This is a genomic window from Priestia sp. FSL P4-0332, from assembly GCF_038005845.1.
In the GTDB taxonomy this organism is placed as follows: Bacteria; Bacillota; Bacilli; order Bacillales; family Bacillaceae_H; genus Priestia.
Window position 1 is genome coordinate 1,863,773 of the sequence record NZ_JBBOUA010000001.1, and the last position, 230,686, is coordinate 2,094,458.

General features: G+C 37.1%; 222 protein-coding genes, 3 pseudogenes and 2 riboswitches (2 of these 227 cut by a window edge). Of the genes and pseudogenes, 168 read left to right on the forward strand and 57 right to left on the reverse strand.

Annotated features, from left to right (window positions below):
* A pseudogene (gene ltrA / locus MKY06_RS09435) lies at positions 1 to 209 on the reverse strand (group II intron reverse transcriptase/maturase) (its annotated part extends 1,282 nt beyond the left edge of the window); the annotation flags it as partial.
* A 434-nt stretch (positions 210 to 643) separates the two neighbouring features.
* On the opposite strand from ltrA, the gene MKY06_RS09440 reads away from it, so the two are divergent.
* Positions 644 to 1,210, forward strand: a complete 567-nt coding sequence (locus tag MKY06_RS09440; RefSeq protein ID WP_053487167.1) for an RBBP9/YdeN family alpha/beta hydrolase — start codon at positions 644 to 646, stop codon at positions 1,208 to 1,210.
* Between the two features lie 252 nt (positions 1,211 to 1,462).
* Here MKY06_RS09440 and psiE read toward each other — a convergent pair whose 3' ends face one another.
* Complete coding sequence (psiE, locus tag MKY06_RS09445) at positions 1,463 to 1,882, reverse strand: phosphate-starvation-inducible protein PsiE (RefSeq protein ID WP_057274199.1); 420 nt, start codon at positions 1,880 to 1,882, stop codon at positions 1,463 to 1,465.
* A 756-nt stretch (positions 1,883 to 2,638) separates the two neighbouring features.
* Here psiE and MKY06_RS09450 point away from each other — a divergent pair.
* From MKY06_RS09450 to MKY06_RS09480, 7 genes are all read left to right on the forward strand, one after another.
* Positions 2,639 to 3,994, forward strand: a complete 1,356-nt coding sequence (locus MKY06_RS09450; RefSeq protein ID WP_098278625.1) for a TrkH family potassium uptake protein — start codon at positions 2,639 to 2,641, stop codon at positions 3,992 to 3,994.
* Between the two features lie 809 nt (positions 3,995 to 4,803).
* Positions 4,804 to 6,030 (forward strand): Ger(x)C family spore germination protein, encoded by a 1,227-nt coding sequence (locus MKY06_RS09455; protein WP_098278624.1) that lies wholly within the window; start codon positions 4,804 to 4,806, stop codon positions 6,028 to 6,030.
* A 21-nt stretch (positions 6,031 to 6,051) separates the two neighbouring features.
* Positions 6,052 to 7,152 (forward strand): GerAB/ArcD/ProY family transporter, encoded by a 1,101-nt coding sequence (locus MKY06_RS09460; protein ID WP_098278623.1) that lies wholly within the window; start codon positions 6,052 to 6,054, stop codon positions 7,150 to 7,152.
* Between the two features lie 618 nt (positions 7,153 to 7,770).
* Complete coding sequence (locus MKY06_RS09465) at positions 7,771 to 7,971, forward strand: hypothetical protein (protein WP_025751504.1); 201 nt, start codon at positions 7,771 to 7,773, stop codon at positions 7,969 to 7,971.
* A gap of 534 nt (positions 7,972 to 8,505) precedes the next feature.
* Positions 8,506 to 8,685 (forward strand): hypothetical protein, encoded by a 180-nt coding sequence (locus tag MKY06_RS09470; RefSeq protein WP_025751503.1) that lies wholly within the window; start codon positions 8,506 to 8,508, stop codon positions 8,683 to 8,685.
* Between the two features lie 1,083 nt (positions 8,686 to 9,768).
* Positions 9,769 to 10,017: a cold-shock protein gene (locus MKY06_RS09475; protein ID WP_049787034.1), complete on the forward strand. Its 249-nt coding sequence runs from the start codon at positions 9,769 to 9,771 to the stop codon at positions 10,015 to 10,017.
* Between the two features lie 783 nt (positions 10,018 to 10,800).
* Positions 10,801 to 11,433, forward strand: a complete 633-nt coding sequence (locus MKY06_RS09480) for a vanadium-dependent haloperoxidase (RefSeq protein ID WP_081252132.1) — start codon at positions 10,801 to 10,803, stop codon at positions 11,431 to 11,433.
* A gap of 744 nt (positions 11,434 to 12,177) precedes the next feature.
* Here MKY06_RS09480 and MKY06_RS09485 read toward each other — a convergent pair.
* Positions 12,178 to 13,518, reverse strand: coding sequence for an aminotransferase-like domain-containing protein (locus MKY06_RS09485; RefSeq protein WP_098278622.1), 1,341 nt, complete (start codon positions 13,516 to 13,518; stop codon positions 12,178 to 12,180).
* A 120-nt stretch (positions 13,519 to 13,638) separates the two neighbouring features.
* Here MKY06_RS09485 and MKY06_RS09490 point away from each other — a divergent pair, with 120 nt between their 5' ends.
* Positions 13,639 to 14,559, forward strand: coding sequence for a DMT family transporter (locus MKY06_RS09490; RefSeq protein ID WP_098278621.1), 921 nt, complete (start codon positions 13,639 to 13,641; stop codon positions 14,557 to 14,559).
* Positions 14,560 to 14,868: 309 nt separating this feature from the next.
* On the opposite strand, the gene MKY06_RS09495 is transcribed toward MKY06_RS09490, so the two are convergent.
* Positions 14,869 to 16,554 (reverse strand): NucA/NucB deoxyribonuclease domain-containing protein, encoded by a 1,686-nt coding sequence (locus MKY06_RS09495; protein ID WP_340960605.1) that lies wholly within the window; start codon positions 16,552 to 16,554, stop codon positions 14,869 to 14,871.
* 469 nt (positions 16,555 to 17,023) lie between these two features.
* Here MKY06_RS09495 and MKY06_RS09500 point away from each other — a divergent pair, with 469 nt between their 5' ends.
* On the forward strand, positions 17,024 to 17,317 hold the full coding sequence (locus tag MKY06_RS09500) for a hypothetical protein (RefSeq protein ID WP_057275084.1): 294 nt from the start codon (positions 17,024 to 17,026) through the stop codon (positions 17,315 to 17,317).
* 382 nt (positions 17,318 to 17,699) lie between these two features.
* Here MKY06_RS09500 and MKY06_RS09505 read toward each other — a convergent pair whose 3' ends face one another.
* Together MKY06_RS09505 and MKY06_RS09510 are read right to left on the reverse strand one after the other, a co-directional pair.
* The gene (locus MKY06_RS09505) at positions 17,700 to 18,212 is read right to left on the reverse strand and encodes a DMT family transporter (RefSeq protein WP_098278619.1); all 513 of its coding nucleotides are present in this window, start codon (positions 18,210 to 18,212) and stop codon (positions 17,700 to 17,702) included.
* A gap of 48 nt (positions 18,213 to 18,260) precedes the next feature.
* The gene (locus MKY06_RS09510; protein WP_057275083.1) at positions 18,261 to 19,085 is read right to left on the reverse strand and encodes an MBL fold metallo-hydrolase; all 825 of its coding nucleotides are present in this window, start codon (positions 19,083 to 19,085) and stop codon (positions 18,261 to 18,263) included.
* A 385-nt stretch (positions 19,086 to 19,470) separates the two neighbouring features.
* Between MKY06_RS09510 and MKY06_RS09515 the strand changes: the two genes are divergently transcribed.
* On the forward strand, positions 19,471 to 20,058 hold the full coding sequence (locus MKY06_RS09515; RefSeq protein WP_055991484.1) for a GNAT family N-acetyltransferase: 588 nt from the start codon (positions 19,471 to 19,473) through the stop codon (positions 20,056 to 20,058).
* A gap of 10 nt (positions 20,059 to 20,068) precedes the next feature.
* Positions 20,069 to 20,677, forward strand: a complete 609-nt coding sequence (locus tag MKY06_RS09520; protein WP_057275082.1) for a class I SAM-dependent methyltransferase — start codon at positions 20,069 to 20,071, stop codon at positions 20,675 to 20,677.
* A 349-nt stretch (positions 20,678 to 21,026) separates the two neighbouring features.
* Here MKY06_RS09520 and MKY06_RS09525 read toward each other — a convergent pair whose 3' ends face one another.
* The gene (locus MKY06_RS09525; RefSeq protein ID WP_057275081.1) at positions 21,027 to 21,563 is read right to left on the reverse strand and encodes a cysteine hydrolase family protein; all 537 of its coding nucleotides are present in this window, start codon (positions 21,561 to 21,563) and stop codon (positions 21,027 to 21,029) included.
* Between the two features lie 249 nt (positions 21,564 to 21,812).
* On the opposite strand from MKY06_RS09525, the gene MKY06_RS09530 reads away from it, so the two are divergent.
* Positions 21,813 to 22,391 carry a cysteine hydrolase family protein gene (locus tag MKY06_RS09530; RefSeq protein WP_055991461.1) on the forward strand — a complete coding sequence of 193 codons (579 nt, stop codon included), beginning with the start codon at positions 21,813 to 21,815 and terminating at the stop codon, positions 22,389 to 22,391.
* 129 nt (positions 22,392 to 22,520) lie between these two features.
* Here the strand turns inward: MKY06_RS09530 and MKY06_RS09535 are convergent, their stop codons facing one another.
* From MKY06_RS09535 to MKY06_RS09550, 4 genes are all read right to left on the reverse strand, one after another.
* The gene (locus tag MKY06_RS09535; RefSeq protein ID WP_289913609.1) at positions 22,521 to 23,687 is read right to left on the reverse strand and encodes a phosphoribosylaminoimidazolecarboxamide formyltransferase; all 1,167 of its coding nucleotides are present in this window, start codon (positions 23,685 to 23,687) and stop codon (positions 22,521 to 22,523) included.
* Between the two features lie 48 nt (positions 23,688 to 23,735).
* Positions 23,736 to 23,814: riboswitch (ZMP/ZTP riboswitch) on the reverse strand.
* A gap of 55 nt (positions 23,815 to 23,869) precedes the next feature.
* Positions 23,870 to 24,454, reverse strand: coding sequence for a YitT family protein (locus MKY06_RS09540; RefSeq protein ID WP_082611985.1), 585 nt, complete (start codon positions 24,452 to 24,454; stop codon positions 23,870 to 23,872).
* 1,530 nt (positions 24,455 to 25,984) lie between these two features.
* A complete protein-coding gene (gene brnQ / locus MKY06_RS09545; protein WP_029321146.1) occupies positions 25,985 to 27,337 on the reverse strand; it encodes a branched-chain amino acid transport system II carrier protein in 1,353 nt (450 codons plus the stop codon).
* A gap of 770 nt (positions 27,338 to 28,107) precedes the next feature.
* Positions 28,108 to 28,350: a hypothetical protein gene (locus MKY06_RS09550; RefSeq protein ID WP_098278535.1), complete on the reverse strand. Its 243-nt coding sequence runs from the start codon at positions 28,348 to 28,350 to the stop codon at positions 28,108 to 28,110.
* 153 nt (positions 28,351 to 28,503) lie between these two features.
* Here MKY06_RS09550 and MKY06_RS09555 point away from each other — a divergent pair, with 153 nt between their 5' ends.
* The 7 genes from MKY06_RS09555 (at position 28,504) to ppsA (ending at position 36,282) form a co-directional block, all read left to right on the forward strand.
* Positions 28,504 to 29,769: a Y-family DNA polymerase gene (locus tag MKY06_RS09555; protein ID WP_098278536.1), complete on the forward strand. Its 1,266-nt coding sequence runs from the start codon at positions 28,504 to 28,506 to the stop codon at positions 29,767 to 29,769.
* Between the two features lie 14 nt (positions 29,770 to 29,783).
* Positions 29,784 to 30,116, forward strand: a complete 333-nt coding sequence (locus MKY06_RS09560) for a YolD-like family protein (protein ID WP_013056542.1) — start codon at positions 29,784 to 29,786, stop codon at positions 30,114 to 30,116.
* Between the two features lie 121 nt (positions 30,117 to 30,237).
* On the forward strand, positions 30,238 to 30,753 hold the full coding sequence (locus MKY06_RS09565) for an SMI1/KNR4 family protein (RefSeq protein ID WP_029321152.1): 516 nt from the start codon (positions 30,238 to 30,240) through the stop codon (positions 30,751 to 30,753).
* 13 nt (positions 30,754 to 30,766) lie between these two features.
* Positions 30,767 to 31,129, forward strand: coding sequence for an SMI1/KNR4 family protein (locus MKY06_RS09570; RefSeq protein WP_098278537.1), 363 nt, complete (start codon positions 30,767 to 30,769; stop codon positions 31,127 to 31,129).
* 346 nt (positions 31,130 to 31,475) lie between these two features.
* Positions 31,476 to 32,696: an NO-inducible flavohemoprotein gene (hmpA, locus tag MKY06_RS09575; RefSeq protein ID WP_057274823.1), complete on the forward strand. Its 1,221-nt coding sequence runs from the start codon at positions 31,476 to 31,478 to the stop codon at positions 32,694 to 32,696.
* A gap of 249 nt (positions 32,697 to 32,945) precedes the next feature.
* The gene (locus MKY06_RS09580) at positions 32,946 to 33,329 is read left to right on the forward strand and encodes a hypothetical protein (protein WP_055991478.1); all 384 of its coding nucleotides are present in this window, start codon (positions 32,946 to 32,948) and stop codon (positions 33,327 to 33,329) included.
* Positions 33,330 to 33,675: 346 nt separating this feature from the next.
* On the forward strand, positions 33,676 to 36,282 hold the full coding sequence (gene ppsA, locus MKY06_RS09585; protein ID WP_098449279.1) for a phosphoenolpyruvate synthase: 2,607 nt from the start codon (positions 33,676 to 33,678) through the stop codon (positions 36,280 to 36,282).
* A 145-nt stretch (positions 36,283 to 36,427) separates the two neighbouring features.
* Here ppsA and MKY06_RS09590 read toward each other — a convergent pair whose 3' ends face one another.
* Positions 36,428 to 37,174, reverse strand: a complete 747-nt coding sequence (locus MKY06_RS09590) for a gamma-glutamyl-gamma-aminobutyrate hydrolase family protein (protein WP_098449280.1) — start codon at positions 37,172 to 37,174, stop codon at positions 36,428 to 36,430.
* 290 nt (positions 37,175 to 37,464) lie between these two features.
* Here MKY06_RS09590 and MKY06_RS09595 point away from each other — a divergent pair, with 290 nt between their 5' ends.
* From MKY06_RS09595 to MKY06_RS09630, 8 genes are all read left to right on the forward strand, one after another.
* On the forward strand, positions 37,465 to 39,003 hold the full coding sequence (locus MKY06_RS09595) for an ABC transporter substrate-binding protein (RefSeq protein WP_098278540.1): 1,539 nt from the start codon (positions 37,465 to 37,467) through the stop codon (positions 39,001 to 39,003).
* A 59-nt stretch (positions 39,004 to 39,062) separates the two neighbouring features.
* Positions 39,063 to 40,016, forward strand: coding sequence for an ABC transporter permease (locus MKY06_RS09600; protein ID WP_029321165.1), 954 nt, complete (start codon positions 39,063 to 39,065; stop codon positions 40,014 to 40,016).
* 9 nt (positions 40,017 to 40,025) lie between these two features.
* Positions 40,026 to 40,934, forward strand: a complete 909-nt coding sequence (locus tag MKY06_RS09605) for an ABC transporter permease (RefSeq protein ID WP_025749012.1) — start codon at positions 40,026 to 40,028, stop codon at positions 40,932 to 40,934.
* Positions 40,931 to 41,929 (forward strand): ABC transporter ATP-binding protein, encoded by a 999-nt coding sequence (locus tag MKY06_RS09610; RefSeq protein ID WP_097812907.1) that lies wholly within the window; start codon positions 40,931 to 40,933, stop codon positions 41,927 to 41,929. The genes MKY06_RS09605 and MKY06_RS09610 overlap by 4 nt, the downstream gene beginning before the upstream one ends.
* Positions 41,922 to 42,911 (forward strand): ABC transporter ATP-binding protein, encoded by a 990-nt coding sequence (locus MKY06_RS09615; RefSeq protein ID WP_057274829.1) that lies wholly within the window; start codon positions 41,922 to 41,924, stop codon positions 42,909 to 42,911. The genes MKY06_RS09610 and MKY06_RS09615 overlap by 8 nt, the downstream gene beginning before the upstream one ends.
* A gap of 258 nt (positions 42,912 to 43,169) precedes the next feature.
* Positions 43,170 to 43,652: a Cys-tRNA(Pro) deacylase gene (gene ybaK / locus MKY06_RS09620; RefSeq protein WP_029321172.1), complete on the forward strand. Its 483-nt coding sequence runs from the start codon at positions 43,170 to 43,172 to the stop codon at positions 43,650 to 43,652.
* Positions 43,653 to 44,070: 418 nt separating this feature from the next.
* Positions 44,071 to 45,417: an MFS transporter gene (locus MKY06_RS09625; protein WP_057274831.1), complete on the forward strand. Its 1,347-nt coding sequence runs from the start codon at positions 44,071 to 44,073 to the stop codon at positions 45,415 to 45,417.
* A gap of 559 nt (positions 45,418 to 45,976) precedes the next feature.
* Positions 45,977 to 46,945 carry an extracellular catalytic domain type 1 short-chain-length polyhydroxyalkanoate depolymerase gene (locus tag MKY06_RS09630; protein WP_029321176.1) on the forward strand — a complete coding sequence of 323 codons (969 nt, stop codon included), beginning with the start codon at positions 45,977 to 45,979 and terminating at the stop codon, positions 46,943 to 46,945.
* A gap of 136 nt (positions 46,946 to 47,081) precedes the next feature.
* Here MKY06_RS09630 and MKY06_RS09635 read toward each other — a convergent pair whose 3' ends face one another.
* Positions 47,082 to 47,237, reverse strand: coding sequence for an aspartyl-phosphate phosphatase Spo0E family protein (locus MKY06_RS09635; protein ID WP_016763750.1), 156 nt, complete (start codon positions 47,235 to 47,237; stop codon positions 47,082 to 47,084).
* Positions 47,238 to 47,972: 735 nt separating this feature from the next.
* Positions 47,973 to 48,113: a hypothetical protein gene (locus MKY06_RS09640; RefSeq protein WP_170960168.1), complete on the reverse strand. Its 141-nt coding sequence runs from the start codon at positions 48,111 to 48,113 to the stop codon at positions 47,973 to 47,975.
* Positions 48,114 to 48,621: 508 nt separating this feature from the next.
* On the opposite strand from MKY06_RS09640, the gene MKY06_RS09645 reads away from it, so the two are divergent.
* Positions 48,622 to 50,073, forward strand: a complete 1,452-nt coding sequence (locus MKY06_RS09645; RefSeq protein ID WP_029321178.1) for an NADP-dependent glyceraldehyde-3-phosphate dehydrogenase — start codon at positions 48,622 to 48,624, stop codon at positions 50,071 to 50,073.
* Positions 50,074 to 50,172: 99 nt separating this feature from the next.
* On the opposite strand, the gene MKY06_RS09650 is transcribed toward MKY06_RS09645, so the two are convergent.
* Positions 50,173 to 50,469 (reverse strand): hypothetical protein, encoded by a 297-nt coding sequence (locus MKY06_RS09650; RefSeq protein WP_013056556.1) that lies wholly within the window; start codon positions 50,467 to 50,469, stop codon positions 50,173 to 50,175.
* Positions 50,470 to 50,961: 492 nt separating this feature from the next.
* Between MKY06_RS09650 and MKY06_RS09655 the strand changes: the two genes are divergently transcribed.
* Positions 50,962 to 51,471, forward strand: a complete 510-nt coding sequence (locus MKY06_RS09655) for a hypothetical protein (protein ID WP_029321181.1) — start codon at positions 50,962 to 50,964, stop codon at positions 51,469 to 51,471.
* 60 nt (positions 51,472 to 51,531) lie between these two features.
* Complete coding sequence (gene fsa / locus MKY06_RS09660; protein ID WP_013056558.1) at positions 51,532 to 52,200, forward strand: fructose-6-phosphate aldolase; 669 nt, start codon at positions 51,532 to 51,534, stop codon at positions 52,198 to 52,200.
* 63 nt (positions 52,201 to 52,263) lie between these two features.
* On the opposite strand, the gene MKY06_RS09665 is transcribed toward fsa, so the two are convergent.
* The gene (locus MKY06_RS09665) at positions 52,264 to 53,157 is read right to left on the reverse strand and encodes a sigma-70 family RNA polymerase sigma factor (protein ID WP_340960613.1); all 894 of its coding nucleotides are present in this window, start codon (positions 53,155 to 53,157) and stop codon (positions 52,264 to 52,266) included.
* 301 nt (positions 53,158 to 53,458) lie between these two features.
* On the opposite strand from MKY06_RS09665, the gene MKY06_RS09670 reads away from it, so the two are divergent.
* Positions 53,459 to 53,983 carry a DinB family protein gene (locus tag MKY06_RS09670; protein WP_064471572.1) on the forward strand — a complete coding sequence of 175 codons (525 nt, stop codon included), beginning with the start codon at positions 53,459 to 53,461 and terminating at the stop codon, positions 53,981 to 53,983.
* Positions 53,984 to 54,172: 189 nt separating this feature from the next.
* The gene (locus MKY06_RS09675) at positions 54,173 to 55,228 is read left to right on the forward strand and encodes an aldose epimerase family protein (protein WP_013056561.1); all 1,056 of its coding nucleotides are present in this window, start codon (positions 54,173 to 54,175) and stop codon (positions 55,226 to 55,228) included.
* Between the two features lie 62 nt (positions 55,229 to 55,290).
* Here the strand turns inward: MKY06_RS09675 and MKY06_RS09680 are convergent, their stop codons facing one another.
* Positions 55,291 to 55,416, reverse strand: a complete 126-nt coding sequence (locus MKY06_RS09680) for a hypothetical protein (protein ID WP_013056562.1) — start codon at positions 55,414 to 55,416, stop codon at positions 55,291 to 55,293.
* 65 nt (positions 55,417 to 55,481) lie between these two features.
* The gene (locus MKY06_RS09685) at positions 55,482 to 55,904 is read right to left on the reverse strand and encodes a CBS domain-containing protein (RefSeq protein WP_013056563.1); all 423 of its coding nucleotides are present in this window, start codon (positions 55,902 to 55,904) and stop codon (positions 55,482 to 55,484) included.
* 246 nt (positions 55,905 to 56,150) lie between these two features.
* Here MKY06_RS09685 and MKY06_RS09690 point away from each other — a divergent pair, with 246 nt between their 5' ends.
* Positions 56,151 to 56,615, forward strand: coding sequence for a hypothetical protein (locus tag MKY06_RS09690; RefSeq protein ID WP_098278541.1), 465 nt, complete (start codon positions 56,151 to 56,153; stop codon positions 56,613 to 56,615).
* 178 nt (positions 56,616 to 56,793) lie between these two features.
* Here MKY06_RS09690 and MKY06_RS09695 read toward each other — a convergent pair whose 3' ends face one another.
* Positions 56,794 to 58,026, reverse strand: coding sequence for a cytochrome P450 (locus tag MKY06_RS09695; protein WP_029321191.1), 1,233 nt, complete (start codon positions 58,024 to 58,026; stop codon positions 56,794 to 56,796).
* A gap of 266 nt (positions 58,027 to 58,292) precedes the next feature.
* Here MKY06_RS09695 and MKY06_RS09700 point away from each other — a divergent pair, with 266 nt between their 5' ends.
* Complete coding sequence (locus MKY06_RS09700) at positions 58,293 to 59,189, forward strand: TetR/AcrR family transcriptional regulator (protein WP_013056566.1); 897 nt, start codon at positions 58,293 to 58,295, stop codon at positions 59,187 to 59,189.
* A 264-nt stretch (positions 59,190 to 59,453) separates the two neighbouring features.
* On the opposite strand, the gene xylR is transcribed toward MKY06_RS09700, so the two are convergent.
* The gene (gene xylR, locus MKY06_RS09705) at positions 59,454 to 60,611 is read right to left on the reverse strand and encodes a transcriptional repressor XylR (RefSeq protein ID WP_028408895.1); all 1,158 of its coding nucleotides are present in this window, start codon (positions 60,609 to 60,611) and stop codon (positions 59,454 to 59,456) included.
* A gap of 234 nt (positions 60,612 to 60,845) precedes the next feature.
* Here xylR and xylA point away from each other — a divergent pair, with 234 nt between their 5' ends.
* From xylA to MKY06_RS09755, 10 genes are all read left to right on the forward strand, one after another.
* Positions 60,846 to 62,183, forward strand: coding sequence for a xylose isomerase (gene xylA, locus MKY06_RS09710; protein ID WP_013056568.1), 1,338 nt, complete (start codon positions 60,846 to 60,848; stop codon positions 62,181 to 62,183).
* 58 nt (positions 62,184 to 62,241) lie between these two features.
* On the forward strand, positions 62,242 to 63,744 hold the full coding sequence (xylB, locus tag MKY06_RS09715; protein ID WP_013056569.1) for a xylulokinase: 1,503 nt from the start codon (positions 62,242 to 62,244) through the stop codon (positions 63,742 to 63,744).
* 297 nt (positions 63,745 to 64,041) lie between these two features.
* Complete coding sequence (gene xylE / locus MKY06_RS09720) at positions 64,042 to 65,463, forward strand: D-xylose transporter XylE (protein ID WP_029321200.1); 1,422 nt, start codon at positions 64,042 to 64,044, stop codon at positions 65,461 to 65,463.
* A 205-nt stretch (positions 65,464 to 65,668) separates the two neighbouring features.
* On the forward strand, positions 65,669 to 65,815 hold the full coding sequence (locus tag MKY06_RS09725; RefSeq protein ID WP_176524276.1) for a hypothetical protein: 147 nt from the start codon (positions 65,669 to 65,671) through the stop codon (positions 65,813 to 65,815).
* A gap of 382 nt (positions 65,816 to 66,197) precedes the next feature.
* The gene (locus MKY06_RS09730) at positions 66,198 to 67,136 is read left to right on the forward strand and encodes a ubiquinol oxidase subunit II (protein WP_098278556.1); all 939 of its coding nucleotides are present in this window, start codon (positions 66,198 to 66,200) and stop codon (positions 67,134 to 67,136) included.
* A gap of 1 nt (position 67,137) precedes the next feature.
* A complete protein-coding gene (qoxB, locus tag MKY06_RS09735; RefSeq protein WP_078081720.1) occupies positions 67,138 to 69,105 on the forward strand; it encodes a cytochrome aa3 quinol oxidase subunit I in 1,968 nt (655 codons plus the stop codon).
* A gap of 1 nt (position 69,106) precedes the next feature.
* Positions 69,107 to 69,706: a cytochrome o ubiquinol oxidase subunit III gene (cyoC, locus tag MKY06_RS09740; RefSeq protein ID WP_053487176.1), complete on the forward strand. Its 600-nt coding sequence runs from the start codon at positions 69,107 to 69,109 to the stop codon at positions 69,704 to 69,706.
* Positions 69,707 to 70,003 carry a cytochrome o ubiquinol oxidase subunit IV gene (gene cyoD / locus MKY06_RS09745; RefSeq protein ID WP_098449289.1) on the forward strand — a complete coding sequence of 99 codons (297 nt, stop codon included), beginning with the start codon at positions 69,707 to 69,709 and terminating at the stop codon, positions 70,001 to 70,003. It begins immediately after the preceding gene.
* A 147-nt stretch (positions 70,004 to 70,150) separates the two neighbouring features.
* Positions 70,151 to 70,645 carry a universal stress protein gene (locus tag MKY06_RS09750; RefSeq protein ID WP_029321208.1) on the forward strand — a complete coding sequence of 165 codons (495 nt, stop codon included), beginning with the start codon at positions 70,151 to 70,153 and terminating at the stop codon, positions 70,643 to 70,645.
* 347 nt (positions 70,646 to 70,992) lie between these two features.
* Positions 70,993 to 71,877 (forward strand): SDR family oxidoreductase, encoded by an 885-nt coding sequence (locus MKY06_RS09755; RefSeq protein WP_013056577.1) that lies wholly within the window; start codon positions 70,993 to 70,995, stop codon positions 71,875 to 71,877.
* A gap of 47 nt (positions 71,878 to 71,924) precedes the next feature.
* Here MKY06_RS09755 and MKY06_RS09760 read toward each other — a convergent pair whose 3' ends face one another.
* Positions 71,925 to 72,827, reverse strand: coding sequence for a COX15/CtaA family protein (locus MKY06_RS09760; protein ID WP_098449290.1), 903 nt, complete (start codon positions 72,825 to 72,827; stop codon positions 71,925 to 71,927).
* Between the two features lie 390 nt (positions 72,828 to 73,217).
* On the opposite strand from MKY06_RS09760, the gene MKY06_RS09765 reads away from it, so the two are divergent.
* The 3 genes from MKY06_RS09765 (at position 73,218) to MKY06_RS09775 (ending at position 76,650) form a co-directional block, all read left to right on the forward strand.
* Complete coding sequence (locus MKY06_RS09765) at positions 73,218 to 74,654, forward strand: NAD(P)-binding domain-containing protein (protein WP_098278547.1); 1,437 nt, start codon at positions 73,218 to 73,220, stop codon at positions 74,652 to 74,654.
* Positions 74,655 to 74,691: 37 nt separating this feature from the next.
* Complete coding sequence (locus tag MKY06_RS09770; RefSeq protein WP_013056580.1) at positions 74,692 to 75,018, forward strand: Na-translocating system protein MpsC family protein; 327 nt, start codon at positions 74,692 to 74,694, stop codon at positions 75,016 to 75,018.
* Positions 75,019 to 75,273: 255 nt separating this feature from the next.
* Entirely contained in the window at positions 75,274 to 76,650 is a 1,377-nt protein-coding gene (locus MKY06_RS09775; protein ID WP_098278548.1) for an NCS2 family permease, read from the forward strand.
* A gap of 79 nt (positions 76,651 to 76,729) precedes the next feature.
* On the opposite strand, the gene MKY06_RS09780 is transcribed toward MKY06_RS09775, so the two are convergent.
* Entirely contained in the window at positions 76,730 to 78,064 is a 1,335-nt protein-coding gene (locus MKY06_RS09780; RefSeq protein ID WP_057274839.1) for an ArsB/NhaD family transporter, read from the reverse strand.
* 474 nt (positions 78,065 to 78,538) lie between these two features.
* Between MKY06_RS09780 and MKY06_RS09785 the strand changes: the two genes are divergently transcribed.
* From MKY06_RS09785 to MKY06_RS09830, 10 genes and pseudogenes are all read left to right on the forward strand, one after another.
* The gene (locus tag MKY06_RS09785) at positions 78,539 to 79,531 is read left to right on the forward strand and encodes a thiamine pyrophosphate-dependent dehydrogenase E1 component subunit alpha (RefSeq protein WP_035438909.1); all 993 of its coding nucleotides are present in this window, start codon (positions 78,539 to 78,541) and stop codon (positions 79,529 to 79,531) included.
* An 18-nt stretch (positions 79,532 to 79,549) separates the two neighbouring features.
* Positions 79,550 to 80,584, forward strand: coding sequence for an alpha-ketoacid dehydrogenase subunit beta (locus MKY06_RS09790; protein ID WP_029321219.1), 1,035 nt, complete (start codon positions 79,550 to 79,552; stop codon positions 80,582 to 80,584).
* Positions 80,585 to 80,608: 24 nt separating this feature from the next.
* The gene (locus MKY06_RS09795; RefSeq protein WP_340960622.1) at positions 80,609 to 81,838 is read left to right on the forward strand and encodes a dihydrolipoamide acetyltransferase family protein; all 1,230 of its coding nucleotides are present in this window, start codon (positions 80,609 to 80,611) and stop codon (positions 81,836 to 81,838) included.
* Between the two features lie 15 nt (positions 81,839 to 81,853).
* Positions 81,854 to 83,233, forward strand: coding sequence for a dihydrolipoyl dehydrogenase (lpdA, locus tag MKY06_RS09800; protein ID WP_098278551.1), 1,380 nt, complete (start codon positions 81,854 to 81,856; stop codon positions 83,231 to 83,233).
* A gap of 264 nt (positions 83,234 to 83,497) precedes the next feature.
* Positions 83,498 to 85,375, forward strand: a complete 1,878-nt coding sequence (locus MKY06_RS09805) for a sigma-54-dependent Fis family transcriptional regulator (RefSeq protein WP_098278552.1) — start codon at positions 83,498 to 83,500, stop codon at positions 85,373 to 85,375.
* Between the two features lie 77 nt (positions 85,376 to 85,452).
* Positions 85,453 to 85,689 (forward strand): annotated as a pseudogene (locus tag MKY06_RS09810) (butanediol dehydrogenase); the annotation flags it as partial.
* Between the two features lie 127 nt (positions 85,690 to 85,816).
* Positions 85,817 to 86,026: a hypothetical protein gene (locus tag MKY06_RS09815; protein WP_194758092.1), complete on the forward strand. Its 210-nt coding sequence runs from the start codon at positions 85,817 to 85,819 to the stop codon at positions 86,024 to 86,026.
* A gap of 119 nt (positions 86,027 to 86,145) precedes the next feature.
* On the forward strand, positions 86,146 to 87,360 hold the full coding sequence (locus MKY06_RS09820) for a cystathionine gamma-synthase family protein (protein ID WP_098449292.1): 1,215 nt from the start codon (positions 86,146 to 86,148) through the stop codon (positions 87,358 to 87,360).
* 232 nt (positions 87,361 to 87,592) lie between these two features.
* Entirely contained in the window at positions 87,593 to 88,165 is a 573-nt protein-coding gene (locus MKY06_RS09825; protein WP_029321230.1) for an HTH-type transcriptional regulator Hpr, read from the forward strand.
* A gap of 335 nt (positions 88,166 to 88,500) precedes the next feature.
* Positions 88,501 to 88,653 carry a DUF3231 family protein gene (locus MKY06_RS09830; protein ID WP_223268948.1) on the forward strand — a complete coding sequence of 51 codons (153 nt, stop codon included), beginning with the start codon at positions 88,501 to 88,503 and terminating at the stop codon, positions 88,651 to 88,653.
* A gap of 70 nt (positions 88,654 to 88,723) precedes the next feature.
* Here the strand turns inward: MKY06_RS09830 and garD are convergent, their stop codons facing one another.
* The gene (garD, locus tag MKY06_RS09835; RefSeq protein WP_340960626.1) at positions 88,724 to 90,259 is read right to left on the reverse strand and encodes a galactarate dehydratase; all 1,536 of its coding nucleotides are present in this window, start codon (positions 90,257 to 90,259) and stop codon (positions 88,724 to 88,726) included.
* A 213-nt stretch (positions 90,260 to 90,472) separates the two neighbouring features.
* Between garD and MKY06_RS09840 the strand changes: the two genes are divergently transcribed.
* The 6 genes from MKY06_RS09840 to MKY06_RS09865 all read left to right on the forward strand — a co-directional run bounded on the left by MKY06_RS09840 (position 90,473) and on the right by MKY06_RS09865 (position 98,813).
* Positions 90,473 to 92,392, forward strand: a complete 1,920-nt coding sequence (locus tag MKY06_RS09840; protein WP_053487184.1) for a sigma-54-dependent Fis family transcriptional regulator — start codon at positions 90,473 to 90,475, stop codon at positions 92,390 to 92,392.
* A 156-nt stretch (positions 92,393 to 92,548) separates the two neighbouring features.
* Positions 92,549 to 93,481 (forward strand): 5-dehydro-4-deoxyglucarate dehydratase, encoded by a 933-nt coding sequence (gene kdgD / locus MKY06_RS09845; RefSeq protein WP_041816538.1) that lies wholly within the window; start codon positions 92,549 to 92,551, stop codon positions 93,479 to 93,481.
* Positions 93,482 to 93,520: 39 nt separating this feature from the next.
* Positions 93,521 to 94,987 carry an alpha-ketoglutaric semialdehyde dehydrogenase GucD gene (gucD, locus tag MKY06_RS09850; RefSeq protein WP_098287412.1) on the forward strand — a complete coding sequence of 489 codons (1,467 nt, stop codon included), beginning with the start codon at positions 93,521 to 93,523 and terminating at the stop codon, positions 94,985 to 94,987.
* 119 nt (positions 94,988 to 95,106) lie between these two features.
* On the forward strand, positions 95,107 to 96,480 hold the full coding sequence (locus MKY06_RS09855; protein WP_098278135.1) for an MFS transporter: 1,374 nt from the start codon (positions 95,107 to 95,109) through the stop codon (positions 96,478 to 96,480).
* A gap of 35 nt (positions 96,481 to 96,515) precedes the next feature.
* Complete coding sequence (gene gudD, locus MKY06_RS09860) at positions 96,516 to 97,889, forward strand: glucarate dehydratase (RefSeq protein WP_098287413.1); 1,374 nt, start codon at positions 96,516 to 96,518, stop codon at positions 97,887 to 97,889.
* A gap of 219 nt (positions 97,890 to 98,108) precedes the next feature.
* On the forward strand, positions 98,109 to 98,813 hold the full coding sequence (locus tag MKY06_RS09865; protein ID WP_013056598.1) for a FadR/GntR family transcriptional regulator: 705 nt from the start codon (positions 98,109 to 98,111) through the stop codon (positions 98,811 to 98,813).
* A 574-nt stretch (positions 98,814 to 99,387) separates the two neighbouring features.
* Here MKY06_RS09865 and MKY06_RS09870 read toward each other — a convergent pair.
* The gene (locus tag MKY06_RS09870; RefSeq protein ID WP_029321232.1) at positions 99,388 to 100,527 is read right to left on the reverse strand and encodes a hypothetical protein; all 1,140 of its coding nucleotides are present in this window, start codon (positions 100,525 to 100,527) and stop codon (positions 99,388 to 99,390) included.
* An 899-nt stretch (positions 100,528 to 101,426) separates the two neighbouring features.
* Positions 101,427 to 102,857 (reverse strand): hypothetical protein, encoded by a 1,431-nt coding sequence (locus MKY06_RS09875; protein ID WP_097812412.1) that lies wholly within the window; start codon positions 102,855 to 102,857, stop codon positions 101,427 to 101,429.
* Positions 102,858 to 103,233: 376 nt separating this feature from the next.
* Between MKY06_RS09875 and MKY06_RS09880 the strand changes: the two genes are divergently transcribed.
* Entirely contained in the window at positions 103,234 to 103,584 is a 351-nt protein-coding gene (locus MKY06_RS09880) for a VOC family protein (RefSeq protein WP_078081727.1), read from the forward strand.
* A gap of 61 nt (positions 103,585 to 103,645) precedes the next feature.
* Here the strand turns inward: MKY06_RS09880 and MKY06_RS09885 are convergent, their stop codons facing one another.
* Both MKY06_RS09885 and MKY06_RS09890 read right to left on the reverse strand, forming a co-directional pair.
* On the reverse strand, positions 103,646 to 104,737 hold the full coding sequence (locus MKY06_RS09885) for an AI-2E family transporter (protein WP_025751972.1): 1,092 nt from the start codon (positions 104,735 to 104,737) through the stop codon (positions 103,646 to 103,648).
* 109 nt (positions 104,738 to 104,846) lie between these two features.
* Complete coding sequence (locus MKY06_RS09890; RefSeq protein ID WP_013082787.1) at positions 104,847 to 105,041, reverse strand: twin-arginine translocase TatA/TatE family subunit; 195 nt, start codon at positions 105,039 to 105,041, stop codon at positions 104,847 to 104,849.
* 892 nt (positions 105,042 to 105,933) lie between these two features.
* Between MKY06_RS09890 and MKY06_RS09895 the strand changes: the two genes are divergently transcribed.
* The 11 genes from MKY06_RS09895 to MKY06_RS09945 all read left to right on the forward strand — a co-directional run bounded on the left by MKY06_RS09895 (position 105,934) and on the right by MKY06_RS09945 (position 118,456).
* Complete coding sequence (locus tag MKY06_RS09895; RefSeq protein ID WP_029321261.1) at positions 105,934 to 107,889, forward strand: beta-galactosidase; 1,956 nt, start codon at positions 105,934 to 105,936, stop codon at positions 107,887 to 107,889.
* An 84-nt stretch (positions 107,890 to 107,973) separates the two neighbouring features.
* A complete protein-coding gene (locus tag MKY06_RS09900; protein ID WP_043981959.1) occupies positions 107,974 to 109,338 on the forward strand; it encodes a glycoside-pentoside-hexuronide (GPH):cation symporter in 1,365 nt (454 codons plus the stop codon).
* A gap of 117 nt (positions 109,339 to 109,455) precedes the next feature.
* Positions 109,456 to 109,701 (forward strand): DUF2164 domain-containing protein, encoded by a 246-nt coding sequence (locus tag MKY06_RS09905; RefSeq protein ID WP_013082790.1) that lies wholly within the window; start codon positions 109,456 to 109,458, stop codon positions 109,699 to 109,701.
* Between the two features lie 243 nt (positions 109,702 to 109,944).
* Positions 109,945 to 111,441, forward strand: coding sequence for a CoA transferase (locus MKY06_RS09910; protein WP_082888756.1), 1,497 nt, complete (start codon positions 109,945 to 109,947; stop codon positions 111,439 to 111,441).
* A 421-nt stretch (positions 111,442 to 111,862) separates the two neighbouring features.
* Positions 111,863 to 112,060, forward strand: a complete 198-nt coding sequence (locus MKY06_RS09915; protein ID WP_013056608.1) for an IDEAL domain-containing protein — start codon at positions 111,863 to 111,865, stop codon at positions 112,058 to 112,060.
* A 226-nt stretch (positions 112,061 to 112,286) separates the two neighbouring features.
* Entirely contained in the window at positions 112,287 to 112,706 is a 420-nt protein-coding gene (locus MKY06_RS09920; protein WP_057274853.1) for a universal stress protein, read from the forward strand.
* A gap of 515 nt (positions 112,707 to 113,221) precedes the next feature.
* Positions 113,222 to 114,598 (forward strand): sensor histidine kinase, encoded by a 1,377-nt coding sequence (locus MKY06_RS09925; RefSeq protein WP_098278128.1) that lies wholly within the window; start codon positions 113,222 to 113,224, stop codon positions 114,596 to 114,598.
* A gap of 1 nt (position 114,599) precedes the next feature.
* Positions 114,600 to 115,280 (forward strand): response regulator transcription factor, encoded by a 681-nt coding sequence (locus MKY06_RS09930; RefSeq protein ID WP_013056611.1) that lies wholly within the window; start codon positions 114,600 to 114,602, stop codon positions 115,278 to 115,280.
* A 119-nt stretch (positions 115,281 to 115,399) separates the two neighbouring features.
* Positions 115,400 to 115,732, forward strand: a complete 333-nt coding sequence (locus MKY06_RS09935) for a metal-sensitive transcriptional regulator (RefSeq protein WP_013056612.1) — start codon at positions 115,400 to 115,402, stop codon at positions 115,730 to 115,732.
* Between the two features lie 14 nt (positions 115,733 to 115,746).
* On the forward strand, positions 115,747 to 115,953 hold the full coding sequence (copZ, locus tag MKY06_RS09940) for a copper chaperone CopZ (RefSeq protein ID WP_013056613.1): 207 nt from the start codon (positions 115,747 to 115,749) through the stop codon (positions 115,951 to 115,953).
* Between the two features lie 85 nt (positions 115,954 to 116,038).
* The gene (locus MKY06_RS09945) at positions 116,039 to 118,456 is read left to right on the forward strand and encodes a heavy metal translocating P-type ATPase (protein WP_289913770.1); all 2,418 of its coding nucleotides are present in this window, start codon (positions 116,039 to 116,041) and stop codon (positions 118,454 to 118,456) included.
* Positions 118,457 to 118,594: 138 nt separating this feature from the next.
* Here the strand turns inward: MKY06_RS09945 and MKY06_RS09950 are convergent, their stop codons facing one another.
* Positions 118,595 to 119,023, reverse strand: coding sequence for a hypothetical protein (locus MKY06_RS09950; protein WP_098278126.1), 429 nt, complete (start codon positions 119,021 to 119,023; stop codon positions 118,595 to 118,597).
* Between the two features lie 214 nt (positions 119,024 to 119,237).
* Here MKY06_RS09950 and MKY06_RS09955 point away from each other — a divergent pair, with 214 nt between their 5' ends.
* The 4 genes from MKY06_RS09955 to MKY06_RS09970 all read left to right on the forward strand — a co-directional run bounded on the left by MKY06_RS09955 (position 119,238) and on the right by MKY06_RS09970 (position 122,350).
* The gene (locus MKY06_RS09955) at positions 119,238 to 119,795 is read left to right on the forward strand and encodes a YdhK family protein (RefSeq protein WP_057237198.1); all 558 of its coding nucleotides are present in this window, start codon (positions 119,238 to 119,240) and stop codon (positions 119,793 to 119,795) included.
* A gap of 336 nt (positions 119,796 to 120,131) precedes the next feature.
* Complete coding sequence (locus tag MKY06_RS09960) at positions 120,132 to 121,439, forward strand: MFS transporter (protein ID WP_029321275.1); 1,308 nt, start codon at positions 120,132 to 120,134, stop codon at positions 121,437 to 121,439.
* A 263-nt stretch (positions 121,440 to 121,702) separates the two neighbouring features.
* Positions 121,703 to 121,882 (forward strand): hypothetical protein, encoded by a 180-nt coding sequence (locus MKY06_RS09965; RefSeq protein WP_013056618.1) that lies wholly within the window; start codon positions 121,703 to 121,705, stop codon positions 121,880 to 121,882.
* Between the two features lie 147 nt (positions 121,883 to 122,029).
* Positions 122,030 to 122,350, forward strand: a complete 321-nt coding sequence (locus MKY06_RS09970; RefSeq protein ID WP_013056619.1) for a 2Fe-2S iron-sulfur cluster-binding protein — start codon at positions 122,030 to 122,032, stop codon at positions 122,348 to 122,350.
* Positions 122,351 to 122,575: 225 nt separating this feature from the next.
* On the opposite strand, the gene MKY06_RS09975 is transcribed toward MKY06_RS09970, so the two are convergent.
* Positions 122,576 to 123,142, reverse strand: coding sequence for a peptidoglycan-binding domain-containing protein (locus tag MKY06_RS09975; RefSeq protein ID WP_029321277.1), 567 nt, complete (start codon positions 123,140 to 123,142; stop codon positions 122,576 to 122,578).
* Positions 123,143 to 123,693: 551 nt separating this feature from the next.
* Between MKY06_RS09975 and MKY06_RS09980 the strand changes: the two genes are divergently transcribed.
* From MKY06_RS09980 to MKY06_RS10005, 6 genes are all read left to right on the forward strand, one after another.
* Positions 123,694 to 124,686 (forward strand): YibE/F family protein, encoded by a 993-nt coding sequence (locus MKY06_RS09980; protein WP_013056621.1) that lies wholly within the window; start codon positions 123,694 to 123,696, stop codon positions 124,684 to 124,686.
* Complete coding sequence (locus MKY06_RS09985; protein ID WP_098278125.1) at positions 124,683 to 125,447, forward strand: YibE/F family protein; 765 nt, start codon at positions 124,683 to 124,685, stop codon at positions 125,445 to 125,447. The genes MKY06_RS09980 and MKY06_RS09985 overlap by 4 nt, the downstream gene beginning before the upstream one ends.
* Positions 125,448 to 126,111: 664 nt before the next feature.
* On the forward strand, positions 126,112 to 126,462 hold the full coding sequence (locus tag MKY06_RS09990; protein WP_013056623.1) for an ArsR/SmtB family transcription factor: 351 nt from the start codon (positions 126,112 to 126,114) through the stop codon (positions 126,460 to 126,462).
* Between the two features lie 15 nt (positions 126,463 to 126,477).
* Complete coding sequence (locus MKY06_RS09995) at positions 126,478 to 127,776, forward strand: arsenic transporter (RefSeq protein WP_098278124.1); 1,299 nt, start codon at positions 126,478 to 126,480, stop codon at positions 127,774 to 127,776.
* A 265-nt stretch (positions 127,777 to 128,041) separates the two neighbouring features.
* A complete protein-coding gene (locus tag MKY06_RS10000) occupies positions 128,042 to 130,195 on the forward strand; it encodes a DNA topoisomerase III (protein ID WP_098196404.1) in 2,154 nt (717 codons plus the stop codon).
* Positions 130,196 to 130,306: 111 nt separating this feature from the next.
* Positions 130,307 to 130,705 (forward strand): PaaI family thioesterase, encoded by a 399-nt coding sequence (locus MKY06_RS10005; RefSeq protein ID WP_098278123.1) that lies wholly within the window; start codon positions 130,307 to 130,309, stop codon positions 130,703 to 130,705.
* Positions 130,706 to 130,709: 4 nt separating this feature from the next.
* Here the strand turns inward: MKY06_RS10005 and MKY06_RS10010 are convergent, their stop codons facing one another.
* Complete coding sequence (locus MKY06_RS10010) at positions 130,710 to 131,339, reverse strand: NUDIX hydrolase (protein ID WP_053487202.1); 630 nt, start codon at positions 131,337 to 131,339, stop codon at positions 130,710 to 130,712.
* 135 nt (positions 131,340 to 131,474) lie between these two features.
* On the opposite strand from MKY06_RS10010, the gene MKY06_RS10015 reads away from it, so the two are divergent.
* Positions 131,475 to 132,164: a DUF421 domain-containing protein gene (locus MKY06_RS10015; RefSeq protein WP_223268947.1), complete on the forward strand. Its 690-nt coding sequence runs from the start codon at positions 131,475 to 131,477 to the stop codon at positions 132,162 to 132,164.
* Between the two features lie 119 nt (positions 132,165 to 132,283).
* Positions 132,284 to 132,418, forward strand: a complete 135-nt coding sequence (locus MKY06_RS10020; protein ID WP_255260863.1) for a hypothetical protein — start codon at positions 132,284 to 132,286, stop codon at positions 132,416 to 132,418.
* A 68-nt stretch (positions 132,419 to 132,486) separates the two neighbouring features.
* Here MKY06_RS10020 and MKY06_RS10025 read toward each other — a convergent pair whose 3' ends face one another.
* Positions 132,487 to 134,004 (reverse strand): tannase/feruloyl esterase family alpha/beta hydrolase, encoded by a 1,518-nt coding sequence (locus MKY06_RS10025; protein WP_098278122.1) that lies wholly within the window; start codon positions 134,002 to 134,004, stop codon positions 132,487 to 132,489.
* 292 nt (positions 134,005 to 134,296) lie between these two features.
* Between MKY06_RS10025 and MKY06_RS10030 the strand changes: the two genes are divergently transcribed.
* Together MKY06_RS10030 and zwf are read left to right on the forward strand one after the other, a co-directional pair.
* A complete protein-coding gene (locus MKY06_RS10030; protein WP_013056661.1) occupies positions 134,297 to 135,208 on the forward strand; it encodes an AEC family transporter in 912 nt (303 codons plus the stop codon).
* Positions 135,209 to 135,334: 126 nt separating this feature from the next.
* Positions 135,335 to 136,834, forward strand: coding sequence for a glucose-6-phosphate dehydrogenase (zwf, locus tag MKY06_RS10035; RefSeq protein WP_172738355.1), 1,500 nt, complete (start codon positions 135,335 to 135,337; stop codon positions 136,832 to 136,834).
* Positions 136,835 to 136,979: 145 nt separating this feature from the next.
* Here zwf and MKY06_RS10040 read toward each other — a convergent pair whose 3' ends face one another.
* Positions 136,980 to 137,648: a GntR family transcriptional regulator gene (locus MKY06_RS10040; protein ID WP_098278120.1), complete on the reverse strand. Its 669-nt coding sequence runs from the start codon at positions 137,646 to 137,648 to the stop codon at positions 136,980 to 136,982.
* 207 nt (positions 137,649 to 137,855) lie between these two features.
* Here MKY06_RS10040 and MKY06_RS10045 point away from each other — a divergent pair, with 207 nt between their 5' ends.
* Complete coding sequence (locus tag MKY06_RS10045) at positions 137,856 to 138,911, forward strand: tartrate dehydrogenase (RefSeq protein WP_098278119.1); 1,056 nt, start codon at positions 137,856 to 137,858, stop codon at positions 138,909 to 138,911.
* Between the two features lie 335 nt (positions 138,912 to 139,246).
* Positions 139,247 to 140,455, forward strand: a complete 1,209-nt coding sequence (locus tag MKY06_RS10050; protein ID WP_050690042.1) for an MFS transporter — start codon at positions 139,247 to 139,249, stop codon at positions 140,453 to 140,455.
* 118 nt (positions 140,456 to 140,573) lie between these two features.
* Here MKY06_RS10050 and MKY06_RS10055 read toward each other — a convergent pair whose 3' ends face one another.
* A complete protein-coding gene (locus tag MKY06_RS10055) occupies positions 140,574 to 140,897 on the reverse strand; it encodes a winged helix-turn-helix transcriptional regulator (protein WP_014460492.1) in 324 nt (107 codons plus the stop codon).
* A gap of 356 nt (positions 140,898 to 141,253) precedes the next feature.
* On the opposite strand from MKY06_RS10055, the gene MKY06_RS10060 reads away from it, so the two are divergent.
* The 3 genes from MKY06_RS10060 (at position 141,254) to MKY06_RS10070 (ending at position 144,362) form a co-directional block, all read left to right on the forward strand.
* Positions 141,254 to 142,003 (forward strand): GTP cyclohydrolase II, encoded by a 750-nt coding sequence (locus MKY06_RS10060; RefSeq protein ID WP_028408822.1) that lies wholly within the window; start codon positions 141,254 to 141,256, stop codon positions 142,001 to 142,003.
* Positions 142,000 to 143,091 (forward strand): bifunctional diaminohydroxyphosphoribosylaminopyrimidine deaminase/5-amino-6-(5-phosphoribosylamino)uracil reductase RibD, encoded by a 1,092-nt coding sequence (gene ribD, locus MKY06_RS10065; RefSeq protein WP_098278118.1) that lies wholly within the window; start codon positions 142,000 to 142,002, stop codon positions 143,089 to 143,091. Before MKY06_RS10060 ends, ribD begins: the two co-directional genes overlap by 4 nt.
* Positions 143,092 to 143,486: 395 nt before the next feature.
* Positions 143,487 to 144,362 carry a helix-turn-helix domain-containing protein gene (locus MKY06_RS10070; protein WP_029321308.1) on the forward strand — a complete coding sequence of 292 codons (876 nt, stop codon included), beginning with the start codon at positions 143,487 to 143,489 and terminating at the stop codon, positions 144,360 to 144,362.
* A 304-nt stretch (positions 144,363 to 144,666) separates the two neighbouring features.
* Here MKY06_RS10070 and MKY06_RS10075 read toward each other — a convergent pair whose 3' ends face one another.
* Together MKY06_RS10075 and MKY06_RS10080 are read right to left on the reverse strand one after the other, a co-directional pair.
* Positions 144,667 to 144,813: a hypothetical protein gene (locus MKY06_RS10075; RefSeq protein WP_013056671.1), complete on the reverse strand. Its 147-nt coding sequence runs from the start codon at positions 144,811 to 144,813 to the stop codon at positions 144,667 to 144,669.
* A 12-nt stretch (positions 144,814 to 144,825) separates the two neighbouring features.
* The gene (locus tag MKY06_RS10080; protein WP_013056672.1) at positions 144,826 to 145,050 is read right to left on the reverse strand and encodes a DUF3892 domain-containing protein; all 225 of its coding nucleotides are present in this window, start codon (positions 145,048 to 145,050) and stop codon (positions 144,826 to 144,828) included.
* A gap of 104 nt (positions 145,051 to 145,154) precedes the next feature.
* Here MKY06_RS10080 and MKY06_RS10085 point away from each other — a divergent pair, with 104 nt between their 5' ends.
* The 4 genes from MKY06_RS10085 (at position 145,155) to MKY06_RS10100 (ending at position 147,454) form a co-directional block, all read left to right on the forward strand.
* Positions 145,155 to 145,835, forward strand: a complete 681-nt coding sequence (locus MKY06_RS10085) for a class I SAM-dependent methyltransferase (RefSeq protein ID WP_340960643.1) — start codon at positions 145,155 to 145,157, stop codon at positions 145,833 to 145,835.
* A gap of 65 nt (positions 145,836 to 145,900) precedes the next feature.
* Positions 145,901 to 146,029: a YuzL family protein gene (locus MKY06_RS10090; RefSeq protein ID WP_013056674.1), complete on the forward strand. Its 129-nt coding sequence runs from the start codon at positions 145,901 to 145,903 to the stop codon at positions 146,027 to 146,029.
* Positions 146,030 to 146,404: 375 nt separating this feature from the next.
* The gene (locus tag MKY06_RS10095; protein WP_013056675.1) at positions 146,405 to 146,674 is read left to right on the forward strand and encodes a CD3324 family protein; all 270 of its coding nucleotides are present in this window, start codon (positions 146,405 to 146,407) and stop codon (positions 146,672 to 146,674) included.
* Positions 146,675 to 146,809: 135 nt separating this feature from the next.
* Positions 146,810 to 147,454, forward strand: a complete 645-nt coding sequence (locus MKY06_RS10100) for a FusB/FusC family EF-G-binding protein (RefSeq protein WP_098287427.1) — start codon at positions 146,810 to 146,812, stop codon at positions 147,452 to 147,454.
* Positions 147,455 to 147,529: 75 nt separating this feature from the next.
* Here MKY06_RS10100 and MKY06_RS10105 read toward each other — a convergent pair whose 3' ends face one another.
* Positions 147,530 to 148,372, reverse strand: coding sequence for a sulfurtransferase (locus MKY06_RS10105; protein ID WP_289913855.1), 843 nt, complete (start codon positions 148,370 to 148,372; stop codon positions 147,530 to 147,532).
* Between the two features lie 245 nt (positions 148,373 to 148,617).
* Between MKY06_RS10105 and MKY06_RS10110 the strand changes: the two genes are divergently transcribed.
* Both MKY06_RS10110 and MKY06_RS10115 read left to right on the forward strand, forming a co-directional pair.
* The gene (locus MKY06_RS10110) at positions 148,618 to 149,367 is read left to right on the forward strand and encodes a Cof-type HAD-IIB family hydrolase (RefSeq protein ID WP_098287429.1); all 750 of its coding nucleotides are present in this window, start codon (positions 148,618 to 148,620) and stop codon (positions 149,365 to 149,367) included.
* A gap of 132 nt (positions 149,368 to 149,499) precedes the next feature.
* On the forward strand, positions 149,500 to 150,195 hold the full coding sequence (locus MKY06_RS10115) for a peptidoglycan-binding protein (protein WP_057273031.1): 696 nt from the start codon (positions 149,500 to 149,502) through the stop codon (positions 150,193 to 150,195).
* A gap of 123 nt (positions 150,196 to 150,318) precedes the next feature.
* On the opposite strand, the gene MKY06_RS10120 is transcribed toward MKY06_RS10115, so the two are convergent.
* Together MKY06_RS10120 and MKY06_RS10125 are read right to left on the reverse strand one after the other, a co-directional pair.
* Positions 150,319 to 150,483 carry a hypothetical protein gene (locus MKY06_RS10120; RefSeq protein WP_013056680.1) on the reverse strand — a complete coding sequence of 55 codons (165 nt, stop codon included), beginning with the start codon at positions 150,481 to 150,483 and terminating at the stop codon, positions 150,319 to 150,321.
* A gap of 466 nt (positions 150,484 to 150,949) precedes the next feature.
* A complete protein-coding gene (locus MKY06_RS10125) occupies positions 150,950 to 151,681 on the reverse strand; it encodes a polysaccharide deacetylase family protein (protein WP_014460482.1) in 732 nt (243 codons plus the stop codon).
* 160 nt (positions 151,682 to 151,841) lie between these two features.
* On the opposite strand from MKY06_RS10125, the gene MKY06_RS10130 reads away from it, so the two are divergent.
* The 5 genes from MKY06_RS10130 to MKY06_RS10150 all read left to right on the forward strand — a co-directional run bounded on the left by MKY06_RS10130 (position 151,842) and on the right by MKY06_RS10150 (position 153,896).
* A complete protein-coding gene (locus MKY06_RS10130) occupies positions 151,842 to 152,252 on the forward strand; it encodes a hypothetical protein (RefSeq protein WP_029321326.1) in 411 nt (136 codons plus the stop codon).
* A gap of 84 nt (positions 152,253 to 152,336) precedes the next feature.
* Positions 152,337 to 152,525 carry a hypothetical protein gene (locus tag MKY06_RS10135; protein ID WP_013056683.1) on the forward strand — a complete coding sequence of 63 codons (189 nt, stop codon included), beginning with the start codon at positions 152,337 to 152,339 and terminating at the stop codon, positions 152,523 to 152,525.
* Positions 152,526 to 152,837: 312 nt separating this feature from the next.
* Complete coding sequence (locus tag MKY06_RS10140; protein ID WP_029321328.1) at positions 152,838 to 153,080, forward strand: hypothetical protein; 243 nt, start codon at positions 152,838 to 152,840, stop codon at positions 153,078 to 153,080.
* A gap of 21 nt (positions 153,081 to 153,101) precedes the next feature.
* Positions 153,102 to 153,353: a hypothetical protein gene (locus tag MKY06_RS10145; protein ID WP_034275938.1), complete on the forward strand. Its 252-nt coding sequence runs from the start codon at positions 153,102 to 153,104 to the stop codon at positions 153,351 to 153,353.
* 345 nt (positions 153,354 to 153,698) lie between these two features.
* Positions 153,699 to 153,896: a hypothetical protein gene (locus tag MKY06_RS10150; protein ID WP_029321332.1), complete on the forward strand. Its 198-nt coding sequence runs from the start codon at positions 153,699 to 153,701 to the stop codon at positions 153,894 to 153,896.
* A gap of 10 nt (positions 153,897 to 153,906) precedes the next feature.
* On the opposite strand, the gene MKY06_RS10155 is transcribed toward MKY06_RS10150, so the two are convergent.
* Positions 153,907 to 154,152, reverse strand: a complete 246-nt coding sequence (locus tag MKY06_RS10155; RefSeq protein WP_289913878.1) for a hypothetical protein — start codon at positions 154,150 to 154,152, stop codon at positions 153,907 to 153,909.
* A 103-nt stretch (positions 154,153 to 154,255) separates the two neighbouring features.
* Here MKY06_RS10155 and MKY06_RS10160 point away from each other — a divergent pair, with 103 nt between their 5' ends.
* Positions 154,256 to 154,972, forward strand: coding sequence for a hypothetical protein (locus MKY06_RS10160; protein ID WP_013056684.1), 717 nt, complete (start codon positions 154,256 to 154,258; stop codon positions 154,970 to 154,972).
* 214 nt (positions 154,973 to 155,186) lie between these two features.
* On the opposite strand, the gene metA is transcribed toward MKY06_RS10160, so the two are convergent.
* Complete coding sequence (gene metA, locus MKY06_RS10165; RefSeq protein WP_013056685.1) at positions 155,187 to 156,098, reverse strand: homoserine O-acetyltransferase MetA; 912 nt, start codon at positions 156,096 to 156,098, stop codon at positions 155,187 to 155,189.
* 352 nt (positions 156,099 to 156,450) lie between these two features.
* On the opposite strand from metA, the gene MKY06_RS10170 reads away from it, so the two are divergent.
* The 6 genes from MKY06_RS10170 (at position 156,451) to MKY06_RS10195 (ending at position 163,316) form a co-directional block, all read left to right on the forward strand.
* Positions 156,451 to 158,139, forward strand: a complete 1,689-nt coding sequence (locus tag MKY06_RS10170; protein ID WP_055989356.1) for a formate--tetrahydrofolate ligase — start codon at positions 156,451 to 156,453, stop codon at positions 158,137 to 158,139.
* A gap of 278 nt (positions 158,140 to 158,417) precedes the next feature.
* Positions 158,418 to 158,936, forward strand: coding sequence for a hypothetical protein (locus tag MKY06_RS10175; RefSeq protein WP_025752028.1), 519 nt, complete (start codon positions 158,418 to 158,420; stop codon positions 158,934 to 158,936).
* 61 nt (positions 158,937 to 158,997) lie between these two features.
* Positions 158,998 to 159,474 carry a glutathione peroxidase gene (locus MKY06_RS10180; RefSeq protein ID WP_025752029.1) on the forward strand — a complete coding sequence of 159 codons (477 nt, stop codon included), beginning with the start codon at positions 158,998 to 159,000 and terminating at the stop codon, positions 159,472 to 159,474.
* Positions 159,475 to 159,598: 124 nt separating this feature from the next.
* Positions 159,599 to 160,252, forward strand: coding sequence for an HD domain-containing protein (locus tag MKY06_RS10185; protein ID WP_013056689.1), 654 nt, complete (start codon positions 159,599 to 159,601; stop codon positions 160,250 to 160,252).
* On the forward strand, positions 160,233 to 162,128 hold the full coding sequence (locus MKY06_RS10190) for an ABC-F family ATP-binding cassette domain-containing protein (RefSeq protein WP_013056690.1): 1,896 nt from the start codon (positions 160,233 to 160,235) through the stop codon (positions 162,126 to 162,128). Before MKY06_RS10185 ends, MKY06_RS10190 begins: the two co-directional genes overlap by 20 nt.
* A 63-nt stretch (positions 162,129 to 162,191) precedes the next feature.
* A complete protein-coding gene (locus MKY06_RS10195) occupies positions 162,192 to 163,316 on the forward strand; it encodes a conserved virulence factor C family protein (protein WP_289913897.1) in 1,125 nt (374 codons plus the stop codon).
* A 30-nt stretch (positions 163,317 to 163,346) separates the two neighbouring features.
* Here MKY06_RS10195 and MKY06_RS10200 read toward each other — a convergent pair whose 3' ends face one another.
* Positions 163,347 to 164,231 carry a polysaccharide deacetylase family protein gene (locus MKY06_RS10200; RefSeq protein WP_013056692.1) on the reverse strand — a complete coding sequence of 295 codons (885 nt, stop codon included), beginning with the start codon at positions 164,229 to 164,231 and terminating at the stop codon, positions 163,347 to 163,349.
* Positions 164,232 to 164,472: 241 nt separating this feature from the next.
* On the opposite strand from MKY06_RS10200, the gene MKY06_RS10205 reads away from it, so the two are divergent.
* From MKY06_RS10205 to rarD, 14 genes are all read left to right on the forward strand, one after another.
* Positions 164,473 to 164,910: a BrxA/BrxB family bacilliredoxin gene (locus MKY06_RS10205; protein WP_013056693.1), complete on the forward strand. Its 438-nt coding sequence runs from the start codon at positions 164,473 to 164,475 to the stop codon at positions 164,908 to 164,910.
* Between the two features lie 134 nt (positions 164,911 to 165,044).
* Complete coding sequence (locus MKY06_RS10210; protein WP_176524278.1) at positions 165,045 to 165,821, forward strand: class I SAM-dependent methyltransferase; 777 nt, start codon at positions 165,045 to 165,047, stop codon at positions 165,819 to 165,821.
* 383 nt (positions 165,822 to 166,204) lie between these two features.
* Positions 166,205 to 166,807 carry a YpjP family protein gene (locus tag MKY06_RS10215; RefSeq protein WP_025752035.1) on the forward strand — a complete coding sequence of 201 codons (603 nt, stop codon included), beginning with the start codon at positions 166,205 to 166,207 and terminating at the stop codon, positions 166,805 to 166,807.
* 188 nt (positions 166,808 to 166,995) lie between these two features.
* Positions 166,996 to 167,310, forward strand: a complete 315-nt coding sequence (locus MKY06_RS10220; protein ID WP_013056696.1) for a thioredoxin family protein — start codon at positions 166,996 to 166,998, stop codon at positions 167,308 to 167,310.
* Positions 167,311 to 167,400: 90 nt separating this feature from the next.
* A riboswitch (cobalamin riboswitch) is annotated at positions 167,401 to 167,533 on the forward strand.
* A 258-nt stretch (positions 167,534 to 167,791) separates the two neighbouring features.
* The gene (locus tag MKY06_RS10225) at positions 167,792 to 168,751 is read left to right on the forward strand and encodes an ABC transporter substrate-binding protein (protein ID WP_098399423.1); all 960 of its coding nucleotides are present in this window, start codon (positions 167,792 to 167,794) and stop codon (positions 168,749 to 168,751) included.
* A gap of 88 nt (positions 168,752 to 168,839) precedes the next feature.
* Positions 168,840 to 169,448, forward strand: coding sequence for an adenosylcobinamide amidohydrolase (locus MKY06_RS10230; RefSeq protein ID WP_098278112.1), 609 nt, complete (start codon positions 168,840 to 168,842; stop codon positions 169,446 to 169,448).
* Between the two features lie 4 nt (positions 169,449 to 169,452).
* Positions 169,453 to 170,439 (forward strand): adenosylcobinamide-phosphate synthase CbiB, encoded by a 987-nt coding sequence (gene cbiB, locus MKY06_RS10235; protein WP_098278111.1) that lies wholly within the window; start codon positions 169,453 to 169,455, stop codon positions 170,437 to 170,439.
* Positions 170,414 to 171,493 (forward strand): threonine-phosphate decarboxylase CobD, encoded by a 1,080-nt coding sequence (cobD, locus tag MKY06_RS10240; protein WP_098278110.1) that lies wholly within the window; start codon positions 170,414 to 170,416, stop codon positions 171,491 to 171,493. Before cbiB ends, cobD begins: the two co-directional genes overlap by 26 nt.
* Positions 171,490 to 172,050 carry a bifunctional adenosylcobinamide kinase/adenosylcobinamide-phosphate guanylyltransferase gene (locus MKY06_RS10245; protein WP_098278109.1) on the forward strand — a complete coding sequence of 187 codons (561 nt, stop codon included), beginning with the start codon at positions 171,490 to 171,492 and terminating at the stop codon, positions 172,048 to 172,050. The genes cobD and MKY06_RS10245 overlap by 4 nt, the downstream gene beginning before the upstream one ends.
* Positions 172,047 to 172,820: an adenosylcobinamide-GDP ribazoletransferase gene (cobS, locus tag MKY06_RS10250; RefSeq protein ID WP_098278108.1), complete on the forward strand. Its 774-nt coding sequence runs from the start codon at positions 172,047 to 172,049 to the stop codon at positions 172,818 to 172,820. The genes MKY06_RS10245 and cobS overlap by 4 nt, the downstream gene beginning before the upstream one ends.
* Positions 172,778 to 173,392 carry a histidine phosphatase family protein gene (locus MKY06_RS10255; protein WP_013056703.1) on the forward strand — a complete coding sequence of 205 codons (615 nt, stop codon included), beginning with the start codon at positions 172,778 to 172,780 and terminating at the stop codon, positions 173,390 to 173,392. The genes cobS and MKY06_RS10255 overlap by 43 nt, the downstream gene beginning before the upstream one ends.
* Positions 173,344 to 173,766, forward strand: coding sequence for a bifunctional adenosylcobinamide kinase/adenosylcobinamide-phosphate guanylyltransferase (locus MKY06_RS10260; protein ID WP_013056704.1), 423 nt, complete (start codon positions 173,344 to 173,346; stop codon positions 173,764 to 173,766). Before MKY06_RS10255 ends, MKY06_RS10260 begins: the two co-directional genes overlap by 49 nt.
* Positions 173,766 to 174,335: a cob(I)yrinic acid a,c-diamide adenosyltransferase gene (locus MKY06_RS10265; RefSeq protein ID WP_013056705.1), complete on the forward strand. Its 570-nt coding sequence runs from the start codon at positions 173,766 to 173,768 to the stop codon at positions 174,333 to 174,335. Before MKY06_RS10260 ends, MKY06_RS10265 begins: the two co-directional genes overlap by 1 nt.
* Before the next feature lie 136 nt (positions 174,336 to 174,471).
* Positions 174,472 to 175,398: an EamA family transporter RarD gene (gene rarD, locus MKY06_RS10270; protein WP_013056706.1), complete on the forward strand. Its 927-nt coding sequence runs from the start codon at positions 174,472 to 174,474 to the stop codon at positions 175,396 to 175,398.
* Positions 175,399 to 175,489: 91 nt separating this feature from the next.
* On the opposite strand, the gene MKY06_RS10275 is transcribed toward rarD, so the two are convergent.
* Positions 175,490 to 175,816, reverse strand: coding sequence for a MerR family transcriptional regulator (locus MKY06_RS10275; protein WP_013082852.1), 327 nt, complete (start codon positions 175,814 to 175,816; stop codon positions 175,490 to 175,492).
* 297 nt (positions 175,817 to 176,113) lie between these two features.
* Between MKY06_RS10275 and MKY06_RS10280 the strand changes: the two genes are divergently transcribed.
* Entirely contained in the window at positions 176,114 to 176,272 is a 159-nt protein-coding gene (locus MKY06_RS10280) for a hypothetical protein (RefSeq protein WP_013056708.1), read from the forward strand.
* 33 nt (positions 176,273 to 176,305) lie between these two features.
* On the opposite strand, the gene MKY06_RS10285 is transcribed toward MKY06_RS10280, so the two are convergent.
* Positions 176,306 to 177,226 carry a CobW family GTP-binding protein gene (locus MKY06_RS10285; RefSeq protein ID WP_013056709.1) on the reverse strand — a complete coding sequence of 307 codons (921 nt, stop codon included), beginning with the start codon at positions 177,224 to 177,226 and terminating at the stop codon, positions 176,306 to 176,308.
* A 252-nt stretch (positions 177,227 to 177,478) separates the two neighbouring features.
* On the opposite strand from MKY06_RS10285, the gene panE reads away from it, so the two are divergent.
* Positions 177,479 to 178,408 (forward strand): 2-dehydropantoate 2-reductase, encoded by a 930-nt coding sequence (gene panE / locus MKY06_RS10290; protein WP_340960656.1) that lies wholly within the window; start codon positions 177,479 to 177,481, stop codon positions 178,406 to 178,408.
* Positions 178,408 to 179,208: a GIY-YIG nuclease family protein gene (locus MKY06_RS10295; protein ID WP_013056711.1), complete on the forward strand. Its 801-nt coding sequence runs from the start codon at positions 178,408 to 178,410 to the stop codon at positions 179,206 to 179,208. The genes panE and MKY06_RS10295 overlap by 1 nt, the downstream gene beginning before the upstream one ends.
* A 50-nt stretch (positions 179,209 to 179,258) precedes the next feature.
* Here the strand turns inward: MKY06_RS10295 and MKY06_RS10300 are convergent, their stop codons facing one another.
* Positions 179,259 to 179,570, reverse strand: coding sequence for a hypothetical protein (locus tag MKY06_RS10300; RefSeq protein ID WP_223268915.1), 312 nt, complete (start codon positions 179,568 to 179,570; stop codon positions 179,259 to 179,261).
* A gap of 243 nt (positions 179,571 to 179,813) precedes the next feature.
* On the opposite strand from MKY06_RS10300, the gene MKY06_RS10305 reads away from it, so the two are divergent.
* The 4 genes from MKY06_RS10305 to proC are packed head-to-tail and all read left to right on the forward strand — an operon-like array spanning position 179,814 to position 182,588.
* The gene (locus tag MKY06_RS10305; RefSeq protein ID WP_029321357.1) at positions 179,814 to 180,701 is read left to right on the forward strand and encodes a 5'-3' exonuclease; all 888 of its coding nucleotides are present in this window, start codon (positions 179,814 to 179,816) and stop codon (positions 180,699 to 180,701) included.
* A gap of 46 nt (positions 180,702 to 180,747) precedes the next feature.
* The gene (locus MKY06_RS10310; protein ID WP_013056714.1) at positions 180,748 to 181,095 is read left to right on the forward strand and encodes a YojF family protein; all 348 of its coding nucleotides are present in this window, start codon (positions 180,748 to 180,750) and stop codon (positions 181,093 to 181,095) included.
* A 23-nt stretch (positions 181,096 to 181,118) separates the two neighbouring features.
* Positions 181,119 to 181,781: a bacillithiol biosynthesis deacetylase BshB2 gene (gene bshB2 / locus MKY06_RS10315; RefSeq protein WP_013056715.1), complete on the forward strand. Its 663-nt coding sequence runs from the start codon at positions 181,119 to 181,121 to the stop codon at positions 181,779 to 181,781.
* A 3-nt stretch (positions 181,782 to 181,784) separates the two neighbouring features.
* Positions 181,785 to 182,588 (forward strand): pyrroline-5-carboxylate reductase, encoded by an 804-nt coding sequence (gene proC, locus MKY06_RS10320; RefSeq protein WP_029321359.1) that lies wholly within the window; start codon positions 181,785 to 181,787, stop codon positions 182,586 to 182,588.
* Positions 182,589 to 182,747: 159 nt separating this feature from the next.
* Here proC and MKY06_RS10325 read toward each other — a convergent pair whose 3' ends face one another.
* On the reverse strand, positions 182,748 to 183,146 hold the full coding sequence (locus MKY06_RS10325; RefSeq protein WP_013056717.1) for a thiol-disulfide oxidoreductase DCC family protein: 399 nt from the start codon (positions 183,144 to 183,146) through the stop codon (positions 182,748 to 182,750).
* 149 nt (positions 183,147 to 183,295) lie between these two features.
* Here MKY06_RS10325 and MKY06_RS10330 point away from each other — a divergent pair, with 149 nt between their 5' ends.
* Together MKY06_RS10330 and MKY06_RS10335 are read left to right on the forward strand one after the other, a co-directional pair.
* On the forward strand, positions 183,296 to 183,862 hold the full coding sequence (locus tag MKY06_RS10330) for an RNA polymerase sigma factor (RefSeq protein ID WP_013056718.1): 567 nt from the start codon (positions 183,296 to 183,298) through the stop codon (positions 183,860 to 183,862).
* Complete coding sequence (locus MKY06_RS10335) at positions 183,859 to 184,620, forward strand: anti-sigma factor (protein WP_029321361.1); 762 nt, start codon at positions 183,859 to 183,861, stop codon at positions 184,618 to 184,620. The genes MKY06_RS10330 and MKY06_RS10335 overlap by 4 nt, the downstream gene beginning before the upstream one ends.
* A gap of 42 nt (positions 184,621 to 184,662) precedes the next feature.
* Here the strand turns inward: MKY06_RS10335 and MKY06_RS10340 are convergent, their stop codons facing one another.
* Positions 184,663 to 185,097, reverse strand: coding sequence for an Hsp20/alpha crystallin family protein (locus MKY06_RS10340; protein ID WP_013056720.1), 435 nt, complete (start codon positions 185,095 to 185,097; stop codon positions 184,663 to 184,665).
* A gap of 229 nt (positions 185,098 to 185,326) precedes the next feature.
* On the opposite strand from MKY06_RS10340, the gene MKY06_RS10345 reads away from it, so the two are divergent.
* Together MKY06_RS10345 and MKY06_RS10350 are read left to right on the forward strand one after the other, a co-directional pair.
* Complete coding sequence (locus MKY06_RS10345; RefSeq protein WP_013056721.1) at positions 185,327 to 185,707, forward strand: helix-turn-helix transcriptional regulator; 381 nt, start codon at positions 185,327 to 185,329, stop codon at positions 185,705 to 185,707.
* Between the two features lie 374 nt (positions 185,708 to 186,081).
* On the forward strand, positions 186,082 to 186,360 hold the full coding sequence (locus MKY06_RS10350) for an AbrB/MazE/SpoVT family DNA-binding domain-containing protein (RefSeq protein ID WP_025752053.1): 279 nt from the start codon (positions 186,082 to 186,084) through the stop codon (positions 186,358 to 186,360).
* 79 nt (positions 186,361 to 186,439) lie between these two features.
* Here MKY06_RS10350 and MKY06_RS10355 read toward each other — a convergent pair whose 3' ends face one another.
* Entirely contained in the window at positions 186,440 to 187,813 is a 1,374-nt protein-coding gene (locus MKY06_RS10355; RefSeq protein WP_029321363.1) for an MATE family efflux transporter, read from the reverse strand.
* A gap of 220 nt (positions 187,814 to 188,033) precedes the next feature.
* On the opposite strand from MKY06_RS10355, the gene MKY06_RS10360 reads away from it, so the two are divergent.
* A complete protein-coding gene (locus MKY06_RS10360) occupies positions 188,034 to 188,786 on the forward strand; it encodes an SDR family NAD(P)-dependent oxidoreductase (RefSeq protein WP_013056724.1) in 753 nt (250 codons plus the stop codon).
* Positions 188,787 to 188,817: 31 nt separating this feature from the next.
* Here the strand turns inward: MKY06_RS10360 and MKY06_RS10365 are convergent, their stop codons facing one another.
* Positions 188,818 to 190,329 carry a phytoene desaturase family protein gene (locus tag MKY06_RS10365; protein ID WP_029321365.1) on the reverse strand — a complete coding sequence of 504 codons (1,512 nt, stop codon included), beginning with the start codon at positions 190,327 to 190,329 and terminating at the stop codon, positions 188,818 to 188,820.
* Between the two features lie 136 nt (positions 190,330 to 190,465).
* Here MKY06_RS10365 and MKY06_RS10370 point away from each other — a divergent pair, with 136 nt between their 5' ends.
* Positions 190,466 to 191,569: a glycosyltransferase gene (locus MKY06_RS10370; protein ID WP_029321367.1), complete on the forward strand. Its 1,104-nt coding sequence runs from the start codon at positions 190,466 to 190,468 to the stop codon at positions 191,567 to 191,569.
* A complete protein-coding gene (locus MKY06_RS10375) occupies positions 191,512 to 192,030 on the forward strand; it encodes a glycosyl-4,4'-diaponeurosporenoate acyltransferase CrtO family protein (protein ID WP_223268914.1) in 519 nt (172 codons plus the stop codon). Before MKY06_RS10370 ends, MKY06_RS10375 begins: the two co-directional genes overlap by 58 nt.
* Here the strand turns inward: MKY06_RS10375 and MKY06_RS10380 are convergent.
* On the reverse strand, positions 192,027 to 192,479 hold the full coding sequence (locus MKY06_RS10380) for a hypothetical protein (protein ID WP_013056728.1): 453 nt from the start codon (positions 192,477 to 192,479) through the stop codon (positions 192,027 to 192,029). The two genes, MKY06_RS10375 and MKY06_RS10380, sit on opposite strands and share 4 nt — an antisense overlap.
* 668 nt (positions 192,480 to 193,147) lie before the next feature.
* On the opposite strand from MKY06_RS10380, the gene MKY06_RS10385 reads away from it, so the two are divergent.
* From MKY06_RS10385 to MKY06_RS10395, 3 genes are all read left to right on the forward strand, one after another.
* Positions 193,148 to 195,085: an LTA synthase family protein gene (locus tag MKY06_RS10385; RefSeq protein ID WP_013056729.1), complete on the forward strand. Its 1,938-nt coding sequence runs from the start codon at positions 193,148 to 193,150 to the stop codon at positions 195,083 to 195,085.
* A 166-nt stretch (positions 195,086 to 195,251) separates the two neighbouring features.
* A complete protein-coding gene (locus MKY06_RS10390; protein ID WP_013056730.1) occupies positions 195,252 to 195,896 on the forward strand; it encodes a 5-bromo-4-chloroindolyl phosphate hydrolysis family protein in 645 nt (214 codons plus the stop codon).
* 24 nt (positions 195,897 to 195,920) lie between these two features.
* Positions 195,921 to 197,066 carry a toxic anion resistance protein gene (locus tag MKY06_RS10395; protein ID WP_013056731.1) on the forward strand — a complete coding sequence of 382 codons (1,146 nt, stop codon included), beginning with the start codon at positions 195,921 to 195,923 and terminating at the stop codon, positions 197,064 to 197,066.
* Positions 197,067 to 197,112: 46 nt separating this feature from the next.
* Here MKY06_RS10395 and MKY06_RS10400 read toward each other — a convergent pair whose 3' ends face one another.
* Both MKY06_RS10400 and MKY06_RS10405 read right to left on the reverse strand, forming a co-directional pair.
* Positions 197,113 to 197,688, reverse strand: coding sequence for a hypothetical protein (locus MKY06_RS10400; RefSeq protein ID WP_029321371.1), 576 nt, complete (start codon positions 197,686 to 197,688; stop codon positions 197,113 to 197,115).
* A gap of 21 nt (positions 197,689 to 197,709) precedes the next feature.
* Complete coding sequence (locus MKY06_RS10405; RefSeq protein ID WP_029321373.1) at positions 197,710 to 198,219, reverse strand: hypothetical protein; 510 nt, start codon at positions 198,217 to 198,219, stop codon at positions 197,710 to 197,712.
* Between the two features lie 139 nt (positions 198,220 to 198,358).
* Here MKY06_RS10405 and MKY06_RS10410 point away from each other — a divergent pair, with 139 nt between their 5' ends.
* On the forward strand, positions 198,359 to 198,502 hold the full coding sequence (locus tag MKY06_RS10410; RefSeq protein WP_172738351.1) for a hypothetical protein: 144 nt from the start codon (positions 198,359 to 198,361) through the stop codon (positions 198,500 to 198,502).
* On the forward strand, positions 198,503 to 199,270 hold the full coding sequence (locus MKY06_RS10415) for a polysaccharide deacetylase family protein (protein ID WP_013056735.1): 768 nt from the start codon (positions 198,503 to 198,505) through the stop codon (positions 199,268 to 199,270).
* Between the two features lie 39 nt (positions 199,271 to 199,309).
* Here MKY06_RS10415 and MKY06_RS10420 read toward each other — a convergent pair whose 3' ends face one another.
* Together MKY06_RS10420 and MKY06_RS10425 are read right to left on the reverse strand one after the other, a co-directional pair.
* Positions 199,310 to 200,788 (reverse strand): potassium/proton antiporter, encoded by a 1,479-nt coding sequence (locus tag MKY06_RS10420; protein ID WP_029321375.1) that lies wholly within the window; start codon positions 200,786 to 200,788, stop codon positions 199,310 to 199,312.
* Between the two features lie 165 nt (positions 200,789 to 200,953).
* Positions 200,954 to 202,330: a M28 family peptidase gene (locus MKY06_RS10425; protein WP_029321377.1), complete on the reverse strand. Its 1,377-nt coding sequence runs from the start codon at positions 202,328 to 202,330 to the stop codon at positions 200,954 to 200,956.
* A 325-nt stretch (positions 202,331 to 202,655) separates the two neighbouring features.
* Here MKY06_RS10425 and MKY06_RS10430 point away from each other — a divergent pair, with 325 nt between their 5' ends.
* From MKY06_RS10430 to MKY06_RS10460, 7 genes are all read left to right on the forward strand, one after another.
* The gene (locus MKY06_RS10430; protein WP_097812395.1) at positions 202,656 to 203,948 is read left to right on the forward strand and encodes an ATP-binding protein; all 1,293 of its coding nucleotides are present in this window, start codon (positions 202,656 to 202,658) and stop codon (positions 203,946 to 203,948) included.
* A 94-nt stretch (positions 203,949 to 204,042) separates the two neighbouring features.
* Positions 204,043 to 204,411, forward strand: a complete 369-nt coding sequence (locus MKY06_RS10435; protein ID WP_013056739.1) for a hypothetical protein — start codon at positions 204,043 to 204,045, stop codon at positions 204,409 to 204,411.
* A gap of 252 nt (positions 204,412 to 204,663) precedes the next feature.
* Positions 204,664 to 206,058: an L-cystine transporter gene (locus MKY06_RS10440; protein ID WP_013056740.1), complete on the forward strand. Its 1,395-nt coding sequence runs from the start codon at positions 204,664 to 204,666 to the stop codon at positions 206,056 to 206,058.
* Between the two features lie 79 nt (positions 206,059 to 206,137).
* Positions 206,138 to 209,119, forward strand: a complete 2,982-nt coding sequence (gene pulA / locus MKY06_RS10445; RefSeq protein ID WP_061859739.1) for a type I pullulanase — start codon at positions 206,138 to 206,140, stop codon at positions 209,117 to 209,119.
* Between the two features lie 128 nt (positions 209,120 to 209,247).
* Positions 209,248 to 210,741, forward strand: a complete 1,494-nt coding sequence (locus MKY06_RS10450; protein WP_013082880.1) for an aldehyde dehydrogenase family protein — start codon at positions 209,248 to 209,250, stop codon at positions 210,739 to 210,741.
* A 107-nt stretch (positions 210,742 to 210,848) separates the two neighbouring features.
* Positions 210,849 to 212,135 (forward strand): cytochrome P450, encoded by a 1,287-nt coding sequence (locus tag MKY06_RS10455; protein WP_098278134.1) that lies wholly within the window; start codon positions 210,849 to 210,851, stop codon positions 212,133 to 212,135.
* A gap of 119 nt (positions 212,136 to 212,254) precedes the next feature.
* Positions 212,255 to 212,914, forward strand: coding sequence for an elongation factor G (locus MKY06_RS10460; protein WP_013056744.1), 660 nt, complete (start codon positions 212,255 to 212,257; stop codon positions 212,912 to 212,914).
* A 13-nt stretch (positions 212,915 to 212,927) separates the two neighbouring features.
* Here MKY06_RS10460 and MKY06_RS10465 read toward each other — a convergent pair whose 3' ends face one another.
* Positions 212,928 to 213,206 (reverse strand): hypothetical protein, encoded by a 279-nt coding sequence (locus MKY06_RS10465; RefSeq protein ID WP_029321381.1) that lies wholly within the window; start codon positions 213,204 to 213,206, stop codon positions 212,928 to 212,930.
* Between the two features lie 140 nt (positions 213,207 to 213,346).
* Between MKY06_RS10465 and MKY06_RS10470 the strand changes: the two genes are divergently transcribed.
* The 3 genes from MKY06_RS10470 to motB all read left to right on the forward strand — a co-directional run bounded on the left by MKY06_RS10470 (position 213,347) and on the right by motB (position 215,240).
* Complete coding sequence (locus MKY06_RS10470) at positions 213,347 to 213,490, forward strand: hypothetical protein (RefSeq protein ID WP_014460421.1); 144 nt, start codon at positions 213,347 to 213,349, stop codon at positions 213,488 to 213,490.
* A gap of 129 nt (positions 213,491 to 213,619) precedes the next feature.
* Positions 213,620 to 214,414, forward strand: coding sequence for a flagellar motor stator protein MotA (motA, locus tag MKY06_RS10475; protein ID WP_013056745.1), 795 nt, complete (start codon positions 213,620 to 213,622; stop codon positions 214,412 to 214,414).
* Positions 214,407 to 215,240: a flagellar motor protein MotB gene (gene motB, locus MKY06_RS10480; protein WP_013056746.1), complete on the forward strand. Its 834-nt coding sequence runs from the start codon at positions 214,407 to 214,409 to the stop codon at positions 215,238 to 215,240. Before motA ends, motB begins: the two co-directional genes overlap by 8 nt.
* Positions 215,241 to 215,275: 35 nt before the next feature.
* Here the strand turns inward: motB and MKY06_RS10485 are convergent, their stop codons facing one another.
* Positions 215,276 to 215,608, reverse strand: coding sequence for a hypothetical protein (locus tag MKY06_RS10485; protein ID WP_013056747.1), 333 nt, complete (start codon positions 215,606 to 215,608; stop codon positions 215,276 to 215,278).
* A 199-nt stretch (positions 215,609 to 215,807) separates the two neighbouring features.
* On the opposite strand from MKY06_RS10485, the gene MKY06_RS10490 reads away from it, so the two are divergent.
* On the forward strand, positions 215,808 to 216,761 hold the full coding sequence (locus tag MKY06_RS10490) for an NAD(P)/FAD-dependent oxidoreductase (protein WP_061859737.1): 954 nt from the start codon (positions 215,808 to 215,810) through the stop codon (positions 216,759 to 216,761).
* 19 nt (positions 216,762 to 216,780) lie between these two features.
* Positions 216,781 to 217,476: a YqjF family protein gene (locus MKY06_RS10495; protein ID WP_013056749.1), complete on the forward strand. Its 696-nt coding sequence runs from the start codon at positions 216,781 to 216,783 to the stop codon at positions 217,474 to 217,476.
* A gap of 3 nt (positions 217,477 to 217,479) precedes the next feature.
* Here MKY06_RS10495 and msrA read toward each other — a convergent pair whose 3' ends face one another.
* Positions 217,480 to 218,385 (reverse strand): peptide-methionine (S)-S-oxide reductase MsrA, encoded by a 906-nt coding sequence (gene msrA, locus MKY06_RS10500; protein WP_081113323.1) that lies wholly within the window; start codon positions 218,383 to 218,385, stop codon positions 217,480 to 217,482.
* Between the two features lie 328 nt (positions 218,386 to 218,713).
* On the opposite strand from msrA, the gene nhaC reads away from it, so the two are divergent.
* Entirely contained in the window at positions 218,714 to 220,120 is a 1,407-nt protein-coding gene (nhaC, locus tag MKY06_RS10505; protein ID WP_029321389.1) for a Na+/H+ antiporter NhaC, read from the forward strand.
* A 177-nt stretch (positions 220,121 to 220,297) separates the two neighbouring features.
* On the opposite strand, the gene MKY06_RS10510 is transcribed toward nhaC, so the two are convergent.
* A complete protein-coding gene (locus MKY06_RS10510; protein ID WP_013056752.1) occupies positions 220,298 to 220,951 on the reverse strand; it encodes a GntR family transcriptional regulator in 654 nt (217 codons plus the stop codon).
* Between the two features lie 362 nt (positions 220,952 to 221,313).
* Between MKY06_RS10510 and MKY06_RS10515 the strand changes: the two genes are divergently transcribed.
* The 9 genes and pseudogenes from MKY06_RS10515 to MKY06_RS10550 form a co-directional block, all read left to right on the forward strand.
* Positions 221,314 to 222,726 carry an amino acid permease gene (locus tag MKY06_RS10515; protein ID WP_029321393.1) on the forward strand — a complete coding sequence of 471 codons (1,413 nt, stop codon included), beginning with the start codon at positions 221,314 to 221,316 and terminating at the stop codon, positions 222,724 to 222,726.
* Positions 222,727 to 223,022: 296 nt separating this feature from the next.
* Positions 223,023 to 223,193, forward strand: a pseudogene (locus MKY06_RS30720) (acyltransferase family protein); the annotation flags it as partial.
* 35 nt (positions 223,194 to 223,228) lie between these two features.
* Entirely contained in the window at positions 223,229 to 224,023 is a 795-nt protein-coding gene (locus tag MKY06_RS10520) for an acyltransferase family protein (RefSeq protein WP_255294382.1), read from the forward strand.
* 25 nt (positions 224,024 to 224,048) lie between these two features.
* Positions 224,049 to 224,924, forward strand: coding sequence for a peptidylprolyl isomerase (locus MKY06_RS10525; RefSeq protein WP_013056755.1), 876 nt, complete (start codon positions 224,049 to 224,051; stop codon positions 224,922 to 224,924).
* Positions 224,925 to 224,954: 30 nt separating this feature from the next.
* Entirely contained in the window at positions 224,955 to 225,113 is a 159-nt protein-coding gene (locus MKY06_RS10530) for a hypothetical protein (protein ID WP_014460408.1), read from the forward strand.
* Between the two features lie 175 nt (positions 225,114 to 225,288).
* On the forward strand, positions 225,289 to 225,963 hold the full coding sequence (locus MKY06_RS10535) for a response regulator transcription factor (protein ID WP_013056756.1): 675 nt from the start codon (positions 225,289 to 225,291) through the stop codon (positions 225,961 to 225,963).
* Positions 225,953 to 227,380, forward strand: coding sequence for a sensor histidine kinase (locus tag MKY06_RS10540; protein ID WP_013056757.1), 1,428 nt, complete (start codon positions 225,953 to 225,955; stop codon positions 227,378 to 227,380). The genes MKY06_RS10535 and MKY06_RS10540 overlap by 11 nt, the downstream gene beginning before the upstream one ends.
* A 379-nt stretch (positions 227,381 to 227,759) precedes the next feature.
* Positions 227,760 to 229,124: an allantoinase gene (locus tag MKY06_RS10545; protein WP_063671430.1), complete on the forward strand. Its 1,365-nt coding sequence runs from the start codon at positions 227,760 to 227,762 to the stop codon at positions 229,122 to 229,124.
* A 528-nt stretch (positions 229,125 to 229,652) separates the two neighbouring features.
* Positions 229,653 to 230,686, forward strand: partial view of a peptide MFS transporter gene (locus MKY06_RS10550; RefSeq protein ID WP_013056759.1) — the 5' portion only. The gene runs 457 nt beyond the window's last position; 1,034 of the gene's 1,491 nt are visible here — the first part of the coding sequence; it begins with the start codon at positions 229,653 to 229,655; its stop codon lies beyond the right edge, outside the window.

The following is a 230,686-nucleotide window of genomic DNA, read 5'->3' on the forward strand; positions in this document are numbered from 1 at the left end:
ATTTTTCCATTTTTCTTCGGGATAAACGTTCGTTTTGCTGGCTTTGGACGATGTTGAAAGACATTACATTTAACTATTTGTTTATAAAGTTTGATACGTTCGCTTGGTTTTAAAGCCGTATAGCCATCTACACCAGGTGTTCGCTTACCGTTATTTTGTTGTGTTACTCTGCGAATGGAAAGCAGTAGATTTGCTTTACTCCGGGCAAGATGCGGGACGCATCAGAGCAGCATTATGATTCTACTTTTCCTCTTGCCAAAGACCCAAGCAAAGCTGTGCATTATCTTGAGCTAACCCTTACGAAGCTTACAAACCTTCACTTTCGTTTACCATACCTATCTTCTCCTAGCAGTATTCTGGACCATGCATTTGTCCTCTGTTTCCACATTTCCTCATGCAACCGACAGACTCGTTACCAAGAATGCCGTTTCGGATGGAGATCATCTTCGCGTCTAGATGAGTAGCGTTAGCTACACTGTAAGAAAGCGACTTCTTGTCGCACCATAATCACGATTATAGGCACTGAAAAAGATCTTCGTTTAAAAGATTTTTTTAACTGCTCATTCAAGTGTTTCTCCTACCATATAGGTTTCGATTAGTAATATACTGTTTTTACATCTATAAAAAGAAAGGGAGAGTAGCAATGGGAAAACAAGTATATATTATCCATGGATACGGAGCTTCACCATCTAATCATTGGTTCCCGTGGTTAAAAGAAAAATTAATAGCAGATAATCATCAAGTTTCGGTTCTTCACATGCCAAATTCGTCTGACCCCAAGAAGGAAGAATGGTTGAAAACATTGGCTAATAAAATAAAGAATTTAGATAACAACGCTTATTTTGTAGCACATAGCTTGGGATCTATTACACTATTGAACTATCTAGAACAGTTAGATCCATTACCAGGATTTGGAGGATTTATTCTTGTTTCTGGCTTTGCTGAGCGATTATCATCTTTACCTTCACTAGATCCTTTTACAGTTGAAAAAGTGGATTACCAAAAAATAATTTCTGCAACTAATTCACGTGCTGTTATTGCTGCAAAGGATGACTATATTGTTCCTTTTCAATTAAGTGAAAACTTATCAAAACAATTGGATACGTCCTTTTATCCTGTTGAAAAGGGGGGACATTTTCTAGAAGATGATGGTTTCATTACTTTCCCATTGGCTTATGATATTTTAAGTAATATGATAAAAACTGTATAAATAATGAAGGTGTCACCTTTTCGTGACACCTTCAAATTAAAAAATCTTTCTAAACAATCTGGACAGATTGCTGAATAAGGTTTCCAATAATCAGATGAACACTCTATACAAAACTAGTTACTATAATGTGATTTTTCGGAAGTAATTTATGTATATGAATGTATAGCGTATAGTCCTCCTTGGAAGCCTTCGTGCTGTTATTCTGCACAAAAATGCACAATGAAAAGATATCCTATTTTTAACAAGGCATAATTATAGTTTCTCCTTTTGTTTCGACGAAAACTTTATAATAGCGTAACTGATAGTTAACACAAGAATAGCGCAAGTGTGCAAAAGTGTATTAACTGGGTTATCATGCTCCACAATAACCAGACGTATCAATGCAGTAATGCCAATATAGAGAAAGTAGCGTAGAGGAAAGTGATAATTCTCTTGAAAATATTTTACGATCATTGCAATAAATTCAAAGTACAAAAAGAAAACTAAGATACTTTCAAGAATTTTGTAATGAGTCTCAATTCCTCGATTAAAAATAGAAAAATGAATGAAATGGAAAATTTCCTTACCAAGCAAAACGGATAAAGTAACAGCTAGTAAAATCAATGCTGTATTTAAGATAAGCCGGAGAACGTGTGAAACCTTAAAGTTCGGCCTTTTGTTTTGGTGTATCATCAATATTCCTCCTACATACATAGACTCTTTACTTTATTATATCTCTCGTTTTAGATTTAGCGTTAGCCGTTACACCTTGTTTGTTGGAATGTTTATTTTGCTTCATATATTGCAATACATGAAGACGATATTTGTCGTCACGAAGAGTAAATAGTATAATTAATAATTTTTATAAAATACTTTACGATTTACTTAACATAATTCATGTTGTTAGAACGAATAAAAGTAAACATGAAGCCAATAAATGTATATAAACATTTAAAATTAAAAACAAGCATAGTATACTTCAATTGTAATAAAATCCCACAAAGACTTAATTTAACTATTTGAAATTAGAGGTGAAAAGATTGGGAACGCTTATAGGGATACTAGCTATTATTTGGGGGATTTTTATTCTCTATTCTTCCTTGTTCAAGATGAAGAAAAGGGATTATAAAAACCAGAGTCCTATCGGAGTAAGTGGTTACTTTGAATTTGAATTTTTGTTTAGATTATTAAGTAAATCTCCATGGCGTCTAATCAAAGGATTAACCATATTAATTGGCCTTTCCTTTGTAACAGTTGGAACTATTATCATGTAACGAAAAAGGATCTTCTCGAGATCCTTTTTTATTTGTATATGATAAATAAAATTAATTTACATAACAGGTATTCTAAGAAGCAATGAGGGCAATAAAAACAATGACCATCTTCTGAAATAAATGGGTATGATATATAATAAATCTTTACTCAAAACATTTTGAAGGGAAATGTAATATGATAATTTCTAAGCCACGTAAAAAAAATAAAGTGAAGCATCTGGAACCTGCAAGTATTTTGTTCGTAGGATTTTTAGGATTAATATTGCTCGGCACCGGCTTATTAATGATTCCTGTTGCTACAAGCGATAGACATCATTTAAGCTTTATTGATGCTCTCTTTGAAGCCACTTCTGCTGTATGTGTAACAGGACTGGCTGTTGTAGATACCGGAACTACATTTACTTTATTTGGACAGCTCATTCTACTTGTGCTCATCCAAGTTGGTGGCTGGGGATTCATGACTATTGGTATACTCATGTTTATTGTACTAGGTAAAAAAATTGGCTTACAACAAAGGTTAATACTTAAGGAATCTCTAAATGCTTTTTCGCTACAAGGCGTTATTGCATTAGTCCAACGTGTTGTGCTAATTACATTAGCTGTGGAAGGTATTGGAGCGCTTATCTTAGCTATTCGTTGGTCTCAAGAAATGAGCTGGGGAAAGGCTGTTTATTATGGGATATTCCATTCTATATCGGCTTTTAACAATGCAGGATTTGGGTTGGAACCAGATAATTTAAGTAAATGGGTAGGAGATCCAACCGTAAATATTATGATTACGTTACTTTTCATAATAGGAGGAACTGGATTTTTTGTCATTGCAGATATTTTTCGGAAACGAAACATAAGGAAGTTTTCTCTTCACACTAAAATTGTATTAGTTTCAACGATTGTACTAAATGTCGTGAGCACACTAATTATTTATGCTCTAGAATATCATAACCCTCATACTTTGGGTGAATTAAGTATGGGTGATAAATGGTGGGCAGCTTACTTTCAGGGAGTAGTTCCTCGTACTGCTGGTTTTAATACCTTGGATATCGGGGCGCTCACATTACCTTCAAAAGTGTATATGATGGGTCTTATGTTTATTGGAGCAGCTCCAGGTTCAACAGGTGGTGGAATTAAAATAACTACGTTTGTCTTAATATTGTTTGCTTTATGGTCAGTATTGACAAATAAAGAAGAGATTAATGTTTTTCGACGCCGAATTCCTAAATCGCTTGTTTATAGAGCTTTTTCTATTGCTACTTCTGGAATTATTTTTGTTTCTATTATTTTCTTTCTACTCACAATTACAGAAAAAGGTGTAGATATGTCTACCCTTTTGTTTGAAACGTTCTCTGCTTCCGGAACAGTTGGATTAAGTGCTAACTTTACAGGGGACTTAAGTCCTGTCGGCCGAATTCTCATTACGATTATGATGTTTATTGGCAGAGTGGGTCCTCTTACCATTGGTTTTGTGCTTGCGATTCGTTCAAATAAACAAGCTAAAATTCGGTATGCAGAAGAAAAGATTCTCATTGGTTAAAAAATCCACTTTAAATATATACTTTGGCCAACATATTCTCCGTTATAGGCACAAGTGGTCCAAATTATGAATACCTTCTTCTATTATGAACAAACTACTCAAGATGCAATAGGGCATCAGCTGAACATCTATATTTTACGACTAGAAAAAACTACCTTATGTCACCGTGCAGGTAGTTTTTTCTGTTTTTAGTCTGTACATGGTATACCAATCCAGTTAACATAATCACTATTGTCGGAAACAACATGGTAAAAGGCTCTATTTCTTCTATGATAAGGAGCTTTTTATTTGTGAGTCTATACTTTTACAAATAGGGAAAAGTATACGTATTTTTGAACGATACATTTTTAATCTATAACTAATTATATTTAAGTTCAAAAGCATTTCGAGTAGAGAAAAAAAGTAAAAAAACGCGCTAATTAGTCTAACAATTCATATAGGAAAGATAAAGCCCATCCACTTAGGTCGATGGGCTTTTTTATTTATTACATATCATGTTATCCCAACTATCTTCTTTTCTTTGGCGTAGAAGCATTTTTATTAACTCTCACATAAAAAATCAGCATCTGGTTAAAATATCCAAAGATAAAAAGGTGTCGAAACCGTGCCTTTATCCTTTAAAAATCAAAACATAATAAAGAACCGTCATCATGCTGCTACAAATCCCTGTACAGTTTATCTAGTAAAAGATATATAGGATTCATTATGAACGAATCTTAACATCATTATAAAGAGAGTAGTTGAAACCCCGATATTAAAGGATCTATTCTCCATGCACCCATATAAAAAACTCGAAGAAGGTGACAAGAATGAAACGTAAAGGGGCTTTTCTTTTATTGATGATGATGATTACTGTCTTGCTCTCCAGTTGTTGGAGTAAAAAAGAGTTAACCGACCTGGCCTTTGTATCAGCAATGGGTGTCGACAAAACCAAAGGTGGAAGCTATCATCTAACGCTCCAAATTATTAATCCAGGGAACGTAGCAGGAGGCATACAAGGTGGTGGTGGTGCGCAAAGTCCACCTGTCACGATCTATTCAGCTTCAGGAGACAATATAGTCGAAGCAAGTAGACGGGCTTCAAGTAGGATTTCCCGGAGGCTGTATTATGCCCATGCAAACTTAATCGTTATTGGTGAGAGGATGGCAAGAGAAGATGGGGTTAACCCGTTAATGGATGCTCTTGACCGTGACCCTGAGTTTCGGAATACTTCAACCATGGTGATTGCGAATCATTCAACTGCCGCAGATTTGGTTAAAGCATTAACACCCGTTGATAAGATTCCAGCGAATAAAGTGATGAAAACATTAGAATTCACCCAAAGAAAATGGGGAGAGACTGTAAAAGTTTCGCTTCAAGACGTAATGAATGGACTCCAATCTCCTGGAGGAGAAGCCGTCGTATCAGGATTTCGTCTGGTTGGAAATCCACAGAAAGCACAAAAGCTGGATAACCTTCAAGAAAGTGCACCTGCAGCAACACTTCGAGCTTCGGGACTCGCCGTTTTAAGAAAAGGAAAATTAATAGATTGGCTGTATGGAGGCACAGCAAGAGGAACGGTGTGGATTCTAGATGAAATACAAGGAACAGATATCAACATCGATTGGGATGGAAAAAAAGAAGCTATTGCCTATCAAACCGTACGTCAAAAAACAAGTGTATCTGCCCAAGTGAAGAATGGTCAACCTCATATTTCCGTTCATGCGCGTGTTGAAGGAGACATTGGTGAAATGGAGGTACCTGTAGATATAACCAATCCAAAGGTCATTACAAAGATCGAACAAGCATTGAGAAAAGAAATTAAAAAAGAGCTGCAAAAAGCCGTTGAACATGCGCAGAAAGACAAAGCTGATATCTTTGGATTCGGCGAAGTCGTTCACCGTACTAGGTCAAATCAATGGAAAAAACTAGAACCAGAATGGAGTAATTTGTACTTTCCAAAATTAAACGTAGATATTACTGTGGAAGCTTATGTACGTCGAGCTGGCTTACGAAATAAGTCGTTTCTTTCAGGGATAAAAGAGAATCAAAAGTGAAGAAAAGGAGGTGCCAGTTAAATGGAGAAAGCAAAAATTAGTGCCAGTCAGCTCTTTATTTTAATGGTTCTGTTCGAACTGGGAAGTGCTTTACTGGTACCTCTTGCTATGGGAGCCAAACAGGACGCTTGGCTTGCGATTCTACTTGGAATGGGATGCAGTTTTGTTCTATTATTAGTCTATTATAGGCTTTATTCGTATTATCCAGATCTCTTGCCTACGGAGTATGTGCAAAATATTCTAGGTAAAGTGATGGGAACTGTACTTGCCTTTGTCTACCTCCTTTACTTTATGTATGATGCTGCAAGGGTTCTACGTGATTTTGGTGAAATGCTGCTAACCTTTGCCTATCCGGACACGCCTTTATTCATCGCGAATGCCTTATTGATGTTGGTTATTATTTATACGGTCCGCAAAGGAATCGAGGTCATAGCGAGATCAGGGGAGCTCTTTTTCATTTTTATGTATGTACTTGCCGTCACTGGCTTTATTTTGATTGTGAGTTCTGGTTTAATTGATGTTACGAAATTACAACCGGTACTTGAAGAGGGCATGTTACCCGTCCTAAAAGTTGTATTTACTCAAACCATGTATTTCCCTTTTGCAGAAGCCATTGTGTTTACAATGATTTTACCTTACCTAAATAACCCTGAAAAGGCAAAGGTAACCATGTTATGTGCAACGGGATTAAGTGGAATCAATTTGGTTATTACGATGCTCATTAATATTAGTGTACTTGGCGTTAACCTGACTGCACGTTCACAGTTCCCTCTTCTTAGTACAGTACAGAGCATTCAAGTAGCTGATTTCTTAGAACGTCTTGATGTGTTTTTTATGCTAGCCTTGATAATCTGTGGTTTCTTTAAGGTAAGCGTGTTGTTCTATGCGGCCGTCATAGGCACGGCTAACCTATTTAAGATTAAATCACCTTCACGACTGGCGTATCCAATGGGTCTCATTATTCTATTTTTGTCTGTTACAATTGCGAGTAATTTTCAAGAACATCTCCATGAAGGGCTAAAGATAGCACCAGTTGTTCTGAATATTCCACTCTACGCAATTATTCCTCCTCTGCTTCTTCTTGTTGCTTTCTTGAAAAACAGAAAGAAGCAGAGAGGATAACAGGTTTGGGCAAATTACTTTTCAAAAGATGAAGTGGTTCTTACAATCCGATGAATTCCTATAAGATAGTGCTTATCAATGTGAATTTAAGCTATTTGAGGTGATTTTTATGTATACTTGGTTTTAACGAGGTGTAGAAAATCGTAACGTCATGGCACTTGTACTTAAATGTTTTAAAAAGTATATGGATTATCTAGATAAGTTAGTTACACAACTCTCAAGTGTAACACTAAAATAATGTTTAAGGGTTTTATTTGTGTAATGTAAGTCACTCTAAAAGAGTGGCTTTTTAGAAGGATTTTAGGTTGAGATAAACGGTAAGAATAAGATTCTAAAAGATAATTATTCATTAGTTATCAATTGACTTATACAATCGATTTACGTTACCATTGAACAAACTTAATACTCCAAAGGGGAGTAGCTGTACAACAAAAGTCGTCACTACGAAACAGAATGTTTCCGGCTTTGTTGGCAATCTTAATTGTTAGCAAGACCTTTGCCTACATTTTTAGTTAGGTGAAGTCTGTGTTTATACATCAAGCGCTTTTATCTACTAAAAAGATAAAAGCGCTTTTTGTTTTTTATAGATTTAAACTAATTATGAGGAGTGGTTAAATCATGTTCAAGAAACTGTTTGATTCACTAATGAATAATAAACATAAGCATTACAGTAGTAGTGATTACAAGAGAGGAAAATCAAAACCTTTTAAGAGTTATAGCAGTAGTGATGATTATAGAAAAGGCCGTGATCATCACGGAAGTTATGGACATCACCATTATAAGAGAAAAAGAAAGAGTGGAAGTTTCTTTAGTAGTTAAATAAGAAAAAAGCAACTTTATCTAAAGGCATTGGAGTGGTAACTTTTTAAAGGAATGTATAACTGGAGTTAAATAATAACATATATTTTTTCGTCATAAAGACTATTTTTTGTAGTGACAAGCATATGTTTATAGAAATATCGTTTTTATTTTTTGCAAATGATGAAGCTATATAGAGAGGAAGTTGAGTAATTGATTAATACAACCATTAATTTAGCAAAAATTGTCATGCGTACTACTATGAAGAGTAACTTAGTCTTTATGAATTATTACCTTAATTCAAGGAATATTTTATTATCTAGATATAAGAGGATATAAAGACTATTTTCTGAGACAAGCATATGTATAAAAAGCTGCATACTCCGGAGAAAAAATCCTTGGTGGAAGGCTGATACATAATGGGCAGTCTTTGTTATAGTTATTTTTTATAATTTGTATTAAATATAAATAAATATAAGCTAATTCTAGAAGTATATGTTTTATCTATCTGAAAGAAGGGAATACTAGAGTCAACTTGATAAAGGGAGTGATCTTATGCAAGCCGATATGACGGTCGAAGAAGTCAAAGCCCAAATCCAGTACTTAGGAACGAATGGACAATCTTTAAAAAAGAAAAAAGTAAAGCAAACACATCCAAAACTAATGAAAAATGCACTTTATTTTTTCCCTAGCTGGGAACATGCTATGGTAGAAAGTGGTGTAAATAGCATATAATAAGCAGAAACTCAGTCTTTTTTGACTGAGTTTTTTTATTAAATATGGAAAGCTTTTAAAGGAAAAAGAATGATGGGTGTGGAATACAAAGAAAAACGGTTGCACAAAGATAGGAGAGATAAAAGACATGAATTCTACATTTAATCAACTTTTATCAATGAAAAATCTACGTGACGTTCAAAAAACATAAATTTTGGTACAAATGGAACAATATTAAAACAATAAGGGTAAAGAAACCCTCTTACGATTAACTAAACAGCTTCGAAGTATCTCATAGAATACCCTCTGTAATAGAATTAACCCACTAACAGGAAGCCTTTACATGAGAACAATAATAAGCGACTTATCTATCCTAATTCGAACAGTAAGGTCGCTTATCCTATTTTTCTATTCATATATTTACCCTTCCACTTTACAATATGTGTACATTTATCATGTTATATGTTCATCTTCTAACTGAATTAAATCTTTATCCTGAGATTGATTGAATAAATAAGTAAGGTATGAATGTAGTTCGAATCGGTCTTCATCAATAAAATTAGAAAACACCTGTTTATATTCTTTCAACATCTTTTCCTCCTTTATTTATGTTTCTTACTTCTATCATTACCTATCTAGTAATCTCTTATACATACAAATTAATAATGTACTTATTGATTGTATTAACTTGTATGTACGAAGTTGTATGTAACACAACACAGAGTTAAGAAAAGTTCCTTCTTTCTTTTTGTATGGGCCCCACCTGCGCCAAATACAACGATAGCCACGCATGCTATCCACCTAACCTAAGTATAACAGAAAACGCTTACATAACAAATGATTATTTATACAATTCCATAATGTAATTGAATTACTAGACAAAAACTTTTCGTAACATGTATTTTTTATTTATATAACAAGCTTTATCAGTGGGTATAAAACAAAATAAGAATCATAGAGTATAACCAGCAATCCTAAGCCCTATATTTTCCGAGAAAAAGTTCATCTCTTATGTGCTTTTTTTAAAAATTTTCTATCTGCTATATATCTTTGGTTATTATAAAAACTACTAAGGATTATAAAGAGGCAGCTTATTTTATATTTATGTATAATTACCTTACAAATAAATGTATTAGGAGATTATCTATAATAGAAAGTAAAACAGGAACAGTGAAATGTTACGACAAGGAAAAAGGTTTTGGGTTCATCTTACCAGATAATGGGCTTGAGGAGTTATTTGTTCATTTTAGTTCTGTTTATAACTCCAACTCTTTAAAAGTAGGTCAGGAAGTTTCTTATATAGAATATAAAGGTCATAAAGGGCCTCAAGCAGAATATGTTATGCTGCTCTAACTATGCAGCTGGTATAAAAGAAATTCTCTACTATTTTGAATTGACTTTTTCTCTTTTTAGATGAATATCCTATACACATTTAATTAACATATTTGATACTAAAAGTCCTTTTACTAGTGGCTTTTACAGCTTATAAATTGTAAGTTATTGAATAGTCATAAAATAACGGATTTGTGGAGCATTCTTAACATAATGTACTTTATCGGAAATCATGTGTTAGAAGAACGTGTTGAAGGGGTACATATAAAAGATAGGGATAGCATCAGGAGGAGAAAATATGCTCGATAACTATGAACATTTCCTATTCTATAGGGAGGTTAAATGTCTAATTGCAGATTATGATAACTGTAGACATTTACCTACTAAGAACGAGTTGCATAATCAGATAGTACTTCTAACAAAAGTTCTTAAAAATGAATAAGTTATTATTATTCGAGCAAACTACTCAAGATACGTTACGTATCACTTTTAATACCTTAATACGTTACTGAAAAAACTCCTGACCAACGACAGGAGTTTTTCTCTTTTTAATCTGTATACTCTATACAATCTTAGTTAACATAATCAACATTATCGGAAATATAAATTCCATAAAGTAAAAGGTTTATAGAATTTATTTCTAAAAGCACGATATTGACATACTTTCTTGTTCTTAATCATAAAGAAAAAGAAGAATAGATTCTATAAGGGGTTGGAACTGATGAGAACAAGTTACAGAAAATGGAAAGAACACCCTTATGACGGAGAGAAAACACCTCCTAAAGGTTCTTCAGAAGCAGGGTATTGGCCAATGTTTTTTTTTCAAAAGGTAGAGATAATAATTTCTTAGATCCCTTTCATCAACCTATCAATTGGAGAATTAAAAATCCTGATGAGATTAATTGGCAAACAGAACTTTTTCTAGTAGATCAAACATTAAAGTCGCTAACTCCTCAACAAAGACAAATTGCGCAATATTGGGGTACAGGTGAACTAAGTGCAAAAATTACTGCTATGATTTTTGGTTTAGGTGAAAAATATAGGCTAGGATCACCTCATATTTCCAGAGCACTAGGATATTCCAATGCTGCTATAAACGATACATTCGTAATCACATGGTTTTTAAAATATCTATGGGATGTAGCACGACCAAATCAATACGGGAGAAATTTGTCTACCGTGTTGATTACTCCTCGTTTTCCATCTTATCCTTCTGCCCATGCTACTATTGCAGGATGTTCAGAAATATTATTAAGTTATCTCTTCCCCTCAGAGTCGGCAAGAATAAAAAATTTGATGAAAGAAAGTGCTCAATCTCGTTTGTATGCTGGGGTACATTTTAAAGTAGATAATGATGAAGGTTTAAGATTGGGAAGACAAATTGGTGAAACAGTCGTAAAACTAATGAGGTCACAAAACTTAAACACCATTCAATAAGAAGCAAAATAATTATATGTAACTTAACCACTATGAATATTTTTTTATAACTGAAGTAAACTACTCACGATGTTAAAAGACATCGGAGTATGTATAGCATACTGGTAACCAGAAAAATCACTGACGGAAACAGTGATTTTTCGTTTTTTTAGACTGTATACTCCATTTAAAGCTATATTAACTATATAACTCATTATATTTTCATCATATTTTCACTTTTCTTTTTTATAATGTACTTTGTAAAAAGAAAACTAACCTGTTCATCAAGTATAAATCTTAAAAAGTGTATAGGGGATGAAACAAGCTCGAGAAAATGAATTTTAATTAATACTAATCGTACGATTAGTTGAGCTCACTTTGCTAATCGTACGATTTTTGACTATGTGACCCATGAGAAATAAAAGATACTCATTCAAAGCAGTACATAGTACATACCTAACTCTTATCAAACAAAAACTACTTTTTGTGAATGAATAAATTTATTTATAAAGAGCAAACTACTCAAGATGCTGAAAAGTATCTCCAATCTAGAATCTCATTAACCTATAGAAAAACTCCCTACGGAAATAGGGAGTTTTTCTAATTTTACACTGGATACGATAAATAATATTAGTTAACATAAAACACATTACTGGTAGGAATAAATACAAATGGCGCGTGAGAAAAATGTACATCATTACAAGAATAATACTTTTAAGTCTCTTCTTCTTAAACAGTGTTAAAGACCTTAATTACATTAAGTAATTAAAAGAAATAGTTATCTCTTTTTTTTAAAGCACTTGCAATTTTTTTGACTCCTTCTTCAACTCGGTGATTTTCAACATTTGACACATTTAACTTTAAAACCCGTTTTTTGTGAAAGTTGGCTAGATAATTACTTTCAACTGAATCCAGATATACACGCTGTTCATATAAATAACGAATAAATAACTTCATATTTACTTGTCTAGGTAACAAAATATGACCATGCATAACTATTTCTGACGATGACTCGTAATTAGCCAGATGATTTTGCAGCGATTGATGAAGAATTTGTGCACGTTTATGGTAAATACTACTTACTTTTAATTTATTATGTTCAAACATACCACTTTTTATATAAAGATATAGTGCAGCTTGTGAAATCATAGAGCTATCTATATCTATGGTCATTCTAAATTTTTGAAAGGTGCTAAGAATAGGGGGAGGAAGAACGGCTAGACCAATTCTTAAACCTGGAAACATGATTTTTGAAAAGCTCTTTAAGTAGATAACCTGTTCTTTAATATCCTCTGCAAAAAGAGGATCATTCTTAGTGTTATATTCAAAATCTGCTAAATAGTCATCTTCTATAATATACACATTGTATTTATAAGCTAACTGTAAAATAGCTTCTTTGTCTTTTTTGCTATATGACGTTCCTAAAGGATTATGGAAGCGTGGCATTGTATAAAAAAATTTAATCTCTTCTTCATTGAATATTTTTTCTAGTTGCTTTAGATCAATACCTTGCGCTGTACGTTGAATTCCTATTGCACGAATTCCATATGTTTTCAACATATCCATATACAAATGGTAACTAGGTTGTTCAACTAAAATAGTAGATCCGTTATTTGGAAATGGCATCATGCTCAGTATAGCGAGTGCCTGTTGAACCCCTGAAGTGATGAAAATCTGTTCAGGTTTCGTAAATACTTGATAAGATTCTAAGAGCTTCTTAGCTTCTATAATTAATAAAGATAAACCTTTTGGTGTTCCATAACGAAACAATTCTTCTTGATATGTATCAATCGCTTTGTTAATACACTGTTGAAAATCTTTATAAGGAAATGCATGCCATGTTGGAGATGATGTTGCAAAATCAACGCCTTCAGTAGATGTGGGTTCCTCAAAAACCTGATGTTCCACGACGTAATAACCACTCTTTGGAATGGAATAAATAATATGTTGCTCTTCCAATCGTTTTAAGGCAGATATTATTGTACTTTTACTACAAATATATTGTTGCGATAAGCCTCTAATTGAGGGTAATTTTGCCCCTGCTGGAAAGTCCCCAGACTGTATCTTTTGAAGTAGAGATTGATAAATTGTTTCATATTTAAGCATAGTATTCCTCCAAATACACATCTGTACCGATACAGATGTGTATTTTTCATATCGTAGATATTGTTAGTTTCTCTTACTATAGTGATAACCGGCCGGATAAATCTAAAGGAGGTCATTCACATGATTGAAAAGAAAAAAGCATATATAGCTGCGCTTACTTATGCCATTATTATCGGATTGTCATTCATGTTTGTCAAAGTTGCATTAACTATTGCTACACCTTTTGATGCATTAGCACATCGATTTACTATTGCTTTTATAGGGGTTACAACCTTAAAAGTATTAACGAAAAAATCATTAAAAGTAACTAAAAAGGATATAGGGATTATTGCTTTGTTAGCTATTTTATACCCCACTCTCTTTTTTGCTTTTCAGGTATTTGGACTAGTAAATGTATCATCATCTGAAGCTGGAATTATCCAAGCAACAATCCCAATTTTCACCTTAATCTTTGCGAGCATATTTTTAAAAGAAACATCTACATCTGGTCAAAAGATAGCTATTATTTTCTCGGTAGTAGGTGTGATATATATTATGTATATGAACGATATAGAAAATAAAAATACTAGTCTACTAGGAAGTGGTTTGATTTTAATTTCCGCACTTGTATCGTCCCTATACAATGTATGTGCTAGAAATTTAACTCAACGATATTCCTTATTCACTATCACATATATAATGACTTTATTTGGTTTTATTACATTTAATGGTTTGGCATTGACAAATCATCTAATAAATAACACTATCCATCAATTTATGGAGCCTTTTGTTCATCTAGATTTTGTGATTGCAATTGCCTATCTAGGTTTATTATCATCTTTAGTTACGTCCTATCTTTCTAATTACGCCTTATCAAAAATAGAAGCATCTAAAATGAGTGTCTTCAGTAATTTTGCTACACTCATTACAATCTTAGCAGGAGTAATTTTTTTGAAAGAACAATTTCATCTTTATCATCTAGTCGGGTCAATTATCATTATTACAGGAGTTATTGGGACAAATTACTTTGGTACAAAAAGTAAACACAGTGAAAAAGCCTAATTTCTTTTTTAGAATATATACAAGTCTAGTTACCATAATGGATTTTTCCGGAACCCACACTAAAAAAGAACCCTTGGAGGACAAGGACTCTTGAGATGATAGGTATTTTTCAATATGCAGCTTCTTATACATTATTGATACAAAAGCTTTTACTATCCAAACGCACAAAATTTCCTGTTTAAACAGCATTCTTAGGTAATAAATAAATTTAGTGATAACAAAAACCATTAGATATGGAAGCTATCTAATGGTTTAAAAGGGGCTGGCCTTTAAGTGTCACATACTTAAAGAACAGCCTCTAAGTTATTACTATGGAATTGCATAAACTTCAACAGTGAAGCTTTCTCCATCGGTGTCTTCCGGTCTGGCAATGTAAAAATCTTCGCTCTTTTTGATTTCTGTCTCGGATCCGTCTGTAAGGTCATTGAAGATCGTTTCGTCGATGCCGAAGCTGATGTCTTTCATGACATCGAATTTCGCATTAGTAGGGCCGTCGACGATTTTCCATTGTAACTTGGTCGCGTAAGAAGGGATATTCCTGATCGTGAAGTTATCACTTGATCGGTTATCCTGTCCGTCCTGAGGCTGACCTTCCGATCTGATCGTAGCTATTTTCTCAGGGGCTTCGACCTGCACATTGAAAGTATCCCCATCCAGAATCCTATCATAGGCGTACCAGGCACCGAGCCATGTCCCTGCAGCACCGTTCGATTCGCTTGAAATCATTCTTACTGAAAAATTATCCGATCCATTGGTCGCCGAACCTTCCCAGGTGGAAGCAAACGGATATTCGTCACACTGCTTGCCGGTCCGCTCCTCATCTCTGAATTCCCTGTCACAAGTCCTTCTTGTCTTGTTCCTATTGCGATTATATTCATCCTGATGACGTTTCGGATACATCCGTGTCAGCGTGCTGTCTCCCACAGCTCCCGGTATTTTCTTTCCATCCATTTGAGGCTTCGTCTGATCTGGATGATCCATCGCAAACTTCCAATGCTGTCCAGCTTCGGCTAACATCGAAAATTCTGGCTTTGTGACCGGAACATTAAAGATTGGTGTGGCTTTACTGAATACGGCTCCTTGCCAGAAATATTGATTAGGGAAAGCAAACATATATTTTGCAGAATCGTAACGAACGGTCTGTTTAATACCATCAATGCTCTTTTTGAATTTCCTTGGTGCATGTGTAAGGGTAAGTTTTGGCCAAAATTCCATGTACCCTAACTGATCAGGGTTTGCGTCAGTTGGTGGGGGTGCTTCTGATGTGAAAATTTCTGTACTGAAGTTCGTGTTTTTCCATTGGGCGATTGTTCGTTCCGTCGGCGGAAAGTCCGGATCCTCTTTACAGTCACCTGGGTTCACCTTGGATTCACATACCATATCAATTTTCAACTTGGCTCCATTCAAGGATGGATGGGTCACCAGGATATCATCAAGTGTATAATAGACCCTCATTTTCCGGCTTTGGTTGGAGCCATAACCTATTTCAGTGAATTGAAATTGAACGCCTTCGTAAAAACAGAACCCACCAATGCATTTTACTGGAACTTGATATGTTGCGACGTGGGACCAACAGAAGGAATACCGGTTCTTAATATACCCTGTTTCTGAACTGCTGTCTGGACTTCTCTGGCATTCTTCTGTAGTTAGGATATGGTCATAGTCGAAGTCAGGGGGTGTCCATCCGTCTGCCGTCTTGATAGGAGGATCCATGTTCGCTCTGTATGTTGTGTCACTTTGCTGGTCTTCTTCCATCAATTTATCTAATGTCTGGACGCCTTCTTTTTTCTGGATCTGATCTTGCTTAATCCCAATCTCTTCAACTGACTTGCCTTGCTTCATAAGTTTAGTTGCCTTTTCAATCTTCTCCTTGTTGTTTGGGAGCCAATAACCTCCGCCATTTGAATCAGACTGCGCTTGTGCCGGTGAAATCATTCCTGTGACCAAAAACAAAAAAAATACAGATAAAACGATACGTCTATAAAACCTGGACATCCTATCCCTCCCTTATTTTTTGATTTGGAATAAAATGTAGTCTTAGAAACATATAGAGGAATTATCTTTGCAGACAATAAACTAGATTCATTACTTCGATGGCATCCAAATCGATGATAGAATACTACAAAAAAAATTTTCCCACAATACACTATAAGGAAAATGAAGCCAAAAACCTACAATAATTACCATATTAATTAACGTGCTAGGAAAAATGGGTCATATAAAAAATCCTTTTATTTATAAAGGTTCTCCACAATCGGGCGCCACTTGTCGTCATTAAAGTAAATAGTTAAATTGTGGATTTTTATGAAATACTTTATGATTTACTTAACATAAAACAGCTTTCCGGAACACATGAAGAAGGAAACCCTTTGGCGTAGAAGGATTTTACCTTTTTAAGTCCAAGTAAGATAGTAATAGTGACTTATAAAGCAATTGAAGGATGCAGAAATGGAGGGAAGTAAAGTTGCCTAACAGCGAGTATCCATACTATTTTATAAAGGTAGGTAAATTATATTACGTATATCATTCGTATAAGAACGTAAAAAGGAAAGAGGTATCCAGTTACGAATTTACTAATGAGGAATCGTTAGCATTTCCCATTGATGAAGATTCTGCTAAACAAGTGGCAGATGAATGTGGAGGTCATATTGTAATGAAGAATGCTACCTTTAATGATTATATCAGCCAAGGAGAAAGATGGAGTAATTTTATAGATAGCAAAAAGAAGAACATATGGAGAATCTATATCATTAATTGAATGATAAAACCTTTTAACTACTATTTATTTTGAAGAAAAACTATATATTTGTCGTCACTTAGTGTAAATAGTAAAATTTTAATAATATATAAAGTACTTTATCATTTACCTATTAAATTATAGAAATTATGAGTAAGTTATATTTTTTTATGAGTAGAATCAATTACAATATTTATTTTTAAATTTTTTATGTATAAGAACAGTTTATAAAAGAACAACATCTTTGGTTTTATTTAACTAATAACAAAAAAAGAAAAAAGCAATCAAATAATTATAGTCTAATTTGATTGCTTTTTTGCATTAATTTACTTGTTGTTGAGTAGCGTCTCACCGCCACTGAAATGATTGATGCTTATCTCTTCAATCATTACTTGTACAACTTTTATAGGTCTTCTTTTGAATCCTTTTTACTTTTTTTACCGGCGAAGTTTGTCCCAATTACACCAATGATAATCATAATTCCACCAATTAAGTGATAAAAATGAAACGCCTCGTTTAAGAATAAAACACCGGCAATAATGGTAATTAGCGTAGCAACGTTACTGAAAACACTCATTTGAGCTGCTGCTATTTTAGACAAAGCATAGTTTGAAAGGTATGAGGTCCCAAGTGATGACAATATCCCTAGATATAAAATAGCTAATAAAAATTTTATGTTTGAAAATGGTTGAAAAAACTCTCCTGTTGTTCCTTCAATCACATGGTTTCCAATTGCTATAACATTAAACGCTATAAATCCAAACAATGTCATGATATATGTTATGGTTAATAAGGAATAGCGTTGTGTAAGCTTTCTTGCTAGAACATTATACAAAGCATTTGTGATGGCAGATATGATAATAAATGCACTACCGACTAAATTCGCTGTTTCAGCCCCTGATCCACTCATCATCATCAAGTAAATAACTCCAATTACTGATAAAGAATCTAGAACATTTATATCTCATGTATTAAACAGTGTCCCCTCTATTGCTTTGATATACCGATCTGCTGATTTCTGAACAGCTTGTTCTGCATTTTCCATTACTACTCGATTAAATGCATTATAAATACGGTTAAACGATAAATCTTTAACTTTATCTGCCATCTCTCTTACTTTGCTTGCTGGAAGTGGAATGAAATTTGGGTAACTGTACATAAAGCTTACCCACTGACGGTCGGCAGCTACTTGCATAATATCACCAGTAAATAAAATTCCTTTATTATTGTCTCCATTTTTCCAATGTAAGACAGCTCCTCCTTTAAAATGACCGCCCAGTCGGTATAGGGTTATACCATTTGTTAATTCAAGGGATTCGCCTGACCAAAATTTAATTTTATCACTTTGTCGCACTATCCACTCCTTATCATCCTCATGGATGTAGATAGGGGCATTAAATGTCTCTGCCCATTCAACTTGTGTAGAGTAATAATGTGGATGAGAAAGAGCAATTGCTTGGATTCCACCCAAATTATTAATTTTCTTGATAGTTTTCTCATCTAAATATGTAATACAGTCCCATAACATATTAAAGCCTTGATTTTGGATGAGAAAAGCTGTTTGACCAATTGCGAATTCAGGATTTGTTGTAATACTATATAAATTTTCCTCTTCCTGAAGAATTTCATTTTTAAAAGAGTTACCTTGTTGCATAGCTTCTAATGTTGTCCATGATTGTCCTAAAGGATTTACGTATTGTCTCTCCTCATTACAAATCAGACAATCTACTGGAGCTTCTTGTCTTTGAGGATATTGGACACCGCATGTAGTACAAATATAATTTGGCATATGTTTACACTCCCTTTCTTTATTTTTAATTCAAATGACACCATAAATAATCGCTAATTTTTATAAAGTAGACTTTTTTATAACTGCCTTAACAAAAATGTGCGTTTTTGTTAGGGTGATTAATGATATGCTTTTAACTTAGTAAACTTGCATAGTAGCTATAACAACAATAATATTTGTAACAATATTCGGTAGAGGAGAGGATTAATATGAAGTTTGGCTACATGCGTGTGTATACATCTTTAGTTAACATAATGTGGCTTATAGGAAGAAATAATAATTTTTAAATTATTGATTTATTGATGAAAAACAGTTCGATATTTACTTCCATATAGTGTAAAATCAAATGATTTCCAAAATATGCACAAAGGGATGGGTGAAACAAGTGGAATTAAGTAAACAACGTGTAAGATTAAGAATAATGAAAATAGAAGATGCAGAGGACTTATATAATATTGTTAAACAAAATCCAGATATTTGGACTTATATGCCTGTTAAAATGGATAGCTTATTAGATATGAAAAATATAATAGATGAGTGTCTACAAAAGAAAAAAACAGGGGAGATAGTTCCTTTTATCGTGGAAGATATTTGGAATAATAAGATTGTTGGTAGTACTAGACTATATGACATATCTTTATCTTCAAAAACTCTAGAAATGGGGTATACTTTCTTTTCACCTGATGCTCAACGTACAAGTATTAATACAGAAAGTAAGTTTTTATTATTACAATACGCTTTTGAAACATTAGGAGTGAAACGAGTACAAATCAAAACCGATTTACGGAATAATACAGCTCAAAAAGCTATTGAACGACTAGGCGCAGTTAAAGAAGGAATATTGAGAAACGAACGCCTTTTATATAACGGCCTAGTTCGCGACGCAGTTGTCTATAGCATACTTGATAGAGAGTGGAATGTAGTAAAAGAAAAGTTAGAGTCTTATATAACTTATTCCCTTGCTCAAAGTTAGGGGGGGAAATATGTTTAACCAATGGCTAGGTAAACAGTTAAGTAACCCTAGAGGTATTTTGGCAAAATGGATAGGTTCTTATATGGAAAAGGGCAATAAAAAAGCTAATGGGTGGACAGTTGAGCTTATAAAGCCGTCGTCTGGCGATCGTATTCTTGAAATTGGAATGGGAACTGGTACAACGTTGAATAGACTTCTAAACGAGTATGAAGATATTGAAAAGATATGTGGAATCGATATCTCTTTATCTATGGTGAACAAGGCTAAACAAGTAAATAGAGGCTTTATAGCAAGTCATAAGGCAGAGATTACTGAAGGAAACGTTGAACATATTCCTTTTGCTGCAGAATATTTCACCAAAGTATATACTATTCATACAGTATACTTTTGGTCCGATTTAGTAAAAGGACTACAGGAAATTCAAAGAGTATTAAAGCCTGAAGGTGAGGTATTCATCACATTTACTTTAAGTGAGGAACTGGATAGAATGAGGCATACTAAGGAATTTCTTCATTATTCGCCTAAATATATTCAAAGTTTATTAGGAGAAGAGGGCTTTAGACAAGTGAAAATAAGTGTCCAAAAACCGTTCTGTTGTATATCAGCGATAAAAGAATAAATGCTCCCATTTTTACTTACTACAGTGTTGCCTACAGGCTTGAAATAGAAAAGGTACATTTTAATTTAAATAAAAAGTAATCGTTTTCATTTTCTTCTTTTTCAAAATGGTTTACTGGGTTATAATAAATATCTACAAAAATATTAAATGATATGTAAGCAACAAGCAATTACACCCTTAATATTAGCAACAAGAACCCTCCTCAAATGTGTAGGGGGGTTTCTTGTTGTTAAGCATTTTTTTAAAAGCTATATATCTTATAAAAGTTAGTTAACATAATCACCGTTCTAAGAACAAAAAACAGCCTTTAAATGGCTGCTTTTGTTCATGTGATAAGTTATTTTTTAGCTTAAAATATAATTTCATTTACTTGTTTTAGTGTAACGAATCTGCCACCTAGCATATTATTATGATGTTCTACTATTTTAGAAGCTGAAAGCACAGCCGTATCAAATGTGCTATGGGCATCTTTTACTAAGATATTCTCTTTGTACCCTAAGCTATATGCTCTTCTACAAGTAGTATCCAAACAAAATTCAGTTTGCATACCTGCAATGACTAATTTTCCGATTTCAAGTTCCTGAAGTTTTTTATGTAAAGTTGTTTGATAAAATGCGTCCCAAGAAGACTTTTGAATAACTGTGTCTGTTGGTAGGGGGCGAACATCCCGATGAATTTCCCATGTGACTTTTCCTTCGCTAAGCATACTATCGGAACTGGAGTCTGTATGCTGTATATAGATAATTGGTATATTAGATTTGTGCGCGTTTTCCCTTAGATAAATAATATTTTTAAGTACTTGCTGTTCATTCCATAAAGATCCACCTTCATAAGAAAACATGATGTTTTGAACATCTATAAGCAACAAAGCTGTTTTTTTACTCATTTCATTGTATCCCCCCTATTGATTTTTGTGGTAAAAAATTCAAAATAATATTATATCAAATTAAAATCTTATATTATATAGCTTGAACTTACGAAATCTATCCTTCTTCGAAGTGTATATAGTATGCACCAATAGCCAATATAATACTGGTTCTAGGAAGTTTATATACTTAAATAAAATTCTTATTTTTAATTCACCAATCTAACATAAATGTTAAAATATGTAGAAAAGAGTGGAGGAGAATTACATATGAGAAAAGATTTCAGCAATACGGCTTTAATTATTATCGATGTTCAAAGGGCTTTTGAAGATGAAAAGTGGGGGATAAGAAATAATCTCAATGCTGAAGACAATATTCAAGTTCTGTTAAAGACATGGAGAGAAAAGAAATACCCAATTATACATATTAAGCACATATCTGATAACGACCATTCGATTTTTCATCCTAGTAAACCAAGTTCAGATTTTAAAGATATTGCAGTCCCAGCTGAAAATGAACCGATTTTTAAAAAGAAAGTAAATAGTGCATTCATAGGAACTGGACTTGAAAAACATTTAAAAGAAAACCAAATAGAAAAGGTTGTAATAGTAGGTTTAACAACTCCACATTGTGTCTCAACTACTACTCGAATGAGTGGTAATTTAGGATTTGAAACGTACTTAGTATCAGATGCAACAGCTGCATTTGCAATAAAAGGGGCAGACAATACGTATTATTCAGCTGAACAAATACATAATGTGTCATTAGCTACTTTAGACAATGAGTTTGCTACAGTTTTAACCACAAAAGAATTAATCCAAAACTTAGGCGAAGAAATAAAGGCTTAATACTTTTGTTTTAACTATATACAATATACGGAGTTAGTTAACGAAACACAAATTATTGGAAAGGTCATAAAAGAGCCAGTTCCCTTATAAGGTCTTGGCTCTATTGGGCTAATATATTTAATTCATATCTCAATGATGGAATACACGTATACCTGAATGTGCCATGATCATTCCGTATTCATTTGCTGCCTGTGTAACTTGTTCATCTCGTAAAGGATTTCCTGTTTGAACCACATATTTAACGCCACTTTGAGCCGCACGATCGATATTATCACGGAAAGGTAAAAAAGCGTCGGATGCATAGGAAACGCCTTTTAACCTTTTTAGCCATTCTCGTTTTTCACTCTTACTTAGCCTAGTAGGGACTTCTTCAAAACACTGTTTCCATTGTTCATTTTCTACCTCAGTAATATCATCATTCAGCCATCCATCAATTGCATTATTCGCTTCTACACGAGAAATGCCTTCTCTGAACTTCATGTTAAGAGCCCTTGGATGTTGTCTTAGCCACCAGTTGTCAGCTTTTTCAGCTGCCAACCTTGTACAATGAATACGAGACTGTTGTCCAGCACCAATTCCAATCGTTTGGCCATCTAAAGCGAAACAAATAGAGTTTGATTGTGTATATTTCAATGTAATAAGAGCAACAAGAAGGTCTCTCTTTGCATTATCAGGAATATCACATTGAGTCGTAACAATATGATTAAAAACTTCTTTCCCAATCTGTACATCATTTCTTTGTTGCTCTAGAGTAATGCCAAATACCGTTCTTTTTTCAATTGGATCAGGCACATAGTTTGGGTCAATCTCTAAAATTAGATATTTTCCTTTCTTTTTCTGTTTCAAATTCTCTAATGCTTCTTGAGTGTAGCGTGGTGCAACAATCATATCAGAAACCTCTGTTTTGAGGAGACTAGCTACAGTTATATCCACTTCATCACTAAAAGCAGCACAATCTCCAAATGAAGACATCCTATCTGTCCCACGCGCTCTTGCATAAGCAATAGCTAAAGGAGACAAATCTACGCCTTCAATAAAATAGGATTCACTAAGTGTCTTATTTAGTGGAGAGTACACAGCTGCACCTGCTGGACTTACGTGTTTAAAAGATGCAGCTGCAGGTTGACCAGTCGCCTGTCGAAGCTCTCGGACCAGTTGAAAAGCATTTAATGCATCTAGAAAGTTAATATAACTCGCATCTCCATTTAAGATTTTAATAGGCGTGTTCTCAGCATTCTGAACTTTAGCTTTACTTTGATTTGGATTCATCCCATATCGTAAACAAATTTCTTTCATTTAAAAATCTCCCTTCAAAATAAAAAGAGTATTTGAACTCATGTTCAAATACTCTGCCCAGGCGTACGGCCGTTACCTATGTGCTTCCTCATGGTTCTCCATGTTTACGCCAGTAACACATAGTCTGTTTTATAAGAAAATTTTACATAATAAAATTAATTTTAACAATACTTTTATCCAAATTATTCTTTTTTAGTAATTAACGAAGTCGTCATTCCACCTATAAAAATTGTCGAACATGAAAAAAGAAACGTTTTAGGTCCTAACAAAGGAAGCCCTGCTGTTATGATAAAACCATCTATAATTAAAATAACCATCCCTATGTTTAAAGAAAAAGCTTTTGATATAAGTTGTGCTAGTAAATCTGTTCCTCCAGTGCTTGTCTCATATCGAAGCATAAGACCAATCCCTGTCCCAATACACACTCCTCCAAGGATTACACTAGGAAAAACAGGAAGTTGAAACTGGTCTTTAATAGGTTCTAGCCAATCAATCAATAAAGAAGAAATAACTAACCCATAAAAACTATTATAAAAATAAGTTCTTTCATAAACCCAAGCAAACCAACATAATGGAAAACCCAAAATAATCATCGTTACACCTGTAGGAAATTCAAAATAATAGTGAAGGATGAGAGCAATTCCAATTGTTCCCCCATCTAACAAATAATGAGGAACTAAAAATCCATTAATTCCTATACTTAATAATAAGCTTCCGACAAGAACAACCGGTATTTTTCGAAATATAATAATCACCTTTTTAGTCAATTTATCTCTTACTATATGTATAAGCTTTAGCTAGCTGTCATGAATGCTTTTTAATTTTATAGATCAGGGAAGTTTTAAAAAATACGGATTTAGAGCCGAAAGTATTCTGACTACACTATATGTTTTCATTCTCTATTAGGTAACTTGCCTAAGTTGAATATTTTTTTATCATTTGAGCAAACTACTGTTAGTCCTAGTGGTTTTTTCTATTTTTAGGTAGTTTTTTAAAAAAAGGACAAAAAGTCATAGCACTTTAAAAACAGGCATATGATTTATAGAGACCTCGACGTGCTTATAAATTGAACTAGTAGATAACCCTTGGGTGTATTGATTCAAGGGTTATTTGCTTTTTATATGAATTAAAACATCGTAACCAGAACAAACTACACAAGGCGCTGTGAGGCATCAGCCAAAATCCTTACTGCAATAGAGCAGAAAAAACCTACCTCTTTTGATTGGGAAGAGATAGGTTTTTTTCTATTTTTAAGGTGTATAAAATATACATTCTTAGTTACCCTCATCACTCTTTCCGGAAAACATCATAAAAAAGGACCCTTGATGCAGGACGGTTCTGCCAAGAGCCCTTTTTCCGGAGTATGCAGCTTTTTATACATTGTTGATTGATCAACGTTTTCTCAGTAGGTGGATGAGAAACTAATGTATAAGAAGTGCACCTTTTATAAATATGCTCAAGGTTGTCCTATATTGCCTTATTTATAAATTTGTTGTACAATTATTCAGACTTTTCTATGAATAGAAACATATAAATTCCCTAAAAGCTATCCGTCCTGCAACGATGGGGTAGCTTTCTTTTTTATTAACGATAATAATTACTTTAACATTTTATAATAGATTTAAATATCTTGTCCGTAAAAGTATACCTTTACGGACTTTTCTATTATATAGAAAATCTATCATTTCCATCGTTCGTTTAAATTAAAAAACGAATTACGAACGTCTTTTGAAAACTCTACACTTTTACGAACATTTTTTTAGAATGATATAGATATAAGTTTAAAATAAGTATAAAAATGGTAAGAGAACTTGCCTAAATATGTAATAAGAGCTTTTAAATAAATGACTGAATCATTCTTAGATTAATTTATAATTAATTTCAAAAAGCTAAGCTCCTTAAGAGATTTGATTGATCTTTACAAAAAAGGGGGATATAGAAGCTTGTTTATGTCTAAAAGCAGAAATCTAATAATATTTTATCAAAAACATATATAATAAAAGCAACGCGTAAAAAGAGTCTTTTACTTCGTATAGTAAAAGACTCTTTTTACGCGTTGCTTTATTATTTAAGAGAATTTTTAAGTGATTCATCTTCTTCGATTAAATTTTCTTTAATCTTATCTAAATACTAACGAATCCATACAACTATAATTTTGTGACGTTTTCTCCATAGTTATATTCCTTATTTAGAAGTTGATTGAAGCTTCATTTTATACTAAGTACCAAATCGTAATAAAAGTAGGCTTCAAAGTGTTCATCTAAATGCTTTAATTTATCCAGAGAATTAAAGTAAATTTATTTATTTAACCTTGTTGATTTAGAAGTAAATTGCTCTTTATTTTTAAACAAGTTAACTCCATAACCTGCAAGACCTCCAATAATTGCAGGGAATATCCAACCTAATCCAATATGGTAAAGAGGAAGATAGTAAGTAAATAATTGGTCAATACCAGGGATGTGTAAGCCAAAATCATTTAATCCATCTACCAGGCTTACAACAAATGTTAAGAATAGGCTACCTTGGTATACCTCAGCACATCCTTTAAATAAAGAATGAAGGAAAGTCAAAAAGATTAGAACAATTGCTAATGGATAGAGAACTGTTAAAACAGGTACTGAAAAAGAAATTAAATGATTTAATCCAACATTTGCGATGATTGCGCTAAACACGGATAAGCTAATCGCAATTTTCTTATAAGAAATAGAAGGTAATAATTTATGGAAATAAGAAGAGCATGAAGTAATAAGCCCTACGCTAGTTGTCAGACAAGCTACTGTGATCATTAAGCCTAATAGTAATCCTCCATATTCTCCAAAATAATAATCAGAAACTTTCGCTAACACCGTACCACCATTATCTAAATGCCCAAGCTTTTCTACACTTGAAGCGCCCATGTATGAAAGGGCAGAATAGATAGTTGCAAGAATAATAGCAGCAATTCCCGTAGCTTTTAGGCAAACAGTTATAATTTGCTTCTTTGTTTTAGCGCCTTTCTCTTTAATTGCATTGATAATAATGATTCCGAAAACGAAAGATGCAAGAGTATCCATTGTGAGATATCCTTCTTGGAACCCATTAAAAAAAGAGTTTGTTACATATTTTTCTGTGGGTGCTTGAAATTTTCCAATAGGATGAATAAAAGCAACTAGAACTAAAATTCCAATGAATGTTAATTTAATTGGCGTTAAGAATTTTCCAACAATATCGACAATTTTCGCAGGATTGAGAGAAAAAAAGCATGTAATACTGAAAAATATAATAGTAAATACGAGTAAAGCTATAGAACTAGAGCTTTCAGAAATGAAAGGTTTAAGTCCGATTTCAAAAGAGACGTTACCTGTTCGTGGGATAGCAAATAAAGGTCCAATAGCTAGATAAAGAACAGTTGTAAATACTAAACCAAAGATAGGATGTACGCGACTTGCTAATGATTGTAAATCTTCCTTTCCGGAGAATCCAAAAGCTAGTACACCAAGTAAAGGCAAGCCTACTCCAGTAACTAAAAAACCCGCATTTGCTGACCAGATATTTGCTCCCGCTGACTGGCCAAGCATAGCAGGGAATATTAAATTTCCAGCTCCAAAAAATAATGCAAATAACATTAAACCAATGATTACTATAAAAGAAAACGGTACTTTGTTTGACAAGGTGAAACCCCCATTAATAATATTCTTCATAAAAAATTAAATTTTCAGACAACTTAAATTACAAATAACTTATCTTTTTTGTATTATAAACAGTCAAATTACATATTTCAATATAAAAAATAAACTTTTTTGATAAAATTTAAAAAATTATCAATTTTCCGTTCATTATCCATTATTAAAATAAAAATAATATTAAAAACCCAGATTTTTATTCAAAATGCGTACGTTAAGTAGGTTAATAACGGTATTATTTTTAAAAAATTATAAATCATATTCAAATCGCGTATATTATCCTTTTAATTAATTTGATTGAATGATATGCAATTAAGTCAAGAAAGTTTGTAAATATAGTACTACGAAACTTATAAAACTTTTTAATATGAGCTAAACATCTAAAAGGAAAAAGTAGTTGATTTATTACTTCAAGAAATGGAGTGTTCTAAGTCTTATAAAGAACGCTTACTTTTATCTCCTGAGCTAGTGATTTGACAATCAACAGCTTATCTCTAAACAAAGTACTTTTCTAATGTAAAATTACTGTCTAGAATCAAAAATGTTTCTGTTTCCTTTGAATCATTATCTTATGGTACTCCACTCAAGCAGTCAGAGGATAAGTAATAATGACCATTTTTTCTTTTTTAAAATATGTCATAAATTTTATATATACTGAAAAGACCTTATTAACAAATTAATTAAGGTCTTTTTATCTTTATTGCTTATTACGATTAAATTGAATGATATATATTACCTTAAAAGCACTTTATTTAACCTTATCTTTTTCTTTTGAAGCCAAAACTCCCCATATAAGCTGTTACTAAGCAGATAACAGCAGCAATACTAATTTTTATGTAAGAAACCTCTAAAGCCCAAGGACCATATTTCTTTATATTTAAACGATACATAGACCACCACTGTCCATTTTCACCTTTAAAAAATGAGAAGATAATCCATAAAAGAACTAAAAACAAAAACCATGATAAAAAGATAATATAATTAGGCATTTTTCTATTCATAGGTCACCCCTCCATTCTTCCGATTTATATGCGATGTTCTTTTCTCTTATTAGAGTAACAATAATCGGGAAAAATTTAGAGTTTTTATTGGATAAAGAACGTTTGTTCGTATATAATAGAGAACAAACGTTCTTTATTCGAGGAGTTATTTCAATGGATTATGAATATCTACCAAACAGAGTCATTATTTGTATTGATATGAAAGCATTCTTTGCTTCTGTTTCATGCGTGATACATAGGCTAGATCCATTAAAAACAAAGTTGGCAGTTGTAGGAGATACAAAGCGGTCGGGATCAGTTGTGTTAGCTGCCACACCCTTATTAAAGAAAGAAGGAATCAAAACAGGCAGCCGTCTTTTCGACATTCCTAGAAGGAAAGATATCCACGTCGTAAACCCATCCATGGAAAGATATGTAAAGGCTTCGAACTATGTTTCTAGTTTGGTATTACAGTATGTGGCTCCTGAGGATTTTCATGCGTATAGCATTGATGAGTTGTTTATTGATGCCACAGCTTCTTTGCATTTATTCGCTCGCACACCAGAAGAATTAGCCCATAAAATCATCAACGAGATTTATCGTAAAACACGGCTGACAGCTACTGCAGGCATAGGTCCGAATCTCTTACTGGCTAAGGTGAGCTTAGATCATGAGGCCAAGAATAGCCCAACAGGGGTAGCTTATTGGCGATACGAAGATATTCCTTTTAAATTATGGTCGATTCACCCAATGAAGGATTTCTGGGGAATCTCATCCGCTACGGAAAGGCGCTTAAATCGTTTGGGCGTTCACTCCATCAAAGAACTTGCTCTTTCTTCAAAAGAGATGTTACAAAAAGAGTTTGGCATCTTGGGAGAAGAACTCCACCAACATGCAAACGGAATTGATTTTAGTCGCATTTCTAACGTGTATATTCCGAGCTCTCGATCATTCGGGAAGAGTCAAATTCTGTTTCAAGACTATACAAATCGAAAAGAAGTGGAATTGCTGCTATTAGAGCTGTTAGACGATGTGTGCTTTCGTTTACGTATGCATCAAGTCGTGGCACAAACTATCCATTTATCCATTGGATATAGCAAACAAACAGGTGGGGGCTTCTCAAGGCAAAAGAAAATGGGAAGAGCTTCGAATTTAAGTCAAGATATTTTCCCTTATTGTTTAACGATTTTACATACGTTTGATAGCGGAATGCCAATTCGTTCTATTGGGATTTCATTATCGAACACCCTTATTCAAGAAGAGGAGCAAATGAGTTTATTTGAAGATATTGACCAGCGCGAAAGAGCCTATGCACTTGCTAAAACGATTGATAAAATACGGATGCGTTATGGGAAGAATAGTGTTTTGCGAGCTTCAAGCCATCTCGAGCATTCAACAGCTCGTTATCGAAACGGCCTTTTAGGAGGTCATAAAGCATAAAGGAGGAAGATGATATGCAAAACAGAGGAATGAAAAAATGGCGACCATTCGCCACTATGCCAGAGCAATACAGAGGATTACAAGAAGTTATAAAAAAGCAATCAGAAATACCTCAACCTTTTTTAACAGAAGATCAAATGGAACAAATTAATTTTACCTTGATTGAAGCTCTTCATACACATAAAAAAGTATACCTTACGTATTACAACCACGGGCAATGTATAACGGAAACAGGAGTTATTCAATTTGTAGATTCCCTTAGAGGTTTATTTGTATTTATAGATGAAGGATGTAAGCAAACGAACAAAATGAGGTTAAGCGAGCTAATTGATGTTCGTTTCATGTAGTAGAAAATAATAAAACAGTTTATTTACATAAGATTTCCATACATAATTAGTATAAGTTTAAAAAGTATCTAATCATTTTTCATAGATTCATTTAATGACGTTATATAAGGAGGCTCCTAATATGAAGCAGGTTTGGAATGAGTTTGAACAGTGGTTGAAGACAAATCGACCAAAAGCAGTAGGAACACTTAACGAAGCAGCTGGTGAATCAGAAATTGCAGCGGTTGAACAAAAGATGGGACTAACATTTCCCAAAAACCTTAAAGACTGGTTAATGATACATAATGGACAGCGTGATGAATATATAGCAGTTATTGAAAATTATACTCTATTACCTTTAGAGGAGATTCTGTATACGTGGCAAACATTAAAAGAGCTTTTAGACGGAGGAGAATTTGAAGATTTCCCAGAAATTGAACCTATCGGGCCAGTAAAAAAAGAGTTTTGGTGGAACCCACGTTGGATTTCGATTGCCACGAATGGGGGAGGAGATGATATTTGTATAGACTTGGATCCTGATGAAGGAGGGAAAATTGGCCAAATTATCACCTTTTGGCACGATTGGGAACAGCGTGAAGTAATAGCAGACAGCTTAGAAGAATGGGTAACAGCCACGATAAGTCATACAGATCATTAAAGGGGAGAAGCAAATGATAAAACCTGATATAGAGAAAATCTATAAAATTCTTAAAGAACTTCCAGGTACGTCAGTGAAAGTAGAATTTGAAGATGAAGTGGGAGAAACTCTTTCTACTCCTTATTATATCTACCTTAAAAGCGAGTTTTTAGATGGACAATTAGGCTACAGAGAAGATTTAGAAGCAAATTTCCTTATAGGAAATCAAGAAGGAGATTGGCAAGAAAACTGGTTTGTCATAGGTTATGATGAAGAAATAGGCGGTGACCCGCTCTTTATCAATATAGCGAATGAAAATTACCCAGTTTTCACAGCTGAACACGGAATGGGGGAATGGACTATACTTCTATATTGGCTGCTATCATATGGTAGGTAAGGTATCTAACAAAACACCTCTTGAAATTATAAATTCAGATGGTCCAATTGAAATAAGCAATAACCTACATATTGGCTTTTCCAACGATTTAGAATTTGTCCCTGGCGGATTTACCAGACCCGTACTTCAACTTGATTTTGAGATAGAAGTTCCTTGGGTACTTGTTGAAAAGCCAAATTAAAGTAATGTCAAATCTAATAAATTTGTTTCTTAAAGAACCTATTCATTACGGTAACTAGAGTTAGTATTTTCATTCCTGTATAGAAAAATCCAAATTTATCCATATTAAATTGTAGTATTGAAAAAGATTAATACATATGAAAAATTCTTAAAAGGTGGATGTTATATGCTTGATTCTAAAACGATTGAAATTGTCCAATCAACAGTACCAGTTTTGAAAGAACATAGTAAACAAATAGGAAAGAGATTTTATGAATTGTTATTTGAAAAAGCGCCAGATTTATATAATATGTTCAATCAAACAAATCAAAAAAGAGGAATTCAGCAGGAAGCATTAGGCTATGCCGTGTATGCTGCTGGGGAACATATTACAAACTTAGAAGCCATTAAACCTGTAATTGAAAGGATTTCACAAAAACATCGTGCGATAGGGGTAAAGGCAGAACAATATCCAGTCGTTGGTGAAACCTTACTTCAAGCAGTAAAGGATGTTTTAGGAGATACAGCTTCAGATGAGATTATTGAAGCATGGGGACAAGCGTACGGATATATTGCCAATGCTTTTATTGAGCTAGAAGAAGCTCTCTACGAAGAGACAGAGAGTCAACCTGGAGGCTGGGAAGGATATCGAAGCTTTTATATAGATAAGAAGGTAGAAGAAAGTGATAATGTAACATCTTTTTATTTAAAAGCTAAAAATGAGAAAGGAATTGCCTCTTATAAAGCAGGACAATACCTTACATTAGCAGCAAATGTTCCGGGAGAGAAATACACGCATATTCGTCACTATAGTCTTTCTGAAGCCCCTGGAAAGGATTATTATCGAATCAGTGTAAAACGAGAAGATGCGCATGACGGTGCGCCAGCAGGAATCGTGTCAAACTATTTACATAAACAAGTTCAGACAGGAGATACTCTTAAGTTCTCAGCTCCTGCTGGAGATTTTGTACTTGATCACAGTGAACTTCCCGTTGTGCTAATTAGTGGAGGTATAGGTATTACACCTTTGCTTAGTATGCTGAATACCATTGTAGAAAAACAACCTACATGTAAGGTTACCTTTCTTCATGCAAGTATTAATGGTAAAACGCATGCTTTTAAAGAACATGTGGCTCAACTAAATAGAAATAACGAAAATGTTACCTCCTTCATCTGTTATAGTTCGCCTAATGAAGGGGATCGACTTGGCACTGATTTTGATAAAGAGGGTTATATTGATTTAGAATTGTTACAATCCGTTGTTCCTTCAAAAGAAGCTGTCTTTTATTTCTGTGGATCGATTCCGTTTATGGAAGCTATTCTTAAAGCATTACGTAGATGGGATATACCAAACGAACGTATTCATTACGAGGTGTTTAGCCCTGTAGCCATTTTAGGAGAAAAATAAAGAAGTAATTGTTACCAGTAAACAGAAAATGTTCGATTAAAACACACATCCTGTTTAAATAAATATGCTGTAAAAAAGCACTCATAAGCGTGCTTTTTTACTTTGCCTTAAGGAATGATTCTAAAAACGATCATGATACATATAAGTATTTCTACACTCTCTGCGTACAAAAAACTGGAAAAAATTCTCTTCGGTAATTTATAATAATAGAAAACTATGTCGAATCCCAAATATTGGAGAGATTACTATATGAGAAGAATACTTCCTTTTATAATTTTTACCATTTATTGCATTCCATACGTTTATTTATCTATGCGAAAAGATTTTGAGGATGATTCAAAGGTAAATTATATAATCATGGCCATAGTTACAGTAGCACTGTCTTATCTAAGTGGGCTTATTAGAGCGGATTTATCACTTATTTTAGGAAATATAATTTCTTTTAGTACTTCATATTTTTATAACGCATTAAGGCTTCCTGATTCTAAATGGGAGAAATATTTTTCGCCCTTTAATTCTGTCGAACAAGTAGTACTGATAAGCCTTGCGGCACTTGTTCTGCAGGTAATTATTTATACACTTGCTAGAAAACGAGCAAAGAGATACATTCGTAATACTATGGTTTCGGAATAGTTCAAAAAAAGAGAGTTAGTCATCTAATGAGCTAGACTCTTCAGGTGACCAAATGAAAGAAGGGTTAAAATGAGGAGAGTTGCTGAAATTTTATCCGCTAAAAAGAAAGTGCTAAATGAGGAAGATCAACAAATACTTCAAACGTGTACTTACCTGCTTTAAAAAGGATACGAATCAATTAGATAAGTTAGTTATACAACTTTTAAATATGTAACCGCAAACAAAAAGGTATGTATTTCTCTTCCTACTTTAATTATATCACATAAAAAAACGTCAATATAGACTGTTTATTCTCATTTACTGCTGGTAAAATCAATAAAACATTACCGGTTAGGAGAGATGTTGAATGAACTCTTTAGTTCTTAGCTTTCAAGAAATAAAAGATACACAGCTTTCACTTGTTGGAGGAAAAGCCTTGAATTTAGGGGCGTTATCAAAAATTCAAGGAATACAAGTGCCGGACGGATTTTGTGTGACAGCGGCCGGGTATCAAAAAGCCCTTGAACACAATGAAACGTTTCAAGCGTTACTGAACCAGCTGACAATGCTAAAAGCTGATGACCGAGATCAAATTGGTGAAATTAGCGAAAAAATTCGCCAAATCATTCTGGAAATAAAAATTCCTTCTGACGTTGTAAAAGCAGTTATTCATTCTCTCTCTCAGTTTGGGGAAGAGCATGCTTATGCAGTTCGTTCAAGTGCGACTGCTGAAGATCTGCCACATGCTTCTTTTGCTGGTCAGCATGACACCTATTTAAACATCAGAGGCAAAGAAGCCATCCTTGAGCACATTAGCAAGTGCTGGGCTGCCCTGTTTACAAATCGCGCGGTAACCTACCGTATTAAAAACGGATTTGACCATAGTCAAGTGCACGTATCGGTTATTGTTCAACGAATGGTTTTTCCACAGGCTTCAGGTATTTTATTTACCGCTGACCCAATTACTTCTAACCGAAAGCTGTTATCAATCGATGCGGGATTTGGACTTGGAGAAGCGCTAGTGTCAGGTTTGGTCTCTGCCGATTGCTATAAAGTACAAGAAGGAGAAATCGTCGATAAAAAAATAGCAGCTAAAAAGGTAGCTATTTACGGATTAAAAGAAGGAGGAACAGAAACGAAGGAAGTTCATTTCAATCTGCAAAAAACGCAAGCGCTCACTGACTTTCAAATTTTACAGCTAGAACACGTTGGAAGACAGCTTGAAGCTTATTTTGATTGTCCTCAAGATATCGAGTGGTGCTTGACTGATGATACATTTTATATTGTCCAAAGTCGTCCAATTACTACTTTATATCCAATTCCTGAAGCACATGATCAGGAAAATCGCGTTTATGTATCTGTTGGACATCAACAAATGATGACCGATGCTATGAAACCCCTGGGATTGTCTTTTTTTCTGTTAACGACTAATGCACCGATGCGTACAGCCGGTGGAAGGCTGTTTGTTGATGTCACCCCTATGCTGGCTTCACCTGACAGCAGAAAAATGATGTTAGGTGCCATGGGACAACATGATCCGCTCATGAAAGACGCACTTACAAGCATAATAGAGCGAGCAGACTTTATAAAACCTTTACCAAATGATCAAAGTTCCGGTAAAAGCAATAAAAGCGTGCCGCCTACGAAGCCTAAGGCACAAATCGAAAACGACTCGACCATCGTTTCTGATTTGATCAAGAAGAATCAAGCATCAATAGAAGAGCTAAAACAAACCATCCAGGCGAAATCTGGGTCGGAATTAGTCGATTTTATTTCAGAAGATATCGGGACATTAAAGAAGATTTTATTTGACCCACAAAGTACAGCTGTGTTTATGGCCGCTATGGATGCTTCATCATGGATCAATGAAAAAATGGAGACATGGCTAGGTGAAAAAAACGCAGCAGACGTGCTTTCTCAATCTGTACCAAACAATATTACTTCAGAAATGGGTCTGGCACTATTGGATGTCGCAGATGTGATTCGTCCTTATCCAGAAGTAATTCATTATTTAAAACATGGAAAAGATGATAACTTTTTGGAGAAACTGGTTAAGTTTGAAGGCGGAGAGAAAACTCAAGACGCTATCTATGATTATCTCAGCAAATACGGAATGCGATGCCCCGGCGAAATCGATATTACGAAAACTCGCTGGAGCGAAAAGCCGGCTGCACTTATCCCCGTGATTCTTGGTAATATTAAAAACTTTGAGGCTAACGCTAGCAAGCAAAAATTTGAAAAAGGCCTGCAGGAAGCCTTGAAAAAAGAGCAAGAGCTACTAAACCGCTTGAAGCAATTGCCGGATGGTGAACAAAAAGCAAAAGAAACAAAAGAAAAGATTAATCTCATCCGAAATTTTATCGGTTATCGTGAATATCCCAAATACGGCATGATTAATCGCTATTTTGTTTATAAGCAGGCTCTGCTGAAAGAAGCCGCTCAGCTTGTAAAAGCCGGTGTTATTTCTGAAACAGAAGATATATACTATCTGACGTTTGACGAACTTCAAGAAGTCGTGCGTACACATAAAGTGAATGATCAAATCATCACCAAGCGAAAAGAAGAATACCGATTATACAAAAAGCTAACACCTCCGCGTGTCATCACGTCTCATGGCGAAATTGTTACAGGTGCGTACAAACGAGAAAATCTTCCTTCCCAAGCAATTGTAGGTTTACCGGTTTCTTCAGGAGTGATAGAAGGGCGAGCGCGCGTCATTTTAAACATGGAAAATGCTAATCTATCAGAGGGAGATATATTAGTCACTTCCTTTACTGACCCCAGCTGGACCCCGTTATTTGTAGGGATAAAGGGGCTTGTTACGGAAGTTGGCGGACTGATGACTCATGGAGCAGTCATTGCACGTGAATACGGATTGCCAGCGGTTGTCGGAGTAGAGAATGCTACTCGGCTGATAAAAGACGGACAGCGAATTCGCGTACATGGAACAGAAGGGTATATTGAAATGTTGTAAAAGCTAAAGATGCTTGCGCTGTTTTTCTTCTTTATTAATAGATGAAAATTTGTGTAGATTTCTATGCGTATCTTCAGGTAATACAAAAAGGCAGGCCGTTATAACGGCCTGCCTTTTTGTATTGGTGACGCAGTAGATTAAAACGTCAAATGCTGACTTTTTTCCTAGCCGACTGCTGCACATGCTCCATAAACAGTTTAAACAAGTTCAGCATTGAAGTATGTTCTTTTGCCATCATTTCTGGATGCCACTGCACGCCGACTACAAATTGCTCTCCCTGTTTTTCAATGGCTTCAATAACGCCGTCTTTTGCCCATGCGGAAACTTCAAAACCTGGCGCTACGTCTTTAATAGCTTGGTGGTGAAATGAATTAATAAGAGCTTGATTACCATAAAGACTATGTAGCTGTGTTCCGTCTTTAATCATGATGGAATGAGAAGGGTCGCTTGTATTGTTGTATTGATCATGTTTGATAAATGACTCTTTAATGTCTGACATGTCTTGATAAAGAGTGCCTCCGTAAGCAACGTTTAAAATTTGTAAGCCGCGGCAAATCGCTAACACGGGCTTTCCTTGATTAATCACATGCTTTAACAATAGCTGTTCAGACTGATCTCGTGCTAAAAAAGGTGAACCCGTTTTGGTTGTCGGTTCTTCTCCGTATAAAAGGGGATTAACGTCTTGTCCACCTGATAAAATCAACCCGTCTATACTTTCTGCCTGCGCTTTAATCATTTCTTCGTCTTTTAGCACTGGCAAGATAAAAGGAACTCCGCCGCTGAGCGCTGTTGATTCGATATAGTCGTTATTCACATACGCTCGCTTATAGCCTGGAAAGCGTCCTCCTTGATCGACAATAATGCTTCCTGATATACCAATTAAAAATCCCACTGTTGTTTTCTCCTTTTTTGTTAAATTACCATTTCTTGAGATATTTTTTCTTTTTCCTGCGTTGATAAAGTGTGTTCAATCTCTTGCTTTATAAGAAATAAATGGTTCTTTTGTTCAACTATTATACATATATACCATATTTATTTAATAGAAAATGGTATGATAGCCTCTGTATGTTAAAAATACTAATTGCCAAAGGTAGAAGGTAGTGCTACAATTGTTCACATTCCTACTATTCTTCTTATTATAGTCGGATTAAAATTTTATACAAGGAAATAGGAGTGATTTTAGTGAAAAGGACTTATTTACTTTTCATTTCTCTTTTAACCATTGTCCTCATGGTAGCAGGGTGCAGTGGTAACGCAAGTAAAAATACTTCAAGTGAAAAAGAAGGAAAAGAAGGCGGAACGCTAAACGTCGCGTCTCAAAGTGAGCCAGCAACGCTGGATGCTCAAATCACTGGGGACTCCGACGTGAAAGACGCAACGCGCAGTATCTATGAAGGGTTGATGATTTTAGACGACAAAGGAAATCCTAAGCCTGACTTAGCGTCTAAAGTAGATATTAGCGATGATAAAAAAACATACACGTTCCATTTAAGAAAAGGGGTTAAATTTCATAACGGTAAAGAAATGACTGCAGATGACGTTGTCGCTTCTATTAACCGCTGGATTAAGCTATCATCCCTTGGGAAAACAAACTTCTCTGGTGCTGAAATGACAAAAACCAATGATGATACGGTGGAGCTTCATTTACCATCACCAAACGTTAACACGCTATCTTTATTAGCTGATCCAATCCCTGCAGCAGCTATTTTACCAAAAGAAGTGGTTGACAATGCATCTGATGAAGGGATCAAAGACTACATAGGAACAGGTCCATATAAAGTAAAAGAATGGAAGAAAAATCAATATCTTTTATTAGAGAAATTTAAAGATTATTCTTCGAAAGGCCGCGAAGTTAAGAAAACTCCTCACGTCGATGAAATTAAGATTAGTTTCGTAAGCGATGAGTCAACTAGGATTTCTGGTATTACAACCGGACAATTTGACGTTGCGCTATCTGTATCGAGCGATAATGCCAAACAAGTTGAAGGCAGCCAAAATGCAAAAGTAGAAACATCACCAGGCGGATTTATGGGACTTTTCTACAACGCAGATAAAGGCGTCTTTAAAGACATCAATGCACGAAAAGCAGTTAACGCAGCTCTTAACTCAAAAGATATCTTAGACAGTTCTTACGGAAGCTCAGATTATTACAAGCTTTCTTCATCCATTGTGAACAAAGAGTATCCAAACTACTACAGTACAGCTGGAAAAGAAGAATATAACCAGCATGATAAGAAAAAAGCAAAAGAATATTTGAAGAAATCTGGTTATAACGGAGAAGAAATTCGCTTAATGGCGTCTCGTGATTACCAAGATCAATACAATACAGCTGTTGTGGTTCAACAAGAATTAAAAGACATTGGTATGAATGTAAAATTAGAAGTATACGACTGGGCGACATTCAGCGATAAAATGAGTGATACAAACCAATGGGACATCTATCCTGTTGACTGGAATGCTCGTTCTACCATCTTCCAAGGATTCTGGACTACAAAAGGTACATCAGTTGAAAAATCAATGGACTACTTAAACAAAATTAAAGCTGCTCCTTCTGTTAAAGAAGCTCGCGGTGACATTGATGCCATTCAGCAATACGTATGGGACGAGCTTCCGTTCACGCTTATTGGTCATAAAGTGAACATCAATGCCGTTTCTAACAATGCAAAAGGCTATGAGTATAATTTAGGTCCAATTTTCTACAATATGAGTTTAACAAAATAATATCTTATTATTCTAATAAACAGAGGGCTTATGCTCTCTGTTTTAGAAAGGAGTTTACGATGGGAGCTTATACACTTAAGAGACTTTTTGCACTAATTCCTGTTTTATTCATTGTATCTATTGTTGTGTTCTTAATTACGCGCTTAACGCCTGGGAGTCCCGCAGCAATCATTTTAGGACAAGGCGCAAGTCCGGAACAAATTGCAGCGCTGAGCAAAGAAATGGGATTGGATGAGCCTGTGGTAAGTCAATACTTTATCTGGCTATCTAACATTTTTCACGGAGATTTTGGCTATTCCTACTTTTTAAATAAACCTGTGCTCGGGGCAATTTGGGATAATGTAGGTCCTACGGTTTCTCTAGCTATACTCGCGCAAATTTTTGGTGTGGCCTTTGCTTTACTATTTGGTATATATGCAGCTAAACATAAAGGAACGATTCGTGATGAAAGCATTATGGGAGCCAGCCTTTTAGGTATTTCCATTCCTAGCTTTCTTCTCGGTTCATTCCTTATTTTGCTTTTTGCGGTACAGCTTCGAATTTTTCCTGTTTCAGGATACGTTCCGTTAAATGCTGGATTATTTGAGTATTTAAAGTACTTAGTTTTACCAACGATTACACTTGGAGCGATTCAAGCTGCATTAATTACGCGTATGACGCGTTCATCTTTGCTCGATACCATTTCTGAGAACTTTGTTAAAACGGCAAAAGCAAAAGGATTAAATGAACGCACAATTATGCTTAAGCATACGCTGCGCGTGAGTTTTTTACCGATTTTAACAGTTATCGGAGAATCATTTGCGGGGCTTGTGACCGGAGCGGCGGTAACAGAATCATTATTTAACATTCCAGGGCTAGGTCAGCTGATTGTTTCATCAATTGAACGCCGAGATTACGCGCTTATTCAAGGAGCCGTACTTTTAATTACGGTTGCTTATGTGGTCATCAATTTAGTTGTTGATTTGCTGTATGCCGTGATCGATCCGCGTGTACGCAATTCTTATCATGATTAAAGGAGGGTGATGAATGTGAACGCACAACAAAATACAGAGACCATTTCAGTAACTGCAAAGAAAAAAAGAAACCCAGCGGTAGCGCGCTTTTTCTCAAACCGTTTGTTAGTAAGAGGAGCAATACTTATTTTATTATCTATTTTGATTGCTGTTTTTGCTCCGCTCATTTCTCCTTTTGGCAGCTTACAAATCGACCCTGCAAATCGATTAGCACCGCCGTCAAGCACGCACTGGTTTGGAACGGATAACTTTGGACGAGATGTATTTAGCCGGACAATGTACGGCGTCAGAATATCATTAATGATTGGAGCCGCAGTAACGATTATTGCTACTGTACTTGGTTTAATCGTTGGACTTTTATCTTCTTATTATAAAATTCTTGATTATATTTTAATGAGAATTTGTGACGGCTTGTTTGCTTTTCCATCTATTTTACTAGCAATTGCCATCATGTCTGCTTTAGGACCTAAAACAAGCAACGTTATTATCGCACTGAGCCTTGTATTTATTCCTTCGATTGCGAGAATTGTTCGTTCAGCTGCGCTTGTTGTAAAAGAAAAAACGTTTATTGAAGCGCTAAAAGCTCAAGGAGCAAGCTCACTTCGAATCATTTGTTTTCATATGGCGCCAAACGTCTTATCGCCTTTAATCGTTCAAGTAACATACGTGTTTGCCGTGACGATTTTAACAGAGGCTTCGCTAAGCTTTTTAGGAGCCGGGATTCCTGCGCCGACACCGAGCTTAGGAAATATGCTGTATGACGGAAAGCTTGCGATTTACAACGCGTGGTGGATGACCGTGTTTCCGGGTGTATTCATCATTTTAATTGTACTTGGCCTTAATTTATTTGGTGACGGTCTGCGCGACTGGTTAAATCCGAAAAACGTAATGCTGAAGAAAAGGAGGAAAAAACGTTGAGTAACGCCCTTTTAAAATTAGAAGACTTACAAGTAACTTTTACAACCTATGGCGGAGAAGTAACGGCTGTTGACAATGTATCTCTTCAATTAAATAAAGGAGAAGTATTAGGGATTGTCGGTGAATCAGGATCTGGAAAAAGCGTAACATCCGAATCTATTCTTCAGCTATTAGATGAAGAGCTAACAAGCTACGATGGCAAGATTTTGTTTGAAGGAAAAAACTTATTAGACATGTCTTCAAAGCAAATTCAAAAGCTAAGAGGAGACGAAATCTCAATGATTTTCCAAGATCCAATGTCGTCCTTAAATCCTGTTATGCCCATTGGAAAACAAATTGCTGAAGTCATTCGTCTGCATCAAAAAGTCTCTAAAAAAGAAGCGCAAAAGAAAGTTGTAGAGCTTTTGAGACTGACTGGCATTTCTTCTCCAGAACAGCGGGCAAAAGAGTATCCGCATGAAATTTCTGGAGGAATGAGGCAGAGAATTATGATTGCAATGGCTTTAGCCTGTGAGCCAAAGCTTCTGATTGCCGACGAGCCAACAACGGCTTTAGACGTAACCATTCAAGCGCAAATCCTTGATCTTATGCTGAATTTAAAAGACAAGCTCAACATGGGCGTGCTGTTCATCACCCATGATTTAGGCGTTGTGGCTAATATTTGTACAAAAGTAGCCGTGATGTATCTAGGACAAGTGATGGAAGAAACGGACGTTAAAACGCTGTTTTCAAAGCCGCTTCATCCTTATACAATGGGCTTAATTAAGTCGGTTCCTCACTTAGATGGCGACAGAACACAAGAGCTTTCGTCCATTCCAGGAACGGTTCCGCCGCTTTCAAATGTGCCAGACGGCTGTCGTTTTGCACCAAGATGCCCATTTGCAACGGAAAAATGCCATAAAGAAGTACCTGTTTTAGAGCATGCCGATGATACACATCGCGTTCGATGCTGGCACTATGAAAAAATTCAAGAAGGAGAGGTTGCGTATGTCTAGTGAAGCAAAGCAGCAAAGCGCCAAGCCCTTGCTTGAAGTTCGCAACCTGCAAAAATATTACCCGGTTCGTTCTGCTTTGGGGAAAGCAAAAGGCCAAATCAAAGCAGTTCAAGATTTATCCTTTGATATTTATGAAGGCGAAACGTATGGATTAGTAGGTGAATCTGGCTGCGGGAAAAGTACAGCGGGGCGCACGCTTTTAAAATTAGTAGAACCAACAGGCGGAGAAGCACAGTTTAATGGAGAAAGTATTTTCGAATCTAAAGCATCACGCTTACGAACAATTCGTAAAGATTTACAAATGATTTTCCAAGATCCGCATACTTCCCTTAATCCAAGGAAAAAGATTGGTGCTTCCATTCAAGAAACATTAACAATTCATAATGTAGGCGCAAAAAGCGAACGAAAGCAGCTTGTCATTGAGTTATTAAAAAAGCTCGGATTTAACGAAGAAGATTACAACCGCTATCCGCACGAATTTTCAGGCGGTCAGCGCCAGCGCATAGGCATTGCGCGTTCATTGATTTTAAACCCCAAGCTTATCATTTGTGATGAGCCGGTTTCAGCGCTGGACGTATCCATTCAAGCACAAATCTTAAACCTGCTGCGCAGTTTGCAAAGAGAAATGAAGCTTTCATATCTTTTTATCTCCCACGATTTAAGCGTCGTAAGACATATTGCAGACCGCGTTGGTGTGATGTATTTAGGAAGATTAGTAGAAGAAGGGCCAACAGATGAGATTTTTTCAAATCCTCGTCATCCTTACACAAAACTTCTTTTATCATCTGTCCCCGCAATTCACGAACATGAAAAACGCGAAAAAATTGAGGTTAAAGGTGAAATTCCTTCTCCTCTTAATCCGCCTTCAGGCTGTGCGTTTCATAAAAGATGCCCGTTCGCATTTGACCGCTGCATGAAAGAAACACCTGAAGATACAGTGATTGACAGCCAGCATAAAGTAAAATGTCATCTTTATAATTAATTTGAGAAGCTGTAGAGATATAGAAAGCAACGTAGTAATGCAGCAGCATAATTGAATAAATAAAAATGAAAAAGTCACTAGTACCTCTAGTGGCTTTTTTTCTGTGAAAAAAGCGGGTTCAATGGGTTGAGAAAAGTCATTATTCAGCATATTAGATTCATTTTTATATAAAAGATATGAATAATCCTTACTAACCTACCTATCCTAATATATGGAGATATGAAAACAAAACGTGTTATGATAGTATCGGTGATAATTATGGGTAAAAAAGCAGATAAAACGAATGTCATGCGAATTTTAGATCAGAAAAAAATTGAGTACAATTATTATTCTTATGAAACTAAAAATCTGAGTGGGGTACAGGTAGCTACTTCGCTCGGAGAGGATCTCGCTAAAGTCTTCAAGACACTGGTGACCGTAGGGAAATCAAAAGAACATTACGTCTTCATGGTACCCGTTGAAAAGGAGCTTGACCTAAAGAAAGCGGCAAAAGCAGCTGGTGAAAAGTCCTTAGAAATGATTCCTCAAAGAGAGCTGTTGCCCCTTACAGGATATGTTCACGGCGGGTGTTCTCCTATCGGAATGAAAAAGCAGTTCACAACCTTCATTGACTCTACAGCAGAAAACTGCGAAACGATTTACTTTTCAGGTGGACGTGTAGGTCACCAAATACAGTTAACGTTAAGTGACTTATCAAAAGTAATTCGCATAGGTTTAGCAGACATCACAAAAGATAGTTGAAATGTAGTTCCCTTGAGCGAAACGCACTCCGACATGAGCGTTTCGCTTTTTTAGTTCCCTTAGTTTGTCATATAAATTAGAAAACCGAACTTTGTAAAATTTTCGTATAAATAATTAGAAAATATTATATTTTCTAATAAATCAATAGTACAATATATAATATAGAAGGGAGGATTAACACTACATATGTAATAGACAGCAGCCGCTTTTAAAACCGCTTATTTTGTTATCTATAGATGATATTGAAATGAATTATCCAACCTTTTTTAAGCGCTCTCATTATATAAGTAATTGGTTGAACAGGTTTTATAGAAAGCAATACAGTCTAGCTGTTTAAAAAGATTTGCTGGTAAATTACTTACTACTTCATGTTACAGGAGAACCAACATTAAACACTCAAAGAAAAGAGGGATCACTCATGGCTCATACCAGTGAAGCTGCAAACAACAGGCGTGTTACAAGTAATATTTTTAAAGGATCTGTTGGGAACTTAATTGAATGGTACGATTGGTACGTTTACTCTGCTTTTGCCGTCTATTTTTCATCGCAATTCTTCCCGGAAGGTGATTCAACAAGTCAGCTGCTTAACACAGCGGCAATCTTTGCCGTCGGTTTCTTAATGCGTCCAATCGGAAGTTTATTAATGGGGCGCTATGCGGATCGATATGGTCGTCGGGCTGCGCTTACCTTATCTATTACCATTATGGCGAGCGGTTCTTTTATTATCGCCTGTACTCCTAGCTATGGCACGATAGGGTTATTATCTCCTATTATTCTAGTACTAGCGCGTTTGCTGCAAGGAATCTCCTTAGGAGGAGAATACGGAACGTCTGCAACTTATCTTTCTGAAATGGCAAGCAGCGGGCGAAGAGGGTTTTATTCAAGCTTTCAGTATGTGACGCTTGTTGCTGGTCAGCTAGTGGCATTAGGTGTTCAAATTATTCTGCAAAACGTTCTTAGTGAAGCAGATATGATTTCATGGGGCTGGCGTATTCCTTTTGTAATTGGAGCAATCGGAGCGCTAAGCGTTTTATGGCTGCGCCGTACAATGGATGAGTCAGAGCAATTTTCTAAAATGGACTCTGAAAGCCGTGAAAATGCAGGAACTATTAAAGCACTTATGAAGCATCCTAAAGCAGTGTTGACCGTTATTGGCTTAACACTAGGAGGAACAGTCGCTTTTTATACGTATACGACGTATTTGCAAAAATTTATGGTAAACAGTGTAGGGCTAGATAAAGGAGTCGTAAGCTGGATTAACTTCTGTGCGCTGCTTGTATTTGTTGTTATTCAGCCAATAGCAGGTATGCTATCTGATAAAATTGGACGCAGACCTCTGTTAATGAGCTTTGGTATTTTAGGAACATTACTGACAGTACCGCTTTTTCTTTTTATGAAACAAGCACATAACCCAGTCATGGCTTTTTTATTAATGACAATTGGACTTATCATTGTAACAGGTTATACATCGATTAACGCTATTGTAAAAGCCGAGCTTTTCCCAACAGAAATTCGAGCTCTTGGTGTTGGGTTACCGTATGGACTTACAGTTGCCATATTTGGAGGCACTGCAGAATTTATCGCCCTATGGCTGAAAAGTATCGGCCATGAATCACTTTTCTTTTTCTATGTAGCAGGATGTATCGCCATCAGCTTTCTTGTTTATTGGCGTATGGGAGAATCCTCTAAAGATTCATACATAGAGTCCGAGTTGAAAACAGATGACAAAGACGACAGCATCCCGCCAAATAATGTAAGTTTTTAATTTTGTTTAAACCAATAAGCGTTCGATAACACAAAAAGGACTGGCTTTCTATAGCCAGCCTTTTTTTATTCTCTTAAAAGACAATTATTTTGTAGTCGGTTCAGAATATGGAAAGATAGGTTCTTTTAAGCTAAACTCACGCGTGCCTTCTTCGATAAGACCCACTGTTTTATCGCTATGGTAAAGGGCTAGCCTTACTAACCTATCCGTGCTGCACAACTTTTTTCTGTAGTAGGATTTTTGTCTATTATTTGGTGGTAATAAGGGCTTGAATGATCTTATTCCAGTAATGTTTAAAATCAGGCTTTACTTTCGGCATTTTGAACACTCCCTTTAAAATTTCCCCGATTGGATAGTCGTTATATTAAGTTTAATAAAATTAACTAAAGTTGTTATCCAGCGCAGAGCGTAACTTACTCTATGAATTTGCACCACTAAAGAGTGAAGAAAAAAATAATGGAAGACATATAAGAAAGATGAGATACATAATAAAAGGATTATTTTGTGATATAACGAAATAAAGAGTATATACATCAGAAATAGAGAGAGGGTAAACTCCGTGAATACTTTATGTTCCTTTTTTACAAATCCAGTTTTAACTGCTTCTACGTTTTTAATAGAATTACAGAGCGTGTTCTTTCAACCTATTTGGAAAGAGTATAATTATGATGATTATTTTACCTACAAGGTGTATGTTCCAAGTACATATACTGGATTAAGTAAAGTACCATTAATCGTTATGCTTCATGGATGTCAACAAGATGCAGATGATTTTGCTGCAGGTACGGAGATGAATAAGCTAGCGGAAGAAAAAGGCTTTATTGTTCTCTATCCTCAAATGAATTACTTTGCTAATTCCAACGGGTGCTGGAATTGGTTTTATGAGTATAACCAGTTTCGCGGTAATGGAGAGCCAGACATAATAAAAGATATGATTGATCACATAACCGCTAAATATGCGATTGATTCTACTAATATATACCTTGCTGGCATGTCAGCTGGAGGCTTTATGGCAAATGTGATGGCTATTGCTTATCCCGATGTATTTAAAGCGGTAGGCATTCATTCAGCAGGCAGTAATGCGTATGCTGTAGACCTCATCACAGCTGGAGAAGTCATGCTATACGGCTCTTTAAATCCTGAACTTGACGGTGATGAAGCTTATAAAAAAATGGGACCTTATGCACGGCCTGTTCCCATTATTACGTTTCATGGTCAATCAGATACAACAGTCAATCCAATTAATGCGTCTACATTAATTCAGCAGTGGATTTATACCTATAAGAATTTCGGTATAAACTTACATGAAAATGCTGCTTTTTATACGTCACAAGACAACGGAAATCATTATAGCTACATAATGTCTGACTACATAGATGCAGAAAATAAAATCTGGATGAAAAAAATTATGGTAGAGGATATGGGGCATGCATGGTCAGGAGGAAATGACAATGGATCAGATACTGATTCAAAAGGTCCTAATGCTTCAAAAATGATGTGGGACTTTTTTGAAGCACAGAATGATTGAATAGAGTATGAACGAGCGATCAAGATGTACTACTAAATAACATTAGCTTTCATTTTTTTTGAAACAAATAATTGTCTACCAACAGCAAAAAAGGATCTTATCGAAAGATCCTTTTTCTGTTATCAACGAACATTTTTTAACAAGTAGCTTCAAACCGATTTAACAATACATCTAGATCCTGACTGATTTTAATCGTATTACTACTTGTAAACCCTTCTTCTAGAGCAATCATCATCATCATTTTTCGTATAAATTCTATCTTTATCAGCAGTAGTCTACATTTGAAACACATTAAGTTTCCTCCACTTGCCACGTCATTTTAAAGGCTTAAATTGTTGAATTATTTATGTAAAAATGGTTCCAATCTAAAAATAGAACCTAAAAAATATAGTAACAAATAGATAGTGTCGAAGTCTGTCGTATTTTGAATTCAGATATTTTCATTTAAAAAGAATTAGCTCTTAAACGTTTTGCTGGAAGCTGTGCTCTATCTTAATTGTGATTGTTCCCCGGTTGTAAATAACTCACAGACCAACAGAGCTTATCCTGTTTTGTGGATATAGGCATAATCCGATTACATTTAGGCATGTTAACATAAGAAAGGAGAATTTACTAATATGCCCAATGTCATCAGAATACTTCAATTGTTTCTTCCGTGGATTCCCCTTGTTTTTATGTCAAAAAAATCAATGAGAACCTATTTTCCTGCTTCTCTTTTTGCCTCATCTTTAGTAATTGGAATGTGCTCATTAGCTATTCCTTGCAAGTGGTGGAGTGTAAAAGGAGGGTGGAAAGGAAAAATTTTAAACGATAGCAGTTTTATTTTTGGATCCTTTTTGGTAGGGACACTGTGAATCTTTCATTTTACGTTTGGCAGCTTTAAAAAATTTTTTTCGTTTATTAGTTTCTGCTTAACTATTTATGGCTATCAGGCACTGACAAATAAAGATAAATAATAGGTGAGGGCTGTTTCTAACCGCTATAGACTTTGTGAAAAGCGCAACAAAAAAGCGTCTGTTAAGACGCTTTATATATAATACATATACTGGTCTTCTTTATTGGCATTTTGTGTTTCATGGATTATTTCTTCCGGGATATTGGACGTCCGGTTAGTAAAAAGCATAAACAAAGCAATAATTGATGCCGCAAAACCTAAAGTAACAATCACAATAAATCCCTCCCTTTAGAATATATATTCTACTTTTATCTTCATTTTCCTATATTTATTATATACCCTTATTCTATTTTCTCAACACATAGAACAAAAAGAGTAGTGCATCTCCTCAATATCTCCCTCAAAATAAATATAATCAAGGGAGCTTATCCCATTTTCCCTAAAAAAGTAGGAAGCCATAAATTTTTTTCGTATGGGGGATATAAATCATTAAAATTATTAATCGTTGAGATAACTTTTTTGTATTGTACGAATGAAAGAAATTTATATATATTAAAAATACAAAATATTCATTAAATTATATGATGCTTTGGTTTTGAGTCGAAAAGAGAAAAGCTGCTGCTTTAAAGGCAACAAGTTTAAGGAAGTTACAAGCGATATAAAAAGTTATAGAAATGGATGCATCTAGAATTCTTTTTGCTCAGATATTCACAGAGTTTTCATTCGATAAAAAGACTGAAAATTTTGATAATAATTTCACTTTTATTAAGGGGGACTTTTTATGACAACAACGGTATTAAATGTATCAACTTATTCTTTTTATCTTAACGGTGAGTGGAAAGAAAGCAAATCAGGGCAGACAATCGACATTGTTTCTCCATACCGTCATGACGTGATTGGAAAAGTGCAGGCTATCATAAAAGAAGAGGTCGATGAAGCAGTACATGCCGCGCAAAAAGCTCAGAAAGGGTGGGCAGAAATTTCTCTGCAAGAACGTGCCAAATATTTATACAACTGGGCGGATGAGCTGGTAAAAATGCAGAGTGAAATTGCCGAAATTATTATGAAAGAAGTTGGAAAAAGCTTAAAAGATGCAAGGAATGAAGTAGTGCGCACAGCAGATTTCATTCGCTATACAGTTGAAGAAGCCCTTCATATGAACGGAGAAAGCATGAAGGGAGATAGTTTTCCAGGAGGTTCTAAGTCTAAAGTTGCCATTGTTGAACGCGTGCCTTTAGGGGTTGTACTCGCAATTCCTCCTTTTAATTATCCGGTAAATTTAGCAGCTGCTAAACTGGCGCCTGCGCTTATTTCAGGAAATGCAGTTATCTTCAAACCCGCAACGCAAGGAGCGATCAGCGGTATTAAGATGATTGAAGCTCTTCATCAAGCAGGTATTCCACAAGGTCTTGTAAACGTCGTAACGGGCCGCGGATCTGTTATTGGGGATTATTTAGTTGAACATAAAGGCATTAACATGATTTCATTTACCGGAGGAACAAACACGGGTACTCAATTAGCTAAAAAGGCAGGCATGATTCCTCTTGTACTAGAACTTGGAGGAAAAGACCCGGGTATTGTATGTGAAGATGCAGATTTACAGGAAGCAGCAAAACATATTATAAGCGGAGCATTTTCTTATTCCGGTCAGCGCTGTACAGCTATTAAACGTGTACTTGTGCATGAAAAAGTGGCAAACGAGCTCGTAAATATTTTAAAAGAAGAAGTACATAAACTATCAGTCGGTTCTCCTGAAGATGGATGTACGATCGTTCCATTAATTGATAGCAAAGCAGCGGACTTTATTCAGATTTTAATTGCAGATGCACTAGGAAAAGGTGCAACAGTTGTGACTGGAAACAAGCGTGAAGGAAACCTTATCTATCCTACGCTTTTAGATGACGTGAATGATACTATGCGCGTGGCATGGGAAGAACCATTCGGTCCTGTGTTACCAATTATCCGCGTCGCTTCTGATCAAGAAGCCGTTGATATAGCAAACGAATCAGAATTTGGCTTACAAGCAAGTGTTTTTACAAAAGATATTAATAAAGCCTTCTCAATTGCAAACAAAATTGAAGTCGGCTCCGTTCAAATCAACGGCCGTACAGAACGCGGTCCTGATCATTTTCCTTTTATCGGCGTAAAAGGATCCGGTATGGGTGCTCAAGGCATTCGTAAAAGTATTGAATCCATGACTCGTGAAAAAGTAACGGTATTAAATCTTCAATGATTGAATTCCAAGAGCTCTCCAAATCAAGCCAGTAGAGGGACTTATAGAAAAAAGCCTGTGCTTCACAAAGCACAGGCTTTTAAACATCTTATTTAATCGTTACTCGATTCCATCTTTATAGTTCTTATGCCAGTTTTTATCACCTTTATGCTCGATATCCTCAACGGTTTTTTCAAGCTCTGACATAATGAGTGTTTTTACTTGATAAATGGTATCAAAAAAAGCTCTCTCTTCATCCGGGTTAGGCTTTATTTTGGCTGCTGCCGAAATATCAACGTATCTACGATGCTCAGTTGTTAATTTATCAAGCGCATCAAAAATATGAGAGGTCAGAACAGCAACCTCCTTATGATTATCAGGCAGCTTTTCTTTTAATGTTTCAATTCTTTTATCCATGTTAAAGTCCCCCTATAACGTGTTGTATTTATGTAACTTTCCCACTAATAAAAACGAATAACCTTAAACGGTAAAAATTATTGGGAATTAGCATGTGAAACAAAATTATACTACAGGATAGCATGTTAAAGTGAAAAAACGGTGAAATGAGTGGGTATATTTTTGCAGAGAGGGTATGTAATAAAAGCCGGTTTTTTTGAAGAGGTAATTCCCTTAAGATACAGTGAAGCACGCAATTAACATAAAAGTATATCTATTTTTAATGAATAATGACCTTTTTTGACTATTTTTTACGATTTTATGACTTTTTTTGAATGAATTTGATTGTTTTTGGTGATTTTTCGAATAATCTGATATATAATGAAAGCGTAAACAGTGAAACATGTCGGTTGGTTAAGAAAAACATCCACAAAAACTGGATTCGTTATTACATAAAATCAGGCCTCTGTTTTTTTATAAAAATAAATAGAACTTGAGAAAAGGAGAATGAGGATGGACATATTGGATGCAAAAGTAGTAAATACAAAGTACGGTTTAGAGACATACCTGGATGTACCAGAAAGCGTGGAAATAAAAGAAATTCATATGCCGAGTTCAGAGAACCAATCTCATAAAATTAAATTTGGAATCAAGTATTTTCTTTTAAGGGAAGGAAAGTATTACGATAGCCAAAAAGGTTATTTTTGGATTTGTATGAATCACGATTTTAGCAGCCTTATGCTCAGTGAAACGGAAACAGAGAGTTTGTTTGCGGTTAAAAGTGAAGAAGAAAGAGAAGCAACAAAAACGCTGTTAGCAGAATGGTTTATTCAAACGAATGCGTACAAAGAAGTTATCAACGAATGTATCCACCAGATTAAAACGGAGAATATTCGTACAGAAGAAGACATTGAAGACCGAGTGGACGCTATACAATTTTTAGAAAAATTAAAGGTATTAACTGCAAAAGAGATTGAAAACGCTTCTATAGAAAACCTATATGCGCTACAGCAAATTGGCTAGGCTATAGTTTTCGTACGTTGAAATGCAGATTTATGGACAACAATAAGGAGGAATAGTGAGATGAAATTTTTTATTGATACAGCAAACCTTGAGGATATTAAGAAAGCATACAAAGTAGGTGTTCTAGCTGGTGTGACAACAAATCCATCTTTAGTAGCAAAAGAAGGCGTAAGATTTGAAGACCGCATCGAAGAAATTCTTCAAATGGTACCGGAAGTTGAATCCGTTTCCGCTGAAGTAACTCCTGACGCACTTTCTGCTGAAGAGATGATTGCTCAAGCTGAAGAACTGATTAAAATTAACGACGGAGATAAAAATATTACGATTAAGCTGCCTATGACATTGGCTGGCTTGGAAGCGACGCGCTACCTTGCTAAAAAAGGCGTAAAAACAAATGTAACCCTGATCTTTACAGTAAACCAAGCGCTTTTAGCAGCTCGTGCTGGAGCGACGTATGTTTCTCCATTTTTAGGACGTCTTGATGATATTTCAGAAGACGGAGTACAGCTGGTATCTAAAATTGCTGAGTTATTCCGCGTTCAAAACATCGACTCTCAAATTATTGCGGCATCTGTAAGACATCCGGATCATGTAACGCGTGTAGCACTTGCAGGAGCTCATATTGCCACAATTCCATACGCTGTTATTGAGCAATTAGCAAAACATCCGTTAACTGACCAAGGAATGGAAAAATTTGCAGCAGATTGGGAAAAAGCAGTTAAAGCTTAACAAAAAGTCATATCAATAAAAAAAGCTTGGAGTAAGCATAGCTTATTCCAAGCTTTTTATCGTTTAACTAACTAGTTTCTTTTTACGTAAACGCTCTAAGCGTCGCTGCACGCTATTTCTCGAACGCCCAAGCAGCTGCCCAATTTCTCGCTGATTGCGCTTTTCCTGATAAAACATACGCCACAATCTGGCATCTTCTTCTGCTGTCCACTTTTTATGCTCGTATTTAGGGAGCTTTACATAGTCTAGTTTTCTTTGTTCATTCACCCACGCTGGTTCTGGAATAAGCGTATTTTTAGGTATTTTAAAAAAGTTAAGGCACGATTTATTTTGTTCAGCCCACTTCCAAAAAGATTGAATGTCAATTCCCATAAATGTTCTGGTCTTGGCGATGATCATTTTGTACGGTAGATTCTCTTTATGAATCCACTTGTAAATTGTATGAACATCTACTTCAAGGCAGGCTGCTAGTTCACACGCTGTAATATGTCCTACGTGTGCTTTGGCTCCATACACTTCTAAACGGTTCAACCTCGATTCTAGCGCTTGCACACTTCGCTGTAATTTAGCTGATATGTGTGAAAGAGGTTTTACCCCGTAATACCTTAGCAAATATTCGTCTTCTTGCAGCGTCCATCTTCGCATCGCCGTTTTTCGTGTTAGTCCCAAAACTTTTATGCGCGTAGCAATAGAAGAAGGACTTCTGCCTAAGGAATGTGCCATTTCACGGTTATTCATGACATCAATGTTCTCCTGCAAAAAAGCATCTTGTTCAAGCGTCCATTTTTTACGTAAAGCTGTATCCGAAGCACGAAGATTTAATCGAGTAAGTCGTTTATTAACCGATTCCTTGCTTCTATGTAAATGCTTACCCATCTCTTGAAGCGTCATAGCACCATAGTGTTGGATAAGAAATCTATCTTCTTCTTTTGTCCATCGCTTTTGATTTTTACTCACTGTTGTCTCACTCCAATTCACACGAAAAGCTCAAGATGAAAAAGTTGCTAGCAATCTATTTTACGAATGAGCAGTGCCTATTCAGACTGATACTCACTGCGTTTTAGTCTATATATATTTTATCATATTTCTAGAGAAAAACCAAACGTGTGTTCTTGTTTTGTTTTAGCCATCATAAAAGGAATTAGAAAAATAGTTGGCTCCTTTAATAGAAGCGAATTATGGTAAAATTGACTATAATCTCTAAAGGATTTACATAACTGATAGCTCAGCATCATTACGTTGAGAAAGGGGAATTGATATGAATTTTAATTTAAAAGAAGCGTTTGAAATACTTGAGCATACGCCACAAACACTTGAAAAACTTTTGTCTGGTCTATCTGCAGGGTGGCTGCAATGCAATGAAGGAGAAGGAACGTGGAATACCTCCGAAGTCATAGAACATTTAATAGAAGCAGAAAAAAACAATTGGATACCAAGGCTAGAATTTATCCTTCAAAAAGGAAAAGAGGGAGTTTTTCCTCCGTTTGACCGCTATGCCCATTTAAACAAGGAATCTGCTAGTTCTATTGAAGAGAAGCTTCTTGAATTCAAAAAGATAAGAATACAGAATTTACATCAACTAAAGCTGCTAGTTAAGCATGAAAAGCACCTTGAAGTGAGAGGAGAACACCCGGCGTTTGGGGAAGTAAAAGTCAGAGAGTTGCTCTCGACTTGGGTTGCTCATGATTTAACCCATATTGCGCAAATTGTTCGAGTAATGGCAGAACGATATAGAGAAGATGTAGGACCTTGGGAAGAATACTTAGGAATACTAAAGAAATAGCAATGACACACAGTGGCCAGCCTTTATCATTCAAGCTTGAATTAAGAAATGTACACGATTACAATAAAATGAGAATAATGAAGATTCAGGAAGTATTGCAGAGGGAACTATAACAACATATCCGATGTTTATAACATGTAGGATCCGTTAAGCAATTTACGAATAAAAAGAGGATTGGACTGATTAAAAGTGAAAGTGAACTCAGAGAAATTTGGCGAACTAAACAATCAAGCTGTACATGCTTATACCTTATTAAATGATGAAGGGCTTAAAATTACCTGCCTTGACTATGGATGTGTGATATCAAATATTGAAATGCCGGATTCTGAAGGGAAGATTGAAAGTGTTGTATTGGGATTTGATTCAATAGAAGAATACCAAAAGTATTCTCCTTATTTCGGAGCTGTGGTCGGACGCGTAGCAGGGCGTATAGGTGGAGCATCGTTTGAGCTTAATAATGAAACCTATCGTCTAGAGAAAAATGAAGGAAACAATCATTTGCATGGCGGAAAAGAAGGATTCAGCCATAAGATATGGAATGCCAAAATAATTGAAGCAAGTGACCATGTAGGTGTTGAATTTACATATGTTAGTAAAGACGGAGAAGAAGGGTATCCCGGCAACCTTGAAGTGAAAGTTACGTATACATTAACGAATAAAAATGAGTTCCATATTTCTTATGAAGGAACAACAGATCAAGACACTCTTATCAATTTAACAAATCATACGTATTTCAATTTAAGCGGAAATCTAAAAGAAACGGTCTTGGATCATGTTTTGAAGCTGAAAAGTAACGAATTCTTAGAGCTGAATGATGATCTTTTACCTACTGGAGAAACGCTAAATGTCACAGGTACCCCATTTGATTTTAGAGAAGGACATAGTCTCAAGGAAGGTGTGGAATCCACACATCCGCAAAACATATTAGTGGGTAAAGGGTACGATCATCCATTTCTTTTAGAAGCAGAAGCTAAAAATCAGATGTCATTATTTGATCCTGCAAGCGGCCGCAAAATAGAAGTCAAAACGGATCAGCCTTCAGTTGTTCTCTATACGGGAAATCATCTAGACGAAGAATTTGAAATTAGAGGAGTTCACTCAGAGAAATACCTCGGTGTTTGCCTAGAAACACAAGGTTTACCGGACGCTATTCATCATAAGCATTTTCCTTCTTGTGTATTAAAGCCCGGTGAAAAGTATGAAGCATATACTCACTATACATTTATAACTGATCGCAGCCTGTAACAAAACGGGATTATAAAAAGGATTACAAACGAGCCTCTGCCAATTGTAATCCTTTTTTATTGTTACTTTTTCTTTTGGCTTTTTGCACGATTAGCGTCAAGCTCAGCTGCATATTCTTCTTGAGACTTTCCTTGCTTTTGACTCTCAGACTGAATCTTTTTAAATTTGTTATCGTTTAAATTTGGCATGTTAGCACCTCCTTGCAGACAGGGTTATTTTGTACAAGCATTAAGGATTTATATGCTGAAAAGTTTTAATGAACTTGATTAGAAATTTCGCTTAATGCTGCACCGGCTTCATCAACATATACGTTAACCGTCGCAAGGTCGCCGATTGCACAGATTCCAACCATATTATTATTCTCCACTACAATAATGCGGCGAATTTGATGGTCAGCCATCATACGTGCACACTCGTGAATATCCGTATCCGGAGAACACGTAATTACATCTTTGGTCATACAATCATGGCAATGCACAGTGTTGCAATCTTTTCCATCCGCCACGCAGTTTAATACGATATCACGGTCTGTGATCATTCCCATTACTCGATTTTCTTGACACACCGGCACAGAACCACAATTAATATCACGCATTAATTTTGCAGCTGCTGTTACTGGGTCGTGCGGTGCACAAGCTTTCACATCTTTAGTCATAACTTCACGTACTGTAGTCATTTTTATTTCCTCCTTTTAAACATTCACCTCCGTATTTTCTCCATGCACATGCAGAATATGAGAATCAATAATTTCCTAAAAGCCAAAAAGTACAGGATTAAAATAAAGAAAGGAAAAAATTTTTTAATAAAAGGTGAATAAAAGAACTAACGCAGTGTAATAAGCACATAAAAAAGAGCCTATTACACAAACTAAAGAGGATATGATCTAGCTTACATTTTCGTAACGGCAGGAGTTGGGTACATAATGAAAGGAAAATTAACGCTTTTGGCAGTACTTTTATTGCCTTGGCTGTCTATAGTAAAAGTTGATAAATTTGTCTTTAAAAGATACCTACCTGTTTTGACGTTTAGTTCATTGGTTATTGCCTTTATCAGTGAGTTATCTAAAAGCTTTACTTGGTGGAAAGTGAGAAAACCTCTTTTTCCTAAACTTTCAAGCGACATTTCTTTTATCTTTGGACCATTTTTTGTAGCTAATTTTTGGGTATTCAAGCTGACCTATGGAAATTTCAAAAAATATTTGCTGATTAACGTTCTATTTGATTATCTATTTGCTTATCCTTTGACGAGTCTGGCAGAAAAACTAAAGGTATACAACATGGTCAACATGACGCGTTTTCAACTTTTTATCATCTCGACTGCGACTGCTCTTATTAATTATTTGTATCAGCATTTTATAGAAGATGTATTAAGGCAGAGAAGACAATAGCTGATATTTCGTTAACCGGCTCATCGTCACTTAAATTTCGATACTGTCAGCTTTAAATCATATTAAAGGCCTCCTAAACTTGGTACATAAATAATTAAACGAGATAATAAAAGAAAAGAGAAACATGAGAGAAGATAAACCTCTTTCACGTTTCTCTACTTTGGCATGCACATAGACTTTATCTGTACACCGTCATCGGCAAATATGTTAAAGATTGCCCCGTAGCTGAAGCTGTTAAATGCGACTCTAATTCAAAATCTTCAAATGGTTCGATGTGAGAAAAGGCCTCTAAAAATGCTTCTAATATGATTGTCATTTCAAGTCTAGCAAGAGGGGCGCCTAAACAAAAATGAGGTCCGTTTCCGAATGTTAAGTGCTTTTTATTAGTTGGACGGTGAATATCTACAGAAAAAGGGGTTTTAAACATATTTTCATCCATATTACATGCACTCATCCACGCAATAACCACATCTCCTTTTTTTAGCTTAACGCCTAATAAATCGTTATCTTGTTTAACCGTCCGATCTCGTCTGGAGATGTGAAACCGATATCGAAGCATTTCTTCTACTGCTTTTGGAGCTAATTCTCTATTGTTTCTCAGCTCGCTGTATAACGACTCGTCGTCATATAAAAAAGAATAAAACATATTTGCAATAGCGTGACTTGTGGTTTCAACGCCTGCACCTAAAAGCAGCATGGTAGCGTGTACAATTTCTTCATCTGTGAATGTTTCACCATCAACTTCGGCTTGAATTAAGTCTGAGATAATATCATCAGAAAGGTTGGAGCGCTTTTCAATGACAATCGGGTAGAGGTATTGAAAATATTCAGCTCCTGCACGTTGCTTTTCTTGTTCAATCTTTTCTAATCTTTCTTGGTCATAAGGCTGAAACAGAATATCTACCCATTTTTTGAACTGATATCGGTCTTTTACCGGTACGCCAAATAGATCTGCTATAACTAAACTAGGAAAAGGAGAAGATAAATCGTCAACAATATCAATAGTTAAATTCTTTTGTATCGCTTCTACAAGCTCTGCTGCAATTTGTTTGATTCGCGGTTCCCAGTTCTTTAAACTGCGAGGAGTAAAGGCTGCAGCAAGCAAAGATCGCGCTTTCCGGTGGTCAGGAGGATCTAAGTTTGTAAGATTGGTAATTGGAGATGTGCTTTTTTTCTTACTATTATCTCCAACAAAAATAGTGGTTCTTTGTCCATCGCTTGAAAAAAATTCGTAGTTGCTCAAGACTTGTTTAACATGGTCGTATTGGAATACATTCCAGGTGTTTGTTTCTTCATGAAAATAAACAGGGTGGTTGTTCAGCATTTCTTTATACCATTGGATAGGGAAAAACTCTTCTGCACGTGATTGGAATTTTGGAATTTCTGTAACGGGAATGACTTCTTTGTTCATATGATCTTATTCCTCCTTCAGAATAGGTATAAATTTGGAATCTACTAGCTACATAGCGCTTAGTAGTTGTCACTTGCTAGATCAATAATTACTTTGTTGAATTACCTATACTATTAGTACACTTTTATACTTAGTGTATAAAAGTGTACTAATAGTATATAATTATTTTTATTTATTTATCAAGGAAAAAGGATAAAGTTCACGTAAGAAAAGGCAGATAAGTTATACTAAATAAAAAGTAAATTGTAAACAGAGGAGTAGCAGCAATGAATCAAAAACAGCTCGATATTTTAGGGCATACGCACCAGCTTTTTATGGAAAAAGGATACGTAGACACTTCGGTACAAGATATATTAGAAAGAAGCGGTATTTCAAAAGGAACATTTTATAAATATTTTTCATCTAAAAGCGAACTGCTTCTCTCATTACTTTCGTCTTTGCAAGAATCACTTATTCTACAAAGAGAAAAAGTAGCCATTAAATATAAAGGAGATAATCAGAAGCTATTTGAAGAGCAGATAATTTTTATGCTGAGCTTTGCAGAGCAAAACAAAATTCCTGAAATGATTGAAAGTACACTCGTTTTAAATGAGGTCAAAACATTTCAATATATAGAGGAGTTAAAAGCAGCAACATTCAACTGGATATATGAACGCTTTCAGGAGATTTTCCCCTCTAAGACTTCTCCTTATTTATTTGATGGAGCTGTGCTGCTAGAAGGAATGCTTAACAATATATTTAAAATGAATAAAGCACTAAACTATCCATTGCCTATTGAACAAATTGTCCGTTATTGTATGAAGCGTATAGAGGAAATCGTAATCGAAGTAGCAGAACAAAAAGAACAGTTATTTAATCCTTCCGTTTACTCTGCGGTATTTAATGAGAAAACAGAAAGTCATTTTTCGACTGAGCTTACGCGCGTAACCGCGAAGTTAAAACGGGTGATTGAAAATAAACTAATAAATGAAGAGGAACAAAAGAAGGGTCTGGAATTTGTGACGTTTATATCTGATGAATTACTGCAAAATGATACGGAGCCTCGCACATTTATTATTCAGAGCTCTCTTTTATCGCTAGAGAAAATCAATACTCTCGCACAGACCAAAGAGTTAGAGGAATATAAGGAAGTCATAACTACTCTGACAAGACATGCTTCATAATTTGAAAAGCAGGTAAACTAACCTAAAAGGCAAGACTCTCCGTAATTTAGAAAAAAGCAGGTTGCCAATAACATATAAACAGCCAGTTGCCGTTATGATAGGTGACTGGCTGCATGGGATGAAAAAGGTGGTGGAGACAGACATAACACTCTTATTAGAAGAGGGTAATTCTTTCCCTTTTATAGAAAATCAATTAATCGAAAATAGCTGTTTCATTCTTAAGATCAAACGTGATATAGTTTGCTAACCTTTGCGTTCACTTAACTAACTTATAGGGGTAACACTTAAAAAAGAATCAATAACGATAGAAACCGCTCCTAACGCAGGTGCATTTTTTCCTAACGAAGAAGGCAATAATTCACATTTATTGTCTAAATGAGAATGGACTCTAGAAGAAACTTCGTTTTTAATCGTATTTAAAACAATGGGATGAGATTCAATTATATGATTTCTCAAGATAACAGCTTCTACATCAAATGTATTAAGAATATTAGTTAATCCAATTCCGATATAAAAGCCAAAGTTTTGAAGTGCATTTAACATTTCTACATCATTTTTATTTGCGCGTTCCACAATCTCTTTTCGAGAAATATTCTTTTCTTCTTTAGAGAGCGAAGCCAGTAACGCTTTTTCAGAAGCATATAATTCCCAACAGCCTCGATTTCCACAGCTACATTTGGGGCCATTAAAATCTATCGTCATATGACCCATTTCCCCAGAAAAACCCTGAACACCTTTATACAATTCGTTGTTAATAACAAGTCCAGTTCCAATTCCGACATTAATACTGATGTAAACGATGTTTTCATAGTTTTTTGTCATACCAAATACTTTTTCACCGTATGCTCCTGCATTAGCTTCATTTTCAACAAAAACCGGAACATTAAACTCACTTTCAATTAAAAACTGCAAATCTTTGATATTCCAATTTAAGTTAGGCATAAAAATAATTTGCTGATGACGATCTACAAGACCTGGAACACAAATTCCTATTCCCACTAGACCATAAGGGGACTCAGGCATATGGGTTACAAAACCATGAATAAGTGCAAATAAAATCTCTTTTACTTCACTAGCGGAAGAACTAGACAAGTCAGAAGTCTTCTCAAGAATAATATTTCCTTCTAAGTCGGTTAGAATTCCGTTAAGATAGTCGACTCCTATATCGATACCGATCGAGTAGCCTGCATTCTTATTAAAAACAAGCATTACAGGTCTTCTGCCGCCTCTGGATTGCCCTGCCCCAATTTCAAAAATAAAATCTTTTTCAAGCAGTGTATTTACTTGAGAGGAGACAGTAGACTTGTTTAATCCTGTAATCTCAGAGAGAGTTGCCCTGGAGATAGGGGAGTTCTTTAAAATTTCATCTAATATTAATTTTTGATTCATTTTTTTTACTAAAGCTTGATCTGCAATTTGAATAATAACCACTCCTTTGTTTATCTATCGAACTAAGTTGGCGTTTTATGAAGCTTTAATTAGATATTTAAAAGTATCTTACCTAATATTATAACTAAATTTTCTAAAAAAAACATTGAAATAAACATTTATTTTGTATATGATGAAATAAAGTTAGTTTATTGGATAAACAAACTAACCGAATTAAGATAGTTATTGGATAAACTTGTTCACTTAAATCAAAGGGGGAAATGACAAATGGTCCAAACTAGTACTAATAAAATTAATTATTTTGAAAGCGCAAACAAAGTTTTATACGAAGGTAAAGATTCTAAAAATCCTTTAGCTTTTAAATACTATAACCCTGACGAAGTAGTAGGCGGTAAAACGATGAAAGATCAGCTGCGTTTTTCTGTTGCTTACTGGCACACGTTTACAGCAGATGGGACGGATCCTTTTGGTGCAGCTACTATGCAAAGATCTTGGGATAGATATGATGGAATGGATTTAGCAAAAGCGAGAGTTGAGGCAGCTTTTCAACTTTTTGAAACATTAAATGTTCCATTCTTCGCATTTCATGATCGAGACGTTGCTCCTGAGGGCAGTACGTTGCAAGAAACAAATAAAAATCTTGATGTTATCGTCACTATGATCAAAGAATACATGCAAACAAGTAACGTAAAGTTATTATGGAACACAGCGAATATGTTTACAAATCCCCGGTTCGTTCATGGTGCAGCTACTTCTTGTAATGCAGATGTATTTGCTTATGCGGCGGCTCAAGTAAAAAAGGGGCTTGAAACAGCAAAAGAACTAGGTGCGGAAAATTATGTATTCTGGGGCGGCCGTGAGGGATATGAAACACTGCTTAACACAAATTTACAGTTAGAGTTAGATAACTTAGCCAGATTTATGTATATGGCTGTAGATTACGCAACCGAAATTGGATATACGGGACAGTTTTTAATTGAACCTAAACCTAAAGAGCCTACGACACATCAGTATGATACCGATGCAGCAACAACTATTTCATTTTTAAGACAATACGGATTAGATAAATACTTCAAACTTAATCTAGAAGCTAACCATGCAACGTTAGCTGGGCATACATTTGAACACGAATTACGAGTAGCTAGAGTACAAGGCTTATTAGGATCAGTGGATGCAAACCAAGGTGACCCTCTTTTAGGCTGGGATACAGATGAATTCCCAACGGATTTATATTCTACAACGCTAGCAATGTATGAAATCCTGCAAAATGGAGGGCTGGGCAGCGGAGGATTAAACTTTGATGCCAAAGTACGCAGAGGTTCTTTTGAACAAGACGATTTACTTTATGCTCATGTAGCAGGAATGGATGCGTTTGCTCGAGGATTGAAAGTAGCGCATAAATTAGTAGAAGATCGTGTTTTCGAAAATGTTATCAACGAGCGCTACAGCAGTTTTAAAGAGGGAATTGGGCTTGAGATTGTGGAAGGAAAAGCTAACTTCCATACACTGGAGCAGTACGCGTTTAAAAATCCGAATATTGTGAATAAATCAGGAAGACAAGAACGATTAAAGGCTATTTTAAATCAATATATTTTGGAAGTTTAAAGGACAAACGAGAGTAGAAACAATTTCTACTCTCGTTTATAAACACGGAGGTATCAAGATGAAATATGTAATTGGAATTGATCTAGGAACAAGCGCCGTAAAAACGGTTTTAGTTGATACAAAAGGCGAGATTTGCGCTGTGGTTTCTAAAAATTATCCTCTCCTTCATGAAAAAACAGGGTATAGCGAACAGAATCCAGAAGAATGGGTTCAGCAGACGGCTAGTGCTTTAAATGAATTAATTGCTAACGCTAATATAAAACCCGAAGATATAGAAGGAATTAGTTATTCTGGACAGATGCATGGCCTTGTGCTGTTGGATGAAAACTATAACCTATTACGTAATGCCATTTTGTGGAATGACACAAGAACAACAGAACAATGTCATCATCTCTATAAAGTGATTGGAGAAAAACGTCTTTTAGAAATAACAAAAAACCAGGCTTTAGAAGGATTTACTCTTCCTAAGTTATTGTGGGTAAAAGAGTATGAACCGGAGATATTTGAAAAAACAGCTGTATTTATGCTGCCCAAAGACTATTTGCGTTTTAAGATGACTGGCTTTATTCATAGTGAATATTCAGATGCTGCCGGTACATTATTATTAAACATCAGCAAGAAAAAATGGGATGGTGAGCTTTGCCAATTAGTAGGAGTCAATATTAACCTTTGTCCGCCACTAGTCGAATCTAGTGAATGCATAGGCAATATTAGTGAATCGTTCTCTCAAAAAACGGGATTAGCTACTTCAACAAAAGTATTTGCAGGTGGAGCTGATAATGCTTGCGGAGCAATTGGCGCCGGCATTTTATCGCCAGGAGAAACACTGTGTAGCATTGGGACATCGGGTGTTGTTCTTTCTTATGAGGAACGAAACGATAGAGACTTTAATGGAAGAGTCCATTATTTTAATCATGGAAAAGAAAATGCCTTTTATACGATGGGCGTTACGCTATCTGCGGGTCACAGTTTAAGCTGGTTTAAGGAGAATTTCGCAGAAAAAGACACGTTTGAAGAATTGTTGGCTGACCTAAAAAATGTACCGATCGGCTCAAACGGCCTTTTATTTACCCCTTACTTAGTTGGGGAGCGTACACCGCATGCAGATGCTACGATTCGCGGAAGTTTTATAGGAATGGACGCCTCTCATAAAAAGAGAGACTTTACGCGAGCAGTTATTGAAGGTATTACGTTTTCATTAAGTGAATCAATTGAAATCTTTCGAGAAAGCGGAAAGGAAATTACATCTATTGTATCAATTGGCGGAGGAGCAAAAAATGATCATTGGCTTCAAATTCAAGCAGATGTTTTTAATGCAAAAATCGTAAAGTTGTCTACTGAACAAGGCCCAGCATTAGGAGCAGCCATGCTAGCAGCTTATGGCTGTGGCTGGTATAACTCATTGGAAGAGTGTGCAAACGTATTTATTACCTCTTCGAAAACATATTATCCTAACGCAGAACATGTACAAGTCTATAAACAGCTTTATGAATTATATAAAGAAGTCTACCTTCAAACAAACGACTTAAGTAAAAAGCTAGGCGAATTTAAAAGGAAGTAATAGATTGCAAAATATGCAACCTTACTTTAAAAAGGAGCTTCATATGAAAGTAGCTTGTATCAATTGATTATGGTTGTATATCGATATATCTGACACAAAAGGAAGTATAGAAAATGCTGTAGTAAGATTTGATTCAATAGAAAAATACGTACATTAGAGGGGAGGATAAGAGCAGTTAATCGAATGGACGAAGAAAATTTCTTTTGTGTTCCAAGAATTTGAAAACGCATTCAAATAAGTGCGAACTCAGTTAGAAATAGAACTTCTACTGTTACTCTTAACTGCTTTTAACAACGCATGAAACAAAATCGAAACTCATTATATATTTTTTCTATTACTTTAGTTGCCGCTATCGGGGGGTTACTGTTTGGATATGATACAGCTGTAATATCTGGAGCTGAAGAATCTTTAAAGGTGTATCTTATTGACAGCTTAGGGTTAGGATCTTTAGCACACGGTGTTACTGTATCAAGTGCTTTAATAGGATGTATTATTGGAGGATTGGTATCTGGTTATTTTGCGACGAAACTAGGACGCAAACAATCACTTATACTAGCAGCTATTCTTTTTATAGTCTCAGCGTTAGGCGCTTCTTATCCTGAGTTTTTATTTTTTACAAAAGGTGAACCGACACTCTCTTTGTTACTAGCTTTTAACTTCTACCGCATTATAGGTGGGATTGGCGTTGGCTTAGCATCAGCCATTTGTCCCATCTATATAGGAGAAATTGCACCGGCAGATATTCGCGGCAGATTGGTATCGTTCAATCAATTTATGATTATTTTTGGAATGTTAGTCGTTTACTTCGTGAATTGGGGTATTGCAAATGGGGAAACCTTAGAATGGATTAATGATGTAGGATGGAGATACATGTTTGCTTCAGGAGCTATTCCAGCTTTACTCTTTGCGGTACTCTTGTTTTTAGTTCCTGAAACGCCTCGCTACTTAGCTATACAGAATCAAGATCAAAAAGCTTTAGCTATACTAACTAAAATTAATGGGCCTTCAGAAGCGAAATCGATTTTAGATGATATTAAACAGACAATCACTACCAATGTTTCGTCTGAAAAATTATTGGCATATGGAAAATTAGTTATCGTTGTAGGGATACTGCTTTCTGTATTTCAACAGTTTGTAGGAATAAATGTAGCTCTATATTATGCTCCACGTATTTTTGAAAGCATGGGAGCAGCTAAAGATTCTTCTATGCTGCAAACGATTATTATGGGATTAGTAAACGTTATTTTTACAGTAATTGCAATTTTGACGGTTGATCGTTTGGGAAGAAAACCTTTATTAATAACAGGGTCTATCGGAATGGCCATTGGAATGTTCGGTGTAGCAAGCATGGCTTTTTCAAACATCATTGGTATAGGGACGCTTGTATTTATCATTATTTATACAGCTTCCTTTATGATGTCATGGGGACCAATTTGTTGGGTGCTCATTTCAGAGATTTTCCCTAATAAAATTAGAGGTCGTGCTGTAGCTATTGCCGTAGCTGCTCAGTGGGCGGCTAACTATTTTATTTCCTCTACATATCCCGTGATGATGGAATATAGCGGAGGATTAACATATGGTTTTTACGGTTTAATGAGTGTACTTTCTGCTTTATTTGTCTGGAAATTTATTCCTGAAACAAAGGGTAGAACTCTTGAACAAATGGAAAATATGTGGAGAAAAAAACAAGGGGCTTCAAAGAGTAAGAAGGCCATATAACCATTGAGCTTTTACTTAGAGGAAAGATGAATATAAAACTTTCAAAAACACCTAAACTATCCTTAGGTGTTTTTAATATGTAATCTTTATGAAGAAAGTGGATAGCTTTTTTAAAAGATATTGCTATAGTGATAAGTCTCTTTGAAAATAGAAATATAGTTTTCTTTATGAGGAGTGTTTCATCGTAAATATAAATAACGGTGCAATGAATTTACAAAAAATCTGGGGGCATCCGCTATATACGGAATATCCTAAAGAATTAAAGTATGATCATGCTTCATGGGTTCCCGCGTATCAAAATCAGAAAATGATTGATTGGATGTTTCAGCAGGTCAAACAAGCAAATCAGTAAGTGTTAAAGCTCAATACTTCATCTAGTACTTATAAAAAACTCTTTCAGTTAATAAAAACTGGAAGAGTTTTTTCTTTTATTAGGCTAGTCACAAGGCACCTTTTATCCCCTACATTTAACCAAATATGTGACGAAATTATGGTAAAGGTATTTAAAATAGATAAAAACCGATTTAAGTGTGATAAATATCACACCCTTTAACAACACAACATGATAATTTTTTAGGAGTAAGCAATATGTCATGACAAACTTCAATATGTTAGGAGGTTTTTAGCCTTTTGATCTGTTGAGATGCATCTCTAATATGAACGTTTATATACCATTATTATGTACAGAGATTTAGAGGAAGGGAGCCTGAGCTTAGGTGAGAAAGCAAAAATCAATGCATATTAGCAAGTTAATGATTCTCTCCGTATTCATCACAATTTTTTTAGCAGGCTGTGATAGTCGTTATTTGATTTTAAATCCGCAGGGGGCGGTGGCCCAAAAAGAATACCAGTTAATTATTTTTTCCATAATTTTATGCGCAATTGTTGTTATTCCTGTGTTAGGCCTGCTTGTATATATCGTTTTACGCTACCGTGATAAGCCTGGAAACAAGGCTCCGTATCGACCAGACTGGGACGATAGTAAGCGTCTGGAATTTATTTGGTGGGGCATCCCTATTATTATTATTGGCATTTTAGGTTTTGCTACGGCCAGAACAACGTATGACTTAGTGGATCCGCCGGAAAAAGATGTAAAGCCACTAACGATTGAAGTAACGTCTCTTGATTGGAAATGGTTATTTCAATATCCGGATCAAGATATTGCGACAGTCAACTATGTTGAAATTCCAAAAGATGTGCCCGTTCAATTCGTGCTAACGTCAGATGCACCTATGAATTCTTTTTGGGTACCGGAGCTGGGAGGACAATTATATACCATGCCGGGAATGGCAATGGGACTGTGGCTGCAAGCTGATCACAAGGGAGAATATTTTGGTTCAGGCGCTAATTTTACAGGTGAAGGATTTGCTCATATGAATTTTAAAGTTAAATCTACATCGACAAAAGAATTTAATCAGTGGGTAAAACAAGTGAAAGAAACCGCACCAGCTTTAACAAAAGCTGATTATAACAGTCTTGCCAAACAAGGTCTTTCCTTGGAAAAATCGTATTCTACTATTCCTAAAGGTTTATTCCAAGAAATTGTCATTAAAAACGGCGGTCAATATTATAGTCAGCATCACCATATGAAAAACGAAGACATGAAGACCATGAATGTGGCTTCTGATGAACAAACACATACACAGCACGAGCACCAGGAAGGAGGAAAATAAGTTGTTAGACAAATTAAAAGATTTTTCATCTCGTTTTTTTGTGACAGGGGAGCCGATGATTTATGGAGCAGATGTCGCCATTTTGTTAACACTAGCCGGTATTATTTTTGTTCTTACGTATCTTAAAAAATGGAAGTGGCTATGGCGTGAATGGCTCACAACGGTGGATCATAAAAAAATTGGAATTATGTATATGCTTTCTTCATTATTAATGCTGTTTCGAGGCGGAGTAGATGCACTATTAATGCGTATTCAACTAGCATTCCCTCAGTGGCATTTTCTAGATTCTAATCATTACAACGAAATTTTCACTACGCACGGAACCATTATGATTCTATTTATGGCAATGCCGCTTATGTTTGCGTTCTTTAACATTGTTGTACCGCTTCAAATTGGAGCAAGAGATGTCGCCTATCCTTTTTTAAACGCGGTAAGCTTTTGGCTATTTTTCTTTGGCGCCATGCTTTTCAATTTGTCGTTCGTAATCGGCGGCTCGCCAGATGCAGGATGGTTGAGTTATCCGCCGCTTTCTGGCATGCAGTTCAGTCCTGGACCAGGTCAAGATTTTTATATTTGGGGTATTCAAATATCAGGTATTGGCAGCTTGGCTTCCGGAATTAATTTTATTATGACTATTTTAAAAATGCGTGCGCCGGGCATGAAACTTATGCATATGCCGTTATTCACGTGGTCCGTTCTAGCAAGCTGTATTATTATCATTTTTGCGTTTCCTGTATTAACCGTAACGCTTGCTTTATTGTTTATTGACCGCTTCTTTGACGGACACTTATTTACTATGACCGGCGGAGGAAATCCGATGATGTACATTAACTTAATTTGGATGTGGGGACATCCTGAAGTGTATATTGTTGTACTTCCTGCATTCGGTATTTTTTCTGAAATCGTTGCCACGTTTTCTCAAAAGAAGATATTTGGCTATAAGTCTATGGTTTTTTCAATGATGATTATTAGCGTTCTATCGTATTTCACATGGGTGCATCATTTCTTTACGATGGGTGCAGGTGCTAATGTGAATGTGTTTTTTGCTATTACGACGATGGCTATCGGAATTCCAACGGGTGTTAAAGTGTTCAACTGGTTATTTACGATGTTCCGCGGCCGTATTCAAATGACGCAGCCAATGCTATGGACAATTGCTTTTATCCCGTGCTTTGTTGTGGGAGGAGCAACGGGTGTTATGCTTTCAGCAGCTCCCGCAGACTATCAGTATCATAATAGCTACTTTTTAGTTGCACACTTTCACCAAGTGTTAATTGGAGGCGTTGTATTCGGCTTTTTTGCAGGTTTGTACTATTGGTGGCCAAAAATGTTTGGCTTTAAACTAAATGACCGTCTTGGTAAATGGGCGTTTTGGACGTGGAATATTGGTTTTTATGTATGCTTCATGCCTCAATACGCATTAGGGTTTATGGGAATGACGCGCCGTATTTATACGTACGACTTTGACATGGGATGGGGACCGCTGAACGTTATCTCTACAGTCGGAGCTTTCTTTATGGGCATAGGGTTTATCTTTCAAGCATGGCAGATTCTTCATGGCATTAAGTACGGAGAACGAGATGTAACAGGGGATCCTTGGAATGGACGTACATTAGAATGGTCCATTCCTTCACCGCCGCCGCACTACAATTTTGCAGCGATTCCAACAGTAACGGGGCAAGATGCGTGGTGGACAATAAAAGAAGAAAGAAAAAAGAAAAAAGCGAAGGAAACAGCTGCTTTTTCTCCGATTCATATGCCTAAGAATTCAGGTATTCCATTTATCATGGCGGTTTTCTGGTTCATTGCTGGTTTTGGCTTAACGTTCCACTGGGTGTGGATGGCGATATTCGGTTTGACAGGAGTCGGAGCTTGTTTACTAGCTCGTTCTTTTCAATACAACTCGGACTATTATATTCCGGTGGATGAAATTCGACATATAGAAGATTCAGTAGGGAGGGTTGGCTGACATGGCTTATGCGACAGCGCACCACGAAGAACATCATGACGAACATGATGAAGGAATCACAGTTATGGGTTTTTGGCTTTTCCTCGTAACGGACTGCATCTTATTTGGAGCATTATTTGCGACCTATGCCGTTCTTGTTAATCATACTGCGAGTGGCCTTACAGGAAAGGAATTTTTTGAAGTTCCAGGATTTGTTTCTGAAACGTTTATCTTATTAACGAGCAGCTTTACGAGCGGATTAGCTGTGCTGAGCATGCACAAGGGAAAAATAAAGCCTTTAATTGGCTGGCTAATCGTAACTCTGCTTTTAGGTATGTGCTTTGTTGGCCTTGAAATTCATGAATTTCAAACAATGGTTCATGAAGGAGCAACCATTTCCACCAGCGCATTTTTTACAGCTTTCTATACGCTAGTTAGTACGCACGGGCTGCACGTTTCTGTCGGCATCATTTGGATGATTTCAATTACAATCCAATTAAAACGATACGGAATTACCTCTGTAACAAAGCGAAAAGTGACGATTATCAGCTTATACTGGCATTTTCTTGATGCTGTCTGGATCTTCCTTTACACGGTTGTGTATTTAATGGGGGTGATGTAGATGGAGAACCATGGGTCGTTAAAAGCTTATACAATAGGATTTATTTTCTCGATTATTTTAACCGTTATTCCTCTGATGCTCGTATTAAACCATGTATTTGCTAAAAATATATTACTAGCTAGTATTCTAGGAATGGCCGTGCTTCAATTTTTCATTCAACTGTTTTTCTTCATGCATATTAAAGACGGAGAGAAGCCCCGTTATAATGTGATGGCTTTAATACTTGGAATCGTTTTTGTTATTACGATTGTAGAAGGGTCGATTTGGATAATGACTTTTAACTCTCAAGTTCAATAAAAATGGAGCCGTGCACTACACACGGCTCCATTTTTATTAATTTCTCTACCTTGTGATAAAAATCACATACTTTCGTTTGCGTAAGAAGTAAAATAAAAGTGTAGCAAGGAAAGTTCTTTATAAACGAAAGACAAAGGAGAGATTATGATGAATATGGCTTATCGTAACATCCTCGTAGCAGTAGACGGTTCTGTAGAAGCAGAGTGGGCATTTAAAAAAGCAGTTAACAGTGCGAAAAAAAATAACGCTTATTTGATAGTTTGTCACGTTATCGACATACAGGCGTTAAGTCCATCACCTTATGCATTCTATACGGATACACGCTTTCAAGATGCAGAGAAATTTGCTGAAGAACTTTTGACCAACTATAGCAACCTAGCCATCAAAGCTGGAGTAACGAAAGTCGAGACATTAATTGAACACGGCTCCCCTAAAACAAAAATATCTAAAAAAATTGCTCCCGATAAGCACGTTGATTTAATTGTATGCGGTGCGACGGGGTTAAACGCCGTAGAGCGCATTTTAATTGGAAGCGTATCTCAACATATTTTACGCTATGCCAAATGTGATGTGTTAATCGTTCGCACTCCTAAAGAAGCCGAAGAAGAATCAAAGCCTTTACAAGTGGAACTAACAGAGTAGCAGGACAGAAGAGAAAGAAAGCTTATTGTTCACAGCAAAATACAAAGCTCTCACCATTTATTTAAAGAGGGGGGATAAATGTATTTTAGTTGAAAGAAGATCCGAACGAGGAATCGAATTCTTAATAGAGAATTCGACTCGTTGGGATTTTTTTATTGTGATGGTGAACGTAGGTTTCATGTATGCAGCTGTTTTTAGCTGTTGATTGAAGGGGAAGGGTAACGAAAGAAAAGTGAGGATAATAGAGCACATCAAACATGTTTACTAAAGAAGAGGACGGGAAGAACAAGTATATAGAAAACTTTTCCTTAGTTGGTTAAGGATTCATTCATAAAGGAGTGACGAATATGTCAAAACTAAATAATCCATTAACTCAATATTTCCATGAAGACTATCCAAAACAGTATCAAGAACCGCCCGGTGTACAGAAAGAAATGAACGTCATCCCGGACTGCGGGGAAAACAGTTACATAGGTGCAGGTAAATTAAAAGGCAGAAAAGCTCTTGTAACGGGTGGAGATTCAGGTATTGGCCGGGCAGCAGCTATCGCTTACGCAAGAGAAGGAGCGGACGTTGCGCTTAATTACTTGCCACAAGAGCAAGCAGATGCAGAAGAAGTACAAAAGCTTATTGAAGCAGAAGGAAGAAAAGCCGTTCTCATACCTGGTGATGTAGGCGAAGAATCTTTTTGCAAAGAGCTAGTAGAAAAAGCTTATAAAGAATTAGATGGTTTAGATGTTCTAGCGCTCGTAGCTGGCAAACAGCAGGCGGTAGAAGATATTGCTGATTTAGAAACGGACCAACTGCGCAAAACCTTTGAAGTAAATGTATTCTCTTTATATTGGACCGTAAAAGCAGCGCTGCCTTATTTACCGGCAGGTGCTTCTATTATTACCACAAGTTCTGTACAAGGCTATAGCCCAAGTCCTAATTTATTAGATTATGCAGCTACAAAGTTTGCCATTAACGGATTCACTCGCGGACTAGCCAAGCAACTAGCTCCAAAAGGTATTCGCGTCAACTCAGTTGCTCCAGGACCTATCTGGACGCCGCTGCAAATTTCTGGAGGGCAGCCAAGCGACGCTATTCCAGGTTTTGGACAAGATACGCCTTTGCAGCGCGCTGGTCAGCCGGTAGAGTTAGCAAATGTATACGTATTTTTAGCTTCAACGGATGCAAGCTACGTAACAGCTCAAGTTTACGGGATTACAGGCGGGATAGAACTAGCTTAACTCAAAAAAAACACGTGCAGTTATGAACTGCACGTGTTTTTTTGGTTTTATCGTCTTTTACCTTTTAAAGTCTGTACACAAATGTAGCTAAGCGTAGCGAATAACGCTGTAATAAATGCCGAGTGAGACAGTGTAGCAAAGACATTTAAACGAGACATGACAACAAAGATACCGCTGAATATTTGAGCAATGGTTAAAGCAACCGCAATGATGGACGCGTAATAAATATCACGGCGGGTTTCTTTATACTGTTTGATGGCAGATACCATAATCCAAATGATAAGAACAAACAGCACAAGAGCAGCAAATCGATGGGCAAAATGAATTCCTGTTGTTCCTGATAGCTTTGGAATAAGCGTATTGCCATAACAAGCAGGAAAGCTTGTACATGCTAAGCTTGCACCTTTGTGACGCACATATGCCCCTAAATAAATATCGCAGTAAGTAAACAGAAGCGTAAACCATGCGAGCCATCTAAATTTGCCTGTAACCGCTCCTTTAATAAAATGATCCGAACGGTCCTTTTGAATAACAAACATTGAAAGTAAAAATACGCCGGTAAACGCAATAAGCGAAAGACCGAAATGAAGCGCTAGCGCTTCAGCTGACTGAGGCCAAATAACTGCAGAAGCCCCGAGTAATGACTCAATAACGATAAATGCAATACTCATAATCGCTAAAATTTTCACTTCACGGTTTCTGCGGTAACGAATCCAAGCCCAAATAGAAAATGCTAAAACGAGAAGACCTGCAAATGCGGTAATCAAACGATGCGTATATTCAATCATTGTTGCTACCGCGTATTCGGGTATTAACTGCCCGTTACACAGCGGCCACTCGTTTCCACATCCTAATCCAGATCCTGTGGTTGTGACCAGACTGCCGGCAATCATTAAAATAAACATAACAATCGTTGTAAATATAGCTGTTATTTTAAATAAATTTCTCATACGTTGACTCCCTTTGCTGAGTTACTAATTATGACTATAGATTTGATGAATACGATAGTCAAGTAGTAGAGCGTAATTAACAAATAACTGTCACAAACTCGCACATGTTTACCTTAAAATTTATGTCAGAAAAGCTTTCTTCCTTAAACTTTCTAATGGTTTTTTCCTTTTAAACGATGTAAATATGCTTCCATACATAAGATATAAAAAAATTATATTAGTGATTTTATACAATTTGCAAAAAAAACTTTAGAGAGAATGGAGATACAATCATATTCCAAAAGTGATAATATAAATATAAATTAAATGATGTTATAAAACCTATCATTTTGTGTTAGGTATAAAATAAACTTTTATCACGGAGAAACTTTATTGAAAGGAGAGATAACAATGAGCTTAGAAGCTTTAAATAAAAGAGTGGAAACCGATCTTTCTTACCTTTCCTTCAGGAAACCAACAGAGGTGCAGCCAATTATCCCTAAGAGCGGACACGTATACGATGTAATCATTATTGGAGGAGGTCAAAGCGGTTTAGGAACGGCCTTTGGCTTGCTGCGAGAACGCGTGTCGAATATTCTTGTTATTGATGAAAACCGTTCGGGTTTAGAAGGTCCGTGGGAAACGTACGCGCGAATGATTACGCTAAGAACGCCCAAAAACTTAACGTCTATCGATTTAGGTATGCCTTCACTTACGTTTCAAGCGTGGTGGGAAGCACAATTCGGCTCAGAAGGCTGGGAAGCTCTTGACAAAATCCCAAGAGGAGACTGGATGAATTATTTGCGCTGGTACCGGAACATTCTTAACCTTCCTGTGGCAAATGAAATAAAATTAACGTTAATTGAGCCTGCAGAAACAGGTATCCATCGCTTGCATATTGAAGGGAATGGAGCCGTGTGTCCTACACTGATGGCACGTAAAGTTATACTAGCTACAGGAATTCAAGGAGGAGGAGAATGGCATGTTCCACCTATGATTTCTGAAAAATTGCCGCCTCATCTTTATTCTCACACTTCACAAACCATTGATTTTACTACGTTGAAGAACAAAAAAGTAGCTGTTTTAGGAGGAGGAGCTTCCGCGTTTGATAACGCCAACTATGCGCTTTCTGAAGGGGTTGCTGAAGCTCATGTATTTGTTCGACGAAAAGAACTTCCCCGTATTAATCCAATCAGACAAATGGAAGCTTCAGGAATGATTGAACGTTTCCATGCTCTATCAGATGCTGAAAAATATGAAGTGATGGCTCATTTTTTCGAATACAATCAGCCGCCTACGAATGATACATTTGGACGCGCTTCCTCATGGCCAGGTTTTCATTTGCACGTACATGCCCCATGGCTCAACGTCGAGGAAAAACACGACAAAGCAGTTGTAACCACTCCTCAGGGAACGTTTACGTTTGACTATTTAATTATTAGCACCGGACTTCTAACAGATCCGGCTCTGCGTCCAGAATTGCAACTTGTTGAAAAACACATCGCCCGCTGGAACGATCATTACAAAGCACCGCATGAAATTGCCAACCCAGTATTGGATGCCCATCCTTACCTTAGTAACGGCTTTGCTTTTTTAAGTCGTAATAGGGAAGGTCAAAAAATGGTATATGGCCTTTTTGCTTTTAATTATTCCGCTTTAATTAGCTGTGGAATTTCTGCATCCGCTCTTTCAGGGCTAAAATATGCGATACCAAAGCTCGTCTCAGAAGTCGCCAATCAGCTTTTTATTGATAATCGCCATGAGAATTTAACCAATTTCTTTGACTATGATGAGCCTGAATTTGTCGGCAGCTGGTCAAAGGACAATAATCAAGCGAAAACAATATAGCAAAAACATATTTTTAACAATGAAAAAGGTGAAGCATATGGAGCCGATCTCTAAAAAGAAGATAGCTACTTTGTATACTCAAATTAGCCAAGAAATTTTTAATGTAGGCGTGAATACTCAAAAAATAGATATTATTGATAATAAAATTCTTATACTAGCTCAATCAAAAAGAATGCCGGCACTAGAAGCACTTAGTGAAGAATATAGAGAATTAGTGATGTCTCTTGATGCCGCTTTGTCGACTAAATATAAAAAAATGCTAAAGCAAAAAGTGGAGCTTTTATTTGATATCCAGGTCACTTCTTTATTTAGAGACTATGATCCTGTTACAGAGAATTCTTGTACGGTTATTTGCTTTAAATAACTTCTCTATATAAATTGCAAAACGTTCGATGAAATCGTTTGTTGTGCAAAACACGTAAAAGACGGATGCTTATCTTCTGTTTACAGAAGCAAAGAGCCGTGAAGATAGAAGGATTCCCTTCTGTTTTCACGGCTCTTTTTATAGATATTTTCATAAAAAAGAGAGGGGGAATGGTTAAAAACACACTGTTTTATAGAGGAGTTGTAAAAGCGAGTTAAAAGAAGATGAATCGAAAATTAAAGGAGTGAAAAGCAAGTGGCGATAAATGAAAAAGTTGAAACTCAGCATATGGAACTAATAAAAAAATCAGCACCTAACCCTTCATCGTTGGATAAGCTGTTTCATTTAACCGAACGCAAAACAGATGTAAAAACAGAAATTCTTGCTGGAATTACTACTTTTGTGACGATGAGCTATATTATCTTTGTTAATCCGACGATTTTAGCAGATGCAGGCATTCCAAAAGAAGCGGCAATTGCGGCGACGATTTTTGCCACTGTCTTTGCAACTCTTTTGTTTGCATTATGGGCGAACATGCCTATTGCAGTAGCACCAGGAATGGGGCTAAACGCTTTTTTTACGTATACAGTGGTATTGGGTGAAGGGTTGACGTGGCAAACAGGTTTAGGAGCCGTATTTATTTCAGGGGTTGTATTTTTTATTTTAACCATAACAGGCTTACGCAAGAAGATTATTGAAGGGATACCCGCTATTTTAAAAAGTGCTATTTCTGTTGGAATCGGTCTTTTTATTGCTTTTATCGGTTTTAAGCAAGCAGGAATTATTGTAAGCAACAAAGAAAATTTAGTAGCCCTTGGTCAGCTTACAAAACCGGGCCCATTACTTGCTTTATTAGGTTTTATCGCGGTAACTGTATTAACTGCTCGAAAAATTAAAGGAGCTGCCCTGATTAGCATTTTGCTAGTATCAATTGCCGGGATGATGCTGGGCATAGTAGAAGCACCAAAAAGCATCAGCAGCGTGGTGTCGTTTTCAATGCCGAGCATATCGGAAACTTTTTTACAAATGGATATTAAATCTGCTCTTCATTACGGTCTTTTCTCTATTATTTTTTCATTTACACTTGTGGAGCTATTTGATAATTTAGGATCGATGATTGGATTATCTAAAAAAGCTGGATTAATGGATGAAAAAGGAAAAATCAAAGGGTTAGATAAAGCGCTTATGGCAGATTCTCTTGCGACTGTAGCCAGTGCTGCTATGGGATCTACCGCAATGAACGCGTATGTAGAAAATGCTGCGGGAATTGCAGAAGGAGGCAAAACGGGCCTTAAAGCACTGGTCGTTGCCATGTTGTTTTTAGTGAGCATTTTATTTACGCCATTAATTAGCATTATTCCTGCTTTTGCTACAGCGCCTATTTTAATTATGGTTGGAGCTCTCATGTTAACAGAAATCAAAAACATTCCTTTAGACGAGATAACAGATGCTGTGCCTGCTTTTTGTACCATCATTTTGATGCCGTTAACGTTTAGTATCGGCGAAGGCTTAGCGCTAGGGTTTTTATCTTATACATTCGTTAAATTGTTAGCCGGCAGGGCAAAGGAAATTCACTGGATTATGTACATCATTAGCGCCGCTTTTATTATCAACTTCGTCTGGGCTGCTTGAGGCATGTATTTACAGTAAAAAAGACTTCTCAGCTGAGAAGTCTTTTTTACTGTTCGCGTAGATTTTAATTTTTCTTCCCTTACAGAAATAAAAGATAGCGAAGGAAAATATATAACGTTGAAATTAAAAGAGATACGAGCGTGATTGGAGCTCCAATTTTCAAAAAATCCATAAACGAAAATTTATGTCCTTTTTTTACAGCCATGCCAGCTACAATTACATTGGCAGACGCTCCAATTAACGTACCATTTCCTCCCAAACATGCTCCTAGAGCCAGTGACCACCATAGTACACTGATTTGAGCAGAATCAGGGCTCATTCCCATTCCATGAGCCATATCTTGAATAAGTGGAATCATTGTAGCAACAAAAGGAATGTTGTCAATAACAGCTGAAGCAATTCCGCTAATCCACAAAATGAGATAAGCTGACAGTGCGATATTGCCGTCTGTAACGTTTAACGCGCCTGCAGCCAGCTTTTTAATGATGCCTACATCGATTAATCCCCCGACAAGAATAAACAAACCAGCAAAGAAAATAATGGTTGTCCATTCAACAGAATCAAACGCACTTTCTACTTCATCATGAGTTCTTAATCCAATTACCAATAATACAGCTGCACCTGTAATAGCTACCATAGCGGCATCAATATGTAAAACGGAATGCAGGGTAAAACCTAGAATCGTTAAGACTAATACAGTTAACGATTTTTTCATTAAAACGGAATCTTGAATATAATCTTTTTCATTTAAACTCATTAGCTCTTGCTTTTTACTATCTTCTACTTTTAACTTTTTACGATAGATAAGAACAAGAATCCCCAGCGTAACAACACCGATAATCAGTACTGCAGGAGTTAAATTTAATAAAAAAGCATTAAAATCAAGGTGAGGGTTCGCTGCCCCAATCATAATATTAGGCGGGTCGCCTATTAAAGTTGCCGTTCCTCCAATATTTGAAAACAGCACTTCTGATATAAGAAAGGGAAAAGGATTAATATTCAAAATAGTAGTGATGGAAAATGTAACGGGAACAATTAATAACACGGTTGTTACGTTGTCTAAAAATGCTGATCCGACGCCTGTTAAGATTGATAAAATAACTAGAATTCGAACAGGATCACCTTTAGCGATTTTAGCAGACTTGATGGCTGCGTATTGAAACACGCCTGTTTTGTTTGTAATGCCGACTAAAATCATCATACCCATAAGAAGGACAATCGTTTCCCACTGAATGTGTTCCATAATGGCCTTATTAAAGTCAACAATACCTAACAAAATCATCAATATAGCACCTAAAAGAGCTGCCGAAGCGCGATTGATCTTTTCGGTCATAATCAAAAAATATGTAATGATAAATATAATAATGGCTGCGTATACATGAAAACTTGTAATGTGTTGAATTGCATTGTGCATAACAGTAACCTGGCGATATGTCATCTAGACATCACGAAGTGTAGATGACAAAAACTTTGGATGTTTTCCAGGTTTTCACCTCATCTTTCATCGTTTAATTTACATCCAACTTTACGGTAAAACTTCTATAAAGCCTGTTTTGCTTTAACCAACCTCCTTTAGGAGCTTTAGTATTCTTCAAAATGAAGACGATTCCTTCAGCATTATATCATATTTATATAAAAGCTTTCTTGTTGATTATCCAATGCGATTTTCATCTCGCACGCTTATTATGCACCTTAAATTCAGTTTACATAATTGTTTCCTCTAAGATTGGACAAAGTTAGACAAAGTTGGAACAGTGTCCAATTTTGTCTAACTTTATGAGGCCAAATACAACAATAGATTGCTAGTATGAAGCGATTTTACTATTGGCACGGTACTTGCAATAGTAGTTAAGTGAAGTTTGATAATCAAATGAGGAGGCTTACCATAATGAAAACTGCTCAAAACAAAACAGAAAAGCTTACGAAAGAAAAAGCCAGCTGGATGTATCAGAAAATGGTAGAAATTCGAAAGTTTGAAGATGAAGTACATCAAATTTTCGCAAAAGGGGTACTGCCTGGTTTTGTTCATCTGTATGCAGGTGAAGAAGCGGTAGCGGTTGGAATGTGCGCTCATCTTAATGACAGTGACAGTATTACGAGCACTCATCGCGGACACGGCCATTGTATTGCTAAAGGCGGCGATTTAGATGGCATGATGGCGGAGCTTTTTGGAAAGGTAACGGGGTTAGGCAAAGGAAAAGGCGGATCCATGCATATCGCGGATTTAGATAAAGGAATTTTAGGAGCAAATGGAATTGTAGGAGGAGGATTTCCGCTTGCATGCGGTTCTGCTTTAACTGCTAAGTATAAAAAGACAAAAGATGTAAGCGTTTGCTTTTTTGGAGACGGAGCAGGCAATGAAGGGACGTTTCATGAAGGAATTAACTTAGCAGCCATTTGGAAACTGCCGGTTGTTTTTGTTGCTGAAAATAATGGCTACGGAGAGGCAACTCCATTTTCTTATGCTTCGAGCTGCAGTGCGATTGCAGACCGTGCCGCATCTTATAACATTCCAGGGGTAAGGGTAGATGGGAAAGATGTGATGGCAGTTTATGAAGCAGCTGCAGAAGCTATTCAACGAGCCCGCAGAGGGGAAGGTCCAACGTTAATTGAATGTGTAACGTATCGAAATTACGGACATTTTGAAGGTGACGCACAAACGTATAAATCAGGAAATGAAAAGAAAGAACATCTCCAGGAAAAAGATGCTATCGCTCTTTTTGAAAATTACTTGCTTTCAGAACAAGTAGTAACAGAACAAGAGCTTAGAGATATTGATGGTGAAGTAGAAAAAGCAGTAAAACACGCAGTTGAGCTAGCAGAAACAAGCGATTATCCTGATGCTTCGGAACTATTAACGGATGTTTATGTATCTTATTAATTAAAGGGGGAAAAGAAAATGACTAGAAAATTAAGCATGTCTGAAGCTATTAACGAAGCTATGAAACTAGCGATGCGAAAAGATGAGAATGTGGTTCTTTTGGGAGAAGACGTAGCTGGCGGAGCGGAAATTGACCACCTGCAAGATGATGAGGCGTGGGGCGGGGTCCTTGGAGTTACGAAGGGACTTGTACAAGAATTTGGACGTGAACGAATTCTTGATACGCCTATTTCAGAAGCAGCTTATATAGGAGCTGCAATGGGAGCTGCAGCTACAGGGTTAAGGCCGGTTGCAGAATTAATGTTTAATGACTTTATTGGCTGCTGTTTAGATCAAGTGCTGAATCAAGGCGCAAAATTTAGATACATGTTTGGAGGAAAAGCTGAAGTGCCCGTCACGATTCGGACAACCCATGGAGCTGGATTTAGGGCTGCAGCTCAGCATTCTCAGAGCTTGTACGCCTTATTTACTAGCATTCCTGGCATTAAAGTAGTAGTGCCTTCTAACCCTTACGATGCAAAAGGGTTATTGTTAGCAGCAATCGAAGACAATGATCCGGTTATCTTTTTTGAAGACAAAACATTGTACAACATGAAAGGAGAGGTTCCTGAAGGCTACTATACGATTCCGTTAGGGAAAGCTGACGTGAAACGCGAAGGAACAGATTTAACCATTGTAGCAATTGGAAAACAAGTAAATACTGCACTTGCGGCAGCAGATCAATTATCTCACAAGGGAATTGACGTAGAAGTAGTCGATCCGCGAAGTCTATCACCTTTTGATGAAGAGACCATTCTTTCGTCTGTAGAAAAAACGAATCGATTAATTGTCATTGACGAAGCCAATCCAAGATGCAGCATAGCAACAGATATTGCTGCGCTAGTTGCTGATAAAGGATTTGACATGCTTGATGCACCTATTAAACGAATTACAGCACCACATACACCTGTGCCGTTTTCGCCTCCATTAGAAGATATTTATCTGCCAACCCCGCAAAAAGTAATTGAAGTTGTATCGGAGTTACTAGGAGATAAATCGCTTCTAAGCGTGTAATTAAAGAAAAGGAGGAGGAAGCAAATGGCTGCAGAGGTTGTAATGCCAAAACTAGGTATGGCAATGAAAGAAGGAACCGTTTCGACGTGGAACAAAAAAGTTGGAGACTCCGTTTCAAAAGGAGATATGATTGCAAGCATTAATTCTGAAAAAATCGAAATGGATATTGAAGCGCCGCAGGACGGTGTGATTCTTGATCTTCTTGTACAAGAAGATGTAGGAGTGCCTCCTGGAACGATTATCTGTTATGTTGGAAAGCCAAACGAGCAGCTCACTGAGCAGAACCGTTCAGCAAATGAGCTGCAAGCGCCTAAAAACGAGGTAGCGGCTGCTATCTCTTTAGAAGAGCCACCAGCAAACACAGCTTCATCAAAAAAGAATAAAGAAACTGTGCGCATTTCACCAATTGCACGGAAAATAGCAGAATCTGAAAACATTAATATTGAAACGATTCAAGGCACAGGACCAAAAGGAAGAATCACCAAAGCAGATGTAGAGAAAGTGCTGGCGGAAAGAGCTTCAGAATCGAGTCACCAAACGGTAGAAAGAGATAACCCCGCTATAAACAAAGAAACGCTTCCAGTAGCGGGCATGAGGAAAGTCATTGCAAGTCGAATGCATAACAGTTTATTAAACAGTGCCCAATTAACGATTAATATGAAAGCTGACGTGACGGATTTGCTGTCTCTTCAACGAGAAATTAAAGATGTGACCCAGCAACGCCATAAGGTGAAGATATCTCTAACTGATTTTATTGCTCGCGCTGTTGTTCTTTCACTTCAAGAACACAAACAAATGAACAGTGCCTATATTGATAACGAAATTCAACTCAATAACCATGTTCATCTTGGAATGGCCGTAGCTTTAGAAAATGGGTTAGTTGTTCCTGTTGTGCAGCATGCTGAAAAGATGTCGTTAGTTGAATTAGCTACAGAGATCAAAACACGAGCAGCAGATGCTCGGCAAGGTCAGCTGAGCACTGATAGGATGCAAGGTTCTACATTCACTATTACTAATCTCGGTGCTTACGGAGTAGAGTATTTTACACCTGTATTAAATCCGCCTGAAACAGGAATTCTTGGTGTTGGAGCTACTGAAGATGTACCGATGTATAAAGGAGACGAATTACAAAAAAGAAACTTGCTGCCTTTAAGCCTGACGTTTGATCATCGCGTACTGGACGGAGCACCTGCAGCTAATTTCCTTGGAACTATTAAACAATACTTAGAACAGCCTATTTTACTACTCTTATAGAAAGGGGTGCATTCCGTGAAACCTTTAGTTGTGATTGGCGGCGGTCCAGCAGGATATGTGGCGGCAATCACTGCCGCTCGGCAAGGAAAACAAGTTACGTTAATCGAACAAAAAGATTTAGGTGGAACCTGTTTAAATGAGGGCTGTATGCCAACAAAGTCGCTATTAGCAAGCGCGGAAGCCTATGAGAAAATTAAGAAAGCTGAGCAATTCGGTATCACTATTCCTTTAGAACAAGTGAAAATTAACTGGGATGGCGTTCAGCATCATAAAACAACCATTGTTAAAAACTTGGTCAGGGGAATTGGCTATTTGATGAAAAAGAACAGTATTAAAGTCATAAAAGGAGAAGCTTCTTTTTTGACAAATCATCGTCTATCTGTGCGAAACGAAAATCACGTAGAAGAGATAGAGGCTGAACAGTTTATTATTGCTGCGGGTTCAGAACCTGCTAGCCTGCCATTTGCTCCTTTTGATGGAAAGTGGATCATTCACAGTAAACAAGCAATGTCGCTGCCTGCTATCCCTTCAACTCTTCTAATAGTAGGCGGGGGTGTAATTGGATGTGAATTTGCAAGCATTTACAGCCAAATGGGAACAACAGTAACGATTGTGGAAGCGGCAGATCAGCTGCTTCCTGGTGAAGATGCCGACATCGCATTTACGTTACAGGAAGAATTAGAGAAAAAAGGCGTAGCAATTTATACATCCTCTTTGTTAACAGAAATGCAGCCAGAAGATAAAACAGCTCTATTTAAACATAAAGAGGAGCTGCATGAACTGCAAGCTGAGTATGCATTAATTTCAATTGGAAGAAAACCTAGAGTGCTAGGTTTGGGTTTAGAACAGGTTGGCGTACATTTTTCAAAACAAGGAATTGATGTTAATGAGCATATGCAAACGAATATACCTAACATCTATGCTTGTGGAGATGTAGTTGGCGGAATTCAGCTTGCTCATGTAGCCTTTCATGAAGGCACAGTTGCTGCTTTACACGCATGCGGAAAAGATAAGAGCGTAAATTACCGAGCTGTACCCCGCTGTATCTATACCCACCCTGAAATTGCAAGTGTCGGTATGACAGAAAAGCAGGCTCGCAGCGAATACGGCGATATTCGCGTCGGAGAATTCTCGTTTACGGCAAACGGCAAAGCGATGATTGCCAATGAGTCCGTTGGAAAAGTGAAAGTAATCGTAGAACCGCAGTTTAATGAAATTATTGGGCTTTCCATTGTAGGTTCACATGCTACAGAATTAATTGGACAAGGAACCATTATGATGCACGGAGAGTTGACCACAGATATAATGGAAGACTTTATCGCTGCCCACCCTACATTATCTGAAGCCATTCACGAAGCTCTTTTGCAGTCGGCGGGTCAGGCCGTTCACTCCTGATTACGCAGGTGCCCAAGTTATTAAACTCTTTGAGGATGAAAAGTAAAAATGAATGATTCAAAAAGATAACTAGAGGATGAAGGAATCACGGAAGCGGTATAGGAGTTTTCCTGCATCCTCGTCTAGTTTCTTTATTAATTTTTACATAACGTGAGTTTAAAAATCTATCATTTGGTAATGATAACGTTTTCTTTGTGATTTATAATAATGATAACAAGCCTTGATTTACTATATTCAATTAAGTTTATAGGGGAGAGGTAAGAAATGGAATCCACACTTTCTTTAAACACATGGAAGCGTTTTGTAAACGAAGGAGCACTTGAATCTTCAAGGTTAAACGACATTATTGTAAAGTCATGGCACCGCTGTAAAAGCGCAGATGTTAATCCTTACCTAGATAAAGGCAGATCGATTTTAAGAAATGAAGCCTTTCATTCTCGAAAACAAATGAACTCTTTATTTCTTGAGACGGCTTTGCCGCACTTAGAAAGAATCAGACAATCAGCGGCGGACTTAGGAATGGTTGCTTTATTAATTGACCCAGAAGGCTATATTTTATCTATTACAGGAAATAGACTTACATTGAATGAAGCAAGGAAAATTAATTTTGTGGAAGGTGCCTGTTGGACAGAAAAAGAAGTAGGCACAAATGCAATCGGTACGGCTCTGCAAACGGAAGAGCCCATTATGATAACGGGTACAGAACATTATTCAATTGCTTCGCATCAATGGAGCTGTTCGGCAGCTCCTGTTCGAAATGACGAGGGAAATTTAATTGGGATTATTAATATTTCTTGTCCTGTAAACAGAGCTCACCCTTATACACTTGGAATGGTTACGTCCATTGCTTATACAATTGAGCGGGAGTTAAGCATTCGAATGCACAAAGACGAAATTGAGTTGGTTCACGCTTCTATGAATTTTGTTGATAGCAAACAGCTCTTGCTTCTTTGCAATTACAAAGAAGTGATTGTGGGAGCAAGCAAAACCGTTCGGGAATGTATACCAAAATGGTCAGGCCTGCAGTTAAATACGATTGTACAACAGGGATTTCGTATAGTGATGGAAGTGCCTGTCATTTCAAAGAGACACGGTCATTCTATTGGAAAGATTATTTATCTATCAGAAGAAGCGCACCATAACCAAACAACTACACAGATCCCTGCTCAATCATTTTCTTTTAAAGGAGAAGCAGGCATAAGCCGTTCCTTTCAGCAAACACTAGAAGAAATAAAGCATGCGGCTCCTACGGATACAACGGTCTATATTTTAGGGGAAACAGGTACTGGAAAAGAAGTAATAGCTCAAACAATTCATGAAAACAGCTCGCGTAAAAACGGGCCTTTTATTGCTCTTAATTGTGGTGCTATTCCGAAGGAACTTATGGAAAGTGAATTATTTGGCTATGTAGAAGGAGCGTTTACAGGAGCACGGCGTCAAGGATATCAAGGAAAGTTTGAGCAGGCTAATCACGGTACGATTTTTCTTGATGAAATAGGTGAACTTCCTCATTCTATGCAAGTTTCTTTGTTAAGAGTATTGCAAGAGCGCAAGGTAACGCCTGTTGGAAGCAATCAGGAAATTCCGGTAGACATCCGGATTATTACCGCTACTCATCGAGATCTTCGTCAACTTGTCAGTGAAGGGAAGTTTCGAGAAGATTTATATTACCGGCTTCACGTGTATCCCGTGCATGTTCCGCCTTTGCGAGAAAGGAAAGAAGATATTCCACATCTGATGCGCTACTTTTGTCAAAAGAATGCTTGGAATATGAATTTCTCCAAAGAGTTAGTAGATAAATTAATAGATTATCAGTGGCCCGGCAATATTCGAGAATTATTTAATGTACTTGAACGCTTGAAGATCTCGCTTAAAACAGAAACAGAAAAAGAGAGGATATTGAATTATTTAAGTTCTTTAAATCTTGGCGGTCAGAAGAGCATCTCCCACTTTGATACTTCACAAGAAATAGAAGAAAATGATTTTACGTCCTTACCCGCACTCACATTTCGTGAAAAAGTTCAAAAAGACTTAATGATGGATGCTTTACGTAAAACGCAGGGAAATGTGTCACTTGCCGCTAAGCTGTTAGATATACCAAGAAGTACATTTTATAACAGATTAAAAAGATTCAATTTGTAAGCTAAGAGTTTTTAGCTGTTTTAAATTTTTAAATAAGGATAGGAGCTGAGTAGAATGAAAGCATTAAGATGGCACGATTTGAAAAAGAAGCGTCCATTCATCCCCAAACAATCGTTTTACAAGAGCGTACAGTAACAGGTATTATTGGCTACCGCGATGTATTTCCAGCGGTTATTAGTTTAATGGCAAAAGGCTATTTTTCTGCTGATAAACTGGTGACAAAACGTATCAAGCTAGAGAATGTAATTGAAGAAGGTTTTGAGACATTGTTAAAAGAAAAAGAACAGGTGAAAATTTTGGTGAAAGCTGAATAAAAAAAGAGGGTGGGACAAAAGTATTTTAGACGAAGTAAAAAATGAACCATTGATCAAGATTTTTGATTAGTGGTTCATTTTTTGTTAGGGTGAACGTAGGTTCGATTTGTTTAGGTCCTTCTAGCAGTTGATTGGAGGGCAAGACGAAGACTCCTGCGGGAAAAGCGGAACAGGTGAGACCCCACAGGAGCGTATGCGACGAGGAGGCTCAGCGGCCGCCCGCGGAAAGCGAAGTCTTGCACGGAAATCAACTGACGTGTCACAAGCGGTTCAGCTCATGTATCCTATTTGTTCGTCTTTAGATTGGATTCATTTCGTTATGTCTCAACCTCTTTAAATTTAATAAGGTAAGTATGGTTATTTTATTATCAGATTATTCTGTACTATATACAGTATATTGTATACAATATATAATCTAATCATTATCTAATTAATAAAATCAGAGGTGATGAGTGAATGACAGACAAACAGTTTAGAAATGTACAAGACGGAACAAAAGCGGTATGGGCAGGAGAAAAAGAATCGCTTGCTTACAATGCTACTCAAGTTCCTGTCGTCTTCAGCGTAGCTTATAATTATGATGATGTAGACGAATGGCAAGAAGTTGCGTTAGGAAATAAACCAGGCTATACGTATAATCGCATGAGTAATCCTACGGTCAAAGCTTTTGAAGAAAAAGTAAGGATACTTGAAGAAGCAGAAGAAACGGTCGCATTTTCCTCCGGTATGGCGGCTATTAGCAGCACATTATACACGTTTTTAAAACCTGGAGACCGCGTAGTATCGGTAAAAGATACATATGGAGGAACAAATAAAATCTTCACTGAGTTCCTTCCTAACATCGGAGTTGATGTAACCTTATGTAATACGGGAAATCATGAAGAAATTGAAGCGGAAGTAAATAAAGGATGTAAAGTGCTATATCTAGAGTCACCTACAAATCCTACGATGAAAATTATTGATATTGAAAGAATAGCAAAAGCAGGAAAATCTGCAGGGGCAGTCGTCATTATTGATAATACGTTTGCGACACCCATTAATCAAAACCCTCTTCAATTAGGGGTAGATCTTGTCATTCACAGCGCAACAAAATTTTTAAGCGGACATGCGGATGCCTTAGGAGGGGCAGTATGCGGCTCTAAAGAATTAATGCAGCAAGTGTATCACTACCGTGAGATCAATGGCGCGACCATGGATCCCATGTCAGCGTATCTTATTTTAAGAGGAATGAAAACGTTAAAATTACGTATACGTCAACAAGAACGAAGCGCTTTGGAAATTGCTAAATTTCTTCAAAAGAAAGAAGCTGTTGAAGCCGTCTATTATCCTGGATTGGAAACACACCCTCATCATCATATTGCCAAAAAACAAATGAAAGGCTTTGGCGGAATATTAAGCTTTGTTTTAAAAGGAGAAATGGAAGCTATTAAAATTTTGCTGCCAAAGTTAACGTATGCAAATAAAGCCGGCAATTTAGGAGCGGTTGAAACGATTTATGGACCAGCAAGAACGACTAGTCACGTAGAATGTACGCTTGAAGAACGTAAAGCCCTTGGAATATCTGAAGGACTGGTTCGCATATCTGTTGGAATTGAAGATACGGAAGATTTAATTGCAGACTTAGAACAAGCATTTGCTCACTTAGAATCCGCATCATCTATTAGTAATTAAAAAGACGCGTATTACTTTTTTTAATAAAAATAAAGTAAGTACCTCTTTTTAGTTGGTAGACACTTCTTCAGAATTGTAGAAATTTTGTGGAATAAAGCTGATAAATTAAACTGTACGTGTATTTTTTCGTCTGATTTTGTAGGTATACTGATAAATTAGATGAAATAAAAATGTTTTTACGCGTTTTAAAAATAAACTAACTTACAACAGCCTACAAATAAGGAATGATAGTATGTCGAAACAAGAAAGTGAATACACAATAAAAGATGCATCATTGTTTGGATTAAAATTAATGCAGGTAAGTAAAGCCATCTGGAGAGCTGCGGAAGATGACTGGGAGCAATGGGTGAAACCTTATGGACTAAACGTAAATGAGCATCATATTTTATGTTTAGCTAGTAACACGGGAGAAATCTCTATGTCAGAGTTAGCTAATTTAGGAGCTATGCATATCTCTACAGCGTTTAATTTTTCGAAAAAATTAGAAAATCAAGGATACCTGCATTTGTCCAAAAGAGAAGATGATAAAAGAAACACCTACATCAAATTGACTGAAAGCGGAGAACAATTATTGCTTGATACGCTCAAAGGGTATGAACCACATAACAGTAAGATATGTAAAGGTGCACTTCCTTTAAAAACGTTATACGGCAAATTTCCCGCTTTTCCAGAGCTAGTAACCGTTGTTCGCCATGTTTGCGGCGGCGAGCTTGTGACCGTTGCTGATCAACCTTTTGTGAATATAGAAGAAGCGGGAATAGAAGAAAATGAAGAAAAGAAAGAAGTCCAGCTAACTAGTAATTGAACGTAGTGAATAATATGCAGACAATAGGGCTTCATGAAAACAAGTGAATAACAGGCCGAGCTGTTTTATACGTGAGAAATACGACGTATAAAACAGCTCTTTTTTATTTTTGGAATAATGATTCTCAATTATATTATGAGAAATTTAGGATAAGCTACCAGTAGTAAATTTCCCGGAAAGAAGGAGTGGTTGCCGTGAATAGGTCTGACTGTAGATTAAAATGCTTAAGCCTGCATATCTCACCTGAGATTCTTAACTCTTCCAACAAAGGGCAAAAGTTGAGGAATAGATAAGATAGAAAAGACCAACCTAAGAACAAATCGAATTAGGAGATTATAGATGGAAGGCATGATCTAGCGCTTTTATACGGAAAATCAATGACAAACATCTCAAAGTTTGTAAAGGAGGCCGCGGATATTATGATGGAAAACGGCTGGATGGAAACACCGCCAGAAGCAGTAGACAGAGGTCATTTAAACTCCAATTAGTTATACAACTTGTCATAAAGTAACGAGAACCTGTTTAGAAACAGCGCAAGCGCAGGTTCTCGTTATCTTGTTAAGTTAAGGGAGCAGGGTTAAACAGACATAAATCATTATGCAACCCCCAATAATCACTCCATGTTTTCTTATGGCCGCTTGCAATTTCTATAATTAAGTGAAAGAGCTCCCAACCAACCTCCTCAATGGTTGCTTCTCCTTGTGCTATTCTTCCCGCATCTAAATCTATTAAATCATGCCATTGCTCAGTTAATGAACTTCTAGTAGATACTTTAAGAACAGGTGCCATTGCCAGGCCATATGGAGTTCCTCTCCCTGTTGTGAAAATATGCATGTTCATTCCAGAAGCTAACTGTAATGTTCCGCATACAAAATCACTCGCCGGAGTTGCTGCATAGATTAAGCCTTTTTTAGTCGGTTTTTCTCCAGGCGATAAAACTTCGACAATTGGAGTTGTTCCCGCTTTAGCTATGGAGCCAAGTGCTTTTTCTACTACGTTTACAAGTCCGCCTTTTTTATTTCCAGGTGAAGGATTTGCACTTCTATCTGCTTCGCCTCTTTTTAAATATTGATCATACCACTTCATTTCTTTAATCAGGGATTGACCAACTTCTTTATTAATTGTTCGTGGCGTTAACAAATGAATAGCATCTCGAACTTCAGTAACTTCAGAAAATAAAACAGTAGCGCCTGCTCTTACTAGTAAATCTGCCGCATATCCAACTGCTGGATTGGCAGTAACACCGGAAAAGGCATCGCTTCCTCCACATTGTAAACCTACCGTTAAATCAGACACAGGGCAGGTTACACGCGTCCGGCTATTTAGTTTAATTAATTTTTCTTCTGTCATCTCTATAATCGCAGCAATCATTTGCTTAAAACCCGCCTGGTCCTGCAAACGTGTTATATTTCCTGAAATCTCTTGTGGACTCAAACGTTCAGGAAGCAGCTTTTCACACCCTAAGCCAACTACTAGAACTTCACCGCCGAAATTTGGATGAATAGAAAGATTTTGTAATGTACGAATCGGAATGATGGCGTCCGGTGCATTAATGGCAACTCCGCAGCCATAATTATGAGTTAAAGCTACTACATCATCTACATTTGGATAAGAAGGAAGAAGTTCTGTTTTGATTTTTTTAACCGCATAATCAAGTACTCCTACTACACATTGAACACTTGTCGTAATCCCAAGTATATTTTTTGTGCCAACACTTCCATTTGTATTTTTGTAACCTTCAAATGTGTATCCTTCTAAAGGAGATAAAGGGGCAGAAACTTTAGTTGCCAAAGGCAGCTTTTCTAAAATAGGGGGATCAGGTAGGGTAACATATGATTCTTTTACCCAAGTTCCTTGAGAAATCGCTGAGGAAGCAGCTCCGATAACTTCTCCATAGCGAATAATTTTGTCACCTTTCTCAAAGTTTTTTAATGAAACTTTATGTCCTTGAGGGATATATTCTTTTAGCTCTAAACCAGATGGAAACACAGTTCCTTTCGATAATCCTTTTGAATTTACAATCGTAGCAACATTATCGTTTTCATTTACTTTGATATAAAGGGGTTTTTCTGTTTGATTGATTTGCAAAGACATGATTTATCTCTCCTTAATCGTTTTTAGTTTCTTTCTAAACATGTTCATTTTTATTTATTGCAATAAGCATGCCAAGTGTTTTAACGAGTAAAAAAGCCTTTGTACCGAAGAAAAGTGATGAAATATACAACAATTGTTGTACATAAAGCAACAATTGTTGTACCAATACGTTATAATAACTAGAATATTCTAACTAATCAGGAGGAAAAGAATATGTCAAAAATTGCTTTTATTGCCCCAGATAAACAGCTGTTTTTACAAGGAAAAAGAGTAATTCAAGAGTTAGGGTTGCAAGGAGAGGTTGAAATCTACCTTGCAAGGTTAAGCCGCGCCGTAAAACTCGCCAATAAATTAGAATCCAGCTGTGATGTTATCGTTTGCAGAGGAGGGACTGCAAGGTTAATTACTGATTCTGTAATTGGAATTCCTCTAGTCGAAATTCCAATTACAGGACAAGATTTAGCTCAAGCCTTTTATAAAAGCAAGCAGGTAACAAACTTAGAAAATCCTAAAGTGGCCATGCTCGCATTTCAGAATATGAAAAATGATGTGGAAATTTTAGCAGATATTTTGGGTATCAACCTTTCTATTTATCTTCTTGATTCAGTTGAAGATATTCCGACTTATATTGAGCAACTTTCCTCAGGAGAAACAGATATTGTTATTGGAGGAATGAAAACAACAACTTTATCACTTAGAAAAGGCTTTAAGGCAATTTCTATTGAATCTGGAAATTCTGCCGTTCGGACAGCGCTTTTAGAAGCTAAAAAGATTTCTTTAGGAAGAAAAATTGAAAAAGAGCGTTCCCAAACAGTTAAAGCCCTTATTGATTATTCTATACAAGGAATTATTAGTATTAATCGAAATAAAAAAGTAGAAGTATTTAATCATGCTGCTGAGCACTTGCTAGAATTAAAAAGGCAAGAAGTGCTAGGGAAGCAGATTGATGCTGTTATGCCCTTTTTACCTATTAAAAATTATTTTGGAGGAGAAGAGCATTTAGGTATAATCAAAAAAATCAAAAACAAAAGTTTAATATTTAATATTGCTCCAATTAAAGTGGAGAAAGACATTATCGGAGCAATGATAACTTTTCAGGATATTACAAGTATTCAAGAAATGGAAGCTAAAATTAGAGGGGAAGTACTGTCAAGAAAGTTTGAAACACGCTACACATTTTCTGATATTTTAGGGCATTCTAAGGAAATTTGTGAAGCTAAACGGATTGGACAGACAGTGTCTTCTGTAGATGCAACCGTTTTAATTTTTGGTGAGTCCGGCACCGGGAAAGAATTATTTGCTCAGAGTATTCATGCAGAAAGTTTGCGGAAAAACGGTCCTTTTGTTGCTGTTAATTGTGCAGCTATTCCGCCTAATTTACTGGAAAGTGAGTTATTTGGATATGTAGAAGGGGCCTTTACCGGAGCGACAAGGAAAGGAAAGCAAGGTTTGTTTGAAATGGCGCACCGAGGAACGATTTTTCTGGATGAAATCTCGGAGATGGATACATATGGACAATCCCGCTTACTTAGAGTTTTACAAGAAAAACAGGTTATGCGCTTAGGTGATAATAAATATATTCCTGTAGATGTAAGAGTTATTGCAGCAACGAACAAAAATTTATTAAAAGTCGTAGAAAAAGGCAAATTTCGAGAGGATTTACTTTACAGGCTTAAGGTCTTAACTATAAATATTCCACCGCTCCGTAAAAGAAAAAGTGATATTCGTTACCTTGCTCAGCATTTTTTAGTCTATTATACGAATCTCTATCAAAAGAAAAATATAGAGATTACAGAAAAAGCTTATTCACAATTAACTACCTATAAATGGAAAGGAAATGTAAGAGAATTGATGCATTTTATTGAAAGGTTAGTAGTGATCAGTAAAAATAATGTAGTTTCGGATCAGGATATGAAAGAGCAGCTAAACGAAAATGCTTTTGAAACAAATTACATCGGTGAAGAAGCAGAAACCACCAATCATCTTCAATCTGAAAAAGAGCAAATTTTACTTGCTTTAACAGAAACTCATTCCAATATATCTCAAGCAGCTAAATTGTTAGGAATTGATCGAAGTACACTTTACCGTAAGTTGAGAAACTATGAAATTGAAATAAAAAAGGCGTATAAATAGAAACGAAAAACACCTCTTTCTTAGAGGTGTTTTTCGTTTCTATTTTAAAATTTTTTATTTAATAATTTAAGATTATTTATTTTATTGACAAACAATTTAATTTGTCTTACAATAAAAATGTAAAAATTATCTGAAAATTTATAGGAGGATATGCATGTGAATATGAATAGAAAAGCACCTACAGGAATTTTAGGTTTTCCCGTCGCTCCCCTTAATAACCAAGGAAAATTAGATGAAAAAGCTTTAGAAGCAAATATTCAATTTTTATTAGACGAAGGGTTAGAGGCTATCTTCATCGCTTGCGGTTCAGGAGAATTTCAATCCTTAAATACAAAAGAATATACAGCAATGTTAGAAGTAGCTATATCTGTCGTCAACAGAAAAGTTCCCGTTTACACAGGTGTGGGCGGTAATCTTTCTACAGCTTTAGAATGGGCTCGTATTTCAGAGGAAAAACAGGCAGACGGCTATTTAATTTTACCTCCATACTTAATTGAAGGAGAACAAGAGGGCCTTTACAACTATCTAAAAGCAATCATTGAGCATACAAATTTAAACGCAATTGTTTATCAAAGAGACAATGCTATTTTACAGTTGCCAACTTTAGAAAAACTTACAGAATTAAACCAACTAGTAGGATTAAAAGACGGATATGGAAATATGGAATTAAATATAGAATTAACCCAGTCTTTAAGAAAACGACTAGGCTGGCTAAACGGAATGCCGATGGCTGAAGTAACGATGCCAGCATACGCTCCAATTGGATTTAATTCTTATTCTTCAGCAATCTCTAACTATGTCCCGCACATATCAAGAATGTTTTACAACGCTTTATTAAGTCACGATCAAGAGTTACTAAGTGAACTCTACCAAAATATAATTCTTCCAATTAACGATATTCGCAAGCAAAAAAAAGGATATGCTGTTTCATTGATTAAAGCAGGGATGGAAATTATAGGTTTACCTGTTACAGATAGAGTAAGGCCTCCTATTGTTTCAGTAGATAAAGAACATTACGCACAGCTTGAAAAGATTTTAACACAAGCATTTGATCAATATCCTAAATCCTCTAAACAAGTTTTATCTTAATTAATAAAATGTAAACGCTTTATAAAAAGGAGAGTTCATATGACAATTAGTGTTCAAGACAAACAATACTTAAATTTTATTAACGGAAAAGGTGTTCCATCATCGTCTCAAGAGATGATGGAGAGTCTAAACCCAGCCAATAAGAAAGAGGCTGTAGGATATGTACAAAAATCAACTCTTGAAGATTTAAATCTAGCGATAAAAGCAGCTAAACAAGCTCAAGAAAAATGGAAGCGCTTGTCAGGCGCAGCTCGCGGACAGTACCTTCACAAAGCTGCGGATATTATGGAAAATAGACTAGATGAAATTGCGGAATGTGCTACACGTGAAATGGGAAAAACCTTGGCTGAAACAAAAGGAGAAACAGCTCGCGGAATAGCTATTCTTCGATACTATGCAGGGGAAGGTATGAGAAAAATGGGAGATGTAATTCCTTCTACCGATGCTGAAGCATTGATGTTTACATCTCGAGTACCGTTAGGCGTTGTTGGAGTTATCACCCCATGGAACTTTCCTATTGCTATTCCTATATGGAAAATAGCTCCGGCACTTGTTTACGGAAATACTGTCATAATTAAGCCAGCTACTGAAACAGCTATTACGTGCGCTAAGATTATCGAATGTTTTGAAGAAGCAGAAATTCCAGCGGGTGTAGTAAATATGATTACGGGCTCTGGATCAATCATTGGTCAAGCTATTGCTGAACATCCAGAAATTAATGCGATTACATTTACAGGATCCGATCGAGTAGGCAAACAAATTGGTCAACAGGCTTTCGTTCGAGGAGCTAAATATCAGTTAGAAATGGGGGGGAAGAACCCGGTAATTGTAGCGGCGGATGCAGATTTAGATTTAGCAGTAGAAGGTACGATCAGCGGTGCATTCCGTTCCACAGGTCAAAAATGTACTGCGACTAGTCGGGTAATTGTTCAGCATGAGGTATATGAAAAATTCAAACAAAAACTATTAGCAAAAACGAAGGAAATTACCGTTGGAGAAGGGTTAAACGAAGACACGTGGATGGGACCATGTGCAAGCGAAAATCAGTTACAGACCGTATTGTCATATATTGAAAAAGGAAAAAGTGAAGGTGCAACTCTTTTATACGGAGGACGTCAGTTGACTGACGGGGAATATGAAAATGGATTTTACGTAGAACCTACTATTTTTGAAAACGTAGAATCGCATATGACGATATCACAAGAAGAAATTTTTGGCCCCGTAATAGCATTGATGAAAGTAGAATCCATCGAGGAAGCATTAGCACTAGCTAACGATGTTCAATATGGGCTAAGTGCTTCTATTTTCACTACAAATATTTCTCATATGCTTTCTTTTATTAATGAAATGGATGCTGGGCTTATTCGAATTAACTCGGAAAGCGCAGGCGTTGAACTTCAGGCACCTTTTGGAGGCATGAAACAATCAAGTTCTCACTCTAGAGAACAAGGGGAGGCTGCTAAAGAATTTTTCACAGCTATTAAAACTGTTTTTATAAAAAGTTAAATACCTTTATTGTATTATGAACCTTTTACTCTCTTAAAAAGGAGGAAAATTCCTCCTTTTTAAGAGAGATAAACATAGGAAAAGAACAAAACAATAAGAGGGGGATGGAATAGGTGATTATGCAAGCTAAACCGAAATTGGAAGCGGGAAGCAGCAAGAAAAGCCATGTACGCTGGTTTGTCGTATTTATGCTTTTTGTTTTGACAACGATTAATTATGCAGATAGAGCGACGCTGTCCATTGTAGGAGACTCTGTTCAAAAAGAATTAGGCTTAAATTCAATTTCAATGGGGTATGTTTTTTCAGCATTTGGATGGGCTTATGTAATTGGTCAGCTTCCTGGAGGTTGGTTCTTAGACAAATTCGGATCAAAGACAATCATTGCATGCAGTGTATTTTTTTGGTCTATTTTTACCTTTTTTCAAGGATTTATCGGTTTTTTTAGTGGCGGTGCTGCTATAATTATCTTATTTACGCTTCGTTTTATGGTTGGGTTAGCTGAAGCCCCTTCTTTTCCGGGAAATAGCCGTATTGTAGCAGCCTGGTTTCCAAAATCTGAACGTGGGACAGCCTCTGCGATTTTTAATTCGGCTCAGTATTTTGCACTAGTGTTATTTTCGCCTATTATGGCATGGCTTACTCACAGGTTCGGCTGGCATTTTGTATTTATTATTATGGGTGTCTTAGGAGTAATCTTAGCTGCTGTTTGGATGAAAGTGATCTACAGTCCAAGCAAACATCCTCGCATTACAAAAGAAGAAGTAAATTACATCCAGCAGGGCGGCGGGCTCATTGATATGGATGAAAAAAAAGTAGAAACAAAGAAAAATACTGGCCCAGGATGGAATCAAATTAAACAACTTCTTAAAAGCAGAATGTTGTTAGGTGTTTATATTGGACAATATTGTATTACGACGCTCACGTATTTCTTTTTAACATGGTTTCCTGTTTATTTAGTTCAAGCACGCGGAATGTCAATTTTGGAAGCTGGATTTATTGCTTCTCTACCTGCCATATGCGGATTTTTAGGAGGGGTGTTAGGGGGAATTGTATCTGATTTCTTTTTAAAAAGAGGTCGTTCATTAACTTTTGCACGTAAGACACCTATCGTTATTGGCATGTTGCTTTCCTGTAGCATGGTTGCTTGCAATTATGTAGATGCTGAATGGATTGTTGTAGTAATTATGTCACTTGCTTTTTTTGGAAAAGGCTTTGGGGCATTAGGGTGGGCTGTTGTTGCTGACACTTCCCCTAAAGAAATAGCCGGTTTAAGCGGTGGGCTTTTTAACACATTTGGGAACGTTGCTTCTATTACAACGCCTATTATTATTGGATACATTGTCAATGCAACAGGCTCTTTTAATGGAGCATTGGTTTTTGTGGGCGCTAACGCTCTTATAGCTATTCTCTGTTATCTTCTTTTAGTAGGAGAAATTAAACGAGTAGAACTGAAGAATATCTCCTCAAAGGATGAAAGTACGCTCAATATGTAAGCGGATTCAAAAAACTTAGATCAGGAGTGAAAAGCATGAATAATTATGTTCTTACAAATAGTGAAATTCAAAACGAAAAAAAGTCGACTACGCCTCAAATTATAGATATGCAGGTTATACCAGTGGCTGGGTATGATAGTATGCTGCTTAATCTCAGCGGTGCCCATAGTCCCTTTTTCACTCGAAATATTGTTATTTTAAAAGACAGTACTGGAAGCACAGGGGTAGGAGAGGTACCTGGAGGTGAAAACATTCGTCAAACGCTTGAAGATGCGAAGACATTTGTAGTAGATCAATCAATCGGAAATTATAATAACATCTTAAATACAGTACGTAAAAAATTTGGAGATCGAGATATGGCAGGACGAGGACTTCAAACATTCGATTTACGGACGACCATTCATGCCGTTACTGCACTGGAAGCAGCTTTATTAGATTTAGTAGGGAAATTTCTTAATGTACCAGTTGCAGCATTATTAGGAGAAGGCCAGCAAAGGGAACATGTTGAAATGCTAGGTTATTTATTTTATATTGGAGATCGCAAAAAAACTGACTTGGACTATCTAAGTGGTGAAAATGAAAAAGTGGAGTGGTTTCGACTTCGCCATGAAGAAGCTCTGACTCCCGAAGCAATCGTAAAACTTGCACAGGCAGCTCATCAGCAGTATGGATTTAACGATTTTAAACTAAAAGGCGGTGTTCTTAAAGGTGAGCAAGAAATAGAAGCGGTAGCAGCATTAGCTGAAAACTTCCCTGAAGCTCGAATTACCTTAGATCCTAACGGGGCTTGGTCTTTGGAAGAAGCTATTCAACTATGTAAAAATAAACATCATGTATTGGCCTATGCAGAAGACCCTTGCGGTAGCGAAAATGGATATTCAGCAAGAGAAACAATGGCGGAATTTCGCAGAGCAACTGGACTGCCAACTGCTACAAATATGATTGCTACAGATTGGCGTCAAATGGGTCACGCTATTCAGTTAAACGCTGTGGATATCCCTCTAGCTGATCCCCACTTTTGGACGATGCAAGGCTCGGTTCGTGTGGCTCAAATGTGTCATGAATGGGGTCTTACATGGGGATCACATTCAAATAATCATTTTGATATTTCACTGGCCATGTTCACTCATGTGGCTGCTGCCGCTCCTGGAAAAATAACGGCTATTGATACGCATTGGATTTGGCAAGATGGTCAGCGATTGACAAAAGATCCTTTTAAAATTGAGGGAGGAAGAGTAGCAGTACCTAAAAAACCAGGACTTGGCATAGAGGTGGATTTAGAACGAATCGAGCAAGCACATCAGCTATATAAGAAAATGCAATTAGGAGCACGTGATGATTCAAAAGCTATGCAGTATTTAATTAAAAATTGGAGCTTTGATAATAAACGTCCTTGTCTGATACGTTAAAAATTTTTTCAAAAATAATTACAGGGTGCTTTTAGCTCGAACAATTCTACGTCTTTGTTCGAGCTTCTGTTTTTTATAATAACGAGCAGTTTAATACATAATCCTATGTAGATAAGAAATAAGAATAGTTAAGAAGTAGTGGTTGGTAATACATAAAAAAACTCTATATGATATAATTAGTCTTACAAATAAACAATATTCAGAAAAGGGTGGATGAAGATGAGTGGTTCGACTAAAAAAGTGTCATTTGAATCCGTTAATCGTAATACGCTGGCAAAACAAGTAGTCGACCGTATTATTCAGTTATTGGTCAGCGGGCAATTAAAGCCAGGAGATAAGCTGCCAACTGAAATGGAGTTATTAGACGTACTGAATGTAAGTCGCCCTGTATTGAGAGAAGCCTTGAGTGCATTAGAAGTACTTGGTGTAATTACACGAAAAACTCGTGGAGGTACGTATTTTAATAACAAAATAGGAGCACATCCTTTTTCCGTTATGTTAGCGTTATCAATCGATAATTTACCTGCAGTAGTGGAGGCGCGCATGGCACTAGAACTGGGCCTAGTAACCATGGCGGCGGAAAAAATAAACGATGATCAATTAAGACAGTTAAAAGAAACGATCGAGGAAATAAAAAAGAGCACAGATAACAATTACGGTGCAGCGGATAAGGAATTCCATCGAATTATTGCTGTTAGCGCGGATAATCCAGTGGTAGAAGGTATGATTAATTCCCTGCTCTTCACTCATGAAAAAACAGATAGCGAAATTACCTTTAGAGAACCAGCACTTACTGTAGAACATCATACCGCTATTTATAATGCGTTAGCTAATCATGACCCCGATGATGCATTCAAGAAAATGTATCATCATCTTAAATATGTACGTGATAAAGTTCTTAAACAATATAATCCTACTAAATAAAAAAAACACACAAAGCAGATGTAAAGAATTTGTTTTGTGTGTTTTTTTATGAAGTTATACAGATACATGAAGTAAGAAAGAGCGTTTCTATTTTATGGGAGCGCTTTTTTCAGTGAGTTATATATTTTAATTTAATGTATTCGGATATATAAATGCTGTTTATTTGCTGTCCATTGTTTTATAGAAATTACTATATATTTATAAGAGATTAAAAAGACATTAAAAACATTAAAAACATTGCTAAAACTTATATGGGTAAAAGCCTTCTGCTGACTGAGGTTAAAGGGAATAAAGTAATCAAAAAAACTGCAGTTTACTACAAGAATTTTCACGAAAAAATATAGGATTTTTTTATAACAGCCATATTTTCTACGCAATAGTTCGGAAAATAACGTTTATTTATTGTGTTTTTTGTTCATTTAGTTGATTTTTTTCATGAAAACGAAAATCATTATCATTTAAAAGGGTTTATTATAGCTCACAGACATTTATATTTTAGTAAGTTAAAGAGAAAGAAAGAATGGAAGGAAAATAGAGTAGAAATGAGTAAAAAAAGGCATAACAAAAAAGAGTATTATAGAGCGTTAATTTTTGCCTGATAATACCCGTTGGCAATTTTGCGGATATACGTAAAGAAGTTTGACTCCATTTCATGCACAAGAGGGCGAAATGCATCCATACTTTCTTCTATGTAAGTTTGTTGTAGGTGACGCTGAACGGACGTTAATGATTTTTCGATTATATCTAAACCAAACTCATGTACAATGGAATGAATATCTTCCTTTTTAATTGAATAATGTCCAAAAGATTTAAAGAAATTCTTAAACTGAGCAAATGCATGCTCTCCACGGATTTTTTCGATTTCTTTTTGTTTTTTACTATCATGAGCACCAGTTAAATTAAAGCTTAAAATAAAACCATCCTTGATTTTTTCAATAATTGATTTTCTTGGCTGCTTTTCTTCTAATAATGTTTTGACACAATCATCTTTTTCTAGCACATCGATACGGAAAATTGTACTCAATTTACTAGCCATTTCTTTAATAGCAGCTTTATAGCCAATGTATTTTGGAAGAATGTGTTTTACCTCGGTATAAGATAAAAGTGCTTCTGAATCTTTCTTTACGTTTACATCAGATTCGTATACGTACAACGCACGTAAAGCCAGACGCAGCATGTTGATATTTTTAATAGCCAGCAATTGATAAATCACTTCCATCGAAACAGAAGTATAACCACCTTTTGAAGTATATGTATTGTTATCTTCATCAAGCATTTCAGGATTATATGATATGTTTTGAACATCAGCAGCTTCTTTTATATGTAAATCTAAAAAATCCTCTAAATAGTTGTTTAAAGAAACTTGAATATAGTCTCCCCATAAACGATCCCAGCGAATGATGTCATAGTCTTCTAAAAGCTTATTATTATTTTGAACGGTCCGAACGGAACATTGGATTGTATTAGCCAGTTCTTGCTCAGAAATAATTGAAATATGCCCCTGGCTGTTACATTTGGCTACGTAAGCTAAAATTTGCTTCATCAGAGAACCCGTCCACTTTATATCTACAAAGTTTTTCGCAAGACCAAATGAGTGTTTTTCATAGTAATAGCTATTGTCTCGTTTAGTGTTTCTACTTAAGCCGCTCATGGCAATCAGCAGCTTGTTTGCTACAAGGGTGTGCCGTTTTAGTGACAGCTTTTGTATACTCATGTAGTGACCTCCTTTCCAAAACTATAGACGTCGTCTTTTACAGTATAGACACAGTCATATAGGCTGTAAAATGACATATTTGCACGGGGAAATGGTGCATTTTTTAAAAAGACTAGTGATATCAAGGGACGAGACATCTATTTAAAAGGTGACATATTTGCACGGAGATGTGGAGCAAAAATAGTGTTATATTTCATAAACGTTGATAAAACAGCATTCTTAAGCTAAATGTCGTATTATGACGGATGAAATACACAAAATGCGACAAATTCAAAAAAATTTTTGATGTAAAAATGACATATTCGCACGGAGAATAGGAGCAAAAATGATAAAAGTAAAGATCCAAGCAAGGAAGTGACACATTTGCACGGAAAAAAGGGACAAAAAAAAGAAAATTGCCCTTTTTGAGACACAAAAAGTTCACATTTTCAGAGGGGATAAACAAACATTTGCAGCAAAAATAGTGTTTTTTTAAGAAAGTGGCATGTTTGCACGGGAATCTGGAGCAAAAAACACTTTTGCACGGAGATGTGGAGCAAAAATTGAAGGAAACGAAGAGGGAAAGTCGCTGGCACAAGAAAATTTATGTAAAAGTGGCATATTTGCACGGAAGATTGGAGCCAAACTTATAGTAAATGCAGTATAGAAAGAAAAACGGCACATTCGCACGGGGATCTGGAGCAAAAAACAATTATAAATACTTTTTTAGACACAAAAAGTTCACAAAATGATAAGGAAGGTGAAGTTTAATAGCTATATTAGCAGGGGAAATAATATGTTTACATAAAGAATTGGAGCAAAAAAACACTTTCGCACGGAAATGTGGAGCAAAAAATGCAGTGATTAATAGTAGATAGATAAAAAGAATGCCCTTATAAAGATTATAAGGGCATTCTTTTTTAGCCTATAGAACTTGTTACGTTTTGATAAATAGAAAGGGGAGCATATTCGTAATCACCAGCTAATAAGTCTTTTACTTCACTTTCTCCCACAGGAATAAAGGTAATCTGAAACACTTGGCCCACTCTTTTATAGGATTGGACAGCTAGTTTTTGTTCGACTAGCTCATCTAAGGCTGTTTCAATTTCGACAAGGTTTTCTTTTTTTCGTCTTTTTCGAAAGCGGACTCTTGTCGAAAAATATAAATAATCTCTTGTGACATTGTATGAAGATTTTGTTTCATAGCAAATGAGGCGCTCTTTTTGCATAACGAATAGCAAATGATAAGCGGCGTCTAAACTTAATTTTTCTACTTTATTTTTATAAATACGCACCGTTTGGCGTTGAATATAGTCTCTATATATCACTTCATTGACGTGAATTTCAGCAATTCGCGTTCCGTTCGGCATCGTAGTAATATCTACAAAGTCAAAAATACCATAGGCAATTTTCTTATTATGCTGTACTTTTGTCATGCTGTAGTGCTTCATTTTTGTAATTCTTTCTTCTATCATCTGATAGTTGCGCTTACTATCTGTTTTATAAAGTGCTTTCACAAGGTCACCAATTTTTACGTTAATGATTTTTTGTGTAGCGAACAACTCGTCCCGCTGGCTCATGATTTCTAAAAACACTTTATAATCAAACCGATCTAAATCACTAATTTTATTTCCATTTTCTTCAGCGTATTCTTTTTCTATTAACAATTCGTAATCTGTCCCGTCTTCAGAGTTATAAGTACTTAAGAAATATTCTTTTCCTTCTTTCTCTAATAGGGGTTGCTCGACGAGAAGTTTTGCTCTTGAGTTAGAGAAAAAAGGATTCTCTACAGTTGAAAAAGGGCTCTCAATAATACTATGATTTCCGTTTTGGAAGCTTGGATCCAGTATAGTAAGCCCAATAATAATAGATATATCCGTATGGATTGCTTTTTCTCGCTGGGTCTTGGTTTTTTGATGAATATAAGGATAATCCGTTAAGAAGAAGCTATCTTCTTGACTCCATTCACGTAGAATACTAATTCGTTTATCAATGACTTCTTCCGGAGATGATACGTTTTCAAACTGTTTGCAAAAGAGTTCTTTTCCATTCGTTTTATAATAAGCTGTTAGCGCTTTGTATTCTCCAATCAGCTCTTTATTCTTCTTAGGATTTTTTTGCTCATAGTCGCGTATAGCAGCATCTAACCATCTGCGTTTCGTACGATTGAGAAAGTCTTTTTTTAAAATTCTCAACGTTTCGTTTACATCTTTATTTTCAAAGTGCTGCTGATAAAGAGGGAGGATGGTGCTTTCTAAATCTCCTTTTATACTTTCATTATAAACAGATAAGAGGCGTAATTTAGATACTCTATCAATGACTTCGCGTATGAGTAAAGATGAATAATCCATACACATCTAACCTCCTTAACCTTAAGTTAGTCATTTTAATTCTTAGCTGGATAGTGGCTTTAAATCTATTGTAATGCACGAAAGTTCGATGCTACAAACAAAAGAAGGCTACTATCTATAGTCTATTTTTCATTATACACGTGCAAAGCAGAGGAAGGGGGAGATTTTCTCATTTTCTTTTTTAGTAATCTACGTTTGGTCATGAAGTATATACATTTGCCGTGTAGCTTATGTATGGAGAATAACCTTGTCCGCAAGACTACTAATTCTGCTACCGAGTTTAATGGACTGATAGAAAGTATCTCAAAATAAAAGGTTATCAGCGATTAAAAGAGAATACTTTGTAAAACTACTAAATCCATACCGGAGGTCATAAATGAACCCTATATTAAATGAAGTAGGCACGGTTTTTATTCCTGTAAAGGACATAAAAAAAGCACGAGATTGGTATTGTGACATACTAGGTTTGATAGCAGATGGGGACATTTTATATGATCATTTATATGTGATACCTATGAATGGAACAGGAATTGTATTAGATAGCAAAACGTATTCAAAAAATACGCTTTTTAAAACGCCAGCTTTTCATTTGAATACAAACGATATCAAAGAAGCTTATGAATATATGAAGCAGAAAAAAGTAGAGCTAACGACAGGAATTCAACACAATCATTGGTTTACATTTAAAGATCCGGATGGAAATCACCTGATCGTGTGTCAGTGCTGAACCTATGGAACAATAAAAAGACCTTCAAGAGAAGGTCCTTTTATTGTATTGCTTTTGCATTTTACAACTTGATAGATTTGTTTCTGAATTGAATCATTCTTACAATATTTATCACAATTGTTTTTGTTACAGCATAAGCCGGAATCGCTAAGATCATTCCGAGTATTCCTGCAATATTACCTGCAACAAGCAATAAAATAATAATCGTTAAAGGATGAGTGTTTAATTTTTTTCCAATTACCAGCGGAGAAATAATGTTCCCATCTAGCTGTTGGACGATTACGACGACGATAATTACTAATATTGCTTTTGTAGGAGAGTATAATAAACCTACGATTAAAGCGGGTGCTACGCCAATAAAAGGGCCGACGTACGGGATAATATTAGTAAGGGCTCCTATTAGTGCGAGTATTAATGCATAAGGCAACCCGATGATGAGGTAACCAATAAATGTACTAATACCGACAAATAAACAAACGAGCATTTGGCCTTGAATATAAGTAGCTAGCGTATTTGTTGTTTCTTTCATTGTACGTAACGTTTCTTTTCGGTAAGAAGCAGGAACCATACGCAGCGTATTTTTACGAAGTTTATGGCTGTCTTTAAGCATATAAAAAAGAATGAAAGGAACGGTTACAACCGTAAGTGTAATATTTGTTACGACGCTTAAAACAGATGAAATACTGTTTGTGAGATTCGTAGGTAAAGTAGACGCGTAGTTTAAAAGTGACTCTTCAATATGATCGAGCGACACATATTTTTGTTCAACGAGCCAGTTAAACCATCTTGAGTTAGATAAATCATTTATGTACTCTCTCGTTTCTACAATATAAGACGGAATATTCTTAGCCAAATCAGTTAATTGTTTAGATAAAGTAGGTCCCACACCGCCTACAATAGAAGCAATTACGCCGATAAAAACAACGTATAATAGTAAAATGGCCAGTGTTTTTGGCACTTTTTTTCTTGTGAGAAATGACACAATTGGTTCGAATAAAAAGAAAAGAAAACCAGCTACGAGAATAGGGAAAAACAAAGTGGAGATAAACACACCGATTGGTAGAAAAACAAACGAAATATGTTTACAAATGTAAATCAGTAAAGCAATCATTAATAGTTCTAATGTCCAAAAATGCAGTTTCGATTTAAACAAAAAGTTACCCTCTTTCTTTACTATTTTTTACTATCATACATCAAAAAAGAAACCCACTGCACGTGAAAAGTGGGCTTTTTAGTCTGTATAACTTTCATTTACATAAAAATTAGGATTTTTCCTCTTTATCTTCAGTAGTATCCTCTGGAGTTTTTTTGTCGTCATCCTGTATAATTCCTTCTGCTGCATTTTTAAATTCTCGCAGGGAATGTCCAAATGCTCGTCCTATGTCCGGCAATTTACTTGGTCCAAATACAATTAAGGCAGTAATTCCGATTACGACCATGCTTGTAGCTCCTGGCATGATATCCTCTCCTTTAAAAGCAATGAATATATGAAAATTAAAAAGAGATAGTAAATAAAGTGCATGTTTATACTATTCACTTTTCTCTTTAAAATTCCTTTATTTTAAATGATACGAAAATAAGGTGAAGCGGCTATGTATGGTTTAAATGCTAGTAGTGATATTTTGCATACGAAATTAATTATAGCATTAAAGACAGCCGTTCGCCTTATTACCCTTGTATAAGCTCTATGTAAGTTTGAAGAGCTTTGTATAAATGGAAGCTGCATGAACACAAACCGGTAAAAGTGTGTTTATAATCAGCTGTAAGTAAAAAGCGGGACAAAAGTATTTTAGCCCAGGAAGTAGCCGCACAATTAATCGAGATTATTGATTAATTGTGCGGTCTTTTTTTATTGTGATGGTGAACGTAGGTTTAATGTGTTAATAATGGTAAAAACCTGCTCTGTAATTTTTACTGTTTTATAGATAAGTCAAATGACTCTTACTAATTGATAGATAGCATGTATGAAAGAAATTACTTTTGACGATTGTTTCATAAGCAATTTATTACCTAAATGTGGATATGGGAAGTGTGAGGGAAGGTATATAAAAGAATTATAAAAACATTTGTCTTTGTAAGCGTTTTATTCTTTCTTTTAATAAAGAGCAAAAAAAGGATGTTTTTCTCTAAATTTTTACCATTGAATATTTTGAATAAAGTTCATAAAATAAACTTGTAAGCGTTTTAAAAGATTAGGATGTATGTATCTTGAAAGTTGAATAGAGATTTATTTATGAAGAAAATAAATGTGATTTTTTTGCTTTTGATTACCGTTTCCGAGTAGACCTTAACAGTTAGCAGCAAATCGTTCATTTAATGAAATAAAGAAATAGATAGGAGTAGAGAAAAATGTACATCGGCGTCGATTATTACCCTGAACATTGGCCAGAGAATATGATAGAAGAAGATATCCAAGGCATTAAAGAGCTAGGATCAAACATGGTGAGAATAGGAGAGTTCGCTTGGCACCTTATGGAGCCTAAAGAAGGGCACTATGACTTTTCCTTTTTTGATAGCGTTATCAATAAGCTTAAAAAACAGAATATTGAGGTTATGTTTGGTACGCCTACTGCCACTTTTCCGGCTTGGCTTGCGAAGCAGCATCCTTCTATTTTATCAAAAGATGAAAACGGGGCGGTCAGAGCCTTTGGAGGAAGACGTCAATATTGTTTTAATTCGCCTCTTTACCGGAAGTATAGCGCCCAGATTACAGAACAACTCGTAAAGCACTACTGCTCAGAAGAAGCAATCGTAGCATGGCAAGTTGACAATGAATTTGGCCATGAAGGCAGTGACATGTGTTACTGCGAACAATGTCATAAAGAGTTTCAGCAGTTTTTGGAAAGAAAATATAAAGATATTAATGAGCTAAATGAAAAGTATGGCACTATTTTCTGGGGACAAACATATAACGAGTTTACTGAAGTGCCTATGCCTGTAAAAACAATTACGACACACAGCCCTTCGCTAAAGCTTGACTGGGCGCGCTTTCGCTCTTTTTCATTAAACAGATACGCTCACGAACAAACGGCGATTGTGAAGAAATATAAAGGTGATCACCAGCTGTTGACAACGAACGTATCAGGAGGCTTCTTTGATAAATGGTTTGATCATGAAGAAAATCTAGAAGTAATGGACTTTGTATCCTATGACAATTATCCGGTATGGGGCGGTCAAACAGAGCCAATTACTCCGGCTCATATTGCACTAGGGCATGATTTTAATAGAGGCTTGCTACATAAAAACTTCTGGATTGTAGAGGAATTAATGGGCGCTCAAGGTCATGATGTCATCGGTTATCTTCCGCGACCTAACCAGGCAAAGATGTGGTCTTATCAGGCTTTTGCTCATGGATGTACGAATATGCTGTATTTCCGTTGGCGCGGAATGACAAGAGGAGCCGAGCAATACTGCTATGGAGTTGTAGGTCACGATAATCATTATGGAAGACGCTACAAAGAAGTTCAGTCGTTATTTAGTGAAATCGTTCATTACGAACATGTACTTGAGTCTGATATTAAATCCGATGTTGCCGTTTTATATGACTATGAAAATATATGGTCATGGCGCTTTCAGCAGCAAAGTGAAGGATTTGACTTTACGCAAGAGCTTCTTAGAGGATATACACCGTTTTATAAGTTGAATACACCTATTGATGTTATTCCTGCTTCGAGAGATTTTTCAAGCTATAAAGTACTGGTTGTTCCGGCTTTGCAAATCATTGATGAAGAACTAGGTAAGAGATTTACTGAATTTACTGAAAACGGAGGCGTGATTATTTTTACTTTTAGAACCGGCATTAAAGACAAACAAAATAACATTCATTTTAAACAGACGCTCCCGGGATATGTAAAAGAAATAACAGGAATTGAAATTCATGAAGTGGAAGCACTGTCTTCTACTCAAAAAGCAGCTATTAAAGGAAAAGGACCGTATGAAGGAGAAGAATCAAGTGCGTCCGTGTGGAGAGATATTATCACGCCTGTAACAGCTGAAGTGCTGTATGAGTATGATGATCCATTTTATAATCAAGCAGCTGTAACAAAAAATCAGTTTGGTCGCGGAACGGTTTATTATGTAGGCTGTGGAATTGAGGAGCAAACGTTTGAAAAAATTGCGCTTGATATTGTGAAACAGCAGCATATTGAGCATAGAGAAAGTGAAGATGGAATTGAAGTATATCCTCGCAAGCTTGGAGAGAAAAGTTATTACTTCCTTATGAACCATACGTCAGAAGTAAAAGTATTTAAAGATATTGTTCTGCAGCCTTACGAAAGTCGAGTTGTGGAAAATATACAGCCGTAATAGAAGACTAGAATCTCATAAAGCAATGAGATTCTAGTCACCAATGATATGAAAGCGTTTTATAGGAGAAGGGAGTTAAGTTATATGAGCATGGGGGTACAGTCAAAAGTTTCTCTAAAAACCGTATTATCATACGGAATGGGGAGTTTTGGAAACAATATTATTTATGCATTAACAAGTACATATTTAATGATTTTTTATACGGATAGCGTAGGATTAAATGCCGCAGCTGTAGGAACTTTATTTCTTATTGCTAGGATATGGGATGGAATTGCAGACATTATTATTGGAATGATTGTTGATAATACAGAAACGAGATTTGGTAAGTTTAGACCTTACCTGTTAATAGGCGGATTTTTTGCAGCTGTTGCTACAGTGGCGTGTTTTATTAGTCCTGATCTTTCTCATACAGGAAAATTAATTTATGCTTATATCACCTATATCGCTTGGGGAACAAGTTTTGCCATCATGGATATTCCCTATTGGTCGCTTTCAGCAACGATTACACAAGATGTAAAAGAACGAAATAAAGTAGTGGCTTTTCCTAGAACAATTGCAGCAGTAGGGTCTTTATTTGCTAGTTTATTAACTCTTCCACTAGCTCATTATTTTGGAAACTGGTTTATGCTTAGTCTTATTTATGCGTGTATTTTAATGATTACAATGATTATTACATTTTCAGGAGTAAAAGAAAACTATACCGTAAAAAGACAGGAAAAGCAGACGCCAAAAGCAGTTTGGAACTTATTTATTCAAAATAAACCGCTGCGCTACCTGATTTTCTCGATGCTCTTAGTCGAAACGATTTTAACAATTCGAACTACTTTTTCTATTTACTATTTTAAATACAATCTAAATGCAGAGAACATCGCGTCTCTTTATTTAACCTTATTTTTTACAGCACAAATTGTAGGGGCGATCGCGTCTCCTTTTATTTCAAATAAATTTGGAAAGAAACGTGCAGCAATAGGGGGTATTGCGCTAAATGCTGTAGCCACTCTTACAATGTTTGCAACGGGTTTCCACGTTATGCCAGTGATGATTTTAAGCTTTTTAGCTTCTTTTGGCGGTGGAGTTAGTAACATTGCTCAAACATCTATGCTCGCTGACTGTGTAGAATACGGCGAATGGAAAACGGGGAACCGAGCAGAAGGAATGGTGTTTTCTACGAATATTTTCAAAACAAAGGTCGCTTCAGCAGTGGGTGGAGCAGTAGGGGGGTATATCCTTTCAGCAGTAGGGTACGTGCCAAATCAAATTCAGTCACACAGCACACTCATTTGGATTGCTTTAATCTTTACGATTATTCCGGGTATTCTCTGTTTGTTATCACTTGTCCCACTCGTAAAATATGAGTTGACGGAAAAGAGATATCTAGAAATTTTACAAGATATGAAAAAACGCTCAAGCCGCATAAAAGAAAAACCGGCTATGAAGGTGTCTAGCTAATTAAAATTAGCATCAGCATTGTACACAAAAACAACAAGAAAAAAAGACTGCATTTTCTCAGCTCCTCTTGCTATGATGTCAGGTAGACAGATATCAATGTAAAGAGGAGTTTTGTTTATGTTTATTAATTTTTCAAAAGAAGACAAAGATAAAATGCTGAATGAAATTCAAACGTTTTTTTATAACGAACGAGATGAAGAAATAAGTGAATTTGCAGCGGAAAATGTATTAGAGTTTATTAAAGAACATATCGGTCCTCACTTTTATAACCAAGCAATTAAAGATGCGGAAGATATTATGAACCAAGTCATGCTTTCTGCAGAAGAAAATTTACATGCATTAAAAAAACCAATCGAAAAGTAGTTCAAAAAAGAAAATATGAAATAGGAAAAAAGCGTTTTATGTACAAAAACATAAAGCGCTTTTGTTTGTCTGTGAAACAAATTATTTGTTCGCATAAGTGATATATGATACATTCGTTTTAAGGTAATATTAACGTTAACGTAAAGGTTATATTTAAAGTGTTTTGATTTAACTCCATGAGGGCATAACTTCAGCAAGCAGGGACATAATGAGGTAATTATATTAGGAAAGAAGGGACTATACGTGAGCAACATTACGAAAGATCAGCTAACAAAATCTATTTTGAAAGCAAATGAAAATCGTTTAACGGATAATAGTGATTTTGATATCTATCAAGAGCTTGAAAATGTGCTTCAAGGAGTAGGTTTATCAGCAAAAGACAGTGGAGGAAACATTACGTTTTACGGAGAAGATCCGGTTGTTCCTAGTACGCTGCGCCTTGCCTCAGCAGCAGCTATTGCACTAGTTGCTAAATCAGTAGCTGTCTCAAAAATTTGGAGAATACGCGGAGGAAAAGGTCAAGATATTCATATGGATTTACGAAAAGCTATCCGAAGATTATCACCTTTTTACGATAAAAAATGGGAAAAGCTTAATGGGTACGCACCAAGTAAAGCAAATGATCCATATAACCCATTAGGCTTTCGCTTTTATCAAACAAAAGATGACAAATGGGTGATGCCGCTGAATCCATATCCACGCTCCAAGCATGAAACGCTAAAGCTGTTAAATTGTATAGAAGACCCTGATGCAGTGGCAAAAGCAATTCGCGGATGGAATGCAGAAGAATTAGAAAAAGCTGCAGCTGAGCGAGGAGTTATCATGCCTGTTGTGCGGACAATTGAAGAGTTTATGAATGAGTCCGTGTATGAAGAAGTAGCGCAGCTTCCTTTAATTGAAATTGAAAAGATTGGAGAAAGTGAGCCGATTCCTTTTTCAAAAGATCCTAAAACGCCGCTAGATGGTATTCGAGCATTAGGGCTTGGTCATGTTATTGCGGGAGCAGGATTTGGTAGAGCTCTTGCCTTACACGGTGCGGACGTCTTAAATATTTGGAAGCCAACGGATTGGGAGCATGATACGATTTACGCTACGTCTAATGTCGGTATGCGCTCTTCAACGCTGGATATCGGTGAAAAAGAAGGAAAAGAAAAAATGGTTGAACTTCTAAAAGAAGCCGATATCTTTTTTGCGAACCGTCGATACGGATTTCTAGAGAGATACGGTCTAACAGCTGAAGAGTGTGCAGAACTAAAACCAGGAATCATCCACTGCACCGTTAACCTGCATGGAACGCAAGGAGAGTGGGCAAAAAGAAATGGATTTGATCAGACAGCGGGAAGTGTAACGGGAGTCATGGCGTTAGAAGGATCGCCAGAAAATCCTAAGCTGCCTCCTATTGTAGTTGTCAATGATTATGCGGTTTCTTGGTTGCTTGAAGTCGGTGCTTTAATGGCACTGGAAAGAAGAGCAAAAGAAGGAGGCAGCTACCGCGTGCGTGTATCATTGGATCGCGTATCTTTATGGATTTTATCAATGGGCATCTATGACAAAGCGTACGCTCATCAAACAGCTGGTTCGTCAGAGAAGCACGAGTACATTGCACCGAATCTCTTTACAGCCCAAACACCTTTAGGATTGTACCAAGGGCTTACAGAACAAATCGAAATGTCGGAAACTCCAGGGAAATATAAGACGGTTCTGGTTCCTCGAGGTTCTTCATGCCCAGAGTGGTTGTGATATCAAGAGGCTGAGACAAAAGTATTTTAGTTGAAGGAAAATCCGAACGATGAATCGAGATTCTTGATAAAGGATCCAACTCGTTCGGATTTTTTCATGGCGATGGTGAACGTGGATTTTGTATATTCTGCTGCTTCTAGCTGTTGATTGGAGGGCAAGGCGAAGACTCCTGCGGGAAAAGCGAAACAGGTGAGACCCCGAAGGAGTGTAAGCGATGAGGAGGCTCACCAGCCGCCCACGGAAAGCGAAGCCTTGCACGGAAATCAATTTAATCCAATTCGTTCGCCTTTGGACTAAATTGATTTTGGTATGTTCCAACCTCATTTTGAGGGACAAATTTAAAATGAAAAATAAGAAAAAATATTTGAATAATTATATGATTTCTTATATAATAGCGAAAAGGATGAGGAGTTGACTTGTAATGGAAAACTATACGTCCCGCAAAATGACACAAGAAGAAGTAAAAGTATCAGACGCGACAGCAGCTCAACTAGTGCTAAACAAATCTCTTCGTGACTTTAAAAAAGCACAGCTTTTACTGCAAATTGATCAGTCTTTAGAAAAAAGAGATAAAGAAACTTTTTTACGTTTAACTGAAGAGTTAAAAGAAGTTTGTTAAATAACCTACTAACATAAACGATCAGCCTTTGCTTCTAGTGAGCAAAGGCTTTTTATATGGAAAAAAACGGATAAATGTTTTGTTTTTTCTGAAAGCGGTAAAAGTATAGTATGGATGATAAAGCAAAAATCAAGAAGTCTCTTACTTTATTATTTTTTGCTTTATCATCTACAGCATCTAGATGGCAGCGCATCACGAAAGAACAAAAAGAGAGAGGGTTCTTTATATGTATAACAAAATCTTAGTCGCCTTTGACGGTTCGGCACCTTCTATTCGTGCTCTTCAACATGCAAGTAAACTAGCTAAAAGCGTAAATGCTAATAAGCTGACAATTGTACATATTAAGGAAAGAATTCACTTGCAGCAGCCTGTTTTTAGCGTTGACTTAGACGCACTGATAGAAGAAGAAAATCGCGATATTTTATCTGAAGCTCACAATCATTTAACTCAATCAGGTATTCCATATAAGGCATACGGTTTAGAAGGCACCGCTTCAAAGAAAATTATCGAATACGCACATGACAATCAACAAGACGTCATTGTAATAGGAAGTCAAGGAAAGGGCTTTGTTAAAGAGACATTTTTAGGAAGTGTAAGTCACGAAGTTGCTCAATCCGCAGAATGTCCTGTTATCATTGTTAAATAAAAAGAGGCTGAGACAAAAGTATTTTAGTTGAAGGGAAATCCGAACGACGAAGTGAGATTCTTGATGGAGAATCCAACTCGTTCGGATTTTTTTGTTGATTTTATTGATATGGTGAAGGTAGGTTTCCTGTATATAGGTGCTTCTAGCTGTGGATTGGAGGGCAAGAGGAAGACTCCTGCGGAAAAAGAGGCATAGGTGAGACCCCGCAGAAAGCGAAGTCTTGCATGGAAATCAACCGCGGTGGAACAAGCGATACCTACTAGCTTCTTTATTTTATTTGTTCTGTAGGTTGGATGGATTTCGTTATGTCTCCATCTTTTTTTGCGTTTGGGTTATGTAGTGCTGCGTGCTTAGTGAGTTCGAAATTTACTGTATGATAAACGTACTTTATACGCTAAGCTGTCAGATACCTGTGGTAAACTGTCAGAGAATAATGGTTATTTAATCAGGTATGCTTTATCCTGCACAGTTTCTTCAATTATTACTTTTATAATGAAAGCAAAGGATGTGAATAAATGAATAGAATTTCTATTAAGCTTGGACTCTTATTTTTAATGTTCATTTTACTAATTGAAGCTGCGCTCTTTTTTTACTTATATAGCGGTCTTGCCAACACACGAATTTCAGAGGAATTAGAAAGTTTGCGTTTAAGAGGAAACAGTCACCGGGAAGTACTAGAGAAGCATCATGATTCGGCTACGCTTAACCATGTTGCACTGATGGAATCTGAAGCAGAAACTGATGTTGTCATAACGGATAAAACAGGAAAGATTATCAGTTCGTCTAGGCCTTTAATTCAAGGTGCAAGAAAAGCAGTAGAGAAATGGAAAGGAAAGTCTCTTACATACAAAGGTGAAATTATGCAAGGCGACTGGAAAAGCAAACCTTATATCGCCACAGCATCACCTATTGAAAAAGGCCGTCAGCAGTTTGGAACGGTTTATATGTTCAAAAACACAAATGATATTCACGAAATGATTGCGAGACTACAGCATCATTTTTACGTAGCAGGAGCTGTTTCCATTTTATTTTCGATTGTGACTATTTTTGCTCTGTCTAAATTTATAACCGCTCCTTTAATCAAGATGAAAAAAGCAACAGAGAAGCTGAGTCAAGGAGACTTGTCTGTAAAGCTGGGTGCTCATTCAAGAGATGAACTTGGACAATTAGGAATGTCCATTCAGTCGCTAGCGAATGAGCTGCAGCGGTTACGAAAAGAGAGAAATGAATTTTTAAGCAGCATTTCACATGAACTTCAAACTCCTTTGATGTATTTAAAGGGCTATGCAGACGTAGCAAGAAGGCCTTCTAATACACCGCAAGAACGTGATAAATATCTTGCTATTGTGGAAGAAGAAGCGGGAAGAATTTCACAGTTAGTCAAAGATTTGTTTCAGCTGGCGCAGCTGGATCAGCATACATTTTTTATTCAAAAACAAAAAGTAGAACTGGCTACGTATTTGCACACCATATGCGCGCATTTTCATTTAGCTTTAAAAGAAAAAGAGATGGAGCTGGACATAAGCTGCTCTCAAGGTCTTTATATTTCACTAGATCCTGAAAGATTTCAGCAAGTGATTATCAATTTACTTGATAACGCAATGAAATATTCAAAAGAAGGGACTAAAATCGATTTAATGGTAAAAAAATCAGCTGAATCATTGACAATAACTCTTAAAGATCAAGGAATAGGCATTCCAGAAAAAGATCTACCTTACGTATTTGACAAGCTGTATCGAGTGGAAAAATCCCGCTCGAGAAAAAGCGGAGGTTACGGATTAGGCTTATCAATTGTAAAGGAGATTGTAGAAGCTCATGGAGGAGAAATAACCATCACAAGCGAGACGGGAAAAGGAACGACTGTAGAAATTGCATTAAGAGAGGATGGATAGGATGACAACGATTTTATTAGTCGATGATGAAGCAAGGATGCTGGATTTACTAGAACTTTATCTGCTGCCAAACGGATTTACATGTATAAAATTTGAAAAAGGCACAGAAGCGCTGCGCTATCTTTATGAAGGTAACAAAGCAGATTTGATGTTATTAGATATTATGATGCCAAGCGAAGATGGGTGGGAGATTTGTCAAAAAGTAAGGAAAATGTCTGATCTACCGGTCATTATGCTCACAGCCCGCAGCCAAACGTTAGATGTAGTAAAAGGATTAAATATAGGGGCAGACGACTATATTACCAAACCGTTTAGCGAAGAAGAATTGGTTGCACGCATCAGCGCGGTTCTTAGACGTTCGTTAAAAGAAAAACATGAAATCACCCACAAAGGGTTAGTATGGAGCAAGGAAGACCACGTATTACAATATAAAAATCAGCACATTCAAGTGACGCCTAAAGAGTTTGAATTAGTGGGGTTACTTCTTCAGCATTTAAATCGTGTGTTCAGCCGGGACGACTTGCTTGTGTTAGTGTGGGGATATGAGGCGGAGATTGGAGACCGTACTATTGACTCTCATGTGCGAAATGTTCGGGATAAGCTAAGAAAAGCGGGCTTTCCTGTAGACGAATACCTGCAAACCGTATGGGGAATAGGCTATAAGTGGGTTGACGTTAGTTGAAAATGATATAAGCATAGCTGGTGAAATTGGTGAAAAGATAAAGTAAGCAGAAGCGAGCTTTTTTCTTTACATAGGGTAGGGGGGTATAGTATCATGAAGTTATGAAGGGAGGATGTTAGATGGTCGAAGCGAATCACATGAATAGTGAAGAAAAATGTTGTACGATAAATAGTGAAAGAAAAAGTCACCATTCTCCAGAAGTGAAAAAAAATCTAACAAGCCGATTAAATCGAATTGAAGGACAAATTCGAGGAATTAAAGGATTAATTGAAAAAGATACGTATTGTGACGACGTGATTACTCAAATCGCAGCTGCGCAGTCTGCTTTAAATAGTGTAAGTAAAATTTTGCTTGAAGGCCACTTGAAGCATTGCATTGTAGAACGTGTGCAAGATGGTGATGAAGAAGTAGTGGATGAATTATTAACAACCATTAAACGATTAATGAAATAAAGGAGATGCTAGAAATGGAAAACGTAACATTATCAGTAAAAGGAATGTCTTGCGGTCATTGTGTCAAAGCTGTTGAAGGCGGCGTAGGCGAACTTAATGGCGTTAAAAGCGTAGAAGTAAGCTTAGAAGATGCAAAAGTAACGGTTGCATTTGATCCAAGTCAAGTAACGGTCGAAGATATTAAAGAGGCTATTGATGACCAAGGTTATGACGTAGCATAAACAGCATCGCGTGCGAATACCTTCGCACGCTTGATTTAGGAAAAATATATACCCCTTATAGGTATATAACGGGAGGCGAAACGTGATGGGTGATAAACAAAAAGAAGCCACCTTGCAAATTACAGGTATGACATGTGCAGCGTGTTCTAACCGAATTGAAAAAGGATTAAAAAAAATAGAAGGTGTAAAAGAAGCAAACGTGAATTTGGCTTTGGAAAGATCTACTATCGTATTTGATCCGTCTAAAACAAGTCCACAGGCCTTTGAAGAAAAAATCGAAAAGCTTGGGTACGGAGTTGTAAGTGAAAAAGCCGAATTTGCTATTACGGGCATGACGTGCGCCGCTTGTTCGACTCGTATTGAAAAAGGGTTAAACAAATTAGAAGGCGTGACAAAGGCAAGTGTTAACCTTGCTTTAGAAACGGCTTCTGTTGAATATAGCCCTTCTCAAATAGCTCCGCAAGATATAGCACAGCGAGTTGAAAAGCTTGGATACGGAGCAAAGTTAAAGTCGGAAGAAAAAGAAGAAGAGCAAAGCTATAGAGAAAAAGAACTGAGTAAACAAAAAGGAAAGTTTTGGTTTTCATTTATTTTAAGCGTACCGTTATTATGGGCAATGGTTAGCCATTTTACGTTTACGTCGTTTATTCCTTTGCCTCATATGCTGATGAATCCATGGGTTCAGCTTGCTTTAGCTACGCCTGTTCAATTCGTGGTAGGGAAGCAATTTTATGTAGGCGCATTTAAAGCTCTTCGTAACAAAAGCGCCAACATGGATGTTTTAGTAGCATTAGGCACAAGCGCAGCTTATTTCTACAGTTTATACTCTTCTCTTAAATCGCTTGGGTCATCTGCTCATACGGATCAGCTTTACTATGAAACGAGCGCTATATTAATTACGCTGATTCTTTTAGGAAAGTTATTTGAAGCAAACGCCAAAGGCCGTTCTTCAGAAGCGATAAAAAAAATGATGGGCTTACAAGCTAAAACGGCCGTTGTAGTAAGAGACGGAGCGGAAGTTGAAATACCAGTGGAAGAAGTGCAAAAAGGTGAAGTTATTTTTATTAAACCTGGTGAAAAAGTACCAGTAGACGGAGAGATTATTGAAGGGCAATCGGCCTTAGATGAGTCCATGCTGACAGGTGAAAGCGTACCGGTAGATAAAAACGTTGGAGATAAAGTAATCGGAGCTACACTCAATAAAAATGGTTTTCTAAAAATAAAAGCTACGAACATTGGAAAAGAGACGGCGCTTGCGCAAATTATTAAAGTAGTAGAAGAAGCGCAAGGGTCTAAAGCGCCTATTCAGCGATTAGCTGACTATATTTCGGGTATATTCGTGCCAATTGTAGTTGGAATTGCACTTCTTACTTTCTTTGTTTGGTATATTTGGATTGCGCCTGGCGAATTTGCGCAGGCTTTAGAGAAGCTTATTGCTGTACTAGTGATTGCATGTCCATGCGCGTTAGGCTTAGCTACTCCAACTTCCATTATGGCGGGGTCGGGCCGCGCAGCAGAATTTGGTATTTTATTCAAAGGCGGCGAGCATTTAGAAGCAACGCATAAAATCGATACGATTCTTTTAGATAAAACGGGAACTGTGACAAATGGAACCCCCGAGTTAACCGATGTGCGTATTGCACAAGGATACAAAGGAAATGAGCTATTACAGTTAGTTGCATCGGCTGAGCGTTTATCAGAGCACCCTCTAGCTCAAGCACTCGTAGCAGGTATAAAAAATAAAGGTATAGAGATTCAAGACCCGTTATCTTTTGAAGCTATTCCAGGGTATGGAGTAAAAGCAACTGTACAAGAGCGAGAGCTGTTAGTGGGAACAAGAAAGCTTATGAACCAGTATAAAGTGAATATTGATACAGCCTTAGAAGAAATGACAAATTTAGAACAAGAAGGAAAAACAGCCATGCTCGTTGCTCTTGACGGAAAATATGCCGGCATGCTTGCTGTTGCAGATACCATTAAAGCAACTTCTAAAGAAGCAGTTTCCAGGTTAAAAGAAATGGGCTTAGAAGTGATGATGATTACGGGGGATAATCGTCAAACAGCTCAGGCTATTGCGATGCAAGCGGGTATTGAGCATGTTATAGCAGAAGTGTTGCCAGAAGGAAAAGCAGAAGAAGTGAAAAAGCTTCAGCAGCAAGGTAAAAAAGTCGCAATGGTAGGAGACGGTATTAACGATGCTCCTGCACTTGCGTTAGCTGATATTGGAATGGCCATCGGAACAGGAACGGATGTAGCGATGGAAGCCGCTGATATTACGCTGATGCGAGGAGACTTGATGAGCATTGCAGATGCGATTGAAATGAGTAGAAAAACGATTTCTAATATTAAGCAAAACTTATTCTGGGCAATGGGCTACAACACGCTTGGTATTCCAATTGCAGCAGTTGGGCTGTTAGCCCCTTGGGTCGCTGGAGCCGCGATGGCCTTTAGTTCTGTATCGGTTGTATTAAATGCACTGCGATTGCAGAGAGTGAGGCCATAAGATATGAAAAAGTGGATCGTCTCAGCTATTTTGTACGTGCTCGCAGTCATAGCAGTATATGCTGTGTGGGCAATATAAACTAAAAAATATTGGAGTCATCGAGCCATTCTCGGTGAAAGTGATCTAAAAGCAAAGCTGCTAAAGAATATTCTTTAGCAGCTTTGTTAGGTGCAAGGAATTTTTTTGATTCAATTCATACCCTTTAAGATGAAGGTCTTCTAGATGCTTTTGCTGAGCAATTAATACATCACGTCCATCATCCATAATCCAAATGAAATAATGACGGCTAGAACCATCTCCATAGGTAATGGTCATTTTGCAATCGATGCTCCCAGCAGATTCTTCATCTAAGAGAATTTTCATATGCTGTGCCTTTTTTATACTATTGGTGAATGCATTCATATCTTGTTCATCGATAAATGTTTTGAGCGTTTTCATTTTAATGGACGTTACTTCTATCTTTTGTACGCTAGATGAGAGCGCGGAGTGTGCGAAAGCAAAGGGGGCTCCCATCACCAAGCTAACTGCAAGTAAGAGTGAGGATAGAGCAAAGCGTATTTTTAGCATGTTTCTTTCCTCCTTTTATTTTTATACTTTTTCCTTGTGGTAAGTGTTTCATACGAAGGCCTTTTTTAGGCACAGGAATTTTTCGTACCCAATTACCTTCATCTTCACAAAATCTGCACAAAGTCTGGCTACAATAAAGAAAAGGATATCGATCATTTCCATAGATTAGAGAGTTCTTTAACAAAAATTTATAATGTAGAAAAGAGGGACTGTTATGAAAAAACAGCTATTTATTCTTGGTGCATCTGTCATTATTGGACTAAGCGGATGCGGAAACGATTCTAGTCATGAAAAGCCTTCAACTGACAAAAACGAATCCATGCACGATCACTCAGAGATGAATCACTCTAGTTCAGGAGAGGTTCCAAAAGGATTAAAGCAAGCTGAGAATCCAACATATAAAGTTGGAGATAAAGCCGTTATAAAAGCAGATCATATGAAAGGCATGAACGGGGCTGAAGCAACGATTGTTGGTGCTTACGACACTACGGCCTATACTGTTTCGTATACGCCAAAGACTGGCGGCAAAAAAGTAAAAAATCATAAGTGGGTTATTCAAGAAGAAATAAAAGATGCGGGTAACGAACAGTTAAAGCCAGGTAGCGAAGTGACGATTGAAGCAGATCATATGAAAGGTATGAAAGGGGCAAAAGCAACGATTGATTCAGCCGAAAAAACAACGGTGTATATGGTAGACTACAAACCGACTACAGGCGGAGAGAAAGTAAAAAATCACAAATGGGTAACCGAAAGTGAACTTTCAACCAAATAGACTGTTAGCGAAAAAAGAGGCTGGTACAAAAGTATTTTAGGTGAAGGAAGGTCCGAACGATGAATCGAGATTCTTGATTGAGAATCCAACTCGTTCGGATTTTTTCATTGTTATGGTGAACGCAGGTTTCATGTAGGTAGTGGCTTCTAGCTGTAGTTTGGATTGATTTAGTTATGACTCAATCTCTTTTTGTTTGCTTCTTGTTTTATGTTTTATAATGATGAATTTCTGACATGATGTATGAAGAAAACGCATGTTTCTTTCAAAAGAAGTTGCGGTATTAAGTAGAATGCTACGGTAATAAAACGAACAAACTACTGATGAAAGGAGCTAGCTATGAGTGAACATACAGTAAAGCGAACAGGACGCACACGATGGTTCATTTCATCTTTGTTAAGCAGTATGATTATTTTAAACTATTTTGATCGTGTAGCGGTGTCAGTAGCCGCTCCTGCAATACAAGATGCATTTCACTTAACAGGAACAGAGCTCGGAATTGTCTTTTCTATTTATACGTATTCTTATACGATCATGCAAATACCTGCCGGAAGCTTGCTTGATCGGTTCGGAGTAGCTTGGGTGACAAGAGTCGGTATGGTGATTTGGAGTTTATTAACGATGTCGATGGCTTTTTTGCAAGGAAAACTTCTTCTCTATATTGTCCGGTTTTTAATAGGAATAATGAGTGCTTCCGCATTTCCGGCAGCATCAAAAGCTACGTCGCTATGGTTTCCTCCAAACGAAAGAAGCTTACCAAATTCTTTGTTTGATTCAGCGGCCAAATTTTCAAATGTACTTGGCGCGCCTCTTGTAGCGTTTCTCATCACCAAATTTGATTGGCGCACAGCATTTTTATCCATTGGAATTATAAACGTGCTGTTTACGCTGCTGTTTTGGTTTTATTACGAAAAGCCAGAAAAGCATAGACGTATATCAGATGATGAGTTGAAGTATATTCAAGAAAATAATCTAAATGCAAACGATGAGCAAACATCAAAATTTTTACATACCTTAAAAGTATTATTTACGAATCGAAAAGTTTGGGGGCTCATGATTGGGTTTACAGGCTATGGATATACGTTTAATTTACTGTTAACGTGGCTGCCAACTTTTTTAAAAGAAAAATACGGTATGGATATCATGTCATCGGGTCTGCTTACGGCAGTACCTTGGCTAATTGCTACATTTGCTGGCATTTTAGTTGGCGGCTGGCTTGTTGATTACCTTATAAAAAAAGGGTATAACAGTCAAAATGTATATCGTACGATCATTGTAGTAGGGTTATGCTTAGGGTTTGTGTTTTTAGGCTCTATTTTCACCGATAATGTCGTCGTAGCGATGATTTGTATTTCGATTGGACTGGCAGGTATATCTGCAACGGCACCAATCGGCTGGTCTATTTCTGCTGAAATTGCGCCTGCAGGCTCTATTTCTCTTCTCAGTTCTATTGTTAATTTAGCTAATAATTTATTTGGTGGAATTATAGCTACAGCTTTAACGGGATATCTTTTAGATAAAACTGGTTCTTTTAATCTAAGCTTTATTGTAGCGGGAACTGTATTGTTGCTAGGCTTAATTTTTTATATTTATGTGCTTGGAGATATTAAACAAATTAAAATTCCAAAAAAACAACATATAAAGTAAAAAGCTCGAGACAAAAGTAGTGCAGGTAAAGTCAGACACGAACTATTTATCATGAATGGATGAATAGTTCGTGTTTTTTATGATCATGGTGAATTTGTTTGTCTGAAATTTAAGATAGGTGCGTATTTTAAAATAGAATTGTTAGTATAGCATGTTCTTAAAAAGGTTAAGCTGGTTTTTATGAAGAAATTCTGTGTCTATTTTTGTGATTTCAGCAGAAGTAGATATGAACCGCACTATAAAAAATAGAAAGGCAGAGGAACATGGATCACAAAGAAAGTGAAAACAACACTGAGTTAAAACAAAGCCACTCATTAAAGGAGCCTCAACGCGTAGAATTATCTAAGTATCAAATTTTAAAAGCACTGATACCTGTTATTATACTTGGGATTGTCGTTTTAGTTGCCGTATTACAAAATGATGGTCTTCTTAATTGGATCTAGGCATGCAAAAGGGGCCTGTAACGTACAAACAAGCGTCGCAATCAGTAGAAATAATGGATTGTAACTTATTTAGGCATGCAATAAAAAGAAACTGCATATAGTGTAATTTAAATCGCTTGTACACAGTAGAGGGAAAGAGGGAGATACATGCCAAGAGTAACCGTTTTAGGACACGGAAGTTTTGAAGTGGAAAAAGGAAAAAAGCTTGTCTTGGCACTTGAAGACAATGGTATAAATATTCTTCATCGGTGCGGCGGGAAAGCCAAATGCACAACTTGCAGGGTAGAAGTGCTCGAAGGTGAATATTGTGATTTAACACACGCGGAGAAAAATGCATACTCAGAAAGTTCAATTGAAGATCACTTGCGCTTATCATGTCAAATTCGTGTAAATGAAGATATCACCGTTCGACCAATACTAACGGTAGAGAGCTCAGGACGAGAAGCAGGACCTCGACCCGCAGAGTAGTCATGTAATTGCAAAAAGCAGCGCGTGGAATGTTTACATGCTGCTTTTTGTATTTTTACCTAAAAAAATAACAAGAACAGCGACGGGGAGTAACAGCTGTTCTTGTTCAAGTAAAATACCTACGGAATGATTCCTTTAAATTTTAGCATTCTGTAAGGCGGGCAGTAAATCACTCAAAAGAGTGATTATAAAGGTTTTTTTGCGAACCGTTATTTGTAAATAGATTTAATTGGATGCTTCAATCACATCTCCATTTTTGTAAATATGATACCACCCTATGGTACCTGATCCTCCTTGATCCATCCAGTCTTTATTTTTTGCTACGAATCTATAGTAAGCTTTATCGTTGTTATCTTTCCGTAAGCGGTCGTCTGTACTGAAAACAATGTTGTCACCGAGTTCTTTTTTACCGAATGTAATAGCCGTGCTGACAGGAAATTGCTTTCTTTCTACCTTGTTCTCATCTAAAGCTGCCCATGTTAAGGGGCCAACAATACCATCTGAAGACAAGCGGTGATCGGTTTGAAATTCTTTTACTACATTTTGCGTTTGCGTACCGAAAATTCCATCAACTGATGTGTTATACTTCACATCCTTTAAGCTTTGCTGTAAATCTCTTACGTAGCTAGAGTGAGAACCTTTACGAAGCGTAGGCCTCGTTTCTGCTTTAGCCTCAATTTTTTTTGAGTAGGCATCTTTAGCAGCTGCTTCAGTAGTTGGAGTGCTGAATGCTACGCATGTTGTTACAAGTGTAAGAGTAGAAAGCATGACAAGTGTTTTTTTCGTTAACATGAAATAACCTCCTTGTTTTTAGCAACTATTTGTCGCTTTTCATGAGTTTTATAACTAATCAGTAGCTATAAAGTCAATTTATTATAGCGCAGACAGTTTTCTATTTGTTTTTATATTCCTATGATTATATAAGATAGTCATAAAAAACTAGTGAAGTAGATAAATCGTTCTATGTTTTCACTATAATTTCACTTTTCTCTGATACAGTACGGAATGAAAAATAGCATGTGGAGTGTCTTGCATGATCATAGTGTGTTTTGCTGTATAGCGCCCATAATAAATAAACGAATGAAAAGACTGCAAAGGGTCTTAGATCTCTTTGCAGTCTCTTCATGTTCAAGAGCTCTGCGTTCAAATAATAACCAGAAAGGAATTATGTGATGTCACCTCTGTATTTCCAGCATATAAGGAATCTTTTTTCGAAGCAAAAGTTTAATAAATTATCGCGTAAACAAATCTTTCTCTATATACTAGGAATTTGCTGTTTGTGTATAGCGCTAATAGTAACAAACCACAATTATTCGCTTTATAAAAAACCGATAGCGGAGGTAGTGAAGACGAATGTTGTAGAACAACATAAATCTACTGATTTAAATCATAATAAAGATACCGTGTATTCTCAGGAAATTGTTGCTAAAATCATGAACGGAAAATATAAAGGAAGGCTTATCCATTTAGAGAATACGTACTCATACTCAGGTGCTTATGATCAAAAGTACACTGTCGGAACAGATCTTTTTGTCTCCTTAGAAAAGAATTCACAGCATGCTTTAAGCGGCACGATTGAAGGAGTGAAGCGGGACAAGCAGGTTACCGCTGTCGCAGGCTTATTTATACTGATTTTGCTGGCGATTGGAAAAAAACAAGGTTTTTATTCAATTATCAGCTTACTTATTAATATTGTTCTTTTAATCGGAGCCTTAAATGTATATCTAGCACTAGGGAATGTGAGCTTGCTAGCTGTATGTATTGTTGCGGTCGTTCTTTTTACGGTTATTTCTTTATTATTAGTAAGCGGTAATCAAGAAAAAACGCATGTAGCAATTATTTCAACTTTAATAGGTACGTTTATTTCTCTGTTAATTGCATACATCGTTATGCAGCTAACAGATTCTAATGGTCTTCATTATGAAGGAATGGAGTTTGTGACGATTCCTCCTCAAAAAATATTTATGAGTGAGGTACTAATTGGATCTTTAGGAGCTGTCATGGATGTAGCTATTACGATTACTTCTTCTGTCTATGAACTATATGAAAAGAATAAAGAGATAGCGCACAAAGACTTACTAAAATCGGGCAAGGAAATTGGCGGAGACATCATGGGAGCCATGACGAATATTTTATTTTTTTCATATATAAGTGGAACAATTCCAATGGTTCTTCTTTATTTAAAAAACGGCTCTCCTTTAGGATACACGTTTTCGATGAATTTTTCGTTAGAGTTAATCCGTGCTCTTACTGGCAGTATTGGCATTGTGCTAACGATTCCAATTACACTCTATCTTTCGATTCTTTTTATTTTTAGGAAGGGGAACAGAAAGTGAACGTTTTACTATTGCTTGCTCTTATTTTATTTATTTTGATGAGTATTGTGGGCGGAAAAAAAGGGGTTAGATCGTTCCTTGCTTTGTTCTTGAATTTTGGCGTTATTTTTCTAACCATTCTCTTTATGCTGTCTATAAAAAATACGATTATTGTTACGTTAATCGCTTGTACAATCATTAGCTGCATTAATTTATTTTATATTAATAAATTCAATCATAAAACGCTTGCTGCGTTTGTTTCAACGATTATTACCTTAGCCGTTTTAGTACTCTTTATTTTTATCATTGAACATCATGCCATGATTCAAGGGTTTGGAGAAGAACAAGAAGAAGAAATTAACGCTTTTTCACTTTACGTTGGAATTGACTTTGCTAAAATAGCCATTTGTACCATTATTATGGGAGCCATAGGAGCAATCATTGATATTTCGCTATCTATTTCATCTTCTATGAATGAATTATTTGTTCATGATCCGTCCGTAACTAAAAAAAATCTCTTCAATTCAGGATTGAAAATCGGAAGAGATATTTTAGGCACCACAACCAATACACTGTATTTTGCATTTGTAGGAGGATATTTAACTTTAATTATATGGTTTAAGAGATTGTCGTATTCGTTTGGAGATATTATCAATTCAAAAACCTTTTGTGCAGAAGTCATTTCTATCTTAAGCGGAGGCATTGGTGTAGCCATTATTATTCCAATTACTTCGTGGATTAGTGCCTCTATTTTTTTGCAAAAAAGAGAAAAAGCGAAGTAAGTTCTGAAATAAGCGGATTAATTAAAAAGAGGCCGGGACATAACTAAATGAATCCAACCTAAAGATGAACAAATGAGATACATGAGCTGAACCGCTTATGACACCGCAGTTGATTTCCGTGCAAGGCTTTGCTTTCCGCGGGTGGGCGATGAGCCTACTCGTCGCTTGCGCTCCTACGGGGTCTCATCTGTCCCGCTTTTCCCGCAGGAGTCTTCGCCTTGCCCTTCAATCAACTGCTAGAAGGAACGAAACAGATGAAGCAGTATTCACCATAACCAAAAAAACGAACCACTCATCGAACATGTTGATCAATGGTTCGTTTTTTACTTGGGCTAAAATACTTTTGTCCCAGCCTCTTTTTGTGACAAAGTTTAAATGAAAAGACAGCTTAACGAGAATTCATGAATTTCAAAAAGATAAGACAGGAAAAAGGACAGTTGGGGCAGCTGACAGGATGAATCTTATGATGAAAATTGTCAACTATATAAATTACATCTATTAAAAAATAGCCTAAGAATCAGACCTAGTTATTATTCTTCATAGTTCATCCATTGCATTTTGCTAGAAGAGTTGTAAATAATATATAAATCAATTATAGTAATGAGCATTAATACATAAGCACATTATTATCTATCAACTGAAAGGGAGTAGGAGGTATTCATTAATGAGCACAAAATCTATAGATAGTATTGAAAAGGCAGCCCAAATCTTAAAATTATTGGGAGATAAAACAAGGCTTTCGATGGTGAAATTAATAGAGAACAATGAATGCTGTGTGTGTGAGTTCGTAGATATCTATCAAGCTAGCCAACCTTCAATTAGTCAACATTTACGAAAATTAAGAGATGCTGAGCTTGTGAAGGAAAGAAGAAAAGGGCAATGGGTTTTTTATTCTCTTAATAAAGAAAGCCAGTACTATGAGTTTGTTCTGGGCATACTTGAATCTGTACCAAGTCAGGACGAACGTTTAAAAGAGCTGGAAAAACAAGGACTGCGTATTAGTTGTTGTGAATAATTGGAGGTTTAAAAAGTGGCATCAGTTGTACTAGCATCATTGATTTTTTTAGTAACATTAATTTTTGTCATTTGGCAGCCGAAAAATTTATCAATCGGCTGGTCGGCTTGCGGGGGAGCTATGATTGCTTTACTGGCAGGCGTTGTTGATTTTCAAGACGTTCTTGAGGTAACCAGCATTGTGTGGAATGCGACTCTTACGTTTATTGCTATTATTATTATTTCTTTAATTTTAGATGAAATTGGTTTCTTTGAATGGGCAGCGCTTCATATGGCTAGAGCTGCAGGAGGGAATGGCGTGCGTATGTTTGTCTACGTATCTCTTCTTGGAGCCGTTGTAGCAGCGCTATTTGCTAATGACGGAGCAGCGTTGATTTTAACACCCATTGTACTAGCCATGGTTCGGGCATTAAAGTTCGACGATAAAATGGTTTTTCCGTTTATCATCGCAAGTGGATTTATTGCAGATACAACGTCGCTGCCGCTTGTTGTTAGTAACTTAGTGAATATCGTATCGGCCGACTTCTTTGGTATTAGCTTTTCTGAATTTGCATCCCGCATGATTGTTCCAGATTTGGTTTCTCTGTTTGCGAGTATTATGGTCTTGTATGTGTATTTCCGCAAAAGAATCCCTAAGAAATACAATGTAGCAGATTTGCAGAAGCCAGTGGATGCCATCAAAGATGAAAAGATGTTCCGGCTATCCGGAATTGTCTTAGTTTTGTTAGTACTAGGCTATTTAATTGGAGAATTCTTTAGCGTCCCTGTTTCGATCATCGCAGGTATTATCGCTATCCTATTTTTGATGATGGCAAAAAAAAGCCGAGCGGTTCATACAAAAAAAGTGCTAAAGGGAGCTCCATGGGCGATTGTCTTTTTCTCTATCGGCATGTATGTCGTTGTATACGGCTTGCGTAATGCTGGTTTAACAGAAATTCTGGCTGACGTGATCCAAGCAACAGCCAGCCATGGACTGTGTGCAGCAACAATTGGTATGGGATTCACTGCGGCTATTCTTTCATCGATTATGAACAATATGCCAACCGTTATGATTGATGCACTGGCAATCGATGCAACACACGCAGCCGGAACGATCAAGGAAGCGCTCATTTATGCAAATGTTATTGGATCAGATTTAGGCCCGAAGATTACCCCAATAGGCTCTTTAGCGACGCTTTTATGGCTTCATGTTCTGTCAACAAAAGGCGTGAAAATTTCCTGGGGAACGTATCTTAAAACGGGTATTATTTTAACGATTCCGACCTTGTTTATTACGCTTGTTGGTTTGTATATTTGGTTGGTGATTATTTCATAACGCGTGCTAAAGGAGATTTGTTTTAGTCGATATGATAATGGCTGTTGCCAGAAAAATTGAGATGTGTATCGAAGCTGTAGAAAATGATCTACAGCTTTTTTTTTGAAAAGGTATAACGGACAGCGACACGTTTTTAAAATGAGATACGTATTTCTCATCTAAGCTACTTTTCTCCTCATTCATACTCCAACAGCTCTTTCTATGATAAAATAATAAAACTGACTAAGTTTCACATGGAAATTTGAAATGTAAGGTGATTAGATACATGAAGTTAATTATTGCAGAAAAGCCGGATCAAGGATCGACGCTCGCTTCACAGTTTAAGCCGAAGCGTCACGACGGCTATTTAGAGATTCCACCGAATGAAGTGTTTACAGACGGAGCATATGTAACGTGGGCAGTGGGGCATTTATGTCAGCTTGTGAGTCCGGAAGATTATAAGCCGGAGTGGAAAAAGTGGTCAATTGACACGCTGCCGATGATTCCAGACCGTTTTCAATATGAAGTGACGCGCTCAAAAGCGAAGCAGTTTCAAGTGGTAAAAAAGCTGCTTAAAAAGCCCACGGTCACAGAAATTATACATGCGGGAGATGCTGGGCGTGAAGGGGAATTAATCGTTCGTAATATCATTCAGCTGTCAGGTGTGCATAAGCCGATGAAGCGATTGTGGATTTCTTCTTTAACGCCAAAAGCCATTTATGATGGGTTTCAACAGTTAAAAGACGAAAGCGATACGCGTAACCTTTATTATGAAGCATATACAAGAGCATGTGCAGATTGGGTCGTTGGGATGAATGCTTCACGGGTGTATAGCATTTTGTTAAAAAAGCATGGCATGTCAGATGTTTTTTCAGCAGGAAGAGTGCAGACGCCAACGCTTGCTTTGATCGTGAAGCGTGAAAAAGAAATTGATAACTTTAAATCAGAGCCTTTTTGGGAAGTGCTTGCTAAGTTTGATATTGAAGGAAAGAAGTATGAAGGCAAATGGCATCAAGACGGAGAATCGCGTCTTAAAGAAAAAGAAATGGCCTATAAAATTGCTCAGTTTTGCGAAGGAAAAGACGCGGAAGTTCATGAACTCGTAACGGAGCGAAAAGAGTTCCAGCCGCCGTTATTATTTAACCTATCATCACTTCAAGCAACGGCGAATAAAGCGTTTAAGTTTTCTCCTAAAAAGACGCTTGATGTGCTGCAAGGGCTGTATCAGAAAGGAATTGTTTCTTATCCAAGATCAGACTCAAACTACGTAACAGAAGGAGAAGCGGAAACGTTTCCTGAGATTTTAGAAAAGCTGAGTGCTTTTTCTGAATATGAACATTTATTTCCGCTGCCTTACGCTTCAATCCTAGGAAATAAACGCTATGTAAATGCAAAAAAAGTGAGCGATCACTATGCGATTATTCCAACGGAACAAGTGAAGGACCCCAGCAAACTGTCAGGAGACGAACAGAAAATTTACGACTTAGTCGTAAGACGTCTAATTGCGGCACACTACGAAAAAGCGATTTTCGACTATACAACGATTACGACACTAGTGGAAAAGCGAGCAGCTTTTATTTCAAAAGGAAAGCAGCAAATCCAAGAAGGCTGGCGCAAAGTAATTTTTCAAAATGAGAAAGATGACGACGTTATTCTTCCGAATGTCCAAGAAGGCGAAGAAGGAAAAGTTATTAAAGTAGACGTAAAAGAAGGTAAAACACAGCCTCCAAAACGCTACACCGAAGGTCAGTTGATTACACTGATGAAGACAGCAGGCAAGCATTTGGATAATGACGAGCTGGAGAAAATTTTAGCAAAATCAGAAGGCTTAGGGACGGAAGCAACTCGCGCTGGAATCATTACAATGCTTAAAGATCGTAAATATATTGATGTGAAAAAAAACCAAGTATTTGCGACTGATAAAGGAAAGGTATTGATTGACGCGATTGGCGATAAAATTTTAGCTTCTCCAGAAATGACGGCTAAATGGGAGCAGCGTCTAGCTGAAATTGGAGAAGGAACAGCATCGGCCGCTGCCTTTATGGAACAAACAAAGAAGCTGTCAGCTAAAATTATCGAAGACGCTGTCGAAGCAGAAAGCAAGTGGAACTTCAGCGGATACGATACTGAATCCATTCAGCGAAAAGGTAATGGAAAAGGTAAAGGTTTTTCTTCTAAATCGTTTGGTTCATGTAAGCTTTGCGACGGAAAAGTAGTTGATAAAGGCTCATTTTACGGATGCTCAAACTATGCAAAAACAAAATGCACGTTTACCGTATCGAAAAAGATTTTAGGTAAAACAGTTACGCAGGCTAATTTAAAAAAGCTGTTAAGCGAAGGACAAACAGATTTAATTGAAGGCTTTAAAAAAGGCGATAAAACCTTTAATGCCAAGTTAGAATGGAAAGAAAACAAAGTGCAGTTTTTATTTGAAAAATAGAGGAATAAAAAGCGTTTGCTAAAGAGCAAGCGCTTTTTGTATATAAAAACAGGAGTTTTCCAGCTTTTCTAGAATTTCTTACATAGTTTATTTATGTAAAGGATGAGATTGATGAAACGAACGAGTAAAGGGATGATTCCGTTTTGGGATTATATTGGCATTGAAGAAACGCTGTTTGAAAAAGGGTATGCAGAGTTGAAAATTACGATTCAACCGCAGCTTCTGCAAGGAAGAGGAACGGTTCATGGAGGCGTTATTGCCACGCTTATCGACGCGGCGGTTGGTTCGGCTGTGCGATCTTCTCTTTCTGAGGAGGAAAGCGCCAGTACAGTTGAGTTAAAAGTAAATTACACAAGGCCGGGTATAGGTGATTATTTAGTTGCAAAGTCTACACTGTCTCATCGCGGCAAAACGCTTGCAGTTGGAGAAGTGAAAATTGAAGACAGCAGCGGTAAACTTGTTGCGCTTGGCAGTGCAACATATATGATTTTTTCAGTAGAAAAAGCTTAGGGTTCTAAGCTTTTTCTGCTGAATGCAGCTGTTGCCTAATGAATGAAATAATCGTTTCATAGTAAGCTTTGGGATGAGGAGCAAATTCACTTTTATGTGCTGTACGGTGAATTGGCTCTTTTTTATTTGTTATCCCTTCAATGATCAGTTCTGTTTGATTTCCAAGCCACAGTTCGCAAAAGTGAGAAAAAGGCGCTTTTACAAGTGCTGATACTTCTTCTTGCTGCAACGTAAAAGCAGTGAGCAGATGAGAGCTGTGGTATAAAAATACGTGTGCAAATTCTTTATCAACATAGTGCGGCTGAGATACTTCGTATTTAAAGACATCTAAAGGAAGCAGTTCATCAAATGAAATGTTTACACCAAGTTCCTCGTGAATTTCTCTTATTCCGTCCACAGCGGTTTCTGTATGAAGCAAATGTCCGGCAGCTGTGATATCAAGCGCACCGGGATAATCTTGTTTTTGTTCGCTTCGAATTTGAAAATAAATATAGTCTGTATCATTTTCACGGCTGACAAACCAGCAGTGAAACGCTTCGTGCCAATAGCCTTTTTCATGAACTTCTTTGCGAGACGCTGTTCCTATGCGCTGCTGTTGGTCGTTAAATACGGTTAACACTTCATCGTTCATCATAAAACCCCCATTTGCTTCCTACTTCTTTCTACTCTAACCTGTCGTGAAAGGTATGTAAATAATGGAAGATGAAAAAACGTGTTCATACATAAAAATAAGTACAAGATAAAGGATACATCAATTTTAGTAAAGAAGGTGCATGCGTTGAATCATTGGATGGAAGTAGTACTTCGTTCAGTGCTGATTTTACTTGGCTTGTTTTTTATCACAAAGCTGTTGGGGAAAAAACAGTTATCCAAACTTTCTTTTTTTGAATATATCGTTGGCATTACAATTGGAGATATTGCAGGAACAATTTCAATGGATGTAGATTTACAGGCAAGTCACGGGGTAGTCGCAATTTTAGTGTGGGCATCGTTTCTTATTTTTGTATCAAACGTATCGTTAAAAAGTATAAGCTTTCGAAAAGCGGTGGAAGGGACAACAACGATCCTCATTAAAGAAGGAAAAATTCTTGAGGAAAATGTAAAAAAAGAAAAATATACAGTAGATGAGCTCATGGAGCAGCTTCGAAAAAAAGACATCTTTTATGTGGAAGACGTAGCTTTTGCCATGCTCGAAACCAACGGCGAATTAAGCGTGCTGTTAAAGAAAGAAAAGCAAAACGTTACGAGAGAAGATTTATTAATAAAAGGAGAGGCGACACGATTACCTCAAACGATTATCATGGATGGAAATATAATGAAAGAAGCGGTTCATGAGCTGGGATATAGCGTAGCGTGGGTTAAAGAACAGCTCAAAAAGAAAGGTGCTGCAGCCGATAAGGTATTTTTAGGTCAAGCAGACTCAGCAGGTCATTTGTATCTTGATTATTATGAAGACTGAGGCTGAGAGAAAAGTATTTTAGCCCAAGTGAAAAACGAACCATTAATCAACATGTCTGATTAGTGGTTCGTTTTTTGTGATTGCGAATATAGTTTTATCTGTTTCGTTCCTTCTAGCAGTTGATTGGAGGGCAAGGCGAAGAATCTTGCGGGAAAAGCGGAACAGATGAGACCCCCCAGGAGCGCAAGCAACGAGGAGGCTCAGCGACCGCCCGCGGAAAGCGAAGCTTTGCACGGAAATCAACTGCGGTGTAATAAGCAGTCCAGCTCATGTAGCTCATTTGTTCGTCTTTAGGTTGGATTCATTTAGTTATGTTTCAACCTCAGCGTGGATCTACTTCTTGTCCGGATTTTATATCCATTACTTTAAGGCTATTTTGAGGTGCTTTAATATCTTTACTTGCAGGTGCAGCTTTTTTATTTTCCACCCAGTCTACTAACAAATCAAAAGATTGATGGGCATATGGAAGCAGGGGCTGAAGCTCTTGATTTGGATCCGTTTGTTTATTCCATACTAAGCTGTCAACGTGATTTCCGTTTTTAACGGTATAAAGACGATGAAGATTTGCCTTGCCAGCTTTTTTAACGAGTTTTTCATAGCCTTCCGCGTGAATAGACGGGAAGATAAGTGAATCGAGAGAGCCCGCCATACTGATAAGAGGTACATCGATATCGCCTGTATTTTCTACTTTTGCTACATTTTCTTTTACACTTTTTGGACGGGTTTGATAGCGATAATTTTCAAAGATATAATCCCATGAGCGATCACGTAAACCTGCTGAAGTAAAGTTTAAATAGTTGTGCCAGTTTGTTCTTCCGGGAGCAGTTGGATCAAAGTGATCACGGTAAATGTTTAATGTGACCGACCAGTACACTTGATCATGGTAATTCCACAATTTTTCTGATCCTTTCGGAAGACCTGCTTTATACATTTGTTTAATGGCTTTTTTCTGCTCTTTTCCCGTTCCGTACAGCGCTTCTTCTGCGTTGTTGACAACAGGTGTTAGTGAGCTAATTAAATTTGGTGCTTTTGAACTCCATAATACGCCTTCCCAATCGACGCCTCCATCAAATAAACGAGGCTCTTTTGTTTGCTTTGGATCATCGTGCTCAAGTGCGTATCTGACGACGTATCCACCGTTTGAAATGCCAATTGCATACGTTGGTACTTTATGATCGTTTCGAATCAAATCGCTTGCAGGATTTTTTCGGTTGGACGGGTTGATTAGCTTGTCTGAATAATGAGTAGTCAAGTATTGCTGGGCAGCTTTTGTCAGTTGACGATAGCGCATATTCCATTCTGCTACGCTGTCGTCATCGTTAGCGAGTGCATTTTTTACTTTAGCAAAAGGATCGTTAGGGTCACTTTCTCCTTGCGTTCCTTTATCGGTGGCTGCAAATGCATAGCCTTTTTTAAGAACGTAATCGCTGAATAATAAATCGGTGGACGTTTCGTTGCGCGTGGCAGGAATGCCGGCTATCACAAGTTTTCCGTTCCAGTTATCAGGAACACGGATGACGAACTGAGCGTCTTCAAAAATGCCATTTACTTGCGTTCCTTTGACCTCAGCGGGCTGATTGATTCGATACCAGCCCGATCCATCTTCAGGTTTCCCCCAGTTATAAGGAGTAAGCCCAATATTGCCATAGAGCGTAGCCTGCTGATATTGAGTGGGGTTTTTAGTGGTGAGCCAATTCCCGTTCGCTCCGTCGAAATAGGTTTCTGCCGACTGATCAGCATTTGGAATTACATCTGTTTTGTTAGAAGCTTCAGCAAGAGATCCTGAAGCTGAAAAACAAAGAGCAGCAGAAAAAGTAAGCGCTATCATTTTTCGTTTCACGTTTCTTCCTCCTCATAAAAATACTACATACCTTTTAAACAAATTCCATAAAAAAGAAAAATCTCCTGTTTTAAAATCAGTTTGGAGGAAAGTTTTTTCATTTGTTTCTAAGCTGTTTTTGTCTAACAAACAGGTAAACTGCATCCAATTCTCTAGTTTCTTTTTAAGCTGCTTATATTATAATGAAACAAGGATTAAAAAAGACAGGGTAAAACAATCGATTAAATAAGTATAAAAGATATGAAGAACGTTTCTATAAAACGTTTATCTTAGAGGGCAAGGGAGTAGGTCTATGAGCAGCTTTAACAGTCAGTTTTTGTATTCCGTTACAATCATTCTATTAGGATACATACTAAAACGAACAAACCTCCTTCAGCAAAAAGACGGGGAAGCTTTAGCCAGAATTATTTTTAATATTACAATGCCTTGCTTGATTATTGTCACATTCAGCAGTATTAAAATTGATGGATCGCTTATTTTACTATTAGTTATTGGAATTGTCTATGGCTTGCTGTTAGCTGCGGTAGGAATTTTTGTTTTTCGAAAAGATGAAAGAAAAGTGAAAGGCATGCTGACGATGATGATTCCAGGGTTTAATATTGGAATGTTTGCTTATCCGTTAGTAGAAGGCATTTGGGGAAAAGAAGGGCTTAAATATTTTGGTATGTTTGATGTCGGAAATGCCTTTGTTATTTTTGTTTTATGCTATGTGATTGGCAGCTACTACTCAGGAGATGATATTGACATTGAATTTAAAAAGATTTTATACAAAGTATTAAAATCGATGCCGCTTCTTACCTACGTAATCATTTGTCTTCTTGCGATTATAGGCATTCATTTACCATCATATGTATTAGACGTTTCAGGCATTATCTCTAAAGCTAATATGCCGCTTTCTCTTTTGCTTTTAGGCGTATATTTAAATTTTTCGTTCCAAAAAAGCTACTTGAAAAAAATTATTATGTTTTTAAGTATCCGCTACATAATCGGACTCGGCGTAGGAATTGCGCTGTTTTTCCTGCTTCCATTTGAAGATATGTTCCGGTATACAATCTTAGTTTGCTTCATTCTACCAGTAGCGGGGTCAGTTTTACCTTACGCAGTAGAATTCAAATACGATCAAAAATTTGTCGGCACCGTTTCAAATATGACGATTCTGCTGAGTTTTTTGCTGCTGTGGGGAATGACAAACATTTTAATGTAAATAACTGAGGACGCTCGCACTTGTGAGCGTCCTTTTTGATGAAAAAAAGGATATTCCCAAATAAACAGAGGTAAGCTAGGAGAAGAGAAAATCCATCATACATACAACCTGACGGGAGGAAAAAAAGTGGAGTCCTTAACTTTTGTTTTATTTGGCGCAACGGGTGATTTAGCAAAAAGAAAAATCTTTCCCGCTCTTTATAATTTATTTACAGACAAAAAGCTCCCTGATGCTATTTCTATTATTGGATCGGGGTACGAGCAGATGTCTCATGAGGATTTTAAAGAGCGTGTAAAGCAATCTATAAACGATTTTTCGAGACGGAAAATGGAAAGTAACGAAGAAGATTTTTTGTCCCTGTTTCATTATCAAGCAGTAGACGCAAGCAAAACAGAAGATTACAAACAGCTATTAAAGGTTGTGAATGAGCAAGAAACAACTCATGGAAGTAAAGGAAATCGTTTGTTTTATTTGTCCGTAGCACCCGAATACTTCGATGTAATTGCTCTGCATATAAAAAAAAGCGGCTTGGATCAAACCAGCGGGTGGAAGCGTCTTATGATTGAAAAGCCATTTGGACATGATCTTGTTTCAGCAAGAGAGCTTAATGAAAAGCTAAGCAGTACGTTTAAAGAAGAAGAAATTTATCGAATTGATCATTATTTAGGTAAACCGATGGTGCAAAATTTAGAAGCGCTTGAATTTACGAACCCCGTGCTGCAATCGCTGTGGAATAACAAACACATTGCGAACGTACAAATTACGGCAAGTGAAACAGTCGGTGTTGAAAATCGTGCAGGGTATTATGATCATACGGGGGCCATACGCGACATGATTCAAAATCATATGCTGCAGGTTCTCATGATGACAGCTATGCATCTTCCAAAACGAATTTGCTCAGAAAACATTTTAGAAGAAAAGCAAAAAGTAATGGAGTCACTGAGGAAAATTCAAGCGAAAGAAGTAGCTCGCGATGTTGTAAGAGGACAATACGGAAACGGAGAAATCAATCACAAATCTGTTAGAGGATACAAAGAAGAGCCTGGCGTAGAAGCAGACTCTAAAAATGATACGTTTGTGGCAGCACGTTTATGGATTGATAATCCATTTTGGAAAGGCGTTCCTTTTTATATTCGAACGGGCAAACGAATGAAAGAAAAATCAACTCGTATCGTTGTAGAATTTAAAGATTCTTTAAAGGGTCTGTACGAAACTCCTTATGACAAAGTAGCACCAAACTTATTTATTATCGAAATCAGTCCAAGCGAAAACGTCGCTTTGCAGCTTAACAGCAAAAACCCATTAAAAAATGGTGTTATTGAGCCGGTTCGTATTACGTTTTCAAGAGAAGAAGAAAGTGTGCCGGAAGCATATGAACGAATTATTTACGACGCATTAATCGGAGACTCCACGTTTTTTGCTCATTGGAAAGAAGTAGAGCTATCTTGGCAGTGGGTGCAGCCTGTATTAGATGCATTTGAAGCTGATATGCTGCCGCTTTATGAATATCCATCCGGCTCACAAGGCCCTAAAGAAGCCCAGAAATTAGTTGAACAAGAAGGCTTTAAGTGGTGGCTCGATGACGATGAGCATGGGGAAGCACCTGGAGTGTTTGTGCCTATTTAAAAAAGAGGTTAGGACAAAATTTTTTTCGTTGAAGAAAGATCCGAACGATAAATTGAGATTCTTGATGGAGAATCTCGATTCATCGTTCGGATTTTTTTATGTATCTCATTTGTTCGTCTTTGGATTGAATGAATTTAGTTATGTCTCAATCTCTTTTGGTGTTCAATCGTTTTTGTAAATAAACAAGATCATGATGTAAATGTTGTTGCATATGTTCAACAGCTTTTAAACTGCGTTTTTTCATAAAGGTGAACACTTGCTGATGCTCATCTAAAATCTCAGCAGCGCGTCCTTTACCTTTAAAATTAAGCACCCGACAAAAATAAATCAATACATTTACGCTATCGAGCTGTTTTTTTAAATGTTTATTATGACTGTATTCAAGAATCAGCTGATGAAAATGTTCATTTAGCTCAATAAGTCGAGAATCTTCGGCTCCTTGCTTTATTTCCTCAGCGGTTCTGTCTAACAGCTGCTCAATGAAAAGAAGCTCTTCATCAGAAGCGCGAGTAATACACAGCTCAATGGCTAAAGACTCTAAAGCCGTACGAATTTGATAAATTTCTTCTACGTCTTCAGGAGATAGGGAATAAATAATAAAGCCTGTTTTTTGATCTGCAACTAAAAGGCCGTCTTTTTCTAATAAACGCATTGCTTCTCTTATGGGAGAGCGGCTGACCCCAAATGCTTTAGCTAGCTGGGTTTCATTGATTCGCTGACCCGGTTCATATTCACCGTTCACAATCATTTGCTTAATTTTTTCATAAAATTGAAGATAGTACGGTAACGGCTTGTGTAAATCAAAATTGTTCATTGATATACCTCGTTTATTTATAATCATTTATTTCCTAATTATAATACGCTTGTTCATAAGAGTCATAATAATTTTGAATTTTTGAAGAGAATGAATATATTCAGAATTTTCTTGTTAAAAGCGTTCTTTTTACGTATAATCAAATAGATAATATCAGTCGACGGTCGACCGATAATTTTTTACATAAAAGACGCAGGGGGATTTTTGATGAAAACGTTAAAAATAGCGAACATACCAGGAGATGGAGTAGGAAAAGAAGTTGTGCCGGAGGCGGTTAGGGTCCTTCACACGATTGCAGATCTTCACGGGGGATTAAAATTTGAATTTACAGAATTTCCTTGGAGCTGTGATTATTATTTGAAGTACGGACAGATGATGCCGGAAGATGGGCTAAAGCAGCTTCAACACTTTGACGGAATTTTTTTAGGAGCCGTAGGAAATTTAAATCTTGTGCCAGATCACGTGTCGCTATGGGGTCTGCTCATTAAGATTCGTCGAGAATTTCAGCAGGTAATTAATATTCGTCCAGCCAAAAGGTTAAAAGGCATCGCATCTCCACTAACGAACCCAAAAGATTTTGATTTAATTGTTGTTCGTGAAAATAGTGAAGGAGAATACAGTGAAGTAGGAGGCCGGATTTATCAAGGAGAAGATCAAATTTCTATTCAAAATGCGGTTTTTTCTCGAAAAGGAACAGAACGAGCGATGCGCTACGCATTTGAATTAGCTTCTAAAAGAAAAGCGAAAGTTACAAGCGCAACGAAGTCAAATGGAATTGTTCATTCCATGCCGTTTTGGGACGAAGTGTTTCAAGATGTTGCAAAGAGTTATCCTTATATTGAAACAGACTCACAGCACATCGATGCGCTGGCGGCTTTTTTCGTTACAAATCCAAGTCGTTTTGATGTAATTGTGGCAAGCAATTTATTTGGAGATATTTTAACAGATATCGGAGCTGCTATTATGGGAAGTATTGGCGTTGCTCCTGCTGCAAATATTAATGTGAACGGAAAATATCCTTCGATGTTTGAACCGGTACACGGGTCTGCTCCTAATATTGTCGGAAAAGGAATTGCAAACCCAATCGGACAGATTTGGACGGCTAAAATGATGTTGGATCATTTTGGTGAACAAGAATTAGGCAGTCATTTATTAGAGGTTATCGAACAAGTGACGGAATCGGGCATCATTACACCAGATGTTGGAGGCAGCGCAACTACTAGTGAAGTAACGGATCAAATTATTTCTCATTTAAAGAAGTGAAGGTTCTAAAAGAGGCTAGGACAAAAGAATATTAGACGAAGTGAAAAACGAACCATTGATCAAAGTGTTTGATTCATGGTTTGTTTTTTTGTGGTAAACGTAGGTTTCATGTGTGTAGGTCTTTCTAGCGGTTGATTGGAGGGCAAGGCGAAGACTCCTGCGGGAAAAGCGAAGTCTTGCACGGAAATCAAAATCGATAAATACATGTTGACACTTACATATATGAACCCTATAATAGTTTGAGTTGAGATAATTCGTATGCATATTATTTCTAGACTATGATTTAGTTTGTTTTAATAAATAGATACGAACAAACAAATAAAAGGAGGAAAATCATGCAGAAATCAAAATTATGGACAAAAGATTTTTTAGCGGTCTCATTGACCAGCTTTTTTGTTTTTGTCATTTTTTATATGTTAACTGTCACATTGCCGCTGTTTGCAACGGATGAACTTCATGCAAGTAAACAAAGCCTAGGGCTAATTGTGACAATTTTTTTAGTGTCCGGCATTGTGTTCAGACCGCTAGCCGGTAAGTGGATGACAACATTAGGACAAAAGAAAGTACTATTAATAGGTGTCTTTATCTTTTTAATTGGTTCTATTTTATATATGAACATTCACTCATTATCTGCGCTGCTGCTGCTGCGTGTGCTTCATGGTATTGGTTTTGGAATGAGCACAACTGCCACAGGAGCAATCGTTGCAAATGTAATTCCAGAACAGAGGAAAGGCGAAGGGATGGGGTACTATGCGACGTTTATGAACTTAGCGATGGTAGTAGGTCCGTTTGTAGGCTTAACGTTAACAAATACTTTGGGTCATACAGCGGTCTTTACCGTTGCGGTTGTATCTTCTGTTTTAGCAGTATTATGCAGTCTAGTACTTCGTGTACCTGAGGTGCAAGCTTCTTCTGCAACAAATGAAATACAGCCAGCTAAAGGTCTTGCGGCGTTTTTTGAATACCGTTCGCTGCCTATTTCTGTTGCTGGCCTTGTGGTAGCTTTTTCATATGCAAGTGTTATTTCGTTTGTGTCTATTTATGCAAAAGAAATGGGCTTTACGCAAGCTTCAAGCTTTTTCTTTGTTGTCTACGCGGTGTGCTTATTAGCTTCTAGACCTTTTACTGGAAAATGGTTTGATCAATACGGAGAAAACAGCGTGGTATATCCGTCCATTTTATCTTTAGCTATCGGTATCTTTTTGCTTAGCCAAGCGACAACAAGCTGGGTGTTTTTATTAGCTGGAGCATTGATTGGATTAGGCTTTGGAACGATTACATCAAGTTTTCAATCCATTGCTGTAAAAAAAGCTTCTCCTCATCGCCGAGGTGTCGCCACAGCTACGTTTTTTGTGTTTTTTGATTCTGGAATGGGCTTAGGGTCCTTTTTATTAGGCATTTTATCCACAGCAGCCGGTTATAAAGGAATGTATGTATTCTGTTCCATTGTTGCTCTTTTAGCTATAGCAGTATACCTTGTATTGCACGGCCGAAAAAGCCAGAAACAGCGTATTATTTCTCAAAATGAATCATTAGGAAAATAACATAAATAAAAAAAGGCGTGCTCAAGGGGAGCATGCCTTTTTTATTTATGGAGCTCTAAAGAAAACGGCTGTGAGCATATCGATATAGAAGCTCTCCTGATTTCTTTAGAGATTTCTTTTATTCCACTTCTTCTTTTGTAATCCACTCACTGGACCATGTCTGAATTTCCTGAATTACCGGCGCTAGTGCTAATCCTTTGTCGGATAACGAATACTCGATTCGAACAGGAGTTTCCGGAATAACCGTACGAATGACGATTCCTTCATGCTCTAATTCTTTTAGGCGCTCGGATAAGAGTCTTCCGCTTACTGGAAGTGCTTCTTGCATTTGAGAAAACCGCTGTGAGCCGGAAAGTAGCTGAAAAATGATCAAACTCGTCCAACGTTTCGTTAGTATAGTAACAGCCTTTTCAAAACGCGGGCAGAGTGCTAAACCGTCCATGTTATTACCTCCATTCTCTTCCTATATTATAAAACAAAGTCAGCATTTTATCTAGTGTTGTGTAATTTAATTACTTAAAGAACATAAATTACTTTACGCTTTTATGTTTTGATTATATAATTTATATAATTAAAGAAGTTGATTACTAAAAGTAACAAAAAGAACATAAAAGCTTTACAAGATAAATGTATCGTCATATAATACTTTAAGCAAGTAAAGTTACTTACTTTTAGTAAGCTGATACATCAATTAAAAAAGATAAATGTAGTGAAGTGCTAGAAAAAATATTTGTTCATGTGAGAGATTGAACACAATGTGAAAATAGTAGATAAGTGAAAGACACATAAGAGGAGGAAATGACTGTGATTAACGAAAAAGTTGTTTCAATTTTAAAAGATAAAATTAACGTAGTAAAAAATGATGATCATTTTATTTATATAGTAGGACCTATCACGCTTCCGGTGAATCTAGATGGAGAGACACAAGTATTTAGTTGGTATTCATGGCTGCGTTCTGATAATGTAAAAGAAGGATCTTTAAGTACGGAAGAGCTTATTGAAAAAATGCAAGGAGCTAATTTAGCTGACATGCAGCAATCGAGTGTTCTTGTGTACGGAGATTTTCAAGAATCGCATGAGGCACTAATTCGTATGCACAGTATCTGCCATACGGGAGATATATTCGGAAGCAAACGCTGCGACTGCGGTTTTCAATTAAAACAATCTATGAAAATGATCGTCGAAAATGGAAGCGGAGCGCTATTTTATTTAGCAAATCATGAAGGACGCGGCATTGGCCTATTCAGCAAAGCAATGGCATACGTTCTTCAAGAAAACGGATTTGATACGGTAGAGGCGAATGAAGGGTTAGGATTTGAAGATGATACTCGCAGCTATAGTGATGCCATCAGCGTGTTAAAAGTGCTGCGTCAAAAACCTGTTACGCTGATTACAAATAATCCGAAAAAGCTAATCGCGCTTGAGAAAAACGGCGCACTTTTATCCGGGCGCGTTCCACTTTGGGGAGATGTATCTCAGTTTAATGAAAAGTATCTAGACACCAAAGTTAAACGTTCAGGACACTTAAAAGAGGAGGTTCTTCTTTGATCAATCACGAATTTTATATGAATATAGCTTTACAAAACGCAAAAGCAACAAAAGGACAAACAGATCCAAATCCGCTTGTAGGATCTGTCATTGTAAACGATAATCGAATCGTTGGAATCGGTACGCATTTAAAAGCGGGAGAGCCGCACGCTGAAATTCATGCGCTGCGAATGGCTGTCGAACAAGCAAAAGGAGCGACTGCTTACGTAACGCTAGAGCCTTGTTCACACCACGGACGTACAGGTCCTTGTGCTGAAGCGCTAGTTGAAGCCGGTGTAAAAAAAGTGGTCATAGCAACTTTAGACCCCAATCCTTTAGTAGCAGGTAATGGAGTTAAAATTTTAGAAAACGCAGGCATTGAGGTCATAACAGGTGTATGTGAAGAAGAGTCACGTCAAATGAATGAGGTCTTCAATAAGTATATTGTAACGAAGAAGCCGTTTGTTTCATTAAAGTCAGCGATTACGTTAGACGGTAAAATAGCAACTGCTTCTTCTCACAGCAAGTGGATTACGTCTGAGGAAGCTCGTTTGGATGTACATCAGCTGCGTCATGAAACAGCGGGTATCTTAGTAGGGGTGAACACGGTCATTAAGGACAACCCCGAGCTGACAACTCGCATTGAAGGCGGCCGCAGTCCAATTCGTATTGTGATGGATTCAAAGCTGCGCATGCCGCTTGAATCTAAGCTAGCAACAGATTCTTTAGCTCCAACGTGGGTATTTACAAGTCAGGGCTATTCAAAAGAAAAAAAAGAACAGCTCGAAAAGCAAGGCGTCGAAGTATTTGTTACAAGCGGTGAGGACAAAGTAAATCTTGAAGATATGCTTTCTATACTAGGTGAGAAATTTGTGTCGTCTCTTTTAATTGAAGGAGGGGGCGAAGTGAATGCCGCATTCTTAGAGAATCGTTTAATTGATAAATTGGTGCTGTATATGGCTCCAAAGCTTTCAGGAGGAAAAGAAGCTCCTACTTTCCTAGAAGGAAAAGGCGTAGAGAAAATGTGGGACGCAGTGGACGTGGAGCGTCTTTCTGTGACGTCAATCGGCAAAGACTTTAAATTTGTTGGATATCCTGTTTATAAATAAAAATGTGAATGAGGATGGAACAAAAATATGTTAGGTGAAGGAAGATCCGAACGATAAATCGTTCGGATTTTTTGCTGTTATGGTGAACATAGGTTTCATGTATGCAGGTGCTTTTAGCGGTGTAACAAGTGATCTATATTAGCTTATTCATCCTATTTGTTTGTCTGTAGACTGGATTGATTTCGTTATGTCTCAATATTATTTTTTTGCAGGATTTTTTAGAGAAGAGAAATAATACACTATTTTACTATTATAGATTAATTTGCTATTATAGGGAATGGTCAATTTCGAAACATTGTATAAATTTTTAACGAGTTTACAGTTGACTATCTAAATAAAATCACTATATGTTTATAGAGAGAATATATTATGTGAAAGTAAGGGTGAGAAAAGAGATGAGAGAGTATAGAATTGGGAGTGTTATGAGAGACCTTCGCAAAATGGCAGGGTTGACACAACAAGAATTATCAAGAGACATTTGTACACAAGCGCAAATCAGCAAAATTGAAAACGGTGAAGAATATCCATCAAGTATTACCCTCTATAAAATTTCTAAGCGCCTTGGCGTAGATGTTAACTACTTTTTTGATAGTGTAGAATCACCTCGACTTGATTACGTAGATGCGGTTCAATCGTTAATTCGTCAATATATTCGTCAGAGAGATTATGATGCTATTCATAATATCATTGTAAAAGAAAAAGAAAGTCCCCTGTTTCAAAACCCGCTGAACAAGCAATTTTTAATGTGGCACGAAGGTATTTGCGTGTATTATATTCATCACAACAAAGAAGATGCGCTGTCTAAAATGTACCAAGCGATCGATCTTACTAAGCAATCGGCAACGTTTTATAAGGAAAGAGAAATTGAAATTTTAAATAGCATTGGGATTATTCTTTATGAAGAGAAAGAGTATGAACAGGCTCTAGATACATATCAAACAGCACTCAAAAGCTTAAATGAGCTGCCCCAAACAAAAGACGAAAATATAAAAATTAGAATTTTAAATGCACTTGCCAAAACGCTTGGAGATATGAGTAACTATGATGAATCATTAATATATAGCAACCGAGGAATTGATTTGTGCATTAGTAATGAATCAATGTATTTATTTGGAGAACTTCATTACCAAGCAGGAGAGAGCTTAATCAAATTAGGTAAAATTGAACAAGGTAAAGAATATATGGAAAAGTCTATGACCATTTTCACCCTGCAACGAAATGAGCGATTCGTCAAGCTAGTAGAAAAAGAACTTGAAGCTCTATTTGTTTAAAATATTCCTATCATTATAATTTTTGAGAAATTTCTATCAAAATGGAGGAAATCCGTGGTTTTAAGGGGATAAATGCTGATAGAAAGGAATTCATCTACTTTTATCCTGTGATACACTAGAGTCAAATCAAAGAAAGAGGAGGAAATAATTATGAAAAAAGTATTAGTCGGTATGGCATTAGCGTTTACATTAGTAGCAGGTGTTGCGTCAGTTGGAACAAGCGTAGCAACAGGAGATTTTTCAACATTAGGTCTTCCTAGCCAACATTAATAAGAAAAAGCCGTGCTAAGAAGCACGGCTTTTTTTATTGTGTTTTACTTGACTGATCTTTGTTGCGTTTGTTTCCTTTTGAATTATCCCCGCTTGAAATTTCTTCACCCATTTCTACAAGATGGTGCTGCGTTTTTGGATTACTTTGATTAGCGCTTCCTTTGTTATTCTTTTTAGTCATCTTCATTCTCCTTTAAAACGATGGCAATGCATCGAGATTATTTGTTTTGTCATGATCAGGAATGCTGCGAATATACGTACCGCCATCTTTCCCTACAAAGGTACTCACATGCTCAACGTCCCCTGCTTCTACTTTCTTTAATGCTTCTTCATAGGTTAAAACGTCTCCTGAAGCTGTTTGGAATTCTAAGAGGTCACCGTCTGCATTTTTACGTACTGCAACGAAACGTTCTTTCATACAAATAAACACCTTCCTTTACATCTATATGGTTGCTGAAATAGTCGTTTTTATTCATTGCAAAAAGTGATAAGGTAAAGAAAAGAGTACAAAGGGGATAAAAAATGACAACATTTAATTGGCATGATCAAGCTCAAGACGAGTGGAACCAAAAAGTATCATTTTGGAATAGCCGAAGTGAAGAAATGTGGAAAAACGGAAGTCGGAAAACAGTGATTCCATTTATTCAAAAACATCTTAAATCAGGTGGTATGGTGGCAGACGTGGGCTGCGGTGATGGGTTTGGAACGTCTCTTCTAGCTGCTTCTCGATATAAAGCAATCGGTCTTGATTTATCGGAAGAAATGATTCAAAAAGCATCCCAGCTGCATAAAAGTGAAAATTTGTCGTTCGCTCAAGCTGATATTATGACGCTGCCGCTTTCTTCTGAATCAGTAGAAGGGGTTATGGTAATCAACGCCCTAGAATGGACCGAGCATCCTCGATTAGCTGTGAAGGAATTGTACCGAGTTGTAAAACCAGGAGGATATGCATGCGTAGGTATTCTTGGACCAACTGCTCAGCCTCGTACCAATAGCTTTCGACGATTATATGGTGAACACGTCATTTGCAATACGATGATGCCGTGGGAGTTTGAACAGCTTGCAAAAGAAAATGGATGGGAAGTAATCGATGGCGAAGGTGTATATAAGCGAAATGTTACTGATAAGCTGATTGGACAGCTCCCAAATGAATTAAAGCAAGCTTTAACGTTTCTATGGCTATTTATGCTCAAGAAACAATAAAAACAGCACACCTCTCCTTATATGTAGCTGTACAAAGGGTACACTACAAACTGGAGGTGAGTGACATGAGTAAAATTAAAAAAGACCGCTCAAAATCAGAGCTAGGTTCACCAAATGTAGAAGGACAAGGGACGACCACTTCTGAACAAGGTGTTCAAAGCAGTTCAGCTAACAAAAAGCAGAAGCGTTCATAACAAAAATAAAACGAACTTGCAGGGAGAACAACGAGCTCACTGCAAGTTCGTTTTATTTTTGGTGTCATCTTTATAAGTAAGAAGGTGTTGTGTGCAAGATTATAGATAGCTTATAATAAAATCTGAGCCAATAATTGTAATTTTATACAAGTTTGGTTTACAGTCGATGTAAAGTGGAGGTGTAATAAATGGTAAATAAAAGATGTTTACCGGATACTGCAGCGTCTCATGCAAAGCCTGATATTAGAAAGGCGATACTTTGCATGGGGTGGACGGTTTAGTAATAGACATCGCCTAACCGCGCATATCTCATTTCTAATATATACGGCTTTGCCCCTTATTGTATGAGCAAAACCACATAAGGAGCTGGCAGAAATGACGTATGTAAAAGCAACAAATGTTTTACCTGAAGAGCTGATTAGTGAAATTCAAAAATATATTCAAGGAGAAACCATTTATATTCCAAAGCCGCAGAAGGCAAAAAGAAAATGGGGAACTTGCTCTGGTGGAAGAAAGTTGATTGACGAGCGAAACGAACGGATTAAGAATTTCTTTGAAAAAGGAACTTCTATTGAGGAACTAGCCCGTGAATACTTTTTATCAACCGAAACCATCAAAAAAATTGTATATAAAAAGCAACGGTAGAAATCAAGCGCTGGCAACTGAATGCCCGCGTTTTTTTAGGTATAGTTTATTTCTGATTTATTTTTTACATTTCATAAAAGGAATCTGTACGGTAAAGTAAAAAGTAGCTGATTAAATGAAGAAGGAGTGAAGAACGTGGAAGCGTTTATAAGAAATGATCAATATAACTTTATCAAAAGCCAAACGCAAATCCTTATCAATGGGCATGGAACAGTAAACAATTCTGATGTGCTGCAGGCTTTAAAAGCTCTTGCAAAAGAAAAAGTATTAAATGTGTTTGATGTTCTTAGCGAGGAACAGGAAGAATTACTGCTGTCAGTTGCTGAAGTTAGAAATAAGGAGCAAGCAGAGGTGTTTTTAGAAACGATAAAGCCTTGCGTGATTCCATTTAAATCTTTTACAGAAGCTGGCGTGAAAAAGTTGTTTCCAAAAGTGAAAAAGTTAAAAGTCCCTTCTGCTGATAGCGTTGATCTAACGAGCATTTCCTATGTTAGCTGGATCGATAAAGGCTCAAACAGAAAGTTTATCGTAGCGCAGGAGCCGTATACCCAGAAGTTAAAAGGTATTCAAGGAACGTTTAAGCCTATAAATCAGAAAGGAATATGCACGCTTTGCCACAGCTACGAGGAAGTCGGTATGTTCACTGCTGAAATCAAAGGAACTGTTCAAGGGACATTTACACAACGAGGAAATTATATTTGTCAAGATAGCGAAGCATGTAATCAAAATTTGCTTACCTTAGAGCGGCTTCATGATTTTATGTTAAGGCTCAGCAAATAACATGCGGCTAATAAGAAGAATACAAAAAAAGAAGGTTCAGTCCCTATACTTTTGGTGAGACTGAGCCTTCTTTGTCTATCTGTTTTTCTCGATTGGATTGTCACGATAGCTAATCCAATCGCTCCAGCTGCCGGCATATAATTTTACATTTGGAAAACCTGCTGATTTTAAAGCTAAAACGTTAGGGCAAGCAGATACACCCGATCCGCAGTATACAATGATTTCAGCGTGAGAATCAATAGCAGAAAACATCTCCTTCCACTCTTTATCTGTTTTCCATAAACCTTCTGAAGTTAACACATCTTGCCAAAAAGAATGAATGGCGCCTGGAATATGTCCTGCTACAAAATCAATGGGTTCTTCTAAGCCGAGATATCTCTTTTTTTCACGAGAGTCGACAAAAACAACATTAGGGTTATGAAGATTCTCTTTTACGTATTCAACTCCTGCAAGTCCCCAATCTTGTTGAACGAAAGGTACAAAAGTTTGAGGAGAAGCTGCTGGAACGCTCTTAGTTGTTTCATATCCCGATTGTTTCCAGTTAGTAAAACCTCCATTTAAAATTTGTACGTATTCAATTCCTATATATCGCAGTAGCCACCATGCTCTTGAAGCCATCATCCCATTTTGTTCATCATAAACGACGACTCTGGAATCCGCATTAATTCCTAAGCTGCCGAGCTTTTGAGCTAGCTTTTGAACATCGGGCAGCGGGTGTCTGCCTCCGTGGGAAGTAGCCACAGAGGACAAATCTTTTTCTAAATCCAAATAATGAGCATCCGGGAGGTGCTCATTTTGATAAGCATCTGAGCCTGCCTCAGGCTTTCCAAGGATAAATCGGCAGTCAAGCAAAATAATGGATTGTTGGGGTTGTTGCAATGCAGTATGTAATTCGCGTGGTGAAATAATAGTATTCATAATATTCACATCCTTTTACCAACATTCTAGTTGAAATAAATAAAAATAAAAAGCGTTAAATATAAATTACGGCAAAGCTATTTTATTTTCCTTCAATTATTCCCCGTAGAATAATTGACCATTTCAGCACTTATCTGATGCAGAGGGAAATGCTCCTGTGCTACAGTTGTAGTAAGAGTTACATAGTGTAAGCCAAATGTTCAGCGTAATGTTATATCTACTATTCATAAGAAGGAGAGAGAAAGATGCCAACAAATGAAAAAAAAGAATTTAAACTGATCGCACTAGATATGGATGGAACGCTGCTGAACAATCAGCAGGAAATTTCTAAAGAAAATCGTGAGGCCATTGCTAAAGCTCAAGAACAAGGTGTTCATGTGGTATTAAGTACGGGACGCTCTCTTTTAACATGCCGTGAATACGCGCAATCTCTTGAGCTATCTTCTTACCTTATTACAGTAAACGGAAGCGAAATCTGGGATGAATCTGGACAGCTTGTAGAACGAAAGTTAATTGATGCTTCTTCCATCGAGAAGATGTGGAATTTAACGCAAGAGCATAAGCTTAACTTTTGGGCTGTGACTACGGATAAAGTATGGAGAGATGAATTTCCAGAAGATATTGCTTCACAGGAATGGCTGAAGTTTGGCTACGATATTCCAGATGATGCTTTACGAGAAGAAGTGCTGAAACAAATAGCAGGCATTTCAGATTTTGAAATCAGCAACTCTAGTTTAACGAATCTAGAAATTAATGCACTTGGTATTAACAAAGCAAAAGGGATTATGACGGTATGTGAACGTTTGGGCATTTCAATGGATGAAGTCATTGCAATGGGAGACAGCTTAAATGATATGGCTATGATTGAAGCGGCAGGTTGTGGAATCGCCATGGGAAATGCTCAGGAAGCTGTAAAAGAAGCAGCGGACTGGGTGACAGATACAAATGTCAATAACGGAGTAGCGAAGGCTATCAGCCACTGGGTGCTGAAATAACAGCAGCTCTACACAGCAGGCACTGTTGCACCATTTAACTACTTCCCGCATAAACTGATACTGGATGCCTCCCTTTGAGTTCGTCTTATACGTATATATAAGGAGAAGCCATCTAGTTAAGGAGTGGGGAGTATGAGCGGTTTATCATTAGACAAGCTGTTAAAAAAAGCAGAAAATAAGTTGCAGAATGTACATGAAATAGTGCAAGAAAAATCGTACGAGCTCATTAGGCAAGCATATAAAGAAAGCATATTTGTTGTGATAACTGAAGGATTTAGATCGATAGAGCAGCAGCATAAACTATATTCAAAAGGCCGAACAACACCAGGAAGTATCGTGACTAATGCTAAAGGCGGCTATTCTTATCATAATTATGGACTAGCTTTTGATATTGCGCTGCTTGATGACAACGGAGAAGTTGACTGGACCATTGATCGAAGATGGAACAAAGCGGGAGAGATAGGAAAAAGGATCGGGTTGGAATGGGGAGGAGATTGGACAAGCTTAAAAGATTACCCTCATTTTCAATATACATTCGGTTTATCTTTGTCGGAGCTTCGAAGTGGAAAAAAACCTGAGAAACAGACGGAAAAGGCTTCAAGAGTGCTAATTGAATACGGAGATCGAGGAAATCATGTACAGTTAATTCAACGTATGCTTATTCACTTAGGTTATTCTCTTTCTGGAGGAGCAGACGGTATATTCGGGTCTTCCACTCTCAAAGCGGTAAAAGCTTTTCAACAAGCACTTTATCTGCAGGTAGATGGAATAGTTGGACCGAAGACACTCGAAAAACTCTATAGCAATTTTAATAAAACTATGTTCTAAATAACCATAAAAATATGAGAACGAGAAAAGGAAGAAAAGAGATGGATGGAAATCGTCTCTTTTCTTCCTTTTCTGTAGTTATAGTAGAAAAACTGAAATTTATAAAGAAATAAAAAGGATTTTCTAAGCGTAAGAAACGTTCACGTGATCTAACTGGATAACATTGCTCAACAACACGATATCTTTATATATTTCACTTTTTACAGAGGCGTTTGAACAGTTTTGATAGTCTTTCAACAAGCGGCCAAGTTCTTTAATAAATAACAACGTCTCTTGTTCATTAATCATAGTCAAAACTCCTTGTTTAGAAATGAATCCAGGTCATTATATAGGAATTCTATCATATCTATACGCACCTGTTGACAAAAAAAGTTCGTCAATTTTTTTGTGAGAAGAAGAAATTTAGGGATATGTGGAATGCGTTCGACTCTCTCATTTTATCTATATGCAGCTTGTCTAAAAATATGAGAGTAGTTATAGTATAATATTTACTCCTAATCATGCAACTTAAAACCTATTTTAGAGGTTATCCGTAAATTCCCTCTATTGTAGAGCGATGGAACAAAAAAAGAATGCCTCATTTTGTATCTTTAGTATGATAACGTTTTGAAGAAATAAGGCATATGTTTGAGTTTTAAGATGGATTTGAATTAGATCTTTTGACACGCTCTTTTTGTAGGAGGGGCATATTTACTTTCTATTAAGGGAAATCGTAAAGCTCCAACGAGTTTCTAAATCAGAAACTCGTTGGAGCTTAATTTTTTGGATAAGGGATGTGCAAAAGTTCTGGGACGGTCACAAAATGATATCCTTCTTGTTTAAGTCTAGGAATGATGGTATCCAGCGACTTTGCGGTGTTGGAAAGGTCCATGGTCCAATGGCCTCCGTCGTGCATCAAAACAATTGTTCCGGCATGCATGTTCTTAAATACATTCTTGGTGATTTCTGCTTCTGGGATTTGCTTCCAGTCTAATGAATCAGAAGACCAGTTAATCGCATAGACATTTTCATTTGGCAGCTCGCTGATCATTTCTTGCGTTAAATTTCCATATGGAGGACGAAACAGCTGTGTTTCAAAACCGGTAATGTTTTTAATAATAGCCTGAGTTTTGGCAATTTCCCAGTGAAACTTTTCAGTCGATTCTTTTAGTAAATTGGGGTGCCAATAGGTATGAATCCCAACAGCATGACCTTCAGCTACCATTCTTTTCACCAGCTCAGGATGTTCGTGAGCTTTTGCCCCAATAAGAAAAAAGGTTGCTTTAATACCATGCTTTTTCAATTGATCCAATACATGTGGAGTAAAGCGCGGATCCGGTCCGTCATCAAATGTTAGGGCGGTTTGCTTTAGGTGGTTATTACCTTGATAAAGCAAACGGTCACGCACAGCTATATTTTTTACTTGTTCCGCTTTACATAGTGCAGGAAGGGCTCCATTAAATAAGAAGCACAGTGTGAGAAGCAGTATACTAATTCTTCGTATCATGTACATGCACGCTCCTTTCTAGGACAAAGTATAACGTTATGATACCCGATTAAAAAATTTGTATGAAGCTGAATTGCCCTTTTGTTCCAAAACGTATGATATGCATGAAACAGCGCACTATAATAAACAGTTACTATTAGGTCAAGAAAGGAAAAAACAGATGAAAAAAATACTGATCGCTGTAGCATTAATCTTTTCGCTAAGTTTATCTCCCTTAGCTGAATATATTTCCTATCACGATGACTATAACGCAAGTGCAAGGTCGTATCGTTCGGGAAAGCGTTCGTTTAATAGACAGCCGAGCGTTAGACAAAATGAGCCAAGGTCTAATTTTTCAAACCGCAGAAATGGAACGGTAAATCGAGGCGTTACTCGTTCAAACCGCGGGGGATTCGCCCGTGGACTTCTGTATGGAGGGCTAGCAGGACTTTTATTTGGAGGTTTGCTTGGTCATATGGGGGCACTGGGCGGGATTTTTGGGTTATTAATTAATATTTTGGCTATTGTGCTTGTCATTAATTTAATTCTGCGCTTTTTTCGCTCTTCTCGCCGCGACAATAATTGGAGATAGGCCGTAATTGCTGTCATAAACTGATAAGAAAGCTCCATATAAATAAGAAAACGCTTTCTATAGTTAATCGAAAGGATGAAACGTATGTCAGCAAACAGACAGCGCAGCAAGTACTTGGCGTTTTGCACAGAATGCGGTCTCCCAAACAGGTTAACATTGTTTCTTTTAAGACAGTACGTTGCGACAGACGAATATAGCGGATTTTACTGTGGAAATTGCGGAAGTCGAAATGAATTTCCAGACTCTGTCATTGAATATATTAAAGAGCTATAAAACACAATCTCTTAAAAGATTGTGTTTTATTTTTTAGTAAAACTATGTTCTAAATGCGAATTAAAGAGAAAAACATAGCTGTGTACAAAAAAGAAACGATGACTAAATACTTTTTTTAGCCAAGATAATCGAGAAATTCCCCATTTCACGCTTGCTAATTAGGGGTAGTGCAAAACGGCTTATGAGAAGAACATTTAAAATTAGTGGCTGTAGAAATGACTAACATTTGTAACTGCAGAAAATCGATTGAACCATCCTTTAAAAGAACGCATATACTACATTAAAATTTTAAAAAAACGGAGGAATGGAGTAATGCCTGTTTCCGTCATTTTTAACCAAATAAATGTGGTGAGCATGGTTTCCAATTCAGTAATTGCTTCGGGACAAAATAGCCAGCCAGATTGGAATTCCCAAGGTAAATTTAACTTAGGAAACGGATTTGCTGTAAATTCAGCTATATTGGGCAGTACGAATATCATTAATGATCAGGATGTTTGTGACACGCCAATTACCCAGCCGGAAAATATTAATCCTCAACCAGTTTCTCAGTTCTAGGAAAACAGAAGACGAAAGAAGTTGAAAAAGTTGATTATAAAATTTACTAATCTTAATGTTACGTATATTTCTACTAATTCTGGTATTTTCACAGGGGAAAATACTCAATCAGATTGGCAAGTAAATTGGAAAAGTAATACGGGGTTTGGTGAAATAATCGGCTATAACAACTTTGCCTCTCAAATTGTAAATATCATTAACGATAATGACGTCGTTGATTCCTATTTTTCTGAAAATATAGATGTCAACAACGCCCCTGTTACACAAAGTTAAATGAGGAAAAACGGGTTCCGCAAATACCCGTTTAAGCACTCTATTAATTATTCTGTTAGAGTGGCGAGAATAGATTAGTAATAGAGTTAAACCATCTTTTATACAGATGGTTTTTTGCTAGCTTATTTTAGGGTGTAATCGCAGCTATTAACATAGACTAAAAGGTAATGACAGGAATACTTTTATCGTAAACGGAGTAAGTATCATAGAAAAGACGTAAAAGCTCAAATGGTTAAAGAGACATTCAATTTGAGGTAAATAGATAAGAATTTAAACATAAGATAATGTATTTTCAGTTTTATATTGAATCAGATGAAGCAAACTTCTGTCTGTGAGGTGTTGTCTATGGCTAATATTCACTATCATTCGATTAAAGTAAACAAAATTCAAAATAGTTCAGGCCTATTTTACGGCGTTAATATTCAATATAAGTGGAATCATAAAAGTCGAATTTCTGATGGTTTCGGAAAAGTAGTTGGTAATTCTAATAAAATTTTAAATAATACCACCATTGCGAAAATCCCTAAAAAGAATGATGAATAAAAACGTAGAGTCAATCCTCCTTTCTGACCTGTTCAAAAGAATCATTTACATCATCTTCACCAAGAACAAGATGTGTGTTATTGGATAGTTGATTATCATCTCCCAAAATTGTACCAAAACCTGAATTACTGCTGCTGATCGTAGTTTTCCAATTTTGCTGAACATTTTTCCCTATAAAAACTCCTGCGTTGTTTTTAACCGCATTTACGGTGAGATCATCAAAAACGATCTGAGGAGAACGAAGATGTATTTTCATAATTCCTCCCGATACATATGAGACATTAATAGAAGTCATCTAATACACTATTATATGTTGTAGATGGGCTAAAAGTGTTAAATCAAATAAGGGGTCAAACTCTATGGATGAAAAGGTGCTGAATATACTCCAAAACATTGAAAAAAGGCTTACAGATTTAGAAAAAAACATGAATGAACTTTCAAAAAAAACGGTCCATTCTTTTCATTTAGATATAAAGAACGTTCAAACACTAAACTTGGACGAACTGTCTTATTATTTAGAGCACATTGATGTAAAGGAACTTAGTGGAACTTTGAATATTGGTAATACTTTTCCTTCGCAAACGAATCAATATCAAGCGCCGGGAAAGAAAGGTAAAAAAACAACAAATGAATCTGATGTCAGTCGAAAATCGGGTAGTCAGAATAATAAAGAAAAGGGTCCTTCTGAAATATCAGTTAAAATTAATGAAAGAAGTGTCCCTTATACACTAACCCATACGGAAGAAATGGGGGAGCCTGATCAAGCTCTAGAATCAGCTTTTAGCATAGGTGACATCCACATTGGCACAATTGAAGATGCTTCAGCTGTGAATTTTGGCAATAATTTTCCGACAAACTTCAGAAGTCATAAAAAAGTGAGTCAAGGATTTGGCAATATTTTAGGCAACCAAAATGACATTCAGGACATCTTATCCTCTTTGGAAGAAAAAGATATATCAGAAGTATACAATGAAAGCCAAGACGGTAAGCCGCCCCAATGGCTGGACACAATGATAGAAGAACAAAAAAAGGAAATGGATGAAACAAAACTAAATGAAGATGAAAAGGGGGAATGAGCAATAGTATGTGAATGTTGGATCTCAAAAGCAGTGTTGTTGATGCTGAATTTCTGAAAGAAAGCTTTAATTGCGGAATAAAGAAGAATTAGTAATAGAAAACCTGCTTCTCTAAACGAGCAGCAGGTTTTCTATTTTATTTCTCATTTGCTGCAGTTTTAACATAAAAAAGAGCATGCGTAATTTAATTGAACACTGGGACAGATCGGTTCTTTCATTCCCACAGATATGGAGTCTCTTGGTAAACATAATAGTTCAACCAATTCATAAACAGCAGGTTGGCATGAGAACGCCATGTTTTTAAAGGGTTTTTGTCAGGATCATTGTTTGGGAAATAGTGTTCCGGAAGCTTTGGCTCTAGCCCTTTTTCTGTATCTCGAAGAAATTCTTCCTGCAGTGTTTGAACGTCGTATTCTGGGTGTCCTGTAACGAAAACAAACTTTTCGTCTTTAGACATCGCCATATAAACACCAGCTTCCTCAGAGTAGGAAAGAAGCTCAAGGTCAGGATGGTTTTTTACTTCATTCATGTCGACGTCGGTGTGACGAGAATGAGGAGAATAAAAGACATCATCAAATCCTCGCAGCAGCTTAATCGGTTCTTCACTCGATACAACATGTGTAAATACACCCGTGCATTTATCAGAAAGAGGTCGCTTGTCAATGCCAAAGTGATGATAAAGTCCGGCTTGAGCTCCCCAACAGATATGAAGGGTAGAAGTCACATTTGTTTTACACCAATCCATAATTTCTTGAAGTTCTTTCCAGTAGTTTACTTCTTCAAATGGTATATGTTCTACAGGTGCTCCTGTAATAATCATTCCGTCATATTTTCGTTCTTTAATTTGTTCAAACGTTTTATAAAACTGATCTAGGTGATTTTTACTCGTTGTTTTTGCTTTATGGCTTGCTGTGTAAAGAAGTGTAATATGCACTTGCAGCGGTGAGTTCCCGAGTAAACGTAATAATTGCGTTTCAGCTTTTTCTTTTTCCGGCATTAAGTTTAGGATAACAATATTAAGCGGGCGAATTTCTTGGTTAACCGCGCGCACGTCGTCCATGATGAAAATTCTCTCTTTTTCTAAAATTTCTTTTGCCGGAAGATCACGTGGAATATTAATAGGCAATAAAATTCCTCCTATTCGATTTCGAAGTAATGACGCGTATAAATGTTCTTTCTCACGTGAAGATGAGGTTCAACATTTATGTACAATATACTATTATAGGAATATACAGAATATTAAGCAATTGAATTTTGAAAAAAAAAGAGCATTAATATGCGTAATGGCTAAAATGAAATGGTACAATAAGGTTAAACTGGAGCGTTGCTATGCTTTTTTAGCGTGACTGAAACTCAGTAAAATTTATAGAGCAGTCGTTCCTGTATTCATTAAACTTCATATCTCCCCCAGAAAACGGATTTTATCCTTTTTTGATGAAGTGTTTAAAAAGAATTCTCAGCAGAAAAGGGGTTTTTATATGACAACTAAGAAGCAAATAAAAAGTGATTTGCAAATTGCACAAGAGGCAACGATTAAACCGATTAAAGAGATTGCCGAGCAGCTAGATATTTTAGAGGCCGAGTTAGAGCCGTATGGACATTATAAAGCCAAGCTTTCTTTGTCCGTTATGGAACGTTTACACACAAAACAAGATGGAAAAGTGATTTTAGTTACAGCTATTAATCCAACTCCAGCAGGAGAAGGGAAGTCGACAGTGACGGTTGGCTTAGCTCAGGCATTACATAGATTAGGTAAAAAAGCGATTGTCGCCATGCGTGAACCATCTCTTGGTCCGGTAATGGGAATTAAAGGAGGTGCCGCTGGAGGCGGTTATGCTCAAGTGCTTCCAATGGAGGATATTAACTTGCACTTTACTGGAGACTTGCATGCCATCACAACAGCTAACAACGCGCTGGCCGCTATTTTGGATAACCATATACATCAAGGCAATGAACTGCGCATTGATACACGTAAAATCACGTGGAAACGAGTGGTTGATTTAAACGACCGCGCGTTGCGTCAGGTTGTCATTGGATTAGGTGGTCCGATGCAAGGTGTTCCTCGAGAAGATGGATTTGATATTACGGTGGCATCAGAAATTATGGCTATTTTCTGCTTAGCGTCAGATTTACAAGACTTAAAACGTCGCTTAGCGTCTATTGTGGTAGCTTACAACATGGATAATGAGCCTGTAACGGTTGCAGACTTAGGTGCACAAGGAGCGCTTACTCTTCTTTTAAAAGACGCGATTAAACCAAACCTTGTACAGACGTTGGAACATACTCCAGCTCTCATTCACGGAGGTCCTTTTGCTAATATTGCCCACGGCTGCAATAGCGTCATTGCAACAAAAATGGCTGCAAAACTAGGCGACTATGTAGTAACAGAAGCGGGATTCGGGGCAGATTTAGGCGCAGAAAAATTCCTAAATATTAAAGCTCGTATGGCAGATATTAAACCAGAAACGGTGGTAATCGTTGCGACAATTCGCGCTCTGAAAATGCATGGAGGCGTTCCTAAAGAGCGGTTAAATGAAGAAAACATTGAGGCATTAGAAGCGGGAATTGAAAACCTTGAAAAGCATATTGAAACGATTCAAGCATTCGGCGTTCCTTATGTTGTAGCCGTGAACCGTTTTGTAACGGATTCAAAAGGCGAAGTAGAAGCGCTTATGAATTGGTGTACTTCAAAGAATGTTCCCGTTGCTTTAACAGAAGTTTGGGAAAAAGGCGGAGAAGGCGGCGTCATGCTTGCTGAAAAACTTCTTGAAGTCATGAACGAGACAGAAAGTCAATTTTCTCCTCTTTACGAGGTGTCAGCTTCGATTCCAGAAAAAGTAGAAGCTATTGCTAAAACCGTATACGGAGCAAAAGGCGTAGATTTTGCTCCAAAAGCGTTAAAGCAAATACAGCAATTTGAAGCAAACGGTTGGGATCATCTGCCGATCTGTATGGCCAAAACGCAGTATTCGTTAAGTGATGATCAGACGAAGCTTGGGCGACCAACTGATTTTAAGATTACGGTAAGGGAATTCCGTCCTTCACTCGGAGCTGGGTTTCTCGTGGCGCTAACAGGTTCAATTATGACAATGCCTGGACTTCCAAAAAAACCTGCTGCGCTCAATATGGATATTGACGAGAATGGACATGCACTAGGGATTTTTTAAGAGAAGAGGCTAGGGTAAGAGTATTTTAGTTGAAGGAAAATCCGAACGATGAAGCAAGATTCTTGATGAAGAATCAAACTCGTTCGGATTTTTTCATAGTTATGGTAAAAATAAGTTTCATGGGTGTAGGGGCTTCTAGATGTAGATTGGGTGGACTTAGTTGTGTCTCAATCTCTTTCTTGCAATATAAAATAAAATAACAGGTATGTTATGAATTAATTTGGCAAGAAAGAAGAAGAGCTGACTGTTCGTATTTTATAAAAAAGGAAGTAGTTGAAATGTTTGATCCGATTGTATTTGATAATTTAAAAGTTGTTGTAGAAGGAGAGATCTATGATCTTGACTTATCTGGGCAAGTATCTGTTACGAATCGCGAAGATTTTGTAGACTTAGCTCAGTTTACTCGAACGTACCGCATTTCTTTTCAACAGCATTTTTGCTGTACCGCGTCGCTAACTTTATCAACCGACTTAGACAACATTCATGCCGAATTAACGCCTTCCCGTGTAGAAAAACCAGGGTGTACAGTTTATATTCATTTTCAGCTGAAAAAACAAAAACCGTTTGAAGAAGCTGAGTTTCAAAACATACAGGAAATGTGTGAGAGGATCTGGGGAACAACAAGAGTTGTTAAGCAGCGTATTACTCATGAAGTCGGAGGAAGTGAATACGAAAACAATATTGAGGTAACCTTTAACCGATTTATTTACGAAGACCAAGTAGGAGATTTAATCGAGATGATTGATTACATGCTGCAAACGACTGATCAGCTAAAGGTTCTTTACGACAAATCATAAGAGCGTTTCAGTTGTACTTCCGAAATAAAGTGAATTACAATAGGGAAAAGGAGGCGTTTTGATGAGCGTGTATGAATACTCGGCAAAAACAATTAAAGACGAAGACGTATCGCTTTCTAACTATCAAGGTGACGTGCTGTTGATTGTGAATACAGCTAGCAAATGCGGCTTCACCCCTCAATATAAAGATTTGCAGGCGCTGTACGAAGAAGAAAAAGAAAACGGCCTAACGGTTCTAGGTTTTCCTTGCAATCAGTTCGGTGGTCAAGAGCCAGGAAGTTCAAATGATATTGAACAATTTTGCGAGTTAAACTATGGCGTTTCGTTTCCGATGTTTGCAAAAGTAGATGTAAAAGGGGAGCATGCACACCCGTTATTTACATACTTAACAGAACAAGCACCGGGTCTACTAGGTTCCAAAGGGATAAAGTGGAATTTCACAAAGTTTTTAGTGAATCGTCAAGGTGAAGTCGTGAAGCGATACGCACCTCAAACTGCACCAAAAGATATTCAAAAAGATATAAAAGAATTGCTGTAAAAGCAGGTGGATCTCCATCTGTTTTTTATTTTTCAGCGAGGATTTTCAAACGGTGATCCGCTGTCAGTGAGACGAGCGCCTTACTTTGTGCTAAAATAATGGTGGATATAATTGAGGTGAGCAAATGAATAAAATAGTGGAAACGGAAAAGTGGGTTCAAGCAAAGCTTGCGCATGACACAACGGGTCATGACTGGCAGCATATCGATCGCGTGCGTCGAAATGCAGTGCTTTTATATAAAAAAGAAGGCGGCAATCGGGAAGTTATCGAACTAGCTGCGCTTTTACACGATGTTGTAGATGATAAGCTAGTGGAAGATGTTGAAAAGGCGTACGAAGAAGTGCGGGAGTGGCTGAAGAGTCAGCAGGTAGAAGAAGAGAACTGCAAGCATATCGTTCACATTTTACAAACGATGTCATTTAAAGGCGGAAACCGTCCGGCTATGGCTACGCTTGAAGGTCAAATTGTTCAAGATGCAGATCGTTTAGATGCGATCGGTGCAATTGGTATCGCACGTACGTTTATGTACGCAGGTGCTAAAGGCACGGTTTTGTATGATGAAAACATTGCTGTACGAAGTGAGATGACGGAAGAAGAATACAGACACGGGAAATCAACGGCTATTGCACATTTTTATGAAAAGTTATTAAAGCTCACTGCGTTAATGAATACTCAAACAGCACGGTCTCTAGCGCAAGAGCGACATACATATATGAAAGAATTTTTAGTTCAATTTAAGAAAGAGTGGAATTATCATTATGAAAATGCTGACTGTTGAAAACTTAACAAAAACGTATGGAGAAAAAGAGCTGTTTCATCAACTAACATTTACCATTACAGAAAATGAGCGAATCGGCTTAATCGGTGTAAACGGAACAGGGAAATCAACGCTTCTTAAAATTATCGCAGGTTTAGAGCTCGGGGACGAAGGAGATATTGTTCATGCTAAAGACTACAGCGTGACATATTTACCGCAGCATCCGGATTTTGATGAAGACTTAACGGTTTTGGAGCAAGTTTTCAGCGGAGATACGCCTCTTCTTAACTTATTAAAAAACTATGAGCTAGCTCTGTATGCGTTAGAGCAAGACTCTGCAAACGAAAAAAATCAGCAAACATTGTATGATTTGCAGCAGAAAATGGATGCGATGAACGCGTGGGAAGCCAATTCTAACGCACAGTCGATTTTAACGAAGCTTGGAATTTCAAATATGAGTGCAAAAATCGGTGAGCTTTCAGGTGGACAGAAAAAGCGCGTCTCCATTGCGCAAAGTCTAATTCAAACACCTGATTTACTGATCTTAGATGAGCCGACTAACCACTTAGATTATGAGACCGTTAAATGGCTCGAAGAATATTTATCCAAATATCAAGGAGCCGTGCTGCTTGTTACTCATGATCGCTATTTCTTGGATGCTGTTACAAACCGAATTTTTGAATTAGACGGTGGAAATTTATATAGCTATAAAGGAAACTATGCTGCTTTTCTAGAAGGAAAAGCGATTCGAGAAGAGCAGGAAAAAGCAACTCAAGCAAAATTAAGCAACTTATACCGCAATGAATTGGCTTGGATTCGCAGAGGAGCAAAAGCGCGTACGACTAAGCAAAAAGCGCGTATTCAGCGATTTGATGAATTAGAAGGGAAAATCGATTCCTCTGAAAAAGAATCACTGGATTTAAGTTTAGCAGGCAGTCGCCTTGGGAAAAAAGTGTTTGAATTAAAAGATGTGTCTAAGACGTATGAAAATAAAATCATTCTTTCAGACTTTACGCACATCGTGAAAAAACAAGACCGAATTGGAATTGTAGGAAAAAATGGAAGCGGAAAGTCTACTCTTTTGAATATGATTGCAGGACGCATTGAGCCGGACAGCGGTGAAATTGACAGAGGACAAACGGTTAAAGTTGCTTACTATACCCAAGAAAGCGATGATATGGACTTAAATCAACGCATGCTTGATTATATTAAAGAATCGGCAGAAGTTGTGCATACGACGGATGGGAAAATGATCTCTGCCTCGCAAATGCTTGAGAGATTTCTATTTCCTTCACATACGCACGGAACACCGATTCAAAAGTTGTCCGGAGGAGAGCGCCGTCGTTTATACTTGTTGAAATTATTAATGACATCGCCGAATGTATTGCTTCTAGATGAGCCGACTAATGATTTGGATACTCAAACGCTAACGGTGCTTGAAGACTATCTCGAAGAATTTCCAGGTGTTGTTATCACCGTATCGCATGATCGCTATTTTTTAGATAAAGTAGCAGATTACTTACTAGTTTTTGAAGGAGAAGGAAACATTTCGATTTATTTTGGAGCTTATACAGATCAATTGGAAGAAGCGATGAAGAAGCAGGCAATGGTTCAGCAGGCTAAAGTGAAAGAAGAAAAGCCAAAACAGCCGGAGAAAACGAAAAAGCGTCGTTTAACGTATAAAGAACAAAAAGAATGGGAAGAAATCGAAGATAATATTGCAGCAAAAGAAGAAGAAATTGAACGCTTAACAAGTGAAATTGAACAGGTGGGCAGCGATTATACAAAAGCGCATAACCTATCGTTAGAACAAGAAAAAGCAAATGAAGAATTAAGTGCACTGCTTGATCGCTGGGCAGAGCTTTCAGAGCTGATTGAAGAAATTGAAAACGCGTAAACAAGTCGTTAGACTGAGTATAAGCCACATGCTACAATTTTAATGAGAGGAGTACGATACGACATGAACATTAAATCAATTGAGCCAACGCCAAGTCCGAATACAATGAAAATTAATTTAGACGAAGTGCTATCAGGCGGAAAAAGCAATAACTATACGGAAAAAAATGCTGAAGCAGCCCCTGAAGTTGTTCAAGACATTTTGAAAGTAGAAGGGGTAAAAGGAGTCTACCACGTAGCGGACTTCTTGGCAGTAGAGCGAAATGCCAAATATGACTGGAAGCAAATTTTGCCGCAAGTTCGTGCAGCGTTTGGTGAAGATTTGCAAAGCAACAGTGAACAGCACAAAATGAATGAGCATTTTGGTGAGGTCAATGTGTCAGTTCAAATGTTCAAAAATGTACCGATGCAAGTCAAGCTAACGGACGGAAATGAAGAAAAGCGCTTTGGTCTGCCCGAGCGATTTGCAAAAGCGGTAGCAGAACTTCAACGTTTTTCAGATAATGTGGTATTAGAACGGAAATGGAAAGAACAAGGCGTTCGTTATGGAGAGTTATCGGCTATCGGAGACGAAGTAGTGGAAGAGTTAGCAGCAGCATATCCGCAAGAAAGATTAACTCGCCTTGTGTCTAATGCACAAGAAGAAAAAGAAGGCGGAAAAGTTGTACAGCCGCGTAAAACCTATAAAGTTACAGAAGAAATGCTAGAAGACAACGATTGGTCAGTGCGCTATGCCCATTTAGAACAAATGGATCCAACAGAAGCTGATTTAGACGTTTTAAATAAAGCGCTTGATGATGAAAAAGCATCTATTCGCCGCTTAGCTACGGTCTACTTAGGAATGATTGAATCAAAAGCGGTACTGCCTTATTTATACAAAGCATTAAAAGATAAATCAGTCACTGTGCGCCGTACTGCTGGAGACTGCATGTCAGATTTAGGTTTTGAAGAAGGTATTCCGGCAATGTGTGAAGCTCTTGGTGATAAAAACAAGCTTGTTCGCTGGCGTGCAGCTATGTATTTATACGAGGTAGGGGACGAGACGGCTCTTCCTACATTAAAAGCAGCAGAGAATGATAAAGAATTTGAGGTAGATTTACAAATCAAGCTAGCAATTGAACGTATCGAAGGCGGAGAAGAAGCAAAAGGTTCTGTTTGGAAACAAATGACGGAAAGCAGAAAAGCATAAAAAAAGATCATTCACTTGAATGATCTTTTTTTACGACTGTTTTGCAGCGGGAGTTGGAAACTGCATAGGCTGCATAGTGTTATCAATTTTAATAGGCTGATAGCCCGACTGCTTTAAGTAAGTCAAAATAGCAGGAAGGGATTGTGCCGTAAAGGATTTATCATGAAATAAAATGACTGGTGTTCTTCCATTGGAGTTAACCCCTTGAATATGAGGTTCAAGGCCCTGAATAATTCTAGGTGCAGAACGAAGTGCCCAGTCTTCGCTGTCTACATTCCAGTCCCATAATTTAAAGTGGCTTAGCAACTCTGTACGGTGGGGCTCTTTTAAATAAGGAACGCTGCCGTAAGGAACGCGGATTAACTTACTGTCAACACCGGTTACTTTCTTAACTGTCGCTTGACACTCCTGCATTTCTTTTAACGCTGCGCCATCTTCACTATACATGACATGAATATCATGAGAGACACCGTGACAGCCGATAGCATGTCCTTCCTGTGCTACTTTTTTAGCAATTTCAGGGTGAGCCTCAATTTGATGCTTTAACATAAAGAAAGTTGCTTTTACGTTATATTGACGCAAAGCATCTAAAATGTGAAGGGTATCAGGTGTTGGGCCATCGTCAAACGTAAGGTAAACAGGCTGTGTAAGAGCTTGATTTTGATCGTTTAATGTATTTCCTACATACATATTATGGTGAAGTGTATTAAGCAGCTTCTCAGGCTGTACTGAAGATGCAGCTTCTTTCAGCGGCAAAGCAGTAGATGCTAAGACTTGCTGAGATGCAGCGGATTCACTTCCTTTGACTTCTGTAATAAAAAACAAAGAAGCGACGATCACTAACACTAAAGACAAAAATGCATAAAATCGTTTGTTTGGCTTAAATCGTTTGTTTGGCTTAAATCGCTGGTTCAATTTGAAAATCCTTTCTACTAAACTACTATTTACTACTATAGTACAAAAAATGGAATATTAATAGTAAAAATCGACATTTTTATGGAAAAAAATTAGATGATATGACCCGGTTTTAATCTTTTTTTGTCAAATGAAAAATGAGATTGGGACAACGATAAGGATTTGAAGAGTGATTAGCTAGATTTTTCCTGGTTTTTATAGTATGCTTTTAGCGTGAATGATTGTTAGGAGGAATGTTAATATGTCAATGGCATATGAAGAATATATGCGTCAGTTAGTTAAACCAATGCGTCAAGAATTAACTCAAGCTGGTTATGAAGAATTAACAACAGAGGAAGCCGTAGTTGATTTTATGGAAAACGTAGAAGGAACAACTTTTGTTGTCGTTAATTCAGTTTGTGGGTGCGCTGCTGGTTTAGCACGTCCTGCAGCAACGCAAGCGTACTTACAGTCTGAGCAAAAACCAGATCAAGTGGTAACTGTTTTTGCCGGTCAAGATAAGGAAGCAACAGCTAAAATGCGTGAATATTTTGGGGACATTGAGCCTTCATCACCTTCTATGGCGCTTTTAAAAGGAAAAGAAGTCGTTCATTTTATTCCTCGACATGAAATTGAAGGTCAGCCGTTAGAAGTTATTTTTGAAAACATTTTAAATGGCTTTAAGCAGCACTGTTCATAAAATGTCCTGCTTTTGTCACATCTAGTATATAGATTTTTAGAGAAAAATCGCATATACTTTATAAGAAAAAGGATGTCTATCGGCATCCTTTTTCTTTATGTAAATAGCCAAACAGTGTAGGGGGAGTTATGAAAGTGATTGTTACGACTGCTGGTCGAACAAATGAACAGATGATTGTAAAAGCCAAACAAGTAGCCGCTGATTTAAGTATACCTTTTGTAGTAAGAGAGAAGAAATCCGTTGCAGATCTTCAGGATCTTCAAGCTGCAGACGTGCTGGTTGTCGGTAAGAATAGAGTAGAGTTGCACGTTCAAAACGAAGAGGAACCTATTTTTTTTCATCCAAATTCCGCTATGTTTAGAGTGAAGAGATGGCTGCGCGGAGAACGTGATCCGTTTATTGAAGCTGCTGGTTTAGAAAAAGGAATGAGCGTGCTTGACTGTACACTTGGTCTTGCATCGGATAGTATGATGGCGAGCGCAGCGGTAGGGAAAAGCGGGAAAGTTGTCGGACTAGAAGGCAACCGCTATGTAGCTTATTTAGTCAAACAAGGACTTTTAAATTGGGAAAGTGACGTACAAGAGTTGAACGATGCAATGAAGCGTATAAACGTGGTTCATCAAAATTTTGAATCGTTTTTGGCGTGTTGTGAAGATAATTCTTTTGATGTTGTCTACTTTGATCCTATGTTTCAAGAGCAAATTGATGAATCGAATGGAATTAACGGTATTAAAGCAATAGCACTGTATACTACGCTGACGCCAATGGCTATACAAGAAGCAAAAAGAGTAGCCAAACAAAAGATCGTGCTAAAAGATCATTGGAAAAGCAGTCGTTTTGAAGAACATGGATTTACCGTACAAAAACGAAAAACATCAAAATTTCATTACGGGACAATTGATATACAATAATAAACAAAAAAGTAAAATGAATTCCGATCATTGAAAAGACTTCCAAAACCTTTTAGGAATTAAAAAGTTTTGGAAGTTTTTTTTATGAATTTCATCTAAAGTTCATAAAAGTATGATATATTTTTGAACATAAAAATACTTTTGTGTTTAAGCATCCAGCAAAAAAGGAATATCTTGTATAGGTTTCCGCTCGGTGTGACAACCTCAAACAGAAGAAGGAAGGTGCTAACTAAAAAGTCTTCGAATGCCCGTAGGCAGCATAAATGAATAAGCAAATATAGGTAAAAAATTAATAAGTATGTTACAATACCTAGTGAGTTATAACAATGAATTTTACGATATGAAAAGACCATATGGGAAAAGATGAGAAAGGAAAGATACGAATGCCTAGATGGATAAAAAGAATGCTAGTTGTATTTATTACAGTATTTACATTTGGGCTTGTCACTCCACCAGAATATTTATACGTTGATGATGCAAAAGCGGACAAGCAACATAAAGCAGGGTATGTAAGAGAAACAACTCCTGTCACAGCTGTTATAGAAGATATTCATTTGCCATATGAAGAACCAAAATATGAAGACGTTTCATCATTTGTTACGTATGCAATGGAATCAGCTGAAAAACAGTCAGTGGAAAAATTCGGAACAAAAATTGGGCCTGTCATTGAAGACGAATTTCGTCAAGCAGTGTTACCTAAAATTGAAGAAGTGCTGACCGACATTGGCACTGAACGTGAACAGTCAATTCAGAATCTCGAGATAAGCGAGCATCCTGCTGCTGGCTACGGTGAAAAGATTTTCCATGTATATGACCGGGAGACCGGTCAGGACTTAATACGGTTTCACGTACGGCGTGAAAATCCTCCAAAAGATGGATACTGGTTTAATTTTCACTATCATGCGGCTGCAGATAATTTTCAAAAGCATTATGATTTAGGGAAAATTTATTGGAACCGAAACATGCCGCCTAAATGGTTTAGCTGATAATAGACACAACATTCTACGATTTCGAAATGTTAGCTTTTTTAAGCTAGCATTTTTTTACGTCTAAAACCGTTATGGTCTAAATAAGCTGAAACATTAGCACAACGATAAAAAAATCGTTTATAATGAAGTCAGACTTCTTACCATAGAATAGTGAGAAGGAACGAATAGATGCTGGAGGTAACACGATGAAACAATTTACGGAAGAAAAACAATTTCGCGAACAAATTAAGAACGAAACACTAAGCGTTGGGATTTTTACGACAACGTGGTGTCCTGATTGCAAACGTTTGGATATGTTCATTGATGAAATCGTTGACGAAAATACAGATAAAGCATGGTTTAAAATTGACAAGGATGAGTTTGAAGAACTTTCTGCTGAAAACAATGTAATGGGTATTCCTTCTCTTCTTGTATATAAAAACGGTGAAAAAATTGCACACTTGCACAGTGCAAATGCTAAAACGCCTGAAGCGGTCCGTGAATTTTTAGCAACTCTTTAATTCCTGAAGCTGCGAGAGCATTCTCGCAGCTTTTTTTGTGAGAATGGCTATTTCCATTTTTCCATGAGTGGGGTATACTAGGACAAGTGAATAATCGTAAAGCAATAAGGTCTCAATTTAAAGATTGAGTGAAAAGGGAAGTCTGGTGAAAAACCAGCGCGGTCCCGCCACTGTAAGCGCTTTGTGCGTAAGTCAGGAGACCTGCCTTATTGTTAGCTGTGAAACCTTCGAGGAAGGGTGAAGCAGGGTAATGAACATACTTATCAAGTATAGTGAACGGATTCTTTTCCTGCTTATCTTGACGTTACCTGCTTTGCTTTCAATTGAAAGTAAAGCTTTTTTATTTTGAAGCTGCCGGCGAGCAGTATACATAGTCAAAGCGGAAAAACGGGATAGCGCTGCTTTTTGCATGATCATTTGCTTTTTCTTTAACGTGGAGGTTTCGTATTCACAATGAACAATATATAGGGGGAGTATTTAGATGAAAAAATGGCTTTCGTATTCCATTATTGCACTGTTAGTCATCGTACTTGCTGCATGCGGTGCAGGCAGCCAAAGCAACAGTGATAAAAAAACGAAGCAAGATACGGCACAAACGTCACAAGCTGCATTTCCAGTGAAGGTAAAAGACGCGCGTGATAAAGAAATTACGTTGAAAAAACAGCCTAAGAAAATTGTTTCATTAATGCCAAGTAATACGGAGATTGTATATGCCCTTGGCCTTGAAAAAGAATTAGTCGGTGTTACAAGCAACGATGATTATCCTAAAAGCGTAAAGAAAAAAGCGCAGGTAGGAGATATGAACGTTAATGCAGAAAAAGTTATTGCTTTAAATCCTGATTTAGTGCTGGCACACGCTTCAAGTATGGGCGTTTCGGATGAAGTATTTAAACAAATTGAAAGTGCGGGTATTCCGGTATTTGTTGTAAAAGATTCAACAACGTTTGATACGGTTTATGATTCTATTACGCAAATCGGTAAATTAACAGGTAAAACAAAAGAAGCTAATCAAACAATTAAAGACATGAAAGAAAAAGTAGCTTCAATTGAGAAAAAAGCAAAAACGATTTCAAAAGAAGATCGTAAAAAAGTATGGATAGAGGTATCAGGAGCTCCTGAGATTTATACAACAGGAAAAGGTACGTTCATGAACGAAATGCTTACTATGATCGGTGCTGATAACGTAGCGGGTAGTGAAAAGGGTTGGGTTAAGTTTTCTGAAGAGCAAGTTGTTAAGTTAAACCCTGACGTTATTATCGCAACGTATGATGCAGACAAAAATGAGATTATGAAGCGTCCCGCTTGGAGCAGCATGACTGCTGTAAAAGAGGGTAACATCGAGAAGGTTGATCAAAACAAAATCAACCGCTTAGGACCTCGTATTGTAGATGGCTTAGATGACTTAGCAAAAGCAGTATACCCTGAGGTGTACAATAAATAAGAAGAGGGACCATATTCCAGTTCGAATTGAAAAGGGGATTGGTCCCTTTTCACATCTTAAAATTGAAGAACGGCCTGAGCTTTTAATCATGAAAACCGAGACTTCTTATAAAACATACAGCTCAGGGGTTTTAGGAACAGGTATTACGGAAACGGACACCTTTTACAATCGATTTGTTCACAAAGACTATTATTCAGATACTCCTTCTATGGAGTATGAGCAATATTTGATGAAAGAAAATGTACGCCATGAGCAAATCGTAGGGTTGATGACAGCCGTTTGGTTAAAAGAAAGAGCGGTTTACTGTTATGAAGGCTACGGAGTAAGAGTAGCTTCCGTGATAACGGCTGGAGTAGGAAACGCAGTAGATATTACAGCTGACGAAGCTGTCCCGTTCTATTCCTCTCCCGGTACAATTAATATGTTTTTTTTCGTGGAAGGTACGCTTACGGATGCTGCGTTTTTACAGCTTTTTATTGCGGCCACAGAAGCTAAAACAAAAACGCTGTCACAGCTGGGGATCATAGATCCAGCTACAAAGACTATTGCTACGGGAACATCTACGGACAGCATCTCAGTTGCAGCGTCTCAGCAAGGACCATTATATGAATATGCAGGCTCTATGACCGCTTTAGGTCAAGCGGTAGCCAAGCTGGTGAAAATAAGCTTAGAGCAGGGACTTAAGGGAAAGAGGTGAAAAAATGAGTATTACACAAGCGATAATTGCACACATGACGGCCATGACGATTGCTTTACTAATTGACCGAATCATAGGCGACCCCGAAAATTGGCCGCATCCCGTTCGCTGGTTTGGCAAGTGGATTTATTGGATGGATTCCAGATTAAATAAAGGTGTAGGAAAACGATTCAAAGGATTGCTTCTTGTGATAAGTATGGCTGTGCTAGCAGGAGTTGTTCCCTTTTTGTTCCTCCATGCTTTGTACGGAGTTGATTTTATAGCAGGTGTTTTAGTAGAGGGCGTAATGATTGCGACTACTATATCCACTCGTTCTTTAAGCGAAGCTGCTTATAAGGTACAAAAGCCGCTTCAGCTAGGAGATATGGAGAAAGCTAGATATGAAGTAAGTATGATTGTGGGACGAGATACAGATCGTTTGTCAGAAGGAGAAATTGCCAGAGCGACGGTAGAGACCGTGGCTGAAAATACAAGTGATGGTATTACAGCTCCGCTTTTTTATGCATTTATAGGAGGAGGAGCCCTAGCCTTTTTTTACCGAGCTATTAACACATGTGATTCGATGGTTGGGTACAAAAATGACCGCTACTTTCTGTTCGGCTACTTTAGTGCAAAAACCGATGACGTATTAAACTATATTCCAAGTCGGCTAACTGCAGTAGTGATGACGGCTGTTAATGTAGTAAAAAGCCAGTATTCTCTTGGGCATGTAACGAGTTTGATTAAGCGTGATGCTAAGAAGCATCCAAGCCCAAATAGCGGATACGGGGAAAGCGCAGTGGCTGCTCTTTTAGGTATTCAACTCGGCGGGCTTAATACATATAAAGGCATAGAATCTAATCGTGCAAAAATGGGTGAACCACTCATTCCCCTGCAAGCCGGTCATATTGAACAAGCTGTTTTCATTATGAAAAGGACGGTCTATGCTACGTGGTTATTATATCTTTTGTTAGGAGGAGTTATTAGTGCTATTACCTACACATGGAGCTAATCCTAATGTCTTTTTAAAAGCAATAGGGGCCGAGAATTTATCGCATATAAAAGACTTTAGCGTGAATACAAATCCTTTAGGGGCTCCCCTTGTGCTTCACGAAAAGTGGAACGAATTCAAGGATGCAGCGTTTAGTTATCCTGATCCTCAAGTAACAGAGCTGAAAAATAAACTTGCAGCTCATCATCATGTTTCAGCTGCTCAAGTGCTGCCTACAAATGGCGCCGCTGAAGCGTTTTTCCTTATTGCTTCGTTATTTTCAGGAGAGAAAGCAGGGATTGTACAGCCGACCTTCGTTGAATATGAACAGGCAAGTAAAGCTTATGGATGTGAAGTGACATACGTTCCTTTAGCTGAAGAAAATGGCTGGAGCTGGGATATAGAGTTGATTATGAGTATTCTTCCGGACATAAAAATACTGTGGATTTGCCATCCAAATAATCCAACGGGTGTTATGTATAGTCATGAGGAATGGATGAAAGTAGTAAAAGCTGCTGCTCATCATGGTACATACTTAATAATTGATGAGGCATTCATTGATTTTGTCGAACATCAGCCTTCATCTGATTCTCTTATTCTGGATTATGAGCATATCATTGTGGTGCGTTCCATGACAAAGATGTTTAATATTGCCGGGCTTCGTCTTGGCTATATTTTGGCAAATGAAAAAATCATTAGCAAGATGTCTAAAAAGCAGCCTCCTTGGAGTGTAAATGGATTGTCGCAGCAAGTAGGAATGATATGTGTGGATGAAAAAGATTTTGTGAAAAAAACCGTACATTATATTAAACAAGAACGGGAACGGATCTTGAGTCAACTAAAGGAATGGGGGCTTTTGGTTTCTCCTTCTCAAACAAACTATTATCTTTGCAGCGTTCCGTCTTCTATTAAAACGCGCGAATGGCTTGTCTATTTAGCAAGCCATGGCGTGGTAGCTCGTCATACTGAAAACTTTCCATTTTTAAATGGACGCTATATCCGTTTGGCCGTGAAAACGAAAGAAGAAAATGACTATTTACTTAAAGTAATCAAACAAGGACTCGATGAAATATGATCATCTTTATTAGCGGAGGCGTTCGAAGCGGAAAATCACGTGGAGCGGAGAATATGGTTCAAACTTTTTGTGCAAAGCGCGCTGTTTATATTGCCACAAGCAGGCAAACAGATAAGGAAATGCAAAAACGCATCCAGCTTCATCAAAAAGAACGCCAAGCAGCGAACACGCCTTGGGTAACGATCGAACAGTCTGTAAATTTACAACAAATTTTGCCAAATCTTCAAAGTGATGATGCTATACTTTTGGATTGTGTCACGAATTGGCTTGCCAATGAGCTTTTTTTAACAGAAAGAAGGTGGCAAACAAAAGAAGGGAAACAAGCGGTTTTTCTTCATATGATAGAAACGCTCGATAAGCTGTTTGCGCAGTCTCAGACGGTTGTGCTAGTATCTAATGAACTGTTTGAAGCGGGCGTATTAGAAGAGCCCACATATAGCTATATGAAGATGTTAGGGAAATTACATCAGTATATTGTAGAAAAAGCAGATGTGGCTATTTGTGTAGAAGCGGGAATTTATCGTTTTAAAAAAGGAAAGGAATGTGTAGATATATGAAAGAATGGATAGCTATACTACGAATTTCTCTCCAGTTTTTTACGATCTTACCACTGGCTAAAACCGTTCAATGGACTGAAAAAAGAACGGCACGCTCACTTTTTGTGCTGCCTTGGATTGGTATGTTACTAGGCTTGATGTTTTATAGCTTTTTACAGCTGCTTCAATCTTCACCTATCACTACGATTGTTGATAGTATTTTAGTTTTGCTTTTACCGCTTGTTTTAACGGGTGGCCTTCATTTAGACGGCTGGATGGACGTAAGCGATGCGTATTTTTCTCATCAGTCAAAGGAAAAAAAACTGCAGATTTTAAGTGATCCGCACGTTGGGTCTTTTGCTATTCTTTCTCTTATGGTTCTGCTGCTGCTGCGTTTTAGTGCGATCTATGAATTAGTGTCTCTTTCTTCTTTATCAATTTGGGCATGCTTAATTGTCTTTACGCTTCCAAGAATTGGAGCAGCCTTTTTGTTGCTGAGAGATAAGCCCGCTAAAGAGACGGGTCTGGCTGCATATTTTCAAAAAGGAGTCACCAAACGGTCTATTTACGGATTTATCATCATGAGCCTATTCTTAGTTGCTATTTTCGTTATTTTTATGAACAATAAATTCATTATTCTTTTCTTTGCCGGTTTTCTATGGCTCTGGATACGATTTTATCGTTCGCAGTTTGGTGGCGTAACAGGAGATGTTATAGGGGCAACCATTGAAGGAGGAGAAACGCTTTTATGGATAATTCTTTGGTTATCACATGTATTCGTCACGGCATGACGCTTGAAAATCAACAGAAAAAATATATAGGGTGGAGTGATCCGCCTTTAAGTATAGAAGGGAAAAATGAATTGAAAGAGCTTTTTTTAGAACCTCAGCTCGTTATTTCCAGTGACTTAAAAAGAGCGCTAGAAACAAGTGCAGTTGTTTTTCCAAAATCTCAGGTGGTTAAAAGTAAAAATTGGCGTGAGCTGCATTTTGGAGATTGGGAAGAGAAGACGTATGAAGATTTAAAAAACATACGGGCGTATAGAAATTGGATTGATCACTGGACAGAACATACGCCTCCGAATGGTGAAAGCTTCTCAAGCTTTTCAAACCGAATTTGGGCAGCGTGGGAAGAAGCGGTCGATTTGGCGGCCAGTCAGCAATTGCGTCACATTGCTATTGTTTCACACGGCGGACCGCTGCGTTTACTTGCATCCCACTTTAAACAGACAGCGTCGCTTTGGGATGTTTCTTTTTCTTATGGAGAAGGTTTTTCAGTAGCGTGTACATACAAACAGGCAAAGGAGAGAAGAGCATGCATTTCGTATTCGGCGGTGCATTTACCGGCAAAAGAAAATGGGTGAAGCAGCATTATGCCAGTGAGTTGGTAAAATGGCATTGTTTGTATGAAAACCCTGTTTTACCAGCGCTTGAGTTCGAAGAAAGTTACATAGTGCTAGAAGGATTTGAGCACTATGTTAAGGAATTAATACATAGCGAGCTGGAGTCTCCGCACCTTGTTGTTAAAAAGTTAATACAGAAGTGGAGAGACAGCGGTGTATGGGAAAAGTTAATAGTGATTGGAACTGAAGTCGGCAAAGGGATTGTTCCTTTAGATCCAACAGAGCGGCAGTGGAGAGATGAATGCGGGTATGCGTATCAGCATTTAGCGGCATATGCCCGGAAAGTAGATCACATTTGGTACGGAATTGCTAATCGATTGAAGGAGGAAATATAATGAACATTTACACAAAAACAGGGGACAAAGGGCAGACAAGCTTAATTGGAGGACGAGTAAATAAAGATGATATTCGAGTGGAAGCATACGGTACGATTGATGAGCTAAATGGCTTTGTAGGTCAAGCGATTTATCAGCTGGATGAAACAACATTAAAAGATGTAAAAGAAGAGCTAATTACGATTCAACATGAGCTTTTTGACTGTGGAAGTGATTTAGCATTTGCAAAAGATGATCATCCGTACAAAGTAACAAACGACATGATATCAGTACTTGAAAAGCGCATTGATGTCTATATGTCAGAAGCGCCGGCCATTGAGCGTTTTATTTTACCTGGAGGCACACCTGCAGCGACAACGCTTCATATTTGCCGGACGATTACACGCCGCGCAGAACGGCTTGTTGTTGGCGTGCAGCGTGAGTATAAAATTAATGCGGCGGTGCTTCAGTATTTAAATCGTTTATCCGATTATTTCTTTGCTGCGGCTCGAATCGCTAACGCGCGAGAAAATGTACAAGATGTAGAATATATTCGCAGTGCCAAAGTATTTAAACAGCCTAAAAAATAAGGTATAAAAAACGGTCGAGCTGAAAGCGATCGTTTTTTTTAATGAGCTATTTCGATAGGCAAAATAAAGCTATAAAAAAGAGGTAAATGCATCTATAATGATAAGAGACAGAGAGATAAAGAAAAGAGGTTGAGAAATGAATCAAGATTCTAAACGAGCAGGTATTGTTTATACAGCCAGCGCTTACGTTATGTGGGGGCTTTTTCCGCTTTACTGGAAGCTTCTTGGCGAGGTGAATGCGAATGAAATACTCGCTCACCGTGTCATATGGTCATTTGTTTTTATGCTTTTACTTTTGCTTGTGACAAAGCAAATGAGTGCTTTAAAGAAGACGCTTGGTTTATTATTTCGTAATACGAAACAAGCGGTCATTTTATTTGTGGCTTCAGTGCTGATCAGCATCAACTGGTTCGTTTACATTTGGGCGGTTAACCATAATCATATTATTGAAACAAGTTTAGGTTACTACATCAACCCGCTCGTTAGTATTTTACTTGGTATAGTCGTTTTAAAAGAGAAGCTTAATTTTTGGCAGGGTGCTTCTGTTGGATTAGCTGCTATAGGTGTTATCGTTATGACAGTTACATACGGGCATATCCCATGGGTATCATTAAGCTTAGCGTTTAGCTTTGGTTTGTACGGTCTTGTAAAAAAGACTATTCAATTAGAAGCAAAAGTAGGATTAACGATTGAAACGATGATGGTTGCACCTATTGCAGTTATTTATTTTATTTTTCTTTTAGTGAAAGGATCTTCAAGTTTTTCCCTTCAGTCGCTTGATCTGAGTGCTCTTTTAATTGGAGGCGGTGTTGCTACAGCTATGCCACTATTATATTTCGCTAAAGGGGCCCCGCTTATTCCGCTATCGATGGTCGGTTTTTTACAGTACATTGCTCCTACCATGACGCTTTTATTAGGGGTATTCGTGTATCATGAACCGTTTTCTAGCGTAGAGATGATTGCCTTTTTGTTCATTTGGGGCGGATCGGTTATGTTCATTTTATCTAAAACTAAGTTCATGAGTTCTCATCAGCCGAAATTCTTTAAAGGGCGCTCAGCTTAACGGACAAAAAAGCGGATATCCTTAGATATGCGCTTTTTTGTCTGCCGTAAAGAAATAAAAACGGAGACGGGAAAGTCACCGTATGTATACTTTATAGCTTCCGCTTGAAATGAGCGTTCAACTGACCTTGAAGCATTTGGTTTTTTACTTCTTTCATTTTTCTCGCTTCATCTTTTTTGGCCAGTTCTGTGCGTATTTCACTCGTTTGAACTCCTTCTTCTATGCGATCGGCAATATCCATTAATCGTTCGACGTCTGAAAACGAATATTTCCGGATACCCGTATTGGTTCGGTCCGGAAAGAGCAGGCTTCTTTTCTCGTAGTAGCGAATTTGCCTTTCTGATAAACCGGTTAATTCTTTTACAATCCCAATAGACATGACTTTTTTATCTCGATATGACGCTTCATTCGTAGACAATCTCCCTCACCCCTGAGTACGTAGTAGTATGTTATTATTATAAAGGAAAAAAATACAAAAATTTATAACATGTAATACATTCTAACATATATATGTTATATTTTTGAATTACTATGTGAGAAAAAGTGACATAAATAATGAAATAGGGAAAAGAGTCCTATAAACTAATGATTAACTCGATCCCAAGTGGTTAACCATGCAGGATAAAGCTTTGTGGTTAACCACTTGCTTTCAAAATGATGAATAGAAAATAAATGTGAGAATATACATAAATTCTAAAAGGGAAGGGCGTTTTAAATGGCTGTGCAACAATTGAAAAAAGAAGAGATTATTGAGCTGGCAAAAGAAATTATTGAACTTGATTTGAAAAGAGATGAAAAATTTGAAGAGTTGACAGAGTTAGCTGGAAATCGTGCATATGAAATTTTGCGCAGAGTACAAAATGCCTGTTTATAAGTAATAAAAAAAATCCCGCTCTAGGCGGGATTTTTAATTGGACTGCTGTTCAAGATTAAATAATTCTTGTTTCATCTTAGTGTGGTCGAGGTTTTCCCCTATAAAGACAAGAGTGGTGGGCAGCTTCATCATTTCTTTCATATATAGAGGCATGCCGTATGAATATTGAAACGAATACGTATCATCCGAATGAGTAAAGCGCATATAGCCTTTAATACGATAGATGGTATCTGGCATTTGGCGCAGCCAATTTTCAAATAATTCAAGATCCACTTTTTTTGTAAACTCATATACAAATGTTTTCAAATGAAGATGATCTTCAACATGAGCCTTATGGTGCGGCTGTTTTTGAGACAGCTGAGCTCTTTGAATCACGTCAAGCTTCACGCGGGAAAATGTCGTTAATAATGTTATTGCACGAGCGTTAATTGATTGAACCTCAAAAAGCAGGGAAGACTTTTCTGCCTCAGACAGCATGTCCGTTTTATTTAATAAAATTACATCCCCATGTTTTACTTGTTCTTGAAGAAGTTTTTGAAGTTGAATGCTTAAGGACCCACGTTCTTTCCACCTTGTTGCATCGAGTGTGGTGATAATACTTTTAATCGTGACTTGATGCGCAAAAAGAGGAGACATACAGGCATCCAACACTTCAATGGGATGTGCAACTCCGGTTGTTTCTATATAGATAGCATCCAATGTGTTCTCCTGTAGAAGTGAATGAAGCTGAGTTTCAAATTGACCTTGAATAGTACAGCACACGCAGCCGTTTAGCAATTCTTTTAACGGCGTGTCTTTTTCTACTTCATTTGAGTCAATCGAAACTTGGCCAAGCTCATTCATCACAACAGCAATGTTGCGATTACGATCTTTTTCTTGCTGAAGCAGCTGTTTAAGTAACGTTGTTTTTCCACTGCCTAAAAATCCAGATAAAATGTAGATTTCTGTTTTCATTTCAGTCTCTCCTATGTAAATAACATTGTTTAAATCGAAACTTTTCCGATTACGGATTGGTAAATAGTATATCCAAGAGGGGATAAATATCTATGCGTAAATTTTTATGCTTTTTTGTATTCATTATAACAACTTTAAAAGCGCTATGGCTATCTTTTATAAAAAACTCAAAATACAATGAAATAAGAATATTATAAAATTTCAAACTAGCTGTGCTACAATAAAAGAAAAAGAAAAAGGGGAGCAAAAGTTATGCGAATATTAGTTTTAGGCGCAGGCGGCGTTGGAGGTTATTTTGGAGGCAGGCTTGTGGAAAAAGGAGAGGATGTTACTTTTCTTGTTAGAGAACGCAGAAAAAAAGAGCTGGAACAAAATGGACTTGTTATCAAGAGCATACACGGTGACTTCACTTCACCTGTACAAGCTATTACAAAATCTGAGATGAAAGAGCCTTATGATGTTATTTTGTTCACAACTAAGGCTTATCATCTTAAACAAGCAATTGAGGATGTGCGTCCTTTTGTAGGGAATCAGACAGTTGTCGTACCTTTGTTAAACGGTATGGCTCACGTCGTTCCTTTACAAGAAGCTTTTGGGGAAGAAAAAGTCATTGGAGGACTGTGTTTTATTGAAACAACTTTAAACAAAGATGGAGATGTCGTCCAGACGAGTCCCGCTCACAGACTTGTATTCGGTGAATTTAAGCAGAAGGAAACAGAAAGATTACAACTGATTGAGCAAGCGTTCAGTGTTACAAAAGCTTCGTTTGTAAAAAGTTCATATATTGAACAGGATATGTGGCATAAGTATTTATTTATTACGGTTATGTCAGGCATGACCACTCTTATGCGCGCACCTGTTGGCCCAGTGCTAGCGGCAAAAGGAGGGCGTCAATTCGTACAAGAGCTTTTTAAAGAAGTTGAAAATATTATGATGGCATACGATGCACCATTAGCTGAAGGGATTATTGAACAGCATATGAATACGATGGACAAAATGACGTATGACATGAAGTCATCGATGCAGCGTGATATGGAAAAAAGTTTTCAAATTGAAGGAGACCACCTTCAAGGATATTTGTTGACATTAGCTGAAAAATCGTCTATACACGTACCCCTTCTTCAAACTGTGTATACGCATCTAAAAGTGTATGAAGAAATGTTAAAAGGTTATCAAAAATAATGACAGCGAAAATTGATTTAGCAGTCATGCAGGTACTGCAGAAGCTGCTAAGTACAGCAGAAATAGGACAATTGCCTTCCGCTCCCGGCATTTATTTTTTCTTTGATAAACCCGGCAGGCTTTTGTATATCGGAACAACGACGGGCTCTCTATTAGAAAGAGTAAGAGCTCACGTTGCAGGAAAAGGCGTTAGCAACACAAAAAAATTCCACAAAGAAATTTATGCTGTTGGATATATTGAAGTTCATGGATTAAAAAAAGAATTAGATATGCTGAGAACGATGCTTGTAAATGGTTATTTTCCAAAATACAATAAACAAGATGTAAAAAGAGAAAATGAATACGACATTTACACCGTTCACGGCAGAGTCCTCAGGGATACAGGAGTTGATAAGAAAAAAGTCTCCAAGCGAAAAACGGTGCTAAAGCCAACGTTAAAAGAGATAGAGATTCGTCAAGAAAACAGCGATATTACATATGCACGAGTCGCAAATATGAATGCTGAAGATCGAGTGAAAAAATTGTGGTCTTGTCAAGAAGCAGGAGCGCAGCTACATCTTCCGGAGTCGAAAGTGTTAGCAATAAGTGACCGGCTCTTAAAAGAGCAGTATACATTTCAGCGAGATATGAAAAAGAATATGATGTTTACGATGCGGGATTTAGTTGTTATTCAAGTGTTGTTAAATTTAAATCCGACCCATGATTTGAAAAAACGAGAAATAAAGGAAGCCATCAGTTTAGTGCGTAAATTTGGCATAGAAGAAGCTCTTCGCATCTCTGAAAAATTACTCAAAACGTAATAAAATCCATGATCATTGTGATCATGGATTTTATCATTTATCATTCACACTTAAGCTAATTCTTCAATAACTTTTGGTAGAGCCATAATGGAAATAACGCAAAGTGAACTGACAACTTGATGCATTTCAAAAATGGCAATGATGAATAACATCAGTGATATATATAATTGAAGGCCTTTTAATCCCCACGGCTTGCGATCGAAAAAAAAGTCGCTAAGTACAAATACAAAGAAAATGAGCGAACTGAACAAAATAATCATGGATGTAGACATGGAACGATCATAAGCAATGATAAATAACAAAGCGAGAAGCGACACAACAGATATAACTTTTAATGTTTTAATCATCGTGTTTTTATTCACTTTTTTCACCTTCAGTTGTAGGATTGATCTTTCATCCTCATTTTATAGGATAGTCAAAAGTTCTAAAAGTCAAACGAATAAATCATAACAACAATTTAACATCTTTATACTACATTTACATTGAGAGAAAAAAATGGGCGTGTTTTGAGCTTTGTGCGCTTCATTGACGCGTGCAAAGAACAAGTGCTATAGTATGTTTGCTCTAAAAGCTAAAGGAGCAAAGTTTTCAAAGGACGTGACTATGTGAACGAAACACTATTAGTAATTGATGGATTTAATTTATTAAGCCGCTGTTATTTTGCTACTTCTTATGGCAGAGATGAAGCAGCGTTGACAAGAAACAGTAAGGGCCAATTTACAAATGCCCTGAGAGTAACGATTCAAAAAATGCATGCATTGATTCACCAATATGAGCCAAGCCATATTTTTGTCGCTTGGGATGTTAAGCGTGAGGATACAAAACGTAAAGATACATACGCCCTATATAAGCAAACAAGAGCAGAGCTCCCTGAGCCGCTGATTCAGCAGTACGAAACGTTAAAACAATTTTTTGACACAGTAGGCATTTATCAAATGTCATTGTCTTCTTATGAAGCAGATGATTTAATTGGAGCACTTGCAAGCAAGTGGAGTAAGGAAAAGCAAAGTCCAGGGTACATCTATAGCAATGACCGAGACTTGCTTCAGCTTCTAGATCCACATATTTCGCAAATTATTGCCAAAAAGCAGGTTGGCGATCTTGTTTATGGCTTTAAGCACTTTCAAGAAGAATACAATATTCATCCTCGTCAATGGGTGGACGTAAAAGCATTGCTTGGTGATAAATCTGACAATATTCCGGGCGTTCCTGGTGTAGGAGAAAAAGCCGCACTGCCTCTTATTCAACAATATGGCTCTATCCATGAAATTTATGCACAAATTGAACAATTAGATCCAGCTTTTAATCGTTACAAAAAAAAGCTGGTCGAAGGAAAAGAACTAGGTATGCTTAGTCGTGAACTCGCTGAGATTATTATAGACATTCAAGAAATCAGTATGTTGACTTGGGATAAATTAACATTTATGTATGATTATGAACGATGGAATAAAGAAATTCAAAGTCTAGAACTAAACATTAGGATTCGCTCATGATTTTTAGTACAATACAATTTATGAACATGAGAAAGGAGTAACAAGCGTGCAACCAATTCATAAAGAAACAGTCCAAAAAAAAATACAAACATTTTTAAATAAAGACGTATATGTACACCTTGAAACGACAAACGGTGCATATGCTTCACACGTAAATGAAAAAGTAATGACAGTTGGGGCTTTTATTCGCAATGGTAAAGTCACTATTTCAAACGGAAAGATAACTGGAGAAGGTCCTTATCGTGTAGGTCTTCAAATTGATTTAGGATGGATTTATGCAGAGGGATTAACAGATTGGGAAATTGATGAAGAAGGCCGACTTCTTCTAGCTGGGCATGACTTTGAAGGTCGTTTAGCAGTTGCCCTTCAATTAAGTGAACATCCGTTTTCATAACAGACAAGAGAGGAGAATAGAACATGGAAGAAAGATTATTAATTGTATTTCCGCATCCTGACGATGAAGCATATGGAGCAGCAGGAATGATCACGCAAGCTAGACAAAAAGGAACGCCCGTTACATATGCCTGTGTTACGCTAGGTGAAATGGGACGAAATATGGGTAGACCGCTGTTTGCTAACCGTGAAACTTTACCTCAAATCCGAAAAAAAGAACTTTTAGATTTAGCGAACGTTTTAGATATTCAAGACTTGCGTATGCTAGGGCTTCGTGATAAAACGCTGGAATTTCTTGATATTGATGTTTTTGCAGATAAAATTGAAGAAATCATTAACGATGTAAAGCCGACTCACATTTTAACGCATTACCCTGGCTTTGCGGTACACCCTGATCATAATGCTACGGGTGCAGCTACGATTCAAGCGGTAAAACGTATGCCAAAAGAAAAGCGTCCCGTTGTTTGGTGTCATGCGTTTTCAAAAGATCGTATTGAACATATTGGAGAACCAGATGTTATTTTTGATGTAACAGCGATGAAAGATAAAAAAATTGAAGCGTTAAAAGCCCATCGTTCTCAAACAGAAGGAATGATGAACGCAATTGACTTCGATCGCTTATCTGACTATCCGCAAATGGAACGTTTATTAACTAGAGAAGAATTCTGGACGTATAACTGGGAGTAACAGATGAAAAAACAGCGAATTTTATTTATTGGAGCAGGACGAATGGCTGAAGCTGTAGCGGCTGGTTTGGTTACGAGCAGCGCTGACAGTATTGAGGCAGTGGTGATGTCAAACAACGGAGATATTGAGCGGTTACAGCGTGTTGAAACAACGTACGGCGTACAAACGACGCAAAATTGGCGCCAAGAAGTTGACAATTCGGATGTTATTATTTTAGCGATGCCTCCCGAGGCCCATCCTTCCGTGCTCAAGGAACTTTCGACTCATTTAAATCAACAATTTGTCGTAACGTTAGCGGCAGGAATTGGTCCGAGTTACTTAGAAAGTCATCTTCCGCAGGATACGCCTGTCGCTTGGATTATGCCAAATACAGCTGCTATGATTGGACAATCGATGTCACTGTATACACTTGGAACTTCTGCCACAAAAGAGCATAAAGAAGTGCTTCAAATGATTTTAAAAGGAATTGGTGAAGCGCATGAGTGTTCAGAGAAAGAAGTACATGAGCTAACGGCTGTAACTGGCAGTGCACCGGCATTTTTATATTATTTTGCAGAATCGTTAATTGATGCAACTACTGCTTACGGTGTGGACGAAAAAACAGCCAAAGATTTAGTTATTCAAATGATGTATGGCTCTGTACAAATGTTGCATGAAACCAAAGATCCTGCGTCTTTAAGAGAGCAGGTAACAACTCCAGGCGGCGCTACTGCCGAAGGGTTAAAAGTGATGAAAGAACAAGACTTTTCCTTAATAATAAAGCAGGCAATTGAAGCAACGAATAAAAAAGCAATGGGTGGAAGCTAAAAAAGCTCGTACAACCATATGTTAGCTGAAAAATCCGAACTATAGTTCAGCATTCTTTCATTAGAATGTTGAATCAGTTCGGATTTTTTAATGAATAGACTTCCTTAACATAAATATAGTCCTCTTTAGAACTGTTTTTTCTCTATGTCCCAAGCTTTTTTAGTCATCAACAAACCGCTTTTTCGTATCAGAAGTTGGGAGCATGCAGTGCTGCTGTTTGCCAAACCACTTATATCGGTTGCGAGCGATCCAGTTGTATACTATATCTCGAATAGGTGCAGGAATGATAATGAAAGCATATAAAAATTTAACGGGTCCATCTAAGCGCTTGGCGATTTTTAAAGCAGCCGTTGATTTTACATATCTTTGGTTTCCATGAATATATACAATGCTGTCTAATTGCTCAGGAAGTAAGCCGTGAGAGGCTAGCTGCTGCTTTCCGAAATCTGATTGAAGAGAAGCGAAAGAAAACAAAGCTTGCTCATCATGTTTAATAATATATTGAACACTGCTATTACATAAATTACATATACCATCAAAAAGAATTAAATGTTTCATTGGACAATTTCGCTCCTATTCCATAAAAAAAGTATAATTACTTGTCATTTTTGAAAAATAAAGGTACTTTTAAAAGATGTGAAAGTGATCCGAATTCAAAGGTAATTCGATTATATAATAAGGACTCATAAGAGTTAAAGGAGAAGGGTATGAAAGAGCAAAACGACGTTGTCTTATACAATAGAATAAAAGAACGAGACAAAAAAGCCCTTGAACTGCTGTATGACAAGTATGAGCGAATTCTTTATTCGTTTGTATACCGGTTAACAAATAGCTCTGATATTGCTGAAGAAGCTGTTCAAGAAGTATTTATTAAGCTGTGGAGAGGAAAGGGAGTTTACAGCGATGGAAAAGGGAAGTTTTCATCATGGCTGTTTACGATTACAAGAAATACCGCGATTGATATTGTGAGAAAAAGAAAAACCGATCCTATTTTCTCAGAAGAGATTTTTGATTTTATTGAAGATGATCATCCTCAGATTGACGAGCAGCTTCAGTGGAAAGAAGAACAGCAGAGAGTACGGCACGCTGTATCAAAATTGTCTGAAGACCAAAAAAAGATTATTCAATCCGTTTATTTTAAGGGATTAACGCAGCAAAAAGTAGCAGAAGAGCAGCAAATCCCATTAGGAACAGTAAAGGGTAGGGTGCGATTAGCGTTGCGGAAATTAAAAACATATTTAGGTACTGATGCAGAAGGGAGAGCTGATTCATGAGTATGTGCAATAAACTAATTGATTACTATAATGATCAGTTGACTTCCCATGAGAAAAAAGAGTTTGAAATGCATTTGAAAAACTGTCAAAGCTGTCAAGAAGAACTAAGAGAACTGGAGGAAGTTCTTGGAGATCTAACGTATTTGACACCAGAACAATCTCCTCCGCCAGAAATGAAACAGCGAATACTTGCGAATGTATTCGAAGAAGATCAAGGGGAGACAAAGAGAGAACCAATAGCTTTAAAAAATGAAAAACAACATGCTGAGTCTAAGAAATCAAATAAAAAATCCATCATTATTGGATTAGCTGCGGCACTTCTTTTATCCCTTGCAGGAAACAGCTACTTTCTGTTGAAAGATGAAGACAAAGGCAAACAAGAACCAAATGTTTCGGTTGCTCCTCAAAACGAACCTCTTACATCTGAAAAAACAATGAAGCTGCAGGCAGAGCCGAACGTTTCTGGCGAAGCAACAGCATCTCTTACGAAAAAAGGTGGAAATTTAAATGTGGTCATTCAAGCGAATAACTTGAAAAACGTAAAGGGGAATGAAGTCTATCAGGTGTGGCTCATAAAAGGTGATAAGCCTCATCCGGCAGGTGCTTTTGTAACAGATAAAAATGGAAACGGGACAGTGGTCTATACGATGAGCCAAAAAGAACAGACTGAAAAGTGGGATGTTATGGCGATTACTTTAGAACCGAATGCGAATAATAAGACGCCAAAAGGAAACATTGTGTTAAGTTCAGCGCTCTAACAAAAACCCTTCTGCTAACAGAAGGGTTTTTGTTACGTACAGTTAATCATCTTCAAATTGTATGGCAATGGTTTGATCATTTTCTATCTTATTCAGTCGAATTTCCAATAATCCATTTTTGTACTTAGCGCGAACTGGTTCGTCTGTGTAGTGAAAAGGAAGTTTGACCGTGCGAGAAAATATGCCTGTATGGCGTTCGTTGAGCTTTAACTTTTGTTTAGATGCTTCATAAGCATAAGGAACGTTTCCTTCAACTGTTAATATATTTGCGTCCAACTTGATTTGAATGTCGTTAGTTGAATGCAGTCCAGGAACCTCAACGACGATAATGCCTTCTTTATCGGTTTCATATAAGTCGACGTTTGGAAATCGCTTGGGCAAGATGTGATTTAAATCGCTCCAAAAGTGATTTCCAAGCATATCTTCTACCTTATGCTGAATCGAACCCCAATCAATCTCTTCATATTTTTTACTCAAAGGAACCCCTCCTTATATTCACGTAAATTCCTTCTATATATATGAAAAAAAGAAAATTCAATGCCTGCTTATAAAGAATGAGAAAAACACGTAAATAAGTGAAAAAATGTGAGAAAAAAAAGAGATTTTGAGTGAAAAAGAAGGATTATGTAGAATAAAAAAAGTATAATTACGTATAGAGCTTTCTATTATCCTGAATGAAAGCAAGTATGTGAAGGAGGAAGTTGAGATGAGAGAAAAGCGTACATCCAGTGGTTTTCTATTAAAACAACGTGCTTTCTTAAAATTATATATGATTACTATGACAGAACAAGAGCGTCTGTATGGCCTTCGGTTATTAGATGTGTTAAGAGATGAATTTCGACCTTTTGGGTTCAAACCTAATCATTCTGAAGTATACAAAGCTCTTCATGACTTGATTGAAGACGGTGTCCTCAAACAGGTGAAGCGTAAAAAAGAAGGAATGAAGCTTCAAGAAGTGGTTTATTATACATTTACAAATGAGGGAGAAGAGAAAGCTAAATTATATAAAAAACAATTAAAAGTAGAGCTGGAGCGGTGTGAAGCTATGATTCAAAAAGCTATTCGTGACAACTTCGGGTCCAAATGAACGTGTCTTTAGTTAGAAAAGACACGTTTTTTCTATAGCTGATTTTGTCGTCTTATGTCGGAATAAAAGTTATAAAATGGGTACAAAGTAGTGTAAAAGATGGATATATAGTTATATTATGGATAAAATACACACTTTTAACATATATGGATGAATTCGATTTTAAAGATTATGCACTATTCATAAATAGTGTACGAATTGATATGATACAAAGTGTATATAAATCTATTTAATGCGTTATTTGCCATATTTTAAGAACTTATAAACCGTTATCAGACCATCATTGAAGCATTTTGGTTTTAGCAACTCTGACGAATTTGACTAGATTTGTATCGAGAAGATATTATTTGTTTACTATGAAAGGAATGGATTTTATGAAGTCTACAGGAATTGTAAGAAAAGTAGATGAATTGGGTCGCGTAGTAATTCCTATTGAATTGCGCCGTATTTTAAATATCAACACAGGTGATCCAGTAGAAATATATGTTGATGAAGATATTATTATTTTACAAAAGTATAGCCCGTATGGTGCTTGCTTAGTAACTGGGGAAATTACGCGTGAAAACTTAACCTTTGGGAATGGAAACGTTGTGTTAAGTAAAAAAGGTGCGGAACAGCTTTTACAAGAGTTAGAGCGTACCTTAAATAAATAAGAAGTTTTAGTATAAGGAAGAATATCAATCCGTCTTTAAACTAAAAAAGAACGTTCTTTTGAGAACGTTCTTTTTTTGATTAAGCCGTTCGAGAAGATTTATTCTCCTCTAGCAGCTGCTTTTTTTGTATTTTTATCAAACGATACGCAAGTCCTGTTGCTCCTGCAGCAAGCCCCGCAATTAGTCCAATCCAATAGCCAAACGCCTGCAAATCGGTGTATTTTGCTAAAACAATGCCTAAAGGTAGACCAATTACCCAATAAGATACCAAGGACATTAAAAAGGTAACATTTACATCCTTATATCCTCGCAGAGCGCCTTGAATAGGAGCTTGAAGAGCATCAGAAAGCTGAAAGAAAATTGCATAAATCAAAAAATGAGAAGTTAATGCAAGTACATCTGCATCTTTTGTATACAAAGAAGCTACTGATTCTCGAAGAGTAAATAAAAGACCTGCGCAAACAAAAGCCATGCCAACAGCGATAGTTACACCGATCCTGCTATAGCTTCTTGCATCTTGATGACGCTTAGCACCCGCTTCAAATCCCACAACAATCGTTAAAGCCATAGAAATACTCAGCGGAATCATATAGAGAAATGAGGCAAAATTAATAGCTGCTTGGTGAGAAGCGATTGTAATGGTATTATACGAGCTCATAAACAGCGTGACGGCTGAAAAAATACTTGTTTCGAAAAAGACCGAAAAACCGATAGGTAAACCAATTTTTAATATTTCTTTCCAAGTAGAAAAAGAGATACGGTGAAATCTTTTAAATAAATCGAAGTTAGAAAAAGGTTCTTTTTTATGAATAATTACAATGGATACAATGAGTATGCACCAATACGTAACGGCAGTTGCATAACCAGAGCCTACTCCACCCAAGTGGGGGAAGCCCAGCTTACCGAAGATTAATACATAGTTTAAAGCTACATTAACCGGAAGCCCTAAAATGGTGATAAGCATAGACGTACGAGTTTGCCCTAAAGCATCAATAAAGTTTCGTAAAACCGTATAAATAAAAAGCGGAATAATACCAAAAGATAAAGCAATTAAATACTGTTTGGCAATGCGCATTACGTTTGCTTCTAAATTCATCCCTTTTAAAATAGGATCAACAACAAAAAAACCGATTAAAATAATAACAACGGCCATTAAAATGGACACATAAAGCCCTTGAATGACGGAGAACGGAACCTTTTTCTTTTGATTAGCTCCGACAAGCTGTGCAACAATTGGCGTAATAGACATTAAAATCCCGCTTAGCCCTGTAAAAACAGGTACCCATAAGCTTGAACCAATTGCTACCCCTGCCAAGTCATCTGCACTTACCCTTCCTGACATCATCGTATCAAAAAAAGTCATTGAAAACATTCCAAACTGGGTGACCAATATCGGAAATAAAATAAAAACGAACTGCTTAACTTTTTGAGATGTTGAAAACGTTTGTTGCATTAAAAAACCCCCAATTTGAAAACATTTACACCAAAAAGCATTATATCACGCCGTGGCTTGTTTTTGCTAAGAGTTCTGACAATAAATTCAAAGAATGTATCCATAAAACGCAGCGATTTAAAAGGAATAAAAAGGTAAAACAGTATATGATTTTAATTTTGACATGCAGTGAGCTATGATAGAAAGTATAGTAATTATCATTTAACGTGGAGGGATACGTGTGGATTTACAGTTGCAAAGTAAAAATGTACTTATTACCGGCGGGTCAAAAGGAATTGGGAAGGCTATTGCTGCTTTGTTTATTCAAGAAGGAGCAAATGTTGGAATTGCGGCAAGAGGAGAGGAAGCGTTACAGGATGCACAGTCAGAATTAGAAAACGTGCGTACATATACAGCAGACCTAACAAACGAATCAGACAGAGTTGCATTAATTGAGAAGTTCATTAGCGACTTCGGAAGCATTGATATTTTAATTAATAACGCTGGAGGAAGTAATGGAAGCACTGCGATGGAAACAGATTTATCCCTTTTCAAAGAAGCGATGGAGCTTAACTACTTTTCAGCTGTCCACTTGAGCAAGCTAGCAGCGGCGCATATGACAAAAGATGCGGCAATCGTTAATGTTACGTCTATTTTCGGAAGGGAAAGTGGAGGGAAAGTCACGTACAATAACGCCAAAGCAGCGCTTATCAGCTTTACAAAGTCGTTTGCAGATGAAATGATTTCTAAAGGAATTCGTGTAAATGGAGTAGCGCCGGGAAGCATTTTGCATGAAACGGGTAATTGGAAAAAAAGAATGGATGAAAATCCGGAAAAGATTAAGCAGTTTGTTGAAAATGAAATACCAGCAGGGCGCTTTGGAGAGCCGGAAGAAGTGGCAAACGCCGTTGTTTTTTTAGCATCGTCTCAAGCTTCATGGATAGTGGGTGCGACGTTAAACGTAGACGGTGGACAGTCAAAAATGAACTTTTAAAAAAAGTGCAGGAATTTCCTGCACTTTTTCATTATCCAATATCTTTTTGCATACGAGGAATCTGAAAATCTTCATTAATTGCGTCCGCTGTAAGCTGACCTGATAATGTCACCATTGGCACGCCGCCTCCAGGGTGTGTAGAGCCGCCCACAAAATAAAGGTTAGAAAGAAGCTGACTTCTTGCCGGAATTTTAAAACCTCCATTTTTCTTACGATCAGTTGCTACGCCATAAATGGACCCGCCGTTAGCACCGTAAAGCTCTTGGATATCATTGGGAGTAAACGTATATTCAAACTCAATGCTTGAACGTAAGTCTTCTAATCCCATTGCCTCAAGCTTTTTCAATACGACATCACGGTAGCGGTCTTTTAATGCAGCCCAGTCGTCGCCTTCTTTTAAAGGAGGTACATGAGTAAGAACGAACAGGTTTTCTTTTCCTTCAGGAGCTTGCGTAGGGTCTGATTTAGACGATACGCCAATGTAAATTGTCGGATCCATGGCTACTTGACCTTTGTTAAAGATTGTATCAAACTCTTCTTTCTGATCCTTTGAGAAGAAGAAATTATGATGTTGAAGCTGCTTGTACTGTTTGTTAACCCCTAATAAAAGAACAAGGCCAGAAACAGTAGGTTCAAATTTTGCAAGCTGCTGAGTTTGTTTAGCTGCTTGCGCATGATTTTTTAATAAATAGCGGTAAGTTGGAATTGCTTCTAGATTAGATACCACAATATCTGCTGATAGATTCTCGCCATTTTCTAGTGTAATTCCAGTTGCCTTTGCTCCGCTTGTTGTGATTTCTTTTACCGGCGTATTTAGATGTACAGTGACGCCAAGTTCTTGAAGGAGCTTATCCATCGCTTCAGCAATTTTGTACATTCCGCCTTTTACGTAATAAATACCTAATCCTAGCTGAACGTGAGCAAGCTGTGTTAATACAGCCGGTGCATGATAAGGAGAAGAGCCGATGTACATAATTAAAAAATTAAACAATTGACGCAAATGTTTGTTTGAAAAATATTTGCGTGTAGTAGCATCCATAGATCTCATTGGATCCATTTGAAGCAGTTCTTTTACCGTGTGCATCGTTCGTAAATCGTGCAGTCCAGATAAACTTTTTTTATAAAAACTTTTTAAGTTCGATTCGTACATTTTATTTGCATAAGATAAATAGTCAAAAAAACCTTCAATGTCTTCTGGAGCAAGTTCTTGAAGCTGCTGAAGCATGCGAGGAAGGTCACTGGTCAAATCAATTTGTGTTCCATCTTGGAAAAAAGTTCTCCACTGAGGCTCAATTCGTTCTATTGTCAAGTAGTCGTGGATATTGCGGCCTGCACTGTCAAACAGCTGCTCTAGCACCCAAGGCATTGTTAAAATAGAAGGTCCCGTATCGAAAGAAAACCCTTTGCCGCTGCGAATATTTAACTTACCGCCAATTCGCTCGCTTTTTTCAACGACTGTTACATCATATCCATCAGCTGACAGACGAATAGCAGCTGACAGACCACCTAAACCTGCGCCTACAACAATTACTTTCTTTTTCATCTTTTTCCTCCTTATAAAACAAAAGCGAGTTGTCAACAATGTGTATAAAATGACTTCACGCAAAATAAAAATAGGTCTACAACTTTTTATTTTGTCCAGTTCGCTAATTTTCATACGTGAAGGAAAGGAGAAAAGGATGTCTTTTTTACTGGTTGCTCTTGTCTTGACAGGTACGCTTGTCATCACTATCCCTACATTTAAACGTGTAAAAATAGTAAGAAACGATATGTCATGTTTGTCCATTATTATTCCAGCTAGAAATGAAGAAAGAAACCTTACCTTTTTATTGCAGTCACTCCAGTTACGGAACGCTGACTTTGAAGTGATTGTTGTAGATGACAACTCAACAGATAATACTGAGAGGGTAGCCAAAGCATTTGGCGTAAAAGTAGTGCACTCTGGCGCACTTCCAGCTGGGTGGCTAGGAAAGTCATGGGCATGCTGGAATGGAGCACGAGAAGCAAAAGGCTCGGTGCTTTTGTTTTTAGATGCTGATATTACAGTAGAGAAAGACGGAATTGAAAAAGTATTTTTCTATTATCAACAGCAAGGGGGCGTGCTGTCGGTTCATCCTTATCATCTTGTTAAGAGGCCTTATGAAATGTTTTCTGCTTTATTTCACTATGTTACGTTTGCATCGATTGGCGCGTTTCACCCCTTTAAAAATTGGAAAAGTCCTTCTGTCGGTTTCGGGCAGTGCTTGCTTTGCAGCGCAGCCTCCTACTTTCAAAGCGGAGGCCACGAAGGGATAAAAAAAGAAGTGGTTGAAAATATGGCGCTGGTTGAGAAAATGAACAATCAAGGTGAATTTATTACGTGTATGAGTGGACAGGGAGCTCTTTCCATGCGCATGTATCCAAATGGTATGAAAAGCCTTATAAGAGGGTGGAGTAAAAGTTTCGCTTCAGGTGCGGGGAAAACGGAAGCCATTTATTTATTTCTAGTAAGTTTGTGGCTTACTAGCATGATTAATTATGTCCTTTTTTTACCTACTCTATGGAATCAACATGCAGGCTTGGCAATTAGCAGCTATGTTTGCTATGTAAGTCTCTTATTTAATAGCTTAAGAAAAATAGGTTCGTTTACTTTTTTTTCTTTGTGCTTATTTCCTATTCATGTGCTGTTTTTTCTGGGTCTATTCGTATGGTCTTTCATCCAAACAGCAGTGAGAAAGCAAGTTAAATGGAAAGAACGCAGCATATCTATAGAAGAAGAAAAAAAGAAGAAAGTGATAAAATGACAGGTGCTCAGCTCTTAATTAATATCATGGCATGGTTTGTGATTCACATGTTGATCGCCTACAGATGCACAAAAATTTCTCCCTTTTATTTAAAGAAGGACCTTGCGCTGTTTAAGGTTCAAACCTGGGAAACAGTTGGGATATATAAAAAATTCGGGGTACACCGATGGAAAACGTGGCTTCCTGATGGAGGAAAGCTATTTAAACGAGGGTTTTATAAAAAGAAATGGGAGAGTAGAACGAAGGAATATGCACAGCTTTTTTTAATTGAAACAAATCGAGCAGAGTTAACTCATTGGATCAGCATACTTCCTTCTATTCTTTTTTTTATATGGAACTCTCCTTCTATAGGTGTTTGGATGGTTATTTATGCGATTGTTGCAAACGTACCGTTTATTTTGGTTCAACGATATAATCGAATACGAATTCATCAAGTCGTTTTGAAACTCAAACGAAATTAATTCACGTGCCTTTGGCTCCGAGTAGGGGCCTCGGTTTTTATTTTTTTCTCCTTATTCGAAGACAATAACTTCTTGGATAAAAGAAAAAAAGAAGCAAAGGCGATATAAATACTAAAAAAGACTAAAAACCCCCATAAACCTGCTATGGCATCATCAAATTCCATATTGCCCCGGGTGGTAATTCCTTGCTGAATTTCAATGGCAAAAACTAAGACAAGCATAACGGTAAGGGTATAGATAAAAGAAATAGCTGTAATACTAAATTTCCACTTTGACAATAATTTAAAGATCATATAAACGCTTAAAAACGTGAGCAGTCCAATAATACCAATAATCCAGAAGTGAAGTTCTTTATCTGAAAGAGAAAATCCTAGTAAATAAAAAATATAAATTAATCCGTCGTGCAATACATTAATAATATTTGTAATGAAAACAATACATTCTTTCATTTTTTCTCCTTTATAAAAATGTAAGACGTTTAAACTTCTAGGTATACAAGCATGCATAGCCCGTACTAATTCCAATTTTATATAAAAATGCACTTTCTAGATCAGATGTTAAAGAGATCTGAAATTTCAAATAATATTTATAATTTATATTATAAACAAAAAGGTAAAAAAATAAAAATTTTCGATGCAAACTGACACATTTTTTTCAAATTTAAAGAAAGAAATAACTCAAAATATGTGGTTTACTGTAGAAAGAAAAGAAAATAAGAGGTATTGATATAACAAATATTCACAAGTGCTTTTATGCATTCTCTTGTAAAGGAGAAGGAAAACTAAGGCAAGTGTTAAATTTATATGTATAGTGGACAAAATAAAAAATAAATATAAAATAGTGAAACTTAAAGAGAAGTTGTCCGTATTAAATAGTGAGAAGAAAAAAGCACAGAAAACATTTGTGTTTGAAAGCCGATAGAGCTGGGAATAAGAAAGTAGTTATTTTCTCACGTTTGGTGAAAATTATACGTAGCGGTGTTGACAATTTTTTTTAAAGAGTTAAAATGTGAAAGAACAGATTAGCTCTCTTACATTTTTTGTAAGAGAGATTTCTTTTTACATTTACTATAAAAATAAAAGTGAGCTTAAATTTCAATAGAGACAGAGGTGGGAATATGAAACAGCTCATGACAAACGGTAAAAATATTTTTTCGAAACAGCTGCCGTTATTTCTAATTGCAGTTTTGTTGTTCTGGATTAAAACGTATACCGTTTATCGTATCGAATTTAACTTAGGGTTAGATAATTTTATGCAAAAGTTCTTACTTTTCATAAACCCAATTGGTTCGGCAATTTTCTTTTTTGCCATTGCATTACTATTTAAAGGGCGCGGAAAAGTACGAGCACTGCTTGGAATGAATTTTTTACTTTCATTCATCCTGTACGCAAATGTAGTATACTATCGCTTCTTTAATGATTTTATTACTGTTCCTGTATTGACTCAGTCAAACAACTTTGGTCAATTAGGCGGCAGTGCCATGGCTTTAATTAGCCCAACTGATATTTTATACTTCACAGATTTCTTTATTCTTTTAGTTTTAGTACTATGGAAAAAAGTTGACTTACCAGCAACAATTAGTCGACGTACTGTGACAGGTGTATTTTTATCAGGGATTTTATTCTTAAGTGCCAACATCGCACTAGCGGAAATGGATCGTCCTCAACTATTAACAAGAACATTTGACCGCAACTATTTAGTAAAATATTTAGGAACGTATAACTATACGATCTATGACATCATCCAGAGCTCGAAATCTTCAGCACAGCGCGCGTTAGCAGATAGCAGTGATGTGGCTGAGGTAGAGAACTATGCAAAAGCAACATATGCTGAGCCGAACAAAGAATATTTCGGTCAAGCAAAAGGCAAAAACGTCATCTATATTTCATTAGAGTCACTTCAGTCATTTATGATTGGTTATAAGTTAAATGGTGAAGAAGTAACGCCATTCTTAAATTCACTATTAAAAGATCAGAACACAATGTATTTCGATAACTTCTTCCATCAAACAGGGCAAGGTAAAACGTCAGATGCTGAATTCATGATGGAGAACTCATTATTCGGCTTACCTCAAGGTTCTGTATTTACAACAAAAGCAAATAACACCTATCAGTCGCTATCTGGTATTCTAGATCAGCAAGGCTATACAACATCTGTGTTCCACGGAAATGGAAAATCGTTCTGGAACCGTGATGAAATGTATAAATCAATGGGTGTAGAAAAATTCTTTGATTCAGCTTATTACAATATGTCAGACGAAGATACGCTGAACTATGGTTTAAAAGATAAACCATTCTTTAAAGAATCAATGCCGTACCTAAAAGGCTTAAAGCAGCCATTTAGCGCGAAGTTCATTACGTTATCAAACCACTTCCCTTATCCGCTAGATAAGGAAGACCAAACGATTGGACCTCACAATACGGGAGATAAGTCAGTTGACCAATACTTCCAAACGGCTCGTTATTTAGATGAATCAATCAAGCAATTCTTTGAGGATCTACAGGCCTCTGGTTTAGCAGACAATACGATGGTCGTGATGTACGGTGACCACTACGGTATTTCTGAAAACCATAAGCGTGCAATGGGCAAAGTAATGGGTAAAAACATCAATGATTTTGAACAAGCTCAACTGCAGCGCGTACCATTATTTATTACTTCACCAGGCCTTAAAGGCGGCGTAAATCATACGTATGGCGGAGACGTAGATGTTCGTCCAACAGTGATGCATTTATTAGGTCTTGATACAAAAGACTATATTGACTTTGGTACAGACTTATTATCAAAAGAACATCAGCAAGTTGTACCTTTCCGTAACGGTGACTTTGTTACACCTAAGGTAACAAAAGTTGATCAGAAAGTGTATGACAACGCAACGGGCAAGCAGCTTTCAGATAAGGAAGCGAAACAGTATGATAAGTATGATGAACTAGTTAAGAAAAAGCTAGAACTATCAGATAAACTTGTTTACGGAGATTTACTCCGCTTTCATACACCAGAAGGGTTCAAACCAATTGAACGTTCGAAGTATGATTACAACAAGCGCGAAGATCAATAAAAAACAGGCAGCTTTTAATAGCTGCCTGTTTTTTTGTTTTATGAAACCTTTAAAGGTTTTATCCGTATATAAATTATAACAGTAATCGTTTTAAGAGACGGGAAGACAATGGTATAATATGTATACGTTTAAAAGTTCGGTCACATTTGAGATAGGAGTGAAAGCGATGAAAGTCGTTCGAATCATAAAAAAGATTCTTGCCATTTGGGTAACAGGAGCAGTAGCCGTTCCGGTCAGCTATTTTGGATTTAGTACCACGATGATTCAATCCTTTGGCATTAGTATAGGAGTAATGGTCGTGACGAGCCTGTTTTTTATTATGAGCAGTGCTCGACGTCATTATCAAAATCCGTATAGAGAAGAAATTGCATACGTTCGTCATCAAGTAAAAGAGGCAAAAAAGCAATTAAGAACCATTGGAAGCTATCGTTTTAAAATTCGGTCTGTTCATATGTGGACAGAACTTTCTAAACTATACAAAGTAGGTAAAAGCATCATTGAAATGGTAGAAAAAGAGCCCGCACGATATAAAGATGTTCAGCCCTTTTTTACGAACTACTTACAATCAACGGTTACCGTCATTGAAAGGTATATGTTTTTATTATCAAAACCAACGAAAAGCATAGAAGTAAAAGAAAGTCTTCATGAAGCGGAAGACATGCTGCGCGGGTTATCAGGGAAGTATGAGCATTTATTAACAAGTGCTCTTTCACAAGATAAGCTGACGTTAGATGTAGAGCTTAAAGTGCTAAAACAAGCATTTGAAGAGGAGCAGCCGTATATACCGACAGCTACTAATCGCACAAAGTAACGTAAATGCAAAGGATGGGATTTTATGATGAAAGAATATAATCAAAATCAATCGTTAGATGCGCTGCTTGATGATCCTTTTGCGTCGCCTACCCCGCAGGTACAATCGGACTCTCGCGCTGCAAAAAGAAACACATACGATGATTTGACACCGGAATATCAGGAAAAAGCACAGAAAATCGCAAATCAAATTGATTATAAAAATCAGCAGGCTATCTTACAGTACGGGGTAGCAGCTCAGTCAGAACTATCTCAGTTTTCTCAATCTGTACTACAGCATGTTCAAACGAAAGATACGGGACCAGTAGGAGACGTTATAGGAGATTTAATGAGTAAGATTCGCCAAGTGAATCCCGATGATTTTTCTGCAAAGAAAAAAGGAGTCATCGGTCGATTATTTTCAGGAGTCTCTAGGCCTATTCAAAATTTATTAACAAAATATCAAAGCATTAATGTTGAAATTGATAAAATTGCAGATAAGTTAGAGCGCTCAAAACAAATGCTGTATCGAGACATTACGATGCTAGATAGCTTATATGATAAAAATAAACAGTTTTACGAGGCGCTTAACGTCTACATTGCAGCGGCAGAATACAAGTTAGTGGCGCTGCAGAATGAAACGCTGCCCCAGCTTCAGCAAACAGCATCTCAAAAAAATGACTACTTGATGGCTCAGGAGGTCAATGATTTAAATCAATTTATCAATAGGCTAGAAAAACGAGTGCATGATTTAAAACTGAGCCGTCAAATTGCCATTCAAAGTGCACCGCAGATTCGATTAATTCAAGAAGTCAATCAGACCCTTGTGGAAAAAATTCAAAGCTCTATTTTAACAGCTATTCCACTTTGGAAAAATCAAGTAGTAATCGCAACCACTTTATTACGCCAAAAGAAAGCAATGGAAGCCCAAAAGCAAGTATCTAAGACAACAAACGACTTGCTTACTAAAAATTCAGAGCTGCTCAAGCAGAATACGATTGAAGTAGCTCGTGAAAACGAGGCGGGGATTGTCGATATCGAAACATTGAAAAAAACGCAGTCCGATTTGATTACCACGTTAGAAGAAGTGCTAAAGATACAAGAAGAAGGACGTACGAAGCGTACCGAGGCAGAATCAGAGCTGTATCAAATGGAAAAAGATTTAAAAACTAAACTATTAGATATGAAATAAAGAAAAAGTCGGTTTACACACTTTGTAAACCGACTTTTTCTCTGTTTTATGCATTTTGAAGCGTTCTCGCCATTTCTAAAAACGGAGTTAAATCTCTTTCAGATTTAGGAGCAAAGATCGTTAACCGGAAAGTAGGGTGTTGATTTTGCTTTCGAACGAGAAAACCGTATGCGTTACTTTTATCATCTGATGCTTTGTACGCAGCTTCTATCTCTAAGTTATGGTGAATGAGGTGCGTATCAAGGGAAGCCACTTCTGAAAAGCCAGCTCTTAAAATTTCTTTTGTTTCTTTATTGAGCTCCTCTACACTTTTATTTGAGGGAAACACTTCAATCCGCATCCACAAAGCATCATTTTTTTTGTTGTAAATGACATCTTTTCGGGGCTCTTCTTCTGTAAACTCGTATCCTTCTAGTACGTAAAGCGTATAGTTTTGATTAATGCTTCTTTTAAGATAACCCACATCTGTTCTACTGCTTCCTTTGTAAGGATAGGTGAATTCTTGCTGTGGCAAGCGTTCTTTTGGAATTTCTTCCTGTGTGTTAATAAGCTCTTCACGAAAAGCAGTTGAGCAGCCACTCATCAAACATATAAAGCAAACAAGAAATATCTTTTTTTTCATAGCTGGCTTCCTTATCTATTTTCATTCATGCGTTTTTACTGAGTTAACAATTGAAATTAACTTTTTTTCATCATCAGAATTTTTAGCTGTAACCATTGTGATTTTTAAAGGAGGGTGCCCCTTTGTTTCTCTTAGTACATATAGCTTTGCCGTTTCTTTTTTACTCCCGGATATAGATGCAAATACAACGGGTTGAATAAATAGGGATGTAGAAGAAATTTTTAACGATTTTCCAAACTGGTCATCAAACAATTCTTTTGAACGATCTAGATATGATTTGCTTGTACTTTCTTTCCCGGAAAGGACTTCAATTCGCATCCACGTATAGGGAGTCTTGGTTGAAAAAAGAATATCTTTTCCATCCTCTTCTTTTTGAAGCGTATATTCATTGGGCAATGAAAGAGAATATCCTTGTTCGCTTACGGTGAGCTGCTCATGTTTTTCATTGCTTTCACTGACTGCTTTAACAGAAGGCAGTATAACTATGGTTGCGCTTATCATTAACAGAAGCGCTAAATAAAATTTTCGCATGTATATATCTCCTATTCAAAACGCTAGACAGCGTGTAGTTACTATATAAAAATGTTTTCGCCATGTTAGAACCCGTAGGTTTATTTTTGACTTTTTGGTAAAGCTAAAAACACAATCAATTAGTAATGGAGAGAAGACTATGAAAAACCGTAAATCAACTTCTGCAGTTAATCGCCGTCAACAGCGCGTGTGTTTGGGTGATGAACGATTATTTGCAGTTGGTATTAAAGCGTTTATTGACAATACGCATGAATCACACCTAGACAAAAAAGGAGGTCATTGAGTGAAATGGTGCTTGTCAATTATCATTATTGTTTCCATTAATTTCTATGGTATTCAGGCGGACGCTGCAAAGAAGAGCAGATTTTATTATGAAAAAAAAGGAGATATCGTGTGGGAAGTTCCCATGAAAGATGAAAAGTTGATTGCGCTTACATTTGATGATGGACCAGATCCTAAATATACGCCGACCATTTTAAATTTATTGCAAAAGTACGGTGCCAAAGCAACTTTTTTTGTAGTCGGCGATCGAATAACGTCGTTTCCCAAGCTTGCTCAAAGAGAAGTTCGCGAAGGTCATGAACTTGCTAATCATACATATAGCCATTTGAAAGTAAGGGGCCAGGAAGTAGAGAGAATTGAACAAGAAATTGAAAAAGCGGATGAACGTATACAAGCTATTACAGGAATAAAACCTTACCTGTTTCGTCCACCTACTGGCTATTATGACGATCGGGTAGTAAAAGCTGCTAAAAATCAGCAGTATACCATTATTCTTTGGTCTTGGCATCAAGATACATTTGATTGGAGAAATCCAGGCGTAGGTAAAATTGTAAGTCAAGTGCTTAACCATGCCAGGTCAGGAGATATTGTATTGTTTCATGATACTGGAGGAGATCGAACCCAAACCATTGAAGCATTAAAACAAATTTTACCGAAGTTAAAGGAAGAGGGGTATAAATTTGTAACGGTCTCAGAACTTTTAAAACATCACCCTAATTATAAATCTCTTTATTTGATGCAACAGCAAAAACAGCACTCCGTTCAATAATCGGGTGCTGTTTTTCTAGTAAAGGCTTTAACCAATTTTTTAACTGGTTTTTCCTTCTCTTTCGTCCCCGTCAGACGTATTTTTTTGGAAAAATGCTTTTACTTTATCCCGTTTTTTCTTCGAAATAAGAATATATAATGTATCACCTGCAAAAATTTGTGTATTTCCTCTAGGTGTAAGTAGTTTATCATTTCGAATAACAGCAGTCACTAAAATGTCTTCAGGGAGGTGAAGTTCTTCAAGCGATTTTCCTGATATATCTGCATGTTCCACGAGCTTCAACTCAATCATTTCATTTTTGGTTTTGCCCATCGAAACAAGCTCGAGACTGTGAGGAACCCTCTCTTTTTCACCTTGAGAAAGGTTTAGAAATTTGGCTAAAGGAGCGATTGTTGCTCCTTGAAGAAGAGCGGAAGTTAAGACAACAAAGAAAACGACGTTAAAAATGAGCGTGCTGTTCTCCAAACCTGCCATCATAGGATAAGTGGCTAATACAATTGGAACAGCTCCTTTTAAACCGGCCCAAGAAATAAACAGTTTTTCTTTGGATGAGTATTTAGCAAACATCATCGAAAGAAATACGCCGAGCGGACGAGCGACAAACATAAGTAAAAGAGATAACAGTATACCCTGCCAAATGATATCTAGCAGTTGATTAGGAAAGACAAGAAGGCCGAGTAAAATAAACATTAAAATTTGCATCATCCATGCAAAACCTTCGTTAAAGCGGACAATTGTATGACGATAAGTTAGATCTGCATTTCCTACTACCACTGCCATTACATATACAGCAAGTAGACCGCTTGCTTCTACAAATGTGGAAATTCCATAGGTTAAGGCGGCCAATGACAATGTAAGCACAGGGTAAAGACCTGAAGAATCCAAATTAATTCGATTAATAATCCAAACGGATGCTTTTCCAAGTACTAAACCAAGTACCAGCCCGATTCCCATTTGCCAAAAGAAATTAAGGATTAATGAGAGGATAGGAGAGTCCGGATGTTGAATTAATTCAATAATAGAAACGGTTAAGAAGATGGCCATCGGATCATTGGAACCAGATTCTGCTTCTAGCGTGGAGTTTAATTTTTGGCGGATATTCTGTGTCCCTAGTACAGAAAACACGGCCGCAGCATCTGTAGAGCCAACGATTGCCCCAAATAAAAAGCCTTCAAGCCAAGTAACACCTAAAATATATTTGGCAAGTACACCCGTTAAAACTGTCGTAATGAGGACTCCGAAAGTAGCTAATGAAACGGAAGGGCGAACAACGCGTTTAACATCTTTCCATTTTGTCTGCACACCCCCATCAAAAAGAATAATGATAAGTGCTAATATTCCGAATCCTTGTGTTAAAAGAGCATTGTCAAAGTAGATGTAGTGGCTAACAACCATTCCTACAATAATAAAGAGTACGAGCGAAGGGACTCCAAGGCGAGTAGAGAACTTTGCAGTAAGTACCCCTATGACAAGGAGAATAGATAATAAAAGAATTGAATGGTCTACCGTAAAATCCAAAAAATACACCTCTTTTGTTCAAAATTTTTATGTAAGCAATAAGTGAGGTTCCTCTATAACAATTTTAGCATAATGGATTTAAAACCTTGAGAAATCTGCTTATCAAAAAAAGAGATGCATAAACATCTCTTTTTTTGACCATGTATGAATAACAGGGATAGATTCTTATTTAACATCTTGCTCGTGATAAAGGTGAGGAGCTTTAAATGTTGCTTTCTTTTTAACTGAAGAACCTTGTTGGTCGGGACTGGAACGATCGTAAATAGCTGTTCCAACAATCTCAGCCACATCTTGAAGTTTTTCTTTGCTTATTTTATCAAGGGTATCTTCAGGCGTATGATACCAAGGTTCAGACGGACTGTGAATAAATAGAGCAGCCGGTATTCCTGCCTCTGCAAAAGGAACGTGATCACTGCGGCCGCCAGCTTGAAATGGCGTAGGTGATCCATTTAATCTTGTACTTGAAGCTTGAGCTAATTCTGTGACAAGATTTGGTGTTCCATCAGCTGTATTCATCACCAAATCTCCCGCATCTCGACTTCCTACCATGTCTAAATTAAACATTCCAACAATACGATTTTTCTCATCTTCAGATAGCTCACTAACATAATGCTCGGATCCTAGTAAGCCTACTTCTTCAGCTCCGAATGTAACAAATCGCAGTTCTGTATCAGTAGGAAGAGTTTTAAATACGCGAGCTAATTCAAGCACCATTGCTGTTCCAGAAGCATCGTCGTTTGCCCCAGGCGCTCCGGCCACAGAATCATGATGAGCACCTACTACAATAATATCATTTGTTCCTTTTTTCTTAAAAGTAGAAGGTTTAGTAGCGGTTACATTATAAGATGTTCGCTCACTTACGACAGCTCCTTCAATTTTTACTGTACCTGAAGGCTTTTCGCCTTTTTGAATAGAAGTAAGAATCTTTTCACCTTCTTCTTTGGTAACAGCAAGAGACGGAATGTAGTTATCATTAGCGCCGCCAAGCGTTCCGTTTAGCTCACCGTCTGTATTATTAAAAATAATGACGGCTGCAGCCCCTTTTTCAGCAGCATTTAATACTTTTTCACCAAAAGTAATAGTGCCTCGCTGAACTAATACAATTTTACCTGTCACATCTTTGTTTGCTAAATTATCTTTTGTACCCAGTCCTCCATCTACAATTTCAGCGGTGACATTTCCATTGGTGCTATAAGTAAAAGTTGTTGGAGAGTAGCTCGTACCGTTTACGCTTAGTGAAAAACTAGCTGCTGGTGTGTAACCGGTAAAGGTAAAAGGCTCTACTGCGCTCTCATAGCCTAGTTTAGACAAACGCTTTTGAACAAATGTAGCAGCTTCGCGTTCAGCTTCAGTTCCTGCCACACGAGGTTTTTTTGAGAGATACGCAATGTCTTGATAAATTTTCTCAGCATTGATTTTTTTTAATACTTTTTGTTCAGAACTTTGATGGTGAGAAGTATTTGCAGAAGTAGAAGCTTGTACACTTGTAAAAGATAAAGTCAAACTTGTTGCTACAGCCAAAGAAATCACGGTTTTTTTCATTAAAATCCCCCTAAATTTATCGATGTAGTTGGTACTACTCGAATTTACAATATTAAGAAAATACAAAAAAGAGTATTATTACCTAAATGTTCCAGGGTATTCCGTATCTAAATTCCTATTTTGATAGAGAAAATAATTCAAATAAAATGAAAATGCGGAAACAAATAAAGAGGATAAAAGAAACTGTGTCAAAAGTAATAAAAAAAGGTATTAGATAAGAATAAAAAAATAAGGTAAACTAGTTTAAAAGCAAGAAGAATGTTCAGAACTTAATTGATGAGACATAGAGAGTATTCACGTAAAAAACAAAGGCTGGTGGGAAATATTGATAAAAAATAGGGAGGGTGTACGAAAAGCAGCGGCGGTAGCGGGTCTTCTGCTTGTAGGGGCGTACATCGTCTTTCAAACAATGGCATTTTTTAAAGGAGCATATGCTCTTAGCAGTTTGATAAAAGATAGTTTACTAGTGGGCGTAACGGCTGGCACGTTTTATTTACTTCATAAGCGTTCGGTTCATACCCAGGTGTCTGATGAACAGTATCAGCTTGCTACATTAATAAATTCAATGCCAGATTTTATTTGTTTTAAAGATGGAGCTGGCAAATGGGTGGCGGTGAATGATTTTGGAAGAGAACTTTATCATTTAAAGGGTATTGATTACAGGGGTAAAACCGATGCAGAACTTGGGGAGCTTGTGCCTTTCTTTCAAGCGGCTTTCTTACACTGTATTTCATCGGATGAAGAAGCTTGGAGAAAAAAGGAAAAGGTACGCACGGAAGAAGCATTTGAAATACCAAACGGCGAGGTCAAAACATTTGATGTTATTAAAATACCTGTGTTTTTTGATGATGGCTCAAGAAAAGCTCTTATCACGATTGGACGAGATATTACTCAGCAAAAGCTTGCAGAAGCGCTTCTGATAAAAAAGGAAAAGCTTTCTGTAGTAGGCGAATTAGCTGCTGGAATTGCTCATGAAATTAGAAATCCGCTTACGAGTATTAAAGGGTTTGTTCAGCTCATGAAAGAAACAGACCGATCCGCAATAGGGTATGCTAACATCATGCTTGATGAGCTGGAACGAATTAATGGTATTGTCAGTGAAATGCTCCTTTTGTCAAAACCTGAAAGTGAACATTTTCGCGTGTTTTCTCTTACAGAAGCGGTTAAGTATGTAATGAGTTTAACTTCCCATGAAGCTTTATTGAAAAACATTGACTTCTTATACGATGAACAAACAAATAACGCTAGTGTGTATGGAAATAAAAATCACCTTATTCAAGTATTACTTAATGTTTTTAAAAACGCAATTGAAGCCATGGATGGGCCTGGAAATATTTACATTACAATCAAAACAGCGCAGGATAACCATATTTTTATAGAAGTTAGAGATGAAGGAGTAGGAATTTCTAAAGACCGTCTAGAACATATAGGAGAACCGTTTTTTACTTTAAAAGAAAAAGGAATGGGGCTTGGATTAACAATCAGCTCCAAAATTATTCATGATCATCACGGTACCCTGCAGATTGAGAGTGAACAGAACAAAGGGACGATTGTTAAAATCCGACTGCCTCTGTATGTCGAAGATACGGCGGTTTTGCAAGCAAATGAAATGTTGTAAACGAAAAGTAATGAAAACGTCATCCATTTCTTATTGCTAAACGCAGCCGTACATGATGTAATAAAAGAAACGAACATGTCAGGAAGGTAGCAAAATGAGACGTGCAGATCAAAAAATTATATTACCGTATACACCGGAAAATTTAAGAATGCTATTGCTTCAAGTATGTGACGGGGAAAATCCGTTTTCCCATCAAGACCTTGCGTATTGGTGTGATAAATATACTCTCCATTATTATGAGTATGAAGCGGATGAAACGCAGTGGATGAATGATATGCAGCAGACAGATAATAGACAAGATCTAGCTAAATCCTATGCCATTGCTAAAGATATTGGCTGGCAGTGGTACTTTTATATGGCTAGAGGGACGACGCTATCTGATATTCAATATGTCGAGCTTCACGAACTAGAATTACCGAGACATTTGTTTGTAAAATGGCTAAATGAATTATATGAAATGTAATCCTATATATGAATCGTAGTACATCCGGTGTGATGAAAGAAGGACCATCTCTGGTAACGGAGCAAAAGACCACTGAAGTACATACAAGCGTAAAATAGAAAGCTAAGGAAAATCCTTAGCTTTTTTGCTTTATCAAAATTATTCAAAAAAACTGTCTTTAGGAAAAAACATAAAACCTAGTTGACTTATTGGTATTGTTATATTATAAGTAATAGAGACATAATTTATGGAAAAATTACAGGGGGAACATCTATGAATAACTTATTAGTCATTCTAAACATCTTCATTATGCTCGCATTGCTTGCGGGGCTATTTATGATGCAGAAAAAACATGTATCATTTTCAAAGCGTGTGTTTACAGCGCTTGGACTAGGGATTATTTTTGGCTTTGCTCTTCAGTGGGTGTATGGTCCGACTCATGAAGTAACGATGACGACCGCCGATTGGTTTAGCATTGTAGGAAGCGGATATGTTAAGTTTCTTCAAATGATTGTTATGCCGCTTGTATTTGTATCGATTGTAGCGGCATTCACTCGCTTAAAATTGACGAGCAATATTGGAAAGATTAGTAGTTTAATTATTGGGATTTTGCTTGTCACAACAGCGATAGCAGCTGCAATTGGTATTTTTACAACAACGAGCTTTAATTTAGAATCTGTCCAAATCACAAAAGGGGAAGCGGAACTTCAGCGCGGAGAGGACTTAGAAAACAATTTATCTAGTTTAGAAGCAAAAACAATCCCGCAGCAAGTAGTAGAATTATTACCTGCTAACCCGTTTCTTGATTTAACAGGCGCACGTTCAACTTCCACGATTGGCGTTGTCATCTTTGCGGCATTTGTTGGAATTGCGTATTTAGGCGTGAAGCGTAAAAAAGCTGAGGAAGCGGCGTTATTTTCAAAAATTATTGATACGCTTTATGCAATCGTAATGCGTGTAGTGACGCTAATTCTTCGTTTAACTCCTTATGGGGTACTTGCAATTATGACCAAAACAGTAGCAACGAGTGATATTGATGCAATTGTTAAACTTGGAAAATTTGTTGTAGCATCCTATGTCGCATTGGCAGCTATGTTTATTGTTCACTTAGTTATTCTAACAATCATCGGTGTAAATCCGATCACATATGTTAAGAAAGTATTTCCTGTATTGGCTTTTGCCTTTACTTCCCGTACAAGTGCTGGAGCATTACCTTTGAATGTTAATACACAAACAAGACAGTTAGGGGTTCCAGAAGGAATTGCAAATTTCGCAGGTTCATTTGGTCTTACAATTGGTCAAAATGGATGCGCTGGAATATATCCAGCTATGTTAGCCGTTATGATTGCACCAACGGTAGGTATTGATCCCTTAACGCCTTCATTTATTTTCACGTTGATTGCCATTGTAGCAATTAGTTCGTTTGGCGTAGCAGGCGTTGGCGGAGGAGCGACATTTGCGGCTTTACTTGTATTATCTTCTATGAATTTACCAGTAGCGCTAGCAGGTTTATTAATTTCAGTAGAGCCATTAATTGATATGGGGCGTACGGCGCTTAATGTAAGTGGAAGTATGACAGCCGGAGTCGTCACTAGTAAATTAACAAAAGAGCTAGATACAAGCGTATACAACGATCAAACCATTTCACCTGAAACAGCAGAAGTGTAAAAGAGATACGTCATCCATAGTTAACATTGTTAACTATGGATTTTTTTTCTTCATTCACATAAAATAGGAAAAAATACTTATGATAACGCTTTCAAAAAAGGTTATAGTGAAAAATGTGTACGTACTCTATTTTACGGGAGGGTTTTCATTGAAACGTAGTTGGACTAAATATGCAATGGTACTGACGGCTTTGCTCTTACTAGTAAGCTCTTTTTTTAGCCCGTTTATGCAATCGTTTGCATCTGCGGCAGACGCAACAAAAATCACGATTCACTATCAGTCTGCTCCAAATGATAAAAAGGAATGGGGATTATGGGTTTTTCCTGAAGGAGGAGAAGGGAAGCCTTACGCATTTACAGGAGAAGACCAGTTTGGAAAAGTAGCGGAAGTTGAATTACCCGGTACTTATGACAAAGTAGGTTTTATTGTTCGAACAGAGTCGTGGGAAAAAGATGGAGGAGACCGCTTCGTTTCAGTGGAGAACGGTGAAGGAGAAGTATGGGTGAAAAGTGGAGATGAACATACATATACGTCTCCTCCTGACGGTGAATACCGAGATTTACCGAAGTTTGATAAAGTAAACGTTACCTTAAATTATCATCGGTACGACGGAGATTACAGCGGGTGGAACATTTGGACATGGCCAGGTGATGAAAAAGAAGGCAAGCAAATCGAATTTACGGAAGACACGAATTTTGGGAAGAGAGCGACTTACGCCATTAACAGTGGAAGCGGTAATTTATTTGACAAAATTGGTTTTATTGTACGCCATTCTACTAGTGACAGCGATTGGGAAAATAAAGACGGAGGGGACCGCTTTATTACCAAGGTTGGTAAAGATGGGAATGTAGAAGTATGGATTGTTCAAGGACAAAATCGAATTTATTATGATAGAGCTGGAGTAGATATCACTCGGAAAATCACGAAAGCGACTATGGATACATTTAATCAAATCACCTTAGAAACAAACGTGCCGTTTGACTCTTCTAAGAGTGTAGGAGACATTGAAATTGACGGAGCTCAAATTGAGAAAGTGACACCTTATAAAGAGGGAGGAGACGCTGCTACTACTAAAGTTAAAATTATAACAAAACAGCCTTTGGACGTTACAAAAACGTATAGAGTTAAGCAAAAAGGCTACGGCTCAGCTGATGTAGTCAATGGAAATGTCGTTCGCACGAAAGAATTTGACGAAAAGTATGCATATAGCGGAAACGATTTAGGAAACACGTATTCTAAGAAACAAACAAATTTTCGCGTATGGGCTCCAACCGCAAGTGAAGCCAAGCTAGTGACTTATTCGTCATGGAACTCCAAAGCTGTAAAAGAAATTTCTATGACCAAAAGTGAAAAAGGAACGTGGAAAGCGGAATTAAAAGGAAATCAAGATGAACTAATTTATACGTACAAAGTAAAAATTGGGAACAGCTGGAGCGAAGCGGTTGATCCATATGTACGAGCAACAACGGTGAATGGAGATCGCGGAGTTGTCGTAGATTTGGCTAAGACAAATCCGAGAAAGTGGAGTACAAATAAGCCGAAATTTAAAAATCCAGAAGATGCGATTATTTATGAACTGCACGTACGAGATTTATCGTCTCAAAAAGAGAGCGGTATCAAAAATAAAGGAAAATATTTAGGCGTAGCGGAGTGGAATACGAAAGGACCAAATGGCGTAAAAACAGGACTCAGTCATATTAAAGATTTAGGTGTGACGCACGTTCAGTTCCTGCCTATTTACGATTATCGTACGGTGGATGAAACGAAATTAAACGAGCCGCAGTTTAACTGGGGATATGATCCAAAAAATTACAACGTCCCAGAAGGTTCCTATTCAACAAACCCATATAATCCTAAGACGAGAATTATTGAGCTCAAACAAATGATTCAAACGCTTCATGATAAGCAGCTTCGTATGATAATGGACGTTGTTTATAATCATGTGTATGCAGTGAGTGAGCATAGCTTTGATAAACTAGTTCCAGGCTACTACTTCCGTTATAAAGAAGATGGAACTCTATCCAACGGAACAGGTGTTGGAAACGACACGGCGTCTGAACGGAAAATGGTTCGGAAGTTTATTGTAGATTCTGTTGCGTATTGGGCAAAAGAGTACCACATTGACGGGTTTCGATTTGATTTAATGGGGATTCACGATACAAAGACAATGAATGAAGTGAGAAAGAAGTTAGATGAAATTGATCCTTCTATTATCGTCTTAGGAGAAGGCTGGGATCTAGAAACCGAGCTTGATGCTAAGCTAAAAGCTAATCAGAAAAACGCTCAGGATATGAAGCGCATCGCTCACTTTAATGACGGTATGCGAGATGGTCTTAAAGGCAGCGTATTTTTTGATCGTGACAACGGATTTGTCAATGGAAAACAGGGTCAAGAAAAGCTCATACAGCAAAGTATAGCAGCTGGAATTGATTATGATCATTCAACTGCCACGTATGAAGACCCAGATCAAGTTGTGACGTATGTAGAAGCACACGATAACCATACATTATGGGATAAACTTCAGCTGACGAACCCTGCTGAAACCGAACAAACGAAAAAGCAAATGCATAAGCTTGCTTCTTCTATTATTTTAACATCTCAAGGAATGAACTTTATACATGCAGGTCAAGAGTTTATGAGAACAAAAGGCGGAGATCATAATAGCTATCAGTCACCCGATTCTGTCAATCAGCTAGATTGGAAGCGCCGAGCAGCTTTCAGCCAAGAAGTAGATTATATGAAGGGACTTATTGCGCTTCGAAAGCAATATTCCTCATTTAGAATGACGAGTGCACAGGCTATTCATCAAAATTTACGCTTTGTTGATGCATCAGCAAACGTAGTAGGCTATACGTTAAATGCTAAAGCCAATAAAGATAAAGCAAACGAAATAATGGTGATTCATAATGCAAATAAACAAGCTCAAACGGTTCATCTACCTTCTAACAGAACGTGGAGATTACTTGTTGACGGCGAGCAGGCAGGAACAAAAACGCTCCGTACGGTGAAGGGAAATACAGTAAACGTTTCGCCTCTTTCGACATTTGTGCTAGTAAGATAAATTTTAGATAACTAGAATATATGTAGAAAAATTCAGAATATTTCATGCGAAATTGTTGATTTTACTAGATAACATGGTAAAATATTCATTGTTAGCGTTTTCAAAATTCGTGGGGAGGTATGTATTTGATGCAAAATCTTGGAGCGAAAAAAGTTGAAATGAGTCCGAAAGTAGTGGAGTTTTTAAAAGGAGTTAAACAGCTATACATTAACGGCGAATGGGTAGACTCTGTTTCAGGAAAAACGTTTGAAACAGTAAATCCAGCAACGGGTGAAAAGTTAGCAGATGTAGCTGAAGCAAATCCAGAGGATATTGATCGTGCCGTCAGAGCGGCTAGAGAAGCCTTTGATCATGGACCTTGGACAAAGATGTCAGCAGCTGAAAGAAGTCGACTTATTTATAAATTAGCTGATTTAATGGAAACACATCAATTGGAGCTTGCGCAGCTTGAAACGCTTGATAACGGAAAACCAATTCGTGAAACATCAAATGCAGACATTCCATTAGCAATTGAACATTTCCGCTACTTTGCTGGGTGGTCAACTAAAATGGTTGGACAAACTATTCCTGTGCAAGGAGCGTATTTTAACTATACAAGATATGAACCAGTAGGGGTTGTTGGCCAAATTATTCCGTGGAACTTTCCACTTTTAATGGCCGCTTGGAAGCTCGGAGCCGCTTTGGCAACTGGATGTACAATTGTGCTCAAGCCAGCAGAGCAAACGCCGCTTTCTGCACTTTACTTAGCTCGACTAGCCGATGAAGCAGGGTTCCCAAAAGGCGTGCTAAACATTGTGCCAGGCTACGGGAAAACAGCAGGTGAACCGCTCGTTCATCATGATCTTGTCGATAAAATTGCTTTTACAGGATCTACTGCTGTCGGAAAAGCAATTATGAAGCAAGCTAGCGACTCCTTAAAGCGTGTGACGTTAGAGCTTGGAGGTAAATCACCAAACATTATCCTCCCAGATGCAGACTTAACAAAAGCAGTGCCTGGTGCGCTTTCAGGTATTATGTTTAATCAAGGACAAGTATGTTGTGCTGGAAGTCGTCTGTATGTTCAAAAAAGCTTATATGATAATGTCGTAGCTGATTTAGTTTCTCAAACGAAATCTATTAAACAAGGAAATGGATTAGCAGATGAGACGACAATGGGTCCGCTTGTATCTGCGCAGCAGCAAAAACGAGTGAAAACCTATATTGATAAAGGAATTGAAGAAGGAGCGGAAGTACTCGCAGGAGGAAACATTCCATTTGATCAAGGCTATTTCGTAGAACCGACTATCTTTGCAGATGTCGATCATTCGATGACGATTGCTCGTGAAGAAATCTTCGGTCCGGTTGTAGCTGCTATGCCGTTTGACGATCTTGATGATTTGATTGCCAAAGCAAATGATACAGCATATGGTCTAGCAGCAGGCGTCTGGACACAGGATTTAAAGAAAGCACACTATATTGCTCATGGTATTAAAGCGGGCACAGTTTGGGTGAACTGTTACAACGTATTTGATGCAGCAAGCCCGTTTGGAGGTTATAAACAGTCGGGAATTGGTCGTGAAATGGGAAGCTATGCGCTTGATAATTACACTGAAGTGAAAAGCGTATGGATCAATATGGAATAATAAGTAAGATTTTTTGTGAAAATCAATAGCATATCTTTGTGTGAAAAAGAGTAGTCTTTAGTGGACTACTCTTTTATTTGTTTAAGTCCCGCATTTTTAGAAAAGGAGTGATAACATTGCCGGTTATACAGGGCCCCTCGTCGTATAAGCTTACCGGTCACCTGCAAAAGTTTAGAGAGAACCCACTGGGTTTTTTGGAAAACTTGACTCAGTATGGAGAAATTGCAACATTTAGAGTTGCGCACAAACGCTTTTATGTAACGAGAGACCCTCAACTTATTAAAGATGTAGTCATTACAAACAGCAAGGCGTTTCAAAAAATTAAACTAACGCACATGTTTAAAACACTGCTAGGCGAAGAAATGTTATGGACAGATGAAGCATTATACATGAGCCCCATTCAACCCTCACAACTTAAACAACATCTAACTTATAATAAGGAAGTAATCGCAAAAATAATTGAAAAGCATACGGAAACGTGGGAAGAAGGGCAGCTTCGAACGATAGTAAAAGACATAAGACAGATAGTCGTAGCTGTACTCCTTCAACTTGTATTTGGCATTTCGATTCAGGATAAAGATAAAATTCACTATGTTCAAGCGCTTATGAGAAAAAAAGAAAAGTTAGGCAAAATTTATATTCGTCTACCTTTGCACCAGCCTGACTCAGATGAGCAGCTAGAACAACTCCTTTTTGACCGTGTTCAAATGCGTGTTCAAAACAAAACCGAAGGAAATGATTTACTGGAGTATATATTGAATTCTTGCGGAGAAGAAATCGATGAAAGAGAAATATACGAACAGCTAAAATCTATATTCCTTTCGATGTATGAAATGATTACGCACGTATGCAGCTGGTCTATTCATTTACTGTCTCAAAATACTAGGGAGCATCTTCAGCTGCATAAAGAAATTCAAGCCTATGCTAGCGGCGAATCACTTTCAACCAAAAACCTGACCTATATGCGTAAAATAATTGCTGAAAGCATGAGGTTGTATCCGCCTCTTTGGCTATTTGGGCGTCAAGCACGTGAAGATATACAAATAGATGGCTATAGTATTAAAAAAGGGGAGATTATGTTAATTAGCCCTTATATGATGCATCGCCATGAAGACTATTTTTTAGAGCCAAGTGAATTTTTACCTGACCGTTTCGAAAAAGGAGGGTCCATTGATGTCCCAAGCTATATGTATATGCCGCTTGGGATTGAGCATCAAGCGGAAAGGGGCATGGACTATATCACTGAAATAGTAACCATTTTTATGTCAGAAATGACAAAGCGCTTTTTATTTCAGCTGACTAAGCCCGAATCTATTGCTCCGATGGCGGGCGTAATGCTGAATATGAAAGAAGAACTGAATGTGAATGTTCACAAAGTTCACACGCAGTCTTGAATGAATGGGAATACTTTCCCTCTTTATATCAGGCTGTCAATTTATTGACACATCCTGCATTGAGATTTATCATAGGGTAATATTTGATAGAGATTACTGAAGGATTTTTAGAGGGGACTATGGATAAAATAATTAAACAGTTGGTGTCGCTAGTTGAAACATCATTACTAACGCAAGTTACGATTCAAAGTGAAAGTGACTATGATCCAGTTGAAGTTACGAACAAAACAAAAGAGTGGGTACTTATTGGTAAAGGAAACTATGCCGGTGTGTTTACGCACGAAAATTATCCTGAATTTGTCGTGAAAGTATACGGAAGAGAAATTTATGGTGTAAAAAAAGAAGCGCAAGTGTATAGAAAGCTGGGCGTTCACCCAGCTTATTCTCAACTTTTTCATGAGGGAAAGACGTACTTGATTTTAAAAAGGCTTACAGGCGTTACACTGTATGATGCCGTCCAGCGGGGCATAAAGATTCCAGAACAAGTCATAAAAGATGTGAATAAAGCTTTGGACTATGCAAGAAGCCAGGGTTTAAACCCATATGATGTGCATGGTAAAAATGTCATGATGAAAGATGGACGAGGGTATGTGGTGGATATCTCTGACTTTTATAAAGAAGGTATTGATAAAAAATGGACAGACCTTGTAAAAGCTTATTACACCTTTTATCCGTTTATTGATAAGTACCATATCCGCTTGCCGTACCCGCTTTTAAACGTTATCAGAAAAGCATATCGTCTATATCGTAGAATCAAATCAAAAAGGAGTTTCCGCTAAAGGAAACTCCTTTTTAAGATGAAATACAGCGCAATACATGCTGCTGCTCAAAAGTTGGTTTTAATTTGAATAGAATGGTTTGTAGTATTTCAGATTGATAGACAAATTTTAGCGTATGTTTAAGAGAAAGAGGATGTAAGAAAGAACGTATTCTTTTATTAGCATAACGTATCACCTGTTCTTCATAAAATAAAGTACGTGCGGAGATTTTAGCGTGAATGTCTTTTGTTAGTTCGATTGTAAACTGGATAATCATTAAATCAGTGTCTTTACAGTATTTTTCTAGTAGCATGATATCACCTCCATTTTGTCAACTCATTTACATAATCTTAATATAAAATTTACAAATGTCAATAAAAGACGGAAAAATAAATGGTAAGACTGTTCTTTTTATATGTCGGATAAACAAGAACGTGATAGAGGTGAGTAAAGTTGAACATTAACGTCGGATTTGCAATTTTAGCTGATATTGATAATAAGATGACGGCTGCTATTTATGTGGAAAATCAAATTGTAGCGATTATAGCTGGACCTTCAGATATTCTTTATGAAAAGTTAAAAAAAGTGTTTTTATAATAGAGAAAAGCTGTAATTGTAAATATGATTCATAAAAAGCTTAAAAATTCTATGAAATAGTCGAAATAAAAGATGAGGATAAAATACACAAAAAGAAAGAACAGGAAGTTAAGGATAGGAGAATTACATATGGATAAAACATCTTTTATTGGACTTATTTTAGGAATAGCCTCTCTTATTGTAGGCATGTTTTTCAAAGGGGTTAATCCATCTGTGTTAGGAAATCCGGCTGCTATTTTAATTATTATTGTCGGAACCGTCGGAGCAGTAGTGATTGCATTTCCTTCAAATGAAATCAAGAGAGTCCCAAAACTGTTTGGTGTCCTGTTTAAAGAACAAAAAATGCTGCAGCCCGTTGATTTAGTATCCATGTTTTCTGAATGGGGACAAGTTGTTCGAAAAGAAGGGTTACTATCACTTGAAGCCCAAATTATTGATGTAGATGACCCTTTCTTAAAAAATGGTTTGAATTTAGCTATTGATGGTCAAAGTGCGGATTATATACGAGACGTGTTGTCTGAAGAAATTGATGCTATGGAAGAAAGACATCAAACGGGTGCAAGTATTTTCGCTTTAGCAGGTACATATGCTCCAACTCTGGGTGTACTTGGAGCTGTTATAGGGTTAATTGCTGCGCTTGGGAACATGGAAGATACAGATACGCTAGGACATGCGATCAGCGCGGCGTTTGTTGCTACGCTTCTTGGTATTTTTACTGGGTATGTACTATGGCATCCGTTTGCAAATAAACTAAAGCGTAAATCGAAACATGAAGTAAAGGTAAAGTATATGATGATCGAAGGAGTGCTTTCACTTTTAGAAGGAGAAACACCAAAAGTAATTGAGCAAAAGCTGGCTTCTTATTTGCCAACAGCGGAACGTAAAAAGCTTCTTCAAGAAAGTGAAGTGGGCATAAATGAGTAGACGCAGAAAACGAAAGCATGAAGAGGACCATGTTGACGAAAGCTGGCTGCTTCCTTACTCAGATTTGCTTACACTTTTACTTGCTTTATTCATTGTATTGTTTGCAATGAGCTCAGTGGATGCGCAGAAATTTAAGAACCTTTCTCGCGCATTTAATGAAGCGTTCGTTGGAGGAACGGGCGTGATGGAATTTCAATCTCTGCAGGAATCTGAAGAAGCGGTTCAGCCTTCAAATACTCCTGCAGCTAAAAGTACGGAAAAAACAAATGAAGTGGAGACAGCCCCCAATCAGTCTCCTGCTTCTTCACAATCGTTGACGAGCGAACAAAAGGAGCAAACCATTCGAGAAGCTGATCAAGAAGAGCTTCAGCAAATTCAATCTAAAATTAATGCGTATATTAAAAAGAAAAACTTAACAAATCAATTACAGACTTCGCTAACCGAGGAAGGTCTCTTAATTTCCATTCGAGACAATGTATTGTTTGATTCGGGAAGAGCACAAGTTCGGAGTGAAGATACAAAAATCGCAAATGATATTTCAGAGCTTTTGGTGATTGATCCTCCTCGTAATATTATTATTAGCGGTCACACCGATAACGTACCTATTCGCAACGCTGGTTTTGAATCCAACTGGGAGTTAAGCGTGATGAGAGCAGTTAACTTTATGAAAGTTATCTTAAAAAACGATAAGCTTAATCCAAGCATGTTCAGTGCAAAAGGATTTGGAGAGTTCAAACCGGTGACATCTAACAATACAGCAGAGGGACAAGCGAAAAATAGGAGGGTTGAAATATTGATTACTCCTCGTACAATTAAACAGCCGTAAAAGCAGTCCTGCTTTTACGGCTGTTTTTCTATGTGTTATAAAGCTAAGAGTCTTCTCTTTTCAAAGTTTCCTCGTACTAACTTGAGATCCATTCCATCTAAAATCAAGTCAATGAGAGCGCCTTTAAAGACATCCGCTGTTTTTTTCTTATCATTGGACTGCAAATATTGCACGCGATACCACTTGTCTTCAACTTGAAAGTACATAAACCGTCCGTGCGTAAAATCAATCCAAAACTTTGTAGGTTGTCCATTGAGATTTTTATAAACATATCCCCAGCTTCGTCCTTGGTGAGCGTCCTTCATTTTAGGGCGAGCTGTATTAAATACTTCGTAATATACTTTGTGCTTAATATCATAGAGCATCATGTGACAGTCCTCCTATCTATAGACGTGCTAGCAGGTAAAGATATATTTGTATACAACAAGTATACTCAGCTGAATGGAATCGTAGACTATTTTTTTGAGACAAGCAGAAACGCAGTTAAATGAAAAAGACAGTTTAAATTAGCTCAATCATTCCGCTTTTTTTATACTGTAAGTAAATGCGTTAAATAAGGAGGAAAAAATGAGACGAGTAGGAATAGTAGGTGCTGGAATGACGGGCCTTACAGCAGCGGCTGAATTACAAAAAGAAGGAATAGAGGTCTTTCTTCTTGATAAGGGTAAAAGTGTAGGGGGACGAATGGCTACCCGAAGAGTAGGAGATGGAAAAGCAGATCACGGAGCTCAATTTTTTACAGTGAGATCCGATGAATTTCAACAAGACGTAAATAAATGGATAGCTGATAGAAAGGTTAAGAAGTGGTTTGGTGACCATCACCCTCGGTATCAAAGTATGAATGGCATGAATGCGCTAGCTAAATATTTAGCTGAAGATCTACGCGTATACGTGAATCGAAAAGTTCAAGCCATTGATTTTCAAAACGGAAGGTATCAGCTGTATACAGAAGAAAATGAGATTTTTGAAGCGACTGATATCATTCTTACGCCTCCGTCTCCTCAGGTTATTGAGGTACTTAATAATAGTAAGCTGCAAACGGACCAATCAATTCTTAATACACTGAAATTTAGTCCCTGCTTGGTTGCTATCGTGGAGCTTTACACAGAGATGCTGTATGGTGATCATGGTCAAATCACGAATCCTTCTAGCACAATCCAAAGAATCGTTAATCATGAGCAAAAAGGAATATCAAAGACGCCCGTTCTTAGCATATATATGAATAAAGACTGGTCAGAAAAACATTTTGATGAACATGAACATGAGCTGCTGCGGGCGATAAAAAATGAAATAAAAGAATGGATAGGTGCAAATCATATTAAAAGCATTCAGTTAAAGAAATGGCGCTATGCAGAGGTTGAACAAGTTCTTCATCAGCCCTTTGCTAAAATTATGCCGTCGCTACTGGTGGCAGGAGATGCTTTTTTAAGAAGGGAAGACGAAACAAATCACTCACGGTTAGAGAGCGCATATTTGTCAGGGAAATCGGCAGCCGCTGAATTAATGGGAAAGAACATCTAGAAAAAGGAGGGACCAAGAAGTGAAAAATAATTGGATAATGAAACAAACGTGGAAAGATTTGCTGTTTATTCATTGGCCTGTAGATCCGACATTTTTGGCTTCTTTATTGCCTAGTCAGTTAGAGCCTGACACCTATGATGGTCAAGGATGGATTGCACTTGTGCCTTTTACGATGACAGACATTCGATTCAAAGGAACGCCCGCAGTTCCCATCTTTTCACGGCTATATGAGCTGAATGTGCGTACATATGTTACATATAAAGGGGAAAAAGGCGTTTATTTTTTTAGTTTAGACGCAAGCAATCCGCTAGGGGTATGGATTGCTCGTCAGTTTTTTCATTTGCCTTATTACCACGCTACTATGACATTCAACAAAACTCAGAACCATATTTCTTTTCAGTCAGTTCGAACGCACAGAGACTCAAAAAAAGAGCGAGTAAAGCTTACATATAGAGGTATTTCTCCGTCCTATCGCAGTAGAAAAGGAGAATTAGCTCATTGGCTTACAGAGCGCTACTGCTTATTTACCACTCATCAAGGAAATGTCTACAGAGGAGACCTTTATCATGATCCTTGGGAGCTGCAAAAAGGGGAGTGTGAAATAAGAGATGATTCTATTACTCCGCCTTTTTTGCGTCCCGCGGACAATCGCGATTTAATTGTGCACTATGCAAATCAAGTCACGGCTTATTTTTATCCTTTTAAAAAAGTATAAGTATCAAAACAAAATTAAAAAGTCTTCATACCCTTCTTTTTTAAGCTTCTCTGTTGGAATGAAGCGCAAAGCCGCGGAATTTACTTGATAGTATTCGCTGTTTTCTTCGGTTAATAGTAAACCCAAATAGTTATTTCCTTCTTTGCTTTTTAGTGCTGTTTCATGCTGCATCGGAACTTTTTTTATATTTCCGTATAAAATAGGGCGTTTAAAAACCGGCCACCCTGTATGGGAAGGGAGTTGATCTGACGTTTTAAACAGTGCTTCTCCCGTTAGAAGATCAACGTAAATTCCTTGTTTTTTGTTATTCCAATATAAATTTGTAAAAGGAGGTTCGGTTCCGTTTTCCTGCGTAACAAAATATTGCATGGGCGTTAGGACCTTTTTTAGATAGGAGCGGTCCTTTGGCCAATGCTGTGCCAGAAAATCAGTTCGCCCCGAGCCTTCTTTGTATAATTTATAGTGAAATGTGTTTTTTCGATAATAATCCTGCTGCTGCTCTTCTGCTTCATAAAAAAAAGAAAAAGGTAAAATAGGTGTGACGATAGGATGCTTAAAGCGTCCGCTTTGGGCTAGCTTTTTTTTAGAATCGAAAGCCGCTTCTTTTTGTTTTTCATTGTGATAAAAAATAATGGCTCGATATGCCGGTCCGCGGTCTGAAAACTGTCCGCCAGAATCCGTAGGGTCAATTTGCTGCCAATACAGGTTAAGCAGTTCTTCAAACATAATATGAGAAGGATCCCATACAATTTGTACTGCTTCTACGTATTCGCTTTCCTGTTTAGCTTCAGAAGTGATTTGTTCATCTTTAGCGTAGCCCGAGCGGATACTGCTGATTCCTGGAAGCTGATCAAAAGGAGCGACCATGCACCAAAAGCATCCTCCCGCAAATGTTGCATATTCTTTCACGTTACTTACCTCTTTTCGTTGAATGAAATAAATAAAAATATATTTATGTATTAAAATGTATAAATAAACAGAAAGCGCTTTATAACTAGTCTTGTAAGAAAGCACGCTCTTGTGGTATTATGACCACTGGATAAAAGAAAAATGGCTTATTGTTTACACGAGTATCCTTATTTTATGTTCTTAAAAAGATGCAGTTTATTGTTTAAGCATTCAAAGAAGTACATAGGTTCAAGCAGTAAGAGGAACAATTAAAGAATAGAATAAGGACGTTTTACTCTTAAACGATACCACATTCCAGAATCTACATACCAGTTTAGGAGGAGCTAGTTTGAACACAACCCGTTTACCAGCTATGTGGGAAATAATGATTGTGCTTGCTTTATTTTTAGCAGTTGTTATTTCATTTGCAACTGTTTTTGATTTACCTATTCAGCTCGCTTTATTTATTTCATGGTTTATTGTTATGGCGCTAGGAGTACGACTTGGGTATACGTATAATCAGCTGCAAGGGGCCATTACAAGAGGAATATCAAACGGCTTAGAAGCTATTTTAATTTTATTAGCCGTCGGTACGTTAATTGGAACATGGATTGCCGGAGGAGTTGTTCCTTCTCTTATTTATTTTGGATTAGAGTTTATTAATCCAACATTCTTTTTACTTGCTACACTTATCATTTGCTCTATTACCTCGATTTCAACAGGAACATCTTGGGGAACGGTTGGTACAGCTGGAATCGCAATGATGGGAATCGGACAAGGCTTAGGCATGCCGCTCGCTTTAGTAGCTGGAGCTGTGATTTCAGGAGCTTATTTTGGAGACAAGCTTTCTCCTCTTTCTGACAGTACCATTTTATCTGCGTCAATGGCTCGAGTGAACGTTATTGATCACGTAAAAGCAATGTTAGTGTTGGATATTCCTGCTTACCTCATTACGGCAGTATTATTTACGGTAACAGGGTTTATGTATGGAGGAAAAGATTTTGATGCTGGACGGGTAGAAGGATTAAAATCTTCGCTGTTGGATACATTCCATATCAGCGGGTGGATGCTGATTCCGGCTTTGGCTGTCATTGTCCTTTTAGCATTCAAGAAACCTTCTCTTCCAGCAATTGCGATTGGCTCATTATTAGGAATTATATGGGCAGTTGTCTTTCAACATATGGATGTGGCGAGCGCATTTAATACGGCTTATGAAGGGTTTAAAATTAATACCGACAACACATTTTTAAGTGAGCTGTTAAATCGTGGCGGAATTTTAAGCATGGTCGGTTCCATTATTGTCATTATTTTTGGACTAGGCTTTGGCGGGTTATTAGATGAGCTCGGCGTCTTAGAAGTCCTGTTATCTAAATTCGAAAAAATTCTTGTCAATTCAGGAAACGTTACGGCTTCTACTATTTTCGTTGGGTTATTAGGGAATATATTTGGTTGTGCAATGTATGTTTCATTAATTTTAACACCGAAAATTATGGAGAAAAGTTATGACAAGTTAAGAATACAGCGTCTAGTGCTTGCCCGTAACTCGGAAGTAGGGGGAACCTTAACTTCAGGGATGGTTCCGTGGACGGACAACGGTGTATTTCTAGCTACAACGCTTGGGATTTCTACATTCGCTTATCTGCCGTTTATGTGGCTAAGCTTTGTCTCTATTATTTTGGCGATTATTTACGGATATACAGGGAAATTCATTTGGTACGTAACCGAAGAAAAACAGCGTTCTTCTATAGCGAAATAAAAGAGGCTGAGACAACAGTATGTTAGTTGAAAGAAGATCCGAACGATGAATTGAGATTCTTGATGGAGAATCAACTTCGTTCGGATTTTTTTATTGGTATGATAAACGTAGGTTTCATGTATTTCGTTGCTTCTAGCTGTTGATTGGATTGATTTAGTTATGTCTAGAGCTCTTTGATCAAATCATTTCTGGATATTCGATGTTCCAGTGGACATTTTGAAGGTAAAGCTGAACATCCGCCTTTTTTTTCTGCTTCAGAAGTTTTAGAATATGGCGGTGATGCTCATTCATCACATGTAAAATGGCGTATAGCTCTTTATTGTCATTGCTAAAGTACGTTTGTCTGATGAATCCGTCTTGCAAAGACATAAGCTGTTCTTTTAAGGTCACATTACCGCATCGGTTCAAATATACTCGATGAAAATACGTTTGATATTTTTGATAATCCTGATAATTTTCTAATTCAATCGAAACATCGATTTTTTTAATAAGCTCATCCATCTTCGTAAAATCTTCTTCCGTTAAGTGATCAATCGACAGCGCAGCTGCAAGACCATCTAAAGCACCGACGATTTCAAATACTTCTAGTTTTTTTGGTGTGTCAATTTCCTTTACAGTAAACCCTCTGCGCGGTCTGTATTCTAATAGATTGTCTGAAGCCAGTTTAATAAGCGCTTCTCTCACAGGCGTTCGGCTGACATTCAGCTGAGAACAAATACTGGCTTCATTTATTTTGTCGTTAGGCAGCAGTGTACCGTCTTGAATTTGACTTGCTATGTAGTTATATACATGATCTTTTAATGAATGATAAATCATAGGCCCCTTGTTCATTGTTTCCCCCTAAAATAAATATCGCATCAGCCGTTCTTTCTCTTCATGTCATGGTGATGAAAAAGTATAAAAATAGCATGAAAGAACGTACAGGTGTAAAAATAATCATATCATATCACTTCATTTAATCTTAGTTAGAATATAAAAAATAGAATTATTGAAATATTTTTTACTATTCATTGTTGTAAAAAATCTGAAAAATGATATAATCGTAAAAAGATTTAAGAAGTGTATATTGTATACAATATACAAAATTCGTACATATCGAAGAAATAGAGCCTACTCCTGCAGAGAAGAGACTATAGAGAATATGTAAATAAACCAAGTTTTTTGATGGGTTTACTACAAAAAGGAGGTACATAATGGGAGAGAATACAACATCTATGAATCAGTTACAAAGAAAAATGAAAAGCCGTCATTTATTTATGATTTCTCTTGGTGGTGTTATCGGTACGGGGCTGTTTCTTAATTCAGGCTACACAATTAATGCAGCAGGTCCTGGGGGAACACTCCTTGCTTATTTAATCGGTGGATTAATTATGTATTTAGTCATGATATGTCTAGGGGAACTAAGCGTAGCAATGCCTGTGTCAGGATCATTTCAAGTATACGCTACGAAGTTTATCGGGCCGGGAACTGGTTTTGCGGTTGGCTGGCTCTACTGGCTGACTTGGGTGGTATCTGTCGGTTCGGAGTTTACAGCGTCTGGATTGCTTATGCAAAGATGGTTTCCTGACGTTTCGGTTTGGATATGGAGCGCGCTGTTTGCCCTTTTATTATTTGGTTTAAATGCAACATCTGTACGTTTTTTCGGCGAAACAGAATTTTGGTTTTCAAGTATTAAAGTATTAACGATTATTGTATTTATTATTTTAGGCGCAGCAGCGATGTTTGGATTCATTCCTCTTAGCGGTCATGAAAAAGCGCCGATGCTTTCTCATTTTACAGGAGAGGGCGGTTTATTTCCAAATGGACTTATGCCTGTATTAATTACGATGGTTTCTGTTAGCTTTGCTTTTTCGGGAACAGAATTAATTGGTATTACGGCGGGGGAAACAGAGGATCCGGAAAAGAACATACCTCGCGCAATTAAAAATATCATTTGGCGTACGTTCTTCTTTTTTATTGGCGCCATGTTTGTACTATCTGGATTGATTTCATGGAAACAAGCAGGAGTGTTAGAAAGTCCTTTTGTAACGGTATTCGATCAAATAGGTATTCCTTACGCAGCAGATATCATGAACTTGGTTATTTTAACAGCTTTATTATCAAACGCTAATGCAGGATTATACGCATGTTCGAGAATGCTATGGTCATTATCTGATCAAAAAATGGTCAGCACTTGGTTAGGGAAAGTAACGTCTAAAGGAGTTCCATTTAATTCGTTACTTATCAGCATGGGAGTGGCATGTCTGTCCTTGCTGTCAAGCGTAGTTGCACCAACAACTGTTTACTTAGTATTAGTTTCTATTTCTGGATTTGCGGTTGTAGCTGTATGGATGGCTATTGCGGCTTCTCACTTTATGTTCAGAAGACGCTATATTAAAGAAGGGAATGATGTATCGAAGCTTGTTTACAAAGCTCCTTTATATCCTCTTGTACCTATTTTAGCGTTTGTTTTATGCTTTGCTGCTTGTGTAGGACTGGCTTTTGATGAGAGTCAGCGTATCGCATTATACTGCGGTATCCCATTTGTCCTTTTTTGTTACTTGTTTTATTATTTGAAAAATAAAAAAGGAAACAGAAAAAACGAAAGTCAGCCTATAGCAAAATAAAAAGCAGAAGACCTAGGTCTTCTGCTTTTTTTGCATACAAAAACACCCTATCCATCCGTACTGGTTAAGTGTCCCGCAACAAGCGAAATTGAATTGGATAGGGTGCGTATCTATATAGTAGAGAAAGAGGCGCCATTTGTCAAACTTATTTAGCCGCGCCTTATTTAAAAATAGAAATAAGCAAGGTTTTCACTGTTTTTTCATTTTCACTATGTATAGTAAGGAATGTAAAGAAAAGATATTCGCAGCAGCACGTCGTACAGATCCGTAGAACGCGAAAGAAAGGAGGAGGTCAAATGGCTAAGCGGGATGCGTATTTTGATAATGTAAAATTTATCTTAATTGTATTAGTAGTGTTTGGCCATTTGTTAACTCCCTTCATCAATGATGAACAGTGGCTACGAACGCTCTACATATTTATTTACACCTTTCATATGCCAGCGTTTATTTTAATAAGCGGCTATTTTGCAAAGGGATACCGAAAAAAGGATATATGTGGAAGATGGCGAAGAAAGTATTACTTCCTTATATTATTTTTCAACTTATCTATGCGGTATACGACTATAAACTGTATGATGAATCCACATTCGAAGTTTCAGTGTTTCAGCCAGCTTGGTCGCTATGGTTTTTGTTGAGTTTATTTTGTTGGAACGCCATGTTGTTCATTTTTACAAAAATCAAATATCCTTTAGCCGTTGCGGCAGTTTTAGGAATTATGATTGGCTTATGTGAACAGCTGGAAACAACGTTAAGCCTTTCTAGAACCTTTGTGTTCTTTCCCTTCTTCTTAGCAGGATTTTATATGAAAAAAGAACATTTTAAAAAGTTGACGTCTGTTTCTTGCAAAAAAGTAGCTGGAGGCACTTTGCTGATTATTGCTCTATGGATTCAGTATATAGCACCGGATTTTGAGAAAGAGTGGTTATTTGGTTCAAAATCTTATGCCTCTTTAGGTGTAAATCAATTAGAGGGAATGACCATTCGTACGCTATTTTATAGCATCAGCTTAGCAATGACGATTTCCTTTCTAGCTTTGATCCCTACACAAACGATGTCCTTTACATCTCGAGGTGCTCAAACCTTTTATGTATATCTGCTACATGGGTTTCTGATTAAATATATCCGCCTATCTTCTTTTGGAGACTGGATAGAAAGTGTACAAGGATACAGTATTCTTCTAATTGGAGCTTGTGGAGTGGCGTGGTTGTTGTCGAGTAAATACGTATCTACTATTGCAAGACCTTTAATTGAGCTTAAACCGTTACCAAGGCGCAAAAGTTTAAGTTTAGGTAAGTAATGAGAAATGGAAAAGGAGTTTAACGATGTCTAAAAACAAAATAATTATAATTATTGCAGCCGTTGTGATTATTGCTGCAGTAGCTATTGGTGCCGTAGCAATGAATAAATCAAAGGTGGTTGCTACCGTTGGTGATGAAAAAATCACAAAAGATCAGCTGTACGATGCTCTTCTTGCTCAAGGAGGATCAAGTGTCCTTGATTCACTGATTGAACAAAAAGTTATTTCAAAAGAAGCAGCTAAACAAAATATTAAAGTAACCGATAAAGAAATTAATGCTGAATTAGAAAACCTTAAAAGTCAGTACGGAGGAGAAGATGCATTAAATCAAGCATTAGCATCTAGCGGTGTAAAATTGTCAGAGCTGAAAAAAGATTTAAAGACGAATATTGAAGCAAAAAAAATGGTCGAGTCGACTATTAATATTAAAGATAGTGAAATGAAATCGTACTTTAATCAAAATAAAGATTCACTAGCTACAGAAGCACAGGTGAAAGCTAGTCATATCTTAGTAGCAGACGAAAAAACAGCGAAAGAAGTAAAGGCAAAGCTTGATAAAGGAGAAGATTTTGCGAAGTTAGCAAAAGAATACTCAACAGATACAGCTTCTAAATCAAATGGCGGAGACCTTGGATATTTCAAAAAAGGTGATATGGTCGAAGCTTTTGCCAACAAAGCATTTTCAATGAAGGTAAATGAAGTAAGTGATCCAGTTAAAACAGAATACGGTTATCACATTATTAAAGTAACAGGCAAAAAAGAAGCGCAAAAAGCAACATATGAAAATAGTAAAGCAAAAATCAAGCAAACGCTGCTTGATCAAAAATACCAAACAGAGTATCCAACATGGTTACAAAAGCTAAAGAAAAAGTATGATATTACAAACAAACTTGATTCATAAATAATACCTTAACGAAATGAGGGGATGGATATGAAACAAACAGCGTCTTATAGTAAGTTAGAAAAAATCGTCGAGCAATTGAAGCATAGAGGTGTACGAGCTGAGATATGCCGGCGTGTTGTAAAGGTCACAGAAACTGTTAATGGATCAAATCCTTCATATTCAAATCAAATCGTTAGGCATTCATAAAGAGTACAAAAGACGCAAACTGCTGAACAGCAGTTTACGCCCCTGCTGAGTATAGCTAAGGGAATTTAAAATGAAAAGAGATCAGTAGAGGCAGCTTGTTTCTGCTGATTCTTTTTGTATAATAAAGTAAACAAAAGGATGCAGCGAAATGTATCGAAGGAAGGAGTTACGCGGAATGAATGTACTGCTAGCAGAAGATGATTTGCAGCTAGGTGAATTAGTTAGTTATATGCTAAAGAAAAAAGGAGGCTATAACGTCGAATGGGTGACGGAAGGGAATGATGCATATGATTATGCATCTGAAGCGCATTATGATGTGTTAATTCTTGACTGGATGATGCCCAATGGCGACGGAATCGATGTATGTAAACGTCTAAGAAAAGAAGGATACGCCGGAGCTATTCTTATGTTAACAGCAAAAGATGCGGTTCAAGATCGTATACAAGGCTTAGATGCGGGAGCGGATGATTACGTTATTAAGCCATTTGAAATTGACGAGCTGCTTGCAAGGCTTCGTGCTTTGTCTCGTCGTAATTATGCACCGATTTTAGAAGAAGAAGTAGAGATTGCCAGCATGATATTAAAAAGAGCAAGTCAAACCGTACAGTTTGACGAGGAGTTTATTCAATTAAGTCCTCGTGAATTTCAACTCCTAGATTTTTTAGTGAAAAACAAAGGACAAGTTCTTTCTCGAGATATTATTTTAGACCGGGTATGGGGATATGAATCAGATGTTTCCATTAAAACGATTGATGCGACGGTTAAACTTTTGCGAAAAAAACTAGAGAAATTTAACAAACAGGATCTTATTCAAAGCATTCGCGGAGTAGGCTACAAAATTGAAAGCTAAACTCCTTACAAGAGCTAAACAGAAAGTAAAACAAAAAGTAAAGCAAGATTTATTCAGCCAGACGCAAAATCGTTTAACATTCCGATATAGCGCATTACTAATGCTGTTTTTGCTATTATTCGTGTTTATTGTTTATGCATTGGTATATGTGGTTGTATCCAATAGTCAGCAGCAAAACTTAAATAGCATGCTAAAGCAAGAGTCCCGAATTGTCCAAAGCATCTTAATTAAACAAGCGATAAACAGCTCCAATCAACAGTCAAAAGAAGAGTACAAAAACATTGTCGTAGCTGGTGAAGATCAATTTTTTTATTATGTAATCAGTCCTGAAGGGGACCTTATTATGGGAAACGAAGCGAGCGAGCGGCTTCGCTCTAACTTATTAGATTTAATTGATGGGTGGATCCCTATTGAAAATGAAGTGAGGAAAGAACGAATAAAAGCCCCGCGTCCTAGTTTCGAACACATTGAAGGAGTAAAAGGGCAAAACGGGGAAGGCAAAATAGATATTGATTTGATGATGGCGGGTGAACCTATTTTTTATAAAGGTCAATTTTTAGGGATGCTTTATATTGGAAAAGACGTTTCATTTCTTTATCAGCTGTTAAAGTGGCTCCTTATTATTATGTTAAGCCTTACCGTACTGTTTGTAGGAGTAGCCATTTATATTAGCCGCTTAATGTCAAAACGGGCCATGGTTCCAATTGAAACAGCTTTCCAAAAGCAAAAAGAGTTTGTGGCGGATGCATCCCATGAGTTAAGAACGCCGCTTAGCGTTATGCTTTCTTCTATCAACGCTTTAGAAATGCAGGAGGAAGTAACAGAAGATCCTTTTTCTAAAAAATTAATCAATAATATGAAAGCTGAAGTGAAGCGCATGACGAGTCTCGTCAGTGATTTGCTTACGCTTGCACGCTCAGACTCTAATAAAGTAGAAAAAGCAATGATGCCCTTTGATATTACAGACGCGGTGCAAAAGGTAATGGAATCCGTTGAAACCCTAGCGATTTCTAAACATATTGATTTGCAGCTGGATACGCCGGAAAAATTAGTAGTAACTGGAGATCAAGAGCGTCTAACTCAGCTGATTTACATTTTGTTAGACAATGCGATTAAATATACGACTCCTCATGGAAGTGTAAACATTCAAGTAGTTCAGCATGGAAGTGAATGTATATTAAAAGTACGTGATACGGGCGTTGGGATCCATCCAGATGAAAAGGATCGGATTTTTGACCGCTTTTATCGTGCTGACAAATCGCGATCTCGTCAAATGGGAGGTCATGGGCTAGGCTTAGCAATCGCTAAATGGATCGTAGAAACACATAAAGGGAAAATTGACGTAGAAAGTGAACAAGAAAAAGGAAGTACATTTACAGTAAGGTTGCCAATGTCACAAAAAGTGAAAAAGAGTTAAAAGAGACTGTGAAAAAATTAGTTGAAAGAAGATTCGAACGAGTTGATTCTTAATGGGGAATCAAACTCGTTCGGTTTTTTTATGTTTAGGGTGAACGTAGATTTCATGTATGTAGTTGCTTCTAGCTGTTGATTTGGTTATGTCTTAATCTCTTTTTAGTTAGTGAAAGTGACCAAATAAAAAAGAAAAGTTTAGACAAAATGGTGAGTGTAAAAATCAGATAATTCAGTTATATTTACTAGCGTAATAACCAGTCTATGTGTCAGGTTTCTTTACAAGGATAAAGACTTTTTAAAGGAAACAGTGCATGATAGAACAATAGCAGACTGCTTCGTTTAATAAGAAGATGGAGTAGTTAAATAAAGGGGAGTTTGATAACATGTACGATTTAATTATTCGGGATGGTTCGGTCGTATTAGAAGACGAAATAGTAAAAGCGGATATAGGGATTAAAAAAGGAAAGATTGCAGAAATAGTGCAAGGTGTTAGCACACCAGCAAAAAAATACGTAGATGCTAAAGGCAAATATGTTCTGCCTGGAATGATTGATATTCACGTGCATTTTGATGAACCGAGCCGAGACCATTGGGAAGGGTTTGACTACGGTTCAGCATCTATGGCTGCGGGAGGCTGCACTACATATTTTGATATGCCTTTAAACGGCGTTCCTCCTACCGTAACAGAAGCAGCGCTGTGGGAAAAGAAAAAGCTGGCTGATCAAAAGTCAGTAGTAGATTATGGTCTATGGGGAGGGGTGGTTCCTGGTAATAAAGAAGAATTAGCCAAAATGGCTCATTCGGGTGTAATAGGTTTTAAAGCATTTATGTCAGAAGCCGGTTCTGAATTTGATTTCTCAGATGACCTCACATTATACGAAGGAATGAAAGAGATTGCAAAACTAAATAAAGTGCTTGCCCTGCATGCTGAAAGAAATGACTTAATACAAAAGCTTGAACAGGCTAAACAGAAGCAAAAGCAAACTGCTATTAAAGATTATTTAGAAACGCGACCGGTTATAGCAGAAGTAAACGCAGTAAAGCAAGCGCTTGAGTACGGTGAAGAAACGGGATGTCCACTTCACTTTGTGCACATTAGCAGCTATGAAGCAGTGCAGCTTATTACGGAAGCAAAGAAGAATGGAATGAACGTTACGCTGGAAACTTGTCCGCATTATTTACTTTTTACAGAGGAAGACTTTGAAGAAATTGGCGTAACGGCTAAGTGTGCACCTCCTCTTCGCAGCAGGAGTCAAAAAGAAAAATTATGGGCTTGTATTCAATCAGAGGAGGTAGATATGATTTCTTCGGATCATTCTCCTTGTCCAATTGAGTTAAAAACAGCTCATCAGAATGATTTATTTAAAGTTTGGGGTGGAATATCAGGCGGTCAGTACTCTTTGCAAGCAATGATTAGTGAGGGAGCCATCACTAGAGGGATTTCTCTTTCTCACATTTCAAAGCTTGTATCAACCAATCCAGCTAAACGATTCGGTTTATATCCTAAAAAAGGAAGCATTTTGCTAGGGTCGGATGCGGATTTGGTTATCGTTGATCTGGATCAAACTGAAAAAGTGACAAAAGAAGGAATGGTTTTCAAACATAAGCACAGTATATATGAAGGAACGGTATTTAATAGCGTTATTTTAACCACTATTAATAGAGGAACGATTGTATACAATAAAGAAGAAGGTGTGTTTCCTCTTCACAAAGGACAAATGGTAAACGGTGAATACGTAAAATTGTAGGTACAGTGAAAAAAGAGATAAAAAATAAACCTTTTATCTCTTTTTTTACATAAAAAAATGAGGATGACTTATATTAAAGGTAATACATAGGAGAAGAATGAGTATCTACTATAACAAAAGAGACATTTCTAAAGAGGTTTTTATTATTCTGAAAAAATATATTTTTGGTTGAGGGAAGCATAATAAAAAAATAATAAAGCTTCTTTTTTAATATGGAGAAAAAATTTCCAAAAAGAAAAATATTATCTGGTTGTATGAAAAGTAGATAATCAGATGCTTTGTAATCAAGGGTTTTGTATAAAAAAAATTTCAAAAAGATATTTTAAGAAAAGAAATCTTGATTTAAAGCTTTTTATAGGTGCAATTTTATAATGGAAAACCGTATTTTATGCACTCATTGTAAAATTCTGATATTGACAGAATCATTTTATAAGAATAAAATTTTCTTGTTTCTATTTTTTTATATCATCATAATTTTTTGACAGTTTTGTCTATGATGGTTTACGGTTGAAAGAGAGGTTAAGGAATATGTCGGTAGAGAGAGAAAAAGTGTATGAAACAGTTCCTCAAAAAGGATTCTTCGGACATCCTAAAGGGTTATTTACCTTGTTCTTTACAGAATTCTGGGAGCGTTTTTCATACTATGGAATGCGTGCGCTACTTGTATTGTACATGTACGATACAATTGCAAACGGTGGATTAGGAATGGAACAAGGAACCGCTTTAGCGATCTTTTCTATTTATGGTTCCCTTGTTTATATGTCTGGAATTATTGGCGGTTGGATTGCAGACCGCATTTTAGGTACGTCTAATACGGTGTTTTACGGTGGTATATTTATTATGCTCGGACATCTAGTGCTTGCGTTGCCAGCAGGTGTAACCGCGCTGTTTATTTCAATGTTCTTAATTATCATCGGAACAGGTTTATTAAAACCAAACGTTTCAAGCGTTGTGGGTGATATGTATAGCCCTACTGATAACCGTCGAGATGCTGGATTTAGTATCTTCTATATGGGTGTAAATGCCGGAGCATTTATCGCGCCGCTAGTTGTTTCAACAATAGGTGAAAAGTATAACTACCACTTAGGTTTTGGAATCGCGGCAGTAGGAATGCTTTTAGGTCTAATCGTATTTATGGCTACACGAGGCAAAAACCTAGGTCGTGCAGGCAGACAAGTTCCAAACCCTTTAAAACCAGAAGAACGCAAAAAAGTTTTTGGTACCATTGCACTTGCTGTAGTTGTACTTGCAATCTTTATTGTACTGACTTCTTTAGCGGGCATTTTAACTGTTGAAGGCGTTATTTTATTTGTAAGTATTTTAGCGATTGTTATTCCTATTATTTACTTTGTTGTTATGTATAAGAGCCCCAAGACAACAGCTGATGAGCGTTCACGCGTATTAGCGTACATTCCTCTTTTTATCTCTGGAGTAATGTTCTGGGCGATTCAAGAGCAGGGGTCAACAATTTTAGCAACGTATGCAAAAGATCATACGCAGCTAACGTATGGTGGTTTTAAAATTCCAGTTGGCTGGTTCCAATCGTTAAATCCCCTATTCAT

Excerpts from the sequence above, each read along its gene's own strand:
- MKY06_RS09440 (WP_053487167.1), top strand. The coding sequence starts at position 644 with ATGGGAAAACAAGTATATATTATCCATGGATACGGAGCTTCACCATCT.
- psiE (WP_057274199.1), bottom strand. The coding sequence starts at position 1,882 with ATGATACACCAAAACAAAAGGCCGAACTTTAAGGTTTCACACGTTCTC.
- MKY06_RS09450 (WP_098278625.1), top strand. The coding sequence starts at position 2,639 with ATGATAATTTCTAAGCCACGTAAAAAAAATAAAGTGAAGCATCTGGAA.
- MKY06_RS09455 (WP_098278624.1), top strand. The coding sequence starts at position 4,804 with ATGAAACGTAAAGGGGCTTTTCTTTTATTGATGATGATGATTACTGTC.
- MKY06_RS09460 (WP_098278623.1), top strand. The coding sequence starts at position 6,052 with ATGGAGAAAGCAAAAATTAGTGCCAGTCAGCTCTTTATTTTAATGGTT.
- MKY06_RS09465 (WP_025751504.1), top strand. The coding sequence starts at position 7,771 with ATGTTCAAGAAACTGTTTGATTCACTAATGAATAATAAACATAAGCAT.
- MKY06_RS09470 (WP_025751503.1), top strand. The coding sequence starts at position 8,506 with ATGCAAGCCGATATGACGGTCGAAGAAGTCAAAGCCCAAATCCAGTAC.
- MKY06_RS09475 (WP_049787034.1), top strand. The coding sequence starts at position 9,769 with ATGTATAATTACCTTACAAATAAATGTATTAGGAGATTATCTATAATA.
- MKY06_RS09485 (WP_098278622.1), bottom strand. The coding sequence starts at position 13,518 with ATGCTTAAATATGAAACAATTTATCAATCTCTACTTCAAAAGATACAG.
- MKY06_RS09490 (WP_098278621.1), top strand. The coding sequence starts at position 13,639 with ATGATTGAAAAGAAAAAAGCATATATAGCTGCGCTTACTTATGCCATT.
- MKY06_RS09495 (WP_340960605.1), bottom strand. The coding sequence starts at position 16,554 with ATGTCCAGGTTTTATAGACGTATCGTTTTATCTGTATTTTTTTTGTTT.
- MKY06_RS09505 (WP_098278619.1), bottom strand. The coding sequence starts at position 18,212 with ATGATGATGAGTGGATCAGGGGCTGAAACAGCGAATTTAGTCGGTAGT.
- MKY06_RS09510 (WP_057275083.1), bottom strand. The coding sequence starts at position 19,085 with ATGCCAAATTATATTTGTACTACATGCGGTGTCCAATATCCTCAAAGA.
- MKY06_RS09520 (WP_057275082.1), top strand. The coding sequence starts at position 20,069 with ATGTTTAACCAATGGCTAGGTAAACAGTTAAGTAACCCTAGAGGTATT.
- MKY06_RS09525 (WP_057275081.1), bottom strand. The coding sequence starts at position 21,563 with ATGAGTAAAAAAACAGCTTTGTTGCTTATAGATGTTCAAAACATCATG.
- MKY06_RS09530 (WP_055991461.1), top strand. The coding sequence starts at position 21,813 with ATGAGAAAAGATTTCAGCAATACGGCTTTAATTATTATCGATGTTCAA.
- MKY06_RS09535 (WP_289913609.1), bottom strand. The coding sequence starts at position 23,687 with ATGAAAGAAATTTGTTTACGATATGGGATGAATCCAAATCAAAGTAAA.
- MKY06_RS09550 (WP_098278535.1), bottom strand. The coding sequence starts at position 28,350 with ATGAATAGAAAAATGCCTAATTATATTATCTTTTTATCATGGTTTTTG.
- MKY06_RS09555 (WP_098278536.1), top strand. The coding sequence starts at position 28,504 with ATGGATTATGAATATCTACCAAACAGAGTCATTATTTGTATTGATATG.
- MKY06_RS09560 (WP_013056542.1), top strand. The coding sequence starts at position 29,784 with ATGCAAAACAGAGGAATGAAAAAATGGCGACCATTCGCCACTATGCCA.
- MKY06_RS09565 (WP_029321152.1), top strand. The coding sequence starts at position 30,238 with ATGAAGCAGGTTTGGAATGAGTTTGAACAGTGGTTGAAGACAAATCGA.
- MKY06_RS09570 (WP_098278537.1), top strand. The coding sequence starts at position 30,767 with ATGATAAAACCTGATATAGAGAAAATCTATAAAATTCTTAAAGAACTT.
- hmpA (WP_057274823.1), top strand. The coding sequence starts at position 31,476 with ATGCTTGATTCTAAAACGATTGAAATTGTCCAATCAACAGTACCAGTT.
- MKY06_RS09580 (WP_055991478.1), top strand. The coding sequence starts at position 32,946 with ATGAGAAGAATACTTCCTTTTATAATTTTTACCATTTATTGCATTCCA.
- ppsA (WP_098449279.1), top strand. The coding sequence starts at position 33,676 with ATGAACTCTTTAGTTCTTAGCTTTCAAGAAATAAAAGATACACAGCTT.
- MKY06_RS09600 (WP_029321165.1), top strand. The coding sequence starts at position 39,063 with ATGGGAGCTTATACACTTAAGAGACTTTTTGCACTAATTCCTGTTTTA.
- MKY06_RS09605 (WP_025749012.1), top strand. The coding sequence starts at position 40,026 with ATGAATGTGAACGCACAACAAAATACAGAGACCATTTCAGTAACTGCA.
- MKY06_RS09615 (WP_057274829.1), top strand. The coding sequence starts at position 41,922 with ATGTCTAGTGAAGCAAAGCAGCAAAGCGCCAAGCCCTTGCTTGAAGTT.
- ybaK (WP_029321172.1), top strand. The coding sequence starts at position 43,170 with ATGGGTAAAAAAGCAGATAAAACGAATGTCATGCGAATTTTAGATCAG.
- MKY06_RS09625 (WP_057274831.1), top strand. The coding sequence starts at position 44,071 with ATGGCTCATACCAGTGAAGCTGCAAACAACAGGCGTGTTACAAGTAAT.
- MKY06_RS09635 (WP_016763750.1), bottom strand. The coding sequence starts at position 47,237 with ATGTGTTTCAAATGTAGACTACTGCTGATAAAGATAGAATTTATACGA.
- MKY06_RS09645 (WP_029321178.1), top strand. The coding sequence starts at position 48,622 with ATGACAACAACGGTATTAAATGTATCAACTTATTCTTTTTATCTTAAC.
- MKY06_RS09650 (WP_013056556.1), bottom strand. The coding sequence starts at position 50,469 with ATGGATAAAAGAATTGAAACATTAAAAGAAAAGCTGCCTGATAATCAT.
- MKY06_RS09655 (WP_029321181.1), top strand. The coding sequence starts at position 50,962 with ATGGACATATTGGATGCAAAAGTAGTAAATACAAAGTACGGTTTAGAG.
- fsa (WP_013056558.1), top strand. The coding sequence starts at position 51,532 with ATGAAATTTTTTATTGATACAGCAAACCTTGAGGATATTAAGAAAGCA.
- MKY06_RS09670 (WP_064471572.1), top strand. The coding sequence starts at position 53,459 with ATGAATTTTAATTTAAAAGAAGCGTTTGAAATACTTGAGCATACGCCA.
- MKY06_RS09680 (WP_013056562.1), bottom strand. The coding sequence starts at position 55,416 with ATGCCAAATTTAAACGATAACAAATTTAAAAAGATTCAGTCTGAGAGT.
- MKY06_RS09685 (WP_013056563.1), bottom strand. The coding sequence starts at position 55,904 with ATGACTACAGTACGTGAAGTTATGACTAAAGATGTGAAAGCTTGTGCA.
- MKY06_RS09690 (WP_098278541.1), top strand. The coding sequence starts at position 56,151 with ATGAAAGGAAAATTAACGCTTTTGGCAGTACTTTTATTGCCTTGGCTG.
- MKY06_RS09695 (WP_029321191.1), bottom strand. The coding sequence starts at position 58,026 with ATGAACAAAGAAGTCATTCCCGTTACAGAAATTCCAAAATTCCAATCA.
- MKY06_RS09700 (WP_013056566.1), top strand. The coding sequence starts at position 58,293 with ATGAATCAAAAACAGCTCGATATTTTAGGGCATACGCACCAGCTTTTT.
- xylA (WP_013056568.1), top strand. The coding sequence starts at position 60,846 with ATGGTCCAAACTAGTACTAATAAAATTAATTATTTTGAAAGCGCAAAC.
- xylB (WP_013056569.1), top strand. The coding sequence starts at position 62,242 with ATGAAATATGTAATTGGAATTGATCTAGGAACAAGCGCCGTAAAAACG.
- xylE (WP_029321200.1), top strand. The coding sequence starts at position 64,042 with ATGAAACAAAATCGAAACTCATTATATATTTTTTCTATTACTTTAGTT.
- MKY06_RS09725 (WP_176524276.1), top strand. The coding sequence starts at position 65,669 with ATGAATTTACAAAAAATCTGGGGGCATCCGCTATATACGGAATATCCT.
- MKY06_RS09730 (WP_098278556.1), top strand. The coding sequence starts at position 66,198 with ATGCATATTAGCAAGTTAATGATTCTCTCCGTATTCATCACAATTTTT.
- cyoC (WP_053487176.1), top strand. The coding sequence starts at position 69,107 with ATGGCTTATGCGACAGCGCACCACGAAGAACATCATGACGAACATGAT.
- cyoD (WP_098449289.1), top strand. The coding sequence starts at position 69,707 with ATGGAGAACCATGGGTCGTTAAAAGCTTATACAATAGGATTTATTTTC.
- MKY06_RS09750 (WP_029321208.1), top strand. The coding sequence starts at position 70,151 with ATGAATATGGCTTATCGTAACATCCTCGTAGCAGTAGACGGTTCTGTA.
- MKY06_RS09755 (WP_013056577.1), top strand. The coding sequence starts at position 70,993 with ATGTCAAAACTAAATAATCCATTAACTCAATATTTCCATGAAGACTAT.
- MKY06_RS09760 (WP_098449290.1), bottom strand. The coding sequence starts at position 72,827 with ATGAGAAATTTATTTAAAATAACAGCTATATTTACAACGATTGTTATG.
- MKY06_RS09765 (WP_098278547.1), top strand. The coding sequence starts at position 73,218 with ATGAGCTTAGAAGCTTTAAATAAAAGAGTGGAAACCGATCTTTCTTAC.
- MKY06_RS09770 (WP_013056580.1), top strand. The coding sequence starts at position 74,692 with ATGGAGCCGATCTCTAAAAAGAAGATAGCTACTTTGTATACTCAAATT.
- MKY06_RS09780 (WP_057274839.1), bottom strand. The coding sequence starts at position 78,064 with ATGCACAATGCAATTCAACACATTACAAGTTTTCATGTATACGCAGCC.
- MKY06_RS09785 (WP_035438909.1), top strand. The coding sequence starts at position 78,539 with ATGAAAACTGCTCAAAACAAAACAGAAAAGCTTACGAAAGAAAAAGCC.
- MKY06_RS09790 (WP_029321219.1), top strand. The coding sequence starts at position 79,550 with ATGACTAGAAAATTAAGCATGTCTGAAGCTATTAACGAAGCTATGAAA.
- MKY06_RS09795 (WP_340960622.1), top strand. The coding sequence starts at position 80,609 with ATGGCTGCAGAGGTTGTAATGCCAAAACTAGGTATGGCAATGAAAGAA.
- MKY06_RS09805 (WP_098278552.1), top strand. The coding sequence starts at position 83,498 with ATGGAATCCACACTTTCTTTAAACACATGGAAGCGTTTTGTAAACGAA.
- MKY06_RS09820 (WP_098449292.1), top strand. The coding sequence starts at position 86,146 with ATGACAGACAAACAGTTTAGAAATGTACAAGACGGAACAAAAGCGGTA.
- MKY06_RS09825 (WP_029321230.1), top strand. The coding sequence starts at position 87,593 with ATGTCGAAACAAGAAAGTGAATACACAATAAAAGATGCATCATTGTTT.
- garD (WP_340960626.1), bottom strand. The coding sequence starts at position 90,259 with ATGTCTTTGCAAATCAATCAAACAGAAAAACCCCTTTATATCAAAGTA.
- MKY06_RS09840 (WP_053487184.1), top strand. The coding sequence starts at position 90,473 with ATGTCAAAAATTGCTTTTATTGCCCCAGATAAACAGCTGTTTTTACAA.
- gucD (WP_098287412.1), top strand. The coding sequence starts at position 93,521 with ATGACAATTAGTGTTCAAGACAAACAATACTTAAATTTTATTAACGGA.
- MKY06_RS09855 (WP_098278135.1), top strand. The coding sequence starts at position 95,107 with ATGCAAGCTAAACCGAAATTGGAAGCGGGAAGCAGCAAGAAAAGCCAT.
- gudD (WP_098287413.1), top strand. The coding sequence starts at position 96,516 with ATGAATAATTATGTTCTTACAAATAGTGAAATTCAAAACGAAAAAAAG.
- MKY06_RS09865 (WP_013056598.1), top strand. The coding sequence starts at position 98,109 with ATGAGTGGTTCGACTAAAAAAGTGTCATTTGAATCCGTTAATCGTAAT.
- MKY06_RS09870 (WP_029321232.1), bottom strand. The coding sequence starts at position 100,527 with ATGAGTATACAAAAGCTGTCACTAAAACGGCACACCCTTGTAGCAAAC.
- MKY06_RS09875 (WP_097812412.1), bottom strand. The coding sequence starts at position 102,857 with ATGGATTATTCATCTTTACTCATACGCGAAGTCATTGATAGAGTATCT.
- MKY06_RS09880 (WP_078081727.1), top strand. The coding sequence starts at position 103,234 with ATGAACCCTATATTAAATGAAGTAGGCACGGTTTTTATTCCTGTAAAG.
- MKY06_RS09890 (WP_013082787.1), bottom strand. The coding sequence starts at position 105,041 with ATGCCAGGAGCTACAAGCATGGTCGTAATCGGAATTACTGCCTTAATT.
- MKY06_RS09895 (WP_029321261.1), top strand. The coding sequence starts at position 105,934 with ATGTACATCGGCGTCGATTATTACCCTGAACATTGGCCAGAGAATATG.
- MKY06_RS09900 (WP_043981959.1), top strand. The coding sequence starts at position 107,974 with ATGAGCATGGGGGTACAGTCAAAAGTTTCTCTAAAAACCGTATTATCA.
- MKY06_RS09905 (WP_013082790.1), top strand. The coding sequence starts at position 109,456 with ATGTTTATTAATTTTTCAAAAGAAGACAAAGATAAAATGCTGAATGAA.
- MKY06_RS09915 (WP_013056608.1), top strand. The coding sequence starts at position 111,863 with ATGGAAAACTATACGTCCCGCAAAATGACACAAGAAGAAGTAAAAGTA.
- MKY06_RS09920 (WP_057274853.1), top strand. The coding sequence starts at position 112,287 with ATGTATAACAAAATCTTAGTCGCCTTTGACGGTTCGGCACCTTCTATT.
- MKY06_RS09925 (WP_098278128.1), top strand. The coding sequence starts at position 113,222 with ATGAATAGAATTTCTATTAAGCTTGGACTCTTATTTTTAATGTTCATT.
- MKY06_RS09930 (WP_013056611.1), top strand. The coding sequence starts at position 114,600 with ATGACAACGATTTTATTAGTCGATGATGAAGCAAGGATGCTGGATTTA.
- MKY06_RS09935 (WP_013056612.1), top strand. The coding sequence starts at position 115,400 with ATGGTCGAAGCGAATCACATGAATAGTGAAGAAAAATGTTGTACGATA.
- copZ (WP_013056613.1), top strand. The coding sequence starts at position 115,747 with ATGGAAAACGTAACATTATCAGTAAAAGGAATGTCTTGCGGTCATTGT.
- MKY06_RS09945 (WP_289913770.1), top strand. The coding sequence starts at position 116,039 with ATGGGTGATAAACAAAAAGAAGCCACCTTGCAAATTACAGGTATGACA.
- MKY06_RS09950 (WP_098278126.1), bottom strand. The coding sequence starts at position 119,023 with ATGCTAAAAATACGCTTTGCTCTATCCTCACTCTTACTTGCAGTTAGC.
- MKY06_RS09955 (WP_057237198.1), top strand. The coding sequence starts at position 119,238 with ATGAAAAAACAGCTATTTATTCTTGGTGCATCTGTCATTATTGGACTA.
- MKY06_RS09960 (WP_029321275.1), top strand. The coding sequence starts at position 120,132 with ATGAGTGAACATACAGTAAAGCGAACAGGACGCACACGATGGTTCATT.
- MKY06_RS09965 (WP_013056618.1), top strand. The coding sequence starts at position 121,703 with ATGGATCACAAAGAAAGTGAAAACAACACTGAGTTAAAACAAAGCCAC.
- MKY06_RS09970 (WP_013056619.1), top strand. The coding sequence starts at position 122,030 with ATGCCAAGAGTAACCGTTTTAGGACACGGAAGTTTTGAAGTGGAAAAA.
- MKY06_RS09975 (WP_029321277.1), bottom strand. The coding sequence starts at position 123,142 with ATGTTAACGAAAAAAACACTTGTCATGCTTTCTACTCTTACACTTGTA.
- MKY06_RS09990 (WP_013056623.1), top strand. The coding sequence starts at position 126,112 with ATGAGCACAAAATCTATAGATAGTATTGAAAAGGCAGCCCAAATCTTA.
- MKY06_RS10000 (WP_098196404.1), top strand. The coding sequence starts at position 128,042 with ATGAAGTTAATTATTGCAGAAAAGCCGGATCAAGGATCGACGCTCGCT.
- MKY06_RS10005 (WP_098278123.1), top strand. The coding sequence starts at position 130,307 with ATGAAACGAACGAGTAAAGGGATGATTCCGTTTTGGGATTATATTGGC.
- MKY06_RS10010 (WP_053487202.1), bottom strand. The coding sequence starts at position 131,339 with ATGATGAACGATGAAGTGTTAACCGTATTTAACGACCAACAGCAGCGC.
- MKY06_RS10030 (WP_013056661.1), top strand. The coding sequence starts at position 134,297 with ATGAGCAGCTTTAACAGTCAGTTTTTGTATTCCGTTACAATCATTCTA.
- MKY06_RS10040 (WP_098278120.1), bottom strand. The coding sequence starts at position 137,648 with ATGAACAATTTTGATTTACACAAGCCGTTACCGTACTATCTTCAATTT.
- MKY06_RS10045 (WP_098278119.1), top strand. The coding sequence starts at position 137,856 with ATGAAAACGTTAAAAATAGCGAACATACCAGGAGATGGAGTAGGAAAA.
- MKY06_RS10050 (WP_050690042.1), top strand. The coding sequence starts at position 139,247 with ATGCAGAAATCAAAATTATGGACAAAAGATTTTTTAGCGGTCTCATTG.
- MKY06_RS10055 (WP_014460492.1), bottom strand. The coding sequence starts at position 140,897 with ATGGACGGTTTAGCACTCTGCCCGCGTTTTGAAAAGGCTGTTACTATA.
- MKY06_RS10060 (WP_028408822.1), top strand. The coding sequence starts at position 141,254 with ATGACTGTGATTAACGAAAAAGTTGTTTCAATTTTAAAAGATAAAATT.
- MKY06_RS10070 (WP_029321308.1), top strand. The coding sequence starts at position 143,487 with ATGAGAGAGTATAGAATTGGGAGTGTTATGAGAGACCTTCGCAAAATG.
- MKY06_RS10075 (WP_013056671.1), bottom strand. The coding sequence starts at position 144,813 with ATGACTAAAAAGAATAACAAAGGAAGCGCTAATCAAAGTAATCCAAAA.
- MKY06_RS10080 (WP_013056672.1), bottom strand. The coding sequence starts at position 145,050 with ATGAAAGAACGTTTCGTTGCAGTACGTAAAAATGCAGACGGTGACCTC.
- MKY06_RS10085 (WP_340960643.1), top strand. The coding sequence starts at position 145,155 with ATGACAACATTTAATTGGCATGATCAAGCTCAAGACGAGTGGAACCAA.
- MKY06_RS10090 (WP_013056674.1), top strand. The coding sequence starts at position 145,901 with ATGAGTAAAATTAAAAAAGACCGCTCAAAATCAGAGCTAGGTTCACCA.
- MKY06_RS10095 (WP_013056675.1), top strand. The coding sequence starts at position 146,405 with ATGACGTATGTAAAAGCAACAAATGTTTTACCTGAAGAGCTGATTAGT.
- MKY06_RS10105 (WP_289913855.1), bottom strand. The coding sequence starts at position 148,372 with ATGAATACTATTATTTCACCACGCGAATTACATACTGCATTGCAACAA.
- MKY06_RS10110 (WP_098287429.1), top strand. The coding sequence starts at position 148,618 with ATGCCAACAAATGAAAAAAAAGAATTTAAACTGATCGCACTAGATATG.
- MKY06_RS10115 (WP_057273031.1), top strand. The coding sequence starts at position 149,500 with ATGAGCGGTTTATCATTAGACAAGCTGTTAAAAAAAGCAGAAAATAAG.
- MKY06_RS10120 (WP_013056680.1), bottom strand. The coding sequence starts at position 150,483 with ATGATTAATGAACAAGAGACGTTGTTATTTATTAAAGAACTTGGCCGC.
- MKY06_RS10125 (WP_014460482.1), bottom strand. The coding sequence starts at position 151,681 with ATGATACGAAGAATTAGTATACTGCTTCTCACACTGTGCTTCTTATTT.
- MKY06_RS10130 (WP_029321326.1), top strand. The coding sequence starts at position 151,842 with ATGAAAAAAATACTGATCGCTGTAGCATTAATCTTTTCGCTAAGTTTA.
- MKY06_RS10135 (WP_013056683.1), top strand. The coding sequence starts at position 152,337 with ATGTCAGCAAACAGACAGCGCAGCAAGTACTTGGCGTTTTGCACAGAA.
- MKY06_RS10140 (WP_029321328.1), top strand. The coding sequence starts at position 152,838 with ATGCCTGTTTCCGTCATTTTTAACCAAATAAATGTGGTGAGCATGGTT.
- MKY06_RS10150 (WP_029321332.1), top strand. The coding sequence starts at position 153,699 with ATGGCTAATATTCACTATCATTCGATTAAAGTAAACAAAATTCAAAAT.
- MKY06_RS10155 (WP_289913878.1), bottom strand. The coding sequence starts at position 154,152 with ATGAAAATACATCTTCGTTCTCCTCAGATCGTTTTTGATGATCTCACC.
- MKY06_RS10160 (WP_013056684.1), top strand. The coding sequence starts at position 154,256 with ATGGATGAAAAGGTGCTGAATATACTCCAAAACATTGAAAAAAGGCTT.
- MKY06_RS10170 (WP_055989356.1), top strand. The coding sequence starts at position 156,451 with ATGACAACTAAGAAGCAAATAAAAAGTGATTTGCAAATTGCACAAGAG.
- MKY06_RS10175 (WP_025752028.1), top strand. The coding sequence starts at position 158,418 with ATGTTTGATCCGATTGTATTTGATAATTTAAAAGTTGTTGTAGAAGGA.
- MKY06_RS10180 (WP_025752029.1), top strand. The coding sequence starts at position 158,998 with ATGAGCGTGTATGAATACTCGGCAAAAACAATTAAAGACGAAGACGTA.
- MKY06_RS10185 (WP_013056689.1), top strand. The coding sequence starts at position 159,599 with ATGAATAAAATAGTGGAAACGGAAAAGTGGGTTCAAGCAAAGCTTGCG.
- MKY06_RS10190 (WP_013056690.1), top strand. The coding sequence starts at position 160,233 with ATGAAAATGCTGACTGTTGAAAACTTAACAAAAACGTATGGAGAAAAA.
- MKY06_RS10195 (WP_289913897.1), top strand. The coding sequence starts at position 162,192 with ATGAACATTAAATCAATTGAGCCAACGCCAAGTCCGAATACAATGAAA.
- MKY06_RS10205 (WP_013056693.1), top strand. The coding sequence starts at position 164,473 with ATGTCAATGGCATATGAAGAATATATGCGTCAGTTAGTTAAACCAATG.
- MKY06_RS10215 (WP_025752035.1), top strand. The coding sequence starts at position 166,205 with ATGCCTAGATGGATAAAAAGAATGCTAGTTGTATTTATTACAGTATTT.
- MKY06_RS10220 (WP_013056696.1), top strand. The coding sequence starts at position 166,996 with ATGAAACAATTTACGGAAGAAAAACAATTTCGCGAACAAATTAAGAAC.
- MKY06_RS10225 (WP_098399423.1), top strand. The coding sequence starts at position 167,792 with ATGAAAAAATGGCTTTCGTATTCCATTATTGCACTGTTAGTCATCGTA.
- MKY06_RS10230 (WP_098278112.1), top strand. The coding sequence starts at position 168,840 with ATGAAAACCGAGACTTCTTATAAAACATACAGCTCAGGGGTTTTAGGA.
- cbiB (WP_098278111.1), top strand. The coding sequence starts at position 169,453 with ATGAGTATTACACAAGCGATAATTGCACACATGACGGCCATGACGATT.
- MKY06_RS10245 (WP_098278109.1), top strand. The coding sequence starts at position 171,490 with ATGATCATCTTTATTAGCGGAGGCGTTCGAAGCGGAAAATCACGTGGA.
- cobS (WP_098278108.1), top strand. The coding sequence starts at position 172,047 with ATGAAAGAATGGATAGCTATACTACGAATTTCTCTCCAGTTTTTTACG.
- MKY06_RS10255 (WP_013056703.1), top strand. The coding sequence starts at position 172,778 with ATGGATAATTCTTTGGTTATCACATGTATTCGTCACGGCATGACGCTT.
- MKY06_RS10260 (WP_013056704.1), top strand. The coding sequence starts at position 173,344 with ATGCATTTCGTATTCGGCGGTGCATTTACCGGCAAAAGAAAATGGGTG.
- MKY06_RS10265 (WP_013056705.1), top strand. The coding sequence starts at position 173,766 with ATGAACATTTACACAAAAACAGGGGACAAAGGGCAGACAAGCTTAATT.
- rarD (WP_013056706.1), top strand. The coding sequence starts at position 174,472 with ATGAATCAAGATTCTAAACGAGCAGGTATTGTTTATACAGCCAGCGCT.
- MKY06_RS10280 (WP_013056708.1), top strand. The coding sequence starts at position 176,114 with ATGGCTGTGCAACAATTGAAAAAAGAAGAGATTATTGAGCTGGCAAAA.
- MKY06_RS10285 (WP_013056709.1), bottom strand. The coding sequence starts at position 177,226 with ATGAAAACAGAAATCTACATTTTATCTGGATTTTTAGGCAGTGGAAAA.
- panE (WP_340960656.1), top strand. The coding sequence starts at position 177,479 with ATGCGAATATTAGTTTTAGGCGCAGGCGGCGTTGGAGGTTATTTTGGA.
- MKY06_RS10295 (WP_013056711.1), top strand. The coding sequence starts at position 178,408 with ATGACAGCGAAAATTGATTTAGCAGTCATGCAGGTACTGCAGAAGCTG.
- bshB2 (WP_013056715.1), top strand. The coding sequence starts at position 181,119 with ATGGAAGAAAGATTATTAATTGTATTTCCGCATCCTGACGATGAAGCA.
- proC (WP_029321359.1), top strand. The coding sequence starts at position 181,785 with ATGAAAAAACAGCGAATTTTATTTATTGGAGCAGGACGAATGGCTGAA.
- MKY06_RS10325 (WP_013056717.1), bottom strand. The coding sequence starts at position 183,146 with ATGAAACATTTAATTCTTTTTGATGGTATATGTAATTTATGTAATAGC.
- MKY06_RS10330 (WP_013056718.1), top strand. The coding sequence starts at position 183,296 with ATGAAAGAGCAAAACGACGTTGTCTTATACAATAGAATAAAAGAACGA.
- MKY06_RS10335 (WP_029321361.1), top strand. The coding sequence starts at position 183,859 with ATGAGTATGTGCAATAAACTAATTGATTACTATAATGATCAGTTGACT.
- MKY06_RS10345 (WP_013056721.1), top strand. The coding sequence starts at position 185,327 with ATGAGAGAAAAGCGTACATCCAGTGGTTTTCTATTAAAACAACGTGCT.
- MKY06_RS10350 (WP_025752053.1), top strand. The coding sequence starts at position 186,082 with ATGAAGTCTACAGGAATTGTAAGAAAAGTAGATGAATTGGGTCGCGTA.
- MKY06_RS10355 (WP_029321363.1), bottom strand. The coding sequence starts at position 187,813 with ATGCAACAAACGTTTTCAACATCTCAAAAAGTTAAGCAGTTCGTTTTT.
- MKY06_RS10365 (WP_029321365.1), bottom strand. The coding sequence starts at position 190,329 with ATGAAAAAGAAAGTAATTGTTGTAGGCGCAGGTTTAGGTGGTCTGTCA.
- MKY06_RS10370 (WP_029321367.1), top strand. The coding sequence starts at position 190,466 with ATGTCTTTTTTACTGGTTGCTCTTGTCTTGACAGGTACGCTTGTCATC.
- MKY06_RS10375 (WP_223268914.1), top strand. The coding sequence starts at position 191,512 with ATGGAAAGAACGCAGCATATCTATAGAAGAAGAAAAAAAGAAGAAAGT.
- MKY06_RS10380 (WP_013056728.1), bottom strand. The coding sequence starts at position 192,479 with ATGAAAGAATGTATTGTTTTCATTACAAATATTATTAATGTATTGCAC.
- MKY06_RS10385 (WP_013056729.1), top strand. The coding sequence starts at position 193,148 with ATGAAACAGCTCATGACAAACGGTAAAAATATTTTTTCGAAACAGCTG.
- MKY06_RS10390 (WP_013056730.1), top strand. The coding sequence starts at position 195,252 with ATGAAAGTCGTTCGAATCATAAAAAAGATTCTTGCCATTTGGGTAACA.
- MKY06_RS10395 (WP_013056731.1), top strand. The coding sequence starts at position 195,921 with ATGATGAAAGAATATAATCAAAATCAATCGTTAGATGCGCTGCTTGAT.
- MKY06_RS10400 (WP_029321371.1), bottom strand. The coding sequence starts at position 197,688 with ATGAAAAAAAAGATATTTCTTGTTTGCTTTATATGTTTGATGAGTGGC.
- MKY06_RS10405 (WP_029321373.1), bottom strand. The coding sequence starts at position 198,219 with ATGCGAAAATTTTATTTAGCGCTTCTGTTAATGATAAGCGCAACCATA.
- MKY06_RS10410 (WP_172738351.1), top strand. The coding sequence starts at position 198,359 with ATGAAAAACCGTAAATCAACTTCTGCAGTTAATCGCCGTCAACAGCGC.
- MKY06_RS10425 (WP_029321377.1), bottom strand. The coding sequence starts at position 202,330 with ATGAAAAAAACCGTGATTTCTTTGGCTGTAGCAACAAGTTTGACTTTA.
- MKY06_RS10435 (WP_013056739.1), top strand. The coding sequence starts at position 204,043 with ATGAGACGTGCAGATCAAAAAATTATATTACCGTATACACCGGAAAAT.
- MKY06_RS10440 (WP_013056740.1), top strand. The coding sequence starts at position 204,664 with ATGAATAACTTATTAGTCATTCTAAACATCTTCATTATGCTCGCATTG.
- pulA (WP_061859739.1), top strand. The coding sequence starts at position 206,138 with ATGATAACGCTTTCAAAAAAGGTTATAGTGAAAAATGTGTACGTACTC.
- MKY06_RS10450 (WP_013082880.1), top strand. The coding sequence starts at position 209,248 with ATGCAAAATCTTGGAGCGAAAAAAGTTGAAATGAGTCCGAAAGTAGTG.
- MKY06_RS10460 (WP_013056744.1), top strand. The coding sequence starts at position 212,255 with ATGGATAAAATAATTAAACAGTTGGTGTCGCTAGTTGAAACATCATTA.
- MKY06_RS10465 (WP_029321381.1), bottom strand. The coding sequence starts at position 213,206 with ATGCTACTAGAAAAATACTGTAAAGACACTGATTTAATGATTATCCAG.
- motA (WP_013056745.1), top strand. The coding sequence starts at position 213,620 with ATGGATAAAACATCTTTTATTGGACTTATTTTAGGAATAGCCTCTCTT.
- motB (WP_013056746.1), top strand. The coding sequence starts at position 214,407 with ATGAGTAGACGCAGAAAACGAAAGCATGAAGAGGACCATGTTGACGAA.
- MKY06_RS10485 (WP_013056747.1), bottom strand. The coding sequence starts at position 215,608 with ATGATGCTCTATGATATTAAGCACAAAGTATATTACGAAGTATTTAAT.
- MKY06_RS10490 (WP_061859737.1), top strand. The coding sequence starts at position 215,808 with ATGAGACGAGTAGGAATAGTAGGTGCTGGAATGACGGGCCTTACAGCA.
- MKY06_RS10510 (WP_013056752.1), bottom strand. The coding sequence starts at position 220,951 with ATGAACAAGGGGCCTATGATTTATCATTCATTAAAAGATCATGTATAT.
- MKY06_RS10515 (WP_029321393.1), top strand. The coding sequence starts at position 221,314 with ATGGGAGAGAATACAACATCTATGAATCAGTTACAAAGAAAAATGAAA.
- MKY06_RS10520 (WP_255294382.1), top strand. The coding sequence starts at position 223,229 with ATGGCGAAGAAAGTATTACTTCCTTATATTATTTTTCAACTTATCTAT.
- MKY06_RS10525 (WP_013056755.1), top strand. The coding sequence starts at position 224,049 with ATGTCTAAAAACAAAATAATTATAATTATTGCAGCCGTTGTGATTATT.
- MKY06_RS10530 (WP_014460408.1), top strand. The coding sequence starts at position 224,955 with ATGAAACAAACAGCGTCTTATAGTAAGTTAGAAAAAATCGTCGAGCAA.
- MKY06_RS10535 (WP_013056756.1), top strand. The coding sequence starts at position 225,289 with ATGAATGTACTGCTAGCAGAAGATGATTTGCAGCTAGGTGAATTAGTT.
- MKY06_RS10545 (WP_063671430.1), top strand. The coding sequence starts at position 227,760 with ATGTACGATTTAATTATTCGGGATGGTTCGGTCGTATTAGAAGACGAA.